184 protein-coding genes, 23 tRNA genes, 3 rRNA genes, 1 other RNA gene, 5 pseudogenes and 1 riboswitch (1 of these 217 cut by a window edge) are annotated in these 230,686 nt (G+C 43.8%); of the genes and pseudogenes, 118 read left to right on the plus strand and 98 right to left on the minus strand.

The window, feature by feature from the left end:
• Positions 1-275: 275 nt before the first annotated feature.
• From QWZ07_RS08355 to QWZ07_RS08390, 8 genes are all read left to right on the plus strand, one after another.
• Positions 276-1,830: ribosomal RNA gene (locus tag QWZ07_RS08355) — 16S ribosomal RNA — on the plus strand.
• Between the two features lie 77 nt (positions 1,831-1,907).
• Positions 1,908-1,983, plus strand: a tRNA-Ala gene (locus QWZ07_RS08360).
• A gap of 301 nt (positions 1,984-2,284) precedes the next feature.
• Positions 2,285-5,177: ribosomal RNA gene (locus QWZ07_RS08365) — 23S ribosomal RNA — on the plus strand.
• Between the two features lie 137 nt (positions 5,178-5,314).
• Positions 5,315-5,430: ribosomal RNA gene (gene rrf / locus QWZ07_RS08370) — 5S ribosomal RNA — on the plus strand.
• Together the 16S, 23S and 5S rRNA genes with 3 tRNA genes alongside form the textbook arrangement of a ribosomal RNA operon.
• 67 nt (positions 5,431-5,497) lie before the next feature.
• Positions 5,498-5,574, plus strand: a tRNA-Asp gene (locus QWZ07_RS08375).
• 35 nt (positions 5,575-5,609) lie between these two features.
• Positions 5,610-5,686: transfer RNA gene (locus QWZ07_RS08380), tRNA-Trp, on the plus strand.
• Between the two features lie 456 nt (positions 5,687-6,142).
• Positions 6,143-6,982: a penicillin-insensitive murein endopeptidase gene (gene mepA, locus QWZ07_RS08385; RefSeq protein WP_192853466.1), complete on the plus strand. Its 840-nt coding sequence runs from the start codon at positions 6,143-6,145 to the stop codon at positions 6,980-6,982.
• Positions 6,983-7,256: 274 nt separating this feature from the next.
• Positions 7,257-7,565 (plus strand): hypothetical protein, encoded by a 309-nt coding sequence (locus QWZ07_RS08390; RefSeq protein WP_004735060.1) that lies wholly within the window; start codon positions 7,257-7,259, stop codon positions 7,563-7,565.
• A gap of 42 nt (positions 7,566-7,607) precedes the next feature.
• On the opposite strand, the gene QWZ07_RS08395 is transcribed toward QWZ07_RS08390, so the two are convergent.
• From QWZ07_RS08395 to rdgC, 3 genes are all read right to left on the minus strand, one after another.
• Positions 7,608-7,862: a YfhL family 4Fe-4S dicluster ferredoxin gene (locus QWZ07_RS08395; RefSeq protein WP_004735061.1), complete on the minus strand. Its 255-nt coding sequence runs from the start codon at positions 7,860-7,862 to the stop codon at positions 7,608-7,610.
• Positions 7,863-7,882: 20 nt separating this feature from the next.
• On the minus strand, positions 7,883-9,301 hold the full coding sequence (trhP, locus tag QWZ07_RS08400) for a prephenate-dependent tRNA uridine(34) hydroxylase TrhP (RefSeq protein ID WP_102421132.1): 1,419 nt from the start codon (positions 9,299-9,301) through the stop codon (positions 7,883-7,885).
• A 206-nt stretch (positions 9,302-9,507) separates the two neighbouring features.
• The gene (rdgC, locus tag QWZ07_RS08405) at positions 9,508-10,422 is read right to left on the minus strand and encodes a recombination-associated protein RdgC (protein ID WP_004735063.1); all 915 of its coding nucleotides are present in this window, start codon (positions 10,420-10,422) and stop codon (positions 9,508-9,510) included.
• Between the two features lie 193 nt (positions 10,423-10,615).
• Here rdgC and phoB point away from each other — a divergent pair, with 193 nt between their 5' ends.
• Genes phoB through QWZ07_RS08420 form a run of 3 tightly spaced genes read left to right on the plus strand, consistent with a single transcriptional unit; the run spans position 10,616 to position 13,611 of the window.
• Positions 10,616-11,305, plus strand: a complete 690-nt coding sequence (phoB, locus tag QWZ07_RS08410; RefSeq protein WP_004735064.1) for a phosphate regulon transcriptional regulator PhoB — start codon at positions 10,616-10,618, stop codon at positions 11,303-11,305.
• A gap of 33 nt (positions 11,306-11,338) precedes the next feature.
• Entirely contained in the window at positions 11,339-12,637 is a 1,299-nt protein-coding gene (gene phoR / locus QWZ07_RS08415; RefSeq protein WP_192853418.1) for a phosphate regulon sensor histidine kinase PhoR, read from the plus strand.
• Positions 12,634-13,611, plus strand: coding sequence for a PstS family phosphate ABC transporter substrate-binding protein (locus QWZ07_RS08420; RefSeq protein ID WP_192853419.1), 978 nt, complete (start codon positions 12,634-12,636; stop codon positions 13,609-13,611). Before phoR ends, QWZ07_RS08420 begins: the two co-directional genes overlap by 4 nt.
• Positions 13,612-13,675: 64 nt before the next feature.
• On the opposite strand, the gene ppx is transcribed toward QWZ07_RS08420, so the two are convergent.
• Entirely contained in the window at positions 13,676-15,187 is a 1,512-nt protein-coding gene (gene ppx, locus QWZ07_RS08425; RefSeq protein ID WP_192853420.1) for an exopolyphosphatase, read from the minus strand.
• Complete coding sequence (gene ppk1 / locus QWZ07_RS08430) at positions 15,178-17,274, minus strand: polyphosphate kinase 1 (RefSeq protein ID WP_192853421.1); 2,097 nt, start codon at positions 17,272-17,274, stop codon at positions 15,178-15,180. Before ppk1 ends, ppx begins: the two co-directional genes overlap by 10 nt.
• 200 nt (positions 17,275-17,474) lie before the next feature.
• Between ppk1 and QWZ07_RS08435 the strand changes: the two genes are divergently transcribed.
• From QWZ07_RS08435 to phoU, 4 genes are all read left to right on the plus strand, one after another.
• Positions 17,475-19,691, plus strand: coding sequence for an ABC transporter permease subunit (locus QWZ07_RS08435; RefSeq protein WP_192853422.1), 2,217 nt, complete (start codon positions 17,475-17,477; stop codon positions 19,689-19,691).
• Between the two features lie 110 nt (positions 19,692-19,801).
• Positions 19,802-21,511, plus strand: a complete 1,710-nt coding sequence (pstA, locus tag QWZ07_RS08440; RefSeq protein WP_099167097.1) for a phosphate ABC transporter permease PstA — start codon at positions 19,802-19,804, stop codon at positions 21,509-21,511.
• Complete coding sequence (gene pstB, locus QWZ07_RS08445; RefSeq protein ID WP_004735071.1) at positions 21,512-22,330, plus strand: phosphate ABC transporter ATP-binding protein PstB; 819 nt, start codon at positions 21,512-21,514, stop codon at positions 22,328-22,330.
• Between the two features lie 75 nt (positions 22,331-22,405).
• Positions 22,406-23,104, plus strand: coding sequence for a phosphate signaling complex protein PhoU (gene phoU, locus QWZ07_RS08450; RefSeq protein ID WP_004735072.1), 699 nt, complete (start codon positions 22,406-22,408; stop codon positions 23,102-23,104).
• 9 nt (positions 23,105-23,113) lie between these two features.
• Here the strand turns inward: phoU and QWZ07_RS08455 are convergent, their stop codons facing one another.
• From QWZ07_RS08455 to QWZ07_RS08475, 5 genes are all read right to left on the minus strand, one after another.
• Positions 23,114-23,605, minus strand: coding sequence for a hypothetical protein (locus tag QWZ07_RS08455; RefSeq protein WP_122055903.1), 492 nt, complete (start codon positions 23,603-23,605; stop codon positions 23,114-23,116).
• Between the two features lie 125 nt (positions 23,606-23,730).
• Positions 23,731-24,267: a porin family protein gene (locus tag QWZ07_RS08460; protein WP_192853423.1), complete on the minus strand. Its 537-nt coding sequence runs from the start codon at positions 24,265-24,267 to the stop codon at positions 23,731-23,733.
• 128 nt (positions 24,268-24,395) lie between these two features.
• The gene (locus QWZ07_RS08465; protein ID WP_192853424.1) at positions 24,396-25,325 is read right to left on the minus strand and encodes a LysR family transcriptional regulator; all 930 of its coding nucleotides are present in this window, start codon (positions 25,323-25,325) and stop codon (positions 24,396-24,398) included.
• Between the two features lie 93 nt (positions 25,326-25,418).
• Complete coding sequence (locus tag QWZ07_RS08470) at positions 25,419-26,171, minus strand: copper homeostasis protein CutC (protein WP_192853467.1); 753 nt, start codon at positions 26,169-26,171, stop codon at positions 25,419-25,421.
• A gap of 319 nt (positions 26,172-26,490) precedes the next feature.
• Entirely contained in the window at positions 26,491-27,099 is a 609-nt protein-coding gene (locus tag QWZ07_RS08475; protein ID WP_009848275.1) for a peroxiredoxin C, read from the minus strand.
• Positions 27,100-27,308: 209 nt separating this feature from the next.
• Between QWZ07_RS08475 and QWZ07_RS08480 the strand changes: the two genes are divergently transcribed.
• From QWZ07_RS08480 to QWZ07_RS08490, 3 genes are all read left to right on the plus strand, one after another.
• A complete protein-coding gene (locus QWZ07_RS08480; RefSeq protein ID WP_192853425.1) occupies positions 27,309-28,214 on the plus strand; it encodes a hydrogen peroxide-inducible genes activator in 906 nt (301 codons plus the stop codon).
• Between the two features lie 478 nt (positions 28,215-28,692).
• Positions 28,693-30,237 (plus strand): hypothetical protein, encoded by a 1,545-nt coding sequence (locus QWZ07_RS08485; RefSeq protein ID WP_192853426.1) that lies wholly within the window; start codon positions 28,693-28,695, stop codon positions 30,235-30,237.
• Entirely contained in the window at positions 30,206-31,612 is a 1,407-nt protein-coding gene (locus tag QWZ07_RS08490) for a hypothetical protein (RefSeq protein ID WP_192853427.1), read from the plus strand. The genes QWZ07_RS08485 and QWZ07_RS08490 overlap by 32 nt, the downstream gene beginning before the upstream one ends.
• A gap of 59 nt (positions 31,613-31,671) precedes the next feature.
• Here the strand turns inward: QWZ07_RS08490 and QWZ07_RS08495 are convergent, their stop codons facing one another.
• Positions 31,672-32,118 (minus strand): CBS domain-containing protein, encoded by a 447-nt coding sequence (locus QWZ07_RS08495; RefSeq protein WP_099167100.1) that lies wholly within the window; start codon positions 32,116-32,118, stop codon positions 31,672-31,674.
• Positions 32,119-32,453: 335 nt separating this feature from the next.
• Between QWZ07_RS08495 and queA the strand changes: the two genes are divergently transcribed.
• The 5 genes from queA to secF all read left to right on the plus strand — a co-directional run bounded on the left by queA (position 32,454) and on the right by secF (position 38,143).
• Positions 32,454-33,506, plus strand: a complete 1,053-nt coding sequence (queA, locus tag QWZ07_RS08500; protein WP_192853428.1) for a tRNA preQ1(34) S-adenosylmethionine ribosyltransferase-isomerase QueA — start codon at positions 32,454-32,456, stop codon at positions 33,504-33,506.
• Between the two features lie 221 nt (positions 33,507-33,727).
• Entirely contained in the window at positions 33,728-34,864 is a 1,137-nt protein-coding gene (gene tgt / locus QWZ07_RS08505; RefSeq protein ID WP_004735086.1) for a tRNA guanosine(34) transglycosylase Tgt, read from the plus strand.
• 110 nt (positions 34,865-34,974) lie between these two features.
• Positions 34,975-35,304 (plus strand): preprotein translocase subunit YajC, encoded by a 330-nt coding sequence (gene yajC / locus QWZ07_RS08510; RefSeq protein ID WP_010440492.1) that lies wholly within the window; start codon positions 34,975-34,977, stop codon positions 35,302-35,304.
• Between the two features lie 20 nt (positions 35,305-35,324).
• Positions 35,325-37,181, plus strand: coding sequence for a protein translocase subunit SecD (secD, locus tag QWZ07_RS08515; RefSeq protein WP_017106488.1), 1,857 nt, complete (start codon positions 35,325-35,327; stop codon positions 37,179-37,181).
• Positions 37,182-37,195: 14 nt separating this feature from the next.
• Entirely contained in the window at positions 37,196-38,143 is a 948-nt protein-coding gene (gene secF / locus QWZ07_RS08520) for a protein translocase subunit SecF (protein WP_017106487.1), read from the plus strand.
• A gap of 241 nt (positions 38,144-38,384) precedes the next feature.
• Here the strand turns inward: secF and suhB are convergent, their stop codons facing one another.
• Positions 38,385-39,188: an inositol-1-monophosphatase gene (gene suhB / locus QWZ07_RS08525; protein ID WP_065105027.1), complete on the minus strand. Its 804-nt coding sequence runs from the start codon at positions 39,186-39,188 to the stop codon at positions 38,385-38,387.
• 180 nt (positions 39,189-39,368) lie between these two features.
• On the opposite strand from suhB, the gene trmJ reads away from it, so the two are divergent.
• The 21 genes and pseudogenes from trmJ to QWZ07_RS08630 all read left to right on the plus strand — a co-directional run bounded on the left by trmJ (position 39,369) and on the right by QWZ07_RS08630 (position 59,519).
• Positions 39,369-40,097: a tRNA (cytosine(32)/uridine(32)-2'-O)-methyltransferase TrmJ gene (trmJ, locus tag QWZ07_RS08530; RefSeq protein ID WP_017110475.1), complete on the plus strand. Its 729-nt coding sequence runs from the start codon at positions 39,369-39,371 to the stop codon at positions 40,095-40,097.
• A gap of 116 nt (positions 40,098-40,213) precedes the next feature.
• Positions 40,214-40,736 (plus strand): annotated as a pseudogene (gene iscR, locus QWZ07_RS08535) (Fe-S cluster assembly transcriptional regulator IscR).
• 27 nt (positions 40,737-40,763) lie between these two features.
• Positions 40,764-41,978: an IscS subfamily cysteine desulfurase gene (locus QWZ07_RS08540; RefSeq protein WP_009848287.1), complete on the plus strand. Its 1,215-nt coding sequence runs from the start codon at positions 40,764-40,766 to the stop codon at positions 41,976-41,978.
• Between the two features lie 33 nt (positions 41,979-42,011).
• Positions 42,012-42,389 (plus strand): Fe-S cluster assembly scaffold IscU, encoded by a 378-nt coding sequence (gene iscU / locus QWZ07_RS08545; protein ID WP_004735094.1) that lies wholly within the window; start codon positions 42,012-42,014, stop codon positions 42,387-42,389.
• 103 nt (positions 42,390-42,492) lie between these two features.
• Positions 42,493-42,816: an iron-sulfur cluster assembly protein IscA gene (gene iscA, locus QWZ07_RS08550; RefSeq protein WP_004735095.1), complete on the plus strand. Its 324-nt coding sequence runs from the start codon at positions 42,493-42,495 to the stop codon at positions 42,814-42,816.
• Positions 42,817-42,896: 80 nt separating this feature from the next.
• A complete protein-coding gene (gene hscB, locus QWZ07_RS08555; RefSeq protein ID WP_009848288.1) occupies positions 42,897-43,412 on the plus strand; it encodes a co-chaperone HscB in 516 nt (171 codons plus the stop codon).
• A 22-nt stretch (positions 43,413-43,434) separates the two neighbouring features.
• Positions 43,435-45,285, plus strand: a complete 1,851-nt coding sequence (gene hscA, locus QWZ07_RS08560; protein WP_192853430.1) for a Fe-S protein assembly chaperone HscA — start codon at positions 43,435-43,437, stop codon at positions 45,283-45,285.
• Between the two features lie 20 nt (positions 45,286-45,305).
• The gene (gene fdx / locus QWZ07_RS08565; RefSeq protein ID WP_004735098.1) at positions 45,306-45,644 is read left to right on the plus strand and encodes an ISC system 2Fe-2S type ferredoxin; all 339 of its coding nucleotides are present in this window, start codon (positions 45,306-45,308) and stop codon (positions 45,642-45,644) included.
• 92 nt (positions 45,645-45,736) lie between these two features.
• Positions 45,737-45,937 (plus strand): Fe-S cluster assembly protein IscX, encoded by a 201-nt coding sequence (iscX, locus tag QWZ07_RS08570; RefSeq protein WP_017098072.1) that lies wholly within the window; start codon positions 45,737-45,739, stop codon positions 45,935-45,937.
• Between the two features lie 207 nt (positions 45,938-46,144).
• Entirely contained in the window at positions 46,145-47,440 is a 1,296-nt protein-coding gene (pepB, locus tag QWZ07_RS08575) for an aminopeptidase PepB (RefSeq protein ID WP_017098071.1), read from the plus strand.
• A gap of 106 nt (positions 47,441-47,546) precedes the next feature.
• Positions 47,547-47,981 carry a nucleoside-diphosphate kinase gene (gene ndk / locus QWZ07_RS08580; protein ID WP_102297413.1) on the plus strand — a complete coding sequence of 145 codons (435 nt, stop codon included), beginning with the start codon at positions 47,547-47,549 and terminating at the stop codon, positions 47,979-47,981.
• A gap of 455 nt (positions 47,982-48,436) precedes the next feature.
• The gene (rlmN, locus tag QWZ07_RS08585) at positions 48,437-49,579 is read left to right on the plus strand and encodes a dual-specificity RNA methyltransferase RlmN (RefSeq protein WP_009848292.1); all 1,143 of its coding nucleotides are present in this window, start codon (positions 48,437-48,439) and stop codon (positions 49,577-49,579) included.
• Positions 49,580-50,019: 440 nt separating this feature from the next.
• Complete coding sequence (locus QWZ07_RS08590; RefSeq protein WP_192853431.1) at positions 50,020-50,955, plus strand: RodZ domain-containing protein; 936 nt, start codon at positions 50,020-50,022, stop codon at positions 50,953-50,955.
• 7 nt (positions 50,956-50,962) lie between these two features.
• Positions 50,963-52,084: a flavodoxin-dependent (E)-4-hydroxy-3-methylbut-2-enyl-diphosphate synthase gene (gene ispG, locus QWZ07_RS08595; RefSeq protein ID WP_009848294.1), complete on the plus strand. Its 1,122-nt coding sequence runs from the start codon at positions 50,963-50,965 to the stop codon at positions 52,082-52,084.
• Between the two features lie 70 nt (positions 52,085-52,154).
• Positions 52,155-53,423, plus strand: a complete 1,269-nt coding sequence (gene hisS, locus QWZ07_RS08600; RefSeq protein WP_065113443.1) for a histidine--tRNA ligase — start codon at positions 52,155-52,157, stop codon at positions 53,421-53,423.
• 79 nt (positions 53,424-53,502) lie between these two features.
• Positions 53,503-54,117 (plus strand): YfgM family protein, encoded by a 615-nt coding sequence (locus QWZ07_RS08605; RefSeq protein ID WP_017106479.1) that lies wholly within the window; start codon positions 53,503-53,505, stop codon positions 54,115-54,117.
• Positions 54,118-54,127: 10 nt separating this feature from the next.
• Positions 54,128-55,288, plus strand: a complete 1,161-nt coding sequence (gene bamB / locus QWZ07_RS08610) for an outer membrane protein assembly factor BamB (protein WP_065105021.1) — start codon at positions 54,128-54,130, stop codon at positions 55,286-55,288.
• 158 nt (positions 55,289-55,446) lie between these two features.
• Positions 55,447-56,928, plus strand: coding sequence for a ribosome biogenesis GTPase Der (der, locus tag QWZ07_RS08615; RefSeq protein ID WP_017106477.1), 1,482 nt, complete (start codon positions 55,447-55,449; stop codon positions 56,926-56,928).
• 133 nt (positions 56,929-57,061) lie between these two features.
• Positions 57,062-57,964 carry an alanyl-tRNA editing protein gene (locus tag QWZ07_RS08620; protein WP_192853432.1) on the plus strand — a complete coding sequence of 301 codons (903 nt, stop codon included), beginning with the start codon at positions 57,062-57,064 and terminating at the stop codon, positions 57,962-57,964.
• A gap of 289 nt (positions 57,965-58,253) precedes the next feature.
• On the plus strand, positions 58,254-59,255 hold the full coding sequence (locus tag QWZ07_RS08625) for a sensor domain-containing diguanylate cyclase (RefSeq protein WP_017110468.1): 1,002 nt from the start codon (positions 58,254-58,256) through the stop codon (positions 59,253-59,255).
• Between the two features lie 36 nt (positions 59,256-59,291).
• Entirely contained in the window at positions 59,292-59,519 is a 228-nt protein-coding gene (locus QWZ07_RS08630) for a zinc ribbon domain-containing protein (protein ID WP_017056199.1), read from the plus strand.
• An 89-nt stretch (positions 59,520-59,608) separates the two neighbouring features.
• Here QWZ07_RS08630 and xseA read toward each other — a convergent pair whose 3' ends face one another.
• Positions 59,609-60,955 carry an exodeoxyribonuclease VII large subunit gene (gene xseA / locus QWZ07_RS08635; RefSeq protein WP_192853433.1) on the minus strand — a complete coding sequence of 449 codons (1,347 nt, stop codon included), beginning with the start codon at positions 60,953-60,955 and terminating at the stop codon, positions 59,609-59,611.
• A gap of 269 nt (positions 60,956-61,224) precedes the next feature.
• On the opposite strand from xseA, the gene guaB reads away from it, so the two are divergent.
• The 5 genes from guaB to QWZ07_RS08660 all read left to right on the plus strand — a co-directional run bounded on the left by guaB (position 61,225) and on the right by QWZ07_RS08660 (position 69,224).
• Positions 61,225-62,688, plus strand: a complete 1,464-nt coding sequence (gene guaB / locus QWZ07_RS08640; RefSeq protein ID WP_010440594.1) for an IMP dehydrogenase — start codon at positions 61,225-61,227, stop codon at positions 62,686-62,688.
• Between the two features lie 202 nt (positions 62,689-62,890).
• Positions 62,891-64,444, plus strand: coding sequence for a glutamine-hydrolyzing GMP synthase (gene guaA / locus QWZ07_RS08645; protein ID WP_192853434.1), 1,554 nt, complete (start codon positions 62,891-62,893; stop codon positions 64,442-64,444).
• A gap of 288 nt (positions 64,445-64,732) precedes the next feature.
• Entirely contained in the window at positions 64,733-66,442 is a 1,710-nt protein-coding gene (locus QWZ07_RS08650) for a chitinase (RefSeq protein ID WP_192853435.1), read from the plus strand.
• 275 nt (positions 66,443-66,717) lie between these two features.
• The gene (locus QWZ07_RS08655; protein WP_192853436.1) at positions 66,718-68,268 is read left to right on the plus strand and encodes a Na+/H+ antiporter NhaC family protein; all 1,551 of its coding nucleotides are present in this window, start codon (positions 66,718-66,720) and stop codon (positions 68,266-68,268) included.
• Between the two features lie 362 nt (positions 68,269-68,630).
• A complete protein-coding gene (locus tag QWZ07_RS08660; protein ID WP_017106470.1) occupies positions 68,631-69,224 on the plus strand; it encodes an acetate uptake transporter in 594 nt (197 codons plus the stop codon).
• A 141-nt stretch (positions 69,225-69,365) separates the two neighbouring features.
• On the opposite strand, the gene QWZ07_RS08665 is transcribed toward QWZ07_RS08660, so the two are convergent.
• The 4 genes from QWZ07_RS08665 to QWZ07_RS08680 all read right to left on the minus strand — a co-directional run bounded on the left by QWZ07_RS08665 (position 69,366) and on the right by QWZ07_RS08680 (position 74,791).
• Complete coding sequence (locus tag QWZ07_RS08665; RefSeq protein WP_065105004.1) at positions 69,366-70,913, minus strand: alanine/glycine:cation symporter family protein; 1,548 nt, start codon at positions 70,911-70,913, stop codon at positions 69,366-69,368.
• 456 nt (positions 70,914-71,369) lie between these two features.
• Positions 71,370-72,740, minus strand: a complete 1,371-nt coding sequence (locus QWZ07_RS08670) for an MBL fold metallo-hydrolase (RefSeq protein ID WP_192853437.1) — start codon at positions 72,738-72,740, stop codon at positions 71,370-71,372.
• A gap of 147 nt (positions 72,741-72,887) precedes the next feature.
• Positions 72,888-73,655 (minus strand): 1-acylglycerol-3-phosphate O-acyltransferase, encoded by a 768-nt coding sequence (locus tag QWZ07_RS08675; protein ID WP_017080293.1) that lies wholly within the window; start codon positions 73,653-73,655, stop codon positions 72,888-72,890.
• Between the two features lie 197 nt (positions 73,656-73,852).
• On the minus strand, positions 73,853-74,791 hold the full coding sequence (locus QWZ07_RS08680) for a hypothetical protein (protein ID WP_192853438.1): 939 nt from the start codon (positions 74,789-74,791) through the stop codon (positions 73,853-73,855).
• A 217-nt stretch (positions 74,792-75,008) separates the two neighbouring features.
• Here QWZ07_RS08680 and QWZ07_RS08685 point away from each other — a divergent pair, with 217 nt between their 5' ends.
• The 4 genes from QWZ07_RS08685 to QWZ07_RS08700 all read left to right on the plus strand — a co-directional run bounded on the left by QWZ07_RS08685 (position 75,009) and on the right by QWZ07_RS08700 (position 79,695).
• A complete protein-coding gene (locus QWZ07_RS08685; RefSeq protein WP_372197246.1) occupies positions 75,009-75,842 on the plus strand; it encodes a YeeE/YedE thiosulfate transporter family protein in 834 nt (277 codons plus the stop codon).
• 46 nt (positions 75,843-75,888) lie between these two features.
• The gene (locus QWZ07_RS08690; protein ID WP_192853439.1) at positions 75,889-76,617 is read left to right on the plus strand and encodes a DUF429 domain-containing protein; all 729 of its coding nucleotides are present in this window, start codon (positions 75,889-75,891) and stop codon (positions 76,615-76,617) included.
• Positions 76,618-76,699: 82 nt separating this feature from the next.
• Complete coding sequence (locus QWZ07_RS08695; RefSeq protein WP_192853440.1) at positions 76,700-77,509, plus strand: M15 family metallopeptidase; 810 nt, start codon at positions 76,700-76,702, stop codon at positions 77,507-77,509.
• Between the two features lie 305 nt (positions 77,510-77,814).
• Positions 77,815-79,695 carry an ATP-dependent zinc protease family protein gene (locus tag QWZ07_RS08700; protein WP_192853441.1) on the plus strand — a complete coding sequence of 627 codons (1,881 nt, stop codon included), beginning with the start codon at positions 77,815-77,817 and terminating at the stop codon, positions 79,693-79,695.
• A gap of 209 nt (positions 79,696-79,904) precedes the next feature.
• Here QWZ07_RS08700 and ssrA read toward each other — a convergent pair.
• Both ssrA and smpB read right to left on the minus strand, forming a co-directional pair.
• Positions 79,905-80,271, minus strand: a transfer-messenger RNA (tmRNA) gene (ssrA, locus tag QWZ07_RS08705).
• A 66-nt stretch (positions 80,272-80,337) separates the two neighbouring features.
• Complete coding sequence (gene smpB, locus QWZ07_RS08710; RefSeq protein ID WP_004735156.1) at positions 80,338-80,823, minus strand: SsrA-binding protein SmpB; 486 nt, start codon at positions 80,821-80,823, stop codon at positions 80,338-80,340.
• Positions 80,824-80,942: 119 nt separating this feature from the next.
• Here smpB and QWZ07_RS08715 point away from each other — a divergent pair, with 119 nt between their 5' ends.
• Together QWZ07_RS08715 and QWZ07_RS08720 are read left to right on the plus strand one after the other, a co-directional pair.
• Positions 80,943-81,371 carry an SRPBCC family protein gene (locus QWZ07_RS08715; RefSeq protein WP_017106599.1) on the plus strand — a complete coding sequence of 143 codons (429 nt, stop codon included), beginning with the start codon at positions 80,943-80,945 and terminating at the stop codon, positions 81,369-81,371.
• Positions 81,372-81,374: 3 nt separating this feature from the next.
• Entirely contained in the window at positions 81,375-81,686 is a 312-nt protein-coding gene (locus QWZ07_RS08720; RefSeq protein WP_004735158.1) for an RnfH family protein, read from the plus strand.
• A gap of 166 nt (positions 81,687-81,852) precedes the next feature.
• Here QWZ07_RS08720 and bamE read toward each other — a convergent pair whose 3' ends face one another.
• From bamE to nadK, 3 genes are all read right to left on the minus strand, one after another.
• Positions 81,853-82,212 (minus strand): outer membrane protein assembly factor BamE, encoded by a 360-nt coding sequence (gene bamE, locus QWZ07_RS08725; protein WP_009848326.1) that lies wholly within the window; start codon positions 82,210-82,212, stop codon positions 81,853-81,855.
• 167 nt (positions 82,213-82,379) lie between these two features.
• Complete coding sequence (gene recN / locus QWZ07_RS08730; protein WP_192853442.1) at positions 82,380-84,044, minus strand: DNA repair protein RecN; 1,665 nt, start codon at positions 84,042-84,044, stop codon at positions 82,380-82,382.
• A gap of 290 nt (positions 84,045-84,334) precedes the next feature.
• Positions 84,335-85,219 (minus strand): NAD(+) kinase, encoded by an 885-nt coding sequence (nadK, locus tag QWZ07_RS08735; RefSeq protein WP_017106601.1) that lies wholly within the window; start codon positions 85,217-85,219, stop codon positions 84,335-84,337.
• A 143-nt stretch (positions 85,220-85,362) separates the two neighbouring features.
• On the opposite strand from nadK, the gene grpE reads away from it, so the two are divergent.
• The 4 genes from grpE (at position 85,363) to dnaJ (ending at position 91,299) form a co-directional block, all read left to right on the plus strand.
• Positions 85,363-85,944, plus strand: coding sequence for a nucleotide exchange factor GrpE (gene grpE / locus QWZ07_RS08740; RefSeq protein WP_065104990.1), 582 nt, complete (start codon positions 85,363-85,365; stop codon positions 85,942-85,944).
• A gap of 392 nt (positions 85,945-86,336) precedes the next feature.
• On the plus strand, positions 86,337-87,611 hold the full coding sequence (locus QWZ07_RS08745) for a dicarboxylate/amino acid:cation symporter (RefSeq protein ID WP_017106603.1): 1,275 nt from the start codon (positions 86,337-86,339) through the stop codon (positions 87,609-87,611).
• A 339-nt stretch (positions 87,612-87,950) separates the two neighbouring features.
• Positions 87,951-89,864: a molecular chaperone DnaK gene (gene dnaK / locus QWZ07_RS08750; protein ID WP_017110244.1), complete on the plus strand. Its 1,914-nt coding sequence runs from the start codon at positions 87,951-87,953 to the stop codon at positions 89,862-89,864.
• A 286-nt stretch (positions 89,865-90,150) separates the two neighbouring features.
• A complete protein-coding gene (gene dnaJ / locus QWZ07_RS08755; RefSeq protein WP_017106604.1) occupies positions 90,151-91,299 on the plus strand; it encodes a molecular chaperone DnaJ in 1,149 nt (382 codons plus the stop codon).
• Positions 91,300-91,437: 138 nt separating this feature from the next.
• On the opposite strand, the gene QWZ07_RS08760 is transcribed toward dnaJ, so the two are convergent.
• Positions 91,438-91,869, minus strand: a complete 432-nt coding sequence (locus QWZ07_RS08760; protein WP_192853443.1) for a type IV pilin protein — start codon at positions 91,867-91,869, stop codon at positions 91,438-91,440.
• A 102-nt stretch (positions 91,870-91,971) separates the two neighbouring features.
• Between QWZ07_RS08760 and QWZ07_RS08765 the strand changes: the two genes are divergently transcribed.
• From QWZ07_RS08765 to tadA, 7 genes are all read left to right on the plus strand, one after another.
• Positions 91,972-92,478 (plus strand): GspH/FimT family pseudopilin, encoded by a 507-nt coding sequence (locus QWZ07_RS08765; RefSeq protein WP_102277133.1) that lies wholly within the window; start codon positions 91,972-91,974, stop codon positions 92,476-92,478.
• Positions 92,459-93,091 carry a PilW family protein gene (locus QWZ07_RS08770; RefSeq protein WP_192853444.1) on the plus strand — a complete coding sequence of 211 codons (633 nt, stop codon included), beginning with the start codon at positions 92,459-92,461 and terminating at the stop codon, positions 93,089-93,091. Before QWZ07_RS08765 ends, QWZ07_RS08770 begins: the two co-directional genes overlap by 20 nt.
• On the plus strand, positions 93,088-94,428 hold the full coding sequence (locus tag QWZ07_RS08775) for a hypothetical protein (RefSeq protein WP_192853445.1): 1,341 nt from the start codon (positions 93,088-93,090) through the stop codon (positions 94,426-94,428). Before QWZ07_RS08770 ends, QWZ07_RS08775 begins: the two co-directional genes overlap by 4 nt.
• Complete coding sequence (locus QWZ07_RS08780) at positions 94,418-94,867, plus strand: prepilin-type N-terminal cleavage/methylation domain-containing protein (protein WP_192853446.1); 450 nt, start codon at positions 94,418-94,420, stop codon at positions 94,865-94,867. Before QWZ07_RS08775 ends, QWZ07_RS08780 begins: the two co-directional genes overlap by 11 nt.
• Positions 94,868-95,164: 297 nt before the next feature.
• Positions 95,165-96,727: an AbgT family transporter gene (locus tag QWZ07_RS08785; RefSeq protein WP_010438945.1), complete on the plus strand. Its 1,563-nt coding sequence runs from the start codon at positions 95,165-95,167 to the stop codon at positions 96,725-96,727.
• 224 nt (positions 96,728-96,951) lie between these two features.
• Positions 96,952-98,241 carry a hemolysin family protein gene (locus tag QWZ07_RS08790; RefSeq protein ID WP_192853447.1) on the plus strand — a complete coding sequence of 430 codons (1,290 nt, stop codon included), beginning with the start codon at positions 96,952-96,954 and terminating at the stop codon, positions 98,239-98,241.
• An 85-nt stretch (positions 98,242-98,326) separates the two neighbouring features.
• Positions 98,327-98,947, plus strand: a complete 621-nt coding sequence (tadA, locus tag QWZ07_RS08795) for a tRNA adenosine(34) deaminase TadA (RefSeq protein WP_102295113.1) — start codon at positions 98,327-98,329, stop codon at positions 98,945-98,947.
• 58 nt (positions 98,948-99,005) lie between these two features.
• On the opposite strand, the gene QWZ07_RS08800 is transcribed toward tadA, so the two are convergent.
• Positions 99,006-99,140 carry a hypothetical protein gene (locus tag QWZ07_RS08800; protein ID WP_017106613.1) on the minus strand — a complete coding sequence of 45 codons (135 nt, stop codon included), beginning with the start codon at positions 99,138-99,140 and terminating at the stop codon, positions 99,006-99,008.
• Between the two features lie 316 nt (positions 99,141-99,456).
• On the minus strand, positions 99,457-101,025 hold the full coding sequence (mltF, locus tag QWZ07_RS08805) for a membrane-bound lytic murein transglycosylase MltF (RefSeq protein ID WP_102279704.1): 1,569 nt from the start codon (positions 101,023-101,025) through the stop codon (positions 99,457-99,459).
• 329 nt (positions 101,026-101,354) lie between these two features.
• On the opposite strand from mltF, the gene purL reads away from it, so the two are divergent.
• On the plus strand, positions 101,355-105,281 hold the full coding sequence (gene purL, locus QWZ07_RS08810; protein ID WP_192853448.1) for a phosphoribosylformylglycinamidine synthase: 3,927 nt from the start codon (positions 101,355-101,357) through the stop codon (positions 105,279-105,281).
• A 272-nt stretch (positions 105,282-105,553) separates the two neighbouring features.
• Positions 105,554-106,087: a DUF3332 domain-containing protein gene (locus QWZ07_RS08815; protein WP_065113476.1), complete on the plus strand. Its 534-nt coding sequence runs from the start codon at positions 105,554-105,556 to the stop codon at positions 106,085-106,087.
• A 99-nt stretch (positions 106,088-106,186) separates the two neighbouring features.
• On the opposite strand, the gene dapD is transcribed toward QWZ07_RS08815, so the two are convergent.
• Positions 106,187-107,218 (minus strand): 2,3,4,5-tetrahydropyridine-2,6-dicarboxylate N-succinyltransferase, encoded by a 1,032-nt coding sequence (gene dapD, locus QWZ07_RS08820; protein WP_192853449.1) that lies wholly within the window; start codon positions 107,216-107,218, stop codon positions 106,187-106,189.
• Positions 107,219-107,722: 504 nt separating this feature from the next.
• Here dapD and ushA (QWZ07_RS08825) point away from each other — a divergent pair.
• On the plus strand, positions 107,723-109,420 hold the full coding sequence (gene ushA, locus QWZ07_RS08825; protein WP_102536128.1) for a bifunctional UDP-sugar hydrolase/5'-nucleotidase UshA: 1,698 nt from the start codon (positions 107,723-107,725) through the stop codon (positions 109,418-109,420).
• 84 nt (positions 109,421-109,504) lie between these two features.
• Here ushA (QWZ07_RS08825) and QWZ07_RS08830 read toward each other — a convergent pair whose 3' ends face one another.
• The 5 genes from QWZ07_RS08830 to QWZ07_RS08850 all read right to left on the minus strand — a co-directional run bounded on the left by QWZ07_RS08830 (position 109,505) and on the right by QWZ07_RS08850 (position 114,060).
• Entirely contained in the window at positions 109,505-110,146 is a 642-nt protein-coding gene (locus tag QWZ07_RS08830) for a MarC family protein (RefSeq protein ID WP_017110229.1), read from the minus strand.
• Positions 110,147-110,640: 494 nt separating this feature from the next.
• The gene (locus tag QWZ07_RS08835) at positions 110,641-111,630 is read right to left on the minus strand and encodes a GGGtGRT protein (protein WP_017110228.1); all 990 of its coding nucleotides are present in this window, start codon (positions 111,628-111,630) and stop codon (positions 110,641-110,643) included.
• A gap of 24 nt (positions 111,631-111,654) precedes the next feature.
• The gene (locus QWZ07_RS08840; RefSeq protein WP_065206889.1) at positions 111,655-112,347 is read right to left on the minus strand and encodes an iron-sulfur cluster assembly scaffold protein; all 693 of its coding nucleotides are present in this window, start codon (positions 112,345-112,347) and stop codon (positions 111,655-111,657) included.
• Positions 112,348-112,541: 194 nt separating this feature from the next.
• Positions 112,542-112,626, minus strand: a riboswitch (Fluoride riboswitch).
• 155 nt (positions 112,627-112,781) lie between these two features.
• Positions 112,782-113,075 carry a YebG family protein gene (locus tag QWZ07_RS08845; RefSeq protein ID WP_004735185.1) on the minus strand — a complete coding sequence of 98 codons (294 nt, stop codon included), beginning with the start codon at positions 113,073-113,075 and terminating at the stop codon, positions 112,782-112,784.
• A gap of 88 nt (positions 113,076-113,163) precedes the next feature.
• A complete protein-coding gene (locus QWZ07_RS08850) occupies positions 113,164-114,060 on the minus strand; it encodes a LysR family transcriptional regulator (RefSeq protein ID WP_017110226.1) in 897 nt (298 codons plus the stop codon).
• Positions 114,061-114,221: 161 nt separating this feature from the next.
• On the opposite strand from QWZ07_RS08850, the gene QWZ07_RS08855 reads away from it, so the two are divergent.
• The 5 genes from QWZ07_RS08855 (at position 114,222) to recD (ending at position 125,165) form a co-directional block, all read left to right on the plus strand.
• Positions 114,222-115,217: a TDT family transporter gene (locus QWZ07_RS08855; RefSeq protein WP_192853450.1), complete on the plus strand. Its 996-nt coding sequence runs from the start codon at positions 114,222-114,224 to the stop codon at positions 115,215-115,217.
• 127 nt (positions 115,218-115,344) lie between these two features.
• A complete protein-coding gene (gene recC, locus QWZ07_RS08860) occupies positions 115,345-118,821 on the plus strand; it encodes an exodeoxyribonuclease V subunit gamma (RefSeq protein WP_192853451.1) in 3,477 nt (1,158 codons plus the stop codon).
• A 6-nt stretch (positions 118,822-118,827) separates the two neighbouring features.
• Positions 118,828-119,037 carry a hypothetical protein gene (locus tag QWZ07_RS08865; protein WP_102306316.1) on the plus strand — a complete coding sequence of 70 codons (210 nt, stop codon included), beginning with the start codon at positions 118,828-118,830 and terminating at the stop codon, positions 119,035-119,037.
• A gap of 246 nt (positions 119,038-119,283) precedes the next feature.
• On the plus strand, positions 119,284-122,958 hold the full coding sequence (gene recB / locus QWZ07_RS08870) for an exodeoxyribonuclease V subunit beta (RefSeq protein WP_192853452.1): 3,675 nt from the start codon (positions 119,284-119,286) through the stop codon (positions 122,956-122,958).
• A complete protein-coding gene (gene recD / locus QWZ07_RS08875; protein WP_192853453.1) occupies positions 122,958-125,165 on the plus strand; it encodes an exodeoxyribonuclease V subunit alpha in 2,208 nt (735 codons plus the stop codon). The genes recB and recD overlap by 1 nt, the downstream gene beginning before the upstream one ends.
• A gap of 101 nt (positions 125,166-125,266) precedes the next feature.
• On the opposite strand, the gene QWZ07_RS08880 is transcribed toward recD, so the two are convergent.
• Positions 125,267-125,458, minus strand: a complete 192-nt coding sequence (locus QWZ07_RS08880) for a hypothetical protein (RefSeq protein ID WP_008223046.1) — start codon at positions 125,456-125,458, stop codon at positions 125,267-125,269.
• Positions 125,459-125,741: 283 nt separating this feature from the next.
• Positions 125,742-127,079 (minus strand): amino-acid N-acetyltransferase, encoded by a 1,338-nt coding sequence (gene argA / locus QWZ07_RS08885; protein ID WP_017110219.1) that lies wholly within the window; start codon positions 127,077-127,079, stop codon positions 125,742-125,744.
• Between the two features lie 162 nt (positions 127,080-127,241).
• On the opposite strand from argA, the gene QWZ07_RS08890 reads away from it, so the two are divergent.
• The 4 genes from QWZ07_RS08890 to csdE all read left to right on the plus strand — a co-directional run bounded on the left by QWZ07_RS08890 (position 127,242) and on the right by csdE (position 130,298).
• Positions 127,242-127,715, plus strand: coding sequence for a DUF2850 domain-containing protein (locus QWZ07_RS08890; RefSeq protein WP_192853468.1), 474 nt, complete (start codon positions 127,242-127,244; stop codon positions 127,713-127,715).
• A gap of 81 nt (positions 127,716-127,796) precedes the next feature.
• Complete coding sequence (mltA, locus tag QWZ07_RS08895) at positions 127,797-128,909, plus strand: murein transglycosylase A (protein ID WP_017110217.1); 1,113 nt, start codon at positions 127,797-127,799, stop codon at positions 128,907-128,909.
• Positions 128,910-129,022: 113 nt separating this feature from the next.
• Entirely contained in the window at positions 129,023-129,832 is an 810-nt protein-coding gene (gene tcdA, locus QWZ07_RS08900) for a tRNA cyclic N6-threonylcarbamoyladenosine(37) synthase TcdA (protein ID WP_016768337.1), read from the plus strand.
• A gap of 37 nt (positions 129,833-129,869) precedes the next feature.
• Entirely contained in the window at positions 129,870-130,298 is a 429-nt protein-coding gene (gene csdE / locus QWZ07_RS08905; protein ID WP_192853454.1) for a cysteine desulfurase sulfur acceptor subunit CsdE, read from the plus strand.
• Positions 130,299-130,479: 181 nt separating this feature from the next.
• On the opposite strand, the gene csdA is transcribed toward csdE, so the two are convergent.
• The 3 genes and pseudogenes from csdA to QWZ07_RS08920 form a co-directional block, all read right to left on the minus strand.
• Positions 130,480-131,691 (minus strand): cysteine desulfurase CsdA, encoded by a 1,212-nt coding sequence (gene csdA, locus QWZ07_RS08910; RefSeq protein ID WP_192853455.1) that lies wholly within the window; start codon positions 131,689-131,691, stop codon positions 130,480-130,482.
• An 86-nt stretch (positions 131,692-131,777) separates the two neighbouring features.
• On the minus strand, positions 131,778-132,671 hold the full coding sequence (gene panE / locus QWZ07_RS08915) for a 2-dehydropantoate 2-reductase (RefSeq protein ID WP_192853456.1): 894 nt from the start codon (positions 132,669-132,671) through the stop codon (positions 131,778-131,780).
• Between the two features lie 110 nt (positions 132,672-132,781).
• A pseudogene (locus QWZ07_RS08920) lies at positions 132,782-133,670 on the minus strand (nucleoside-specific channel-forming Tsx family protein).
• A gap of 511 nt (positions 133,671-134,181) precedes the next feature.
• Here QWZ07_RS08920 and QWZ07_RS08925 point away from each other — a divergent pair.
• Positions 134,182-135,528 carry a DUF4397 domain-containing protein gene (locus QWZ07_RS08925; RefSeq protein WP_192853458.1) on the plus strand — a complete coding sequence of 449 codons (1,347 nt, stop codon included), beginning with the start codon at positions 134,182-134,184 and terminating at the stop codon, positions 135,526-135,528.
• Positions 135,529-135,603: 75 nt separating this feature from the next.
• On the opposite strand, the gene QWZ07_RS08930 is transcribed toward QWZ07_RS08925, so the two are convergent.
• From QWZ07_RS08930 to QWZ07_RS08945, 4 genes are all read right to left on the minus strand, one after another.
• Positions 135,604-136,962 carry an AmpG family muropeptide MFS transporter gene (locus tag QWZ07_RS08930; RefSeq protein ID WP_102326987.1) on the minus strand — a complete coding sequence of 453 codons (1,359 nt, stop codon included), beginning with the start codon at positions 136,960-136,962 and terminating at the stop codon, positions 135,604-135,606.
• Between the two features lie 54 nt (positions 136,963-137,016).
• Complete coding sequence (locus QWZ07_RS08935) at positions 137,017-137,565, minus strand: peptidylprolyl isomerase (RefSeq protein ID WP_017104452.1); 549 nt, start codon at positions 137,563-137,565, stop codon at positions 137,017-137,019.
• On the minus strand, positions 137,565-138,134 hold the full coding sequence (locus tag QWZ07_RS08940; RefSeq protein WP_017110209.1) for a YajG family lipoprotein: 570 nt from the start codon (positions 138,132-138,134) through the stop codon (positions 137,565-137,567). Before QWZ07_RS08940 ends, QWZ07_RS08935 begins: the two co-directional genes overlap by 1 nt.
• Before the next feature lie 67 nt (positions 138,135-138,201).
• Complete coding sequence (locus QWZ07_RS08945) at positions 138,202-139,353, minus strand: methyltransferase (RefSeq protein ID WP_017104450.1); 1,152 nt, start codon at positions 139,351-139,353, stop codon at positions 138,202-138,204.
• A 174-nt stretch (positions 139,354-139,527) separates the two neighbouring features.
• Here QWZ07_RS08945 and bolA point away from each other — a divergent pair, with 174 nt between their 5' ends.
• From bolA to nqrM, 9 genes are all read left to right on the plus strand, one after another.
• Positions 139,528-139,836, plus strand: a complete 309-nt coding sequence (gene bolA / locus QWZ07_RS08950; RefSeq protein ID WP_017064186.1) for a transcriptional regulator BolA — start codon at positions 139,528-139,530, stop codon at positions 139,834-139,836.
• A 521-nt stretch (positions 139,837-140,357) separates the two neighbouring features.
• Positions 140,358-141,698: a Na(+)-translocating NADH-quinone reductase subunit A gene (locus QWZ07_RS08955; protein WP_065104966.1), complete on the plus strand. Its 1,341-nt coding sequence runs from the start codon at positions 140,358-140,360 to the stop codon at positions 141,696-141,698.
• 5 nt (positions 141,699-141,703) lie between these two features.
• Positions 141,704-142,948 (plus strand): NADH:ubiquinone reductase (Na(+)-transporting) subunit B, encoded by a 1,245-nt coding sequence (locus QWZ07_RS08960; RefSeq protein WP_017110204.1) that lies wholly within the window; start codon positions 141,704-141,706, stop codon positions 142,946-142,948.
• Positions 142,938-143,705, plus strand: coding sequence for a Na(+)-translocating NADH-quinone reductase subunit C (locus tag QWZ07_RS08965; RefSeq protein WP_102340715.1), 768 nt, complete (start codon positions 142,938-142,940; stop codon positions 143,703-143,705). The genes QWZ07_RS08960 and QWZ07_RS08965 overlap by 11 nt, the downstream gene beginning before the upstream one ends.
• Positions 143,705-144,337, plus strand: a complete 633-nt coding sequence (locus QWZ07_RS08970) for an NADH:ubiquinone reductase (Na(+)-transporting) subunit D (protein WP_008223083.1) — start codon at positions 143,705-143,707, stop codon at positions 144,335-144,337. Before QWZ07_RS08965 ends, QWZ07_RS08970 begins: the two co-directional genes overlap by 1 nt.
• A gap of 7 nt (positions 144,338-144,344) precedes the next feature.
• Positions 144,345-144,941 (plus strand): NADH:ubiquinone reductase (Na(+)-transporting) subunit E, encoded by a 597-nt coding sequence (gene nqrE / locus QWZ07_RS08975; RefSeq protein WP_004735211.1) that lies wholly within the window; start codon positions 144,345-144,347, stop codon positions 144,939-144,941.
• Positions 144,942-144,970: 29 nt separating this feature from the next.
• Entirely contained in the window at positions 144,971-146,197 is a 1,227-nt protein-coding gene (gene nqrF, locus QWZ07_RS08980; protein ID WP_009848376.1) for an NADH:ubiquinone reductase (Na(+)-transporting) subunit F, read from the plus strand.
• Positions 146,198-146,370: 173 nt separating this feature from the next.
• Complete coding sequence (locus tag QWZ07_RS08985; protein WP_065104965.1) at positions 146,371-147,375, plus strand: FAD:protein FMN transferase; 1,005 nt, start codon at positions 146,371-146,373, stop codon at positions 147,373-147,375.
• 16 nt (positions 147,376-147,391) lie between these two features.
• Complete coding sequence (gene nqrM / locus QWZ07_RS08990) at positions 147,392-147,646, plus strand: (Na+)-NQR maturation NqrM (protein ID WP_017104444.1); 255 nt, start codon at positions 147,392-147,394, stop codon at positions 147,644-147,646.
• Positions 147,647-147,825: 179 nt separating this feature from the next.
• Here nqrM and QWZ07_RS08995 read toward each other — a convergent pair whose 3' ends face one another.
• Positions 147,826-149,055 carry a GGDEF domain-containing response regulator gene (locus QWZ07_RS08995; protein WP_192853459.1) on the minus strand — a complete coding sequence of 410 codons (1,230 nt, stop codon included), beginning with the start codon at positions 149,053-149,055 and terminating at the stop codon, positions 147,826-147,828.
• A gap of 316 nt (positions 149,056-149,371) precedes the next feature.
• Between QWZ07_RS08995 and QWZ07_RS09000 the strand changes: the two genes are divergently transcribed.
• From QWZ07_RS09000 to QWZ07_RS09015, 4 genes are read left to right on the plus strand one after another with little or no spacing between them, the layout of a single operon-like run.
• Entirely contained in the window at positions 149,372-150,604 is a 1,233-nt protein-coding gene (locus tag QWZ07_RS09000; protein WP_192853460.1) for a site-specific integrase, read from the plus strand.
• On the plus strand, positions 150,597-152,846 hold the full coding sequence (locus tag QWZ07_RS09005) for a hypothetical protein (RefSeq protein WP_192853461.1): 2,250 nt from the start codon (positions 150,597-150,599) through the stop codon (positions 152,844-152,846). The genes QWZ07_RS09000 and QWZ07_RS09005 overlap by 8 nt, the downstream gene beginning before the upstream one ends.
• Positions 152,847-152,855: 9 nt before the next feature.
• A complete protein-coding gene (locus QWZ07_RS09010; protein WP_192853462.1) occupies positions 152,856-155,639 on the plus strand; it encodes a hypothetical protein in 2,784 nt (927 codons plus the stop codon).
• Entirely contained in the window at positions 155,632-156,183 is a 552-nt protein-coding gene (locus tag QWZ07_RS09015; protein WP_192853463.1) for a hypothetical protein, read from the plus strand. The genes QWZ07_RS09010 and QWZ07_RS09015 overlap by 8 nt, the downstream gene beginning before the upstream one ends.
• Positions 156,184-156,399: 216 nt before the next feature.
• On the opposite strand, the pseudogene QWZ07_RS09020 reads toward QWZ07_RS09015, so the two are convergent.
• Positions 156,400-156,794, minus strand: a pseudogene (locus QWZ07_RS09020) (IS66 family transposase); the annotation flags it as partial.
• Between the two features lie 22 nt (positions 156,795-156,816).
• Complete coding sequence (locus tag QWZ07_RS09025) at positions 156,817-157,161, minus strand: helix-turn-helix domain-containing protein (protein WP_192853464.1); 345 nt, start codon at positions 157,159-157,161, stop codon at positions 156,817-156,819.
• Between the two features lie 103 nt (positions 157,162-157,264).
• Here QWZ07_RS09025 and QWZ07_RS09030 point away from each other — a divergent pair, with 103 nt between their 5' ends.
• Both QWZ07_RS09030 and QWZ07_RS09035 read left to right on the plus strand, forming a co-directional pair.
• Entirely contained in the window at positions 157,265-157,795 is a 531-nt protein-coding gene (locus tag QWZ07_RS09030) for a VspR family transcription factor (protein ID WP_192853469.1), read from the plus strand.
• The gene (locus QWZ07_RS09035; protein WP_192853465.1) at positions 157,789-159,168 is read left to right on the plus strand and encodes a DEAD/DEAH box helicase; all 1,380 of its coding nucleotides are present in this window, start codon (positions 157,789-157,791) and stop codon (positions 159,166-159,168) included. The genes QWZ07_RS09030 and QWZ07_RS09035 overlap by 7 nt, the downstream gene beginning before the upstream one ends.
• Before the next feature lie 687 nt (positions 159,169-159,855).
• On the opposite strand, the gene QWZ07_RS09040 is transcribed toward QWZ07_RS09035, so the two are convergent.
• Positions 159,856-161,373 (minus strand): ISNCY family transposase, encoded by a 1,518-nt coding sequence (locus tag QWZ07_RS09040; RefSeq protein WP_080967516.1) that lies wholly within the window; start codon positions 161,371-161,373, stop codon positions 159,856-159,858.
• A gap of 516 nt (positions 161,374-161,889) precedes the next feature.
• On the opposite strand from QWZ07_RS09040, the gene QWZ07_RS09045 reads away from it, so the two are divergent.
• A complete protein-coding gene (locus QWZ07_RS09045; RefSeq protein WP_032498521.1) occupies positions 161,890-162,198 on the plus strand; it encodes a helix-turn-helix domain-containing protein in 309 nt (102 codons plus the stop codon).
• A gap of 601 nt (positions 162,199-162,799) precedes the next feature.
• On the opposite strand, the gene QWZ07_RS09050 is transcribed toward QWZ07_RS09045, so the two are convergent.
• Positions 162,800-165,064, minus strand: coding sequence for an nSTAND3 domain-containing NTPase (locus QWZ07_RS09050; RefSeq protein WP_192854234.1), 2,265 nt, complete (start codon positions 165,062-165,064; stop codon positions 162,800-162,802).
• A 792-nt stretch (positions 165,065-165,856) separates the two neighbouring features.
• Here QWZ07_RS09050 and QWZ07_RS09055 point away from each other — a divergent pair.
• The 4 genes and pseudogenes from QWZ07_RS09055 to dinB (QWZ07_RS09070) form a co-directional block, all read left to right on the plus strand.
• Positions 165,857-168,010: an ATP-binding protein gene (locus tag QWZ07_RS09055; protein WP_225998566.1), complete on the plus strand. Its 2,154-nt coding sequence runs from the start codon at positions 165,857-165,859 to the stop codon at positions 168,008-168,010.
• 250 nt (positions 168,011-168,260) lie between these two features.
• Positions 168,261-168,479: pseudogene (locus QWZ07_RS09060) on the plus strand (diguanylate cyclase); the annotation flags it as partial.
• A gap of 348 nt (positions 168,480-168,827) precedes the next feature.
• A complete protein-coding gene (gene dinB / locus QWZ07_RS09065) occupies positions 168,828-169,877 on the plus strand; it encodes a DNA polymerase IV (protein ID WP_192854235.1) in 1,050 nt (349 codons plus the stop codon).
• 162 nt (positions 169,878-170,039) lie between these two features.
• Positions 170,040-171,059 (plus strand): annotated as a pseudogene (dinB, locus tag QWZ07_RS09070) (DNA polymerase IV); the annotation flags it as partial.
• A gap of 66 nt (positions 171,060-171,125) precedes the next feature.
• Here dinB (QWZ07_RS09070) and QWZ07_RS09075 read toward each other — a convergent pair.
• On the minus strand, positions 171,126-173,060 hold the full coding sequence (locus QWZ07_RS09075) for a RecQ family ATP-dependent DNA helicase (protein WP_192854237.1): 1,935 nt from the start codon (positions 173,058-173,060) through the stop codon (positions 171,126-171,128).
• 145 nt (positions 173,061-173,205) lie between these two features.
• Between QWZ07_RS09075 and QWZ07_RS09080 the strand changes: the two genes are divergently transcribed.
• The 3 genes from QWZ07_RS09080 to QWZ07_RS09090 all read left to right on the plus strand — a co-directional run bounded on the left by QWZ07_RS09080 (position 173,206) and on the right by QWZ07_RS09090 (position 176,160).
• A complete protein-coding gene (locus tag QWZ07_RS09080; RefSeq protein WP_192854238.1) occupies positions 173,206-173,679 on the plus strand; it encodes a GreA/GreB family elongation factor in 474 nt (157 codons plus the stop codon).
• Between the two features lie 87 nt (positions 173,680-173,766).
• On the plus strand, positions 173,767-174,525 hold the full coding sequence (locus QWZ07_RS09085; RefSeq protein WP_017104439.1) for a YggN family protein: 759 nt from the start codon (positions 173,767-173,769) through the stop codon (positions 174,523-174,525).
• A gap of 273 nt (positions 174,526-174,798) precedes the next feature.
• On the plus strand, positions 174,799-176,160 hold the full coding sequence (locus QWZ07_RS09090; RefSeq protein WP_192854239.1) for a sodium-dependent transporter: 1,362 nt from the start codon (positions 174,799-174,801) through the stop codon (positions 176,158-176,160).
• 159 nt (positions 176,161-176,319) lie between these two features.
• Here QWZ07_RS09090 and lipA read toward each other — a convergent pair whose 3' ends face one another.
• The 12 genes from lipA to leuS all read right to left on the minus strand — a co-directional run bounded on the left by lipA (position 176,320) and on the right by leuS (position 189,146).
• Positions 176,320-177,285: a lipoyl synthase gene (gene lipA / locus QWZ07_RS09095; RefSeq protein ID WP_017110197.1), complete on the minus strand. Its 966-nt coding sequence runs from the start codon at positions 177,283-177,285 to the stop codon at positions 176,320-176,322.
• 4 nt (positions 177,286-177,289) lie between these two features.
• Positions 177,290-177,949, minus strand: a complete 660-nt coding sequence (gene lipB, locus QWZ07_RS09100; RefSeq protein ID WP_102314893.1) for a lipoyl(octanoyl) transferase LipB — start codon at positions 177,947-177,949, stop codon at positions 177,290-177,292.
• A gap of 195 nt (positions 177,950-178,144) precedes the next feature.
• Positions 178,145-178,423, minus strand: a complete 279-nt coding sequence (gene ybeD / locus QWZ07_RS09105; protein WP_029223455.1) for a DUF493 family protein YbeD — start codon at positions 178,421-178,423, stop codon at positions 178,145-178,147.
• Between the two features lie 231 nt (positions 178,424-178,654).
• Positions 178,655-179,836: a serine hydrolase gene (locus QWZ07_RS09110; RefSeq protein ID WP_192854240.1), complete on the minus strand. Its 1,182-nt coding sequence runs from the start codon at positions 179,834-179,836 to the stop codon at positions 178,655-178,657.
• Positions 179,837-179,929: 93 nt separating this feature from the next.
• Positions 179,930-180,769 (minus strand): septal ring lytic transglycosylase RlpA family protein, encoded by an 840-nt coding sequence (locus QWZ07_RS09115; RefSeq protein ID WP_029223454.1) that lies wholly within the window; start codon positions 180,767-180,769, stop codon positions 179,930-179,932.
• A gap of 3 nt (positions 180,770-180,772) precedes the next feature.
• Entirely contained in the window at positions 180,773-181,894 is a 1,122-nt protein-coding gene (gene rodA / locus QWZ07_RS09120; protein ID WP_065104958.1) for a rod shape-determining protein RodA, read from the minus strand.
• Positions 181,894-183,786, minus strand: a complete 1,893-nt coding sequence (gene mrdA, locus QWZ07_RS09125) for a penicillin-binding protein 2 (protein WP_192854241.1) — start codon at positions 183,784-183,786, stop codon at positions 181,894-181,896. Before mrdA ends, rodA begins: the two co-directional genes overlap by 1 nt.
• Before the next feature lie 6 nt (positions 183,787-183,792).
• Positions 183,793-184,263, minus strand: a complete 471-nt coding sequence (rlmH, locus tag QWZ07_RS09130; RefSeq protein ID WP_065104956.1) for a 23S rRNA (pseudouridine(1915)-N(3))-methyltransferase RlmH — start codon at positions 184,261-184,263, stop codon at positions 183,793-183,795.
• Positions 184,264-184,266: 3 nt separating this feature from the next.
• Positions 184,267-184,584, minus strand: coding sequence for a ribosome silencing factor (gene rsfS, locus QWZ07_RS09135; RefSeq protein WP_017104431.1), 318 nt, complete (start codon positions 184,582-184,584; stop codon positions 184,267-184,269).
• Positions 184,585-184,650: 66 nt separating this feature from the next.
• Entirely contained in the window at positions 184,651-185,676 is a 1,026-nt protein-coding gene (gene holA, locus QWZ07_RS09140; RefSeq protein WP_017110191.1) for a DNA polymerase III subunit delta, read from the minus strand.
• A gap of 9 nt (positions 185,677-185,685) precedes the next feature.
• Complete coding sequence (locus QWZ07_RS09145; protein WP_192854242.1) at positions 185,686-186,342, minus strand: LPS-assembly lipoprotein LptE; 657 nt, start codon at positions 186,340-186,342, stop codon at positions 185,686-185,688.
• A gap of 227 nt (positions 186,343-186,569) precedes the next feature.
• Positions 186,570-189,146 (minus strand): leucine--tRNA ligase, encoded by a 2,577-nt coding sequence (gene leuS, locus QWZ07_RS09150; protein ID WP_192854243.1) that lies wholly within the window; start codon positions 189,144-189,146, stop codon positions 186,570-186,572.
• Positions 189,147-189,411: 265 nt separating this feature from the next.
• On the opposite strand from leuS, the gene QWZ07_RS09155 reads away from it, so the two are divergent.
• On the plus strand, positions 189,412-189,882 hold the full coding sequence (locus tag QWZ07_RS09155) for a zinc ribbon-containing protein (protein WP_192854244.1): 471 nt from the start codon (positions 189,412-189,414) through the stop codon (positions 189,880-189,882).
• 99 nt (positions 189,883-189,981) lie between these two features.
• Here the strand turns inward: QWZ07_RS09155 and lnt are convergent, their stop codons facing one another.
• From lnt to miaB, 5 genes are all read right to left on the minus strand, one after another.
• The gene (gene lnt, locus QWZ07_RS09160; RefSeq protein ID WP_076668153.1) at positions 189,982-191,496 is read right to left on the minus strand and encodes an apolipoprotein N-acyltransferase; all 1,515 of its coding nucleotides are present in this window, start codon (positions 191,494-191,496) and stop codon (positions 189,982-189,984) included.
• A 32-nt stretch (positions 191,497-191,528) separates the two neighbouring features.
• A complete protein-coding gene (gene corC, locus QWZ07_RS09165; protein WP_017104425.1) occupies positions 191,529-192,419 on the minus strand; it encodes a CNNM family magnesium/cobalt transport protein CorC in 891 nt (296 codons plus the stop codon).
• 120 nt (positions 192,420-192,539) lie between these two features.
• Entirely contained in the window at positions 192,540-193,001 is a 462-nt protein-coding gene (gene ybeY, locus QWZ07_RS09170) for an rRNA maturation RNase YbeY (protein ID WP_017110187.1), read from the minus strand.
• Complete coding sequence (locus QWZ07_RS09175) at positions 193,002-194,123, minus strand: PhoH family protein (RefSeq protein ID WP_192854245.1); 1,122 nt, start codon at positions 194,121-194,123, stop codon at positions 193,002-193,004.
• A 160-nt stretch (positions 194,124-194,283) separates the two neighbouring features.
• Positions 194,284-195,708, minus strand: a complete 1,425-nt coding sequence (gene miaB, locus QWZ07_RS09180; protein WP_017104422.1) for a tRNA (N6-isopentenyl adenosine(37)-C2)-methylthiotransferase MiaB — start codon at positions 195,706-195,708, stop codon at positions 194,284-194,286.
• 309 nt (positions 195,709-196,017) lie between these two features.
• Between miaB and QWZ07_RS09185 the strand changes: the two genes are divergently transcribed.
• The gene (locus QWZ07_RS09185; protein WP_192854246.1) at positions 196,018-197,193 is read left to right on the plus strand and encodes a 2-octaprenyl-3-methyl-6-methoxy-1,4-benzoquinol hydroxylase; all 1,176 of its coding nucleotides are present in this window, start codon (positions 196,018-196,020) and stop codon (positions 197,191-197,193) included.
• A gap of 107 nt (positions 197,194-197,300) precedes the next feature.
• Here QWZ07_RS09185 and QWZ07_RS09190 read toward each other — a convergent pair whose 3' ends face one another.
• The 25 genes from QWZ07_RS09190 to lolB form a co-directional block, all read right to left on the minus strand.
• Positions 197,301-198,341, minus strand: coding sequence for a lactonase family protein (locus QWZ07_RS09190; protein WP_192854247.1), 1,041 nt, complete (start codon positions 198,339-198,341; stop codon positions 197,301-197,303).
• A 157-nt stretch (positions 198,342-198,498) separates the two neighbouring features.
• Positions 198,499-198,583, minus strand: a tRNA-Leu gene (locus QWZ07_RS09195).
• Positions 198,584-198,660: 77 nt separating this feature from the next.
• Positions 198,661-198,737: transfer RNA gene (locus QWZ07_RS09200), tRNA-Met, on the minus strand.
• A gap of 51 nt (positions 198,738-198,788) precedes the next feature.
• Positions 198,789-198,873: transfer RNA gene (locus QWZ07_RS09205), tRNA-Leu, on the minus strand.
• Between the two features lie 68 nt (positions 198,874-198,941).
• Positions 198,942-199,016 (minus strand) — tRNA-Gln (locus tag QWZ07_RS09210).
• A gap of 29 nt (positions 199,017-199,045) precedes the next feature.
• Positions 199,046-199,130, minus strand: a tRNA-Leu gene (locus QWZ07_RS09215).
• A gap of 68 nt (positions 199,131-199,198) precedes the next feature.
• Positions 199,199-199,273: transfer RNA gene (locus QWZ07_RS09220), tRNA-Gln, on the minus strand.
• Between the two features lie 29 nt (positions 199,274-199,302).
• A tRNA-Leu gene (locus QWZ07_RS09225) sits at positions 199,303-199,387 on the minus strand.
• Positions 199,388-199,464: 77 nt separating this feature from the next.
• Positions 199,465-199,541 (minus strand) — tRNA-Met (locus tag QWZ07_RS09230).
• 51 nt (positions 199,542-199,592) lie between these two features.
• Positions 199,593-199,677, minus strand: a tRNA-Leu gene (locus tag QWZ07_RS09235).
• Between the two features lie 68 nt (positions 199,678-199,745).
• Positions 199,746-199,820: transfer RNA gene (locus QWZ07_RS09240), tRNA-Gln, on the minus strand.
• Positions 199,821-199,849: 29 nt separating this feature from the next.
• A tRNA-Leu gene (locus tag QWZ07_RS09245) sits at positions 199,850-199,934 on the minus strand.
• 68 nt (positions 199,935-200,002) lie between these two features.
• Positions 200,003-200,077, minus strand: a tRNA-Gln gene (locus tag QWZ07_RS09250).
• Positions 200,078-200,106: 29 nt separating this feature from the next.
• Positions 200,107-200,191 (minus strand) — tRNA-Leu (locus tag QWZ07_RS09255).
• A gap of 68 nt (positions 200,192-200,259) precedes the next feature.
• Positions 200,260-200,334: transfer RNA gene (locus tag QWZ07_RS09260), tRNA-Gln, on the minus strand.
• Positions 200,335-200,363: 29 nt separating this feature from the next.
• Positions 200,364-200,448: transfer RNA gene (locus QWZ07_RS09265), tRNA-Leu, on the minus strand.
• 76 nt (positions 200,449-200,524) lie between these two features.
• A tRNA-Met gene (locus tag QWZ07_RS09270) sits at positions 200,525-200,601 on the minus strand.
• Between the two features lie 77 nt (positions 200,602-200,678).
• Positions 200,679-200,753, minus strand: a tRNA-Gln gene (locus tag QWZ07_RS09275).
• A gap of 29 nt (positions 200,754-200,782) precedes the next feature.
• Positions 200,783-200,867, minus strand: a tRNA-Leu gene (locus QWZ07_RS09280).
• 67 nt (positions 200,868-200,934) lie between these two features.
• Positions 200,935-201,011 (minus strand) — tRNA-Met (locus QWZ07_RS09285).
• Positions 201,012-201,289: 278 nt separating this feature from the next.
• Positions 201,290-202,381 (minus strand): redox-regulated ATPase YchF, encoded by a 1,092-nt coding sequence (ychF, locus tag QWZ07_RS09290; protein ID WP_029223453.1) that lies wholly within the window; start codon positions 202,379-202,381, stop codon positions 201,290-201,292.
• 10 nt (positions 202,382-202,391) lie between these two features.
• The gene (pth, locus tag QWZ07_RS09295) at positions 202,392-202,982 is read right to left on the minus strand and encodes an aminoacyl-tRNA hydrolase (protein ID WP_010439162.1); all 591 of its coding nucleotides are present in this window, start codon (positions 202,980-202,982) and stop codon (positions 202,392-202,394) included.
• 371 nt (positions 202,983-203,353) lie between these two features.
• Positions 203,354-204,298 (minus strand): ribose-phosphate pyrophosphokinase, encoded by a 945-nt coding sequence (locus QWZ07_RS09300; protein ID WP_017106306.1) that lies wholly within the window; start codon positions 204,296-204,298, stop codon positions 203,354-203,356.
• A gap of 27 nt (positions 204,299-204,325) precedes the next feature.
• Complete coding sequence (gene ispE / locus QWZ07_RS09305; protein ID WP_192853173.1) at positions 204,326-205,201, minus strand: 4-(cytidine 5'-diphospho)-2-C-methyl-D-erythritol kinase; 876 nt, start codon at positions 205,199-205,201, stop codon at positions 204,326-204,328.
• The gene (lolB, locus tag QWZ07_RS09310) at positions 205,198-205,845 is read right to left on the minus strand and encodes a lipoprotein insertase outer membrane protein LolB (RefSeq protein ID WP_192853174.1); all 648 of its coding nucleotides are present in this window, start codon (positions 205,843-205,845) and stop codon (positions 205,198-205,200) included. Before lolB ends, ispE begins: the two co-directional genes overlap by 4 nt.
• A gap of 160 nt (positions 205,846-206,005) precedes the next feature.
• Here lolB and hemA point away from each other — a divergent pair, with 160 nt between their 5' ends.
• From hemA to ybaK, 8 genes are all read left to right on the plus strand, one after another.
• Positions 206,006-207,265, plus strand: a complete 1,260-nt coding sequence (gene hemA / locus QWZ07_RS09315) for a glutamyl-tRNA reductase (protein WP_017110181.1) — start codon at positions 206,006-206,008, stop codon at positions 207,263-207,265.
• Positions 207,266-207,293: 28 nt separating this feature from the next.
• Positions 207,294-208,382: a peptide chain release factor 1 gene (gene prfA, locus QWZ07_RS09320; protein ID WP_009848728.1), complete on the plus strand. Its 1,089-nt coding sequence runs from the start codon at positions 207,294-207,296 to the stop codon at positions 208,380-208,382.
• Positions 208,383-208,387: 5 nt separating this feature from the next.
• A complete protein-coding gene (gene prmC, locus QWZ07_RS09325; RefSeq protein WP_192853175.1) occupies positions 208,388-209,260 on the plus strand; it encodes a peptide chain release factor N(5)-glutamine methyltransferase in 873 nt (290 codons plus the stop codon).
• Positions 209,261-209,468: 208 nt separating this feature from the next.
• Positions 209,469-209,852 (plus strand): SirB2 family protein, encoded by a 384-nt coding sequence (locus tag QWZ07_RS09330; RefSeq protein ID WP_009848726.1) that lies wholly within the window; start codon positions 209,469-209,471, stop codon positions 209,850-209,852.
• Between the two features lie 6 nt (positions 209,853-209,858).
• Positions 209,859-210,668 (plus strand): SirB1 family protein, encoded by an 810-nt coding sequence (locus QWZ07_RS09335; protein WP_016791949.1) that lies wholly within the window; start codon positions 209,859-209,861, stop codon positions 210,666-210,668.
• Between the two features lie 22 nt (positions 210,669-210,690).
• A complete protein-coding gene (gene kdsA / locus QWZ07_RS09340; RefSeq protein WP_171309284.1) occupies positions 210,691-211,545 on the plus strand; it encodes a 3-deoxy-8-phosphooctulonate synthase in 855 nt (284 codons plus the stop codon).
• A gap of 454 nt (positions 211,546-211,999) precedes the next feature.
• A complete protein-coding gene (ushA, locus tag QWZ07_RS09345; RefSeq protein ID WP_029225832.1) occupies positions 212,000-213,661 on the plus strand; it encodes a bifunctional UDP-sugar hydrolase/5'-nucleotidase UshA in 1,662 nt (553 codons plus the stop codon).
• A 118-nt stretch (positions 213,662-213,779) separates the two neighbouring features.
• Positions 213,780-214,253, plus strand: a complete 474-nt coding sequence (ybaK, locus tag QWZ07_RS09350; protein ID WP_192853176.1) for a Cys-tRNA(Pro) deacylase — start codon at positions 213,780-213,782, stop codon at positions 214,251-214,253.
• Between the two features lie 106 nt (positions 214,254-214,359).
• Here the strand turns inward: ybaK and rluF are convergent, their stop codons facing one another.
• The 3 genes from rluF to QWZ07_RS09365 all read right to left on the minus strand — a co-directional run bounded on the left by rluF (position 214,360) and on the right by QWZ07_RS09365 (position 216,608).
• Positions 214,360-215,493, minus strand: a complete 1,134-nt coding sequence (gene rluF, locus QWZ07_RS09355; RefSeq protein ID WP_192853177.1) for a 23S rRNA pseudouridine(2604) synthase RluF — start codon at positions 215,491-215,493, stop codon at positions 214,360-214,362.
• Between the two features lie 221 nt (positions 215,494-215,714).
• Positions 215,715-216,296: a DNA endonuclease SmrA gene (gene smrA, locus QWZ07_RS09360; RefSeq protein ID WP_029223450.1), complete on the minus strand. Its 582-nt coding sequence runs from the start codon at positions 216,294-216,296 to the stop codon at positions 215,715-215,717.
• Positions 216,297-216,467: 171 nt separating this feature from the next.
• Positions 216,468-216,608: a DUF3149 domain-containing protein gene (locus QWZ07_RS09365; protein ID WP_004736246.1), complete on the minus strand. Its 141-nt coding sequence runs from the start codon at positions 216,606-216,608 to the stop codon at positions 216,468-216,470.
• Positions 216,609-216,863: 255 nt separating this feature from the next.
• Between QWZ07_RS09365 and QWZ07_RS09370 the strand changes: the two genes are divergently transcribed.
• Positions 216,864-216,940 (plus strand) — tRNA-Pro (locus tag QWZ07_RS09370).
• A gap of 467 nt (positions 216,941-217,407) precedes the next feature.
• On the opposite strand, the gene QWZ07_RS09375 is transcribed toward QWZ07_RS09370, so the two are convergent.
• The 3 genes from QWZ07_RS09375 to QWZ07_RS09385 form a co-directional block, all read right to left on the minus strand.
• Positions 217,408-218,073 (minus strand): LuxR C-terminal-related transcriptional regulator, encoded by a 666-nt coding sequence (locus QWZ07_RS09375; protein ID WP_017110176.1) that lies wholly within the window; start codon positions 218,071-218,073, stop codon positions 217,408-217,410.
• A 494-nt stretch (positions 218,074-218,567) separates the two neighbouring features.
• Entirely contained in the window at positions 218,568-219,419 is an 852-nt protein-coding gene (locus QWZ07_RS09380) for a hypothetical protein (protein WP_017110174.1), read from the minus strand.
• 82 nt (positions 219,420-219,501) lie between these two features.
• Positions 219,502-220,113, minus strand: coding sequence for a curlin subunit CsgB (locus QWZ07_RS09385; protein ID WP_102308207.1), 612 nt, complete (start codon positions 220,111-220,113; stop codon positions 219,502-219,504).
• Between the two features lie 313 nt (positions 220,114-220,426).
• On the opposite strand from QWZ07_RS09385, the gene QWZ07_RS09390 reads away from it, so the two are divergent.
• Genes QWZ07_RS09390 through QWZ07_RS09400 form a run of 3 tightly spaced genes read left to right on the plus strand, consistent with a single transcriptional unit; the run spans position 220,427 to position 222,177 of the window.
• Positions 220,427-220,903 carry a curli production assembly/transport protein CsgE gene (locus QWZ07_RS09390; RefSeq protein ID WP_017064155.1) on the plus strand — a complete coding sequence of 159 codons (477 nt, stop codon included), beginning with the start codon at positions 220,427-220,429 and terminating at the stop codon, positions 220,901-220,903.
• A 10-nt stretch (positions 220,904-220,913) separates the two neighbouring features.
• Positions 220,914-221,324: a curli assembly protein CsgF gene (locus QWZ07_RS09395; protein ID WP_102308206.1), complete on the plus strand. Its 411-nt coding sequence runs from the start codon at positions 220,914-220,916 to the stop codon at positions 221,322-221,324.
• A gap of 16 nt (positions 221,325-221,340) precedes the next feature.
• Positions 221,341-222,177 carry a CsgG/HfaB family protein gene (locus QWZ07_RS09400; protein ID WP_065682160.1) on the plus strand — a complete coding sequence of 279 codons (837 nt, stop codon included), beginning with the start codon at positions 221,341-221,343 and terminating at the stop codon, positions 222,175-222,177.
• 83 nt (positions 222,178-222,260) lie between these two features.
• Here the strand turns inward: QWZ07_RS09400 and QWZ07_RS09405 are convergent, their stop codons facing one another.
• Together QWZ07_RS09405 and QWZ07_RS09410 are read right to left on the minus strand one after the other, a co-directional pair.
• Positions 222,261-222,683, minus strand: coding sequence for a hypothetical protein (locus tag QWZ07_RS09405; RefSeq protein WP_102340682.1), 423 nt, complete (start codon positions 222,681-222,683; stop codon positions 222,261-222,263).
• A 119-nt stretch (positions 222,684-222,802) separates the two neighbouring features.
• A complete protein-coding gene (locus tag QWZ07_RS09410) occupies positions 222,803-223,690 on the minus strand; it encodes a TraB/GumN family protein (RefSeq protein WP_192853178.1) in 888 nt (295 codons plus the stop codon).
• 404 nt (positions 223,691-224,094) lie between these two features.
• Between QWZ07_RS09410 and QWZ07_RS09415 the strand changes: the two genes are divergently transcribed.
• Both QWZ07_RS09415 and QWZ07_RS09420 read left to right on the plus strand, forming a co-directional pair.
• The gene (locus QWZ07_RS09415; RefSeq protein ID WP_192853179.1) at positions 224,095-226,749 is read left to right on the plus strand and encodes a beta-N-acetylhexosaminidase; all 2,655 of its coding nucleotides are present in this window, start codon (positions 224,095-224,097) and stop codon (positions 226,747-226,749) included.
• A 535-nt stretch (positions 226,750-227,284) separates the two neighbouring features.
• Entirely contained in the window at positions 227,285-227,998 is a 714-nt protein-coding gene (locus QWZ07_RS09420) for an oligogalacturonate-specific porin KdgM family protein (protein ID WP_102340684.1), read from the plus strand.
• A 248-nt stretch (positions 227,999-228,246) separates the two neighbouring features.
• Here the strand turns inward: QWZ07_RS09420 and QWZ07_RS09425 are convergent, their stop codons facing one another.
• Both QWZ07_RS09425 and QWZ07_RS09430 read right to left on the minus strand, forming a co-directional pair.
• Entirely contained in the window at positions 228,247-228,687 is a 441-nt protein-coding gene (locus tag QWZ07_RS09425; protein ID WP_041472752.1) for a DUF411 domain-containing protein, read from the minus strand.
• On the minus strand, positions 228,677-230,686 hold the 3' portion of the coding sequence (locus tag QWZ07_RS09430; protein WP_192853180.1) for a heavy metal translocating P-type ATPase. Its footprint extends 786 nt past the window's final position; 2,010 of the gene's 2,796 nt are visible here — the last part of the coding sequence; the start codon falls outside the window, past its right edge — the gene reads right to left on this strand; it ends in the stop codon at positions 228,677-228,679. Before QWZ07_RS09430 ends, QWZ07_RS09425 begins: the two co-directional genes overlap by 11 nt.

A 230,686-nucleotide genomic window follows, 5' to 3' on the forward strand; every position in this document is an offset into this window, starting at 1 on the left:
AAGCTCTTTAACAATTTAAACCTATCAATCTGTGTGGGCACTCGTTGATGAATATCAAAACGTTATTGGTTCTTTTTCAAAAGAGCGTAGTAACAGTTACTTCGGTAACAAAATTGATTTCAATGAGCTGAGTGACCAATACGTTTAACTACTTGTAGTTATTCGGCACAGTCAATTCATTACTATTCTGTTGGAATGGTAATAGCTTTAGAATTACATGTTTACTTCGGTAAATATTAGTTTTGAAGTCAGTATTCGTTGAGTCACAAAATCTTAAATTGAAGAGTTTGATCATGGCTCAGATTGAACGCTGGCGGCAGGCCTAACACATGCAAGTCGAGCGGAAACGACAACATTGAATCTTCGGAGGATTTGTTGGGCGTCGAGCGGCGGACGGGTGAGTAATGCCTAGGAAATTGCCTTGATGTGGGGGATAACCATTGGAAACGATGGCTAATACCGCATAATGCCTACGGGCCAAAGAGGGGGATCTTCGGACCTCTCGCGTCAAGATATGCCTAGGTGGGATTAGCTAGTTGGTGAGGTAATGGCTCACCAAGGCGACGATCCCTAGCTGGTCTGAGAGGATGATCAGCCACACTGGAACTGAGACACGGTCCAGACTCCTACGGGAGGCAGCAGTGGGGAATATTGCACAATGGGCGAAAGCCTGATGCAGCCATGCCGCGTGTATGAAGAAGGCCTTCGGGTTGTAAAGTACTTTCAGTTGTGAGGAAGGGTGTGTAGTTAATAGCTGCGCATCTTGACGTTAGCAACAGAAGAAGCACCGGCTAACTCCGTGCCAGCAGCCGCGGTAATACGGAGGGTGCGAGCGTTAATCGGAATTACTGGGCGTAAAGCGCATGCAGGTGGTTCATTAAGTCAGATGTGAAAGCCCGGGGCTCAACCTCGGAACTGCATTTGAAACTGGTGAACTAGAGTGCTGTAGAGGGGGGTAGAATTTCAGGTGTAGCGGTGAAATGCGTAGAGATCTGAAGGAATACCAGTGGCGAAGGCGGCCCCCTGGACAGACACTGACACTCAGATGCGAAAGCGTGGGGAGCAAACAGGATTAGATACCCTGGTAGTCCACGCCGTAAACGATGTCTACTTGGAGGTTGTGGCCTTGAGCCGTGGCTTTCGGAGCTAACGCGTTAAGTAGACCGCCTGGGGAGTACGGTCGCAAGATTAAAACTCAAATGAATTGACGGGGGCCCGCACAAGCGGTGGAGCATGTGGTTTAATTCGATGCAACGCGAAGAACCTTACCTACTCTTGACATCCAGAGAAGCCAGCGGAGACGCTGGTGTGCCTTCGGGAACTCTGAGACAGGTGCTGCATGGCTGTCGTCAGCTCGTGTTGTGAAATGTTGGGTTAAGTCCCGCAACGAGCGCAACCCTTATCCTTGTTTGCCAGCGAGTAATGTCGGGAACTCCAGGGAGACTGCCGGTGATAAACCGGAGGAAGGTGGGGACGACGTCAAGTCATCATGGCCCTTACGAGTAGGGCTACACACGTGCTACAATGGCGCATACAGAGGGCAGCAAGCTAGCGATAGTAAGCGAATCCCAAAAAGTGCGTCGTAGTCCGGATTGGAGTCTGCAACTCGACTCCATGAAGTCGGAATCGCTAGTAATCGTGAATCAGAATGTCACGGTGAATACGTTCCCGGGCCTTGTACACACCGCCCGTCACACCATGGGAGTGGGCTGCAAAAGAAGTGGGTAGTTTAACCTTTCGGGGAGGACGCTCACCACTTTGTGGTTCATGACTGGGGTGAAGTCGTAACAAGGTAGCCCTAGGGGAACCTGGGGCTGGATCACCTCCTTATACGAAGATACCACGATGAGTGTCCACACAGATTGATTAGGTTTAGAAAAGTTAAGAGTAGAAATACTTTTCCAGATGGGGCTATAGCTCAGCTGGGAGAGCGCCTCGCTGGCAGCGAGGAGGTCTGCGGTTCGATCCCGCATAGCTCCACCATCTTTAAGTGTTTTTCTTTGAAAATATTTAAAAATGGTTCATTAGTTTGAATCAAGCTCTTTAACAATTTGGAAAGCTGACTGATTGATTTACTTACGAGTAATTCAATCAAATTTAAAAGTTCTCAATGTTTATCTTTATTGATAAACACAACAAACACATTCAAGTGTCTTGTATTCGAATCAAACGTTAGTTTGATTCACAATTGAGTCCGGCAAACAGTCATCAAGAATTAACCCTTCTTGATGACAACCAAAAACCTTGGTTAGTTGCCATACACTAAGACCCTTTCGGGTTGTATGGTTAAGTGACTAAGCGTACACGGTGGATGCCTTGGCAGTCAGAGGCGATGAAAGACGTAATAACTTGCGATAAGCCCAGATTAGGTAGTAATAACCTTTTGAGTCTGGGATTTCTGAATGGGGAAACCCACGTGCATAAGCACGTATCCTGTTGTGAATACATAGCAACAGGAGGCAAACCGGGGGAACTGAAACATCTAAGTACCCCGAGGAAGAGAAATCAACCGAGATTCCGAAAGTAGCGGCGAGCGAAATTGGATTAGCCCTTAAGCTTTTAATGATGCAGGTGAAGAGTCTGGAAAGTCTCGCAATAAAGGGTGATAGCCCCGTAACCGACACATCATAATCAGTGAAATCGAGTAGGGCGGGACACGTGATATCCTGTCTGAATATGGGGGGACCATCCTCCAAGGCTAAATACTACTGACTGACCGATAGTGAACCAGTACCGTGAGGGAAAGGCGAAAAGAACCCCTGTGAGGGGAGTGAAATAGAACCTGAAACCGTGTACGTACAAGCAGTAGGAGCACCTTCGTGGTGTGACTGCGTACCTTTTGTATAATGGGTCAGCGACTTAATTTTAGTAGCAAGGTTAACCGTTTAGGGGAGCCGTAGGGAAACCGAGTCTTAACTGGGCGTACAGTTGCTAGGATTAGACCCGAAACCAGGTGATCTAGCCATGGGCAGGTTGAAGGTTGAGTAACATCAACTGGAGGACCGAACCGACTAATGTTGAAAAATTAGCGGATGACTTGTGGCTAGGGGTGAAAGGCCAATCAAACCTGGAGATAGCTGGTTCTCCCCGAAAGCTATTTAGGTAGCGCCTCGGACGAATACTACTGGGGGTAGAGCACTGTTAAGGCTAGGGGGTCATCCCGACTTACCAACCCTTTGCAAACTCCGAATACCAGTAAGTACTATCCGGGAGACACACGGCGGGTGCTAACGTCCGTCGTGGAGAGGGAAACAACCCAGACCGCCAGCTAAGGTCCCAAAGTATAGCTAAGTGGGAAACGATGTGGGAAGGCTCAGACAGCCAGGATGTTGGCTTAGAAGCAGCCATCATTTAAAGAAAGCGTAATAGCTCACTGGTCGAGTCGGCCTGCGCGGAAGATGTAACGGGGCTAAGCTATACACCGAAGCTGCGGCTACGTACCTTAGGGTATGTGGGGTAGGGGAGCGTTCTGTAAGCCGTTGAAGGTGGTCTGTAAGGGCTGCTGGAGGTATCAGAAGTGCGAATGCTGACATGAGTAACGATAAAGGGAGTGAAAAACTCCCTCGCCGGAAGACCAAGGGTTCCTGTCCAACGTTAATCGGGGCAGGGTAAGTCGACTCCTAAGGCGAGGCCGAAAGGCGTAGTCGATGGGAAACGGGTTAATATTCCCGTACTTCTTACAATTGCGATGGGGGGACGGAGAAGGCTAGGTGGGCCTGGCGACGGTTGTCCAGGTTCAAGTATGTAGGCGGAAAGTTTAGGTAAATCCGGACTTTCTTAACGCTGAGATACGATGTCGAGCTACTACGGTAGTGAAGTCATTGATGCCATGCTTCCAGGAAAAGCCTCTAAGCTTCAGATTGTAAGGAATCGTACCCCAAACCGACACAGGTGGTCGGGTAGAGAATACCAAGGCGCTTGAGAGAACTCGGGTGAAGGAACTAGGCAAAATGGTACCGTAACTTCGGGAGAAGGTACGCTCTTATCAGTGAAGTCCCTTGCGGATGGAGCAGACGAGAGTCGCAGATACCAGGTGGCTGCAACTGTTTATTAAAAACACAGCACTGTGCAAAATCGTAAGATGACGTATACGGTGTGACGCCTGCCCGGTGCCGGAAGGTTAATTGATGGGGTTAGACTTCGGTCGAAGCTCTTGATCGAAGCCCCGGTAAACGGCGGCCGTAACTATAACGGTCCTAAGGTAGCGAAATTCCTTGTCGGGTAAGTTCCGACCTGCACGAATGGCGTAATGATGGCCACGCTGTCTCCACCCGAGACTCAGTGAAATTGAAATCGCTGTGAAGATGCAGTGTACCCGCGGCTAGACGGAAAGACCCCGTGAACCTTTACTACAGCTTGGCACTGAACATTGAACCTACATGTGTAGGATAGGTGGGAGACTATGAAACCGCGTCGCTAGATGTGGTGGAGTCGTCCTTGAAATACCACCCTTGTAGTTTTGATGTTCTAACGTTGGTCCCTGAATCGGGATTACGGACAGTGCCTGGTGGGTAGTTTGACTGGGGCGGTCTCCTCCCAAAGAGTAACGGAGGAGCACGAAGGTGGGCTAAACACGGTTGGACATCGTGTGGTTAGTGCAATGGCATAAGCCCGCTTGACTGCGAGAATGACAATTCGAGCAGGTGCGAAAGCAGGTCATAGTGATCCGGTGGTTCTGAATGGAAGGGCCATCGCTCAACGGATAAAAGGTACTCCGGGGATAACAGGCTGATACCGCCCAAGAGTTCATATCGACGGCGGTGTTTGGCACCTCGATGTCGGCTCATCACATCCTGGGGCTGAAGTCGGTCCCAAGGGTATGGCTGTTCGCCATTTAAAGTGGTACGCGAGCTGGGTTTAGAACGTCGTGAGACAGTTCGGTCCCTATCTGCCGTGGGCGTTGGAAAATTGAAAGGGGCTGCTCCTAGTACGAGAGGACCGGAGTGGACGAACCTCTGGTGTTCGGGTTGTCATGCCAATGGCATTGCCCGGTAGCTAAGTTCGGAATCGATAACCGCTGAAAGCATCTAAGCGGGAAGCGAGCCTTGAGATGAGTTTTCCCTGGCGCTATAAGCGTCCTAAAGGGTTGTCGTAGACTACGACGTTGATAGGCAGGGTGTGTAAGTGCTGCGAGGCATTGAGCTAACCTGTACTAATTGCCCGTGAGGCTTAACCATACAACACCCAAGGGGTTTTGTGGACTCAAAGAAATACCAAATACTTGAATGAGTTTGATGAGATATAACTTTTAAATCAGTTTTCCAGATTATTTTGCCTTCAGTTTTTAAAAAACTGAAAGTAAAAGCAAAATTTGCTTGGCGACCATAGCATTGTGGACCCACCTGATTCCATGCCGAACTCAGAAGTGAAACACAATAGCGCCGATGGTAGTGTGGGGTTTCCCCATGTGAGAGTAGGACATCGCCAGGCTTTAAATTAAATCTTTAGGTTGACCAACCTGGAGATATGGACGCTCACTTAGTGAGTTGACCACTGCGGAGTGGTAGTTCAGTTGGTTAGAATACCGGCCTGTCACGCCGGGGGTCGCGGGTTCGAGTCCCGTCCACTCCGCCACTTATTCAGAGTTTCAGCTCTTTAAAACTGAAAATAGGGGTGTAGCTCCAATTGGCAGAGCAGCGGATTCCAAATCCGCGTGTTGGGAGTTCGAATCTCTCCACCCCTGCCATATTTAAGGCTCTAGTCAAAAGACTAGAGCCTTTTTGCTTTTTTCGATATAGATAAATGAACAACGAAGTTCTACTGCTACCAATTATCTCAACATCTCTAATCGTTAGTTCAGTTTAAAACAACCTATGTTGTTGCATTGATATATTAAGGCTTCAGTCGAAAGACTGGAGCCTTTTTATTTTCTGCTCGCTTCTGCAATTTTATTTTTAAGACGATGAATTAACGCTGTTAATCGTCAAGTGCAGTGGCTGACCGTTATACGAAATTCAAAAATCAGTGACGAGTTTGAGATCTTTACGTCTCTTCAGTTAGCCAATAGCAGTGATGAAAGTTGGTTGATAAGATGTGTTGTTTGTTATTTTCATTTAATGCCCCGAAAAACTTATTACTTATATGCCCCTATTCCTCAATGACAGCTAGTATAAATACTAAAGACAAATCATTTAGGATCGTTATGAGGTTACTTTGCGCTGCGGCTACTGGGTTATGTTCATTCGTAGCCATAGCAACGCCTTGGGAAAAGGCGAAGAGCCCGACAATCAACTCAACATCATCTATTGGCAGTTATGCTAATGGCTGTTTAGACGGTGCACAGGCTTTGCCTATTAACGGGGAGGGCTATCAAATTATTCGCCCTCAGCGAGAACGCTACTATGGCCATACCGAGGCCATTCAGTTTATTGAAAGGTTAGGTGTGACTGCGAGCGAAAAACTCAATACCAATTTACTGGTTGGTGATATTTCTCTACCTCGAGGAGGACGCTTCTCATCTGGTCATTCAAGCCACCAGACTGGCTTGGATATTGATATATGGTTAAGGCTCACTGATGAGAGACTTTCCGAAAATGAACTCGCTGTTCCTAAGCCAATAAGCGTTGTCGACCTTACTAATTACAAACTGCGTAAATCAAATTGGAACGATGACCATTTTCAAGTTATTCGCTATGCAGCCAAAGATCAAAAAGTGGTACGTATTTTCGTCCATCCTGTTATTAAACAAACTCTTTGTGACCAAGAAAGCTCTGATGCCAATGAGAGAGCATGGTTAGGAAAAATCAGACCTTGGTGGGGACATCATTCTCATTTTCATGTTCGTTTAAAATGTCCTAAAGGTAGTTCTAACTGCATCGCTCAAGCAAACCCGCCAAAAGGTGATGGTTGTGGAGATGAACTTGCCAGTTGGGCTCCGCAGACCATTCCAGTGCCTCCACCTAAAAAAGTAGCTAAAAGTAAGAAAAAAAAGAAAGTTAAAGTAATGCCGAGTCAGTGTTTAGCCTTGATATCCAATAAGTAATCGCATCTATCGAGGTTAATTACAGTGGTAATGCCACTGACTTTCTCGTCTCTGAAACTGGAGAAATGTCACACTTTTGTCTAGAGTTTATAAACACGTAATTAAGAACATCGTTTGATATCAAAACAAACGAATAACGGCAATAGCAAAAACAACGATGAATTTGATAATGCTTAGTCAGGGATGGCGTGTTTTTGGGTGAAAGATGCGGCTTATGTGCAGTATATGAAAATCAAAGTCTGATACCCGTCTATAAAAATTCAAGGATAAGACAATGACTATGATTTGCGCGAGGGAATTCTCTAAATGGTTAAGACATAGATTCAATAGTGAGAAGACTGGTATTTCAATTTCTAGAGAAGATATAAACCAGCTAACCGGTCGACAACGGTTAGATCCTAGTTTTGTTAATGATGTTCATTATGAACTGATGCAGTATGGAATGGCGTTTGTCACCGATACCAGTCGGGAGAGTTTTTATTTGGTACCTGTATCCCAAACCAAAAATTGGCGAGAACAACTTGAATACCAATTTGAGAAAGAGATGTTCTGCAACATATATCCCATTGAAAAATCTGGTTAAAAAAAAGGTTCAACTTGATGATTAAGTTGAACCTTTTATCTTTTAGGTCAAGCCTTGAATAATGACAAACTTTTCTAATAATTCGTCGTCAGTTTCAATATGGTTTGGGTCAGTGATTATGCATTTTGTAATGGGACACACTGACTGACATGTTGGCTTCTCATAGTGACCTTTACACTCAGTACATAAATCAGGATCGATTTCGAAGATACTGTCACCCATAGTGATTGCACCATTTGGGCATTCAGGGTCACACATATCGCAGTTTATGCACTTGTCAGTTATTAGTAGAGCCATTTATCTTTCCAAAGTAACCGTTATTTACCTGAAGCGTTACGTGTATCTTGCCCTGCGCTCAAGTTACGCATTAACAAACCAAATTCTAGATCCATATCAGTAGGTACAGGAATAAACACAAAGTGTCCGTTACCTTTCGCATCGTCTACTGCTTCAGATTTACGGTTTTCCATAACTTCTAGTTTGAAGACAACGTTACCTTTCGGTGTCATCATTTCTAGGCTGTCACCAACTAGGAATTTGTTTTTCACTTCTACTTCAGCTAGGTCGCCACGGCGTTTACCTGTGAATTCACCAACAAACTGTTGAGTATCAGAGATAGAGTAACCGTATTCGTAGTTTTGGTATGAATCGTGAGTGTGACGACGTAGGAAGCCTTCAGTGTAGCCTCGGTGAGCTAGGCTCTCTAGCGTACCCATTAGACTCTCATCAAATGGCTTACCTGCAACAGCATCATCGATAGCTTTACGGTAAACCTGTGCTGTACGTGCACAGTAGTAGAAAGACTTAGTACGGCCTTCAATCTTCAATGAATGAACACCCATCTTCGTTAGACGTTCAACGTGTTGGATTGCGCGAAGGTCTTTCGAGTTCATGATGTAAGTACCATGCTCATCTTCAAACGCCGCCATTTTCTCTTCAGGTTTGTGTGATTCAGAAAGTAAAACGACTTCATCAGTTGGCTTACCAAGGCCTAGTGTGTTGTCAGGGCGCTCGTCTTGAACTTCAATACCTTGAGTTTCTACTTCTTGAATAGCAACGCCTGTAGGGTTAGCTTCAACGATCTGACCGTTTTCGTCTTCTTTCGCAGCTTCTGTCTTGTATTCCCAACGACAAGCGTTAGTACAAGTACCTTGGTTTGGATCGCGTTTGTTCATGTAGCCAGAAAGTAGGCAACGACCAGAGTAAGCCATGCATAGAGCACCGTGAACAAAGATTTCTAGCTCTGTTTCTGGGCAGTGTTCGCGAATCTCTTCGATTTCTTCAAGAGATAGCTCACGAGATAGGATCACACGCTCAACGCCTTGAGTTGACCAGAACTTCACGGTCGCCCAGTTTACTGCGTTTGCTTGAACTGAAAGATGGATCGGCATTTCAGGGAATGATTCACGTACCATCATGATAAGACCTGGGTCTGACATGATAAGTGCGTCTGGGCCCATCTCAACAACGGGCTTAAGGTCGCGAATGAATGTTTTTAATTTAGAGTTGTGTGGCTGAATGTTACATACAACATATAACTTTTTGCCTTGAGCATGAGCTTCATCGATACCGATTTGTAGGTTTTCGTGATTGAACTCGTTGTTACGAACACGAAGGCTGTAACGTGGCTGGCCTGCGTATACTGCATCTGCGCCATAGGCGAATGCGTAACGCATGTTTTTAAGGCTTCCTGCCGGTGATAATAGTTCAGGTACAAATGGTTTCTGTGTAGTCATTGCTTCGTTCTCTAATCTGATCTCAAGTCAGGTTGATACCACCAAGTGATATCAAAGGGGCGCAAATTTTACGCTAAAATGAGTTTGGTTGATAGCCCTAAAGATAACAATGGTATTAAGAAGCGAGTTGATAGGTATTGATAAGCGGGAGTAGGAAAGAAAATAAGCTCAGGTATCGTCGATACCTGAGCATCAAATCGGAATCATTAAGCGTTAGGTTGAGTTAACCCACCTAATGATTCAAATAGGTTTGGTAGGAAAACACTGAACTCACCACAAAGTAGAGAGAAGTCTGCATCAAAACGTGCAGCTTGATCTTCACGAGGAATATCGTCGTTCTCATCTTTTAGTTCATCACTGAATTTCAGGCGCTTGATGCTGCCATCTTCAGCAAGGATGAACTCTATGCGATCTTGCCAGTTGATCAGAAGCTTAGTCACAACTTTGTTGGCTTCAATGTGGTTCTTAATCTCATCAGCTTCTAGTTCTTGTTTCTTAACTCGAACAATACCACCGTCTTCTTGGATTGATTTAAGCTCTGCTTCATCGAGCATAGTGATACCTTGAGGCGTATCACCTGACTTAACCCATTCCGTTAACGTTGTTTCAATCGCTTGCTCTGGAATAGCTGGCACTACTGGCAAGCTACCCATTGTTTTACGTAATAATGCCAATACGTCTTCAGCTTTTTTGTAGCTGCTAGCATCAACAACAATAAAGCCTTCTTTCGGCATGATCAGTGCGTAAGTGAAGTTACTGCGGCTGAAAGCACGAGGAAGAAGATCGATGATGATGTCTTCTTTTAGGCTGTCTTTCTCTTTCTTTTTCAGAGGAGTACCAGACTCCGCTTCAAGCGTTTCTACTTTTGCATTCAATGAATCTTTGATCACAGAAGCTGGAAGCATTTTCTCTTCTTTCTTTGCACAGATGAGAATGCGGTTTTCTGATACGTGCGTCATCATATCGCCGTGTCTACCCATCGCATTTACCCAACCAAACTTCTGTTTGTCTTGGCTACCACAAGGGGTAAAACGGAACTCTTCAAGTTGTTTCTCTAGCTGATCTGCGTTGAAGTCTATATCACGATTAAAGCGATAGACGAGGCAATTCTTAAACCACATAAATATTTCTCATACCTTTATCTGAAGACGCTCATCATAGGAGATTTCGATCCATTTGTCTTATACCTGCAATAAAAATTAAAAGTGAAATGTTTGAGACAGTTATATGAAAATTTGTTTTCAAAGGTCACAAAAGTGTCATAATTAAACCAGATAATGCAATGCGTTGATTAAATACTAAGGCTATTCAATTATGTCGAGAAGGATTCTGGTCGTTGAAGATGAAGCACCTATTCGTGAGATGTTGTGTTTTGTACTTGAGCAAAAAGGCTACCAAGCAGTAGAGGCTGAAGATTACGATACAGCGGTAAACAAGCTATGTGAACCTTTCCCAGATCTAGTATTACTAGATTGGATGCTACCTGGTGGTAGCGGGATCAACTTTATCAAGCACATGAAGCGTGAAGAGTTAACTCGCAACATCCCAGTTGTGATGCTGACGGCTCGTGGTGAAGAAGAAGATAAGGTTCGAGGTTTAGAAGTTGGTGCTGACGACTACATTACCAAACCATTTTCGCCAAAAGAGTTGGTCGCTCGTCTGAAAGCAGTTATTCGCCGTGTAACACCAACGGCATTGGAAGATGTGATAGATGTTCAAGGGCTTAAATTAGACCCTGTATCTCACCGCGTTACCGCAAGCGAAGGTCCCGTTGATATGGGGCCAACCGAGTTCAAAATGTTGCATTTCTTTATGACTCACCAAGAGCGAGTATACAGCCGAGAGCAACTGCTAAATAACGTTTGGGGTACTAACGTTTACGTTGAAGATCGTACGGTTGATGTTCATATTCGACGTTTACGCAAAGCACTTGAATCTGCTGGTCATGACAAATTAATTCAAACGGTGCGCGGCGCAGGCTACCGTTTTTCTACAAAGGCTTAATGTGGCTTCACTGCCCAGTTTATGGAGTCCTGAATGGTTGAGAAGTTAACCTGGAAGAAGCTAGCTTGGGAGCTGGCTTTTTTTTACGCACCTTGGATTATAGTCGGATGGATATTCGGTTATTTACCTTGGTTATTGCTGGCTGCAACAGTATTACAGTTAGCATGGCATCTACACTATCAAATGCGTTTGTCTGCTTGGTTGTGGGATGAAAAGCGGTTAACACCCCCTTCAGGTTCTGGAAACTGGGAGTCTCTGTTTAACGGTATCTATCGTATGCAGCAGAGACAGCGTCGTAAGCGCAAAGAATTGACCAACCTTATCCGCCGTTTCAGAAACGGTGCTGAATCCCTTCCCGATGCCGTTGTGGTGTTTCGCGGTGAAGGCAATATTGTTTGGTGTAACAAGCTTGCTCAGTATTTACTGGGTTTTCGCTGGCCAGACGATTCAGGTCAACCGATCTCTAACTTGATCCGCACGCCGGACTTTATCAAGTACCTTAATAAACAAGATTTCTCAGAGCCGTTAGAGATGCCTTCGCCACTTAATGTGGAGCGTATGCTTGAGCTTCGTATCGTACCGTATACCGAGGGCGAACACCTCATGGTAGTACGTGATGTTACTCAGCTAAAACAGCTAGAAGGCATGCGTCGTAACTTTTTCGCTAACGTTTCTCACGAGCTACGCACTCCAATGACCGTACTTCAGGGCTATCTTGAAATGACGGAAGATCCAGACATGGTCGTTGGGCCTATGTGGCCTAAGGCTCATGGTGTTATGACTGAGCAATTGAATCGCATGAACAGTTTGGTCAATCAGCTTCTTACTCTTTCTAAGATAGAAGCGGCGCCAATGCATGAATTGGATGAAGTGGTTAACGTTCCGGCGATGTTGGAAGTTCTTGAAAAAGAAGCTGCTAGTCTCAGTGGAGAGCGAGAACACAAGCTGGAATTTGATATTGATAAGAGCTTACGCGTATTAGCTGATGAAGATCAGTTAAGAAGTGCGATATCGAATCTGGTTTACAATGCAGTGAAATACACGCCGCCTGGTGCGACCGTAAAGGTTCGTTGGTACCAAACCAGTCAAGGCGCGTGTTTGGATGTGTCAGACACTGGAGACGGTATCGAACCACAACACTTGCATCGACTTACAGAGCGTTTCTATCGTGTTGATAAAGCACGCTCACGCGATACTGGGGGCAGTGGCCTAGGGTTAGCGATTGTGAAACATGCGCTTAGTCATCATGATTCACATTTAGAAATTCAAAGTGAAGTGGGGGTTGGTAGCCGATTCTATTTCACGCTGCCTAGCCGATTGACAGTGTCATGAGTTCTTTAATACGCAGGATGCGTTTCCCCATCAGTTCATTATTAGCATTAGCGTTGGTTACCCCTGTTCATGCCGGGCAAGGTGCCGATTCTCTTCCAGATTATTCTAAGGTTCCGGGTATTTCTGGCAGCTTGTTGTCTGTCGGTTCCGATACCTTAGCGGGAATGACAACGTTATGGGTTGAAGAGTTTAAGTCTTACTACCCGAACGTGAATGCTCAAGTTCAGGCTTCTGGTTCATCCACTGCACCTCCTGCATTAACGGAAGGTACTGCTCACCTTGGGCCGATGAGTCGTCCAATGCGGCTACGAGAAGTGGAAGCGTTCGAAAGGGAGCATGGCTATAAGCCGACGGCGCTTCGAGTTGCTATCGATGCTATTGGTCTTTTTGTGCATCGTGATAATCCTATCGAGGGGCTTAATTTCCGCGAAATTGACAGCATATTTTCAGAGACATTGCGCTGTGGCGCGACTAAGCCGCTAAACAGTTGGCAAGATTTAGGTATCAGCCAGCCGTGGGCAAAACATAGATTCCAACTGTTCGGTCGTAATTCCGTTTCGGGAACCTACGGCTACTTCAAACAAAACGCATTATGTAGTGGCGACTTCAAGAACCGAGTTAATGAACAGCCAGGATCTGCATCGGTTGTACAGTCGGTCGCTTCATCAATCAGCGGGATAGGGTACTCAGGTATTGGTTATCGAGTGGCTGGTGTTAAGTTAATTCCTATTGCTGAGCATGGCTCTGATTACGTAGAACCGACCCGAGCGAATATCTTAAGCGGAGATTACCCTCTATCGCGTTTTCTCTATGTGTATGTGAATAAACACCCAGATAAACCGCTTTCTCCTGTAGAGAGAGAGTTCCTCACTTTTGTATTCTCGAAGCAAGGACAAGAACTGGTAGAGAAAGATGGCTATTTAGCGATACCGCCTGAGTTCGCAGAGCAAGAACTGGCAAAAGTCGGGCTATGATTCAGATACAAAACATGTAGAAACAGCTTGCTAAGTCGCAGGCTGTTTTTGTTTTGACTGTTCGTTACTCTACCTTTAACGACCATCCAGCATTTTGCCAACGTTGTTGTTCTTCTTTGAGTTCATGTTCAAGCAGTTGGTTTTGGGTCAACCAATCGTTGTTAGGGCCTTTCAATTTCCAGTTATCCTGTTGTTCAATCGTTAGAGTCATGTCTGAGACTAGTGTTTGATTTCTCTGACGATTGAGTAAGATAGCGAGTCTTAATATGCGAATTAGTAGCGTTATTTGTTGTGGAGAAAATAGAGACAGTTCCGGCAAGTCTTGTCGCTTAATCGCTTTTCTTTGGTGGCGAACCAATGTCGAGATAAGACGTTGTTGCTCAGTATTGAAACCGGGCATTGTCGTGTGCTTAAGCAGATAAGCCGAATGGCGGTGATAGCCTTGGAATGCGATGCTTTGTCCTACCTCATGAAGTAGTGCAGCCCAACCAACCAGATCATACAGCTCATTAGTGACCATAGTCGTTACTTGAGGCTGCACTTGTTTCAGTAATGCAAGGGCGAGTTCTTTGACTTTCTGGCCATGAGCTACGTCAACATGGTATCGAGAGACGAGCGTTTCGGCGGTTCTTGTTCGAACATCAATATCTTTAAATCTATCCTCCATGTCATAAAGAACGCCTTCTCTCAGGGCGCCATCAGAAAAATGTAGCTCTTGTATGTCTAGCGTATCCATAGCTGCTGAAAGAATGGTGACGCCAGCAGCAAACACTGGCTTTCTCTCATCACTTAAACCTGAAAGGTCTAAGGTTTTGGATGATGAAAACTCACATAAGTGACTTTTTAAATAGGACAGACGTTGCGGCGTAATGAGACCATCGGTAAACCCTAAGCCAATGAGTACCTCTTTTATTGATTTAGCCGTCCCTGACGAGCCAAAGGCGATTTCCCAAGGGGCCTTTGTGTATTCTTCAATCAATGGCACCAATAGACGAGTAGCCGCGGTATAAGCATCTGAGAAGTGTTGTGAGGTTAACTCTCCGTCAGCAAAGAAACGTTGAGTGAAGCTGACGCATCCCATAGGTAAACTGCGCATAATTAGGGGGGTAAAACCTCGCCCAGCGACGAGTTCCGTACTCCCTCCACCGATATCAATAACCAATTTAGATTCAGAAGCAGTTTGAGTGTGTTCTACACCGTTATAGATTATTCGAGCTTCTTCTTGACCTGAGATAACCTCTATTGGAAAAGGAAATAGTGGTTTGGCTTGCTCTAAGAAGTTTTTGGTGTTTTTGGCCTTTCTTAGGGTATGAGTCGCAACAACTCTGACATCATCAAGTTCAAAATCCTCTAGTCGTTCTGCGAACACTTTGAGACATTCTAAGCCTTGCTCGATAGCGCTTTCGGATAGGAAGTTACGTTCGTCCAACCCATCGCCTAATCTCACTTTCTGTTTGTGTCTGCTGACTAATTGCAGGTGTTGATCGAATACTCGAGCAACCACCATATGGAAGCTGTTCGAACCCAAGTCGATAGCGGCAATACATCGAGAATGTTTATTATCAATTAGCGGCATGATTTCTTCTCTTGTTTGTACTTCTTGCGAGCAAGTTTCTCCATACGTTTAATATAGTGGTAAGTGGAGAGTTGCGACGTCGGGTAATCGAGTGGTTTTGCTGGTGGTTGTATGTAAGGGTTGCTCATCGATTGGTCTAGCACTCGAGCTTTGTTGCTGTCATCGAAATGAAACTCAGTTATATCGATAATGGTTTGCTTGATCTTTGGATCTAAAATTGGAGTGGCGACTTCGATCCTATGATCGAAGTTTCGTGTCATCCAGTCGGCAGAGGAGATATAGACTTTTGGATTTCCAGCGTTACCAAAGATCATCACTCTTGGGTGTTCGAGAAAACGATCGACCACACTAACAATCTCAATCTGCTCACTGATTTTGGAGACTCCCGGTACGAGAGAGCACATACCACGAATGACCATTCTCACCGTTACATTGGCTTGGCTGGCCTGATAGAGCTTCTCAATGATCTCTCGGTCGACCAAATTGTTGAGTTTTAGAGTGATGCTTGCAGGCTTGTTCTCTATCGCGTTTTGTATTTCATTATCTATCAACTGATACAGGCGTTTTCTTGTATTCTTTGGTGACACAATCAGTTGTTTGAACTGTGATTTTTGATAAGGGTTTTCAATGTACTTAAAGACTTGTCTCACCTCTTGGGTCAAATCTTCATTCGCAGTGAGCAGAGAAAAATCGGTATACACGCGCGCTGTTACTTCATGAAAGTTACCGGTGCCAATATGAGCGTAATGCGCCGTATGCTTGCCTTCTTTCCGTTTAATGAGCAGCAGCTTAGAGTGAATTTTCAAACTTGGGATGCCATGGATGACTTTTATACCGGCTTCTTGAAGTTTCTTTGTCCACTGAATATTGGCTTGTTCATCAAAGCGGGCTTGCAGTTCAACGACGACAGTTACTTTCTTACCATTGTGCGCCGCATCGATGATCGAGCTGAGGAGCTTTGATCCTTCTGCAACACGGTAAACGTTTATTTTTATGGAGGTTACCTTCGGGTCAAAGGAAGCCTGCCTCACGAGTTCAGTGATGTGATTAAAGGTGTGATAAGGGTAATGCAACAAGATGTCACGAGCTTTGATCGCTTCGAAATAGTTTGGGTAGTGGCTGAAATGCGAACACTTAATCGCGGGTAGTGGACGATTAACTAAATCACGTCGATTAAGGCTTGGGAACTCAGAGAAATGTTTGAAGTTATGATAACGTCCACCCGCAATGACACTGTCATAGTCAGATAGTTTAAGTCTGACTTGTAAGAAACTGAGCATTTCAGCGGGCATTTCTGACTCATAGATAAGGCGTATCGGTAGTGCCGTCAAACGCTGTTCTAAACCCAACGACATAGATTCTAGTAGACTATTTTCATTGCTCTCTTGAAGGTCATAATCGGCATCACGAGTCATTTTTATAGCAAAGCAACGCACGGAGTCATACTCAAAGAATCCTTTAAGCAAGTCATCTAAACAAAATCGAACTATATTATCTAATAAGATCAAAGTCGTACGCTGTGAACCCGAAGTGTCTGGTAACTTAACAAATCGAGGGAGAGCTTCAGATGGGATTTCGAGTAAGACATATTGAGAAGATGTCTCTTGCTCAATGTCGATTGCCAAGTAACTTTGCTCGTCTTTCATAATATTGAGCAACTGGCTATCTTCGTTCAAGAGAAACGGAGTTAAATGTGGAAGTACTTTTTTCTTAAAGTACTTTTTGATCCACTCACTTTGCTCTTCGCTGATTTGCTGTTCGTTGACCAGAAAAATACGATTGCGCGCCAGTTCCAATAGTAAGTCGCTATACAATTCATGGAATCGAGCATCGAGCTTACTTGCTTTGCTCTGCATTTGAATTAGCAGGGCTTTCTGCGAGTTGGTAGGTAATTGAGGATCTTGAAGTAAGATCTTTCGTTTCACATCAGCAAATCGGACTTTGTAAAACTCATCGAGGTTTTTCGAGTAAATACCTAAAAAACGAACTCTTTCGATTAAGGGAACTGACTTGTCGGCCGCTTCTTGGAGTACTCTTTCGTTGAAGGATAACCAGCTAAGTTCTTTTGTGACATAGTCTTTTTCCATCGAGATGATAATCCTTGAGTGCTGGCTATAGAGCTGATTACTTTAATTTAGAATGACAAAATTCACAAAATCTATGATCTTACTTTAAGAAATATGGTCAACAAACTTGTTATTAGTTTCAGTTGTTTAACGTAACTTGTAATATAATTGTCATCTAACGTACATATTATGTCAGTAGCTAAAAAAAGGTAGATAAACAGATGGCTTCAGCCCAATTTTCATTGAAAGAGCGCGACAAAAAAAGATGGTTGAAAGATCGTCTCGTCCGTTTTTCGGTGACATGCGGTGCAGTCAGTGTTCTAGCTGCTCTGGTGCTGATTTTTGTTTACTTGGCGATGGTCATTTTACCGGTATTTTCTGATACTGGTTTAGAGACAGACCAAGCAGTGAAGACCGTTGCCGTAGAAAAGCCTATTGCCTTATCCGTAGATGAATACGGTCAGCATGCGTTTACTATCGAAAAATCCGGTTTGGTTCAGTTTTGGGATTTAGAGTCTCAAAATACACACTCTTACTTTGAGCGTAATGTTTTAGCTAACCCCATCGCTTTTTCTCGAAATACCCCATCTGAAAACTGGTTTGCCTTTGCCGATAGCGCAAGCAACCTTACCTTTTTCTACCCTGAGTATAGTGCGCCCGTGCTGCAAAAGGGCAGTGAAGCCGAACCTAAAATTGAGCAAATCGATCTCCCTGAACCATTTTTAAATGATGAATCATCAAACGGAGCAACAATCGAAAAATTCGTGTTCTCTAAGAATGGACGTGGTATCACGGTTGCCGCTCAGTTAAGCGATCAACGAGTTTTGGTTAAGTGGTACCAGAGTGATCTTACTGGTCAGTATGTTTTTCAGAAGAGACAATGGTTGTCGGATAAGTTGGGTTTACAGCAACAGTTGTTAGTCACACCTGATGGTCAAACCTTGTATCTCCGAGCACAATCGGATTTAGTGGTGTTGAAGTTATCCGATAGCGGCTTCAATGTTCGTGAAGTGATTGATCTTAGTTTGAATGATGCGAAGCACTCGGTGAAAAGTATCGATTTACTGTCTGGAGCTTATTCATTGTTGGTTACGCATGAGGACGGACAGGTTTCTCAGTGGTTCGATGTACTCAAAGATGAAAAGCGTAGCCTGACCCATATTCGAGACTTCCAACTTGCTGAACAAGTGCAATTTATCCTGCCCGATACTTATAGGAAGGGTTTTTATAGTTTCTATAAGAATGGCACATTACAAAGCCACTATACGACCAGTGAAAAGCTGTCGCTGTTCGAGCGCGCATTTGATAAGTCACCACAATTAGCGGCTATGTCTGCCAATGAACTGCATTTGGCGACGCTGATTGATGGCACAATCAGTGTTGCTAAAGTCGATAACGAATATCCGCAAATATCATTCTCATCGCTTTGGCAAAAAGTCTGGTACGAAAGCTATCCAGAGCCGCAATACGTTTGGCAATCAACGTCGGCGAACGATGACTTTGAAGAAAAATTCAGTTTAGTACCTATCACATTCGGTACTATCAAAGCCGCTCTGTTTGCTATGATGTTTGCTGTGCCGGTTGCTGTGCTCGGAGCCATTTACACTGCATATTTTATGTCTCCAAGAATGCGAAGAGTCGTGAAGCCGTCGATAGAACTGATGGAAGCTCTTCCGACCGTTATCATCGGATTCTTGGCTGGGCTTTGGTTTGCTCCAATTGTCGAAACGCATCTAACGGCAGTCTTCTCATTAATGGTGTTATTACCACTGAGCACATTGTTGACTGGACTTGTTTGGTACTGTTTGCCAAAGATGGTCACGAGCCGCTTCGCTAATGGTTGGCACGCCTTGATATTGATTCCGGTATTGATGATTACTGTGGTTGCTGTATTTGCTGGTGGAAACAGCATTGAAGCCTTGTTGTTTGACGGTGATATTCGCACCTTCTTAGCTAGCTATGGCATCGACTTTGATCAACGTAATGCGCTGGTGGTTGGTTTCGCTATGGGCTTCGCTGTCATCCCTACCATTTTCACGATTGCAGAAGACGCTATTTTCTCTGTGCCAAAACATTTATCCGATGGCTCACTGGCGTTGGGTGCGACGGCGTGGCAGACCCTAATTTATGTGGTGTTATTGACGGCTAGCCCAGGTATCTTTTCAGCGGTCATGATGGGACTAGGGAGAGCGGTTGGCGAAACCATGATTGTCTTGATGGCTACAGGTAATACACCAATTCTTGACTGGAATATTTTGGAAGGGATGAGAACGTTATCGGCAACGATTGCTGTTGAATTACCAGAATCTGAGGTGGGCGGTTCTCATTTCCGCTTGCTGTTCTTGGCTGCACTCTTGCTGTTTATCTTTACATTCGCGGTGAACTCAGTGGCTGAGTGGGTTAGACAAAGGCTGAGAGATAAATATCGTGCTCTGTAGTTTTAAAGGTTCACCTCAATCTCTATCAATGGCTGTTAGCGGTTTGATTAGCGTATCTCACGAACTTGGCTCTTTCTTGGGTTCAGCACGTCAGAGCAAGGTCGTTCATGATGAATAAACTGAAGTCATTATTGTCTTGGATTAAATCAGGCTCTCCGTGGATTTGGCTTACGGGCGGTGCGGTGAGCATCAGTATGCTCTCTGTTCTTGGTCTAATGCTGTTGATTGGTTGGAAGGGTTTAACCTATTTTTGGCCAGCTCCTTTGTATCAATGGCAAGTCGACTCCAAAGACTTGTCGTTAGTGGTCGATCTTGACGAAACGGTATCAAAGCAAGATGTATTGATTGGTCAATTATATGAACGTAAATACATCCCGATAGAGCAAGTGCCACAAGCCCACGACCTCTTGTCACCTCAAAACTTGTCGACCGGGCTAATCCAACGCTTAAGTATCAAAGTTGCGAACAGAGAGCTTTACCCAGCCGATTTTGTTTCAATTTTGGATGTTAACTTACGTGAGCCAACAACACCGTCTGAATGGGCGGTGATCGAGCGAAGCCGTGGGGGGTATTTCTTTGGTAAGCCGGTAGGGTTTAAAACGGCTTCGGGTTCTTATCAAACTAATATCGACCAGAAACTTGAGGATGGTTTGGCGTTTGCAGACACGTTAAGAGAAGAAACGTCACGTGTTGTGAACCAAGAAATACGTAATATCAGTTGGCAGTTGGAAAACTTGCGTTTAGAAAAGCGTAAGCTTGAACTCAATGAGTCAGTGAGTGATGAATACCTTAAAACTTATACTCAAACTAAGCTGAAATTAAACAGCCAACTTGATGAAGCGGAAGTAAAGCTAGAGCACCTCAGAACACAGCTGAACGTGGAAAGCTTGCTGGTGGAAGATATGACAGGCGAACGAGTTGAAATACCGCTCAGTCATATTCTTGATTATTGGTACCCCAACAAGATGTCCTATCCTGAAAAAGTTGGGCATTGGGGTAAGCAAGTTTGGAAGTTTTTATCTGAAAACCCACGAGACTCAAACTCTGAAGGTGGTGTGTTCCCAGCGATTTTCGGTACCGTGTTACTTGTGATCTTGATGTCAATCGTAGTGATGCCACTTGGGGTTGTTGCTGCTATTTATCTCCATGAATATGCAAAAAACAACGCACTGACACGTTTGATCCGTATTGCTGTAATTAACTTAGCGGGTGTACCGTCGATAGTGTATGGCGTATTCGGCTTAGGTTTCTTTGTGTATACCATCGGTGGTTCTATCGATTCTTTGTTTTATGCAGAGCGATTACCAGCACCGACATTTGGTACTCCAGGCCTGTTATGGTCCGCATTGACCTTGGCGGTATTAACATTGCCCGTTGTTATTGTAACAACGGAAGAGGGCTTAACGCGTATCCCTAGCTCGGTGAGACATGGTTCATTGGCGCTTGGCGCCACTCAATTTGAGACGCTTTGGCGCATTGTTTTACCAATGGCGAGCCCTGCGATTATCACGGGGTTGATATTGGCAATCGCAAGAGCTGCGGGGGAAGTGGCTCCCTTAATGCTGGTGGGTGTTGTGAAGCTAGCATCAAGCTTACCTGTAGATGGTCAGTTCCCATATCTACACTTAGAGAGAAAGTTCATGCACTTAGGCTTTCATATCTACGATGTTGGTTTTCAAACATCTAATATCGAAGCGGCACGGCCTTTAGTGTATGCGACTTCATTTTTATTGGTTACGGTTATCGTTGGACTGAATTTAACAGCCATCAATATCCGTAATAACTTGCGTGAAAAATACCGAACCTTAGGACAAGATTAAATGTTCTCGATTAATGAAACCTTGGGTTACCAAGCACCACTTGATGTTCACAACCTGAAAGATGAGCAAATTGCTATCTCGATTGAAGGGCTGAATCTTTATTATAAAGAGAGCCAAGCACTCGATGATATTTCAATGCAGATCCCTAAGGGGCAGGTGACGGCTTTTATCGGTCCTTCAGGCTGTGGTAAGTCAACTCTTTTGCGCTGCATTAATCGCATGAACGATCTTGTTGAAGGCTGTAAGGTTTCAGGAAAAGTGAAGCTTCATGGCAAGAACGTCTATCACCCTAAGGTGGATGTCGCGACTTTACGACGTCGTGTCGGCATGGTGTTTCAACGCCCGAATCCTTTCCCTAAATCTATCTATGAGAATGTGGTTTATGGATTGAGGCTGCAAGGTGTGAGCAACAGCCGAGATCTTGATGATGCAGTTGAACGCTCTCTGCGCGCCGCGGCGTTGTGGGATGAAGTGAAAGACCGTTTGCATGAGAACGCTTTTGGTTTATCAGGTGGTCAACAGCAGCGTTTGGTTATCGCTCGTGCGGTTGCCATCGAACCTGAAGTGTTGTTATTGGATGAGCCAACATCGGCACTCGATCCGATTTCGACATTGACGATTGAAGAGTTGATCAATGAACTTAAAACCCAATACACCGTTGTTATTGTTACTCATAACATGCAGCAGGCAGCTCGCGTGAGTGACCACACCGCTTTTATCCATATGGGTAAGTTGATCGAGTACTCAGATACTGATTCTATATTTACTTCGCCATTGAAAAATCAAACGGAAGACTACATTACAGGTAGGTACGGCTAACGTTTAAGTTCGCGCCATCTAGAGCTAAGTCACTCTGAAATAAATGACTTTATTCATTTCTTTTAAGGAGCTGACATGCATTTTGGTCGCCACATTTCAGGACAGTTTAATGTCGAATTAGAATCTATCCGTACACACGTATTAACTATGGGTGGATTGGTAGAGCAGCAGTTGTCATTTGCTATGCAAGCGCTTCATAAAGATGACGCGGAACTGGCCAAAAAAGTAATTCGTGACGACCATAAAGTGAATGCGATGGAAGTTTCCATTGATGAAGCATGTACTCGTATTATCGCGAAGCGTCAGCCGACAGCCAAAGATCTGCGTTTGATTATGGCGATCATCAAAACCATTACTGATCTAGAACGTATTGGCGATGTTGCTTCTAAAATCGCACAGGGTGCGATTGAGATCCCTTCAACGAAAGAGCAAAAATTTCACGTCTCGTTAGAACCATTGTGTCGTCAGGCAATTACTATGCTGCATCAAGTGTTAGATGCTTTTGCTCGTATGGATGTAGATGCGGCGGCAGAAGTACATAAACTTGATGATAAGCTGGATGCGGAATATGAAGCTGTAATTCGTCAGTTGATGACGTATATGATGGAAGATCCTAAGAACATCCCCAACATCTTGCAAGTGATGTGGTCAGCTCGCGCGATTGAGCGAGTGGGCGATCGTTGCCAAAATATCTGTGAATACATTATTTACTTTGTGAAGGGCAAAGATGTACGCCACCTTGGTGATCAAAGCTTAGATGACGCACTGAAGTAGGTATTAACTTTAGAAGCGAATTATTGCACCGAGGTTAAGGTTGATTGTTGTGTCGTAAGGCACAAAGGTCTTATTGTGATCAAAAATATTCATATCAACACCAGCTCGTAGCCCAAGCACTGGCGTTGCTTGGTAAACGTAGGCTCCACCAAGACTTAATCCATGTGCTGTCTTCTCTTCAACTTCGCCATTGCGCGTTTTTGTTCCGTCATAACTCGCTACACCAATCTCCGCTTGAAAGCCGTGGTTCTGATTTCTTCCAAACATATTTTGAATACCAACGCGGTATGCATCGACAGTCTCATCGTATCGATCGCTGTCATACCAGAGGTGGGAATAGCTCAGGTAAACTGCACCTAGATTCGCTACATCAGTAATACCTGCTTGCATTCCAAAGCCATGATAAGAACCAATCTTTAGTTCAGGAGATAAGTGAAGACCACTTGAAAATGCAGAGGTTGAGAATAAAGCCGAAGCTAAAAGAAGTGTTTTAAATTTCATAGTACCACCTAGGTAACCTATTGCTTTCCTTAGCATTAAATATGTTCCGTACATCTATTGAATTGAAGGCGCTTTTTTGAGCAAGAGATTCAGGCTTATCACGGTAGAGTGATAAGCCTTACTATTTAGAACTTATAACCGACAGTTATCGAAGTTTGGTTTAAATCATCGTGATCTAGAATCACAACTTGATAGCGAAGATCGGTATATAGGCCATTCGAAAAATCGGCTCTTACTCCGGTACCAACAAGAAGGGAGGTTTCTGTTTCTTTAATTGAAATGGATTCGACAGTGACTTTATCCGTGACATAGCCAAGACCAATTGCACCGTATGGTTTAATGTTGAATCCATTTAAGAAAAAGGCATAACCGATATCAGCATCCATTGTAAGTGTGCTTACTTCTGATTTGATAGAAGCACCCATAAAGTTGTCTTTTTCGCTATTGGTTTCATATGAGACATTAAGACCGATGATCCGGTTAAAGTCATAGCCATACTCAACTTTTAGCCCAGAGCCAAGATCTGTGGAGTGATAATCAGAGCTAACCTCTTCATATTCCCCTGTTGAGACACCTAGGCCCAATCGGTGACCTTGGTAGTTATCTTGTGCAAATGCAGTGCTGACAGATGTTAGTGCGATAATCGCGGCAAGTAATTTCATGACACTCTCAATAAAACAAATATTGAGCATCCTTACTATGTTCAATATTGACTCCGTGTCGATGGAGTAGATATTAAACAGTTCATAATTTTTATACTAAGTAGCTATTTTTATATCACAGATAAGTGCTACTTATTATTCTGAGCCAATAGAGCTCGCTGTATGATATCAAACAGCCAGTTGGTTAAAGGTGAGTTTCGATTCTTTGCGTGCAAATAACTATAGACCGGAGTCTTCAGCGTTTTTCCGTCGACTGAGACATCTATCCCGCGTAATGTCGGATAGTTTTCTACTGGGAAAAGGTTGGAATGGGGCATGTACATATCAGTATGTTGAATGACGTCGATCAGAGCCATGACCAACTCACTGCGAAAACCGATATTATGCTCGATGGAGAGGTCAGTTAAAATCTGAGACGCCAAGCTAAAATTGTCATTCCAACCTGGTGTTACTAAAGATGCGATTTCGTACCCTGCCATGTCATATGGAGTTATGGTGTCTTGCTTTAAAGGGTGATCTTTCCTAACAAATATACGTCCTGTTAATTCAATGAGTTGCCTTGTATAGACTTCTTTACTTGTCTTTTCTCCCAAGTAGCTTACTCCCATCAAAACCTCATCTTTTTGTATATCTGAGACAGACGAGTTTGACCATGGAACAAGCTTTAGTTTAGCGTTTGGTGCTTGTGCTCTTATATCTTTAAAAAGTGAGCCAGACAGACAAGAAAGTACCACTGGAGATAGGGCTATTTTCAACGTGTAATCAATCTCTTTCGGGTCAAAAGCGTTCGATGTATTAATCGCGATAGATAGACCGTCCATGAACGGTTTGATTTGATTAGTGAGCTGCTCTGAAAATGCCGTAGGTTGTAAGCCTCCATGAACCTTTACGAAAAGGTCATCGTTGAAGTGGTGTCTTAGCTTTTGTAGGGCTTGGCTAACCGCTGGCTGAGAAACGAATAAACGTTCCGCAGCCTTTCTAGTGTTTTTTTCTTGATAAACAATAAGAAATGTTCGTAACAGGTTTAAATCAAGAGAGCTGAATAAGTCTTTAGCCATATCTGTCCATGAAAGGTTTACTGCGTTATTAAATCTAATATACGTCAGTCAGTTAGATTAGTCAGCGTGGTTCTCTTCGATTTTTGGTAGCGACTATTGTCCTAAAGTGGTAAGGGCAGATCTTACATCGGATATCTTATTCGCATCAGTCACGGGGATCTGATAATCATCAATATCATCACTACCCATTTGAGCACTTGAGTTGCTTTCCATTAGGCTCGGTCTTGTCGATTTACCTGAAAGGTGAAGTGCAGGTACTTGGGTGGTGCTTTGAATCATTTTCGCATTTGTTGCGTTAACGCCAGCCCCTGCCATGATGTCGACTCTACTATCGGCCTGTTTAACCATCTCTGCCAAGACATTGATGCCTTGCTCAGCATTAACAGCAAGCCCTGATGTCAGGATCCTTTCACATCCAAGTGCGATGACCTGTTCTAAGGCTGTTTGATAATCAGAGCTTTGATCAATGGCTCTGTGAAACGTAATCCCAAGCTTTAATGAGTGCGCTTTGTCAGCTAGTTGCTGCATTTTTGGCATATCAATACTTCCATTAGGCGCTAACACGCCAAGTACGACCCCATTCAATCCTGCACTTGCACAAGCTTCAATATCTTCAAGCATACAGAGCATATCGTAATTATCGAAAATGAAGTCGCCCTGTCTTGGTCGTATCATAGCGTAGACAGGAACGGACGAAATTTTTGCCGCTTGCTTCATCATACCGAAGCTCGGAGTTAACCCGCCAAGTGCCAGTGAAGAGCAAAGCTCAATTCGATTTGCGCCGCCAGACAGCGCGTTGTGTAGAGATTCTAGGTTATCGATACAGACTTCAATTTCGATGTTCATCATGTTTATCCGTTTAAAAAGATACTGATGAAATCATAGCAACCTAGATACGGATATGAATAGGTGGTAGCAGAGGAAAATAGGGGTAAAGTTTGTTTTTGTAACTACCTCAATTAACTGATACTGAGGGAGCTTAGGGGAAATGAAAGACCGTCGAATAGATATGAAAAAAGCCCGAAGCGTTAACTTCGGGCTTTTAATAGGACTTTACTTCTTAACTGATTGGCGGTGCGCTTTGCGCTATTAGCTTATGCTTTATTTCTCTTTATAGAGAGTCTTCCAACCATTAACCCGCGTTGAGTTCGGGCTTAAGAGGTAATTACTTGCTTAGGTCGTCAGCGTGCTCAGATAGGAATGCTGCAACACCTTGTGGAGATGCGTCCATACCTGATTTACCTTCTTCCCATTGTGCAGGACAAACTTCACCGTTCTTCTCGTGGAAGTTTAGCGCGTCTACCATGCGTAGCATTTCGTCGATGTTACGACCTAGTGGAAGATCGTTAACTACTTGGTGACGTACAAGGCCGTCAGCATCGATTAGGAAAGAACCACGGAAAGCAACACCTGCTTCTGGGTGCTCAACATCGTATGCTTTGCAGATCTCGTGCTTAACGTCAGCAATTAGAGGGTACTTAACTTGACCGATACCGCCATCAGCGATAGCAGTGTTACGCCATGCGTTGTGAGAGAATTGAGAATCGATTGAAACACCGATTACTTCAACGCCTTTTGCTTGGAAATCTTCTAGACGGTTGTCGAAAGCAATTAGCTCTGAAGGACAAACGAAAGTGAAGTCTAGTGGGTAGAAGAAAACTACAGCTTTCTTACCTTTAGTGAATTCTGCGAAGTTGAAGTTATCAACGATCTCACCGTTACCTAGAACAGCTGCTGCAGTAAAGTCAGGGGCTTGACGACCTACTAGTACCATTTGGAATCTCCTAAAAAATTAGTTGGCCCAACACATCTTTGTTTGGGCTCCGTTTCTACGGGACAAACTATAGTACAATCGGTACTATAGAAAAAAGCGAATTAAATAGATTAAGTTAATCGAAAAAAGCGATGAGCCTAATCTTTGTCCAGTCCTTAGGTCTATTGACCTTTACGTAACTTATCCTACTCATATTACAAAGTAATTTCATGAATAAATGGCCAAGTCTTAAGCAGCTTCATTATCTTGTTACCCTTCACGAAACTCGTCACTTTAGTGATGCAGCCGATCGCTGTTTCGTCAGCCAATCCACACTAAGCAAAGGTATTCAAAACCTCGAAGAGCTGGTTGGTTGTCCTCTCTATGAGAAGAAAGATAAAAAGAGCCCATTAGTATTTACGCAAGCGGGTGAGCTGGTGGTTAAGCATGGCCGTGAGTTATTGGCGAAAGGGCAAGATCTCGTAGAGCTCGGGAATCTATGTAATGGAGACGCGATGCAAGGGCAGTTGCGAGTAGGATGTATTCCTACCATAGCGCCATTCCTTCTGTGTGATTTGGTTCAAGAAGCCAACCATCGTTTTCCACAGTTGAACTTACTGTTACGTGAAGACACGACGACTAACTTATTGGCTGCATTACGTCATGGTGAGTTAGATGTGTTGATTCTGGCTCTGCCTGTCGATATCGATAACATGGAGAGTAAAGTTGTTGGACAAGATCCGTTCAGAATGGTGATCAGTCGTAATCAAGCAGATGGCATTCGGGTTCCGATTAAATACGATGACCTGCCAGACGAGTCTGTATTTTTGCTGGAGAACGAACACTGTTTAACAGAGCACGCGGTATCAGCTTGTAAGTTAACCGACAAAGAGAAGATAAACCCGTTTACTGCGACAAGCCTACACACATTGGTGCAAATGGTGGCCAATGGTTTAGGAACCACCTTTATTCCGCAGATGGCCATCGATCATGGTTTATTGGAAAACCAAAACTTAGTGGTTATTGATCCACCTGGGCAACAGGCGTACCGAGATATTGGTCTTGTCTGGCGTCCCAGTTCATCAAGACGCGAAACCTTCCATCAACTAGCGGATGTGGTGTCTGAGCTGCTTTAAAATTTAGAGCATTAAATAAAAAGAGCGGCCATTTTAGCCGCTCTTTTTATTAAACCAAGCAAACTATCAATAAATATTGATAGTTTGCTTGGTTTAAAGTCGATTTTATTATCTTTTTTATCACTCCAATGATTAGTAAACGTGAGCAGTGCTAGGTTAACGATAAATTGAATTTATAAATATTGATGTCACATTTTTTATATGGATAGTTAACCTAGTTATTCGTATTACCCTCATTATACTAACGCCTAAAAATTGAGTGTGTTTGTCAATTTCTATAGTGTTAGTGACTGATTTAATTAATGGTTTTGACTTTGTTAACGTAAGTGTCAGAGCAATGTTTTTAATTTCTGTTGTAGTGGTGGAAATTCTAGAGACTAATGTAAATCGAAGAGGGTAGAGTCGAATAATTAGGTCGAGGTAAATAGTTTTGGTGCTATTTACCCATTAATCAAAAATAAAAGTCAAAAGAAAAATCATGAACGATACTAAACACAGTTTGGTAGGGCTTCTTATACCCTTAATATTATTGTCGGGTACTGCTAGTGCTACAGAAAATATAAGTAAAGAAACGTTAATTCAGTTATCTCAAAGTGATTATGAAACTGTAATCGATGAGACTTTGGCTGCGCTGTACCCCCAATATGCGAATAGCTCTAAAGCAAAGAGTTTGACTACTTTTCGTTACTTGGAGCGTATGTACACTCTCGACCCAAAAAGTGGCGAAATTATTGTCGCAATATCTGAAGGTAGAGAGGGAACTCGTTTCGATTCTTTGTGGGGAAATAAAGAAAAGCGCCAAGCAGACGATGCGATTGAAACCATTGAAAGCCTTGTTATAAAACCTTCAGATTTGGATGTTTTAAAAACGGTGCTTTTTGATGCCTATTATGACCGCGCTACCGCTGAATTTATTCTTGCCAATCGTTCAGTTGATGAGGCCAGAATACAATGGATTGAGCAAGCGAGTATCTCGACAATAGAACAACACCGCCAACAATCTTTCGATATTCTTTTACGTGCTTTTGATGATTATTGGAAGTTAATCGAAAATCACCCTCAAGAATTTGCTAGTGAGCAGTCATCTCGTAATGTACAAAGTGCTCGATATTTAAATGGCGATGGCAAGTCAGTACCTGTATATCAAGGTGGCAGTTTAATTGCGGGTTATAAAGATGCTTTATTAGCGTATCAGTTAATGAATGAATTATTAGCCCAGCAATTACACCTCAGTAAATTCAAGGCAGTATCGGCTAGCCCTGAAGAGCAAAAGTCTAAGCTTGTAGATGAAGCTAGTTTACTTCTTGATCTTGTTTCGTTAAAAGAGAAGCAGCTAAGTAGCTTGTTAGGTGCTGAGTCCTACACTCATATAATGCTGTCCTCTGAGCTAGGTAAGTTTAAAGGCAACACGGCCGAATTGAAATCGGTGATAACTTGGCTCAAAGGTGATGGGAACTATTTGGGATTACCTGATGACTTTGTCGTGTTGATGCCTGATTACAACTCACAAGAGAATGTTGAAAATAGCTCATTCGAGTCTTTGGAAAAAGTGTTAAGTGGGATCTCACACTCATTAGAGTATTCATTGAATAAAGCTCAAAAAGAACGTGTTGATTACCACTACCAATTGGATTTATTCACACGAAACTTTGCTCAAGAAAATAGCCGATTAAAGGAAAGATTGTTTACTTTACTCGGTTGTTCGGTCGACTCGGTTGCTAGTCCTTGTAAAGAGCAGACCAAGGGTCAACGTCAAGACAGTTTAATCGGCTACCAGTTGAAAAGCGTTCAAGCTGCAAAGACCGAAGGTGAACGAGCCTATAGAGTTCATCGAAATGTATTAAAAAACATATCGATAGAAATTGAACGTATTGAGCAAGAACAAAAAGTTAACGATACGATCGATAAGATTACGGTTAAACTAGGTCTTGATGAGATTCCTTTCAAAAGCCTAATTGATGAAAGTCGAAAGTCGAAAGTCGACTTTGGACATGAATTCAGTGCTGTCTTCCGAAGAAGTTAAGCGCTCTCTCGATATGCTAGGCCGCTTTTTGAATGATATCGGTTCCACCGACTTGTCATCGACATTTTCTGCTATTGAAAGCTTACAAGATGCTTTGAAGGGAAGTTCCCTTGAAGCTGAATTATATATTCAGAAGTTGGCTTTGTTCGAGCGTTCAAGAATCAAAGGCTTACGATCAAAACAATTAGATGTCTTTACAGAAGGTAGGATTAAGGAATTAACGTTAGAGCTAGAAACTGCTAAAGCTGATATGGCTAAGTCGCTTTCTAATTTAGTTGATGATGCCGGTAGATTATTAGCCTTTAGTGCAGAAGCTCAGCGTTTGGTTGCTCAAATAGAACAAAATGAACATCTTAAATCTGAAAGCTCTTTTGCTAATCCGCTGAATTTCAGTGTGTTGACTGTTGAAACATCTCGAGCTGAATCACAGTTCTCTAACCTTCAAGAATGGCTTTTTTATGCTGTACAAGCACTTGAATATAAATGGCAAGAGTCGTTTTATGATCGTATTGAGGGTTTTGATAAAAACTTTGTGTTTAAGCTCCAAGATACTCAACAATCAACCGTTTACTTAGACGCATTAAAGCGTTTTGACGATAAGAGGTATACGCCATTCGGCCGGAAAGTGACTGATGTTATTTCCTTAAAGGAACATATTTTCGGTTACATCGATAATCATGGTGGGAAAACCATTTACTATCCTGCTCCTGATGGTAGCGGAGATATGTTGACTGCAGATGAAGCGTTTAACGCAAAGTTAAAGCTGCTTTCTCGTAACTTTGGCTTTGATAAATGGTTAACTATAGAGTTCAGTACGGTGAAAAACTTTCCTAAAACGAACCTGTTTCATGGACCGATACTTGGCAACGAAGATGATGTGATGTGTTTAGAAGTTGCAGGGAATTACTCGGATAAAATTGACGGGATTTCGATTAACCTTGCAATCAATTATGACATATCGGGTGAATCTGCAACTCGCGCACTTCTTACTTATGGTGGTAAGAACTACATGCGTAGCCGTATTCCAGGAGTGTTAACTGATGATAGCGAAGGGCTTAAAGGTGATTTGATTTCCTATTCAACACGTTTTGCGGATATTTCCAATAACGGTGTTGTATCTAAAAGCAGTTTTAAGCAGAACATGAAGGCTAATATCATGACTGGCTATCATGATAATAAAGAGTTACTTAACCCAACTTATTCATTTAAAGAAAGAAGTGTTGCAGCTTCAGGATGGAGATTGTCTCTTCAGTTAGGTGACGAATATGGGGACATTGTTGAAACTGAAGCGATTGATGATATCCAAGTGATAGTGCAGCACAACCTGAAGGCTCGACGTGCCTCAATTTGCAGCGGCGAATCTGGTCCTTTATAACAACATAAATAATCTAACTTTGAGCCTCATAATTTCATGAGGCTCTTCTTATTGTCATATCACTCTACTTCAGCTTCTTCCGGCTCTACTTCCTCTTGTAGCTCTAATAAGTTAATCGCTATCGTGACGAAATCACTGTCAGTAATTATCCCCACTAGTTCGTAGTTTTCTACGACAGGTAAACAGCCCACTTTGTGTTTCTGCATATAGATCGCTGATTCTTTTAAACCCGCACGCGGCTCTACTGACATAACACTTTTATGCATGATGTCGTTGAGGGGAGTAGCAAGAGTAAAAGATTGAGCTTGTGGGATGTTTTGTAGACTGGATTCTTGAGCGGCTAGAACGTCTCGCTGTGTGACGACACCGAGTAGTTTTCTGTCGGCATCAACGACCGGAATATGGCGGATATCAAGCGCTTCCATCATGTGCTTTGCATCGGCCAGTGAATGTGAGCGCAATAGAGTATGAGGGTTGCGAGTCATCATATCTTCAACCTTGATCATACGAACCTCCTTATTTTTTTATTTGTTACTATTACTATAGTTTTTTATCTGAAAAATAACTGAGATCTAACGCATTTTCGGGTGAGTTTTATGCAACTAATTATCGAAATTAAAGCGTCTAATCTGTAGCATTATTTAACGCATCTTTACAATAATCAGTTGTCGTAAACCTTGCTATTGCGGCTCGTGTGCCTATACTAGCCCACTGCGAAATTTTTAGTCGCGCCTGCGATCTGTTTACGGTAGCTATTTCCTTACGGTAACGGTGTATTAGCGGCGGCGATTTATGATTCGACAACGATACAAACCTCATCAACTAAGACAAGACTACAAACATGCAAGTTTCAGATTTTCACTTTGACCTACCAGATGAACTCATTGCTCGCTACCCTCAAGAGGAGCGCACAGCAAGCCGTCTGCTTAAATTAGATGGCAACAGCGGTAACCTAGCTGATGGTTCGTTTAAAGACGTTTTAGACTTGGTTGAACCAGGTGATCTTGTCGTTTTTAATAACACTCGTGTTATTCCTGCTCGTGTATTCGGTCGCAAGGCATCAGGCGGTAAGCTTGAAGTGCTTGTTGAGCGTATGTTGGATGAGAAAAGCATTCTGGCGCATGTTCGTTGTTCTAAATCACCAAAGCCGGGCACTAAGTTGTTCCTTGGTGAGAACGATGAATATGAAGCTGAAATGGTGGCGCGTCATGATGCGTTATTTGAAATCCATTTCACATCTGATCAAAGCGTTTTAGATATTCTAAACAACGTCGGTCACATGCCATTACCGCCTTATATCGATCGTCCAGATGAAGACGCCGATAAAGAGCGCTACCAGACTGTCTATAATGAAAAGCCGGGTGCAGTTGCTGCGCCAACAGCTGGCCTTCATTTTGATGACAAGTTAATGGCTGGCATGAAAGAAAAAGGTGTTGAGTTTGCTTACGTGACACTTCACGTTGGTGCTGGCACATTCCAGCCCGTTAAAGTGGATAACATCAATGATCATCACATGCATGCAGAATACGTTGAAGTGCCGCAAGAAGTGGTTGACGCCGTAGCTGCTGCAAAAGCACGTGGCGGTCGCATCATTGCCGTTGGTACAACATCAGTGCGCTCACTAGAAAGTGCAGCGCAAGATGCACTGAAAAAAGGCACTGAGCTTGTTCCTTTCTTTGGTGATACCGAAATCTTCATCTTCCCTGGCTATGAATATCAGTTAGTGGATTGCTTGATTACTAATTTCCACTTACCAGAATCAACATTGATTATGTTGGTGAGTGCATTTGCTGGTTATGACAATGTGATGGGCGCATACGATCACGCAGTGAAGAGCGAATATCGTTTCTTCAGCTACGGCGATGCCATGTTCATCAACAAGAAAACAGCATAAATTAAAGCTTTGATCTTAGAGCTTGGTGAGCTAATAGACTCACCAATGGATACAAAATATTTACGGGTGCTAGCAGTAGGCTAGGAGTCGGGCAGGTCACTGTCTAATCTCTCGCAAGGAATACGCGACCGCTCCTCATAGAACTCGCTAGATTGAACTTATGTTTAGCTTCAGGTTCTGAATTATCAGTCAGATTGTTTCTCTGGCACATTGGAGGCTTCGTGAAATTAAAATACGAACTTAAAAAAACAAACAGCGGCGCACGTCGTGGTCAACTTCAGTTTGAACGTGGTAGCGTTGAAACACCAGCATTCATGCCAGTAGGTACTTACGGTACGGTTAAAGGCATGACTCCTGAAGAAGTGAAAGACACCGGTGCTGAAATCCTACTAGGTAATACGTTCCACCTATGGTTACGCCCTGGTCAAGAAATCATGAAACTGCACGGTGATTTGCACGACTTCATGAACTGGAAAGGACCTATCCTGACTGATTCAGGCGGTTTCCAAGTATTCAGCCTAGGTGCTACGCGTAAAATCACTGAAGAGGGTGTTCACTTCCGTAACCCTGTAAACGGTGACAAGATTTTCATGGACGCTGAAAAGTCGATGGAAATCCAAAAGGATCTAGGTTCAGACATCGTAATGATCTTTGACGAATGTACGCCTTATCCTGCGACGCATAAAGAAGCTAAAGACTCAATGGAGATGTCTCTTCGTTGGGCTCAGCGTTCACGCAATCACTTTGATAAGCAAGAAAACCCGAACTCACTATTCGGTATCGTTCAAGGTGGCGTATACGAAGACCTTCGTGATGTATCCGTTAAAGGCCTAACAGAAATTGGTTTTGATGGTTACGCTGTTGGCGGCCTAGCTGTAGGCGAACCAAAAGAAGACATGCACCGTATTCTTGAGCACACATGTCCTCAACTACCTGAAGATAAGCCACGTTACCTAATGGGTGTAGGCAAACCTGAAGACTTAGTTGAAGGTGTTCGTCGTGGTATCGACATGTTTGACTGTGTTATGCCAACGCGAAATGCACGTAACGGCCACTTGTTTGTGACTGAAGGTGTGATCAAGATCCGTAATGCGAAGCATAAAACCGATACAACACCACTAGATTCAGATTGTGACTGTTACACTTGTAAGAACTACAGTAAGTCTTACTTACATCATTTGGATCGCTGTAATGAAATCCTAGGTGCAAGACTAAACACTATCCACAACCTGCGTTTCTACCAACGAATCATGTCAGACATTCGTCAATCTATTGATGAAGACCGTTTTGAAGAGTTCGTTGCTGAGTTCTACGCAAGAATGGGGCGTGAAGTGCCACCACTAGGTAAAGAATCTTAGTATTTCTTTTTTGCGAGCCCCATCTCTCTTCCGAGTGATGGGGCTTGAAAATAAAGGGATGCAACCCAATTAGACAAACAATTACTAAAATATAATAGAGGATGTTTTTAATGTTTATTTCTCAAGCTCACGCAGCAGCAGAAGGTGCACCAGCAGGCGGCGGTTTCGAAATGCTTATCATGCTAGGTATGTTCGCTGTGATCTTCTACTTCATGATCTACCGTCCACAAGCTAAGCGCGTAAAAGAGCATAAGAACCTTATGTCTTCTATGGGCAAAGGCGATGAAGTTCTAACTAGCGGCGGTCTGATTGGTAAGATTACTAAGATTGCAGAAGACAGCGACTACGTTGCTATCGAACTGAACGCAAACAACGAAGTTGTTATCAAGAAAGACTTCGTTACAGCAGTGCTACCAAAAGGTACTCTGAAATCTCTATAAACAGCTAGAGGATCCTCGCTGTGCTAAACCGTTATCCGTTATGGAAGTATTTGATGGTGATGTTTGCCATCGCTATCGCTGCGTTGTACGCACTTCCAAATATATACGGTGAAGATCCGGCAGTTCAAGTTACAGGGGCGCGCGGCGCCTCTGTAGATCTGTCTACGCTGGATGCTGTCACCGACGCTCTTGAAGCAAAGAGCCTTTCTACTAAATCCGTTGCTCTAGAGAACGGTTCCATTCTTGTTCGCTTTAACGATACAGATACGCAAATCAGTGCCCGTGATATCATCACAGAAGCACTAGGCGATGACGTTATCGTTGCTCTAAACTTAGCTGCTTCAACTCCTGATTGGCTCGAGTCTATTGGTGCTGCACCAATGAAACTGGGTCTTGACCTACGTGGTGGTGTTCACTTCTTAATGGAAGTGGATATGGACGCTGCAATGGAAAAGCTCGTTGGCCAACAAGAAGAAGCGTTCCGTAGCGAACTTCGTGAAGAAAAAATTCGTTACCGTGCTATTCGCCCATCGGGTAAAGACGCCGTGGAAGTGATTCTGCGTAACGAAGAGCAGCTTGCTGAAGCGAAATCGCTACTGCAATCTAAGCACCAAGATATGACGTTCGTAGATTCAGAATCTAACGGTCGTTTCTCTTTAATTGCTAACTTCACTGAAACTCGCCTACAAGAAATCCGCAACTACGCGGTAGAGCAAAACATTACCATTCTACGTAACCGTGTTAACGAACTTGGTGTTGCTGAGCCTTTGGTTCAACGTCAAGGTGCTAGCCGTATCGTAGTGGAATTGCCAGGTGTTCAAGACACGGCTCGTGCTAAAGAAATTTTAGGCGCAACCGCGACTCTTGAATTCCGTGAAGTAGACAGCAGTGCCGATTTGGCCGCTGCAGCTGCTGGTCGTGCTCCTGCTGGTAGTGAAATCAAGCAAGACCGTGATGGTCGCCCTGTAGTACTTAAGAAGCGCGTTATCTTAGGCGGTTCTAGCATTACAGATGCAAGCTCAAGTGTTGATGAATACGGTCGCCCACAAGTTAACATCTCGCTAGATAGCGAAGGTGGTAGCAAGATGTCTACGTTCTCTCGTCAAAATATCGGTAAGCTAATGGCAACCGTATTTGCAGAGTACAAAGACAGCGGTCGTAAAACACCTGAAGGCCGAGTGATCCTAAGTAAGCACGAAGAAGTGATTAACCAAGCGACGATTCAATCTGCACTTGGCCGTAACTTCCGTATTACAGGTATCGACTCAACGGCTGAAGCTCATAACTTGGCACTTCTACTACGTGCTGGTGCATTGATTGCTCCTATCTCGATTGTAGAAGAACGTACGATTGGTCCATCTATGGGTCAACAAAACATCGATATGGGCATCATGGCGATGGTTTGGGGTATGGCTGCAGTAATGCTATTCACACTGCTTTACTACCGTACTTTCGGTTTGATTGCGAATGTCGCTCTGATGGCTAACTTGGTGTTGATTATTGGTGTGATGTCGATGATTCCTGGCGCGACAATGACGCTACCAGGTATTGCCGGTATCGTATTGACGGTCGGTATGGCAGTCGATGCCAACGTTCTTATCTTTGAGCGTATACGTGAAGAACTTCGAGATGGACGCAGTCCACAACAAGCGATTCACCAAGGTTATGCAAACGCATTTAGCACAATCGCCGATGCCAACATCACCACACTATTAACAGCAATCATTCTATTTGCTGTCGGTACAGGTGCGATTAAAGGCTTCGCGGTAACGTTATCAATCGGTATCTTGACTTCAATGTTTACAGCTATTATCGGAACACGTTGTATCGTGAACCTGATGTATGGCGGTAAACGTGTTAAGAAACTGTCGATCTAAGGCTAGGAATTAATATGTTTCAGATTCTAAAAGCAGAAAAAATGATCGACTTTATGCGTTGGTCAAAGGTTGCCTTTGTATTTTCTATCTTGATGATTGGTACGGCTATCTTCACCCTAACAACGAAATCGTTGAACTGGGGTCTAGATTTTACCGGCGGTACTCTGATTGAAGTGGGTTTTGAGGAACCAGCAAACCTACCCGATATCCGAAGTGCACTAGAAGCTGAAGGCTTTGGTGATGCTACGGTTCAGAACTTTGGTTCTGCGCGTGAGGTAATGGTTCGTCTACGCCCACGTGATGGTGTTGCGGGCGAAACGCTTGGTAACCAAATCCTGTCTGCGATTAAAGATGGTACTGGTGAGCAAGTTGAGATGCGTCGTATCGAGTTCGTTGGTCCAAACGTGGGTGATGAACTAACAGAAGCTGGTGGTCTTGCGATCTTAGTTTCTCTGATCTGTATCTTGATCTACGTATCAGTGCGATTTGAATGGCGATTGGCTGCAGGTGCTGTATTAGCCCTAGCGCACGACGTTATCATCACACTAGGTGTGTTCTCTCTAATGCAAATCGAGGTAGACCTTACTATCGTGGCAGCCTTGCTGACGGTGGTCGGTTACTCCCTCAACGATACCATAGTGGTATTTGACCGTATTCGTGAGAACTTCCGTAAGATGCGTAAAGGCGAAGCGCCTGAAGTATTGAACAGCTCAATCACACAAACATTGAGCCGTACCTTGATTACTTCTGGTACGACGTTGTTCGTGGTTATCGCTCTGTTTGTACAGGGTGGTGCTATGATTCACGGCTTCGCGACTGCACTTCTATTGGGTATTACGGTTGGTACTTACTCTTCTATCTACGTTGCATCAGCACTAGCTATGAAGTTGGGTATCACGCGTGAACACCTAATGCCACCACAAGTGGAAAAAGAAGGTGAAGAGTTTAACGAGATGCCTTAAGCCTTGGCTTAACTGTTTCGATAAACCAAAAAAACCGCTAGGCAACTAGCGGTTTTTTTACATCTGTATTTTGTGGTTGAGCTCAACGCAATTTAACGTTGAAGTGAGTTGCACTCAATGTAACTAAGCGCCACTCTGCTCGTATCTCGTATCTCGAAGAGCAGATACAAAAAAGCCTCGCAATCGCGAGGCTTTGAAAATCTTTTGCTCTTAACCAAAGAGCATTAACGCAAGGTCTGAATTACTTCAGCATACCTTCGTTAGAGTTCTCACGAACGTGCTTAAGAATAGACTTAACACCACGTGCGCTTGAAGCAACAACATTACCAGAAGTCATGTAATCAGTACCGCCAGCAAAGTCAGTCATGATAGCACCAGCTTCACGAGCGATTAGATCGCCAGCTGCTAGATCCCATGGCTTAAGGCCTAGTTCTAGGTAACCGTCAACACGGCCAGCCGCTAGGTAACATAGGTCAAGAGCTGGAGAACCAGTACGACGGAAGTCAGCACAGTCAACGAATAGACCAGTGATGATTTTCATGAAAGATTCAGAGTGTTGTTTTTGCTTGAACGGGAAACCAGTAGCAAGAACAGTACCTTGAAGGTCTTTAAGTTGAGTAACACGCATACGAGCGTTGTTAAGTTGTGCGCCAGCGCCACGTTGAGCTGTGAATAGCTCGTTTAGCATTGGATCATAAACACAAGCAACTTCTGTACGACCGTTCATGCGAACAGCGATAGATACTGAGAAGTGAGGGAAACCTTTTACAAAGTTGTTGGTGCCATCTAGTGGGTCAACGATCCATTGTACGTCAGAGTCTTTACCTTCAGTTAGGCCTGACTCTTCAGAAATAATGCTGTGCTCTGGGTAAGATGATTTGATTGTCTCAATAATCATGTACTCAGCTTCTTGAGCAATGTTAGTAACGTAATCGTTGTTACCTTTTAGAGACGTTTCGATCTTATCAGTTGTTTCTAGAGATTTAGCAATATGGTTGCCAGCTTTACGCGCAGCGCGTATCGCAATGTTTAGCATTGGATGCATAGGTTTTTCCCACAAGATGTTAAAGAACAGTTTAAAGCGGCGGCGAGTATACCAAATTTTTTGCAAAAGGGAAGTGGTTGTTTTTTGAACTCTTGAATTCACATTACGAGAAGGGTCTGACCATTTTACTTAGCTATGTGTTAATATCTCGCGATTATTTTTAAAGTGGTGTCATATAGCATGTTAGACAATGTAAAAGTCGTTCTGGTTGGTACGTCTCATTCGGGAAATATCGGATCAGCAGCTCGCGCAATGAAAGTGATGGGTTTGAGTCAATTGGTTCTTGTCGACCCTCAATGTGAAGTTGACGAGCAGACCTTAGCACTGGCAGCTGGTGCAGGTGACATCGCAGAAAATGCGACGATTGTTTCTACACTGGATGAAGCAGTAAAAGACTGTGGTTTGGTGGTAGGTTCGAGTGCGCGTTCACGTACGCTTGAATGGCCAATGCTTGAGCCGCGTGAATGTGGTGAAAAGTTTGCAGTTGAAGGTCAAAAACACCCTGTAGCATTAGTCTTCGGCCGTGAACGTACTGGTCTAACAAATGATGAACTGCAAAAGTGTCATTATCATGTGTGTATTCCTGCAAACCCTGAATACAGTTCACTGAACCTAGCAATGGCGGTACAAACGCTGAGCTATGAAGTTCGTGTGGCACACCTTGATATGGTTGCTAGTCAATATCAGCCGCAGCAACAAGATGACTATCCTCGTCACGAAGAACTAGAAATGTTCTACGAACACCTTGAAAAAGTGATCATCGATACCCAATTTATCTCTAAGGACAAGCCTGGTCAGGTGATGAACAAGCTACGTCGCCTATTCAGCCGAGCTCGTCCTGAACTGCAAGAGATCAATACTCTACGCGGTATTTTGACCTCTATTGAGAAGAGTAATAAAGACAAATAAAGCCCATGCAATAGGTAGGGGGGAATACCTGACTAAAATAGTCAACTAAATACTTGACCAATTTAGTCGGGTATGGGAAAATTCCAACCACATAAACAATGTGGATACGGTGTGATATGAAACTTACATCTAAAGGAAGATATGCGGTAACAGCTATGCTAGATGTAGCACTGCATTCGCAAAAAAAACCCAGTTCCTCTGGCTGACATTTCAGAGCGACAGGGTATTTCGTTATCTTACTTAGAACAGCTATTTTCTAAGTTACGTAAAGCTGGCTTAGTTGCTAGTGTTCGTGGTCCTGGTGGTGGTTACCGCCTAGGTGCTGAAGCGGGCGACATCGCTGTCGGAACTGTGATTGCTGCAGTTGACGAATCGGTCGATGCAACTAAGTGTCACGGTAGAGCAGATTGCCAAGGTGGTAGTCGTTGTTTAACTCACACTTTATGGCGTGATTTAAGCTCCCGTATTAGCAGCTTCTTAAATGACATTACGCTCGGTGAGCTAATGAAAGATAACGAAGTTTTACAGATTTCTGATCGTCAAGATATTGATCTTGCGGTTAATAATGGTTTTGCACAAAAAAATACGAGCACTACAACGATTAGTGCAGCACCTCACGGTGTTAATGCCCGCTCTTAGCGGTCAGTTTTTACATTGGAGTAGAAAATGAAACTGCCTATTTACTTTGACTATTCAGCTACATGTCCAGTCGATCCACGTGTTGCTGAAAAGATGGTTCAGTGTATGACGATGGATGGTAACTTCGGTAACCCTGCGTCTCGTTCACACCGTTATGGCTGGCAGGCAGAAGAATCAGTAGATAATGCTCGTGAGCAAATTGCCGATCTACTAAATGCAGACCCACGTGAGATTGTTTTCACGTCAGGAGCTACAGAGTCAGATAACCTTGCTATCAAAGGTGCAGCGCACTTTTACGAGAAGAAAGGTAAGCACGTAATCACGTGCAAAACAGAACACAAAGCGGTTCTTGATCCATGTCGCCAACTAGAGCGTGAAGGTTTTGAGGTTACATACCTTGAGCCAGAAGCAAACGGCATCATTGATCTAGACAAGCTTCAAGCTGCAATGCGTGAAGATACTGTTCTAGTTTCTATCATGCACGTAAACAACGAGATTGGTGTAATCCAAGATATCGGTGCAATCGGCGAATTATGTCGTGCACGTAAGATCATCTTCCACGTTGATGCGGCGCAGTCTGCGGGTAAAATCCCACTAGACGTAAAAGAGATGAAAGTTGATCTTATCTCTATGTCTGCACACAAAGCATACGGCCCTAAAGGCATCGGCGCTTTGTACGTTCGTCGTAAGCCACGTATTCGCCTTGAAGCGCAAATGCACGGTGGCGGTCATGAACGTGGTTTCCGTTCTGGTACTCTTGCTACTCACCAAATCGTGGGTATGGGCGAAGCGTTTGCTATCGCTAAACAAGACATGCAGAAAGACTACGATCACGCACTAGCACTTCGTGAGCGCCTATTGAAAGGTGTTCAAGATCTAGAAGCCGTAACCGTAAACGGCGACTTAGACCAACGTGTACCACACAACCTAAACGTGAGCTTCGCTTTCGTTGAAGGTGAGTCTCTGCTTATGTCTCTAAAAGACCTAGCAGTATCATCGGGTTCAGCATGTACATCAGCAAGCCTAGAGCCTTCATACGTTCTACGTGCTCTTGGTCTAAACGATGAACTGGCACATAGCTCAGTACGTTTCTCATTCGGCCGTTTCACAACGGAAGAAGAAATCGACTACGCGATTGCACAAATCCGTGTAGCGGTAAACAAATTACGCGACATGTCTCCTCTATGGGATATGTATAAAGAAGGGATTGATTTGAACACTGTTGAGTGGGCTCATCACTAATCTCACGGAAATAGAGGATTCGAGGTAACTATCATGGCATATAGCGAAAAAGTAATTGATCACTACGAAAACCCACGTAACGTAGGTTCGTTTGATAAAGAAGACCCAAGTGTAGGTAGCGGCATGGTTGGCGCACCGGCTTGTGGTGACGTAATGAAACTGCAAATCAAAGTATCTGCAGAAGGCATTATTGAAGACGCAAAATTCAAGACTTACGGTTGCGGTAGCGCAATCGCTTCTAGCTCACTAGTTACAGAGTGGGTTAAAGGTAAAAGTATTGACGAAGCAGCTGCTATTAAAAACTCTGAAATCGCAGAAGAGCTTGAGTTGCCACCAGTGAAAGTTCACTGTTCAATTCTTGCTGAAGATGCAATCAAAGCAGCTGTTGCGGATTACAAAAAGAAGCACTAATCGCTTCAATACCGTAATTACGTCGACAAAATAAGTAATATTTGGGAGCACCCTTTGTGCTCCCACCTGAGTTCTCAATTTATATAAAACACAAGGTTGTAGTATGGCCATCACCATGACAGATACGGCAGCAAGCCGAGTTCAAGCTTTCCTAGATAACCGTGGTAAAGGTCTCGGGTTACGCTTAGCAGTAAAAACTACTGGCTGTTCGGGTATGGCGTATGTACTGGAATTCGTTGACGAGCTTAACGAAGAAGACGAAGTGTTTGAGCACTCTGGTGTTAAGGTCATCATTGATCCAAAGAGCCTAGTATACCTAGACGGTACTGAGCTTGATTATGTAAAAGAAGGCCTAAACGAAGGTTTTGAATTCAACAACCCGAACGCGAAAGGCGAATGTGGTTGTGGTGAGAGCTTCAATGTTTAAACGCTTGAATCGTTAAGCGTTGTAAGCGAAGAATAAAATTAGGCTCTGAACAAAGAGCCTAAACTTAGGACCACCTTTACATGAATCATTTCGAATTATTTGGGCTACCACTTCAGTTTCAACTGGATGGTAGCCTTCTTTCTTCTCAGTTTAGAGATCTGCAACGCCAATTCCATCCTGATAAATTTGCGATAGCTTCTGAGCGTGACCGCTTATTAGCCGTGCAAAAAGCGGCACAAATCAACGATGCGTACCAGGTATTGAAGAATCCAATCAGCCGAGCGGAATACCTGTTGGTTCAACACGGAGAAGACATTCGTGGTGAACAACAAACCATGCAAGATCCTATGTTCCTGATGGAGCAAATGGAACTGCGTGAAGAGCTGGAAGATATCGCAGACAGTTCTGATCCTGAAGATGCGCTATTTGCATTTGAAGGCAAGGTTAGCAAAATGTATAAACAACAATTAAGTGCTATCCAACAAGAACTCGAAAGCGAAGCTTGGCTAGAAGCTGCAGACCGAGTAAGAAAGCTTAAGTTTATTGCAAAATTAAAGAATGAAATCGAATTAGTTGAAGATCGTTTGATCGGCTAGTTTGTATAACAAGGACACATCCATGGCACTACTTCAGATTGCAGAACCAGGGCAAAGCGCCGCTCCTCACCAGCACAAGCTTGCAGTGGGTATTGATTTAGGTACAACAAACTCGTTGGTTGCTGCAGTACGCAGTGGCGAGGCGAGCACACTCGTTGATCAACAAGGTCGAAGCATTTTACCTTCAGTTGTTCACTACCAGTCGGAATCTTATACGACTGGCGATGAAGCTCGTGCTAACGCGCAGACTGACCCTAAAAATACCATTATCTCAGTAAAGCGATTAATTGGTCGCTCACTGTCGGATATTCAACAGCGATACCCGTCTCTGCCATATCAGTTTGAAGAAAGTGATAATGGTCTACCTGTGATCCGTACAGAACAAGGCAACAAGAACCCAATCCAGGTTTCTGCTGATATTCTACGAGCGCTTGGCCAACGTGCTGAGACTACGCTAGGCGGTGAGTTATCTGGCGCCGTAATTACGGTTCCTGCGTATTTTGATGATGCACAGCGTGCTGGTACAAAAGACGCGGCTCAACTTGCTGGTCTTCACGTGTTACGTCTTCTTAATGAACCTACTGCGGCAGCGATTGCTTACGGTTTGGATTCTGGTAAAGAAGGGGTGATTGCGGTTTATGACCTTGGCGGTGGCACTTTTGATATCTCTATCTTACGCCTGTCGAAAGGTGTCTTTGAAGTATTAGCAACTGGTGGCGACTCTGCATTAGGCGGAGACGACTTTGACCACTTGATCGCAGAACATTTCCAAGAGCAAATGGGCTTATCAGAGCTAACTGCAGAACAGAATCGTATTCTTCTAGATGCAGCAACAGAAGCGAAGATTGGCTTATCTGAAGCTGAAAGCGTTAATGTTGAAGTGTTGGGTTGGGCTGGTTCATTAACTCGTGAAGAGTTTGAAGACATCATTAAGCCGCTTGTTAAGAAAACACTGCTTTCATGTCGTCGTGCATTGAAAGATGCCGAAGTTGACGCGGATGATGTTTTAGAAGTCGTGATGGTCGGCGGTTCAACTCGTACATTGCTTGTACGTGAAATGGTGGGTGACTTCTTTGGTCGTACGCCATTAACCAGCATTAACCCAGATGAAGTGGTTGCGATTGGCGCTTCTATCCAAGCGGATATCTTAGTCGGCAACAAGCCTGACTCTGAAATGCTGCTGCTTGATGTTATCCCGCTTTCTTTAGGTATCGAGACTATGGGTGGTTTGGTCGAAAAGATCATTCCACGTAATACCACGATCCCTGTTGCTCGCGCACAAGAATTTACCACGTTCAAAGACGGTCAAACTGCAATGACAGTGCACACCGTGCAAGGTGAGCGTGAGATGGTTGATGACTGTCGTTCATTGGCTCGTTTTGCTCTAAAAGGCATTCCACCAATGGCGGCTGGTGCGGCGCATATTCGTGTGACTTACCAAGTAGACGCTGATGGCCTGCTATCGGTGACGGCTATGGAGAAGAGCACAGGTGTTCAAGCTGAAATTCAGGTTAAACCGTCTTACGGCTTAAGCGATAATGAAGTGGCGAACATGCTGAAAGATTCGATGACGTTTGCTAAAGAAGACATGCAAGCGCGTGCTCTAGCTGAACAACGTGTAGAAGCAGATCGTGTTATCGAAGGTCTTATTGCAGCAATGCAAGCTGATGGCGATGAGCTGCTTGATGAGCAAGAAAAGCAGCAACTTCTGCAAGCTATTGAGGCATTGATTGAAGTACGCAATGGCGAAAACGCTGATGCCATCGAACTAGAAATTAAGAATACCGACAAAGCGAGCCAAGACTTTGCTTCTCGTCGTATGGATAAATCAATTCGAGCTGCACTGTCAGGTCAGTCAGTCGATAATATTTAATAGTTAGAGAATAGATAAACATGCCAAAGATTATTGTTTTACCTCACGAAGATCTATGTCCAGAAGGCGCTGTTTTAGAAGCAAAAACTGGTGAGACGGTTCTTGATGTTGCATTGAAGGCCGGTATTGGTATTGAACACGCATGTGAGAAATCGTGTGCATGTACTACATGTCACGTTGTGATTCGTGAAGGTTTCGACTCATTAGAAGAAAGTGATGACCTAGAAGACGATATGCTTGATAAAGCATGGGGTCTGGAAATGGAATCTCGTCTTGGTTGCCAAGCTAAAGTAGCTGATACTGACCTTGTAGTTGAAATTCCAAAGTACACACTGAACTTAGCTTCTGAAGAGCACTAAGAACTCAGCTCGACTAAACGTGTTAGTAAAACTGGCATAAAATATAAATCATTAAGATGACAAATCGTCGCTGATAAAGATAAGGAAGTGTTATGAGCTTGAAATGGATTGATTCGCGAGACATTGCGATTGAGCTATGTGATTTATACCCGGAGACTGATCCTAAAACCGTACGTTTTACAGACTTGCATCAATGGGTGTTAGATCTTGAAGATTTTGATGATGAGCCGAATCACTCGAATGAGAAAATTCTAGAGGCCATTATTTTATGCTGGATGGATGAGATGGACTAACCCTCTTGTTCTATAATTTGGTCGTTGGTTGGAATTTATCCAATATAAAACACAGCCAAGTTAACAATTCTTACTAAAAAAAGCGGACCTTATGGTCCGTTTTTTTATCAAAATGACATTTTACTTCTACATAATGCTAACATCAGAGCGCTAATAAAAAATAATCAGAATCACTCACTCAACGTGGTTCAAAGACAAGGAGAAATCATGTCTACACAGATGTCAGTATTTTTAAGTCAAGAAGCTGCCCAGCCTCAGTGGGGAGCAAGAGCTATCTTATCGTTTTCGGAAGCGGGAGCGACAATTCACATTGGTGAAGGCCACGATTTAGGTGCGGTTCAACGTGCTGGTCGTACGCTTGACGGACAAGGTATCGCATTGGTTGCACTTAGCGGTGAAGGTTGGGATCTTGAAAGTGTTTGGGCTTTTTACCAAGGCTACCGTGGACCAAAGAAAAAGAATGCATTGGAGTGGGATGCTCTAGCTGAAGCTGATCAAGTTGAATTAGAAGCACGTATCCGCGCGACAGATTGGACGCGTGACATCATCAACAAAACGGCTGAAGAAGTTGCCCCTCGTCAATTAGCGACAATGGCAGCTGAATACATCAAGTCAGTGGCACCAGCAGGCACTGTTAAAGCAAAAATCGTTAAAGACAAAGATCTCCTAACTGAAGGTTGGGAAGGTATCTACGCGGTAGGTCGCGGCTCTGAACGTACTTCAGCAATGCTTCAACTGGACTTCAACCCAACTGGCGATGAAAACGCACCCGTGTTTGCTTGTCTTGTGGGTAAAGGCATCACTTTCGACTCAGGCGGTTACAGCATCAAGCCAGGTCAATTCATGACAGCAATGAAAGCTGATATGGGTGGCGCAGCGACTATTACCGGTGGTTTAGGTCTAGCGATTGAACGCGGCCTAAACAAGCGTATTAAGCTTATCCTATGTTGTGCAGAGAACATGATCTCTGGTCGTGCATTGAAGCTTGGCGACATCATTACTTACAAAAATGGTAAGACTGTCGAGATCATGAATACCGATGCGGAAGGTCGTTTAGTTTTAGCTGATGGCCTGATGTTCGCAAGCGCTCAGAATCCAGAGTTGATCATCGACTGTGCAACGCTAACTGGCGCGGCTAAAAATGCATTAGGTAACGACTACCACGCACTATTGAGCTTCGATGATGAGTTATCTCATCAAGCACTAACAGCTGCAAACCAAGAGAAAGAAGGCCTATGGCCATTGCCTCTTGCTGACTTCCACCGTGGTATGTTGCCTTCAAACTTTGCTGATCTTTCAAATATCAGCTCTGGTGATTACACACCGGGTGCAAGTACAGCTGCTGCGTTCCTTTCTTACTTTGTAGATGACTACAAAAAAGGTTGGATTCACATGGACTGCGCGGGTACTTACCGTAAGTCATCAAGTGATAAGTGGGCTGCAGGCGCGACTGGTATGGGTGTTCGTACACTGGCTCGTCTTCTTATCGACCAAGCAAAATAATAATAAGAGTGAGCGGTATTTCGATACCGCTTATTCATAAACTCAGATCGAATGATCTTAGTAATTTCAGTATTTAATAACAAAAAAATGAAGTGAAGGAATCCCTATGGCTCTAGAAAGAACGTTCTCAATTGTTAAGCCGGATGCAGTTAAGCGTAACCTTGTCGGTGAAATCTACCACCGCATTGAAAAAGCTGGCCTACAGATTATTGCCGCTAAAATGGTTTCTCTTACAGAAGCGCAAGCAAGTGGCTTCTATGCAGAACATGAAGGTAAAGAGTTCTTTGGACCACTAAAAGAGTTCATGACTTCTGGTCCTATCATGGTTCAAGTACTTGAAGGCGAAAACGCGATTGCTCGTTACCGTGAACTAATGGGTAAAACTAACCCAGAAGAAGCGGCATGCGGCACTATCCGTGCTGACTACGCAATCAGCATGCGTTACAACTCAGTACACGGCAGCGATAGCCCTGAGTCTGCGGCTCGCGAAATCGAATTCTTTTTCCCAGAATCTGAAATTTGCCCGCGTTCAGCTGAATAAGCAGACAACAGCAAGTCTCAATAAAGGCTTCACTTCGGTGAAGCCTTTTTCGTTTCTGATGGATTCAAGCGTTACTCCCGAAAGCTACAAGGAACGCGGTTGGGAATTGGAGTGTGTTGTCGGAGATTCCAGATACCTCGTTCCTCGGTTCTGGAATGACGAGCAAGTAGGGTTAGTTGGAAGGCCGTGAAGATAACGAGCAGCGTTAGCAGGAGGTCGGAGAACGCGCAAGTATTCGGTGGTTAAAGCCCGTCATTCCCGAAAGCGACGGAGGAGCGTAATCGGGAATCTCTCTTTGAATTGGCCAAACTTAAGCAGGTAAATTTGACTGTGTAAATTTTAATCACTTAAGTTTGAATGTCTTAGTAAACACAAGGTTTTACAGTGCTTGTTGAAGTTGCGTAAAGGCTGTACAATTCGCGCCCTTAATTATTGTTCCGTCATTGAGAGGCATCATGACCACAGCTAAAGTCAATCTACTCGATTTTGATCGTAAAGGTCTTCGTAAATTTTTCACAGAAGAACTGAATGAGAAAGCGTTTCGAGCAGAGCAAGTGATGAAGTGGATTTATCACTTCGGTGTCGATGACTTCGAACAAATGAACAACATCAACAAAAAGTTACGTGAGAAACTGCTGCATCGCTGTGAGATTGTTGCACCTATCGTTTCTGAAGCTCAGCACTCTGCGGATGGCACTATTAAATGGGCGATGAGCGTTGGTGACCAAGACGTTGAAACGGTATACATCCCAGATGGTGACCGTGCGACGCTATGTGTATCTTCGCAAGTCGGTTGTGCGCTTGAATGTAAATTCTGCTCTACGGCTCAACAAGGCTTCAACCGTAACCTGAAAGTTTCAGAGATCGTTGGTCAAATCTGGCGTGCTGCACGTGAAATCGGTTTAGAGAAAGAAACGGGTCGTCGTCCAATTACTAACGTCGTAATGATGGGTATGGGTGAGCCTCTGCTTAACATGAAGAACCTAATTCCATCATTAGAGCTGATGCTTGATGATCTAGGTTTCTCTCTGTCTAAGCGCCGTGTGACAGTATCAACATCTGGTGTTGTTTCTGGTCTTGATCAGATGACAGACAACATCGATGTCGCTCTGGCGATTTCTCTACACGCACCAAACGATGCGCTACGTAGCCAAATCATGCCAATCAACGACCGTTGGGATATCCAAGATTTCCTAGCATCGGTTCGTCGCTACATTGCTTCTTCAAATGCTAACCGCGGTAAAGTAACGGTTGAGTACGTTCTGTTGGATCATGTGAATGATGATATGGACCACGCTCGTGAACTTGCTGAGCTAATGAAAGATACGCCTTGTAAGATCAACTTGATTCCATTTAACCCTTATCCGGGTTCGCCTTATAAGAAGCCAAGCAACTCTCGCATTGATCGCTTCCAAAAAACGCTGATGGAATACAACTACACAGTAACGGTTCGTAAAACTCGTGGTGATGATATTGATGCCGCATGTGGTCAGCTGGTTGGTGATGTTATTGATAGAACCAAGCGTACTAAAATGCTGAAAGCTGCCTCTGAAGCTAACTTAATCGCAGGTGATGTGATTCAAGTAAAAGCGGTTTAAATACCATTTAGAACGAAACAAGCCAGAAGGATTCCTTCTGGCTTGTTGCTTTTCTGGAAGGTGAATTTCCAATAATTGGATTTTTTCCCCACGCTTTCTTACATTTTTCGTTAAATTTTGGACAAAACCATGAGCTGACGGTAAATTTTGTCGAAAGTGTTTTTGCCTTGTAATGGCATTAGCTTATGATTAAATAATCTTAAATTAATTTAAGTGCTCGCTTGTTACCCGATAATCGTCAATGTGTCTATTTAGGTTGGCTACTTGATAAACTAGCTTCCTGAGAAAATCGCTCACCAACAGCGTGTGGTTTTCTACTTTAAGGGTTGATGAACTGGGTTGCAGGAAAAATTCCACATAGTAGGTTGTAAGATTGAGCTTAAACGAAAATAAAAAATGCTCTCATCAACCTGCGATAATACTTTAGAAGTTCACTCTCTATGAACACAGAACACGAAACACAAACACAAACGAAAGAAACCGTCGCTCCAGCAATTGAAGCGGGAACGCTGCTTAAAAATAAACGAGAATCTCTTGGTTTAACACAGAAGCAGATCTCTGATCGCTTGAAGTTGCGCGTTACGCTTATTCAGCAAATTGAAGAAAACCAGTTTGAATCAGATCAAGTGGCTACGTTTATGCGTGGTTACATTCGCTCATACGCGAAATATGTCAATCTTGACGAAAAGGTCGTATTGAGTGCGCTTCATCATGCCGGTGATGCTCAACATCAAGAACAAGAAATGCTGAGCTTTTCTCGTAAGACAAAAACAGAGAAGCACAACAGCCGTATTATGATCCTTACATGGAGCATCTTTGCTGTGATAGCGGGTATCTCATCACTTTGGTGGTGGCAGAACCAGCAGCAAGACACCCTATCTCAATCTCTCGTCAACACTGAAAGCTCGGAAGAGCTAGTGGTAGAAGAGTCGCTTGATCCTGAGTTGACTTCGTTAGAAGTGATTGAAGCTGAGCAAAACACAGAGACATCTCCTGTTACTGAAAATTCTGATGACCTTCTTACTGTAGTGAGTGCTGCTGAAGCCTCAGAGAATGTCGAGCAAGTAGAAGAGACACAAGACGTTGCAGAGGTTACCCCTGTAGCGGCTGAATCAGAGACAGTGACGCCTGAACCTGTAACCAACGAGCTAGTGATGCAGTTCTCTGCAGACTGTTGGATCCAAGTTAAAGATGCGGCAGGCAAGACTTTGTCTACTGGCATCAAAAAAGCAGGTCAGACACTCAATCTTTCAGGAACTGCGCCATACAAAGTGATTCTAGGTGCGCCAGAGGGCGTATCAATGACATTTGCAAGTGAACCCGTTGACCTTTCTGGGTATACTTCAGGCAAAGTAGCTAGAATAACCTTACCTTAGAGTTTATATGCAACACGAATCTCCTATTATTCGTCGCAAATCAACCCGTATTTATGTGGGTGATGTGCCGATCGGTGATGGTGCACCAATTGCTGTGCAATCCATGACCAACACAAGAACAACTGATGTCGCTGCGACCGTTGCTCAAATTAGAGCTTTGGAAAAAGTTGGCGCTGATATCGTTCGCGTATCTGTACCGACTATGGATGCCGCTGAAGCATTTAAGCTAATCAAACAGCAGGTTTCTGTTCCTTTGGTGGCTGACATTCACTTCGACTACCGTATTGCCCTTAAAGTGGCAGAGTACGGTGTTGACTGTCTGCGTATCAACCCTGGTAACATCGGTAACGAAAGCCGCATTCGCTCTGTTGTGGATTGTGCTCGTGATATGAATATCCCGATTCGTATTGGTGTTAACGGCGGTTCTCTTGAAAAAGAGATCCAAGAGAAATACACAGAGCCTACAGCAGAAGCGCTTGTTGAATCTGCAATGCGTCACGTCGATATCCTAGACCGTCTAAACTTTGATCAATTCAAAGTCAGCGTTAAGGCTTCTGATGTATTCCTTGCAGTCGGCTCATACCGTTTGCTTGCCAAGCAGATTGATCAACCTTTGCACCTTGGTATTACCGAAGCGGGTGGTGCGCGTGCGGGTTCTGTGAAATCAGCTGTCGGTTTGGGTATGCTTCTTTCTGAAGGTATCGGCGATACGCTGCGTATTTCGCTCGCGGCTGATCCTGTTGAAGAGATCAAAGTAGGCTTTGATATTCTTAAATCTTTGCGCATTCGCTCGCGTGGCATCAACTTCATTGCGTGCCCGAGCTGTTCTCGTCAAGAGTTCGATGTTATTAACACCGTTAATGCTCTTGAAGAGCGCTTAGAAGACGTTATTACCCCAATGGATGTATCAATCATCGGTTGTGTGGTTAACGGCCCTGGTGAAGCTGAAGTGTCTCACTTAGGTTTAGCCGGTAGTGCACGTAAGAGTGCCTTCTACGAAGACGGTAAACGTCAGAAAGAGCGCTTCGACAACGATGATCTTGTCGACAAACTTGAAGCTAAGATTCGTGCAAAAGCGTCAGTGCTTGATAAAGCAAATCGCATTGATGTAGAAAACTTAGAAGATTAATACAACGCGATGGGGTGTGATTGTCTATTCGCACTAACACCTGGTCGTGAGAAATTACGGAATAAATATTGTGGCTAAAAATATCCAAGCAATTCGAGGCATGAACGACTGCCTTCCAACTCAATCACCACTGTGGCAGAAAGTAGAAAGCGCAGTTAAAAGTGTGGTGAGCGCATACGGTTACAACGAAGTACGTATGCCTATCGTTGAAGAAACAAACCTATTTAGCCGTGCTGTTGGTGAAGAAACTGACGTTGTTTCAAAAGAGATGTACACCTTTGATGACCGTAATGGCGATAGCCTAACGCTGCGTCCAGAAGGAACAGCAGGTTGTGTACGTTCATGTATTCAAAACAGCCTTATTAACCGTGATGAACAGCGCCTATGGTACATGGGTCCAATGTTCCGTCACGAGCGTCCTCAAAAAGGTCGTTACCGTCAATTCCACCAATGTGGCGTTGAAGTGTTTGGCCTAGACGGTCCAGACGTAGACGCTGAACTTATTATGATGACAGCACGTCTTTGGCGTGAGCTAGGCATCGACAAACACGTTCGCCTAGAACTGAACTCAATCGGTTCTCAAGAAGACCGCGTAAGCTACCGCACTGCGTTAGTGGCGTTCCTTGAGCAACACATCGATGTGCTTGATGAAGATTGTAAACGTCGCATGCACACTAACCCTTTACGTGTACTTGATACTAAGAACCCGGATGTTCAAGCGATCTTAGGTGACGCACCTCGACTATCTGAATATTTAGGTGAAGAATCAAAGCAACATTTTGCTGGTTTGTGTGAACTTCTTGACGCTGTTGGTATCGAATACCAAGTTAACGAGCGACTAGTACGTGGCCTAGATTACTACAACCGCACAGTATTTGAGTGGATCACTGACAGCCTAGGCGCGCAGGGTACAGTATGTGGCGGTGGCCGTTACGATGGTCTTGTTGAGCAACTAGGCGGCAAAGCAACTAATGCGGTTGGTTTTGCAATGGGTCTAGAGCGCCTGGTTCTAATGATGGAAACGCTAGAACTTACAGAAGTTCGTCGTAGCGTTGACGTATATATGGTTGCTGCTGGCGAAGGTACTATGATCGCGGGCATGCAGTTAGCGAATCAATTGCGTGACACCGTTAAAGGCGTACGCGTGATGAACCACTTCGGTGGTGGTAGCTTCAAGAAGCAATTTAAACGTGCTGACAAAGTAGGTGCTGTTGTAGCACTTGTACTTGGTGAGAACGAAGTTGCTGATAATACAGTTGTGCTAAAAGATTTGGTTGGCGGTGTGCAAGAAACCGTGTCTCAAACGGAAGTTGCAGAGAAAGTTGCTGCGCTAATCTAGTTAGCCATTGAGCAAACGCTCATCATGAATATTAACGTCAGCACTATGCTGGCGTTTAAAGAATTAAAGAGGACAGGAAGTGGAACTTTACGATAGCGAAGAGCAACAAGTTGAAGCCATTAAAGATTGGTGGAAAGAGAACGGTAAAGCCGTAATCTTTGGTGCGGTTATTGGTTTAGGTGGTCTATTTGGCTGGCGCTATTACCAAGATTCAGTCGTTGAAGCGCGTGAAGCAGCTTCAGAAAGCTACACCTCTGTAATTTCAGCTCTTGATACTAAGGGCGTTGATGCTCAATCTGATATTCAAGCTTTCATCGACGCAAACAAAGATGCTGAATACTCTGTTCTTGCTGCTATGCAATTAGCTAAAGCGCAAGTTCAAGCGGGTGACCTTGCAGCAGCACTTGAACAGCTTGAGTGGGCAAAATCGGCAACTAAGGACGCGGCATTAGCACCACTACTTACTTACCGTGTTGCTCGTATCAAAGCTGAGCAAGGTGAATTTGACGCAGCATTGACTGATCTTGAAGCGATGACTGACGAATCTTGGAAAGGCCGTGTTGCTGAACTACGTGGTGATATTTCACTTCGTAAAGGCGACACAGATGCGGCTTACAGTGCTTACTCTGAAGCACAACAAGCTGCTGATGCGAGCCAAACGCTTCAAATCAAACTTGACGACCTAGCTAAATAAGGCGCTTTGAATGAAGAAGATGTTTCCAAAAGCGGCGTTGTGTGCGATTGCTCTTGGCCTGTTAGCGGGTTGTGCGGGTGAAGAAGACACCGTCATCATGGCTCCAGTACCAACGGTAAACAGCGAGTTCACTCCTAAGCAGGAATGGTCTACGTCGGTTGGTGATGGTGTTGGTCATTACTTTTCAAAATTAACGCCAGAGCTTGCTTACGACAAAGTGTTTGTTGCAAGTCGCGAAGGTATTGTTAAAGCGCTTGATCCTGAAACGGGTAAAAAGTTGTGGGAAACCGATCTTGAAAAAGATGTGCTCGCACGCTTATCAGGTGGCCTAACAGCGGCTTACGGCAAAGTGTTCTTAGGCTCTGAAAATGGCGAAGTGATCGCGTTAGACGAATCGACCGGTGAAGAACTGTGGCGCGTACCAGTGAACGGTGAGGTGCTTGCATCTCCTGCGACTGAAAGCAACATGGTATTAGTTCATACGAGCCGTGGCATGATGATCGCTTTAGATCAAGAAAGCGGCGAACAGAAGTGGACGATTAGCACTGAAGTTCCAAGTTTAACACTGCGCGGCGATAGCTCTCCTGTTGCTGTTTCTGGTGGTGTTTTCTGGGGAACGGCAAATGGACGTTTGGCTGCTGCTATCGTTGACCGTGGTCAGCTTATTTGGCAACAACCGGTTGGCACGCCAAAAGGCGCAACGGAAATTGACCGCTTGGTTGATGTTGATGCGTCTCCGATTGTTCTTGGCGGCACCTTGTATACCGTTGGTATCAATGGTCAGTTAATTGCTATCGATCTTCGTTCTGGTAAGCCAGTTTGGAAGCGTAACTACTCGTCAGCGATTGATTTAGCAAGCGATGGTAGTCGTTTGTTCGTTGTTACTGACAAAGACCATGTGGTTGCGGTAGATGCGCGTAGCGGTACTGAGCTATGGAGCACGCCATTGCTAGAAAACCGCTTACTGACAGCACCTGCTATTATTAACGGTTATGTAGTCGTGGGTGATACAGAAGGTTATCTACACTGGTTAGATCGTTCATCGGGTGAGTTCGTTGCCCAACAGTTAGTTGATGATAGCGGCTTTGCGGTTGCGCCAATTGAGCTACCTGAAGGCTACTTAGTGACGACTCGCAATGGCGATGTAAAGAAACTAACGATTAGCCAATAAAAGCGTGATACAATTCACAGTCGGCTCCTGGTTGGTAACAGCTAGGAGCCGTTTTGTTGTTATAAATTAATAAACCATGTGGTTATAGGTAAGAGTTTAAACTTGCGAACAAGTGCTTACCTATAACTACATTTAGAGAAGAAATTGTAGAGGTTGTTATGGTACCTGTTGTTGCTCTAGTAGGGCGTCCGAACGTAGGTAAATCTACGTTATTTAACCGATTGACTCGAACTCGTGATGCATTGGTTGCGGATTTCCCTGGCTTAACGCGTGACCGTAAATACGGCCATGCTCATTTTAGTGAGCATGACTTTATTGTTATCGACACTGGTGGTATCGACGGTACCGAAGAAGGTGTTGAAACTAAAATGGCTGAACAGTCGCTAGCGGCGATTGATGAAGCTGATGTCGTTCTGTTTATGGTAGATGGCCGTGCTGGTCTAACACCTTCAGATGTGGCTATTGCTAAGCACCTTCGCCAACTAGAAAAGCCTTCAATGCTCGTAGTAAACAAGGTTGATGGTATCGACCCTGATGCTGCAAGTGCTGACTTCTGGCAGTTAGGCGTTGAAGATATGTATCAAATCGCAGCGGCACACGGTCGTGGTGTAACCGCACTGATTGACCTTGCACTTAACCCATTCGCTGAAGCTTTAAAAGCTGAGAATGGTGAAGTAAGCGATTTGACTGAGTTTGAAGACGAAGAAGAAGAGCAAGTTGATTTCACTGAAGAAGAAGCGGAAGAAGAATTCCAGCGTCTTCAAGATCAACCAATCAAGCTAGCAATCATTGGTCGTCCGAACGTAGGTAAATCAACACTAACTAACCGTATTCTTGGTGAAGAACGTGTTGTTGTTTACGATATGCCAGGTACGACTCGTGACTCTATCTACATTCCAATGCAGCGTGATGAGCGTGAATACGTTCTGATTGATACTGCGGGTGTTCGTCGTCGTAAGAACATCAATGAAACGGTAGAGAAGTTCTCTGTAGTTAAAACACTGAAAGCGATTGAAGACGCTAACGTTGTGTTATTGCTGATTGATGCTCGCGAGAATATCTCGGATCAAGATTTAAGCTTGTTAGGCTTTGCGTTGAATGCTGGTCGTTCAATCGTGATTGCAGTAAACAAGTGGGATGGTCTAGACAGCGATGTAAAAGAACACGTTAAGAAAGAACTAGACCGCCGTTTAGGTTTCGTTGATTTCGCACGTATTCACTTTATTTCTGCACTTCATGGCACAGGTGTTGGTCACTTGTTTGAATCTGTTCAAGAAGCTTACAAGTCAGCGACAACACGTGTTGGTACTTCTGTTCTGACTCGTATCATGAAAATGGCAACGGATGATCACCAACCGCCTATGGTTCGTGGCCGTCGTGTGAAACTTAAATACGCGCACGCTGGTGGCTATAACCCACCTATTATCGTTATCCACGGTAACCAAGTTCGTAACTTGCCAGATTCGTACAAACGATTCCTAATGAACTACTACCGTCGTTCGCTAGAGATCATGGGTACACCGATTCGCATTCAATTCCAGAACAGCGAAAACCCGTTTGAAGCGAAAACAAACAAGCTAACGATTTCTCAGGAACGCAAACGTAAACGTATGATGAGCATGATGAAAGGCCGTAAATAACCCTTTCTAATCGATTTGATACCCGAGCCTGTCTCGGGTATTTTTTTAAGCAAAATTTACGTTAAGCCATAGCCTCACATTCTCACATCATTATGGGTTAGCGAATTAGACTCGATTTCAAAAGAAGAACAATATGAGCACTAGCGATTTGATTACATCTGCACAAGCAATCACACCAACCATCACTCAATTCTGTCATCAGGCTTGGCAGCTCAATGCCAAAGCGCTATATGTTGAAAGCGATAACAGTAAAACCTACTTGATCACTGATGTGACGCCTTTTCATCCTGTTAGTTATATTTGGCCAGATCACCCTGCAGACCAAGGTTTTGTCAGCGTAAATGGTGAACAGTATATTGTTGAAGATTGCCTTGTTGGTGCAATAGAACAATCTACTGGAAAGCTTCATATCGCAGCAGATATTCCTGTTAAGCGTGATACGGAAGGGTGGGCGTTTGTGGTTGTTCACCAACTACCGGCATCAGCTTCTACGATTAATATTGGCGATGAAGTTGAGTTGTCGGTTGATAAAGAATACCAAGCAAGCTTGAGCCGTGGGCATAGTGCTGGTCATATCGCTTTCTTAGCGTTGAATAAAGTACTGGCTGAGAGTTACTGGCGCAAAGATGCGGACAGAAAAGATCCGCTTGGCAGTTACGACTTCAATAGCTACGCGCAAGTCACCAGCTTTGTGACCCCAGAGTTGTGTACCGACAAGTATCGTTTGGGCAAAACCTTGAAGAAACGCGGCTTGAACGTCGCAGACATGCTAGCAAACCTTGATGGCATTGAAGCCGACATCAATCAAATGATGGCAGGCTGGCTAGCAGAGCCGACGCCAGTCGCGATGAGACTGGAAGGCGAGGCATTAACAGACTCTCGTTACTGGGAATGGCAGCTCAATGCAGACACTCTCGTGTCTATTCCGTGTGGTGGTACTCACATTGATAATACGTCAGAGCTTAAAGCATTATCGGTTAAGTTAACCCAGTTAGATGACCAGAATATTGAAATGCTGACGCATGTAATTCGATGATTTAGACTATAGATCGAAATAGCTTGTGCTGTTTATTTTGTTTTTATATGTTACTTTTGATATAAATGACTATTTAAAATTGAAATGCAGCACATGTAACTTATGCTTTCGGTGTGTGGTGATATAAATATTCTTTTTGGGGTAGATCGCTGATCAAAATAGATAAAGCGAAAGATCAACCTATGATCTTCGATTGTGTGTTGTGGTTATTTAGTGTGTTATTATTAACCAATAGTAAGCTTGCATAAGAACAAGCCGTACCTAATTACACAATAGAAAGCTTTAGTGAATGGAACAAAAATTTTTATTAGAAGGCCACCGAGCAGTCAACAGTTTGCTTCGAAAGCTTGCTCTTGGGATGGATCGTAAAGATTTAAATCATAAGATCATTCAGCTTACCGAGCAGCTTTTCGGGCAGCGTATGGCTTCAATTTTACTGCTCAACTCAGAGTCAAAGACTTTGCACCTTGAATATGCTCCGAACCTACCTGATTTTTATAATCAGCAAATAGAAGGGGTGGGGATTGGTGTGGGAATTGGTTCTTGTGGAGAGGCGGCGGCACTCAAGAAAGCCGTTATGGTTTCAGACATCAATAGGCACCCCAATTGGGTACCTTTCCTACCTCTGACCAATCAAGCTAATCTTCATGCGTGTTGGTCAGTACCAATCATCTCCTCACATGGACATGTTCTAGGTACCTTCGCGATTTACAGCCAGTACATCTCTGAACCCCATGAATTCGAACTCGAAATCCTAGAGTTATTGGCTTCACTGTATTCGGTCGCATTGGAGAAATATGAGTTAGAGAATCAACTTAACTTTTTTGCTCATCATGATTCCCTTACTCATTGTTTGAATCGCCGAGCACTGTTGAGTGAAGCTGAAAACGTACTGGCAAAGCGATGTTTTGGTGACAAGGTTATGGCGTGTCTGTTTGTCGATGTCGATAAATTCAAATCAATTAATGACACATATGGTCACAGCTTTGGTGATGGCGTATTGCTCGCTGTTGCAAAGGTTTTAGATGAAGCCACCTCGACATGTGCCAAAATTGGTCGCTATGGCGGTGATGAATTTGTGGTGTTCTCTTGTTTTGACTCTGAAGAAAGCGTTGTTAGCTTTTATCACAGCTTAGAAAGAACCTTGGAACAAGCGCTCTATATCAACGATATTCAGTTCGCAGTCAGTGTTGGGCTCTCTTATGAAAAAGATCCTGAATCATTAGAAACCTTGATCGTACAAGCTGATAAGAACATGTACCAAATCAAGCAAGCGAAGTCTCAGCGGTAGTAGATTGTAAAAATAGTAGTGAATTAGGAAATACTAATGAGTGAAAATATCTGCCCTAAGTGCCAGTCTGAGCTAGCTTGGGATGGCAAGTATCACTGTGAAAGTTGTCAGGCTCACTTTACTAAAGTTGGATTTTGCCCTGAGTGCAGCAGCCAACTTGAGAAGCTTCAAGCCTGTGGTGCAGCGAGCTATTTTTGTAATGGCGATTGCAACGAGTTGAAGTCTAAGTCGAGAGTGAAATTCGAATTCCAACCAGCGGAATAGCCTTAAATTATTTGGTTTGAACGACAATCGGTGATGTTATACCAGAGACTCAATACTAAAGTGTTGGGTCTTTTTTGTATCTGATGAAACTAAAGCTCACTCTTCGCGACTCTTGTTGTCACTTGCGATTCAATTACACCATCTTCAACTTGGGTGGTGATCACTTCGCCTACTTCGACGTCATTAATCGATGACACAGTCTTGCTCGATGCAGAATGGGTAATGCTGTAACCACGCTTTAGAGTTGACAGCGGGCTCACTGTTTCTAGCTTCTCTGCAGCCATGGCTAGCTGGTGGCGAGTCGTTAGTAATGTCTTGTCCATTGTATCCAACAGCTTTTGCTCTGAACGTTGCAGATGCAGTTTTTGTTCGCCAAGGCGTTTCACTGGCGAGTTCAACTGAAGCTGGTGCTGCTTACGTTCAACACGTTGTGCATGCTGCTTTAAGTATTGAGTCATACCACGACGCAAACGCATGTCTAGGTCATCAAGCTGCTGACTCTGCTTTTGCAGTTGGTAGCTCGGGTGTTGTTTCTCTAAGCGGTATTTCAACGTTTGAGTTGATTGTGCTTGTTTGATTAACACATGACGAATCGCACTCACCAAACGAGCACGTTTAGACGCGAAAGCTTGTTCTTTATGGCTGTTATCGCGGCTAACCAATTCAGCGGCTGCTGATGGTGTTGGAGCACGCATATCTGCGACGAAATCAGCGATAGTGACGTCAACTTCGTGGCCAACGGCGCTGATAATCGGGATCTGGCTTGCTGCAATAGTGCGAGCAACGATCTCGTTATTGAAACACCATAAGTCCTCTAATGAACCGCCGCCACGACCCACGATCAATACATCACATTCGTTGCGCTCATTGGCACGTCCAATCGCTTGAGCGATCTGAATCGAAGCTCCTTCACCTTGCACCATGGTCGGATACACGATGACTGGCAATGAAGGATCGCGCCTTTTCAGTACATCGAGAATATCGAAGAGGGCTGCGCCTGTTTTAGAGGTGATGACACCAACGCATTTAGGATGTTCTGGAAGAATTTGTTTACTCGATTGAGCAAATAAGCCTTCCGCCGCCAAGTTCATCTTAAGTTTTTCAAATTCTTGCTGAAGCTTGCCATCGCCTTCTGGCTGCATGCTTTCGATGATGAGTTGATAGTCACCACGCGGCTCATAAAGAGACAGACGAGCTTTGACTAAAACTTGATTACCGTTCTGGGGTTTAAAAGTAACACGACGGTTATTGCCACGAAACATAGCGCACTTAACCTGAGCGCGAGAGTCTTTAAGCGTGAGGTACCAGTGACCAGATACAGGTGCAGAGAAGTTTGAGATTTCACCAACGAGCCAGACTATTCCCATTTCGTTTTCTAATAGGAGACGAACCTCTGAGTTGAGGCGAGAAACAGTAAAGATGTTTGGATTAGTCATAGAAGCACTATCTTTCCTTGAAGGAAGGTCTTTCTTGGAATCTCACAGGGCGTGAGTATGGAAGATAGCGGCAATATAATACATAGCAAGGGGGTAAATGCAAATTAAAAATACAAAAATGTGTAGCCAAGCGATTTCGTTGGCCGTATAATCCGTCCGCAATATCTAATCCAAATGCAGTTTGATTTTCCTTAATTGGCTGCCCTCATTAGGCGAAACGATGAGATTGGATTGTTTCTTTTTACTCCTATTATTGTGAGATATTGCAAATGCTAAGAATTGCCAAAGAAGCGCTGACATTCGACGACGTACTGCTAGTGCCAGCACACTCCACCGTTCTCCCTAATACAGCTGATCTTCGCACTCAGCTGACGAAGAATATTTCCCTAAACATCCCAATGATCTCTGCATCGATGGATACTGTGACAGAAGCTCGCCTAGCGATTGCACTGGCACAAGAAGGCGGAATAGGCTTCATTCATAAGAACATGTCTATTGAACAGCAAGCTGAAATGGTTCGCCAGGTTAAAATTTACGAAGCAGGTGTGGTTTCTCACCCTGTTACTGTAAACCCTGACGCGACAATCGCTGATGTTGTAGCTCTTACTCAAAAACACGGCTTCGCCGGTTTCCCTGTTGTTACTGAAACAAACGAACTTGTTGGTATTATTACTGGCCGTGACGTTCGCTTTGTGACTGACCTTTCTAAGAAAGTTGACGTAGTAATGACACCTAAAGCTCGCCTTGCTTCTGTTAAAGAAGGTGCTACTCGTGAAGAAGTTCAAGAGAAAATGCACGAAGCGCGCGTTGAAAAAGTTCTTGTTGTAAATGATGACTTCCAACTAACGGGAATGATCACTGCAAAAGATTTCCACAAAGCAGAACGTAAACCAAACGCTTGTAAAGATGAGCGCGGCAGCCTACGTGTAGGTGCAGCTGTTGGTGCTGGTGCTGGTAACGAAGAGCGCGTTGCTGCTCTAGTTGAAGCTGGTGTAGACGTTCTACTTATCGACTCTTCACACGGTCACTCTGAAGGCGTACTTAACCGTATCCGCGAAACTCGCGCTGCATACCCTGATCTACAAATCATCGGTGGTAACGTAGCAACTGGCGCTGGCGCTCGTGCTCTTATCGAAGCCGGTGTTAGTGCAGTTAAAGTGGGTATCGGCCCTGGTTCAATCTGTACGACTCGTATCGTTACTGGTGTTGGTGTTCCTCAAGTAACAGCAATCGCAGACGCAGCTGAAGTAGCAAATGAATACGGTATCCCAGTAATCGCAGATGGCGGCATTCGCTTCTCTGGCGATATCTGTAAAGCTATCGTTGCTGGCGCATCTTGTGTGATGGTTGGTTCAATGTTCGCTGGTACTGAAGAAGCACCGGGTGAAGTTATCCTTTACAACGGTCGTTCTTACAAGTCTTACCGTGGTATGGGTTCTCTTGGCGCTATGTCTCAAGGTTCTTCTGACCGTTACTTCCAATCTGACAACGCTGCAGACAAGCTTGTTCCAGAAGGTATTGAAGGTCGTATCGCATACAAAGGTCGTCTAAAAGAGATCGTTCACCAACAGATGGGCGGTCTACGCTCAAGCATGGGCCTAACGGGTTCTGCAACTGTTGAAGACATGCGTACTAAAGCTGAGTTTGTTCGTATCTCTGGTGCGGGCATGAAAGAATCTCACGTACACGATGTTCAAATCACGAAAGAAGCACCTAACTACCGTTTAGGTTAATAATACGTCCAAACGTTTGAATAATGTGCTGATTTAGTCGGCACATTCTTTTATCTACCGTCTGTTTTGTTAAAAGTCCGATTTTCTCAAAACACGTGGTTAAAGATATCTAACGAAAACGTTTGCTTTATTTCTTGAAGAGTTAATCAGAGGTGAGTAAACTCGCCTCCGTTTTATCACATAGCCAATAAGACTGCTTACAATGACTAAAAATATTCATGACCAACGTATTCTAATTCTGGACTTCGGTTCTCAATACACACAGCTAGTAGCTCGTCGTATTCGTGAGATCGGTGTTTACTGTGAACTTTGGAGCTGGGACGTAGAAGAAGCGGATATTCGTGAATTCAATCCAGACGGTATCATCCTATCTGGTGGCCCTGAAAGTGTAACGGAAGAGAATTCTCCACGTGCACCTCAGTACGTATTTGATTCAGGTGTGCCTGTATTCGGTATCTGCTACGGCATGCAAACTATGGCTGAGCAACTTGGCGGTAAAGTAGCAACGTCTACTGAGCGCGAGTTCGGCTACGCTGCTGTACAAGTGACTGGCGAATCTGCACTTTTCGCTGACCTTGAGTCTACTCAAGATGTTTGGATGAGCCACGGTGATAAAGTGGTTGAGATCCCTGCTGATTTCACAAAGATCGCTGAAACTGACACTTGCCCATACGCTGCAATGGCAAACGAAGAGAAGAAGTACTACGGCGTACAATTCCACCCAGAAGTAACGCACACTAAAAACGGCCTAAAAATGCTTGAGAACTTCGTTCTTAACGCGTGTGGTTGTGAAGGTCTGTGGACTTCAGCGTCTATCATTGAAGATGCAGTTGCACGTATTAAAGAGCAAGTAGGTGACGACGAAGTTATCCTTGGTCTTTCTGGTGGTGTTGATTCATCAGTAGTCGCTATGCTTGCTCACCGCGCTATCGGCGACAAACTAACATGTGTATTTGTTGATAACGGTCTTCTTCGTTTAAACGAAGGCGAGCAGGTTATGGACATGTTTGGTGACCAATTCGGCCTTAACATCATTAAAGTTGATGCTGAAGAACGTTTCCTTAACGCTCTGGAAGGCGAAGCTGAACCAGAAGCTAAGCGTAAGATCATCGGTCACGTATTCGTAGATATCTTCGACGAAGAGTCTAAGAAACTGAAGAATGCTAAATGGCTTGCTCAGGGTACTATCTACCCAGACGTAATCGAGTCTGCAGCATCTAAGACAGGTAAAGCACACGTAATCAAATCTCACCACAACGTTGGTGGCCTTCCTGATGATATGGAAATGGGCCTTGTTGAGCCTCTACGTGAGCTGTTTAAAGATGAAGTACGTAAGATCGGCCTAGAGCTTGGTCTTCCATACAACATGCTTTACCGCCACCCATTCCCGGGTCCAGGTCTAGGTGTTCGTGTACTTGGTGAAGTGAAGAAAGAGTACTGTGACTTACTGCGTCGTGCTGATGCTATCTTCATTGAAGAGCTTCACGCTGCTGACCTTTACCACAAAGTATCTCAAGCATTCACGGTATTCCTACCAGTACGTTCAGTTGGCGTAATGGGCGATGGCCGTAAGTACGATTGGGTTGTATCTCTACGTGCAGTAGAAACTATCGACTTCATGACTGCTCACTGGGCACACCTTCCATACGACTTCCTAGGTAAGGTTTCTAACCGTATTATCAACGAAGTTAACGGCATTTCACGTGTTGTTTACGATATTTCTGGTAAACCACCAGCAACTATCGAGTGGGAATAATCTCTTAGAGATTTAACCAGTTTTGATTAAGCTCTTAAGCCTCGAACTCAGTTCGGGGCTTTTTTCTTTCTGATTCAGGGTATTAAAGAGCCATATCTAACCGCTAGAAACCAAATCAGTTGGAAACTAGATATCAGCTCAAGAAAGCATGAGACGCGTTGTTACGTTTAACTATACATAAAACTATCACTCGCACTTTTTATAAATTCATATCGCAACAGCTAGGCTATTTCCCATGTGCCACATACTCTTTGATGGACTTATTAAGGACAGATAAGAGAATCCATCATGTTAAAAATCAAATATTTGGCGACAGTAGTTGGCTGCACTTTAGCAGCACACAGTTACGCGTCTTTGAACATTCAACCTGATCCGCAAAACCCGAATGGCTACCTTGTTGAAAAGTCGGCACTACAAGCTGCTGAACAAGCGAAAACATCCGATCCTATGTATGCGATCTGGTCACAAGCATTACAAACTCGTCCCAATAGTATTGTTGAAGCTATTGAACCGGGTTTAGCCTCGAATCCTGAAAACGTGAAACGAGTCGAGCGTGTATTCCCTCAATCTGAATGGGACTTCCTCACTCAAATGGCTGCGCCAGAATACACCTACACTCGTTTCTTACGTGCGATTGGTAAATTCCCAGCCTTCTGTGGAGAGTACACTGATGGCCGAGACTCCGACGCCATCTGTAAAAAATCCATCATCACCGCTTTTGCTCACTTCTCACAAGAGACGGGCGGTCACATCGCGATAGATAACACCTCTGATAACCCATTAGCTCTAGAAGAGTGGCAGCAAGCGCTGGTGCATGTTCGTGAAATGGGTTGGTCTGAAGGTCAAGAAGGTTACACCACCGGTTGTGGTCAGAACGATTGGCAGAATGCACGTTGGCCATGTGCGGCGGGGCAGGGCTACTTTGGACGTGGTGCTAAACAGCTTTCTTATCACTTTAACTACGGCGCGTTCTCGGAAGTGATGTTCGACGGCGATGCAACGGTTCTATTGAACAATCCAGGTTTGGTTGCTGATTCATGGTTGAACTTGGCTTCTGCCATTTGGTTCTTCCTTACACCTCAAGCTCCTAAACCAGCAATGCTGCACGTGATTGACCGCACTTGGACACCCTCTCAACGTGAGTTGGATGCGGGTATTGGTTATGGCTTTGGTACCACGATCAACGTGATTAATGGTGGTATCGAGTGTGGTGAGCAAAACAAAGACAAAGGCCAACCAGTTAACCGTATTCGTTACTGGGAAGGGCTAGCGGCGCACTATCAAATTCCGGTAGAAGCCGATGAAGCCAATACTTGTTGGCAGCAAACGCCTTACGGAAGCTTGAATCTCAACGGCGCAACCGATGTGTTGTACACCAACTGGGATGGAAACTGGAAATACTACGCAGACCGTCCTGAAGGATACTCATTTGAATGTGAGTTGGTTGGATTCCAAACGGCATATTCAGCGCTGGTGGCTGGCGATTACGAGAAGTGTGTGACCAACTTTTATGGTTCTCATGCGAGCTGGCCTGAAGTGAAAGTGGTCGATAAGCTTGATCCAGTAGACCCTGGGACTGATCCGGGTGGTAACGGTTGGAGTGCGGCCAAGGTTTACAATGCGGGTGACCAAGTTACTCACAACGGTGCAACCTACGAAGCGAAATGGTGGACACAAGGGGATGATCCTGCCAATGGCGGCCCTTGGAAATTAGTAGTGGGTGAGCCAACACCACCCGTGACAGACCCATCGCCAGTTGCCCCTGCACCTGTCGATCCTGCTCCGGTAGACCCAACACCAGTTGAACCACCTGTGACCGAGCCGCCTGTCGTTGTTGACCCATCGGTGTTTATCACATGGCAAGCGGGCGTTAGCCAAGTGAGTAACGGTGATAAAGTGACGCATAACGGCAAGTGCTTCGTAGCGAAAAACGGCCCGGGTGTATGGGAAAGTCCTGTTCAGTCGAATTGGTTCTGGGATGAAATTAGCTGTAACTGATCGTCTGAATACTGAAGAGGTGACCTAAGTTACGAGTTCAGTAGTACGACCATAGCGATATAAATAGTCAAAAGCCGAAAGTTTCTACTTTCGGTTTTTTTTCGTTTCGAACTTGGCTATCTAAGGAGGGTGATTGTTCTATTTAGCTATGTTGAAGCGCATTTAAAGACTAATTATCCAGTTAGAGGATAAAGTTCTGTACAAATGGGCGTTGTGAATTTATATTCAAATTTAATTTATATTTATTCTTTCTATTTTAGGGTTAAGGTGTACCTATGGAACAGACAGATATCACGTCACTCATCCCCATTGTGATTACTTTGGTGTTGTCGTTGGCGACAAGGAATGTGGTGATAGGCCTTTTTGCTGGCGTACTAAGTGGCGTTGCGATGCTTACTGGCATGTTTAGCGAACTTAACCCACTTGATACGTTTGGTACCATGGTTAAAGGTTACCTAGTCCCGCAACTTACCGACAGCTATAACGCAGGTGTGATCATGCTGTTGGTGTTCATCGGTGGCTTTGTCGCTCTGATGGAAAAGTCGGGTGGTGGTGTTGCGTTTGCTAAGCGTGTGACTGAATGGGTAAGCAACAAGTGCCAAGCTCAAATCTCAGCATGGTTTGGGGGAATCGTTATATTTTTCTCTGACTTAGGCACCCCTTTAATCGTTGGCCCTGTTTTTCGTCCCCTTTTCGATAAACTGAAACTTTCAAGACAGAAGCTAGCATTCATTATTGATTCAACCTCATCGCCAGTTGCGATCCTTATTCCTTTCATTGGATGGGGCGTTTACATCATGAGCCTGATTCAAAAAGAGTTCACGGCTTTGAATGTCAACATGTCTGACTGGGATGCCTTCATCGGTGCGATTCCTTTTCAGTTCTACGCGTTCCTCGCGATTTTCATCGTTCCTTTGGTTTCATTTAAAGGCTTAGATTTCGGACCGATGGCAAAAGCCGAGCGTGATTGCCAAGCGGGAATCAACTCTGGTGTGAATAGCGAATCACTTAATCCTTTCTCGCATAAAAATGCAAAGGCCTCTTTTGTTTGGGCGCCGTTGTTAGTGATGCTAGTAGTGCTGTGTGCCATGTTGGTTCCTCAAGGCTTCCCATTCCAAAAGGTTGCGGGTTCTTCATTTAGAGCTGCATTATCTTCGGCTTACTTCTTTGCTGCGATTACCTTGATCTCGTTGATGGCTTACTACGGTGTAAGAAAGCTTTCGGATGGTGTTTCCGTATACCTAAAGGGCATGGGTAACATGATGCCTGTTGCGATTATCTTGGTACTGGCTTGGGCATTAAGTACAGTCGGTAAAGAGTTGGGCGCAGCGGCTTATATTGCCGAGCAAGCACAGAGTGGTTTCCCTTATTGGCTAGTGCCTGCGGTCGCGTTTTTGTTGTCGGCTATTATTTCATTTGCTACTGGTTCGTCGTGGGGAACCTTCGCGATAATGATGCCATTGGTTATTCCAACGGCTGTGGCAATAGATGCACCGCTACTCGTCGCAATTGGTGCAGTGTTGTCTGGTGGTTTGTTTGGTGACCATTGCTCACCGATCTCTGAAACAACGATTCTTTCTTCAACAGGGGCAGGGTGTGACCAGTTTGAACACTTTAAGACACAGCTTCCTTATGCGTTGATGAACGGCTCTATCGCTTTAGTTAGTTTTGTAGTGGCAGGCTTTACTGGAAGTGTATTGGTTGTGCTGGGTGCTCTTGTTGCTCAGCTTATCCTTGTAACTCTATTAGCTAAGCGCGATGCAAGTAAAAACGCTTCTTCAGAAGTTCAATCTCAAGTATCTGAATCTAAAACACAACAAGCGTAATTTAAGATTACGAATGGGGAACAGATACGGGATGCGAGTAATCGAGTAACGAAAAACTCGCTCTCTATTGTCTAAGTTTGATGCTAAGGGTTCTCGCTTACTCAAATCTGAAGACTCTTTTCTCATCCCTCATTTCGCATCTCGTTACTCGCATCTTTTTTTATAGCGCGATAGGGAACCTGCTTATTTATAGTTCCCATGAATCAATCAGCGCCGTTATGAAACTGATTTTCCATAAGATCATTTCTACAACCTTAGTTTGCGTTAACTTGATTATCCTTTATGGCGGTTTATAGATTAAAATTTTCTTACAAATTTTATCGATTTTTTTTAATCAACCACTTTAATAAGGTAAATTCGTAATGTCGACCAAACTAGCTAACCCAGCGCCACTAGGCTTAATGGGTTTCGGTATGACCACTATTCTTCTTAATATCCACAACGCAGGTTTCTTCCCAATGGATTCAATGATCCTTGCGATGGGTATTTTTTACGGTGGTTTGAGCCAAGTTATCGTGGGCACAATGTGTTTCAAACGTGGTGACACGTTCGGTACAACTGCGTTTACTTCTTACGGCCTATTCTGGTTGTCTTTGGTTGGTTTGATTGTAATGCCTTACATGGGTCTACCAGCAAGCCCGGCAGCATTCATGGGTTGGTACCTACTATTATGGGGCATCTTCACAGGCTTCATGTTCATCGGTTCTCTATGCTACCCAGTAGCGAAGCAGGTAGTATTCGGTTCACTAACTATCTTGTTCTTCCTACTTGCAGCTCATAACTTCACGGGCAGCTCATTGATCGGCACTATCGCTGGTTTTGAAGGTATCTTCTGTGGCGCTTCAGCTATCTACTTTGCAATGGCACAAGTAATCAACAACGAATACGGCCGCACAGTACTGCCTGTTGGTGAGAAGAAAGCACCTCAAATGGCAACACAAGAAATCGCAGCTTAATACTCTAACTTGGGAACAGTTAGTTTGTTATAAACAGCGATTTGTTATGAACAAAACAAAAGGGGTTAGCCGAAATGGCTAACCCCTTTTTTATGCGTTATTAATAGCGCGAGTTAAAGCGAACTATTTGTAAAAGCAATCTTACGATGAAGGCTGCTCTACAGGTTTACCGTCTGCAGCTTCTGCTTCAGGAGACTTACCTGTTTTACGCTTGTACTTCTCTTCCCAGTAAGTAGCACCTTTGATGCCTAATTTTACAGGGTTAAATGTGTACTCAGTTACGCCTTGTTTCTGTTGCTCTTCATAATCAGCAAGTGCTTTAAGCGCTGGCTTAGACATGAAGAAGATGATCAGAATACCTACGATGTTTAACCATGCCATCAAGCCAACACCAACATCACCCATTGCCCATGCAAGGTTCGCGGTTTTAACTGTGCCATAGAAAACTGCAGTGATAAGAACAAGCTTAAGTACGAACATCATGCCAGGGATCTTGATGGTACGACGTAGGTAAGCAATATTCGTTTCTGCAATGTAGTAGTAAGCAAGAATCGTTGTAAATGCGAAGAAGAACAGAGCAAATGCGATGAACGGCTTACCAATACCTGGTAGCGCACTTTCAATAGCAAGCTGTGTAAACACAGGGCCATTCGCACCGATGTTTGCTGCTAGGTTCTGTACAAGGAAGACACCTTCAGCGCCGCCATGAACGTTGTAAGCACCAGTGATGATGATCATGAACGCTGTAGCTGAACATACTAGAAGTGTATCGATGTAGATAGAGAACGCTTGTACCAAACCTTGCTGAGCTGGGTGATCAACACTTGCAGCCGCTGCCGCGTGAGGACCAGTACCTTGACCCGCTTCGTTTGAGTAAACACCACGCTTAACACCCCAACCAATTGCAGCACCGAAGCCAGCCATAGGTGTGAATGCATCGCCGATGATCATTGCGAAAACAGCTGGCACTTGGCCGATGTTTAGCAGAATGATAACGAACGCGATGATGATGTAAGCCAATGCCATGAATGGAACAACGATTTGTGTGAAGTTCGCAATACGTTTAACACCACCAAAGATGATGAAAGCAAGGATGATAGCAACAACAGTACCAGTGAAAATTTTAGCGAAACTGAATGTACCGATAGCTGTTTCAATCATGTCACCTGAACCAAATGCAGCTTCTACAGCATTACCAATACTGTTTGACTGAACACCTGGAAGCAAAATACCACATGCAAAAATAGTCGCGATAGCGAAGATCCATGCGTACCACTTCTGACCCATTGCTTTTTCAATGTAGTAAGCCGGACCACCACGGAACTGGCCTTCGTCTTCTTCTTTGTAGATTTGCGCTAGCGTAGATTCTGCGTAAGCAGTCGCGGCGCCAAAGAAAGCTACAACCCACATCCAAAATACTGCACCTGGGCCACCGAAACCGATAGCGGCAGCAACACCAGCAATGTTACCTGTACCGACACGGCCAGATAGCGAAACGGCTAGAGCTTGGAAAGACGAGATGCCTTTTGATGAGCTTTTACCCGATAGTAGCAAGCGCCACATTTCAAAGAAGTGACGGATTTGAACAAATCGAGTCATGATGGAGTAGAACAAACCTGCACCTAAACATAGGTAGATAAGTACTGGACTCCAGATTATTCCATTCAAAAAATCAACGAATGACTGCATGAGTATTTTCCCTGTTAGTTTTACTTATGATTGTTTTTCGAACAACACAATACTTCACTTGTAACCCAAGTGTTAAATTATTTAACTGCGCATTAGGATTACTGTGACATAAAGCAAGTTACAGAGGGGGTTTGTTAACGCTTAGTTCTAATTCGATAATCGTTTCATTTAACTTTATATGCAACTTGTTTTGTTTGTGGGTGTTTTGCAGAGTGAATAAATAGTGATTAATACAAAAAGGGTAACTTGAGGTATACAGAAGAAAAGAAATTGAGAAAAACAGTGTTCAAACCTGCTTAGCATGAACGGCTGTTATGTAAGTGGTAGGGTGGAATAAGCTAGAACATATCACCGACATCGAGTCCGTGGGCAGGCCTAAGTGGCTGCATTCTTGAGGGCATGATTACGGCAGTTTTAATCTTTATCAAAGAGGATGTCGCGAATTTGGTCGCAACTTCAAACAACCTTGAATCCTTGTTTAAGTAATTCTTGAGCGAACTCAGACTGAGTATTTGGTTCGCCATGTATCAAATGCACTTCTCTTGGTGGAACGGAAATTCCTGCTATAAATCGGTTGAGGTCCTCTTTATCGGCATGAGCCGAGTAGCCAGACATACCATGAATTTGAGCATTAACCTCAACGTCTTTGTTATCAATAAAAACCTGTGTTTTACCTTGTTGCAACTCGCGCCCGAGCGTTACGTGTGCTTGGTATCCCGCTAAAATGACATCGGTGCGTTTATCTGGAAGCAAAGCCGATAAGTAGTTCATGATCCTGCCGCCCTGACACATCCCAGAAGCTGCAACAACAATCGCAGGTTCACCTGTCGACTTGAGGCGGTTAACGATTTTTTTGTGCATTCTATGCCCATCAACAGTAATGCATTGTTCAAAAGCGAGTGGGTGACGTTTCACTTCAAGGCGCTGCTTAGCTTCTTGACCCCATAACTCTTTAAAGCGTCGGTAGGATCGCGTTACTTTCTCTGCCATAGGCGAGTCGAGGATGATAGGAATATCGGCGCTGAGTTGATGCTCAAAGATCAGGTTTTCAATATCAAACAGCAGTTCTTGTGTTCTGCCGATACTAAATGCCGGGATCAGGATGACACCACCATCGAGTAATGAACGGTCAATAATTGCTTTGAGGCGTTCAGAGCGTGAAGCAATATCGTCGTGCGTGCTAGTGCCATAAGTCGATTCGATAAACAGATAGTCGGCTTGTTGTGGTGGTTTTGGATCCGGCAGCAATGGCGTATTACTTGGGCCCAAGTCGCCTGAAAAGACCACCACTTCTTGGTTTGGTAACTTAAGCTCAATATAGGCGGAACCTAAGATATGCCCTGCAGGTTGAAAACGAGCATACAGAGTATTTGGCCTATGATGATCCTTTCCGTCGTTTTGCTGTTTAGAGACAATTGGAAACCATTCCCCATAAGGCTTAGGAGCAATCAACGAATGAATTTTTTTAAGGATGAGTTTGGATTGTTTATGACTGAGCCCTTGCAGTTTTAAGCCATCTTCAATCATTAAAGGAGCGAGTTCAGCCGTCGCCTGAGTGCAATAAATTGATTGGTTAAAGCCACTGGCAAGCAACCAAGGTAATCGACCAATATGATCAATGTGAGTATGAGTCAGCAGCAGAGCGTTAAGGTGGGAAGTTTCAAATTCAATATCAAGAGGGCGTGTATCTTCACCTTGAAGCTTTTTACCTTGAAGATCTAAACCTTGAAAAAGGCCACAATCGATGAGCACCGCTTGGCCTGAATCTCTTAATTCGTGACAAGATCCTGTGACGGTATGTTTGCCGCCATGGTGAATCACTTCCATCGTTTACTCCCATTGCTCTATAAAGCCATTAACGCCTGTTTTTATTTTGCGGATAAGCGCCGGCATGTAAAACAAGAACAATGAGAGTTGCGATCGTTGAGTGTCTTTTTAAGTAACTGAGCGATGACTCAGTGGGTTCGCTGCGAGTTAGTTCGTAGAAGAACCGTCTGAATCCAGTTCTGGGTTTTGTTGCGCCTCTAAACGAGCCACTTCGGCATCAAGCTCTGCTATTTTTTCTGCCATTAAGGCATGACAGCGATTCGCTAACTCTCTTGCGTCGCTGAGCTTGTATCCGGATACATCTATAGGTTCAAGCATCTCGGTGATCACAATGCCATTATTAACTCGGTTGAGGTCAATCTTATTGTGTGTGGTGCTGGTACACATCGGGGTGATAGGCACACCGGCTTCAATCGCCATTCGGAAAGCGCCCGTCTTGAATGGCAGTAGTCCACGCCCTTTACTGCGCGTTCCTTCAGGGTAAACCCAAACAGACAGATCTCGCTGATGAATGGCTTCCGCCACTTGCTTGATGGTATCGCGTGCTTTGGACTTATCTTCGCGGTTAATCATGATGTTACCGGTGATCCAATACAGCAGCCCAAAGAAAGGCACATACAACAAGTCGCGCTTGCCTAAAGAAACGGTACGAGGCCTTAGCATCCCAGGGTCAGTCACAAAGTCTAATATGCTTTGGTGGTTAGAGATGTAGACGCTTTTTTCTGATGTCGGTGCATTGTCTAGGCCGCGCTGCACCAGTTTTACACCGACGATCTTTTGTAGTTGATTGAACCAACGGCAGAAAACGTACACATGTTTAGGGTTCTTAGGGCTAAACAAGCAGTAAACAAAAGCACATAGAGTGGTGAAAATAATAAACACCGTAGCCAAAATAATACGAAGAACAGCAAGCACAATTCACTCCTTACTCACCGCAAGATTGCAATGATTAAATAGTTTTAGATGCTTGAAGTTTTCACTCTATTTAACCGAATTGCAACAATTAACTGTTATAGGGGGCTTTTTTTAGATCTTTATATAAAACAAGGACTAACAATGGGTGTTTAACACGAACATCGAGCTTACACGTGTTCACCAGTAGCGAGGCATGTTCACCAATACTGTTTATTTGGATCCGACTTTTCTACCCATTCAGGATCTTGACGCGACTCTAAATAGAGTTGTAGGCCGTTATAGGACATGAAAGCTGCAGGGCCACCAAGGTGTTCGAAATAGTCAAAATAATCGTCTTCGAGTGAACAAAGGTGAGCTAAATCTTTAACGTTATTCATCATTGCCCATTGAATAGCGAACACCGGAGCCGTCGAACCTGAAATGCTGACCTCTTCGACATTTGGGTTGAACAGTGAATTGGCTTGTTCAAGCAGTATCTCTTCTTGCTCAGACTCTTGCTGTAACACCTCTTCGATGATCTCTGAGCGTTTGGTATTAGAGACATTCTTATTCAGCTTGGCGATTCGAAGCGCGTAGCTAAAACGGTCTGTTGAAACGATGTCGACAAGTTGCGATAGCAGCTCTTTGTCTACGCCCGCAGCCTTGGTGAAATAATCGATACACGAATTGATTGAAGCATAGCGAGTACCGTCGAATTCAAAGCCACTGGTTTCGTCGTAGACCTCTATTACAATGTCATCAACCGACAAAGGCCAACCTTTATAATCGACGCGTTGCTTGGCGATTTGATACATCTTCCAAGCACTGCGCCCAAACCCGCCAAGTGTCGAGCCAGAGAAATCTGAATCAATAAGCTCTTGTTCCGTCCAATTTTCACCAATCCCTAGGTGCTTTGCGTACTTATCGATGAGTGCGTGTTTTATCTGATCGCGCACAGCCCAAATCGAAGTTAGATCTTTTGCATACCTAACACTCGCGCACTCCTTACAAGCTGGCAGTGCAATCGGTGAATAGTCTATCTTGGCAATAGCCTGTGCAGTCTTAGGGAATTCAACAACATCATTGGAAGGTTCACCACAAAACCAACAGGTGTGGCGCAGGTTGAATGGGATGTCTATGTACGAGTATGTGGTCATTAGTCTTTTATCGGCTGGGTGCTTGAGGTTGGTTTAATTATCAAAACAATTATCCCTGTTCAGACTTGTCCTTGCACGTTGTTATTGGATGTTCTGACTATATTTAACCAACGACAATAATAAAATCAACGCAATTCGGAGGCCATGTATGTTGTTTATTCTCGCTTTGCTCTGCATCTTTCTGGTGGGATACCTCGCCCAAACTACCGGCCTTTGCATGGTTCGGGGCGTTAAAGAGGCGACAAGCGGATCACCAATGTTGATTGTCGCGATTGTGTTTAGTGGCTCATTGGCTTGGGTGTTTATGGCATTAGGTTCGGCAGTGGAAGGACGAGCTTTATCTTCTGCGTTTTGGCCGAGTCTGTTTTCATTGTTCGGCGGTTTTTTATTTGGTATCGGAGCGGCGATTAATAGTGGTTGTGGGGTATCGACGGTGAGTCGTTTAGCTCGTGGCGAAGTGGTTATGTTGGCGACCATATTAGGGTGGTTCGTTGCTTGGTTGTTGTTTGCCCCAGTGTTGCCTACGGAGTTAAAAGGATCTCGGTTGGTATTATCTGATTTTTCCCGATATGCATTCCTTGGGATCATTTCGTTCATTATTGTGGTGAGTTGCTACTTCATGAATGCAGTAAATCGCAAGTTATGGTTCTCAATGTTGGGGATTGGGTTGATGGCAGGCTTTGTTTTCACGTATGAACCGCACTGGACGCCAAGTGGTTTATTGAAATCTATGGGTACTTCACTCTGGCATGGAAGAGTTGAAGATTGGCCAAGCAGCGAGCGTTTTATATTGATGATCTCGTTGTTAGTTGGAATGGTTAGCGCCGCGTTATTTACTGGATCCTTTTCTTTGAGGTTGAGCTCTATACGTCGATTGGGCAAGCACTTAGTTGCGGGTGTGCTTATGGGATTTGGAGCCGTAATGGCCGGTGGCGGGAACGATACTCAGCTGTTAGTGGCGATGCCAGTACTGTCGTTGGCGGGTGTTTTTTCTGTGTTGAGTATCATTGTGGGTATATATACCGGAGTTAAGTTGATTCAAAGTCGATAGTTAGCGACAGTACGTAAATAACATGGGCACGTAATTTGAGAACACAATGGAATACATCGGAATTGATGGCTGCAAGGCGGGTTGGATCGCTTGGATTGTCTCTGGCAAAGATCTCCCTGAGTTCAAGGTGGTAAACACGCTTGATGAATTGATTACAGATCTTACGGGAGCAACAACGTTAATCGATATGCCAATTGGCTTTAGCGATTCGCTTACTCCAGATAGATTATGCGATAAAGCGGCAAGACGTTTTCTCACCAGTAAGCGTGGCTCTTCCGTTTTTCCGGTGCCGTGTCGTGAGGCGGTTTACCAAACCGATTACATTGCGGGATGTAATGCCAATGTGGAGCAGCTTGATAAGAAGTTTTCTAAACAGACTTGGGGAATTGTGCCCAAGATCCGCGAGCTTGATGAGCTCATTGAAACTCATCCCAATCTTTCTATCAGGGAATCACATCCTGAGGTAGTGTTTGCAGCATTGAAAGACGAACCGCTGACGTTTTCCAAACGAACACAAGAAGGCAAAGAGGAACGACTTTCTATTATTCAGCAACTTGCCCCTCAATGGTGTGAAGGCTTGTCGTTGGCCATTTCAAATACCAAGCGTAAAGACGTCGCGATAGATGATATTTACGATGCTTTTGTACTGATGTTGATCGCCTATTACGCTCCGCAATTATCGACCTTACCTGAACTTTCTGATGTTGGTGGAGAAGCTGACAAGGATCAGAACGGACGAGTTAGAGAGATTGTCTATTGGAATAAAGCGCGCTAACAAAACGTGCCCTCAACTTGGCTTAGTATGCTATTTTCCAACTTCTGCTACCTTTCACTCTTACTATTTTTGAGTCTTTGATATGAAACGTTTTATTGTCGGCTGTCTGGCCACTGTGCTCAGTGCTGCGAGTTATGCTCAAGTTGCTCCTATATCTCAATGGCAATGCGACATGATGAAAAAGAACAATGTCTTGAGTAATGGTGCGCCCGTGGGTTGTGAGCGACTATCCAAGGTGGATTTCGATTTCATTAACTTCAAAGGGGAAACGCAACAGGGCAATATGATCGTGCTTGATGTTATTGCGCCTGCTGTTGAACAAATCTTTTCAGAGCTTAAACAGCGCAATTTCCCTCTTCATTCCGCTCGCCTAATGCGTGAATTCAGAGGTGATGATAGCGCCTCAATGGACGCGAACAACAGCAGCGCCTTTAACGCTCGTCCTATTACAGGCGGAGGTGCTTGGTCGAAACATGCCTATGGTGTGGCAATCGACATCAACCCGGTTCAAAACCCTTTCTTAGAGTTCGATAGCAACGGACGAATCACGGTAAAGCCTTCACAATCTGCGACTCGCTATGTGAATCGTACTCGTTTTCGCGCGCGTGATGAAATTGAACGTAGTGGCATGGCAGAAGATGTAGTTGAGCTTTTTGCCCATCATGGCTTTATGATCTGGGGAGGGGATTGGAATGCCCCAATCGATACTCAGCACTTTGAGGTCGGCTCAAGAAAGTTCGTTAACCAACTGCTCTCTAAACCACAACCTGAAGCCAAAGTGTTATTTGAGCGCTACGTCGAATCTTATCGACAGTGCTATCTCAAAAATAAAGGTGAGAACGCAGAAAAAGCTCGAGCTATCTGTGCAAAGAAAACAGTCGGGACTTTTTAGTGCTATGTTTATCTAGAACCGTTTGTGTTTTAGCAAGTTAAACTCGCTTCAGGTGTGTTTTGAATAGCTAAGGTCAGCGCTTGTCGTTGGCCTTTTTTGTATTCATTTTTTCAATAGAACACCACGTATTGAAAAGGTTATTGGGTATCCATTAGTCAATAATCTACAAGCGAATGCAGCGAAAAGTCATCGGTTTGTCATTGAAAAACTCATAGCGTTAACGTTTTGTGAGAACCATTGCTGGTGGGGGAACTCTTTGCCGAATCGCCAGTATTATTAGTGAACTGATCACAACGGACCAACTAATGAAAAAGATACCTTTGGCTCTAACTCTTTTAAGCACTCTACTTTTTTCACAATATTCTTTGGCTACAGACACTTCACACACCACTCAAAACCCGACCTACGAACTCGATGGTAAGGCGGTATTAGGCCGTACAGAGAATGTGTACCTTTCTAGTGTTCAAGGGCTTAAAGACGTTCCTTTCATTGGTAAAATTGATACCGGTGCAGAAACCACTTCTATGCATGCGGAAGACATTCATGTGAAGAGCACGAATGCCGACTACAAAAACCTCAAAGACAAAGAGTTGATGGCGGCAATAACCGAAGACCTGTTGAACAATTCCGATGTTGATTACGATGATTGGGATGGCAGTACCTTTGCAAAATATGAAGCGGTGGTCTCTTTCAAGGTTCAAAACCCACGTACGGGTGACATGGTATTAATTAAAGCGCCTTTAGAGCGTGTCAGCATGATACGAAGCCGTACCAGCAGTACGCCTTTGCTTCGTCCTACGGTTAAGATGTCGCTGACCATTGCGGATCAAGAGTTAAAAACAGACGTTAACCTGACCGACAGAAGCCACTTCTCTGCACCAGTGCTGATCGGCAAAACTTTTCTTGCTGACAACGCCTTAGTGTTTGCTGGTTACGACTATTTGCAAGAGCAGGAAAACGCGACGGTTGTTGGCCGTAAAGAGGTGGTGTCTATCTCCGGAATGGCGATGAACGCGACCTTCTCCTTAAAGAATCGCTACAGTATTCTTCATGCAAAAGACATCGATGTAGATAAGAAGAACAGTGAAGTGACGTTTGATATGTTCGACAACGATGGCAAACAGAAAGAGATAACACTGCCATTAGTTCGTATGTTAAGCGTGAGTGGTAAAAAGAGACCTCTGGTATATGTACCAGTCCAACTCGACGAAAACACAACTAAAGACGTTCTGGTGTACCTACGTGATCGCTCGAGTAGCGAGTCACAGTTGAGATTTGGTACAAGCACCGCAAGCGAACTTTTCATGATTGATACCAATGCTGAAAATATTCTTTCTGAAGGATCTGAGAATTTCAGCGAGGTTGCGAAAAAGACTGAGCCACTGATTATCTCACCGGAAGAAGATATCACATTAGATGGTTTCCCTATGAAGGCTGTTGCTTCATTTACTGTCAACACGCCTTTGTTGAAGGTCGACAGTTTTGAAATGACAGGTAAAGGCAAAGAGGCTTCTGTTGAATTTTATCTTACAGATGTAAATGGTGAGAAGCAGAAGATAACAAAGCCAATTATTAAGAAGCTTAAGGTCGGTGATGATACTCGTCCGGTGGTAAGTGGTGAGTTTTTGGGCGCTGGTAAAGTTCGCCAACAAGAGTTTGCTATCGATGTGCTTAACAGTAATGAGAAAGAGGCCTACTTTGTTTTAGGTAAGAAGATGGCGAAAGATGGGGTTTATGTGAATACTCGATCTGATTATCTTTTGAAATCGGAGCCTTTGTTTAAAGTAGGGCACATCGAAGTTGTTGAAGTCAACGGCATGAAGTTCCCGGCCAAGTTGGATACTGGAGCAGATGTAAGCTCAATGAACGCAGTCAACATCAAACGATTTAAGAAAGACGGCCAAGACATGGTGAGCTTTACCTATCAAAACAACCAAGGCGATAAGCAAGACTTCACTAAGCCAGTGATTGATGTAATGCGCATCAAAGCTAAGAAAGGCGAGAAGGTGAACATTCGCCCAGTGGTAGAAATGAAGGTGAAGTTGGGTGATCTAGAGAAAGAGGTGAGAGTAAACCTTCAAGATCGCTCTCGTTTTGAATACAGCATGATCCTAGGTAAGAACTTCTTGAAGCACGGCGCGGTAGTGAGTAGCGATGAAGATTACTTACTGGGTGATATGGATTAACACCTAAACTTATCTAAGTTCGTAACAGAACAGCTCTAAACGGCCACACATTTCAGCAATGGGATGTGTGGTTTTTTATTGAGTGTCTGGTTTTATTGTTGGTGTGCTAATGGTAACTCATTGTTAGCAATGTAATTTGTCATATTGTGGCAAGTAAAATGAAGATAAAAAAAGGGCCAACTCTTTCGAGTTGGCCCTTTCCAAACGTTTGGTGGAGCTGGCGGGAGTTGAACCCGCGTCCAAAAATCATTCATCATTGGTACTACATGCTTAGTCGATCTTTAATTTCACCAGCAACCTGCGAACCGACACGCTAGTTAAAGGCTAACCTGAATTGTTATTCGCGCTTTTCCTCTCAGGTGGGAGAATCCGCGCTAGCTAGTTTGGGTTTGATCTCTTATTGGTCCCCGTCTTACGAGCGGAAGCTAGGGTAAGAGAGCTCTGAGCAGGTTATTAAGCTGCTAGTGCGTAGTTTTCGTCGTTTGCGACTATTTTTTTGCGGCTTTTAACGTGGCCAACCGCCCCACGGCATGCACCTCAGACTTCAAAATTCCTGTCGAATCCTAAATCAGCCCCAAGTGTTATTTGCATAGTACCAGAAAAGCTTTGCCTGTCTAGCACTGTGCGTTTAAGTGCTTAAAATTAACGCAAATTACTCTTCATAATTCGTGCTTTATCTCTCGCCCAATCTTTTTCTTTCATATCAGTACGTTTATCGTGCAGCTTTTTACCTTTCGCTACGCCAACTTTAATCTTCGCCCAAGAGCGAGACCAGTAAAGCGCGGTTGCGACAAGTGTCATGCCTTCACGGTTAATACGACCGATAAGGTTATCGAGTTCTTTTCTCGACATTAGTAGTTTACGGATGCGTGTTGGGTTCGCCACGATATGAGTACTCGCTTGAGTTAGCGGAGTGATCGTCATACCACTGATGAATGCTTCGCCGTCTCGGATGTAGACGTAGCTTTCTGCGATATTGGTTTTGCCTTCACGTAGGGATTTTACTTCCCAGCCTTGTAGCTCAAGCCCCGCTTCTATCTCATCATCGATGAAATATTCGTGGCGAGCTTTCTTATTAAGCGCAATGGTATTGCTACCGGCTTTTGATTTTGATTTATTCTTTGCCATAATGGCCTCATTATACGGATTGCACCCTAGTTGGGGAATCCTTTTTATTTGCGCTCTGGCCCAATACAATTAAAATTGCAGTTTGTGTTAATGTAACGCTGTCTTTAACAGGAGTCTATATGCCAAAGGTTACTCGTTCAGCATTAGTGTCGTTTAGTGCCGACCAGATGTTCAGCTTGGTCAATGATGTTGCTCGTTATCACGAGTTTTTGCCAGGGTGTTCTGGTTCACGTGTGATCGAATCTTCAGATTCAACTATGGTGGCTTCGGTTGATGTCTCTAAAGCGGGGATCAGCAAAACATTTACTACCTCTAACCGCTTAGCGGATGGTGCTGAGATCTTGATGGAACTGGTGGACGGCCCGTTCAAAAAGCTGCAGGGTGGTTGGTATTTTACTCCGCTCGATGAGCAAGCGTGTAAGGTTGAGCTTAAGTTGGAGTTTGAATTCTCTAGTCGAATGATTGAAATGGCTTTTGGTAAGATTTTCAATGAGCTGACGAGCAATATGGTCAGTGCTTTTACTCAACGCGCGAAACAGGTTTACTAAGCCATGACTATTGAATCAGATATGATCCACGTAGAAGTTGTGTTCGCGCTTCCGCACGAGCAGCGTGTGTTTACCTTGGTGGTGAACAAGAACGCAACCGTGGAAGAGATCATCGCACAGTCTGGTGTTTTGGAACTGTATCCAGAGATCGACTTAGCGAAAAACAAGGTTGGCGTATTCAGCCGTAACGTTAAGCTCGATGCGACGGTTCGCGATAAAGATCGTATCGAAATCTACCGAGCACTGTTAGCCGATCCAAAAGAGATTCGCCGTAAGCGTGCTGAACAAGCAAAAGCGGCCGCTGCTAAATCGTAATGCCAAACAAGTTTGACTAAGAAGAGAGCTCGCTATGTTGGCGAGCTTTTTTGTGCCTGTTGGTTAGACAACACAACTAATTTGTTAACAGATATTAAAAAGCCTGCTCGTGAGCAGGCTTTTGCGATTCTTGCTTTGTTGACTGAGAGCTTTGTTGACTGGAAAGCTAGCGAAGGCTTTCGAAGAACTCATCACTGGCTTCAAAGTCACCATTGATCGTTACTAGAGTGCCAGTGGCATCAAAGTTCACGACAAGGTTTTTCTGAATAGGGTCGTTATGGCCTTTTTGGTGGTGGTAAATGTAGTACCACGTATCTGGGTAGCCATTTTCGATAAGCATAGGTGAGCCCATAACGTAACGAACTTGTGTTTTTGTCATGCCAAACTTGAGCTGATCGACAGCTTCTTGTTCAACATAGTTACCCTGATTGATGTCAATTCGATAAACCAACTTCTCTAGTAGAGAGCAACCGGTCAACATTGTTAGTGCAAGTGGAACTGCAACTAACCACTTTTTAATTCGCATAGTTTGAGATCTTTCTTCGCTAAAATACTGCCTGATAATAAACAAGCTCCAGCAAGAAGTAAAAAGCTCCTTGCGCTTTGAGCTTGTTATGACTGGCAATTTTGAATTAAGTTGCAAAATTGCCAAGAATTTTCGGTAAATTATCAGAAAGTTGCTGAATATGTAACCTATGCTGCGATTAATAACTCTTTTGCATTGGCAAGCGTCGATTCGGTAATCTGACTGCCACCAAGCAGTCGAGCAAGCTCTGAAACGCGTTGTTGTTCATCAAGCGTGTGCATTTGAGTCTCGGTTTTACCTGATTTCGTGTTCTTCGCTACAAACAGCTGTTGGTGACCGCAACCGGCAACTTGAGGTAAGTGCGTCACACACATCACTTGTGTAGACTCGCCCAGCTTACGTAGCATTTTTCCGACAACCGCAGCGGTTGGTCCACTGATACCCACATCGACTTCATCGAAAATCAGGCTTGGTGTATCCACTTTTTGCGCTGTGATCACCTGAATCGCCAGTGAGATTCGTGATAACTCACCACCAGAGGCCACTTTCGCAATCGGCTGCATTGGTTGACCTGGGTTGGTCGAAACAATGAAGGTCACGTTATCCATACCCAATGGAGAAGGGTGTGTGTTGGTGTTGTTCACTTCAATGGCAAACTGCGCTTTTTCCATGCTCAGTTCATGCATGCTTTGCGTGATCAGCTTGTTGAGTTCTTTTGCGTAACGAGTTCGAGATTTATGAAGCTTCTCTGATTTAGCAACGAACGATTGGTATTGGTTTTCTACCTCGTTGGCTAATTCTTCCAATCTTTCATCAGAGCAATCCAGCGCTTCAACTTGTTGCAATAAGTCTTGATGGTGCTTATAAAGCTCTTCAGGTAACACGTGGTGTTTACGAGACATCGACATCACTTTTGAAAAGCGTTCCTCAACGTAAGCCATACGACCGGGATCAACATCAATGCTGTCTAGGTATGTTCTTAATTCGTAGTTGGTTTCTTCAATCTGAATAATCGCTTCAGAAAGCAAGTTCGGTAGCTCAGCCAACCTTTCATCTAGCTCAGCTAACTGAATCAGGGAGTGATTGGCCGATTGCAGAATACCAAGCGCATTAACTTCTTCGCCTTCATAAATAAGCTCGATAGCTTGTTGGCAGGTTGTGGCCAATTCTCCGCTATTGGAGAGGCGCTTATGCTCTTGTTCGAGGTCTTCATATTCTTCCTCCCCAATAGACAGCTCATTTAACTCTTTGATTTGGTATTCAAGAAGTTGTTTTTGAGCTTGATTTTGCTGGCTATTTTCACGTAACTCTTTTAAGTGGTTATCGGCTTGTCGCCATGATTGGTAAGCGTTACGTGTCGACTTCAATAGGTTCAAGTGACCTGCGTATTGATCAAGCATCGCCATTTGATAGTCACTCTTCATCAATTGATGGTGCGCGTGTTGACCATGAATGTTGATCAACAGCTGTCCAAGCGATTTTAATTGTGAAAGAGGCACTGGGCTGCCGTTGATGAATGCACGAGAACGACCTTCTTTTGAGATGGTTCTGCGCAGGATGCACTCACTGCCATCAAGCAGTTCGTTGTCTTCTAACCAGCGGGTAGCATGCAGATTGTTCTCAAGTAAAAAAGCGGCACTGACCTCGGTTTTCTCTTCACCTTGTCGAACCATTCCTGCATCGGATCTTCCTCCAAGACACAAGCCTAAAGCATCGATAGCGATAGATTTACCCGCACCAGTTTCACCGGTGATTGTTGTCATGCCTTTAGAGAGTTCTAGCTGTAAAGACTTAACAATAGCGAAATTATTAACACTTAGATGAGCCAGCATTTTTATTTACCTGTATAACTGAACAATACTGTATATAAGTTCAGTATATACTGTTTCTTTATACAGTAAAGTCGACAGGTGAAAATTTTTTGTGACCGATCTCAGAATTGAGCGCGTCCGTAGATCACTGAAACCGCTATAGATTCCCAACTCAGTCGTTCCTCTCTCTCGGGAGTGGAGGTATAAGGAATTGCAGAGAAGCGAGAGCCGACGGGCTTTTTACTGGTAACAAAAAAGGCTGACGAATGTCGTCAGCCTTTAAAATTTCGGTTATTACTAGAGTCGTTTGTTTAGAACAGCTTACTCGACCAGCCTAGTTTGTTACGCAGAACATGGTAGTAATTGTAGTCTTTAGGGTGGATCAGCTTGAGTACATTCGGGCTTTGGTAAATGTGGATCTCATCACCAGGAGAAACAGGTAACGAGATTTGACCATCGCAGCTGACTTCCTGAGTTCCGCGATTATCAGGCGATACGATCAACTTGATACGACGTTTTCCATCCACTACCAGTGGGCGGCTTGAAAGTGTGTGCGGGAACATTGGTACTAATGAAATTGCATTTAAGCTTGATGACAGAATAGGACCACCGCCAGAAAGCGAGTAGGCCGTTGAACCCGTTGGGGTCGATACTATCAAGCCATCAGAACGCTGTGAAAAGGCGAAGCTGTCATCGATATAAACTTCAAACTCGATCATGTGCGCAACTTGACCTGGGTGAAGCACGGCTTCATTAAGTGCAGCATTGTGACTTTTTATTTGGCCGTGACGATGTATCTCTGTTTCGAGTAGGAATCGCTCTTCTTCCATAAACTCACCTTTAAGTACGTCGGTGAGTGAGGTTTGGAAGTTTTCAGGGTTTAGGTCTGTCAGAAAACCTAAATTGCCTCGGTTAACACCGATGACTGAAATATCGAAACGCGACAAAATACGAGCGGCACCCAGCATATTGCCGTCGCCACCGACAACAATCGCGAGATCGGCACGTTTTCCTAGTTCAATTAGGCTAGAAAAATGTTCTTTGGGGATATCGTCTAAAATAGTAGCGAGTCTGTCATCAACAAACACTTGATAACCCTCAGCACTTAACCATTGGTAGAGCTCTCTATGAGTCTGAATTGCTTGCTGATCTCGAGGTTTACCAATAATGGCGATGACTTCAAATGGCTTTTTCATAACGTTTCCAAACGAATTAGGCTTGAATCAAAATTCTTCATCCCCATAATAAAGGCAAGTTGAACGTCTATGCGAGTGTTTTATATCAATTTGGGGTGCAAACACACCTGTCACTTGCATTGAAAACGAATTCTGGAGAGATCATGAGCAACGAAGAAAACAAAGTAACGGAAGAAGAGCTAGATCAAATCATTGCTGAAGCTGAGAAAGTTGAAGAAGCTGAGCTGAATGAAGAGTCTGTTGATGAGCAAGAAGCAAAAATCGCTCAACTAGAAGCTGCACTGCTATCTAGCGAATCTAAAGTGAAAGAGCAGCAAGATTCTGTACTACGCGCTAAAGCTGAAGTTGAGAATATGCGTCGTCGTACTGAGCAAGAAGTGGATAAAGCACGTAAATACGCGCTAAACAAATTTGCTGAAGGCCTACTACCTGTTATCGATAACCTAGAGCGTGCAGTACAAGCTGCAGATGCTGAGAACGAAGCGGTTAAGCCGATTCTTGAAGGTGTTGAACTAACTCACAAAACGTTCGTAGACACAGTGGCTAAATTTGGTCTTACAGAGATCAACCCTGAAGGTGAAGCATTCAACCCTGAATACCACCAAGCTATGTCTATTCAAGAAAGCCCAGACCACGAATCAAACACTGTAATGTTTGTTATGCAGAAAGGCTACGAGCTTAACGGCCGTGTTATTCGCCCTGCAATGGTAATGGTTGCTAAGTAATTGAGTGGCCGTTTGCCAAGCAGTTGATTATGGTAATTGTGAAGTAACAAAATAGCGGCGACAAAATAATTCACTGGTTAACGTGAAATGGAAAGAGAGGCATAGGCCTCTCTTTTTTTATGCCTATAACTTGAGAGTCCACGTAAATAGTCACCAATATGGCATTAAGAATGTCGTTCTTTTTATTTTATCCAGAACAATGATTTAGAGTTTTATATTATGAAACTGGTTGTAATGTAAGAAATGTTTCGATGTCACACTTGTAATGTTTTTGTAAATAAATGCTTTTAATTGTTATCTTTGTATGTAAAATCCACTGCAATATAGCGATTCTGGTCGCATATATAACTATAAAAGTACAAATTTTAAACACAACAAACTGGAGAAGAACGATGGACAAATCGCTCTCAAGTAAGATTTTTGTAGGCTTGTTTGCTGGCCTAATTATTGGTACTGCTATTCAGTACCTATTCAGCGGCATTGCTATTTTTGATACGTACTTACTCGGCGCTGCTGAAGGTGCTGGTGGTATGTTTGTATCACTTATCAAGTTGCTTGTAGTACCTCTTGTATACGTATCTATTGTTTGCGGTATCGTTGAGCTAAAAGATATTCGTTCATTTGGCCGCCTTGGTGGTAAAACCTTTGGTCTTTACATTATTAACACCATCATCGCGATTTCAGCAGCTCTAACGATTGGTCTTATTTTCCAACCGGGTGCTGGTGCGAATCTAGCGGGTACAGTTTCTGAGACAATTGCGCTTACAACAACTGAAACGCCAGATATCTTCTCTCTTGTTGTTAATATCGTTCCTAGCAACCCTGTAGAAGCCTTTGCAAGTGGCGACATGCTGCAAATCATCTTCATGGCTATTCTGACTGGTCTTGCTATCCAAGCTCTTGATTCTCGTGGTGGCCCAGCTATCAAGACATTCAAGATGGCTAACGAAATCATGATGAAGCTTATCGGCCTAGTAATGAGCCTTGCACCATACGGTGTATTTGCTCTGATGATTCAACTAGGTGCAACACTTGATGCAAACACGCTAATGTCAGTTGCTGGCTATGTAGCGCTTGTTGTGGCAATGCTTGTGTTCTGGATTTTCTTCTTCTACCCAATGATGGTTGGTTCATTCACTGGTATTTCTCCAAAGCAGTTCCTACGTGCAACTCGTGAGCAAGTTCTATTCTCACTATCGACGGCAAGTTCGAACGCGACGATTCCAGTAACAATGCGTACTCTAACGGACAAACTGAACGTATCTAAGTCAGTGGCAGGTTTCGGTGTACCACTGGGTGCAACAATGAACATGTCTGGTGTATCTATCTACATCGCACTAGCAACTATGTTCGTAGCAAACGCATTTGGTCAGCCAATCAACACTGCTGACATCTTCACTCTAGGTCTAACTATCTTGCTACTGTCTATCGGTGCTGGTGGTGTTCCGGGCGGTGGTGTTGTAATGGTCGGTGTTCTATTGCACCAACTAGGTTTGCCACCAGAAGGTCTAGCGATTGTTGCTGCTGTTGACCGTATCTGTGACATGTTCTGTACTTCTTCTAACGTTGTTGGTGATACTGCGGTTAACACTATCGTTGCTAAGTCTGAAAACGAAATCGGCGTTGAAGCTAACGAAGAAGCTGAGCTAAAGAAAGCAGAAGCATAATCAGAGACTTTTCCTCTATAGATGAAATCTAAGTGGAAAGCCTGAATAGATAAACGGAGCCTAAGTGGCTCCGTTTTTTATTGGGTGATCAACCCAGTTATGAGGCTCACATTAAGGTAATGAGATGTATTCGTGTCTAATCATTCCTTTTATTAAAATAAATGTGAAAAAATCCAGTATCCCCCTTGAAAAGGCTTCGTGAGCCCTTATCTATGGTGCATACGAAAGCAAAATACATTTGCATTTAAATTTTGTGTATTAGGGTTGAATCCCTGATTACTACCCCCCACATAGTGGGTATAGCAAAAAACTAAATAGAATTTATTCGGAGAAAGCCTGATGGGTCGAATCATTGGTATTGATTTAGGTACTACTAACTCTTGTGTTGCTGTTCTTGACGGTGACAAACCACGCGTATTAGAAAATGCTGAAGGCGAACGCACAACAGCATCGGTAATCGCATACACTGAAGGCGAGACGCTAGTTGGTCAACCTGCGAAACGTCAAGCTGTTACTAACCCTCAAAACACGCTATACGCGATTAAGCGTCTAATCGGTCGTCGTTTTGAAGATGAAGAAGTTCAACGCGATATCGAAATCATGCCTTTTAACATTGTTAAAGCTGATAACGGTGATGCATGGGTTGAAGCGCAAGGCCAAAAGATGGCTGCTCCTCAAGTATCAGCTGAAGTTCTTAAGAAAATGAAGAAAACAGCTGAAGACTTCCTAGGCGAAGAAGTAACTGGCGCAGTAGTAACTGTTCCTGCTTACTTCAACGATGCTCAACGTCAAGCAACTAAAGATGCTGGCCGTATCGCTGGTCTAGATGTTAAACGTATCATCAACGAACCTACTGCTGCTGCTCTGGCTTACGGCCTAGACAAGCAAGGTGGTGATCGCACTATCGCTGTATACGACCTTGGTGGTGGTACATTCGATATCTCTATCATCGAAATCGATGAAGTAGAAGGCGAGAAGACTTTCGAAGTTCTTTCAACTAACGGTGATACTCACCTTGGTGGTGAAGATTTCGATAACCGCATGATCAACTACTTAGTAGATGAGTTCAAGAAAGAGCAAGGTATCGATCTTAAAGCTGATCCACTAGCAATGCAGCGTGTTAAAGAAGCAGCAGAAAAAGCGAAAATCGAGCTTTCTTCTACTACTCAAACTGACGTAAACCTACCTTATGTTACTGCTGATGCGACTGGTCCTAAGCACATGAACATCAAAGTGACTCGTGCGAAGCTTGAGTCTCTAGTTGAAGACCTAGTTCAACGTTCTCTTGAGCCACTAAAAGTTGCTCTAGCAGATGCTGACCTATCTGTAGGCGAAATCACTGACGTTATCCTAGTTGGTGGTCAGACTCGTATGCCTATGGTTCAAGCTAAAGTAACTGAATTCTTCGGTAAAGAGCCACGTAAAGACGTGAACCCTGACGAAGCTGTTGCAATGGGTGCTGCTGTTCAAGGTGGTGTACTAGCTGGTGAAGTTAAAGACGTTCTACTACTAGACGTTACTCCTCTATCTTTCGGTATCGAAACGATGGGCGGCGTAATGACTAAGCTTATCGAGAAAAACACAACTATCCCTACTAAAGCGGATCAAGTGTTCTCAACAGCTGAAGACAACCAAAGCGCAGTAACTATCCACGTTCTTCAAGGTGAGCGTAAGCAAGCGACTTACAACAAGTCTCTTGGTCAGTTCAACCTAGAAGGTATCCAACCAGCACCACGTGGCATGCCACAAGTTGAAGTAACATTCGACCTAGATGCTGATGGTATCCTGAACGTATCTGCTAAAGATAAAGCGACAGGTAAAGAGCAGAAGATCACTATCCAAGCATCAGGCGGCTTGTCTGAGGAAGAGATCGAAGCAATGGTTCAAGAAGCAGAAGCTAACAAAGAAGCTGACAAGAAGTTCGAAGAGCTAGTAACTGCACGTAACCAAGCTGACCAAATGATTCACGGCACTAAGAAGCAAGTAGAAGAAGCTGGTGAAGCTCTACCTGCAGACGAGAAAGCTAAAATCGAAGCAGCTATCGAAGCTCTAGAATCAGTTAAGTCTGGTGACGACAAAGAAGCTATCGACGCTAAAGTTCAAGAACTTATGCAAGCAGCTCAAAAGCTAATGGAAATTGCTCAACAGAAAGCTCAAGCTGAACAAGCTGGTGCTGACGCTGGTGAACAACCTAAGCAAGACGACGATGTGGTAGACGCTGAGTTTGAAGAAGTAAAAGACGATAAAAAATAATTTCGTCGCAGAGTAGCCTGATTTCGTTGTCGGAAGTGCTCACCTACTAGCGTAGGCTCCGCGCTTCCTCCTAGAACTCAAGCTACTTGCTTAGAAATTCATTGTCTCAAAGACTTATTATTGCGGGCGTCAGAGGTAACTCTCACGCCCGTAAATTTGTATTTAGACTTGTCGATCTAGATAATAGCTTTATTCGGTGTTTCAGCCGGCAGAACTTTTATCTAGATTGATACACAGACTACTGAAGTGATCATTCGGTAGTAGCAATTATTTGGTGACCTAGAACATGTCAAAACGTGATTTTTACGAAGTATTAGGCGTAAGCCGCGATGCATCAGAGCGCGATATTAAAAAAGCGTATAAACGCTTAGCGATGAAATTCCACCCGGACCGTAATCAGGGTGATGACAGCGCAGCAGACAAATTTAAAGAAGTAAAAGTAGCGTACGAGATCCTAACCGATGCTCAAAAGAAAGCAGCTTACGACCAATACGGCCACGCAGCTTTTGAACAAGGTGGCATGGGTGGCGGCGGCGGTTACGGCGGCGGTGGCCAAGGTGACTTCGGCGATATCTTCGGTGATGTGTTTGGCGATATCTTTGGCGGCGGTCGTCGTGGTGGCGGTCAAGCGCGTGCACAACGTGGTTCTGATTTACGTTACAACATGGAGCTTTCTCTAGAAGAAGCCGTTCGTGGTGTATCTAAAGAAATTGAAGTACCAACACTTGTTGAATGTGATATTTGTGATGGTAGCGGTGCTAAAGCGGGTTCTTCTGCACAAACGTGTGGTACTTGTCATGGCCACGGCCAGGTACAAATGCGCCAAGGTTTCTTTGCGGTTCAACAGACTTGTCCTACTTGTAACGGTAAAGGCAAGATCATTAAAGACCCATGCAACTCATGTCATGGTCAAGGTCGTAAACAGAAGACGAAAACGCTTAACGTTAAGATCCCAGCAGGTGTTGATACTGGTGATCGCATTCGTCTATCTGGCGAAGGCGAAGCAGGAGAGCACGGCGCTCCAGCTGGTGACTTGTATGTACAAGTACACGTAAAAGAGCACAACATCTTTGAGCGTGACGGCAACAACCTTTACTGTGAAGTGCCAGTTAGCTTCACAATGGCAGCGCTAGGCGGTGAAGTTGAAGTTCCTACACTGGATGGTCGTGTAAACCTTAAAGTACCTGAAGAGACACAAACGGGCCGTATGTTCCGTATGCGTGGCAAAGGCGTGAAAGGTGTTCGTGGCGGCGGTGTGGGTGACCTAATCGTTAAGCTAGTGGTTGAAACACCAGTTAAGCTAAGCTCTCGTCAAAAGCAACTTCTTCGCGATTTCGAAGAGACATGTTGTGGTGAAGCAGCGAGCAAGCATAAGCCAAAGTCTGAAGGTTTCTTCAGCGGTGTTAAAAACTTCTTCGATGACCTAACTAAGTAATTAGATAGTAATTTGAAAATCTTAAAGCCTGCCAGTGTGCAGGCTTTTTTGTATCTGTAGATTAGAGAAAAGAGGCTCAGAGAAGAAAGAGTCGAGATTTATCAGATAAATTCTAGAGCTCTTTGGTGGTTGCTCTTGTCACTTCCAACACGCTTCGGGCTCCGAAACACCCGAGTGGTGCAATTCTAACTTATCGGTATTCGAGTCTAAACATTCATCATTTACCTGCTGCGAAAGTGGTTCAGCCTGAATCGAATAGGTCGCGCTGCTAGCCGAAACTGCTAACGTGTAGTGACTGGTATCCGTATCGCAAAACAAACATGTTCCTCCAGAAATAATACTCTCCGCTGCCGACACGTAGCTTCCCATGTATAGCGTTTCCATCTTCAATTGTATCTTTGCCATGTCAGCCATTGCAGTGACTCGATGCGCTTTAATTACATGGCTCGTATAACTTGGGTAGGCAATGGCGCCGAGTATCCCCACGATGGCGACAGCGATCAATAATTCGATCAATGTCATTCCTTTAGTACTTAAGTTGTTGTTGTTGCATATATTTCTTCGAATCATCGCGAGTAGTTTCCTTTCATATCTCTGCCTATTTTTCTCCGGTGGTAGCATCGGCGCAAGATTAAATACGGTTACGCATCAGATTACATAGGAATTTGGGAAATGACTCGCGGGTTTACTTTATTAGAGCTGTTAATAACGGTATCGGTGTTATCGATACTGATCGCCACGGCTGCCCCGAGTTTTAGTTCAGTAACGCAAACCGTGAAGATGCAGCGATTGGCTGGCGAGTTGAATGGTTTTCTTATTCAGGCGAAGTCAGAGTCAGTAAAAAGGAATCAAGATCTTTGGGTTCATTTCTCGATGGAAAAGAATGAAGTGCAATCAACTGGAGATTGGACTATTTGGCTAAAACCGACCGAAGACTTGTCAGGGGAAACCTTACTGCAGTTGTCGGGCGAACCCTTTCGTGATCTCTCTTTTTCTCATAATTACACCGGAGACAGGATCACCTTTGAGAGTGTTCGTGGAAGACCGTCTCGAGGGACTCTGTATCTGGCGCCTAATACAGTTTCAACCGATCGGCTTTTGATCAAATTATCTAGCCCTCCAGGGCGCATTAAGGTGTGCGGCGAGTTGAGCGCGCAGTATGGCTATGATGCGTGTTAAGCCGATAGTAGCAGTGCCTAACAAGCAACGAGGAACATCACTGATTGAATTGATGGTGGCCTCTGTGATTGGCGTGTTCGCGATTTCTATTATTGGCAGTGTGTTTATTACGGGGCAGAGAATCGGCAAAGATAAAGGCATCGAGCTATTACTGCTACAGAATTTAACCAGCACCATGCAGGTGATGAAAGAGGATATCCAACGAGCAGGTTACGATGGTTCAAACGGTTACTCAATTAAGTTATCTGGCGCGAGTCACACCATCCAAGTGAGTGGCGGTGTTGCGGTTGGTTTTGTTTATTTCAGACAAGGCTCAAGTGACGATAAAGATCATCGACATATCGTTTACCGAAAGAGTGGAACTAGGCTACAAGTTTGTGAAAAAGGCACACTTGTATCTGCCGACCTCCTTTCGTTCAATGAAGTCACGGGTTGTTATTCGCTATTTGATGACAGCCTCATCGAAGTAGATGAACTCAATATTACTTCTCAGGTATTGGAGCAGAATTCTATCGAGAGCACGCTTACTGATATCAGTATTACAGCGTCAATTCCAACCGCAGGTGTTTCCAAATCGGTTTCGGTTTCTGTTAAGCAGAGGAACTGGCAATGATGGTGTTTAGAAAGCAACGCGGCGTGGTGACCTTGTTGATCACATCGGTGCTTTTAGTTGGTGCTTTAGTGGTGACGTTAGGTACGTATCGCAGTGTGTTTCATCAAATTAAAGTGGCTCAAAATGAGGTACAAGGAAGGCAAAATCACTGGCGTTCAGAAGGTGGTTTAGAGTGTACTTATTCCTATCTACGTGAGCTCGATAAAACCGTTTTAGATATCAAAGATGCCAGTGCACGTCCTGCCGACTTTTCTGATTGGTGTTCTCCTTATGATAATGAACCACAAATTGAGGTTTCGGATAGTGCGAGTTCTATCGCTTATATTGTTGAATCTACAACCGATACACAGCTGCTGTCTAAAACTATTCGTGAGAGCTCTCAGCTAGGAAGTGGGGCGATTCAATCAACAGGGCCGATTGAGATCATCGGTACATTGAGCCTGAAGCCTACAGTAAAAGAAGAACCGATCAGCGGTAATGAATATGAGTGTGTTAGTGTTACTTTTGCTGACCTTTTTACTTACCAATACGATTCAACACATGGTGATTCAGGACAAACATTAGGCTTAGAAGTGCTCGACCCAAGTGCGGATGGTCCGTTTTCTGGTTTTGATGGTGTGTGTGATAGCGAATATAAAACGGAGATCCCCAAAGGCAATTCAGGGAGTCGCTACTCAATCCATGCGCCTGATTCCTCTCAAGGAGCGAATCCACCTCCCTTCAAAAAAGACTTTAATCCCGATCCAAATATGAACCCGTTTTATACCTTCTTTGGTATCGCGAAAACGGATCAAAATATTGTCGACTTATCACAAGACACTGATCTTTTTAAGCGCGTACAGATACTGGATGCCACAGAGTGCGGCACCGAAATTATGGACCATTTTACTCTAGCGCAAACTAAGGGATTGTGGGTTGAGGGAAATTGCCATATCAATTCAGCGGTTGCTGCCGCCAACAATCAATCTCAACTTCTGGTGATTCAAGATGGTGTGCTCGCGTTAAATGGTGCCATGACTTACAACGGTGTGATCTATCATTTGGTCGATTATCAAAAGAGCCATGTTAAAACTCGTATAGATGACTTCTGGAAAGCGCTTGTCACTCCCAATGTATTTGCACCTTTTATCAAAGACATCGATGACGCTACCGTCCTGAAAAAAAGTGTTGGGATTCAATTTGCCTCTGGTTTACCTTCAGGTGGCCTTATCTTTGATTCGCCACTTGGTGTGACAACGATTGTGGGTGATATGGATTTGGATTTTCGTTCAGAATCTAATCCAAGTGATCCGCCTTCAATTTACCAATGGAAGCGAGGCTCATGGAATGACTTCTAAACACCAAGGTTTCAGTTTGATAGAGGTGCTTATCTCTTTTTTACTTATAGGGGTTGCTTCGTTAGGGTTGGTTAAGTTGCAGGTTTACGCGGAACAAAAATCGGACTTTGCGCTTCACAGTCTTGAAGCTCTGCACTTTGCTGAAAGGCAGATGGAATATTATCGGACTCGTGTCTCGGATGTGAGTGGGGCGGTCGGGCTAATTCCTTTTTCGGAACTTAACCAAGCGAACCATTGTCTCAACACAGCAAGCTCAAACCCCTTATCCGGTTTATCAAGTTCTGCCTATGCGATGACTTGTGAGGTGTCCAATGCCAGTGGTGCTTTGTCTGGCGCTTTGAAAAACATTACTGTGACTGTTGCATGGCAAGATCGTATGAACAAATCACAAAGTATTTACCTTGAAACAATGCTCTCCAAATTCAGTGAGTTTGACTGATCCCTAAGCAAACGTTTACTGCATGCCAAGGCACACGACACTCCTTTTACCGACACTTTTCATTTCTCGGACATTGTTTGCATACTAGTTAAATGACTGTATATGGAATGGTGTTTTTTGTGTTTTTATATTGTTGCCGTTGCATGGCATTTTTGCAAAATATGTCTCCATTTATGGAAAATAAGGTGGAATCTTGTGCTTTTTTATAGCGACTTTAATAGAATATGTGCTGCACCAATAGGCCGTGGTCAAAACTTATATTAGGCCTAAACAAACAACATCACATATGGAGTTACCATGAGTAACCAAGCCGTAAAAAAAGCACCATCGACTGAGAAGATCAGTGGGATGGACCGCTTTCTAAACTTCATTGAACGCGCCGGCAACAAAATTCCAGACCCAGCAATTCTGTTCTTCTGGGCTCTAGTTATCGTATGGGTAGCATCTGCACTTTTGTCGAATCTTTCATTCGACCTAATCAACCCTCAAACGGGTGCTGCTCTAGAAGTTAACAACCTACTAACTGGTGAAGCGCTTGCTAGCTTCCTAGCGAATATGGTTACCACATTCACAGGTTTTGCACCGCTAGGCATCGTACTTGTTGCTATGCTAGGTGTTGGCGTTGCTGACTCTTCAGGCTTCATTACGACTGGCCTTAAGAAGATGCTTAACTTCACGCCAGCTAAGCTATTAACGCCAATGCTAATCTTGGTTGCTATCGTGTCTCACACAGCAGCTGATGCAGGTTACGTTCTAGTAATTCCTCTTGGCGGTATCATCTTCCACGCTGCGGGTCGTCACCCTCTAGCGGGTATTGCAGCAGCGTTTGCTGGTGTATCAGGTGGTTTCTCTGCGAACTTCATTCCTTCAGGTATTGATCCGCTACTAGCAGGTTTCACTCAAACAGCGGCCAACGTTCTTGACCCTGCATACGTGGTTAACCCTCTAGCGAACATCTTCTTTACGGGCCTATCTTCAGTTCTAATCGTTGGTATCGGTTGGTACGTAACAGAGAAGGTTATCGAGCCTCGCCTTGCTAACACGCCTGTTGATGAAGATGCAGAACAAGCACCTGATCTAGGTACCTTCACAGCGATTGAATCTAAAGCATTCAAATTTGCCGGTTGGGCAATGGTTGCAGGTATTGGTCTACTTATCGCAGCTTTGGTTCCTGAAAACTCAGCCCTTCGTTCGCCTGAAGGTGAGCTAACAGCGTTCTCTGCACCAGTAATGAAGTCTATCGTTCCTCTGATCTTCATCCTGTTTATTATTCCGGGTATCGTCTACGGCCGTGTAGCGGGTACTTTCAAGAATAGTAATGATGTTATCAAAGCAATGTCTGAGACGATGGCAACGATGGGCGCATACATTGTAATGTCGTTCTTCTGTGCTCAGTTCCTATCTGCATTCGCTCAATCAAACATCGGTACTATGCTTGCGCTTTACGGTGCTGAAGGCTTGAAGGCGATGGACCTTCCAGGTGAAGCAACCGTTGTTGGTATGATTCTATTAACGGCTGCAGTTAACCTTCTTGTAGGTTCTGCTTCTGCTAAGTGGGCACTGATTGGTCCTATCCTAGTTCCTATGCTAATGGTTGTGGGTATCTCTCCTGAGCTATCTCAAGCGGCTTACCGTGTAGGCGATTCAGTGTCTAACATCATCTCTCCACTAATGGTGTTCTTCCCACTGGTTGTTGTTTACTGTCAACGTTACGTTAAGTCGACAGGTATCGGTACTCTAGCTTCTCTAATGATGCCATTCTCGATTGCTATGCTAATCGGTTGGTCAATCTTCTTGCTAGCTTACTGGGCTCTTGGTATCCCACTAGGTATCCAAGCTCCTTACACTTACACAATGTAAGCTAAGTACTAAAAGCAAAATTTAGTAAGATAAAATCATCGAAGCCCGCACCGAAATGTGCGGGCTTTTTTTTGCTATTTTTTTTGCTATTTTTTTCTATCCAAGATTTCTTACATCCAAAACTTTTTATATTCAAAACTTTTTATATCCCAAATAAACGCACTCAGCTTATACTCCGGATTACGGCTAATTGTTGGCCGGTAAAATTAGGAAATCCAATCCACATGAAAATTCTGCTTTTAGTAGGGTTAATTGTTTTAAATGGTCTGTTTGCCATGTCAGAGATTGCACTGGTAGCAGCAAAGAATAGTCGGCTGAAACGCTTAGCCGAAAAACACCGCTCCGCTCAGATTGCTCTTGAGCTAAAAGAAAATCCAACTCGCTTCCTTTCAACCATTCAAATCGGTATCACGGTCATCGGCCTGCTCAGCGGTATTGTGGGCGAGGCGACGCTATCTGCGCCATTGGCCGTTCAACTTGAGCTGTGGGGATTCGACCCAACCCAAGCGAATATCTTGTCTACTGCGGTAGTCGTTGTCGGTATTACTTACTTCGCGATTGTTGTGGGTGAGTTGGTGCCAAAGCGTTTTGCTCAATCCCAAGCTGAAAATATCGCCGTGTTAGTGGCGCTTCCAATCTTCTGGTTATCTAAAATCGCGACGCCGTTTGTGTTTGCGTTGTCTGCATCAACCGAAGGTATCCTCAAGTTAATGGGACGTGGTGGCGAAGAAGACAGTGTGACCGAAGACGATATTCATGCACTCGTGAAAGAGGGCTCTGAATCTGGTGTGATAGAGCGTGGTGAGCAAGAGATGATTCGTAATATCTTGCAGCTTGACGATCGCCTTGTGAGCTCGTTGATGACGCCACGTCGAGATGTCGACTTTCTTGATATTGACCAACCCGTTGAGCACATATTCAAAAAATTACGATCGTCAAAGCACAGTGTGTTTCCATTGTGCCAAGATCACCTCAATAAGGTGGTCGGTACGGTGTCGGCCAAAGCTTTACTGAATCAGGCGGGCAATTTAAGTATTCAAGTGATCATGGGGCTGTCTAAGTCTCCGATATATGTTCCCGAGTCTATGAAGGCGTTGCGTTTACTTAGCTACTTTAAAGAGTCGGGTACCGATATGGCGTTCATCGTTGATGAATATGGCGATGTGCAAGGCCTTGTGACTCATTACGATATTCTTGAAGCGATTGCAGGTGAGCTATCCAATAACCCCAATGACCTATGGACTGAGCAAGTTGAAGACGGGTTGCTGGTGGATGGGTTAATCCCTCTCAGTGAGCTCAAGAACCGCCTAGAGCTGTCAGAGTTAGAAGGGGAAAGCGAAGGCTTCCAAACATTGAATGGCCTTATCACTTGGCTGATTGGGCGTTTACCCGATACGGGAGAAGTCGTTGATTGTCAGCAATGGCAGTTTGAAATTATCTCGGTCGAGAACAACCGTATCGTGAGTGTTAAAGCGACAAAAATAGTCAATGAGTTGGGCGATGCTGTTAGTTAGATAAGCCGCTAGCGAGAGATTAAACGAATAAGCCCGCGCTTGTTGTTCATTATCTCTTTATTGTTCATAATCACTAAGATTAGGTATGCTTCCCCGCATACCTTTTTTTGTTCTTATCCTTTGTTTTCTGGAGTTCCCTTTGTCAGACCATCAATTCACCCCTCAAGATGAAATCTTCATGCGACGTGCCATTGAGGTGGCCAAGCAAGCTGAGAATGAGGGAGAGGTTCCCGTTGGTGCTGTGTTGGTAAAAGAGGGTGAGATTATTTCTGAAGGTTGGAACCGTTCGATTGGCAGCCACGATGCTACGGCACATGCAGAAATCGAAACCTTGCGTAAAGCGGGCCAAGCTTTGGAAAACTATCGCTTACTCGATACCACTTTATACGTCACGCTTGAACCGTGTCCTATGTGCGCTGGAGCCTTGTTACACAGCCGAGTAAAACGTATTGTCTTTGGTGCGCCTGACTTGAAAGCGGGTGCGGCGGGTACGGTATTGAACCTCTTCGAAAGCCAAGCTTCATACCACTATGCCGATGTTGAGCATGGTCTGTTAGAAGAAGAGTGCCGTGAACAGCTACAGGCGTTTTTTAAACGTCGTAGAAAAGAGATAAAAGAGAAGCGAAAGCTTGAGCGTTTGCAGGAAGAGCAGCGTTTAGAAGCCGAGAAGGCAAGTAACAAGAAAAAGCCAACTAACAAGAGGTAGAAGCAAGTTTTAGGCACCCTCTATCGTAAGAGTGCCGCAGAAAACTTACTCGGTGTATTTACTCAGAAAGTATCTGCATGAAAGCACGGTTGCGCCAAATGATCTTTTTCTTATTATTTGAAAGCATACGCTTACGACGGTTTGCAGCAACGGTCTTATCAAGGCGCTTCGATTTCAGTTTGTTCTTCATCATTTCAACGATTTCCTATTTGTCGTCTGGCTTTGTAATTATGACTTCAGTTTTAATTATAGTGGTTATTTGTTTATGAGCTTTGTCTCGAACTTAGCGATACTTTTTGAGTAGCTATCGCGATGGTCAGTGTCTGAATACAACAGAACATCATGGCGCTTATGGTGTGTCGTTATAAAGTTCAATTGTTACTGCAATATGACACCTCAAGTTTAACGGTCACTTTGTTTGTTTATTTTCTCAATGCGAACCAGCCAATACGAACCAGTGGCTCATGTATAAAAAAAGAGCAACGCTGTATGGCATTGCTCTTTTTCATTTATTTGGAAGACTCAGCTTCGTCGACAGCGGATTCAGCCGCACTGATTGTCGATTCAGCGCCCGAGATCTCTAAAGGTGGGATAACCACTAACCCTTCAAGGCTCGCTTCTTCTTCTTTATTTCGCTTGTTCACATGGCCAATAATGCTTTGATAATAACGGCGAATGTTCTCAACGTAATTCCTTGCTTCATCACCACGAGCATAACCGTAACGAGTTTTACTGTAGTACTTCTTCTGCTTTAGAAGAGGCAGTCTGTCTTTCACATCACCCCAAGCGTCAGGATCACCGCCTTGTGCTTTGGTTAAGCGACGTGCATCCATCATGTGACCGTAACCTACGTTATATGATGCGAGGGCAAACCAGATCTTTTCATGTTGAGTAATAGAGTCGGGAACTCGATTCACGATACGACGTAAGTATTCAACACCACCTTGTACCGACTGTTTCGGGTCAAGACGATTAGTTACACCTACGCTTTTCGCGGTTGGTAGCGTCAACATCATCATGCCTCGAACACCTGTAGGAGAACGTGCTACTGGGTTCCAGTGTGACTCTTGGTATGCCAAAGCAGCAATCAAGCGCCAATCAAATTCTTGTGAGTATTTCTGAAACAGTGGTGACCATTTTGGTAGCTTGCTATCCAAGGCGCGGATAAAGGCACGAGTATCAACGTAGTCAAAGGTACCAATGTGACCGATGTACTTCTCTTCCAATGAAGCCAGTTCGCCAGATTGTTTTAGGTTGCCGAAGAACTCAATTAGCAATGCATACAGGCTTTCATCTTCAGAACGCTCTAAGTACCAAGAGATAGGTTGGTCTTCAGTGAGTTCAAATGCCAAAGCGACGTCTGGGTACAAACGCTGTGCGAGTGACAGTTCAATCGAGTCTGCTACAGTAAACAAGCGTTCGCCAGTCGACACTTCTTTTAGCAGGTCATTGATGTCTGCATTACCGACCGCATCGTAGATAAAGTCATCGTGTGTGTTCTGTAGCTGTTTTAGTGTTGGTTCAAAGTGTGAGTCTTTCACCACAACCAAAGACGGCGTTAGTGTTTCATTTGATGCCGTTTCTTCTGATTCAGATTGTGCTTTTACAAATTCGGCCTGACGCTCGTTTTCAAACTTGATCAGTTGACCGAGGTTTCTTGGTCGCCATTGACCTTTCTTATACACGACTTGTTGGCTGACATAGTAATAAGCGGGCGCGGCGCGATACGCACGTGTCAGATTATTGTTTTGCGTTAACCCAGTCGCGATAAGATCGATCTCGCCTTTCTTTAGGGCAGGGAAGAGGCCGGATAAACGGTATGCAGGTTTAACCTCAAGCTTTACACCAAGCTCCTGCGCAAACTCACGAGCTAACTCGTAATCTAAGCCAGCAGGGCCATCGGGACCAATGTAATAAGAGAGTTGGTTATTCAGGGTGCCGACACGAAGAACGCCGCGATCTCGTATCTGCTCAAGGACACTTTTAGGTTCAGATTCAATCTGGCATCCCGTTAGCCCTAACAGAGCGATAACGAGCAGAAGGAATTTAGACGAAAAGATGAGCGTAAATTTAGGCATCAAAATGAAATCTCGAAAAGTGGAAGCCCCTTTATACCAAACCCCGCAAGGCTGGCAAAGCAGGTTTATTTAAACAGTTGTAAAAGTGCTGATAAATGCAGCAAAACTGTCATTTATATCGTTAGATGAAAAAAATAACGCAAACGGTTGCTTTTGGTGTTACGTCACAAAAAGAAATGCTTTATAATGCGCTCGCATTGAAGAGGTGGAATCGGCATAGGTTTGTTAACCTTCGGGAATAGCTTCGAAGAAAACAGTTAGGTTGTTCCTATAACCCACTGAATTTATTCCAATATCACCTTAATCAACTGCATAAGAGACCTAAGCACATGAGAATTTTGCGTGGCTCCCCAGCTCTATCTGAGTTTCGTGTTAACAAGCTTTTAGAGCTTTGTCGTGAATTAAGCTTACCTGTAACAGGTATTTACGCTGAGTTTGCCCACTTTGCTGATTTAACGGCAGACCTAGATGCGTCTGAAGTTGAGAAGCTAGAAAAGCTACTGACTTACGGTCCAACGATTGAAGAGCATGAACCTGAAGGTTTACTGCTGCTTGCAACGCCACGTCCAGGCACTATCTCGCCTTGGTCTTCAAAATCAACTGATATCGCACACAACTGTGGACTGGCTAAAGTGTCACGTCTAGAGCGCGGTACCGCTTTCTACATTGAAACTTCTTCTGAACTTTCTGAGCTTCAACTTGTTGAGCTGAAAGCAATCCTGCACGACCGTATGATGGAAGTGGTTTTTACTGACTTCGAATCGGCAGCTGCACTATTCACAGTTGCTGAGCCTGCTCCTTATGCGGAAGTTGACCTATTAACTGGCGGACGTAAAGCGCTTGAAAAAGCAAACGTTACCCTAGGTCTTGCGCTAGCAGAAGATGAAATTGATTACCTTCTTGAAAGCTTCACTGAAAAGCTAGGTCGTAACCCGACTGACATCGAGCTAATGATGTTTGCACAAGCGAACTCAGAGCACTGTCGTCACAAGATCTTTAACGCTGATTGGACTATCGATGGCGTTAAGCAAGAAAAATCATTATTCAAGATGATTAAGAACACCTTTGAAACGACACCAGAACACGTTCTGTCTGCTTATAAAGATAACGCAGCGGTAATGACAGGTTCTGAAGTCGGTCGTTTCTTCCCAGATCCAGAAACTCGTCAGTACAACTATCACCAAGAGAAAACACATATCTTGATGAAAGTTGAAACTCACAACCACCCAACGGCAATTTCTCCATGGCCGGGCGCATCAACAGGTTCAGGCGGTGAAATCCGTGATGAAGGCGCGACAGGTATTGGTGGTAAGCCAAAAGCGGGTTTGGTTGCCTTTTCTGTATCTAACCTTAAGATCCCGAACTTCGTTCAACCTTGGGAAACTGATTTTGGTAAGCCGAGCCGTATTGTTACTGCTTTGGATATCATGCTTGAAGGCCCTCTTGGTGGCGCAGCATTCAATAACGAATTTGGTCGTCCAAACCTATTAGGTTACTTCCGTACTTACGAAGAGAAAGTAAACTCTCACGCAGGTGAAGAAGTACGTGGTTACCACAAGCCAATCATGCTGGCTGGTGGTCTAGGTAACATTCGTGACGATCATGTTCAGAAGAAAGAGATCCCAGTAGGTGCAAGCCTAATCGTTCTTGGTGGCCCTGCGATGAACATCGGCCTTGGTGGCGGTGCTGCATCTTCAATGGATTCTGGTTCTTCTTCTGAAGACTTAGATTTTGCTTCTGTACAACGTGAAAACCCAGAGATGGAACGTCGTTGTCAGGAAGTTATCGACCGTTGTTGGCAGCTTGGTGATGCGAACCCAATCGCATTTATCCACGATGTGGGCGCAGGCGGTATCTCGAATGCTCTTCCTGAGCTAGTCGACGATGGCGAGCGTGGCGGTATCTTTAATCTACGTGACGTGCCAAACGATGAGCCGGGCATGAGCCCACTTGAGATCTGGTGTAACGAATCTCAAGAGCGCTACGTAATGGCGGTTGCTGATAAAGACATGGCAACATTCGACGCGATTTGTAAGCGTGAGCGTGCACCATACGCAGTGGTTGGTAAAGCAACTGAAGAGCGTGAACTTAAACTTGAAGATTCACACTTCGACAACACGCCAATCGACATGCCAATGGACATCCTATTAGGTAAAACACCTAAGATGCACCGTGACGCGAAGACGCTAAAAGCAAACAACCCTGCGATTGACCGTTCTGGTATCGAACTAAACGAAGCGGTTGACCGTATTCTTCGCCTACCAACAGTGGCAGAGAAAACATTCCTTATCACTATCGGTGACCGCTCGGTAACAGGCCTTGTAGCTCGTGACCAAATGGTTGGCCCATGGCAGGTTCCTGTTGCTAACTGTGCTGTAACAGCAGCAAGTTACGACTCTTACCACGGTGAGGCAATGTCTCTTGGTGAGCGTACACCAGTAGCACTTCTAGACTTTGGTGCATCAGCTCGCCTAGCGGTTGGTGAAGCAATCACTAACATCGCAGCGACGAACATCGGTGATATCAAACACATTAAACTGTCGGCTAACTGGATGTCTCCAGCAGGTCACCCAGGAGAAGATGCAGGCCTTTACGAAGCGGTTAAAGCAGTCGGTGAAGAGCTATGTCCAGCACTGGGTCTAACTATCCCTGTGGGTAAAGACTCAATGTCGATGAAGACTAAGTGGGAAGAGAATGGCGAGCAGAAAGAAGTAACGTCTCCGCTATCTCTTGTTATCACTGCGTTCGCACGTGTTGAAGATGTTCGTAAGACGATTACGCCTCAGCTTCGCACTGACAAGGGTAATACAAGCCTAGTTCTTATCGACTTAGGTAACGGCAAAAACCGTATGGGTGCTACAGCACTAGCGCAAGTTTACAAGCAGCTTGGTGATAAACCAGCAGACGTAGACAATGCAGCACAACTAAAAGGCTTCTACGAAGGTGTTCAAACGCTTGTAGCGAACGACCAAGTTGTGGCTTACCACGATAAAGGCGATGGCGGTCTATTCGTAACGCTAGCTGAAATGGCGTTCGCAGGTCACTGTGGTGTTAACGCGAACATTGAAGCGCTTTTATCTGCATCAGAGAACAGCGAAGATACGCTAGCAGCACTCTTCAATGAAGAGCTAGGTGCAGTAATCCAAGTTCGTAACGACGACCTAGACGCAGTTCTTTCTACTCTTGCAGCAAACGGTCTAGAAGCGTGTTCACACGTAATTGGTAGCGTTGTTGGTGAAGGGGAAGCATCAGACGAAGTAGTGATTAAGTCAGGCGCAGACGTTGTAATCCAACGTAACCGTACTGAACTACGTACTATCTGGGCTGAGACGACGCACAAGATGCAAGGTCTACGTGATAACCCAATCTGTGCAGACCAAGAGCACGAAGCGAAGAAAGACAATTCAGACCCAGGTCTGAACGTAAAACTAAGCTTTGACGTAAATGAAGACATTGCTGCTCCTTACATCAACACGGGCGCTAAGCCTAAGATGGCGATTCTACGTGAGCAGGGTGTTAACTCTCACGTTGAAATGGCAGCAGCATTCGACCGTGCAGGTTTCGAAGCGACTGATATTCACATGAGCGACATCCTAACGGGTCAAGCGGTACTAGAAGAATACAACGGCCTTGTTGCTTGTGGTGGCTTCTCTTACGGTGATGTACTGGGCGCTGGCGAAGGTTGGGCTAAGTCAGTTCTGTTTAACGATTCTACTCGCGACCAATTTGAAAACTTCTTCAAGCGCGAAGATACGTTCTCTCTAGGTGTGTGTAACGGTTGTCAGATGTTGTCGAACCTACGTGAACTTATCCCAGGTGCAGAATACTGGCCACGTTTCGTTCGTAACGAATCTGAGCGTTTTGAAGCTCGTTTCAGCCTCGTTGAAGTTCAGAAGTCTGATTCTGTATTCTTCAACGGCATGGAAGGTTCTCGTATGCCAATCGCTGTTTCTCACGGTGAAGGCCGCGTAGAAGTGCGTGACAACGACCACCTAAACGCGATTGAAAACTCGGGTACGGTTGCTCTACGTTACGTTGATAACAACGGTAACCAAACGCAGCAATACCCGAATAACCCGAACGGTTCGCCTAATGCTATCACTGGTTTAACAACGACGGATGGCCGTGTGACTATCATGATGCCTCACCCAGAGCGTGTATTCCGTACGGTTGCTAACTCTTGGTCTCCAGAAGGTTGGGGCGAGAATGGTGCTTGGATGCGTATGTTCCAAAACGCACGTAAGAATGTGGGTTAATCACTTACCTACATGCTGCGTTAATCTAGATTGGATTAACTAAAAGCTAAAAAGTTAAAAGCGTAGATCGAAAGGTCTGCGCTTTTTTATTACACAAATTTTAGGAACCAACGCGAAACAAATTAGGTTTGCAGTTTGCTGTTCTAAAAATCTCCACTACGCTAAATGTTATGGAATCAATTTGTTAGGCCGTCATTTCTTGTATTCATGCAAGAACAATTCAATTTGGCCGTTCAAAAACTGAATCAATCATCGTGGCATAAGAGGGATCTATGAAAACAACAATCACAAAAGCAGTTGCAGTGGCAGCGATTGTCATGTCATTAGCTGGGTGTGTCGGTAGTAACGCCGTTACTGGGAAATTAATGAAGTTCAACGTCGAGGTTGTAGATAACCGTTACGCTCGTGCCGGGGTCAACTTCTTGCTTGCGCCAGTTTACGCGCTAACAACAGCAGCCGATTACATTGTATTTAACTCAATCGAATTCTGGGCGGGTAAAAACCCACTCACAGGCGCACCTCACATCTTTGATAGTAAAGTCGACACCATGATCGATGTGAACGACAGCCTAGACGATTCACTAAAAGAAGCGCCACTTGGTTTCAACAATCGTCAGATTGAATGGGGTGAAATGCAACAGATCGATGAGAACACCATTCAAATGGACATCACCTATAACGATGGCCAGAAAGCCGTTCTGACGGGGGTTCGTGATGGCGATAAAGTCAGCTATTACATGGATGGTACGTTAGTTTCAGAAACCTCTATTCAGGCTCTCGAACAGCTAGCCGCAGAAAAAGCATAACCTTCTCTGCTTTACCGCTATAAAAAGAAAAGCCGCTGGATTTAACCCCAGCGGCTTCGTATTTTTTAATATCTAGTAATTTAGCATCTAGCGCGTAGATTAGTTGTTGCTGTGTAGCTCGCTGTTCAGTTCAACAGCAGACTTGTTCGCTAGGCACTCAATTTGACCAGTGATCGAGTTGCGACGGAATAGAAGATCAGAAACACCAGCTAGGTCACGAGCTTTAATGATTTCTACTTCGTTGCCTTCTTTATCTAACATGCGAACCTTAGTACCCGCAGTCACGTAAAGACCTGACTCAACCGTACAACGGTCGCCCATTGGGAAACCAAGACCAGCGTTTGCGCCTAGTAGGCAGTTTTCGCCGATAGAGATAACCATAGTACCGCCACCAGACAGAGTACCCATGATAGAAGCGCCGCCGCCGATGTCAGAACCGTTACCCACTACAACACCCGCAGAGATACGACCTTCAACCATGCTTACGCCAGTAGTACCCGCATTGAAGTTGATGAAACCTTCATGCATTACTGTTGTGCCTTCGCCTACGTGTGCGCCAAGACGAACACGAGAAGTATCAGCAATACGAATACCTGTTGGTACCACGTAATCTACCATTTTAGGGAACTTGTCTACGCAATCTACAGACAGAGCGCGACCAGCAAGGCGAGCTTCGATTTGACGCTCAGCTAGCTCTGGAAGATCGATTGGGCCTTCGTTTGTCCATGCGATGTTGTGCAGTAGACCGAAGATGCCGTCCAGTACCGTGCCGTGTGGCTGAACTAGGCGGTTAGAGATAAGTTGTAGTTTTAGGAAGCCTTCAGCAACTGATGCTGGCTTCTCGTCAGCCGCAAGAACAACAAGAACAAGTGGCTGCTCAGATGCAGCTGCTTTTTCTGCGAAAGATGCGTTTGCTGCATCGTCGTTTGCTGCGAATGCTTTCGCTAGTTCTGCGCTTTGTGCAGCAGAGATTTCGATAGCTTGGTTGCCTTCAGTGTAACCTGCAACTTCAGCCACAGCAGCTACAAGAGCATCGCTTGGGTTTAGAAGTGGGTTAGGGTAGAACGCTTCAATGATTTTATTGTCGCGGTTTTTGGTTGCCGTACCGAAGGCTAGTGAAAAGTAAGCCATGTTGAATCTCCATGTGTTGAGTCTTGATTTTGCTATTCAATAACAGCGGCTCGAATAACAAGCGCTGCCGTTAGCAAAGTTAATTTAATTGCGTTCATCATAAAGAGAGCGCCCTTGTTATGAAAGGGTGTATCGAGATAAAGTCTGTAAAATGATATTGCTTGTCTTTTTAGCGATAGTTTTCATTATCCGGATATTACTGTTAGCGCTTAATGTTTCGCTGATCGGTTGAGTTGCACCGCGTAACCTCATTTTCATTTCCGATACAGCTCTATAGCTCCCCTTCTTGTTCTCCGTATCAATAGAGTCAGTCACATTTCCTTTATAAATCCATGTTTATTATCATAATTCATCGAGTTCTGTTGATTTATCGTTTGTGCTTACAGTCCGAGTAAATACTCAAGTTTTCAGCTGTGTAATTAAGAGAATGATCACTAAAACCCTTCGATATATAAGTATATTTCCAGCCATAACGACATTAAAACGATTAATAAAGGATCTTCTATGAATTTTACTAAGTCTTTACTGGTGCTCTCTATCGGCGTAGCGATGGTTGGCTGTGGCTCGGACAATGATACGACAGTGACATGTGATACAGCTGCTTCTTGTACCAAGTTTACTGTGTTACATACCAACGATAATCACGGTCGTTTTTGGGAGAACAGCAAGGGTGAGTACGGAATGGCGGCTCGCAAGACTTTGATCGATAGCATTCGTGCAGAAGTCACCCAAAACGGTGGTGAAACTATTCTATTGTCTGGTGGTGATATTAACACCGGTGTACCTGAGTCTGACATGCAGGATGCGGTTCCCGATTTTGTTGGTATGAACCTTCTTGGTTACGACGCGATGGCATTAGGTAACCATGAATTCGACAACACCTTAGATGTGCTTGAGATGCAATCTGAGCTAGCTGACTTCCCGATGCTAGCGGCGAATATTTATATCAAAGATGGAGACACAGTTACTGATGAACGCCTTTTCTCTCCATATAAAGTATTCACCATCAATGGCTTAAAAGTTGCTGTTATTGGCCTGACAACCAAAGATACGGCGAAATTAGTTAACCCTGACAATGTCGCGACGATTCACTTTGCCGACCCGCAAGTCGAAATCAAAAAAGCCATAAAAGAAATTGAAGCGAATGAAACTGTTGATTTGATTTTTGCTACGACTCATATGGGGCACTATGCAGATGGTCAGCATGGTAGTGAAGCGCCTGGCGATGTGTTGCTTGCTCGCTCTCTAGAAGAGGGGCAGTTAGATGCCATTATTGGCGGGCACTCTCAAAATCCAGTTTGTATGGAAGGCAATGAATACGCTGATTTCAATCCTGGAGATGATTGTAAACCGGATCAGCAAAATGGTACCTATATCATGCAAGCTCACGAGTGGGGTAAGTATGTAGGTCGAGCTGACTTTGAATTTTATGATGGTAAATTGCATTTAGCGAAATACGATCTCGTTCCTGTAAACTTAAAAGAGAAGGATGAAAATGGTGATTATCAGTTTATCCAATCTGAAATTAAGCCTGATGCAGCTGTAAAAGCTACTCTCTATCCATACCAACAACAAGGCCAAGATCTACTAGATGTCATCATCTCAAAGACAGATGAAAAACTGGAAGGTGATCGTAATGTGGTTAGATCTGAGCAAACCAACCTTGGTCACTTATTAGGGGAAGCATATCGTACTTATGACTTAGTGAATGCTGACTTTGGTGTGATGAATTCCGGTGGTGTTCGTGACTCAATCCAAACGGGTGATATCGCTTATCGTGATGTGCTGACGGTTCAACCTTTCGGGAACTTCGTAACCAAAGCAACAATGACAGGGGCAGAAGTAAAAGCGTATTTAGATGTTGTTGCGACTATGACAGCAGGCTCCGGCGCTTATGCTCAATTGGACAATATTAGCTTAACCGTCGATTGTGACTTGAATGACGTGACCATTCGAGACATCAATGGCAAAGGCTTTGATTTAGCAGATACTTACACATTTTCTGTTATCAGCTTCAGTGCCGCTGGTGGCGATGACTACCCTGTAATTGATGTTGAATCTACTCAAATGACAGATGCATCTGTACTACGTGAGTTTTTTGTAAAGAACCCGGATGTAACCGCTGCAAATTATGCTCCGGTGGATGGTGATCTAATCTATAGGAGTAATGGAGTAGACGTGAAAGGCTGTCCAGCGAACTAATTTATAATCCGTAAACAAAAGCGACAAAGAAAATAGCCAGCGAATCGCTGGCTATTTTTGTATCAGAACTTAGTCGTTCTGAGCTTAAACAAACAGCGCTTTATAAGCCTGTTCAATCCCTTCAATCAGCATCTGCATACCGATGACTGCGAGTATTAAACCCATCATTCGAGTAATCACGTTCAATGCACTTGGCCCGACCGCTTTAACGAAGCGTTCGCCGAATACAAATAAGACATAGGTTAGGGTGCAGAGGAGGCCAAATGCCACAATGGTAATGATGGTCTCGTAAATCCCCTCGGTACTGGCAAAGTTCATCGCAGTGGCAATAGTGCCCGGGCCAGCCAGTATTGGCATGGCTAAAGGTGATACTGCGATACTTAGCGCTGCGTCTCGCTGGGCGTCTGAGTTTACTTTCTCTTTTGCTTTTGAATGTGTTGAGTCACCTTGCAGCATGTGAAAGCCAATCAAAAAGACCAGAATACCGCCTGTGATACGCAGTGCGTACAGCGTGATACCAAAGAGGTCAAAGATCAGTTTGCCAGAAATCGCAAAAGTACTGACGATAACGAAGGCGATAAGTACCGATCGGAATGCGATAGATTTAACCGTTTCCCTATCATTATCACCGGTTAATCCAAGAAAGATTGGCGTATTAGCGATAGGGTTCATAATGGCAAAAAAGCCCATGAACACGGTAATGGTATGAATGATGAGCTCTTTCATATTATTCCTTTGAAAAGATGCAGTTAAATACTAGGGCGTGTTGAGCTTTCGAGCTGATTTTTGCAGCGAGTTGCTGGGCATTTATACAAGGCAGAGGCTTTGACGTGTAGCTGGCCTACATGAGAAGCCGATAACGTAGTAGAAATGACCAGCAAACGCTGCCCGAAGGGTTCGGCTAAAAGCGTTTTACTCTTTGTTGAGGGAGATTTGCTTAGAATGACTAGGCTACTTCTCCCTCGCCGCGATTAAAACGCTTTTATCTCGAACAAAATTTAACCACGAAAGGTCAACACGCCCTAATAGTTTGTGTATTTAATCTTAGATACAAATAATTATTAGAAATAGATAGTAGAGCAAGTGTGAATAAAAAACAGCCAGCATAAGGCTGGCTGTTTGGTTTTAGTGATAGGTGTAGAGTTTTGGTCGTCTGTTATTGCTTGTTTCTCAGTTAACGGACTCTCTTCTATGGATAGATCGTGGCGCCAACGTTGTCGTTATGCGTTTTGAGATTCGCTCACAGCCACAGCCAATGCAACCGTCGCACCGACCATTGGGTTGTTACCCATACCGATGAAGCCCATCATTGCCACATGAGCCGGAACAGAAGAGCTACCGGCGAACTGAGCATCAGCGTGCATTCTGCCCATGGTATCTGTCATGCCGTAAGACGCTGGACCTGCTGCCACGTTATCTGGGTGCAATGTTCGACCTGTACCGCCGCCTGAAGCAACTGAGAAGTAAGGTAAACCTTGGCGAGTACGTTCTGCTTTGTAGATACCTGCAACAGGGTGTTGGAAGCGCGTTGGGTTAGTTGAGTTACCCGTAATACTTACATCCACTTCTTCTCTGTGCATGATTGCTACGCCTTCACGTACATCATCAGCGCCGTAACATAAGATCTCTCCGCGAGGGCCTTGTGAGAAGCGGCGACGTTCTGTTTCAACAAGCTCGCCTGTTTGGTAATCGTATTGAGTGCGAACATAGGTAAAACCATTGATGCGAGAAATTAAGTAAGCTGCATCTTTACCTAGACCATTGAGTATTACCTTTAATGGGTTGTGACGTGATTTGTTGACGTTGAGTGCGATTTTAATCGCACCTTCTGCAGCAGCAAAAGATTCATGGCCCGCAAGGAAAGCAAAGCAGTGGCTTTCTTCATTTAGAAGACGTGCAGCCAATGCACCGTGGCCGATCCCCACTTGGCGTTGCTCAGCAACACTGCCAGGTTTGGTGAATGCTTGAAGGCCTTCACCAATGATATTTGCTGCTTGTTCTGCGCTGGTGGCTTTGCGAAATAGCGCCAGTGCTGAGCCAAGGATATAAGCATCGGCAGCGCTTTCAAAAGCAATAGGTTGGGTATCCATCACTAACGCTTTTGGGTCGACATTGTGTGATAGACAGTATTGGTTCGCTTGCTCTAAAGAGTCGAAGTTCATTTCTGCCAATACGCGAGTTACTGATTCATTAAATTGAGTGTTCATCATATCTTTCCTCTAAATTGGCAAAAATTATTGTTGGCGTGGGTTAATGGTGGTTACGGCTTCATCGAAGCGACCGTAAGTTCCCATAGCAAGGTCTGCTGCTTCATTAGCTGACATACCTTGATTAATCGCCTTCATCATTTTGCCGAGGTTGAGATATTCGTAGCCAATTACTTCGCTATGGTCATCAAGTGCAAGCTTGGTCACGTAACCCTCTGCAAGCTCTAGGTAACGAACGCCTTTCGCTGAGGTTGAATAGCTAGTACCTACTTGGCTACGTTGTGTTTGACCTAGGTCTTCTAATGCAGCGCCAATTTCTAGGCCGCCTTCAGAGAATGCAGATTGAGTTCGACCGTAAACAAATTGCAGAAAGATTTCGCGCATGGCTACGTTAATAGCGTCACACACCAAGTCAGTATTCAGGGCTTCAAGAATGGTTCTTCCTGTGAGGATTTCGGCTGCCATCGCGGCTGATTGAGTCATGCCTGAACAACCAATCGTTTCGATTAGTGCTTCTTCGATGATGCCGTTTTTTACGTTTAGCGTTAGTTTTGCCGCACCTTGTTGTGGTGCACAAGTGCCTACGCCATGGCTTAAGCCAGAAATAGCGATGACATCTTTTGGGCTAACCATAGCGCCTTCAACTGGAATTGGAGCTGAAGTGTGAAGATCACCCCTTTGAATAGGGCACATTGATTGAATTTCTGAAGAGTAGTGCATAATGTTTTCTCACTGTTAGAGCCATTTAGGGCCTAGGGCGTTGAGAAAACAGGACGTGTTGGAAGAGGTGCGGCTAATTCACTACAGATCTTGAGTATCGGTAATCCAAAGGTGTCATGAAGCTAGGTCTTAATAGACTAAGTCCATTTCAAAATGGAGGAATAGCGATACATCCAACAGTATTACCTGTTTTCGATTCTGTAGGAGTCATTAGCACTGTTCGAAAAGAACGGGCGGTTGAAGCAAAAGCTTAGGTGGAACCCCATCACCTGATGACTATAGATTAGATCTTTATCACACTTTTGTGCAAGTGAATGTTTAGAGCGATTTCGACTATAAACAAGCTTCATTATATTTCAATAAGTATAAAAAAACGCCAACAACGGACTCTTATTAGAGGCGTTATTGACGTTTTCTAGAAAAATATCAGCTAGTTATGCTGCATCTTCTTCTGCGTCTTCAACAGCTTCAAGTTTCTTTTCTTTTTTCGGAGCTGGTTTGCGCTTAGCACCTAGTGCGTAAAGAACTTCTTCTTTATTCTTCGCTAGGTACATTGCAAGTTCTTCTTGCTTGCCTTCATCTTCAACTAAATCGCTTTTGCTTAACAGTTCAAAAAGCTCATCAGCCATATCCAGCATTTTGTCGTATGCGTCAGCTTCGGCTTTAGAGGTAAAAGTCATTTTCTCTTCTCCGTTGCGTTCGACCACGTACTTGACGATAACAGCCATGGTTAATCCTCTAAGTTTGATAAATTTTACTGGCTTTTTATACAGTTTCTGATGCAAAAAGTCCAGTTGATGACCTAACTATGCGGCCTCAATCTTGATGTGTAGCCCAGTCTTCACAATAACCCATGAAAGATTTCAGCAGCGGGCTTTGATATTTGTCTTTGTGCACCAGCATCCAGAATCGGCGTTTCATGTCGAGCGGGACATCGAGTGCTTTTACTCGGCCGGAATCAATCGCTCGTTGTGCGGCTAACCGTGATAAACAAGCGAGCCCAAGCCCTGCAGAAACCGAATTGATGATGGCCTCGGTGGTGTTGAGTTCAAAGGATTCATACCAATGTTCGATACGAGGTGCGACAGCACGCAGGAAAAACTCGCGAGTTCCTGAACCTGACTCTCTCAGTATCCAGTGGCTGCCTTCTAAATCTTGCAATGCAACTTTGTCTTGAGAAAGGAGAGGGTGTTGATTACTAACGATAATACACATTTCATCGCTACTGAACTGGCTAGAGATCAACTCCGGATGGAGTGTTTTTCCTTCAATTAACGCGATATCCAGTTCATAATCCACCAACTTTTGGCAGATCAGCGCACTGTTTGAAATGAACAAGCTCTGATCTTGATGCTGAGTTAGTTCGCGAAAGCCAGACAGAATAAACGGTGCGACCTGATTACCAATCGTGTCACTCGCGCCAACCTTTAAATTGCCACTTAATGGTTGGTCATCTCGGAACAAAACATCGATACCTGCGGCTCTATGAAGAATCTCGTCAGCCAAAGGAAGTAGCTTTTGTCCTTCTTGATTGAGAATTAATCGGTTGTTGACCCGGTCAAATAGAGAGTGGCCCAATTGTTTCTCCATTTCGCCCAGCGCCATGCTGACAGCAGCCTTAGACAAAAACAGTGCTTCCGATGCGGCGGTAAGCGTCGAATGTTGGGTAATGGTGACAAACACTTTGAGTTGTTTGATTGAAATATTAGCCATCAGGTTCCTAGTTTTACGCTGCTGGTGGAAAGGTATCGTTCAGTATTAATGAACACTTGTTATATATAATTGGATATTGTTTAACGAAGCGCAAGCGTATTATGGCTTCAACAAGCTGATGAGTTCACAAGTTTAGTGAATTAAGTTTAAGAGAGGCTGACATGATTCAACGTATTAAATATAGATTAACAGGAGCTCCAACACCCATGGCAGGGTTAGCACTCGCAATTGCAAGCTTAGGCTGGTGTTGGGATGGCGTTTTAGTCGCACAAGGTACTTTACACACACCGGGTTTGGTGCAGTGGATCAGTGCTGGCATTGCGGCCGTATTACTTATTGTTTTAGCTGTGAAATTTTTGATTCATGGCCACTTATTACGTGAAGACCTTGCTCACCCTGTTGTTGGTAGTGTTGTACCCACATTCGCGATGGGTTGTATGGTGGTGTCTGCTTCGTTGGCTCCAATCTCTCAATTCTTACAAGAAGCTGTGTGGCTCGCTTCGGTAGCGTTACATGTCGTGTTCTTGGTGAGCTTCTTATACCACAGAGCTAAAAACTTTGAGATTCACCACATGGTGCCAAGTTGGTTTGTGCCACCAATCGGTATTATCGTGGCAGACGTTTCTTTTTCAGGTAATCCGATCTTAGAACCTGTTGCTCACGCGACTTTAGTTTTTGGCTTATTGGTTTATGCCGTAATGCTACCGCTCATGATCTACCGTTTGATCTTCTCTCATGAAGTGCCTGACGCAGCAAAACCAACCATTGCGATTATGGCGGCACCAGCAAGTCTATCTTTAGCTGGCTACCTAACGGTGACGGCAAATCCTTCGCCAGTGATCATTGGGTTACTCTTTGGCATTGCAGTGTTGATGACGTTTATTATCTACATCGCGTTTTTCAAACTACTTCGTCTGCCATTCAGCCCTGGCTATGCGGCGTTTACATTCCCAATCGTGATTGGTGCAACGGCGTTATTCAAATTGGCGGCTTGGATGCAAACTGTTGGTGTGGAAACTCACTATGTGGATCAAGTCTTCAACCTAGCGTATCTAGAATTGATTGTGGCAACGTTTGTAGTGGGTTATGTGGCGGTTCGTTATTACATGAATTACAAACCTCACCGTGTTCTAAGTGCGGTAGGCAGTAGATTGTAAGAAGCAATAGTTCAAAAGATAAACGGACCTTAAGTTTTCAGTATTTCATAAGCTTATATTCCTAATCCAAACTCGGCACTTATGCTAATCTGGCTTTATATTGTGGCAAGATTAGCGTGAGTGCACTTTGTTTACTGTTTACCATTCCAATAAAGTCGATACTTTAAAAATCCTTCTCGTTCACTTAATCAAAAGTGACCCTTTAGCCAATCCTTTCGAAAAAGAGCAGATCTTGGTTCAGAGCCCAGGTATGTCTCAATGGCTTAAGATGGAACTCGCCAAAGAGTTTGGTGTAGCAGCAAATATAGACTTTCCTCTTCCAGCAACCTTCATTTGGGATATGTTTACCCAAGTGCTTCCTGATGTGCCTAAACGCAGTGCTTTTAACAAAGAAGCGATGACGTGGAAGCTAATGAGTTTGCTACCCGCTAAGCTTGACCACCCTGATTTCTTACCCCTGCAACGCTATCTTGAAAATGACGAAGATGACTCTAAGTTGTATCAATTGGCAGAGAAAATTGCCGATATCTTCGATGGCTACTTGGTGTATCGACCTGAATGGATGGCGATGTGGGAAGCGGGAGAGCCTGTTTCCGAACTTATTGATGACGAAGGGCAGCAAGAACACCCTTGGCAACCGATTTTGTGGAAAGCACTTTATGATCAGACGTTGTCTCAAGGCCAATCAAAGTATCACCGTGGTAACTTATATCACGACTTCATTGAAGCGCTAGCCAGCCAACAAGGTCAGTTACAACACCTGCCGAAACGTCTGTTTGTGTTTGGCATTTCGTCGCTGCCTCCTCGCTACATGGATGCTTTGAAAGCACTTGGCGAACAGATTGATGTGCACTTGATGTTTACCAACCCTTGTCAGCATTACTGGGGCGATATTCGTGACCGTAAATACTTGGCGAGAGTGGAAGCGCAGCGTCGTAAGCAGTTTGCATTGGTTGATGGTTTACCTCAGCTTGAAGGCGAAGTATCACCATTGAAAGATGGCATTGAAGCCAACGTTGAAGATGAACTACACACCAGCCAAGCCGTGGGTAATAGTTTACTTGCGTCTATGGGTAAGCTGGGTAGAGATAACCTGTTTTTACTATCTCAATCAGACAGTGAAGAGCATGAGTTCTTTATTGATGTTGAGAGGGATAACCTACTTCATCAACTGCAAGCCGATATTCTCCAGTTAGAAGAGCATCAAGACGATCACATCTTAGATTCCAGCAACCATAAACAGGTGGTTGAGCTTGGCGATCGCTCGTTAACGGTACACGCTTGTCACAGCCCAATGCGTGAGGTTGAAGTCCTTCATGATCAGCTTTTGGCGATGTTTGATGCCGACCCGACACTAAAACCACGCGATATCATCGTAATGGTGTCTGATATTAATGCTTATAGCCCAGCGATTCAGGCGGTATTTGGTAATGCTCCGGGTGAGCGTTATATCCCTTACTCGATCTCTGATAGAACCGCAGACCAAGAAAGCCCAATTCTGACCGCTTTCATGCAGTTAGTCGCGCTACCGAACACGCGCTGTTTAGCTTCTGAGTTGCTAGAGCTGTTAGAAATTCCTGCGATGATGGCACGCTTTGGTATTGACGAGTTTCAATTCGAGCAAGCCAAGCAATGGGTTGAAGAAGCGGGTATCCGTTGGGGTGTCGATGCTTCAACGGCAACAGAATTTGATCTACCTGCGACCGAGCAAAATACTTGGTTATTCGGTATTCAGCGCATGCTCTTAGGATATGCGATGTCGGATTCTGCGGGTTTATTTGAAACTGAACACTCTCCGATTGCCGCTTATAACGAAGTTCAAGGCATTAACGCCGAACTTGCAGGTAAGTTAGCGCACTTTATCGATCGTATTGCCCATTACCGTCAACGCTTAACTGAAACACAATCTATCGATATGTGGCGTGAAACCTTGCTGCAAATGATTGATGATTTCTTTGCGGTTGAACTGGAAGGCGAGGTGGTGCTCAAATCGATTCGCGATGCACTTTCGCAACTGAATGAACAGCTTGATGATGCCTTGTATGAACAAGAGTTGTCGCCAAGTATTATCTACCAGTACCTCAATAATAAGTTATCTGGCGCGCGTATTAGCCAGCGATTCTTAGCTGGCCAAGTTAACTTTTGTACCTTGATGCCGATGCGTTCTATTCCGTTCAAAACCGTCTGTTTGTTAGGTATGAATGATGGTGTTTACCCTCGCTCAATGCCGCCAGAAGGTTTTGATCTAATGAACGGACGCACACGGGCGGGCGATCGTTCTCGTCGTGATGATGACCGCTATCTATTCTTAGAGGCGATGCTGTCGGCGCAAGAATGCTTGTACATCAGCTATGTCGGCCGTTCGATTCAAGATAATACTGAGCGAGTGCCGTCGGTATTGGTTTCAGAGTTGATTGAATACTGCCAACAGAACTATTGTTTGAGTGACGACCAAGCCTTACCAAGTGATGATTCAGGCATCAACCTGACTCAAGCGATCAGTTTTGAACACACCATGACACCGTTTAGCCCAGCAGCCTTTACTCAAGGTGATGCAAGCCATGTGCTGAGTTACGCCAAAGAGTGGCTTCCAGCGGCTAACCGTTCCGGTGAACGCAGTGGTGAATTCAATCGTGCCTTAGATGACTATTTGTTGGGTGCGTCGTACCCGTTAGAACTCGATTTGGTTGAATTACAGCGTTTTTGGCGTTTGCCAGTGCAGTACTTCTTTAATCGTCGTCTAAAAGTGGTGTTTGAGCCGCCACTTCCTGTTATGGAAGATGATGAGCCATTTGTACTTAATGGTTTAGAGAGTTTCCAACTTAAGGATGCTTTGCTGCAAGTGTTACTGGACCACCCTGAAGGCGCAGACGAAGCCGTTCGATTGTTTGTCTCTGAGCAAAAAGCACAGGGCCGATTACCGGTTGGCGCCTTTGGTGATATCGAATTTGAAACCAACCGTGTGCAAGCGGAAGACTTAGCCAAAGAGATTCGATTTGTGAGTGGATCACCGCAACAAGATCTCGAAGTGAATATCGAATTTGATGTGTTAGGCGAAGGCAAACCTGTTCGTTTGATGGGTTGGTTAACTCAAAACTATCAATCAGGTCTAGTGCGTTTCCGTAGCGGTAAAATACGCTCTCAAGATTATTTGGCAGCGTGGATTGATCATCTATGTTGTGCAGTGATGGGACACGGAAAAACGACCCATATTATTGGCTACGACAGAAAAGAGGGCGTTGTTCACCAAACGCTACAACCTATCGGCGATGCGCAGCAGGCGAAGAGTTTGCTGGCTGAATTAGTTCGACTGTTTTACCAAGGCATGACAGCCCCATTGCCGTATTTCCCGAAAACCGCCTTGGCTGGCGTTGAAGCGGGCTTTAGTCGTGGTAAATGGGTCGATGACGAAGAAAAGTCACTTAAGAAAATGGCCGATACTTTTAATGATAGCTTCGCTTTCACGGGCGAGGGCAGAGATACCTACATCTCACGTATTTGGTTTAAGTGGGATGATGAACTGGCTACTGAGTCGCGTATGTATTCAACGCTTGTGTTACAGGCGGCAAGATTGGCTGCTGCCGATCTGGAAGAGCAGGAATAATCAGCAGTGATCAGCAAGATCGCCAACGATACTAAAGTCAAAGAGATGCGCTTGAATAAAGACATGGAAAATAAAGAGTTAGATGTAAATTTGGAGTGCTTGGCTTATCAAAAGGTTAGAGATAATCGAGGTATAAGCTTAGTAAAAGCGATAGATAGTGACTTGCGGGAAGTCAGGGTACAGGAAATAAAGTGGCCGCCAGTAAATCATTATTAGTGTAGGGCGTTCGCTGTACGGCCACAGGTCAGAGGGACCATTATTCTTTGGTTCAAAGTAACGCCGTAAAGTACAAAACTCGTACGCGCTCCTGAACTCGTGGGCGCATAGTAGCGAGGCGATCTGAATTGATCCGTGAGAGAGATCGCACTAACTATTAACAAATTAGCGTAGGACGTAAATTGAATGACGTTTTCCACGCTAGGTCACATTTGTAACAACACATTTATCAGAAGGCAGTAAGGCATGACGACCACAAGCAGTGTTCAGGTAATCGCTCCACAGACACTCGATACCATGACGTTTCCACTTCATGGTGCGCGTTTAATTGAAGCATCAGCGGGTACGGGGAAAACATTTACCATCGCTGGCTTGTACTTGCGCCTACTGCTCGGGCACGGCACGGCCGCTCCACAAGGTGATCTGACTGAAGCCACTCGACACCATGAGCCGCTAACCGTAGACCAAATCTTGGTTGTGACCTTTACTGAAGCGGCAACGGCAGAGCTACGTGATCGTATTCGTGCTCGAATCCATGATGCACGGATTGCGTTTGCACGTGGGCAAAGTGACGATCCAGTGATTGCTCCTCTGTTACAAGCCATCGATGATCATGCTGGTGCTGCGAAAACCCTACTCAATGCCGAAAGACAAATGGATGAAGCCGCGGTCTACACCATTCATGGCTTCTGTCAGCGAATGTTGACTCAAAATGCTTTTGAGTCTGGAAGCCGTTTTGACAATGAATTTGTGACCGATGAAAGCCATCTGAAAGCACAAGTGGTTGCCGACTATTGGCGTAAACAGTTCTACCCATTGCCTATTCAACTTGCAGATGAGGTGCGAAATATTTGGGGTTCACCGGCTGCATTATTAGCAGACGTAAATCGTTATCTGACGGGGTCTCCACTAAAGCTAACCGTAGAAGCGATGTCGGGTGATCTGCAAACTCTGCACAATCAAAACCTAGACAAAGTGAAGCAACTTAAAGCGCTGTGGTGTGAATCTGAAGCGGACTTTTTGGCTTTGATTTCAGGTTCAGATGTGAACAAGCGCAGTTACACCAAGAAGTCTCTGCCGACATGGCTAGAAGCCGTCAAGGCATGGGCGCAGAGCGACACTCATGATTACCAGTTTCCAGATAAACTAGAGAAGTTCTCTCAAGCCACTTTAGTTGAAAAAACACCGAAAGGCACCGCGCCTCAGCACGCCGTTTTCGAAGCGATTGAGGACTTCTTAAATTCTCCAGCAGATCTAAAAGCCCCCTTGTTGGCACATGCGATTACTCATTGTCGAACTATGCTAGCCAAGGCTAAACAGCAGAAGCAGTGGTTATCATTTGATGATTTGTTGACTCAGTTATCCGCGTCAATTGATGTCGATGAGCAATCACTGCTGGTGGAGAGAATCCGCACCTTATACCCAGTGGCGATGATCGATGAATTCCAAGATACCGATCCGCTGCAATACAGTATTTTTAGTCGAATCTATTTAGACAATCCGCAATGTGGCCTGTTTATGATCGGTGACCCTAAGCAGGCTATCTACGGTTTCCGCGGTGCCGATATATTTACCTATATCAAGGCAAGAAACCAAGTTAGTGCTCACTACACGTTAGGCACTAACTGGCGTTCGAGTGCTGATATGGTCAGCGCGGTAAACCAAGTGTTTATGAATTCGGATAGCCCGTTTATCTACGACCAAGACATTCCATTTTTGCCCGTAGCAGCCAGCCCATCGGCCGACAAACGCCAATGGGTGGTGAATGGTGAAACTCAGCACGCGCTCACCTTTTGGCTGCAAGAGGCGGAAGACAAGCCCTTACCGAAAGGCGAATATCACAAGGCAATGGCCGAGGCGACGGCGAGTCAAATTCAAACCATTCTTACCGCTTCTCAAAACCAGCAAGCCTATTTTGATAACGGCAAAAAACAACATGCCGTGAATGCCGGTGATATTGCTGTCTTGGTTCGAACTGGTAGTGAAGGTCGTCTGATTAAGAACGCGCTATCCGAACAAGGCATCGCTAGTGTCTACTTATCTAACCGAGACAGTGTGTTTACTAGCTTGGTCGCGCAAGATATCCAACGTTTACTGCAAGCGGTACTGACACCTGAAAACGATCGTGCGTTGCGCGCTAGTTTAGCCTCAGAGTTGTTTGCTTTGGATGCCGCATCATTGGATGAACTCAACAACGATGAAGTGGTTTGGGAAAACGTCGTTAACGAATTCCGAGAATACCGTAAGTTGTGGCTACAGCGTGGCGTACTACCAATGCTGCGCAGCGTGATCAGTAAACGACATCTAGCAGAGCGCTTACTGGAAGAAGAAAATGGTGAGCGCTCACTCACCGACTTAATGCACATTGGTGAATTGCTGCAACAAGCTAGGCAGGAACTCGACAGCGACTATGGCTTGTTACGTTGGCTAGCAGAAGCGATATCAGATGCGCAAAATGGTTTAGGTGGCAGTGAAGACGACATTCAACGCCTTGAATCAGAAAGAAACTTAGTTCAAATCGTCACTATTCATAAATCGAAAGGTTTGGAATATGACTTAGTATTTTTACCGTTCGTGGCAAGCTATCGTGAAGCGAGTGAAGGTAAGTTCTACGACCATGAATCAGATACCACAGTGCTTGATATTACGGGTAGCGACAGTGCTTTAGCGCAAGCCGATAAAGAGCGATTGGCAGAAGACTTACGCTTGATTTATGTAGCGCTGACTCGTGCGGTTTATGGCTGTTTTATTGGTATGGCTCCTTTACGTAAAGGGCGCTCAACCAAAGAGCCGACAGGTGTTCACTTAAGTGCCATGGGCTACTTGATTCAAAACGGACAAGAGCAAGGCATTGCTGAGTTGAATCAAGCTTTGTCAGCGATTGAGGGTAAAAATTCAAGCGTATTGCTGTCTGAAACGCCTACCGCTCACGAACAAGTGTTTGTGCAAACAGAGCAAGTGAGTGAAGACTTACATGCTAGTGAACTGAAGGCTTCAATTGACCGAGCTTGGCGAATCACCAGTTACTCGGGGTTAGTAAAACAAGGCAGTCACGGCGCGAACCATGATGCCACGATTGAGGTGTCTGGCTTCGATATTGATTCGGCTGATGAACACGATGAGTCGGAATTGATTGAACCTGAACGTTCTATATTCACGTTCCCTCGCGGTGCCCGCCCTGGTACTTTCTTGCACACCTTGTTTGAGGATGTTGAGTTTACTGAGCCAGCAACAAGCGAACATAACACGCAAGTAATCACTCACTTATTAGAGTCTGAACAATACGAATTAGAGTGGCTACCTGTACTTCAACAACTGGTTGATACGGTGCTGAACACCGCGCTGGATGGTAAGAACCTAAAGCTAAGCGAGAAAGGCTCAACGCAACGCTTAGTTGAGATGGAGTTCTTACTACCGATCGAAGTACTTGCCGCATCGGAATTGAATCAAACTATTCAATATCATGACCCTTTGTCGGCTAAAGCGGGCGACCTAGGTTTCCAAACCGTGCAAGGCATGTTGAAAGGCTTCATCGATTTGGTGTTCGAGCACCAAGGTAAATACTATGTGCTCGACTGGAAATCGAACCATTTAGGTGACGACGTTGCCGTCTACCATGGTGAAGCATTGAAATCGGCGATGGCTGACCACCGTTATGATCTGCAATATCAAATCTATGCGTTGGCATTGCACCGCTTCTTACGCAGCCGCGTTGCGGATTACAGCTATGATCAGCACTTTGGTGGGGTCTATTACTTGTTTTTAAGAGGAATGGACGGCCAATCTCAACAAGGTATTTTCTCTGCTAAACCTACATTGGCTTTGCTCGATGAAATGGATCAATTGATTGACGGTAAAGTGATAGACAGACGTTCAGCACAATTGAATGACAATGAAACTGGACAGATGGGGCTTTTATAATGACAACAACGACCACTAATACCAGCACAGAAGCTGCGAACACGCTAAAGCCAGTTTCACTTATCCCTGAGCAGCTCATGGATGTATTACAGTTCCTAGCTGATAAGGGCTCAATTCGTCAGTTGGATTATCAGTTTGCTCGTTTTATTTCTCAGCAAGCGACGAGTCATTCTCAGGAGATCGGTTTTCTCGCTGGGGTGGTGAGCCATGAACTAGGCAAGGGGCATATTTGTACTCAGCTTATACAAGCTCAAACTGCAGATCTAGCTCAGTTACTTGGGTTGTACGGTGAAACGGCACTGCAATTGAATCAAAAGTTGTTAGGTATTGATTGGGCGACTGTTCTGCAATCATCTAACCTCGTTGGCACAACCAATGACTGCGTTAAGCCGCTAATGTTTGATGGACAGCGTGTCTACTTACAGCGTTATTGGAACTATGAAGTTGTGTTGGCTGAAACTCTAAATCGTTTAAGTAAGCCAGTAGAGTTCAATATTGAGCAGAAAAAAGCACTGACTGAAACGCTCAATCAGCTTTTTGCACGCAGTTATCACTTCTTGTTTAACGCATTAGCCAAGGCAGAAGCAAACCAACAAACCTCTCAGGTATTACGTCAGCAATTAGTGTGTGACCATCTAGATATCGTCGATGAACAGGCTTTGGATTGGGGTTCTATTGATCAAGCGATTGTTCAAGCCAAACAAGTGACCGATTTAGATGTGCTGGATAGTCTAGTGCCGTTATCTGTCTGTTTGAACTGGCAAAAAGTAGCGGCAGCGGTGGCGTTAAGTCGTCGCTTCGCGGTGATTTCTGGTGGGCCGGGTACCGGTAAAACGACCACGGTAACTAAGTTGCTGTCGGCGATGGTCGAGCAATCACTCAGCCAAGATAAAACACCGACGATCAAGCTGGTGGCACCGACAGGTAAAGCGGCAGCACGTTTAACTGAGTCGATTGGTAAAGCGATTGAACAACTGCCTTTATCACCTGAAGTGAAGGCCAACATACCGACGGAATCGAGTACCTTGCACAGACTACTCGGCGCGATTCCTAATCGAGCGGAGTTTAGACACAACCGACGCAATCCACTTCACCTTGATATCTTGGTGGTGGATGAAGCATCGATGGTCGACTTATCCATGATGTATAAGCTGGTGGATGCGCTACCTGAGCATGCAAGGCTTATTTTGCTTGGCGATAAAGATCAACTCGCTTCTGTTGAGGCGGGGGCGGTGTTAGGCGATATCTGTTCATTCAATTCTGCCGGTTACAGCAGCGCGCAAGGAAACTTGATTGCGGAAATGACAGGCTTTGATGCGATAGCCAATACAAGGCAGGTCAAAACAGGATCGGTTAACCCTCCTGCGATTGCAGATAGCTTGTGTATGCTGCAGAAGAGTTACCGCTTTGATGCGCGTTCAGGTATCGGGCAGTTGGCAAAAGCGATCAATAACGGCTCTGCTAATCAGGTCGATCAAGTGTTTGCGAAAGGGTTTGAGGATATCGAAAATCATCCCCTGTCGAGTGACAGCTATAACTTGATGCTGCGAACTTTGGTTAATGAGTATGGTGCGTATCTGAACCGAATGAATGTGCCGTTGGAAGAGCTAGAAACTCAAGAAGCACGCGCAAAATCGGTGCTCGATTTGTTCAGTCAGTGTCGATTGCTGTGTTCCATTCGTGAAGGTGACTTTGGTGTTAAAGGCCTCAACCACAGAATCGAAAGGGCACTTGCTGCAAGGCGCTTGGTGAATCCTCACAACGATGAATTGTGGTATCACGGGCGACCAGTAATGGTAACACGCAATGATCATGGCTTGGGCTTATACAATGGTGATATTGGTATCTGTATGCTTGAAGCTGATGCAAGTAGCTCTTCTTCAACTGACGATAACTCAGCCCCTCGATTGAAGGTGTACTTTGAATTGCCCGATGGCAGTGTAAAAGCCGTACTACCAAGTCGAGTGCCTGATCATGAAACCGCGTATGCGATGACGATTCACAAATCTCAAGGTAGTGAATTTGATCTGACCTTGATGATCTTACCGCCTGATTTCAGCCCGATTCTAACGCGAGAACTTATCTATACGGGTATTACACGTGCTAAGAAACGACTGATGATGTTCAGTGATACGAATGTATTGAAGCGTGGTATTAAGGTGAAAACAGAGCGAGTGAGTGGTTTAGGAAGTCGCTTAACCAGCTAACAGTCAGTAGTTTTAGCTAAGGTGTTGCTGGAAGTAAAGCTAGGAAATGGCAGGGTAAATCGTATACACAAAGCAACCATCCCTGGTTGCTTTGAACGTTATTAGGAATCCGTGCCTAAAAACGCTCGAGTAAACGATATATGGTTTATCTTATACTTTGCTTGGCAATTCAAAATAAACTCTTTTAGGTTCTCGCTCACAGGGAACACGCAGTGTACGTCTAGCCCTTCTAAGAATTGGTTATCAGCCATATCCCAAAAACTTTGCAGCGAGTTACAAACAATGGTTCTCATATCAATGTTGCTCTTTTTGCTGTTTATACTAACGAGCAGAGCTACTGCTAGCGTGCTGACCGTTAACGGGTATAGCAATCCGTGCAGTTACCATCTCAATGAGTTCGATACGACTATCGAGATGGCAATTCCTATAAAAACATTTGTTAATATTATTAAAGCGCTTAAATTCTATACAATAATCAGTGTGAGTGAAAGTGCATATTTAATAAAACCTATACAGTAAACGATTACATTTGCAATTAATTTACGATCAAAGTGAGATTTTAGTCCAAAACTTTATTTACACGTTCAATGCTAAGATCTTTGAGTTTCTCTGATAGTTGTATAGCCCCTGTTTTTCCATTGGCAATTCATCAACACCTATCTCGTAAAACCCCTGTTCGCGGAACCAATGAAGGCTGTGTGTGGTAAGAACAAATATTTGGTCGATGTCACGCGACTTGGATTGATGACGCATGTAATCCAGCAATAATTGCCCACGGTTCCCATCGCGGTAGTCAGGGTGGATAGCAACACACGCCATCTCCGCCATGTGATCTTCGGGATAAGCATATAGTGCAGCGCAGCCAATAATCAGACCGTCTTTTTCGATAATGGTAAAGCGATGGACTTCTTGCTCTAACTGCTCTCTTGAGCGACGAACGAGAATACCTTGCTCTTCAAGAGGGCGAATTAGGTCAAAGATACCACCGATGTCATCGATCTGAGCTTGTCTGACTTGCTCAGCACTCGCCATGACCACTTGGGTTCCAATACCGTCGAAAGAGAACAGCTCTTGGATTAATGCGCCATCCACTTTGTAGCTGATTAAGTGACAACGAGGCACACCAGCACGACACGCTGAGATCGCGCCTTTCAAGAATCGAAGTGTCCCTGTACTCATGTCTTCAGCTGGATTTTGAGATTGAGTTAAGCGTTCTAGAATTTGCTTGGCGTCTTTAGGGAAAAGTTCGGCGAGTACATTACCGTTTTGATCCGTTACCCCTTGCTCCGAGCAAAAGCCAATTAACTTATCAGCCTTTAAACGAATGGCCACTTGAGTTGCGACCTCTTCAGAAAGCAGGTTAAAGCTTTCACCTGTTACCGAGCTGGCAATAGGGCCAAGTAGGACGATGGAGCCTTGGGCTAGTGTACGATTAATCCCTTCAATATCAATTCGACGAATACGCCCGCTGTGACAGTAATCTGTGCCGTCATCGACACCTAATGGCTGAGCGGTAATAAAGTTGCCGCTCATGACGTTCAGTTGAGTGCCCGCCATTGGGGTGTTGTTCAGGCTCATTGAGAGTCGAGCTGTGATGGCGAGTTGCAATTGGCCTGCAGCCTGCATCGCAACACCCAGAGAATACTCATCGGTGACTCTAATATTCTTGTGATAAGGCGTATGGCAATCTTGCTTTGCTAACAGTTGGTTGATCTGCGGCCTTGCCCCATGAACAAGAACAATCTTGACCCCAAGGCTGTGGAGTAAGGCAATATCACTAATAATGTTACCAAAGTTTCTATCGGCAACGGCTTCTCCTCCCAGCATAATTACCATGGTTTTACCACGGTGGGCATTTACGTAAGGGGTTGATTGTCTGAAACCTTTTACTAGCGCTGTACTTCTTAATTTCACAGAACAAGTCCATTTGTGTTTATTTATTCGTTAATTTAGCATTTAAATTCAAAAGTAAACAACACATTTTTGGAATAAAGCGCAAACTATTCTCATCTAGGGTTCATTATATAAACTGTCTCAGTGTAGAATGCGCATAGCATCTTTATGAGTAGTTACCGAATGCAACAAGCTCCAGCAAGAAAGAACAAGATAGATGAGATAACTAAAGGCCTCTACAGTGAAGCTGAGCAGCGCAACCAATCTAAATTGAAGCGTAAGATCATTGAACGCAGCTTAATGGCATTAGCGTTGGTCGGTACGTTTGCGGTGGTGTCTCTTTTTGGTGATGTTATTAATCGAGTGCAAGATGCAGCAACACCCGATCACTTGCTTTATGGCACCTGGGTTGAACAAGATGTTGCTCATTATGCGACAGATGAATTTGTGCTAAATGACAACGGTGTTTCAGTCGGTGGTTCAGTCATTTCGACTAACTTTGAGTTCGATGGCAACTATTTTGAATATAAGGCGGGGGATAAAACGTATCGCTTCCGCATGACCAAAGCTGATCATACAGAAATGGTGCTCGATTCAGATGGGCACTACAACCCAGTATTTCGCCTCAAAGGCTATATTGATAATTCCGGTCGATAGGTTATCTTACTGTAAACTCTTACAATCTAAGATTGTGTTATCTGACCGTTTTTGTCATCCTCGATGCATAGAATTTTTAGGATGACTCTTGTGATTAAAAAATGGCTTCCCCTTGTTGCCGCCTCTTTACTATTTGGCTGTGCTCAACCAACCGATCGTGCTCAACAACACCTTGATGATGAATTTCCCCGTACCTTAAATAAGGTCGATCAAGTTGAATCCAACAAACCAAGAGACTACACCGCATTTTCAGAACAAGCTGAGATGGTGGTTTCTAAATCCCCTTCAATGGCAAAAATCTATGAACCGCTTTATCAGCAGCTTAATGAGTGGGCGATGCAAAGTGGTGATCCGAGCGAGCTAGCTAACTTCGGTGTTCAAACCGCTCAACTTGGTGGTGGCGATAAGCAAGGCAATGTTTTGTTCACGGGCTACTTTTCTCCGGTGATGGAACTGCGCCATGAAGCAAATGAAGAATACCGATTCCCTGTTTATGGACTTCCTGATTGTGATAAAGATTGTCCGACTCGCGAAGAGATCTACAATGGTGCATTAGAAGGCCAAGGTCTGGAATTAGGTTACGCAGCAAATCGTATCGACCCGTTTATGATGGAAGTGCAGGGCAGTGGCTTTGTCCATTTTGGTGACGACGATACGCTTAAATATTTCGCGTATGCGGGTAAGAACAACAAAGCTTACGTGAGCATTGGCCGTGTATTGATTGATCGAGGCTTAGTTCCACGCGAAAAAATGTCATTAAAAGCCATTAAAGAGTGGGTGTTGGCGAATGAGCCTTCAGTGGTAAAAGAGCTGCTTGAGCAAAACCCTTCTTTTGTTTTCTTTACTTCTAGGGAAGATTTATCGGTAATGGGTAGCGCAGGCATTCCATTGTTGCCAATGGCGGCGGTTGCAGGTGATCGTTCTATTCTCCCGATGGGCACACCTATTCTTGCTGAGGTTCCGTTACTGAATGCTGATGGTACTTGGAGCGGCGCGCACCAACTAAGACTACTATTGGTTTTGGATACCGGTGGTGCGGTTAAGCAGAACCACTTAGACCTCTACCACGGTATGGGACCAAGAGCGGGTACTGAAGCGGGTCATTACAAACATTTTGGTCGAGTGTGGAAGCTGGGTTTAGATGGCAGCGCAACCGAAGCGCCTTGGGCTTTGCCTCCTGAAAAGGTCGAGTAAACAACAATAAAATAGGGCATTGAAAGCGAATCGCTAATCCCCTAGACTTTTAATTCAAGAGTGCGTATAAAACGCACTCTTTTCTTTTTCTCAGAAATAAATTGGCGGCAACAATGCGTGAATTGACCACTCCAGCTTCAGAAAACTATGACCAACGATTTGGTGGCACTCGTCGCTTATATGGCAATAGTGAAGTCGACATACTTAGAGCCGCACACGTGTGTGTTATCGGTATTGGTGGCGTGGGTTCATGGGCTGTTGAAGCGCTTGCTCGTACTGGTTTAGGTGAGCTGACGTTGATCGATATGGATGACGTGTGCGTGACTAACATCAACCGTCAAATCCACGCTATGTCGGGTACGGTTGGCAAGAGCAAAATCGAAGTAATGGCAGAGCGGGTCAAGCTGATTAACCCTGAGTGTAAAGTGAACCTGATTGATGACTTTATTGGCCCAGACAATCAGGCTGAATACCTATCGAAAGAGTTCGATTTTGTTCTCGATGCGATTGATAGCATGAAAGCTAAGGCTTCCCTGTTGGCGTATTGTCGTAGCAACAAAATCAAAGTGATCACCACGGGTGGCGCTGGTGGGCAAGTTGACCCGACTCAAATCAAAGTGGCTGATCTAACTAAGACGATTCAAGACCCGTTAGCGAAGAAATTGAAAGACACATTACGTCGTCATCATAATTTCCCTAAGAACCCAGCGCGTAAGTTTGGTATCGATTGTGTGTTCTCTACTGAGCAACTTAAATACCCTCAAGCCGACGGCAGTGTATGTGCTGCGAAAGCGACAGCAGAAGGTCCAAAGCGTATGGATTGTGCGACGGGTTTTGGTGCGGCAACGGTTGTTACGGCTACCTTTGGTTTTGTGGCGGTTTCACGTATCGTAGAAAAGATCGTTCAAAAGCATACTAAGTAATGTCTTCTATTCAATTAATAATCGACTGGATATTAAAATGACCACATTCCCAAGCTCTCCATTCGGCACTGAAATTACCAGTGATGATATTGTCTCGAAGATGCAGACATTCAGCGGCTGGGAAGACCGTTATCGCCAAGTGATTCAATGGGGTAAGAAATTACCTAGCATGCCTGATGAGCTTAAGAGTGAGCAGGTTGTGGTTTCTGGTTGCGAAAGCCAAGTGTGGCTAGTTTCTCAGAACATCGATGGTGTTTGGTATTTTTGCGCAGATTCGGATGCGCGTATTGTGCGTGGTCTTATTGCTTTAGTGATGGCTGCGTATGACGGTAAAACATCAGAGCAGATTCAAGCGTTCGATATCGATGGATACTTTGAACAAATCGGTTTAATTACTCATCTAAGCCCATCTCGCGGCAATGGATTAAAGGCGATTGTTGCTCAAATTCAAGAGCTAAGTGCTTAACATTTCTTAGACACACAGAAACAAAAAGGGTTGACGCTAAACGCCAACCCTACATAATCTCGCTACTCGCTACTCGCTACTCGCTACTCGCTACTCGCTACTCGCTACTCGCTACTCGCTACTCGCTACTCGCTACTCGCTACTCGCTACTCGCTACTCGCTACTCGCTACTCGCTACTCGCTACAGCATATCAACGGCTTTTTCTATCGCCGCTACGAGCTTTTCAACATCATCTAGATTGTTATAAATACCAAATGAGATTCGTACTGTCCCTTTTACATTAAGTGCATCCATTAATGGATGAGCGCAGTGGTGACCAGCGCGAACTGCGATACCTTGTTGATCCAACAGCGTAGCAATGTCTTGATGGTGAACACCGTCCATCACAAAAGTAATCACACTTGCACTGGGTTGATATCCCAAAACCTGAATATCATCCAGTTTACTGAGTGCAAGATAAGTCTCGTGCTGTAACTGGTGGATATGATTTTCGACATCTTGCTGAGCAAAACCACTTAACCATTCTATTGCGGTACTTAATGCTATTGCTCCTGCTACGTTTGGCGTGCCCGCTTCAAATTTCCCCGGCAGTTCAGAAAATGTGGTGCCAGAGAAAGACACGCGCTCAACCATCTTGCCACCACCATGCCAAGGTGGCATCGCTTCAAGCAATTCAAGCTTGCCATAAAGCACCCCAATACCAGCTGGAGCATAGAGCTTATGTCCAGAGAACACGTAGAAATCAGCCCCTAAAGCAGCAACATCAACGGGCTCATGAACGATACCTTGCGCGCCATCGACCACAACAATTGCATTCATCTTGTGTGCTTTCTCGATAACTTGTTCAATGGGCTGGCGAGAACCCGTAACATTGGTTATCTGAGCCAGAGCAACAATCTTAGTTCGTTCATTCAAAAAGGCGTCAAACGCAACAACGTCAAAGTCACAGTCCGATGTCATCGGTACTTTCACGACTTTAGCACCAGTTTGTTCTGCCACAATTTGCCAGGGCACGATGTTGGCGTGATGCTCCATTTCACTGACTAAGATCTCATCGCCAGGTTGAAGCGTGCTTCTAGCGTAAGTTTGTGCGATCAGGTTAAGTGCTTCGGTTGCACCGCGAGTCCAAATAATCTCTTTTGACGATGTCGCGCCAATAAACTGAGCGACCTTGTCTCTTGCTGCTTCAAATTGACTGGTTGCTTGAGCTGTTAAGCTATGACTGCCACGGTGAACATTGGCATTTTGCTTGGAGTAATATTGGCTAATAGCATCAATAACCACCTGAGGTTTTTGTGTCGTCGCCGCGCTGTCTAAGTAAATCAACGGTTGTTGGTTGATGGTTTGTGATAGCGCAGGAAACTGCTCTCGGATGTGATTGATATCAAGCATCTATTCTTACCTAAATCTTGGAAATTGGTGCTAGCTTTATGCTGAGCGGTATCGTTATTTTATCGCGACTTGTTAACCGTTGCTGACTAATCTTGATGATTCCAGCTATTTTCTCGTTCTTTAACCTGAGCGAAGAGCTTTTGGTTAACAGGAACCTCTATCTGATGCTTGAGTGCCGTCTTTAAAAGGTGTCCGGTAATGAAGTCGATCTCTGTCTTTCGTTGGTAAAACATATCTTGCTTCATTGAGGAATTGTTCTTTGCTGTCGCTTGAATAACCTTGCTGACGCTTGTCTCTAATTCGTCAAATGAACAAGTAATACCTTCAGCCTGCATCACTTGCGTGAGTTCTTTAATTATAGAACTCAGAGCTTCGCTAAATCTTTTGTCAGCAAGCTCTCCGTTTTTGATCTGTTCCAACCCAGTCAGTGGGTTGATGGCACAATTGATGGCGAGCTTAGTCCATAGCGCCGTTTTTATTTCAGGATTCCAACTCACGGTAGGTAAAGCGTGTTCCAACACATCAACTAAAAAAGTGCACAGTTGACCTTTGAGGTTAAAAGCACCCAACTGGGTTTGTCCGATTCCTGTATGGGATACATTGTTGCGATTGGGTTTGAATGCCGCTTGGGTGGTGGTCGCCAATACTACTGGGTGAGCATCAATTTGAGTCTCTATATGGTCGACCGCGCCCATTCCATTGTGCATGAACATGAGAATGGTGTCAGGGTCTAGGTGTTGAAGCAGTGGAGTGGTTGCTTCTTCTACTTGCCAAGCTTTGACCGTGAAGATCACTAGGTCACTTTCTGATAGCTTCTCGATATTGTTGTTACTGAAGGAAAGTGAAGCTTGTCTATCAAGCGATACGTCAATTGAGTTATCAGTGGAGCGACTCCACAAAGACACATTATGACCCGCTTGAGAGAGTTTGATAGCCCACAAAGAGCCGATAGCTCCAGGCCCAATAATTGAGATGTTCACAGCAATACCGAGATAAGAAAGTGATGCTGCAAGGATAACGAGGCATTAAATGAAAGCAATAAAAAATGGCACCCGAGGGTGCCATTTTGGAAACTTTCTTAGAAATTCGATTAGAACTTGTAAGTAACTGCGAAGTAGTGTGCTACGCCAGATGTAGAGAACTCACCAAACTGTGGGTTAGCGTTATCAATTAGGGCACCGTCTTTTAGGCCGTATACATCTTGATATAGTTTTAAACCGTAACCTACTGCAAATTGGTCATTGTGCCAGTAAATACCGTTGAACATTGCGCCGCCATTACTAGATTGGTTGTATGAACTATCACGACCAAATTCGTAATCGATGTAACCTTGGTAAGCAATGAATGAGCCGTTATCAAAGTTTACGAATGGTTTGAACCAGTTAGTCGAGAACTGGTAACCGTTCCAATCTTTTGCATTTAGATCGTACGTTGCGTAAAGGTTGAACTGCATTTTGCCGAACCAAGGTACCATTACGTCAGAACCAATACCTGTTTTTGTTGCATAGCCGCCGTCAGCTTTGCCATCGATAGTAGTGTAGTTTGCAACATATAGTTCTTTTACTGGACCGAAAGAAAGATCTTTACCAGTTAGGCCATCGATAGACATACGTGGAGCAAATTTAACAAACAGTTGATCATCATCTGCTTTGTCGCTGCTGCTATCGTTAGTTAGGTTAAAAACGTCAATGTAACCATAAAGATCGAAGATTCCAGAGCGACCACCAAATTCCATTTCAAGGTAAGTATGGTCTTTATCTTGTGGCTTCTCGTCGATAGTGTGCATGATATTAAACTGCATCCAGTTGTAATCATTTTTGTGAGTATCGCCGTCAGAATAATCCGCTGCCATTACCGGAGCAGAAGTTGCTGCAAGTAGGCCAAGAGTTAAAAGTGATTTACGCATAATGGAACTCTCTATGTTTGAAATAAGTAACCCGCTAATCCGTGCGTGTTTATGATGTCCGAATGCCGAGCATAATAGCGATTTTGTTCTCAAATAAAAGTGAGACGCGATGAAAATTGCAATTATTAATGTGAACTTGATCACACTAATGATCTAAATGATGGAACTTTAAGATGGCAATGCATCTTGATGCACCACTAATTCTATTGATTTTGTGAAATTCGATTATTTTATGGATAAATTGGTGAATTACTGCCCTAAGCAAACGATTCTACTGAATAGAGTGACATGCATATCAAAATCAACAGTATTCCTTTCCAAGCCTTTTCGCGCTGAAAAGTGACTAAATCAAATCGCCCTCCATCCTGTGTTTGATCTATTTTTGACCAACTCCGTAATGGTGGGGGAATCAATTGATGAACAACTCATGTGATGAGTAATTTGGAGTACGAACCTGATTACTTTTCAAATCACAGAAATATTTGAGACAGTTCACTGCACTAAATACCGAGAAGTATTTAAAGATTTTTACTGAGCTAATCTTCTGTGTGACGAACTGGTCTAACTTTTTGGAGAGAAGACCGATGAAATATTCACCATTATTAGCGGTAGCAATTTCAGCGCTGTTCATTGTTGGGTGTGACGATGACGATGAACCAACGACACAACTGCAAGCCGTTCATGCATCACCCGATGCACCTCTAGCTAACGTTATTGTAAACAGTCAGGCTCGTTGGACTGGCGTTGATTATGCTCAAGCGTCTGGTTACGCCTCTGTCAATCAAGGACAGACATCAGTACAAGTCGATGTTCAACTTCCTGGTGACGCTGTCGCTACGGTGATCCCTCAAAGCCAATTCGATTTGAGCGGTGATTTAGATTACACCGTTATGGTGGTCGGTGATGCTGATGGTTCCAATAACCCTGTAGAGGCTTTAGTCGTGACACGCCCCGCTGAGGGAACCGCAACAAGTTCAAGCCTAGATGTGCAAGTTGTACATGCAGCAACAGGAGTTGGTGCGGTGAACCTGTATGTTACTGGGCCGAGTGATCCGTTGGGCGCGCCGCTTGGGACTCTAGACTACAAAGATTTTACTGATGTGTTGAACATTCCAGCTGGTCAGTACCGAGTAAGATTAGAAACAGTGAGCGGAAGTGCTATTGCTTTTGACTCTGGAGAAATCACACTGTCTGGCGGTAGCGAGCTAACTATTGCGGCGGTGCCAAGAGCTGATTCAAACAGTGCATCTCCGGTGAAATTGATGGTGATGGATGGGAAAGGATCGTCTTTAATTTACGATATGGCAGAAACTGCTGAGGTAAGAGTGGGGCACCTTGTTGATGGAGCACCGGTTGTTGATGTGTTCGTGAATGCAGCGGCATCGACTGATTTTGCAGATTTGATGTTCAAAGATGTAACGATGTTTAAAGATTTGGCTGTGGGCAGTTACGACTTAGATGTGTATCAAGATGGAACCACGACTTCGGCATTCATTGACGTCGATGGGTTAACTGTATTTGCTGGAATGGATTACAGCATTTATGCCGTCGGGACTGTCTCTCCATTGAACTTGGAAGCACTTGTCGTTCCTGAAAACCGTCGTCCGGTAGCGACTAGCGCAGTGTTGAACATCACCCATGCGGCGGCAAACCCAGTTGCAGCTTCGGTTGATATTTACTTGACTGAGAACGTAGGAATCTCTGGAAGTACTCCTGCGTTGAGTGATGTGAAATTTAAAGATTACGCGAATGGCATTTATGTGGCTGCGGGCTCTTATTATGTGACGATCACAGTCGCAGGTGACCCATCGACTGTTGCGATTGATTCTGCGCCTGCAACTTTGACTAACGGGGTCGTGTATCAAGTGGTGGCGATTGATGATTCGATGGGAACTGGCTTTAACTTAATAGTGAGTGATACGACAGACTAGCTCCTGAACATCTGAATACAGAAAATAAAAGAGGGTAGCTCATTGCTACCCTCTTTCTTTCGTTTGCTTTTTCTCTTATTCGTGGTTCTGTTTAGCTTTTTCTAACAAATCAGTGAAAAAGTGGCGTAACGAATAGAGCATGATCAAACTCGGTATCACCATTAATGATGTCAGTATAAAGAAGGTTGACCAGTCATTGAGGAAGTCGACCAATTCACCGCTGAAAGATGCCAACGTCGTTCGACCAAAATTACCTAAAGATGCTAATAGAGCATATTGCGTTGCAGAGAAAGCTTGCCCAGTTAATAGCGTTAAGAAGGAAACGAATGCCACTGTCGAAAAGGCGGTTGTGAAGTTATCGACAATAATCGTTGCAAGGAATAAGTTTTCATTGGGTCCTACTTGAGCAATCCATGCAAACATGAGGTTACTGGCAGCCATTGCCACACCGCCAATCATCAGCCCGCGCACAATCCCGAACTTCACATTAAAGACACTGCCTAACAAGGTGAAGAAAATTGTTGCACCCCAACCAATTAACTTGGAATAGTGGCCGATTTGTTCATTGCTAAAGCCGATCTCTTTATAGAAGGGAATCGACATTCTGCCTAAGAAGGCTTCACCTATCTTAAACAGGAAGACGAACAACAGCAGGGTAATTGCAACTTGAACACCGTTTCTCTTAAAGAAATCGTAGAAAGGCTCTAGCACTGTAACGCTTAGCCAGGCCACAACTTTAGAACCCACAACCTTATTATGGCGCTGCTGTGCTTCTTTTTGTAGCGCTTCGCGTTGTGTTGTTGGTTCCCCAACAAATAAAGTGAATAGCATTAGAATAATGACAACACCAGCCATGCCGTAATACACGCCATTCCAACCTATCGTATCGGCGTTGATAAAGGCGAGGTAACCCGGAAGAGAATAGCCTGTCCACCATCCCATCACGGCCATTGCGGATGCTTGTGGTAACTTTGATGATTCTGATTTTGGAAATGAATCAATACGGAAGGCATCAATCGCGACATCTTGGGTTGAAGAGGCGATCGCAATTCCGAGAGCAAGCATAGAGGTGAACATCAAGTCATTGGCTGGATTTACACCAGCGATGAAGAGTGTGCAGACCAATACAAAGCTTTGGCATAGGAATATCCAACTGCGTCGTTGACCTAATATTGCATGTAGGATTGGCAGTTTGACTCGGTCTACCAATGGTGCCCAAAGAAAGTTAATGGCATAGACAGCGAATACACTACCGAAATAACCAATCGCAGCACGAGTTAAACCAGCATCTTTTAGCCAGCCCGACATGTTAGAGCCGATAAGAACCCAAGGAAAGCCACTCGAACAACCCAGCATAAACACCCAAAGTAGACGTTTATCTAGGTAGCTACGGAAGGTCTGCATCCAAGAAAGAGAGGGAGTGCCAGATGACATGGGGCGTCCTTGTATAGAAAAACGCCCTTAAGAGGTTAAGGGCGCTGTATGAGATTACTTAAGAAGTGTTACTTTGTTGATGATGATTGGGTCGGCTGGGATATCTGACATACGGCCCATTCGCTTAGTCGGAATGGTTGCCATCTTTTGTACGACATCGAAACCTTCAGTCACCGTACCGAAGACAGCGTAGCCAGGGTTGCCACCTTTTGCATTCAAGAAGTCGTTATCCGAAAAGTTGATGAAGAACTGGCGAGTCGCAGAATCTGGCGCGTTAGTGCGAGCCATTGCAATCGTTGCTGTATCATTCTTTAGACCGTTACTGCCTTCATTTTTGATAGGGGCATAAGTCGCTTGTTGATTCATGTCTTGATCGAAGCCGCCGCCTTGCGCCATAAAGCCAGGAATAACACGGTGGAAGATAGTGCCTTCATAGCTACCGTCGGCAACATATTTAAGGAAGTTATCAACACTAATCGGTGCTTGCTCTTGGTTTAGCTCGATAGTGAAGTCGCCTAATGTCGTCTCTACGTTCACTTTAGGGCCAGCCCAAACGCTCACGCTAACCAGCATTAATGCAATAGAAGTCAAAATACGGCTCATTAGAAACGTTCCTTCATGTAGTTTTGCAGTTCAGCGTCGTTAGCAATCTCAGTAAGAACCAAATTGATCACATCGTTAAGAACCATTGAGATATCGTCGTTTGAAGCGCTTAATGCACCAGTACGAGTTGCCGTACCGTTGAATGTTTTAACGAGCTTACCTTCAGGTGTTTCAGCCGTTACTTCAAGTGTTACTTTACCGTCCATTTTGTTTTCCATAATAGTGTGTTCTACGGTAACAAGCGCTTCTTGAATCTCTAAAACAATTGAGTTTTCACTGTTTACGCTTGCACGGAAACCTTGAGAGTCCAGTTGTTTTGCTAATGCGTCCTCTAGAGAAATACGCATGTTTTGTTTAGCGTGAATCGGCTGGATATTTGAACGGCCACTATCAACCAAAGCAACATACTGAGCGGCACGAACATCTTTGCTCGTTAGTGTGTATGTTTTGTTTTGAACGATATTGCTTGAGCTTAGTGAAGCTTCTGGCATTACGTTGATCTGTTCTTGCTGAGGGGCTGAACAGGCAGTCAGAGCCATGATAGAAGCAGCCAAAATCAGTTTTTTCATTCCTTTATCCTTTCTAAATTCACACCAGAAGCTCGGTATTTTAAATTCTTATGAAGCAGTCTACTGCCTATTTATTAAAATTTGCAGGCTCTCTTGTTGCCTGTAATATCTCAAATTTTTGGTTCAATTCAAGCGTTTCGACATTTGCTTCACCAAATAATCTTGCTAGTTTGACATCGTATCCGAGGTGTCGGTTACCAATAACAATTAATTTGCCCCCGTTACTAAGAACATGCTTTGCATCACAGAACATTTGCCACGCAATGTGATCCGTGATCGCTTGCTGTTGGTGGAACGGAGGGTTACACATAACTAAGTAGGTGCTGTTTTTCTTAAAGCCATCTAAACAGTTGTTTGCGATGAACTGGAAGTTACCTTCTTCGCCAAGGTTGTCTTTTACATTCTGGCGTGCAGACTCCACAGCCATGAAGCTTTCGTCTACACAGGTAATACGAGCTTGTGGGTTTAACTGACCAGCTTTCACACTCAGTACACCATTACCACAACCCAAATCAATTATGTGACGCAATTCTGGATCTTGTGGAATGTGTTCCAACATATAACGAGCGCCTTGATCGAGTGACTCGCCTGAGTAAACATTTGGTAAATTTTTCAAGCGAATATCTTCACCGTCCACATCCCATTCAACATAAGGTTCTACTGTTTGAATCGGTTGGCAGTTTGGAGAAGAGAACACAAGGCGATGTTTTTTCTTAGCCAGAGAGGTTTTGGTTTCGCCCAGATACTTTTCAAACAGGTTCAGTGTTGAAGTGTGGATCTCTTTTACTTTATTCACACCAATTACTTGGCAGCCTTCAGGCAGTGCTTGGCGCAATTGACTCAATTGCCATATTAGGTGGCGGTTGGTTTTTGGCAATTGCATGATCACAAGGTCGATACCGTGTGGAATATCATCCATCGTGTTTAAAAAGTTCACACGGTTGCTCTGATTGCGCTGTAAGTTTTTTAGCGTTCCGCGATGAGAAATGAAAGAGTCACTCATCATGGTCACATCATGGTCTTTCGAGAACCAAGCGGATAGGGCGCCAAAACTGTCGTTCATTATCAGGATGTGTTTACCAGGTTCAAGATTCATCTCTTCAACATGGCTAATCAGGTATTCGTCGCCGGCATCCCAAGCTTGAAGGGTTTCATTTGAACGGTTGGGGAAACGATTTAGGGTTAAAGTTCTATCGTGAAGGGTAAGTTCAGTTTTCATTGCTTGAGATACTTATGTAAGAAATAACAAAGATATTGTCTCAAATGCAGACTGAACAAGATATAAAAAACTCGACTAAACCCCTTGAGTCAGCGATGAAATACTCAGACAGTCGCTTAGTTAGGGTTTATACTGGAGCGACAGATAATGCCAATACGCTATTAAGGAATCACAATGATCCAAGAAGTTATCGAAACAAAATTGCACAATGAGTTTTCACCAAGTCATTTAAACGTGGTGAATGAGAGCTATATGCACAATGTTCCGGCTGGTTCTGAGAGTCATTTTAAAGTGATTGTTGTCAGCGATGTGTTTGAAGGTTTGCGTCTTATTGCTCGTCACCGAGCGGTAAATAAAGCACTTTCAGAAGAACTGGCGAATAATATTCACGCGCTATCCATTCATACCTATACAAAAGATGAATGGATGAAGCAGTTAGATAACGTGCCAGACAGCCCTATGTGTATGGGCGGTGGAAAGTAATAGATTCAATACATATAAAGAGAGGTGGTTATGCCGCCTCTTTTGTCATCAAAACTATGTGTTTTTAGGTTTTATATCACTCAGATTGATGTCAAATTGAGCTATCAAAAACACCTATAATGAGTAATGTTTTTATTAACAGTGTTTCAACATAACTCGTAAAATATTAGTTTGTGACAGAGTATTAATCTCTTGTTTAAAACACGATTCAAAAGCCATTTTATCTGTGCGGCTCGTCAAATTTATACATATTTGAGAGTCCATATGCTTCAAATCTCACCAAATAAAGGCCGTATTCAAGTTATTGGTCATGGCATCAAGTTGTCAAAAAATGCTAGAATACGGCACCTGATAAATCTCACATAATTAGTGTGATGAATTTATTAAGATAATGTTGCGATTTTGGTATCTCAAATCTACCGAAACCGGACACTGTAATGTCGTGTCTAAGGGCGGAATAAAACGTCCTGAATTTACGCAATTAAAAGAATCTTTTTCCCGATAAAGTAGTGCAAGTGCGTATGATTACAATAAAGAAGGGTTTGGATCTTCCTATCGCAGGAACTCCATCCCAGGTGATTAATGATGGTAAGTCCATCACTAAAGTCGCCTTGCTTGGCGAAGAGTACGTTGGTATGCGTCCTACGATGCATACTCGCGTTGGTGATGAAGTGAAGAAAGGCCAAGTTCTTTTTGCAGATAAAAAGAACCCAGGTGTTGTATTTACTTCTCCAGCAAGCGGTAAAGTTATTGAAGTGAACCGTGGTGCTAAGCGTGTTCTTCAATCAGTAGTGATTGAAGTAGCAGGCAATGAGCAAATCACGTTCAATAGCTATGAAGCTAACCAACTAGTAGGCCTTGACCGTGAAACGGTTAAAGCTCAGTTAGTTGAGTCTGGCGCATGGACCGCTTTGCGAACTCGTCCGTTCAGCAAGGTTCCAGCCATTGATTCTGAAACTCAGGCTATTTTCGTAACTGCTATGGATACTAATCCGCTAGCAGCTGAGCCAGAATTAATCATTAACGAGCAGTCTGATGCTTTCGTTGCTGGTTTAGATCTTCTTTCAATTCTGACTAACGGTAAAGTGTACGTTTGTAAAAAAGGTACTAGCTTACCTCGTTCAGCTCAGTCTAACGTTGAAGAACATGTTTTTGATGGCCCACACCCTGCAGGTCTTGCAGGCACGCATATGCATTACCTATACCCGGTAAATGCACAAAATGTAGCGTGGAGCATTAACTACCAAGACGTGATCGCATTCGGTAAGCTTTTCCTTACTGGTGAGATTTACTCTGAGCGTGTTGTTTCTCTGGCTGGTCCAGTGGTGAATAACCCTCGTCTAGTTCGTACTCAAATTGGTGCTAGCCTTGAAGAGTTGACGGACAGCGAGTTGATGCCAGGTGAAGTTCGCCTGATCTCAGGTTCAGTGCTATCTGGTGTTCACGCTTCAGGTCCACATGCTTACCTTGGCCGTTACCATCAACAAGTTTCGGTTCTTCGTGAAGGTCGTGATAAAGAGCTATTCGGCTGGGCTATGCCTGGTAAGAACAAGTTCTCTGTTACTCGTTCATTCCTTGGTCACGTGTTTAAAGGTCAGTTGTTCAACATGACAACGACGACAAACGGTAGTGATCGCTCTATGGTTCCAATTGGTAACTACGAGAAAGTAATGCCATTAGATATGGAGCCTACTTTGCTGCTTCGCGATCTATGCGCTGGCGACGTTGATAGTGCACAAGCACTTGGTGCGCTAGAGCTAGATGAAGAAGATTTAGCACTGTGTACCTTTGTATGTCCTGGTAAGTACGAGTACGGTCAGTTACTTCGTGAATGCCTAGATACAATTGTGAAGGAAGGGTAATTTTCATGGGCCTTAAAAAGTTTATTGAAGACATCGAGCATCATTTTGAACCAGGTGGTAAACACGAAACGTGGTTTGCGCTTTACGAAGCAGCAGCAACACTTTTCTACACACCAGGTACTGTTACAAAGAAAAGCTCGCATGTCCGTGATAGCGTTGATTTAAAACGCATCATGATCATGGTTTGGCTTGCGGTATTCCCAGCAATGTTCTGGGGTATGTACAACGCAGGTGGTCAGGCTATCGCAGCACTAAACCACATGTATTCAGGTGCAGAACTAGTTTCTATCATTGATGGTAACTGGCACTACTGGCTAACCGAAATGCTTGGAGCCTCCTTAGGGGCCGATGCAGGTTGGGGTAGTAAGATGCTCTTGGGTGCGACTTACTTCTTACCTATCTACGCAACGGTATTTATCGTTGGTGGTTTCTGGGAAGTGCTGTTCTGTATGGTGCGTAAGCACGAAGTAAACGAAGGTTTCTTTGTTACTTCTATCTTATTTGCGCTTATCGTTCCGCCAACGCTTCCTCTATGGCAAGCAGCACTAGGTATTACCTTTGGTGTTGTTGTAGCTAAAGAGATCTTCGGTGGTACGGGTCGTAACTTCTTGAACCCTGCTCTTGCTGGTCGTGCGTTCCTATTCTTTGCATACCCTGCACAGATTTCAGGTGACGTAGTTTGGACCGCTGCAGATGGCTTCTCTGGTGCAACTGCTCTTAGCCAATGGGCTCAAGGCGGCGGTAGTGCACTAATGAACGTAACATCGGGTGAAGCAATCACTTGGATGGACGCATTCATTGGTAACATTCCAGGTTCTATCGGTGAAGTTTCAACGCTTGCACTTATGATTGGTGCAGCAATGATTGTTTACATGGGCATTGCTTCATGGCGCATCATTGCGGGTGTAATGATCGGTATGATTGCTGTGTCTACGCTGTTCAACGTGATCGGTTCTGATACTAACGCAATGTTCAGTATGCCTTGGCACTGGCACCTAGTTCTAGGTGGCTTCGCATTCGGTATGTTCTTCATGGCGACAGACCCAGTATCAGCTTCATTTACCAATAAAGGTAAGTGGTGGTACGGCATCCTAATCGGCGCAATGTGTGTAATGATTCGTGTAGTTAACCCTGCATACCCAGAAGGCATGATGCTTGCGATTCTATTCGCAAACCTATTTGCTCCTCTGTTTGACCACGTTGTAATCGAGAAGAACATTAAGCGGAGACTAGCGCGCTATGGCAAGTAATAACGATAGCATTAAAAAGACGCTGTTTGTTGTTATCGCATTGAGCCTAGTGTGCTCAATCATCGTTTCAACAGCTGCAGTTGTTCTTAAACCTAAGCAACAAGCTAACGCAGTTCTGGATCAGCAAACTAAGATCCTTGAAGTTGCGGGCATTGAACTTGCGGGTAATATTCCAGAACTGTACGCAGAGAACATCGAACCTCGTTTAGTTGATTTCGCTACTGGCGATTTCGTTGACGGCGATGCTGCTGCATACGACCAACGTAAAGCGGCAAAAGATCCAGCTCAGTCAATCAAGCTTTCAGCTGAAGATGACATCGCTAAGATCATTCGTCGTGCTAACACGGGTACTGTATACCTAGTGAAAGATGGCGCTGAGACTTCTAAAGTTATCATCCCTGTTCACGGTAACGGCCTTTGGTCAATGATGTACGCATTCGTTGCGGTAGAAACTGATGGCAACACAGTTTCTGGTATCACTTACTACGAGCAAGGTGAAACTCCTGGACTTGGTGGTGAAGTTGAGAACCCAACTTGGCGCGCTCAATTCGTTGGTAAGAAATTATTCGACGAAAACCACAAACCTGCTATTCAGGTTGTTAAAGGTGGCGCTCCTCAAGGTTCTGAGCACGGTGTAGATGGCCTTTCTGGTGCAACACTGACTAGCGTTGGTGTTCAACATACATTTGACTTCTGGTTAGGTGATATGGGCTTTGGTCCGTTCCTAGCAAAAGTTCGTGACGGAGGTCTGAACTAATGTCTAGTGCAAAAGAAATTAAAAAGAGCATCTTAGCGCCTGTGTTGGATAACAACCCAATCGCGCTACAGGTTCTTGGTGTGTGTTCTGCTCTTGCGGTAACCACTAAGCTAGAAACAGCATTTGTTATGACTATCGCAGTAATGTTCGTTACTGCTCTGTCTAACTTCTTCGTTTCTTTGATCCGTAACCACATTCCTAACAGTGTGCGTATCATCGTTCAGATGGCAATTATCGCATCATTAGTAATCGTGGTAGACCAAGTGCTTAAAGCATACCTATACGATATCTCTAAGCAGCTATCTGTATTCGTAGGCCTAATCATTACTAACTGTATTGTAATGGGTCGTGCTGAAGCATTCGCAATGAAGTCTGCGCCAATCCCATCTCTAATCGATGGTCTTGGTAACGGTCTTGGTTACGGTTTCGTTCTTATCACTGTTGGTTTCTTCCGTGAGCTTCTAGGCTCTGGCAAACTATTTGGTATGGAAGTACTACCTCTAGTGAGCAACGGTGGTTGGTATCAGCCAAACGGCTTGATGCTTCTAGCACCTTCTGCATTCTTCCTAATTGGTTTCTTGATTTGGGCAATTCGTGTGTTCAAACCAGAACAAGTAGAAGCGAAGGGGTAAGGTAGTCATGGAACATTATATTAGTCTGCTAGTTAAATCGATTTTCATCGAAAACATGGCGCTTTCTTTCTTCCTAGGTATGTGTACATTCCTAGCGGTTTCTAAGAAAGTTAAAACTTCTTTTGGTCTTGGTGTTGCGGTAGTTGTAGTACTTACAATCGCTGTTCCTGTAAACAACCTTGTTTACACACACATCCTAAAAGAAAATGCACTTGTTGCCGGTGTCGATTTAAGTTTCCTTAACTTCATCGCATTCATCGGTGTTATCGCTGCACTTGTACAAATCCTAGAGATGGTTCTAGACCGTTTCTTCCCACCTTTGTACAACGCACTAGGTATCTTCCTTCCTCTGATCACAGTTAACTGTGCAATCTTTGGTGGTGTATCTTTCATGGTAACGCGTGACTACAACTTTGCTGAATCTGTTGTTTACGGCTTCGGTTCTGGTGTGGGTTGGATGTTAGCTATCGTTGCTCTTGCGGGTATCCGTGAGAAGATGAAGTACTCTGACGTACCTCCAGGTCTTCGTGGCCTTGGTATCACGTTCATTACTGTTGGTCTGATGGCGTTAGGCTTTATGTCTTTCTCTGGTGTTCAACTGTAGGGTAAGCACCCAGTAATAAGGAATAACAAATGCAAAGCATTATTCTTGGCGTAGCGATGTTTACCATTATTGTATTGGCTCTAGTACTAGTGATTCTTTTCGCTAAGTCTAAGCTAGTACCATCAGGTGACATCACTATTGCTGTAAACGGCGACCCTGAAAAGGCGATCGTTACTCAACCTGGTAGCAAGCTACTTGGTGCCCTAGCTGGCGCTGGTATCTTCGTATCTTCTGCTTGTGGCGGCGGTGGCTCTTGTGGTCAGTGTCGTGTAAAAGTTAAGTCTGGCGGTGGCGATATTCTACCTACAGAACTTGATCACATCACAAAAGGTGAAGCTCGCGAAGGCGAACGTCTTGCATGTCAAGTTGCTATGAAAACTGACATGGAGATTGAACTAGACGAAGATATCTTTGGTGTTAAAAAGTGGGAATGTACTGTTATCTCTAACGATAACGAAGCTACTTTCATCAAAGAACTTGCTCTAGCTATCCCTGAAGGTGAAGAAGTTCCGTTCCGCGCGGGTGGTTACATTCAGATTGAAGCTGAACCACATCACGTGAAATACGCAGATTACGATATTCCTGAGGAATACCGTGGTGACTGGGATAAGTTCAACTTGTTCCGTTACGAGTCTATCGTTAAAGAGCATTCGATCCGTGCTTACTCTATGGCTTCATACCCAGAAGAGAAAGGCATCATCAAGCTTAACGTGCGTATCGCAACTCCGCCGCCAAACAATCCTGATGTAGCTCCTGGTGTGATGTCTTCATACATCTGGTCTCTTAAAGAAGGCGACAAATGTACTATTTCTGGTCCATTTGGTGAGTTCTTTGCTAAAGACACAGACAATGAAATGGTATTCATCGGTGGTGGTGCAGGTATGGCGCCAATGCGTTCACATATCTTCGACCAACTTAAGCGTCTTAACTCTACTCGTAAGATGTCTTACTGGTACGGTGCACGTTCTAAGCGTGAGATGTTCTACATTGAAGATTTCGACGGCCTAGCGGCTGCAAACGAAAACTTCGTGTGGCATTGTGCTCTGTCTGATCCTCAACCTGAGGACAACTGGGACGGTTACACTGGTTTCATCCACAACGTACTGTACGAAAACTACCTGAAGGATCATGAAGCTCCTGAAGACTGTGAGTACTACATGTGTGGTCCACCAATGATGAACGCAGCTGTTATCGGCATGCTGAAAGATCTTGGTGTAGAAGATGAAAACATCCTACTAGATGACTTCGGTGGTTAATCCATTTAAGTGATTGATATTATGGCTGACTCCTACGAGTCAGCCATTTGTTTTTCTAAAGCTCGTTTTGACAACATACTGGCTTATATAAGAAAGAGTAAGGTATTTTTAAGACCTATGTTTACTCTTATTTTTCCTTATATAAATCCTCAACATTAAACAGGAGTAAGCAAGTGAGAATTTGGCTTGTTGCATTAACTTCTTTGATTTTTCTTGCTGGCTGTGAAAAGCCGATTGAGCAAGTGCATTTAAGTGGCCCTACGATGGGTACTAGCTACAATATTAAATACATCAATGGTGATGAGTTCCCTGAGTCAAAAGAGATTCACACCGAGATTGATCGCTTGCTTGAAGAAGTAAACGATCAGATGTCGACTTACCGTGAAGACTCAGAGCTAAGCCGTTTTAATCAACACAAAGGTGCAGACGCATTTGAAGTTTCTGAGCAAACTGCGATTGTAGTGAAAGAAGCGATTCGTTTGAACGGTCTTACTGAAGGTGCGTTGGATGTTACCGTTGGCCCTTTAGTGAACTTGTGGGGTTTTGGCCCTGAAGCACGTCCAGAAGTTGTTCCAACAGACGAAGAGCTTGCTGCTCGTAAAGCGAAGGTGGGTATTCACCATCTAAGCATTGAAGGCAATAAACTCAGTAAGGATCTACCAAACCTGTATGTCGACCTTTCGACGATTGCAAAAGGTTGGGGCGTTGACGTTGTAGCTGACTACCTTGATTCAATTGGCATTCACAACTACATGGTTGAAATTGGTGGTGAAATTCGCTTGAAAGGTCTAAACCGTGACAATGTGGGTTGGCGCATAGCGATTGAGAAACCAAGTGTAGAAGAGCGTACTATTCAAGAGATCATCGAACCAGGTGATATGGCGATTGCAACCTCTGGTGACTATCGCAACTATTTCGAGCGTGATGGTGTTCGTTACTCACACATCATCAACCCAGAAACAGGTAAACCTCTTCATCACAAAGTGGTTTCTGTGACTGTTTTAAACCCGTCTTCAATGACTGCAGACGGTTTATCTACAGGCCTTATGGTCTTAGGTGAAGTAAGAGGAATGGAAATCGCTAACCAGCATAACATCCCAGCGTTTATGGTGGTTAAAACAGCAGATGGCTTTAAAGAAATTGCTTCAGAAGCATTTAAGCCATACTTAGGTAAATAAGGTAAGCGAGAGAATTATGAATACATTTCTGATTACATTTGGTGTTTTTCTTGCCGTGATCACAGCAATGTCGATTGGCTATATTGTCCAAAAGAAAGTTGTGAAAGGTAGCTGTGGTGGTTTAGGTGCTGTTGGTATCGACAAAGTCTGTAATTGCCCAGAACCTTGTGATGCGCGTAAAAAGCGCGAAGCACGTGAAGCTTACCGCGTTGAGAAACTGGCTGAGCGTCAAGAAAAAGAAGCGGCTTGGAGCAAGGATCGTATCGCTTAATCGGTGATAACGGTTGATGCTAGTTTTCCTAAATTAGTCTTTAACTAATGGGTCATCTAGCTCTCTAAACGCAAAGAGCTCAAGGCATTGTCTTGAGCTCTTTTTGTTCCTAGAGACTTAAACGCTTAAAGTGAACAGCCTATAAAGGGTTTGGCTGTTATATATGTCTATATAACTACCTATGAACTCTTATTGCGAGTGCATACAAGCTGGTTTCTACCTTGCTCTTTGGCCGTATAAAGCAGTTCGTCGGCAGCTTTGATTTGTTCATCTAACTTGCCGTCTAAATCAGTGACACCAATACTGATGCTGACTTTAATACTTTGGGATTCATGTATGACTTCATGATCTTCTATTGCCACTCTCATCGATTCTAGATTATCAACGAAGCTTTCAAACGACCCACACGACTGAATACAAAACTCTTCACCACCAAAACGAACGGCTACATCATCGCTGAAGTGGTCCTTGATGATACCGCCCACGGCAACCAGTACCGCATCACCACCATCATGGCCGAAGGTATCATTCACTTTCTTAAAGAAATCGATATCCATCATCGCTATATTTCTTTCTTCACAGCCTTTGCATGGTTGATTGAACAAATAGCGACGGTTCCATAGCCCCGTAAGTGCATCTTCATTGGCATGACGAAACAGTTCATTGGTCGCTTCCTTCATATCGAGAAGCTGGTGAATACGGCAGAAAAATTCTTCTTGGTTAAATGGCTTATAGAGGAAGTCGTTAGCGCCCGCTTTAAGGAAGCGCGCGGTCATGGTGCGATCGTCGCTACCTGATAGACCAAGAATAGCGAGTTGGTTGCGGTCGTGGTTTACTCGAATGTCACGGGTCATCGAAATACCATCTTTTTTCGGCATGTCATGATCGGTAACGACAAACGTGATATCAGGATCCTTGCTGAGAAGCTCTAGTGCTTGTTCGCCATCTTTCGCTTGAATCGTTTGAATATATTGATGTTCGAGGAGTTGGACGACATATCGACGAACTACAGCTGAATCATCAACCACCAACGCTTTATGGTGTCGGTTATTCGAGATTCGATTAACCAGAGGAAGTAAGTAACTGACCGATGACATACTGTCTTTAAGGATGTAATCAAGCACACCTTTGGCGAGAACCTGTTCTCGAAGTGTGTTGTTGAACATACCGGTTAGTACAATGATTTTTTGTTGGTAGCCGAGTACCAAATCAATGATTTCACCATCTTGACCATCGGGTAGGCAGTAATCTAATACAGCACACAAGAAATCCGTCTCTTGCTCTAAGATCGCTTTCGCTTCCTCAATTGATTCTGCGAGTGCGACTTCATAGCCACTGTTTTTTAATTGCTGGTATAGATAGTTTCGGAATGCTCGACTGTCCTCCACCACTAGTATTTTTTCACTCAAAAGCTATCCCTACTTATCGACTAAATACTCCTTACAATACTATCAGAAGAGTGGACTGCTGTTGAAGTGAAACCTCTTGAGCTGGACACGAGATCATTTTAAATCGAGGAATAATTGATTATACTGTTCATAGATACAGTTGTAAGATTGAGTTATTCCTAAATGTGCAGTGCAGGCCAAGATAAAATCAGAAAAATAATCCATGTCGATATGGATTGTTTTTAAACTCTGACGTGTTAGTTTGAAGAAAAATTTGTAAGTATTTTTATTGTTTACTACCTTTCACTTATAGGTGGCAACTTAATGGTAAAAATGTATGCAAAGAGTACGTGATAAAACTCATAACAAGCACTGGATTTATCTTGATGATAACGATGTGCCACTTCTGTTACCTTGCCTTTATAGTCGTTACACCACCTTGAATGGGCTTTCTGTTGTCCATGAGAAAGTAAAGAACGCTGAGACAGAGCAATATGACTTCCAATTCAAGGAGGTTGAAATTGGTGAAGATGCTCAAAACGTCAGGGGTGAGAAATTGGGTGTTTTCCTTGAGTGGTTAGAAGATTATGCCAAAGAATCAGATCAGCCCCTACTTACACTCGATAACCATATTGCTCTTCCCGATGAATATATGAATACATTCATTAATGACCATCTAGTTCATAAGATGGAAGTTAGTGAAGTTGTCGTTAATCGAGCAGTAATGTCATTAGAGAGTTATTACAACTGGCTTTCTTACTTCTTTGATATGTCATATAAAAAAATCTTTATATATTCAGAAAATAGACAATTAGTTCGCTTAAATAGCAAATCAAAACTTATCATAAAATATCTCCTTCCAGCGACAAGGGAATTGCTTTACGCCAATACAAATACTTTTTTGGAGGAGATTGTTCTACGCAATGGTGGAGAGCTTGGTTGTCGAACCAAAGAGAACCAAGGGTTTTACTTGGAAGATTTTAAGGCTGATGGCTTTATTCAAAAAGGCTTATTGAACCTTTTTAAAGATATTATGGCTAATCCTGATAAAGAGGAATTTGAGTACCACCTAGCTTCTTTTCACGCAAAATATGGTTCAAAGAGAAAGTTTTATATTCAGCGTTCTCACCTTAGTTTAATGAAGCGTTATTACGACCAAGAGCGCCCTAAAACTGAGAGTAACCAGTTATTGGTCTCCAACTCTACTAATGACACTTTTGGTAAGCCCGTAGGTAAACAATACGGCACTCAGCTTTTTTCTAGGGTGTTAGAGAAAGTTCGCAAATTAATACAAGAGAATCCAGAAGCTTACTCAGGTTATCAAGAGTTGGATAAAGCTCTGAGTTACCACCACTTAAGACACTCTTTTGGCACTGATATTTTTTATGAAGGTTGTCAACAAGCAAAGAAATCATACGAATCGATTACCACGGAATCTGCAGTGTATATTGAAACCGCAAGACGCTTAGGACACAAAGTAGATAGCAAGTATTCAAACCAAACCACAAAAATGTATATTCATGCTTGTGGCCAGAGAGAGCAGTTACTAAGAGAGGTGGTTCTTGGATAATTTAGAGGAATTTTCAAGCACTGAGATAGAAAGGGTGCTATCAAGTGAATTTAAGAAAAAGCAACCGATAGCATCACTAGAGTTGCCTTTCTCTGTTAAGTCTATTTCTATCCCTCAGAGTAGAAAAAGTGCTGCCTATATTCTATCCATGACTGACACCGAGGATTCCGATAAATCGATTATCTACAAGGCAATGATTGCGGCTTATAACTACGCCTTTTTTGACAAAAGTGCTGCGTTTTCTGCAACAGTATACTTTTCGAATGCAGCCAAACCATTCATTGAATGGCTCAATGCCCACAAAATTGAAAATCGCTACGAAGCTATAAAACTTTACGAAACCGACCGTATGGATGAGTTAGAGAATCATGGTGGTTATAGCCCTTTAATTACTTTGAAGTGTGTATTGGGTTATGCCATTGAGTCTGAATCATTAAGAAAAGAGTTAAGTAGTGATGAGTATGCGTATCTTATTGAGCTTCGCAAAACAAAACACACCCCTAACCTGAATAAGTCTCAAAAATCTATAGCCAGTTATTTCGGTGCATTAGACTGGTTAAGAAGAGACGATATTGGTATTGGAAGTGAGCTTTATTCCGCTCTCGCTTCCCCAAAGTTGGCGGTGAATTCATTAAGCTTAACCGCAGCTACTGTTATTCTTGCATTGAAAACCTATAAAGATGAACTACAAGCGCTGATTAGGAGTATTAAACCGCAGTTAAGTCCCTGGTTAGTTATTGAGTCAAAGGATAGTAGATTTGAGAGGTGTAAAGCAGTAGGTAATATCATTTATTTGATGTTGTCTGCTTACCATAAACAAGATAATTCATCGAATACCCTTAAAGCAGCGCTAGAGGTTTTGATTCTTTCTAATTCAAGTAGTTTAGTTACCTACAATACTATTACTCCAGCATTAAAGAGCCAGAATGAGTGTGATAGCCTTTTTTTGAATAAAAGACGTGACAAAACGAAAGTTAATGTGGGTTTCACAGGTTTGCATTCTTCTGCAGTACTAGATGGCACTCTTTTCTCTATCGAGTGGATTAAGGGTGTGTTAAATGGCGATTCATCAAAAGCACTGACTAATGTAGAGGGGTTAATGTTTGCTTGGTTGATGGCCAGCTTAACGGTGCAACCAAATGACATACCTAAACTAAGGCACTCTGATTTTAGATTGATGAAAGTTGGTGGAAGAGTCACTAATATTGAGTGCGAGTATTTTAAAGGTCGGGCTAAAGTGTTTCATACAACCCGTTCTTTATCCGCTCGAACACCAGAAGGTAAGGCGCTTTTAACACTACTTGAACAGCAGGATGAAGGCTTGCCTTTCTTTGCTAAACAATTATTGGTAATTAGTAACAACATCAACGCACTTTTAGGTGTTTTTGCTGCGATACTTCAAATAAGCGACTTGTCTGAAAAGCTTGAAGCTGCACACGAAAAACAACAGCAACCCAATTTAATGCCTCAAGTAATTTGCGTACTGATTTCCCACGGTGCCCATCCTGAAAATGTTATTGATAACCCTAGGAAAATAACGATAGAAGAGAGATGTAAATTAGTCGCTCAATCGCAATCACCTTGCCAGAGAGGTATTTTCGGTCTTCAAGTTATTAAAAATAGTGCAGTTCATGCATTTAGTGACTCATACACATTGAATTACTTGATTAATCGAAACTCTCATTCGAACCAAACTGAGAAAGTAAGCTACCTAACCGAAGATAATGAAGAATGGATGAATAGCTCTGGTCGAATCACTCGTGAGGTGATGCTGGATTTGATTCATAATGTTTTTAATTTGAACTTTAAGGCTGAGAATGAAAAACAAGTCGCAGCATTTAATAGTGAGTTTATGGCGGTCACAGATTTGATTTCATACAAGCATGAGGAAATGAATGCAAGGCTTAGAGTCGTCACAGGGCAAGAAAAGGGTCGAGTTAATGAAGTGGGCGTGATGGCGTTGAGTGACCAAAAAGAAAATGAAGCGTTATCGCCGATCTATGTCTCAGATAGCCCTATTACTGTTTTAAAAATGCACAATTATCTCCATGAATTCAAAAAGAACTATAAGAAGCTCCTTTCTCATAATCCTGACCACTTATTTAAAACTGTGATACCGACTGTGGAATGGCTAGAAGACACCCTACCCAAGATGAGTAAAGCATCACAACGTAAAGGTAGGGAGCAGTTTGACTTAATGATAAAAAATGGCGTGGTAATGAGCGTCTTTCACTCGATGTAAGGGGGATTTATGACACAAAAAGTATTTAAAAATCCAGTTGATAGTTTTTGGTATGACCAGAATTTAAAGTTGACCGCTAACCCATTTTTCATGAGTGATAAAGGCGATGTATATTCTGATACTTGGTACTTTAAGATTAGACGCAATGGCGCTATCACAACATTGGATTTTTCATTGTTTGATTTACCCGCTTTTAACCATGAATCCATAGCGACTTACTTAAAGGATGGGTGTGACCACCCTTTAAATGCGAAAAAATATGCAAAGTTAGTTTGTCTGAGTGTCATCAGTCCTAGGGACTCTCAAGCTGTTCTTCCTGTTTATCAAATGATGCTGCACCTTTTCGCCTTCCTTAAAGAGAATAGCGCAACAAGCCTTACTGTATCGTCATTGGAGTCTTTTTGGATATCAGTTATGGGAAGAACGACCAACCAGTATGGATTTGTGAATCGTATATCAACGCCTTCTTATCGAGGAGCAATTAAACCAGTTCAATTTCATAAAATAAGAAATAATCTTAAAGCATTAGGTGTTGTTGGTGTTATTGATTCCATTCCAACACAAAAAAAAATAGAAAAAAGCTTAGATGAAGTCTGTCAATCACAATACAGCACAACGCTCAATGAGTTTAAAAAAGGCGGTAGCTTTAACTTTCTTGGGCTTGAGTTGGGGCAGTATTACGTTGACCATCTTAATCAGGTTTATCAAAACGACTTTCTGTATGCCTCTGTATGTCGGTTGGTATTTGAGAGTATCGACACTAAATATGGGATGAAGAGTTTAGATACCAGTTTATCTAATAGCCTCCGTGAAATCATACTTACTGCAATATTAAATGACAAAGAGTATAAGCCTACCGGCCACAGAGGCGGAATTAATTTTAATGCTCTTGCAGTGGAAGTGAGAGATGCGCTTTTTGAGGAATACTTGAAGCGATTTGAGTTGGTAACGCCTTTAAAAGACCAATCCATTGAAGCGTTAGTTATTGAGTTAGGATTATTCTCTCGAAGTGATTCAGTGGAATTAATTCGAATATTAATGCTGCAAAAATACTTAGGTTTAGAGGGGAATAAGAAATCACATCAGGTATGGCAAGGCTATTTGCTTTCATTAGATAAAACCTTTTTAGAGGCAGAATCTTTAAGCCAATTATCCGTAGATGATGTGTACGAAAAAATGCAAATAATTGTCTCTAAGCAAAGATTGGGGAGGGAGCTGTTTCTTGCTGATATTGGCGTTTGGGCAAATAAACAATTCTTTCATTCAGAGTTAAAAACGTATCGAAGCTTTAAAGAAATTCTGAATATTCCACTTTATGCGATGACTAATCTTGTTGTGGCGTGGACAGGCTATCGACTATCTGAATTCGGTTTTCCATTGAATGCGATACACTCTGAACCGAATTTGGATATTCTCGACAATGCTCACGTTCCATTTCGCTTCAAGCTTAAATGGCTTGTCCCTAAAACGGGCGGTTCAACCAAAATTAATCGAGAAATCACCTCTCAGTGCTATCTAGTTGCCGCACAATTAAATGAGGTGTTCGGGCGTGAAGGTGATGAGCCGTGCCTATATTCTTGTGCAGAACAGGCTAAAAAGGAGAGCATTAATCAATCTGCAAAATACATTGATAATAGAGTTAGAGCGAATTGGGAAGGCTTTGTCAGAGCGTACCAGCCTTTTAATGATGTGGTTAAGCTCGATACCTTAAATAGCAAGCACACTGCTCAGTTGACGATTGATGAGCAAAAAGAATTAGAATTGCTGTCAGCCAAATACAGTATTGGCAGTGCTCGTTATAAGAACTTGCTTTCTTGTGCTCAAGAGGTGAAAAAAGATTGGGTGAGACTGTCCTGCACAAGTTTTAACTCCGCTAAAGCTCAAAAAGCGCTGAAAGTCTCTATTAAACTATTCTCTAAAGGTGAGCCTCTTGAAAATACAAAGCATCAAGAAATTATCGAAACTTATCTTTCCGATGAAACTAAAGCGCTGCTAGTCAATGGCTCAGTGGATTTGAATGATAAGAAAACAACGATGGATATTAGCTCTGAGTTATTAAAAGGTGCGCGCTATCCTTCTCCCCACGCTTTTCGTCATATATGGGCTGAGTCAGTTCTCACACGCTATCAGGGTGATGTGGGTGCGGTTATACGCCACCAGTTTGCTCACCTAGATAATTCTTTCTTCATGGCGTACCTAAGGGATAAAGATGCTAGAGGGTTAATGCAATCAGCGAAGCAGCGTTACCTAAACTCATTGGTCGAATTGCTGATTATAGAGTCAGAGCAAGTTGGTAAAAAATACGTAGGCGGTTTGGCACAGTTCGTGAAAAAAGCGACAACATTAACGCAAGTGAAAGATGATAATGGAATACTTGCTCTAAGAGAGGCGTTAAGTGGTCGTATCATTGATATTCAGGTGAATACTTTCGCTACTTGTATTCCTCGTGATGGAGCGGATTCTAGAGCAAAATGTTCGAAAATGGGGTTGTTAAACCCACAAGATGCCAAGCCTGATCTTTGTCTGAATTGTACCAATGTACTCATCACTGAGGGTAATATCAAAGGGATATGGCAAGTGATTCAACCAATGGTTAAAGAGTCGTTACAGGAGCACGCTTTTGGTTTCTTTTTAGAGGCACACCTACCAACACTCAAATCAAGCTGGAAGCGCATCAAAGAGCTTAGAAGTGAAAAGAACGTTGTGAGTGTCGATAAGATTTTAGCTGCAATTAGCAAAGCAATTAATGCTATAGAAAGTAAGGTTAAGGAAGAGGAAAAGCTGTATGCATAATGACTTTGAATTAGATGAGCTTATGTCGGATAAGTTTCTGGACTCGTTAGACGATACCTTAGATAAATCAGAACAGAATGAACAATCTTCATGGGTGGTTAACGAATCCGAGCATACAACCCATAAAGCTTACCATGCCATTCTTAATTTAAAAAAAGAAGCCGAAGAAGCGATTTCAAGCTTTGGTGAGGTAGCAACAAATAAGACTAAGAAGTTCTACCAAATTAAAAAGTCTAATGTAGCTAGAGTGGTTGGCCGGTCAGCACAAAGCATTTTTAATGCGTCCTCATTCAGTAAAGACATTGAAGGCTTCTTTGATGATGTTAATCAAGAGCTTTTAGAGATGCATGAAATTGAACAAAAGAAGCAATTAAAAAGAAAGAAAACGGGCATCAGAGTTAATAAAAAAGAAGTTATTGTTCAGAGTCATCAATCTTTAGAAAAAAAGTACAACGCACTTAAAGCTCGAAGCGTCAAAGAAACATTGGATTTAGCCGTTGCCAAGATGCCTTTGGATTTGAAAGCAAAAATGGGACTTATGTAAGTCGTCAAAAAAGCTATATTTTCGTTACAAACAGATGCATATATCTTGGGCTTAATCTTCATCTGGAATCAAATCATAGATAGAACATTTGAGAGCTTTAGATATCGTAAACACCTTATCTAAAGTCACATTTTTTCACCACGCTCAAGAACACCAATATAATTTAAACTAAAGCCGCACTGTAGTATCCGACTCATGAACCCACGGGGCGACTTGTTAGTGTTTGAAGTTCCAAGGTAGGAGTGAGTCGATATCAGACTCTACTTTCGCCAGCTCTTTCATGCACTTGACCATGTATTCGTAGAGGATAAGACCATTGGCTTTCGCAGTCTCGATGATGCTGTAAAGCATGGCGCTCGCATCAGCACCGTTTGGTGTGTCTGAGAATAACCAATTTTTTCTGCCAATGACTAGCGGTTTAATTGCGCGTTCAGCGCGATTATTATCGATAGATAAGTGACCATCATCGATATAACGTATGAGCTTTGGGCATTGTGCCCGAGCGTGTATTTTATCGCTTTATCTAGTGGACTAGAGCCTATCACTTTCTGGGTCGTCATCCATTCGTAAAGTTCATCCAGTATCGGCTTGGCATGCGCTTGACGCTCCGAGCCCTTTCGCTGGATCGTGTAGTTAATCCCTTATCGGACAGCTATTTTCAAATGACTCTTCAATAAGCCGCACTGTCACCTCAAGAATCTTCTGCTTATCCGTTTCAGACAGCTTATTTAGATTCACAGCTAACTCCGCAGAAATCTCATCTTCACAAAAGAAGTAACTCAAAGGCACACCAAGTTCATCTGAAATTGACTTTAACGTATTGATATCCGGCGCATGTTTTCCCTTTTCGTATTGATTCATTCTCGGGCTTGCGGAGCTTTCATCCATTCCTATACGCACCCCCAAAGCTTTTTGGGAGAGTTTCGCTTTTTTGCGTGCTTCTTTAAGACGCTCAGGGATTGGGTTAGTAAATGACACTTATAGTTCATGTCTCTGATCTCAAGGTAACTAAGATTTTCTTAGTTTTACTGATTTCTGTATACTAAGCAATCCTTAGTTTTTGGTTGGTGTAATTTTGGAAATGAAACGGGCTCGAAGAATTAGTGCGGTCATGCACAAGTTATTGATAGAAAGTGGGTTAGATGGATTCACCGTGCTAGAAGCGAGAGATTTATGGCTATCACTTGGTAATGTGGACTCCAATTCAGCCGAAGCTCGTAAAAAGGTGTACCGAGCAATTTTTCACTTTGAAAAGAAAAGTTGGTTGCGAAGTGAGGGATCAGGTCGGAAAAAGCGTTACTTTCAAACGGAACAATTTAAAGGTTTACATAACAATGTAACCACGAATAACCAAGCGGATATAAAGCCTAAAGTACCCATTCAAAACTATTCCATTTTGATCAATGAACGTAATGAATATAAGGGTGAACTTGAGATCGTACTTGGGGAGATTGACGAATATCAATCGATCGTATCTCGATTTCCTGAGCTAGAAAATAAACTAGCCCCTTTGCATCAAGAGGCTAAAGAGCGCGCCGCTTTATTGCTCGGTAAAGTGAATGTTTTAACAAGGGTGCTGAATACTCTCTATGAAGGAGATGAGCCGTGTTAAGGGAATGGCAAGGTGAATGCTCTGACAGAGCGTTGAAAAAATATCAATCCAGCAGCTCACATTTCTTTTGCCAAGCTACACCAGGGGCTGGTAAGACAGTGCTTGCCGCTACTATTGCGTCAAGGCTGCTACAAAGTGACATGGTAGATCTTGTATTGTGCTTCTCGCCATCATTGACGGTTTCTGATGGTATAAAAAGAACCTTTTCATCGATACTTAATTGCACATTTAATGGTGGTATAGGAGCTATAGGGCAATCTTTAACATACCAATCTATCCAGTTCCTCAATGAGGAGTTTTGGCAAACATTACGGAAGCACAGAGTCTTTGTTGTCTTTGATGAAATACACCATTGCTCTGGCTCTGAGGTTGAAAAGGCGAACATTTGGGGGCAGCAAGTTCTTACAAAGATTCAAGGGCTTGCTACTTTTACCCTCGCACTTTCAGGTACACCGTGGCGTTCAGACTCTTTACCCATTGTCATGGGTGAGTATAGCGACCCAGACGGACAGCTTCTTGTCGATTACCAATACACTCTTAAACAAGCTATAGCTGATGGTGTTTGTAGAACGCCTAAAATCGTCTTGGTTGATAATGAACACTTATCTGTTAATAGTAGCGAAAAAGTCGAATCCTTTTCATCAATATTAGAGATGCTTAAACAGACAAAAGCATCCTACCAGAGTGTTATTCACAACCAAGAGGCGATGGAATATCTACTCTGTTTAGGGTGTGAGCGGTTAGAAAAAGTACGTACCAGGTCCCCCAATGCCGGTGGGCTGATTGTTGCAGCGTCGGTTCAACATGCGCAAACAATCAAAGAGATACTATCTCAAAAGTTTGGGCAAACCGTTTCTATCGTCACTTATCGACATGAAGAACCGCTGGCAGAAATAGAGCGTTATCGACAAAGCGACGCACAATGGATTGTTAGTGTAGGTATGATCAGTGAGGGTACTGATATTCCTCGCCTTCAAGTATGTTGCCATATGAGTTCAGTCAAAACGGAATTGTATTTCAGGCAGGTGCTCGGAAGAATACTTCGTGTGAATAATACAATAAACCAACAAGCGTGGTTATTCACTTTTGCTGAACAAAGTCTGATTGAGTTTTCTGAAAGGATTGAACAGGATATTCCTGAGTCTCGTCTCTATGTAAGTATGGGGAAACCTATCGAAACAGAGTTCTCTGGTCGAGGAAATAGCTTAAGTGTCGCGCTTCCGCTTGAGTCCCCAAAAGGTGGGAGAACAACAGTATCTTGGGAAAGCAGTACAGACAGTTCAAATAGTCTCTATGGAACACTAGGGGCGTTTGATGAGCTTCGACTTGGGGCATTTAAGCAGAGAGTGATCTCGGCTTTCTCTTCTATGTAGTTGAAAAAAACATAGGCTACAATTTCACTAAAGGCACACTGGGGAGGCCGGAATGAATTACTTTGCAGAGGACCCCTTCTAGGTAATGCAAACCTGGAGGGTAAATGAAAAGGCTAAAACAGCAGTACCAGAACCGTATAAAATACCAGTGCCAATATCTTTGGGGTCTTTATCCAAGCGTTCGCAGTGGAACTCATAAGCACTTTTCTACCAAGCAGGAAAAGAGCTATTATTTTCTTCACAAGGTTGAGTGTAGAGGTTACCCGATTAAACTGCGAGCCGCGCGAGGAAGAGCGTTAGCTAACCCATGGGACGACTACCCGTCGTATGTGTATGGCCTAGCAAAAAGTTGGAAGCATAACTCGAGGCGTCAAAAACAATACTACCGATAACCCATCAAAGCTCTCTATTCTGGAGAGCTTTTTTATACGAAATACTCTCTTCAATCGAAGGCTAATTATTAGCATCACTATGGTGTTATTTTGATTTTAAATTATTGATTTTAAATGTTAATTTATTGACGTTTACGCTGGTTGTTATTAAGTAAACCACCCACATCGCAAGTTGCGATGCGCAGGTTGCGATTCGCTACCTGCGAATGTGATTACCGAGGGAGGTTGACGGTCTAAATACCGAAGGATTCTGTCGTTGCTTTATTCATAGTAGTCCACTATTGCAGATTAGTTTCTATTCGATAATTGATTCCTCGGCACGTGCCTCCCGTAACTCTCTTGTATTCAGCTTTTCTTCAAGCCAGATGTTCCTTACTGTTGAGTGACTAATCGAGATGTTAAAGCGCTTCCTCATCTCACCACTTATCCTAATAGAGGTTAGGTGAGGCGATTTTAGTGTTAATGAGATGACGATATTTCGAGTCTTTTCATCGATGCGATTATTGTTGTGTGATTGACCATACAGACGTTTCAAAGCAAGTGGGCCATGGGCTTCAAGTAATTGACGGTTGTTGTGAATGCTTTTGACAGAACAACCGCTTTGTCGAGCCGCTTCTCTCACATTGCCTAACTTATTGGCAAGCTCTATGACATCGAGCTTTTTCTGAACTTCTTCTCCGTATTCTTTCCTAGAGCTAGGCTCAGTAAGCTCTTTAATCGATAACTCTCGGTCGGCAAAATAAGCCGTAAAACCCCCATCAAGTTGCTTACGTAATTCGACTTGTTGACTCACGATAGAGTGCCGTAACGGGGAGGTGATTTGATACATTGCGTTGGCGTAACTGAAGGTATGATCTCGACGGATTTTTCGATATTCTTTTTGAATACATATCGCGTCAATGTTCAGGTACTTCGGAACGGGTGTATGCTCAGAGCGCATTAATTTGGCGTTAACTGTGAGGGTCGTTGCCCAATACTCAGGGATGAAGGTGTTTTGTAGGTAGTTATTTGCACTGATCATATCAGTAACCCCAGCCAACCTTAACTCAGGGACTAGACGATCTTGGAACGTATCAAAGGCACGTTCGATGCGACCCTTGCCTTGAGGCGAATTGGCAAAAATAATTTCTATACCCAGCTCTTCACAGGCTCGTTGCATCTGGGAGAAGTGGCAACGTTTTGGTCCACCGAAGATGCCAGCTCTATCGACATAAAGAGTCTTAAAAAGCCCTTTTTTCTCGATATAAGTTTTCATTACTTTGAGGCATCCTTCGGTGGTTTCTGAAGGGAAAAACTCCGCATGAACCTCACTGGTTGCATCATCAATCATGGCGATAAGACAAGATTTTTTATCACCGAACCAAAGGTGTGGACTGCCGTCCATTTGCAGCATTAAGCCTTCGGCCTCCATACGCTCACGTCGTCTTCTTACCTTAGAACGTCGATGTTTGGCTCGTTTTACATGATGGATTTCATGTGCCCAGGTACGAAGCGTCTCCCGCTTTACTTTGATGCCTTCAAATACCTCTAACATGTCGGCGAGATGAAGCATGTTAAAGTCGTAATACTTGGCCTTTATAAGAGCTTGAACTTGCTGCTTTAAGGTAATGGGTATTTTATTAGCGGGTGTCCTTCCTGTGTTGCCATGAACCACAAATCGGATACCATCAGAGCGATATCGCCTGAGATAACGTTCAATGGTTCTGCGAGACTTATTGAGGAGCTTAGAGGCATTAGTAATTGATATTTTACCGAGAGCAACTTTCGCGATGATATCCACGGTAAGCTGAGATTGAGTATCCATAACGATCATCCTATACACCCCTGACTAATTCGTAGCACTAGTCAAAGGATTACGTAAAAATAGAGACCGTCAATTTCCCTCGGTAATTAAGCGAATGACAAAGTCGCTTGGTAGTTACGATACGACAGAATCGCTTGGTGATCACAGATTCGCTACCTGCGAAACGAAGTTATTTTTGCCCCTTTTCTACTTAGTGCAATTACTCAGTAATGATTTGCGCTGCTGAGTTTTTCATACGTGAGTTATGGTAGGAACTGCGTATGAAAGTTGCACGTACGGTTTCTAGAGAGGCAGCACTTCGTCTACTCAACTAAAATTTTGCTTGTGCCGACTGTCTATTTAAATCATATGAGCGGCAATTGACTTACTTTTGGTATTGTCGGTAATGTGTCTTTGGGTGTGAGTTACACAGGTACGAAGAGATGTAATGTTACCGGTTGAGTTGCCTACAATAAAACGAGCATCAGGATCTTTTGTGAAACTACGCTTTCACATTTTGAACATTAATGGAGATATAGTTTCATTATGAACTCACGTCGTAGAGCAGTGGTTTTTCCTAGACAGCAACGCATCCTCGATCAACTGGGTGAGAATATTGAGTTGGCGTTGAAGCGACGGCATATATCACAGGAGTTGTTACACCAACGAACGGGGGTATCAAAACCGACATTACGAAGGATTATCAGAGGTGATTCAACAGTGTCTATTGGGCACTATATGATCGTTTTGTCAGTATTAGGCCTCGAAAATGACCTTGGTATGGTCGCCAGTGATCGTGTGCTTATTGGTAAACTTGAATCGATAGAGAAGCTTAAGAGTAATTCAAATACATGAAACATTGTTGTTCTGTTGCCTTTAGGACCGCTATAGTTTTCAGCTACTACTTAGTCGTTATTTGGGACTGGCTAACATCTAAGTAATGATTAATCTTATCAGCAGCAGGAGTTCACAATGAAAGTTTATGGACAAAAAACGATAGAAGTCGTTGTTGATCGACATTGTGATATTTGTGGTGTTAGCGTGATGGTCGATTCAAATGGCGTTCAGTTAGAAGAGGTTGGTTAACTGACTGCCAACTGGGGATTTGGGTCAAAAATGGACGGTATTATTCACCACCTTGATATGTGTGAAAGTTGTTTTCAAGTTGCATTATCTGCTCTAAAGTAGCATCGTCGAAGCATTGTGATGTTCGATGTTGAGCAAGACCTTCCCGATGAAAAATTTGGTCAACAACCTGTTGGCTAAAATCAGACTCGCTTGTTAGTGAAGCAAGCCGTTTCCCAATTGTGCAACAACCTGTTGCACAAATCAGTCAAAATCAAAAATGCCCCTTTCTGTGTTGCAGGCACAGTAAGCCTGTCCATTTTTACCAACTCTGTTGACCAAATTTTAGTAATGCTACAGAGTATTTATCGAAATCGCGCTGGAGCAGATATCACTCATCTATATCATCAAAAATGCTTCGACTGCTCGTATAGCTTACATTCGGTTCATCAACTATGATGTCTCGCGAAGCCGAACTGTCTTCCTCCAGTGGGTTTTCATCGACCCATTCTTTAACTAACATGCGCTGTTTTTCTATAATATTTCTAATACGCAAACTATGTGGATATTCATCTACAATGCCTGAAAGCAGTTGAGTAAAACGATTCATGTGCCACTCTGGGTCTTCTTCGGGATCGTGCTCTTCTTGATGTAAATAACGTACTTCCTCAATTCGCGGCAGTAATTCAGTACGAATCGCTTCTCTTAGTATTCTCACTTCCTTATCATTTAATAGTGAGCGGAGCTCAGGGTCACCTAGAACTCTGGCATCTTCACCATTTTGAGCATATTTCGAGACCGTAGTTACCAGTGTTTTACGCGCGCTTTCTGGTAAGATGCCTAGTTTGAACAAGCGAATAGCTAAGTCTACTTCTACCGAAAAATCTAAGTTCGGCGTAGGGGTCGTGATATGATCAATTAATTTGGGGTCAGCTCTGAGATACGATTCGAGAAACTGCTTGTTGCACCGTCCGTTTAAAAAACTTAGCAGTTCTCGTCGAGCCCACCAACCTGACATCCATTGAGTCTTATAGGCAGAACTTGTTTTATATGTAATAAGTCGCTTAATGAGTAATTCAAACATAGAACTAGGCAGTACAACAGCTTGTTCAATGTCTACGTTGCCACAAGTTATCTGACGCATCAGCTTTTGGATATCGCTACCGCGGACATAAATCCCAAGCAGCTCCGGACTGCCTCGAAGCATGACAGAGTATGCGTCTCCAATAGTTGGGTGTTTGAAAGTCCAAAAGGACTTTCCGTCCGAATTCACGTGGACTACTAGACTATCGCGCAGTGCTTCGAGTGCAGCTGTACATCCTCCCAAGTCACTGCCCAATCGCCTCAGAGTATCATCCTCAGCAGCCGTCAATGTGACCGGGCTTTGCAATTGACCGTTGGACATATAAATTAATGCTAATGCTGCTTTGCAACCGGCGTCTAGCTCTTTACAGGTATCTATGAGGAATTGTTCGCGCTTATCTACAAACCTCTCCAAGCTCAAATCAGACAGGTACAAATTTTTGGTGAAAAATGGATCTGCCAACCTCCTAGCTGTTTCTGGAATGAACCTATCATGATCTGCAACAGTCTCTAAATGTGGTTTAACCGCAGCACGAAACTCTCTGGGTTGTCTTCCAAGCTTTAGATGGTTGTAGAGAATCTGCCTTCGTTCGTCTGGCGTTAGGTTATGAACATCTACAACAACCTGGCTCTCCTGGAAGAGTGGGAAGGCGCCGTCCTTCAAATCCTGACGTGCACGATTATAGATGTAGTCTCGTGACGTCATAACGATACGGTTTCCTTGGCGAAGAATGGTTCTCACCTCATTGAGGATATGATTCCAACCGGAGGCAAGGCCACTTTCATACTGAGTCACTCCGAATGCGTCATCGATCCAGAATAGTTGGGACTTTTCATTAGGATTCCAACGCTCAACGACTGACTGGGGTGTCATCAACTTAACCACAGACGCTCCCCATTGGTCAGCAGATGACATAGCAAGTAATGATGCTATGGTCGTTTTTCCTGAGGCTGGCTCGCCAACTAGAAGCACAAAACTATGCGTGTCGAGAGCTTCAGCTGCTTTTCGATAAGACTCAGTTAAAACGACCTTAGCTAGATCTTCTTTCATTGTTTCGAGTACAGCTTTGGCTTGAGCATATGCTCGGTCGTCTAGAATTTGGCTCAAGTCTCCGAGACCGTATACTCTTGGAACCATCATCCTTAAATGCTTATTGTCACGAATTTGGTCTTCCAGCCAAGTGGAACCCAATATAAGGAAATCTTTGATTCCTGCTTCTTTGGACCTTTCCTTAATCTTTAGTTCGGTAGCACCGGAAACACCAGCGTTTGTCATTAGAATATAAATGTCACATTCATTCTTGCTGACTAATCGTTCGGCTTTGCTGAATTCGTCTTCGAGATCTGATGGTGTGAGAGAGTGCCCAACGCGAGCGGTGAACTTACATTGGATCACAAAGCGGCCAGAGAACAACTCACCATTTTGTTGGCTCCAGATACCTGAAAATGCTCCATCTCTACCGCCGTCATTAGTATCTAGAAAGGACTGGACCGTTTGACCGAGAACTTCGCGTAATACCGAAAGGCACAACTGTTGAAAGCTGTGCCAACCAAGAGTATGAAGATTAAACATATAAATTCTAAATCCATTTCTATTTTATTGGCTTAGCTTACATCATGCCATCTTCATCAGAAACACTTCAAAGGCCAATAGCTGAGTTTTGAAGGAGTGAACAAAATACTTATCCTAGCTTCTTAACTTGCACATAGATTCGCCCGAGCCCAGTAATAAGCTCGATATCCTCATCAAGTCCAACCGACACAGCATCGACATCAGCCGTTGGAGCTAATAGTAAGCATCCAACAGCATATAGGTGTTGATATAGAAATCCTCTGTGTACAGCTTCGATTCTCCTTAGCTGTATACCATCCAGTATATCTAGAGAGCGTGGCTCATCGCTTTCATGCATTACTATCTTCCTTAATCGTTTTTCTGTAACTAAATTAGCACTTTAATACATAGGAGTTAAGGTCATATCTAACAGAAGGTGTCTAGAACGTTAGTGGAAAATTACTTCAGATAGATAGGAACGCCTCTACCCCTTTCTGTGCTTACTCTCATAAAATCTCAATCCTCAACTAATTATTTTTTATGCATGATCTAATGGATCGTCCAAAGACAAGACTTGGTTTTATTACCTCGGACTCATGATGTGCTAGAAGTAAAGACTGAAGACGACCAACGCATCAGCGTTAAAACTCTGTTAACAGTTGAGCAGCAACTTGCCATAAGGCGTGATCAATGTGGATATATTGAGCCAACTTCGCTTCATTACGGTGGAGTAATTTTCGATTATTTGACGAAAGCCCTTATATGCAACAAGGCTTGTGTTACATTGAAAAAAACAGCTAGTTAGAAAAACTTATGAAAATCAATGTATCGAAAATCAAGAAAGATAGTATTTTCACTGACGAATATTTAGCGCTAACGCAGAACAACGAGTTAGATTTCGAACGTAAGAAAGTATGTGTGGTATATGGACCTAATGGTACTGGAAAAACAAGTTTATCCAAGGTCTTAAACCAAGACCAAGATGTAGAGTACACGCTGGACATTGGTGGTATAGAACATACCGAAAATAGTGATCCGATAGCTCATATCATATCAGACCAAAATGACAGAAACGTAATTCAAGGTGAGACTCAGGATTTTATCCTCGGCGATGATATTAAAAGGGAATACCAACTTAAAGAAAAACTGAACGACAGCTTTTCCTTACTGTTCGAAAAAGAACTTGTTGGTATCCTCAAGAAAAACTATCAAATAGCTAAAATGAGTACGAATTTTGATGAGCTCATTCTAGATAAAGACCTATTAGGTTACATAGCAGACATAGCAAATAGTCGATCCAGAGGTAAAAAAATAGATCGTAAAAACTTCATTGATAAAGTATACGGATACCAATTAGCAGAAACGCCAGACTATGATGAAGCGAAGCTAAGGTTTTTCATTGAGGATTTTGCCAAAAATGACTCAATCATTCGCGCTTTATCAAACTACAATTTCCAACTTGATGATAAAGAACAGAGCATAGTCAAACTTGAAGAGCAAAGCGAAGCTGTAATAATTCTAGAGAAATTTAATTATATAGATGAATGTTTAGTCTGCGACCATCCTATTGATGTAGTAGCTAAACTAGCTCAGAAAAACGAACAATATGAACAAACATCCAATCAAATGGATGAAAAAGAAAAAGAGATAGCAGAAAAGATCATCAAGAACCTGTCTCAGCCTGACTCGTTTAATATCAAAGATAGAGTTAGAACTGCTATAAAGAAATCTGATAAATCCTTCATTGAGGATCTAGTCGTTGAATTCAACAATTATAAATCAGTGTACTGGCAGCTTCTCAAACATGACTTTATAACAACTTCAACTAATCACGCGTTACAAGAAGACTATGAAGCCTATCAAGCATTACTCAAGAATAAGCCAACATTTGGAAGTGAAGACATATTGTTCATCGAACAGTTTCTAAATGAATCTCTTGAGCGTGAAATTTCGCTAGAGCGTGATGATAATAACAATATTAGACTTATGTTAGGAGGGAAAGACTTTTTAAACAAAAACCGCCAAGACCTTGAGCTAAGTAATGGTGAGCAGAACTTCCTTTCACTCGCATTTGAGCTCTTAAAAGCGAAAAACTCGGCATGTGAATTAATCGTACTTGATGACCCGATATCGAGCTTTGATTCCATTTACAAGAACAAACTAGCATATGCGATTTTAAGCTTCTTATCTTCCAAAAAGACTCTAGTCCTTACGCACAACACAGACTTAATTAAACTATTAGAGCATCAGGCAAAACAGTGCTTAAACTTGTACTACTTCAACAACGTATTAGGCGAGAGTAACGGCTTTACGCCAATTAACCCTCAAGAAATGTCGATTCTCTTGTACATCCATGAATTCTTAAACCTTTTAAGAGAGGATATAAAAACGGAAATTGATGATGAAAAACAATTTCTGATATCTCTAGTTCCGTTTATGCGTGGGTTTTGTCAAATTAGGGGATTGGTAGAAGAAAAGAACAAGTTAACTCAGTTAATGCATGGTTACTGTGATGAAATGATCAATGTTACAGAAATCTATGAGAAGCTATTTTCTGACAGAGTGCTAGGGAATGTTCATAAAATATCAGCGAAGGAAGTTGTTGGTTGGGACTATACAAAATTTAGCCCTTTAAAATCAGAATCTTACCCTTTACTATCAAAAACACTAAGGCACACACTTACATATTTATACTTGAGGCTAAATGTTGAAAAAGTTTTAGTTGATACATATGCCATCAATACAAACAAACACGATATGCTATCTAGTATCATTTTCGCATCGTTTAAGGGAAATGAACGTGAAAAGATACAACATCGTGTCTTTTTCATGTCAAAGAAGACTCTTCTAAATGAGTTTAATCACTTTGAAATGGATATGAACATCTTTCAGCCTGCAATCGATATTACAGACAAAGCTTTAAACAAAGAGCGAGAGCAGATACTCAAGCGATTAAAAACACTATGAATTAAATGATAGGCACCGAGAGGGGGCCTATCATTTAAGTACACTAGGAACCCAAGGAACTGCCGTAGAGCGTCGACTACCTGAAGTAGAAGACGCTTTCTCTAGTGGATTGGATGCTCTTAGTGAGGTGGTATGAAGGGTATCTGCTTTTCCATCCCTAATGTTATTCGCTAAATTTGAAATTAAGTAATTAGTCTAAATTGTTTTTGTCCAGAGGCGTGTCAGCATGATCGTCGTTGGCATGCCCCCAGTTTTTGTGATCAGCAAGGGATCGGATATCCCGCGCCTTCAAGTATGTTGTCATATGAGTTCATTAAAACGGAACTGTACTGCAGAAAAGTGCTTGGGCGCATACTTCGAGTTAACTCTTCAGAAGTACAACATGCTTGGTTATTTACCTTTGCTGAGCCAAATCTAATTGAGTTTGCAGAGCGAATTGAAGATGACATTCCGGAGTCATGTCTTTATGCCCACATGAGAGAGCAAAACAAGCCTCAGATTCCCATTCAGCGTAATGCTTCTAGTAATTCTCGCTCTTTGCTGAAGAGAGTAACGGCTCGAATGTTACTTGGGGAAGTAACGGTGCCCATGTCTATGAAGGCGGTTTCGGAGGGAGTCTAAGAGTATTTGATGAGCTTCAGCTTGGGGCATTTTGGAAAGGGTTATTTCGTCTTTTTCATCTATATAGTTGAACACTGCATCGTAGATTCTTTTGCTAATACCAGATTTGAATTGCTATACTGCTGTGCAAATACACAGTACAAAGGTGTTGAAAAAGGTTTATGCACCTAAACCATTCAAAAACATCGATTAAAGTATGCGAAAAATAATTCATATTGATCTCGACAGTTACTATGTCTCTGTAGAAGCAAGGGACAACCCCTCTTTACGTGGAATTCCTCTAGCAGTTGGAGGGAAAAATGGTCGCGGTGTTATTGCAACTTGTAGTTATGAGGCGAGAGCTTTTGGTGTGCGTTCGGCTATGTCTACAACAAAAGCGTTACAACTTTGCCCAAGCTTAACAGTAGTGTCTGGAAATATGGAAAAGTATAAGGCGGTATCTAGGCAAATCCATGAAATATTTAGACGGTATACGGATGTAATAGAGCCACTATCCTTAGACGAGGCGTATTTAGATGTCACAGGTTCTAAGCTGTTTCAAGGTTCAGCAACTTTAATTGCAGAAGACATACGCAAGTCTATTCAAACTGAATTGAATTTAACGGCTTCGGCAGGAATTTCCCCATTAAAGTTTGTTTCTAAAGTCGCTTCAGATGTGAATAAACCTAATGGTATATGTATTGTCCCACCTTCTGAGATCCAAACTTTTATAGACGAATTAGAATTAGGGAAAATAAATGGTGTTGGGAAGGTGACGTTAGAGAAATTAAACAAACTCGGCTTATATAAAGGGGATGATGTTAAGAATTTCGATAAAAACACTTTGATTTCAAAATTTGGCAAATTCGGACATACACTTTGGCAAAGGTGCAATGGTATTGATGATAGAGATATTGTTGTCGAAAGGATTAGAAAGTCAGTAGGGGTTGAGCGGACATATTTAAATGATATTCATAGTTTGGATGAATGCATACTAGCAATAAAGCCTCTGTATGTCGAATTAGAGCAAAGGTTAGAAAAAGCGCTTGCAGATAAAGTGATCACGAAACTCGGTGTAAAATTAAAGTTCAACGATTTTCAACAAACAACGGTTGAACATAAGTATGATGAAATGGATATGCAGTTTTTTATCAAGTTATGTGAAGAAGCCGTTGCTAGAAGTCATGGACGAAGTATACGTTTAGTCGGATTAAGTGTTGGTATTGAACCCAAGAAATCAACGGACCAATTACAACTCCCTTTGTGATTTTTGTAAGTGGATTTTTAAGAAAATACTAGTTTTTTACATAAATTTCTCGGATTTTTTTGTTAGGGGTTTTTGTTAGTAAGAATTTGTATCTAACCCTATGTTATAAAGACGCATTCACTTACTCAGCCAGTCAAACTTACATTTTTCACCTAAGGGTTCTTCAACGCAGCTGTAGAAATGCGTGACAACCCGGCTTACCGAAATCGACCACTTGCGGTTGGTGGGCATGAAAAACAACGGGGTGTCTTGAGTACTTGTAATTATGAAGCTCGCAAGTTTGGTATTCGTTCAGCGATGCCAACGGGGAAAGCACTGCAACTTTGTCCTAATTTATTAGTGGTTCCGGGAAGAATGCAGGTCTATGTTGAGATCTCTAAAAAGATCCGCGAAATATTTTCTCGATACACAGCATTGATCGAACCTCTTTCTCTAGATGAAGCGTTTCTCGACGTGACTGAATCAACATTGTGTCACGGTTCTGCGACCCTGATTGCCGAGTCAATTCGCCGTGATATTTGGAACGAGTTAAACCTTACGGCTTCAGCGGGTGTCGCTCCGATAAAATTTCTGGCGAAAGTGGCTTCGGATATGAATAAGCCCAATGGGCAATTTGTTATCCCTCCGCAAGACGTACAAGCTGTTATCGATGATTTACCACTCGAAAGAATCCCAGGCGTTGGCAAGGTCAGCATTGAAAAGCTCCATCTAGCGGGATTCTTTACATGCAAGGACATCAAAGGGGCAGACTATCGAGACTTGCTTCTGAAGTTTGGTCGACAAGGTGCATCGCTGTGGAAGCGAAGCCATGGTATTGATGAAAGAGAAGTCATCATAGAACGCGAGCGTAAATCCGTAGGCGTTGAGCGAACGTTTACTCAAAATATTTCGACTTATGCTGAGTGCTGGCAGGTGATTGAAGACAAATTGTTTCCTGAGCTTGAAACCCGCCTAGAAAAAGCCAGCCCAAGTAAAGCAATCATCAAGCAGGGTATTAAACTCAAGTTTGCCGATTTCCAGCAAACAACCATAGAACACATACATGCTTCATTGGATCGAGAACACTTCAAAGAGCTATTGAGTGAGATCTTAAAAAGACAACAAGGGCGAGAGATACGCCTGCTCGGTTTGAGTGTGATGTTACAACCTAAAGAACAAGTGAAGCAGCTGAGTTTCTTTTAATTTTCATCAGCTAGGTTTATGCAAACCTAGCTGACTTCTTGGCACTAGTACCGTCTTTTAATCTTCTTATCTTGGTAATCGTTTTACCAATGCTAAGGTTTCACTGAACGGTTGTTGTTCTAACTTTCCGTACCCCGACATTTTGCTGGCTTTTAATTTGGTAGAAAGCGGTGTCGCGATTCCACATAAAAAGCGCGTAATGGCTTCATCGGTAATCAGTTGTTGGCTGTTGGAGATGAATTCTTGAATCCAAGCGACGACGATCTCTTCATCTATAGGGCCAGCTTTCACGCTTGGTAGTGTGGCAATTTCACCTCGGCATACTGAGCAGTGACCACAGTTTTTGGGTGCTTTATCATCGGTGAAGTAACTCGCAAGGCGAGAGCTTAGGCAGGTATCAGCCTCAAAGAAGCTCAGCATTTGGTTAAGACGGTTTATCTCACTGTTCTCTTTTGCTTTAAACAACTCAGTTAAACGTTCTGATAATTGCATCATATCTTCAGATGTATTGTTGATCGCGTAAACATCGGTGATCTGCTTACTTTCCAACTCAATCCAGCCTTGTTCATTGAAGTAATCGATAGCCGCAATCACACGCTGACGATCGGCTTGGAAGTGAGTCCAAAGCGCATCGAAATCGACTTGGCACCAAACTCTGGCTTGAGGAGAGCATTGGAAAATCGCTTCTACAAAATGGCGACGTTCACTTTGGAATTGCTCGGTGATCTGCTGCTTAGGACGAATGAACTTAAATTTGTAGTCAGCAAAATAGCTGTATTTAGGTTCAATCACGCCTTCAATTTCTAGATAAACCAACAGTGTTTTTAGTGGAAGTTGACGAATGTTAGATTCACGCGATAGTTGGTTGAGCATGATCTCCCATTGGTTTGCTCCAGAAGCGCCATTGTTTTGGTTTTCGTAGATCTCTTTTAATACCGCTTGGATTGAGATGTTGTCTGGTGTATCACCAAATACGAAGTTCTCTAGCGTACTGAGGCCATACTTGTTGGCGAGAAGAATACATGCTGAAGGTTGACCATCTCGGCCTGCTCTGCCGATTTCTTGCGAGTAGTTCTCTATTGATTTGGGTAAATCGAAGTGAATCACACGGCGAATATTTGATTTGTCGACGCCCATCCCGAAAGCAATAGTCGCAACAATACAATGCACGTCATCATTCATGAATTGATGTTGAATCGCATCTCTATTTTCTGGTTTAAGCCCTGCATGGTAAGCGACTGCGTTGATTCCAGCATTGCGCAGTTGTTGAGCCACCATCTCTGCCGTTTGTTGAAGGGTGACATAAACGATGGTTGGAGCTTGAGGCGCTTGATTGGCGACAGAGCACAGCGTCTCTAGCTTACTAGCTTGTTCACAAGGCTGAATCGACAGATCGAGATTTTGACGATAGAAACCCGTAACCACAACACGTTCTTCATTGATATCAAACTTAGACTTCATGTCTTGGATAACTGAGGTGGTTGCGGTTGCAGTCAATAGCAATACCTGCGGGATATTCAACTGTTTTTGGTATTGAGGCAACTTGAGATAGTCTGGTCTAAAGTTGTGTCCCCACTCAGAAATACAGTGCGCCTCATCGACCACAAGTAGCGAGATTGGAACCTGAGAAATAAACTGACGAAAGCGTTCGTTCTTCAAACGTTCGACGGAGATCATCAGGATCTTGGTATCTCCGTTACGCACAGACTGCATCACCTGCTGAGTGGTCTGTCTGTCTTGACTAGATTCTATTGCAGCGGCGCTGATCCCTTTACTGTGTAAGAAGCTCAACTGGTCTTTCATTAAGGCTAACAGTGGAGAAATAACCAAGGTTAAATGAGGAAGTTCTAACGCGGGTAACTGGTAGCACAGCGATTTACCTGAGCCCGTCGGGAAGATAGCCGCGGTAGAGTGACCGGATAGAACATTATCAATGACTTGCTTTTGCCCATTACGCAGTGAATCGAATCCGAATACTTGTTTTAGCTTCTGCTCAATCATTTGTGTTCTACCTGAGTTGTTAAGTGTCGTATTGATGCTAAAGCGTTCGCCTGTCTATGATCGCGTCGCTTGATGAATCAAATGTCTTGCACCTGATTGTACCTAATTCTATTCTGTAGCTCCTATAGAAAAGCACTCCAAAAGTATGAATAAGTCTGAGCTTCGACAAATAATTTTAGAGCAACTCGAATCACGGTTAAGCATCGCACAATCTGCGACTCAGCGAGCTATTGATGCTGCCACCGATGAAGAGACCGTGCCAGAGCACAAGTACGATACCTTGGCGTTAGAAGCCTCGTACCTTGCCCATGGACAAGCGATGCGGGTTCAAGAGTGTGAAGATGACATCCAGTGTTACCGAAACCTCGTATTACGAGACAGTGAAAGAATTACCGTCAGCAGCTATGTTGTGGTCATTGACGAACATGATGAACATAAGCACTTTTTCCTAGGGCCAAGAGTCGGGGGGCTTTCTGTTACATGGAACGACAATGAGATTGCCATTGTGACGGCGAATGCACCATTTGGTCAGGCTCTAATGGGCAAAGAAGTCGGTGATGAAATTGAGTTTAGGGTCGCTGATAAACAGTTTTGCTATGAAGTAGTATCGATTGACTGAATGACAGGCTTATAAATATAAACGTTTTTCTGACAAAGAAGCATAAACTAGCGGTATAGTCGTTGGGCAGATTGATGAGAGGGTGTTATGAAAAAAAGCGTATTAATTGCATCATTAACAGTGGCTACCGCTGTTGTGAGCCTGCCAACTTTTGCAGCTCAGTGTCGAGTTGATTTGAAAAATGAACTACGAATTGACGAGCAGAAAGTCGAAATCCATCAAGTAAATGGTGATACAGCTATTCTTGATGGCAACAACGATCTTTATATTCATGGTGAAAAGGTCGCACTTGATGCCGACCAACAAGCGGCAATTGAAAAATACCGCGACAGCATGAATGAGTATTTACCACGCGCAAAACAAATGGCGAATGACAGCTTAGCCTTGGCGAATGATGTTATTGATGACATCGCTGCCAGCCTAGATTCTCCAGAGTCGTTTGATAATGTAAAAGAATCAATGAAAACGTACTTTGCTGAATTAGAGGCTCGTTATTATAAAGATGGCGAGTTAGTCCTACCGGCTAATAGTTTCGATTCGATGGCGAATGGTTGGTCTGAAGATTTCGAAAAGGCTAAGGAGATCTTTAACCAAGAGTTTATCTCAAGTGCCTTTAATGCGATGTCAGAAAAAATGAAGCAAGACGGCGGACTAAATCTGACCGAAATGGCTGATAGCATGGCTGAATTAAAGCTTAAAGTTGAAGAGCGAATGAAAGAACACTCTCAACAAGTACAAGAGGAAGCGAATGAGTTCTGTGATTCTCTAGATGAGATGGCAGAGCAAGAGCAAGAGCTGCATAAAATTATTCCGAACCTAAAAGACTACCAAGTATTTACTATCTAGCCTGAGTTTCAGATTCGTTAGAAGAGCACCTATTGGTGCTCTTTTTTATGGGTTAAATAAGCTAACAATTAACTTAGGAATACCTCTCAGTAGTCGGATCAATCGTTGTCTTGATTTTATGTGGTCAGTTAGTCTGGGTAATTGTTAATAACTTGGTCTTAAATACTAAATAGATTGTAAAAATAAGCTAATTGTTCATTTATTAGTTGTGCCTATCATTGCTTTTGATTACTGTACTTCTCAACTAGTTCACTGATTTTTGATGCGGGCAATATGGACCAACAATCTTCCTCTTCAAGAGAGCACTTTAGCTCTCGTTTGGGTTTTATTTTAGCAGCGGCGGGTGCAGCTGTTGGCTTAGGTAATATTTGGGGTTTCCCAACTCAAGTTGCCAGTAACGGCGGTGGCGCTTTTCTGCTTGTTTACCTAATCATGATTTTCGTGGTTGCTTTCCCGATGCTGGTGGTTGAGATGGCGATTGGCCGTCATGGTCAAGCGAACCCTGTCGATAGTATGCGCTCGTTGACGACAAATCCGTTAGGTAAGAAAGTCGGTGAATTTGTCGGTTGGATTGGCTTAAGTGTCCCAAGTGCCGTGTTAGCATTTTATAGTATTGTCGGCGGTTGGTTGATTTGCTTCCTAATTGGTGCAGTCGCTGATCTTGTCGGTCTAGAAGCTGTTGCTGATTGGTTTAAAGGCTTCAGTGTTGAGCGCAATGTATTTGGTACGGTCGCATTCTATGTGCTGACTATCTTGATTGTTCAGGGTGGTGTTAAGCAAGGTATCGAGAAGTGGTCGACTCGCTTAATGCCGGCATTGTTCATTTTGTTTGGCTTACTGTTTGTTTACATCATGACGCAAGCTGGTGCGATGGAAGGGCTGAAACATTACTTGGTGCCAGACTTTGAGAAAGTGTTGGATAGAAAACTGATTCTAGCGGCAATGGGACAAGGCTTCTTCTCGCTAACCATTGGTGGCTGCTCTATGTTGGTTTATGGTTCTTACTTAAGCAAGAAAGAGAACCTACCAAAAATGGCGATGAACGTAACCTTGGTTGATACCGCTGTCGCTTTTATTGCTGGCTTAGTGGTTATGCCTGCAATGTTTGTTGCGATGCAAAAGGGCGTACAAATCTATGCTGAAGACGGCTCACTATTGAGCTCTGACACGCTGGTATTTACGGTTCTGCCTTTGATGTTTGATAGCTTAGGCGTACTTGGTCAGATCTTCGCAATTGTCTTCTTCTTGTTGCTAACGATTGCTGCTCTTACTTCTTCAATTTCGATGCTGGAAGGACCTGTAGCACTAGTGAGTGAGCGTTTCAATACAAGACGAACGCCAACAAGCTGGGTGATTGGTGGTGCCATCGCATTGTTCAGTGTGGTGATTGTTTACAACTTTTCCGCGATGTTTGGTATGGTTGCGATGATAGCGACTCAGTATCTTCAACCGGTCGCAGCTCTGATGTTCTGTGTGTTTGGTGGTTGGGTATGGAGTCGAGCTTCAAAAGTGAAAGAGCTTGAACATGGCTGCCCTGACTTTCAGCTTGGTTGGTTTGGTAAAGTGTGGCCAATGTATGTGAAGTTCGTGTGTCCAGTCTTGGTGGCAACAGTTATCTGGGCTTCATTTGGTTAGTAGACCATTTAGCATCTAGATGATTAGACCTGCAGTTCAAGGCCACTCTTAATGAGTGGCTTTGTTGTTTTCGTATCGAACAAGCTTGTTTTGCTCGATAGAAAAAAGGCGCTGAACATACAGTTCAGCGCCTTTTTAATTTTGGCTTAAGCAATGTGGTTACTTAATTTCCATACCTTGAGCTTGCAAGTCGGCATGGTAAGAAGAACGTACAAATGGGCCACAAGCTGCGTGAGTGAAGCCTAGTTCAAGAGCAATCTCTTTCAGTTCATCAAACTCAGAAGGCGGTACGTAGCGTTCTACTGGTAAGTGGTGACGGCTTGGTGCCAGGTATTGGCCTAGTGTCAGCATCGTTACGCCATGTTCGCGAAGATCTTTCAATACTTGAACGATCTCTTCTTTCGTTTCACCAAGACCCATCATTACACCAGATTTCGTTGGGATGTCTGGGTGTTGCTCTTTGAATTTTCTCAACAGATCAAGAGACCACTTGTAGTTCGCGCCTGGACGAGCTTTACGGTATAGACGTGGCGCTGTCTCTAGGTTGTGGTTGAAAACATCTGGCGGGTTGTCTTTCATCAGATCAAGCGCAACGTCCATACGACCACGGAAGTCTGGAACCAGTGTTTCAATGCGAATGTTTGGATTCTGTTCGCGAATTTCACGGTTACAGTCAGCAAAGTGCTGAGCACCACCATCACGCAGGTCATCACGGTCAACTGAAGTGATTACAACGTACTTCAGTTTCATGTCTTTAATCGTCTTAGCCAGTTTCTTCGGCTCTTCTGCTTCAGGAGCAACAGGACGACCATGGGCAACATCACAGAACGGGCAGCGACGAGTACAGATAGCGCCAAGAATCATAAACGTTGCCGTGCCGTGGTTAAAACACTCGGCTAGGTTAGGGCAAGACGCTTCTTCACAAACTGAGTGCAGGTTGTTTTTACGCATTGCTGATTTGATTTCTTGAATACGATGGCTGTCTGAAGGAAGTTTAATCTTCATCCATGCAGGCTTACGTAGAACTTCTTTCTGTTCAGCAGGCATATTCTTTACGGGAATTAATGCCATTTTGTCAGCGTCACGATATTTAACGCCTTTTTCCATTTGGATTGGTTTGCTCATGATTTTATGCTTCTGCTGTAATGTTACTGGTGGCTTGAATGTCTACTTGGTCATAGCCGAGTAGTTCTACTAGCTCTTGTATTAACTGTTGCTCAACGCTCTCTAATTCACTTGGTCCGCCTAACTGGCTTACCTGCGCCATTTCCATACCTTGGTAACCACATGGGTTAATGCGTAGGAATGGGGATAAGTCCATATCGACGTTGAGTGCAAGCCCATGAAATGAGCAGCCGCGTCGAATACGTAATCCGAGTGAACAGATTTTCTTGCCATCGACATAGACACCAGGAGCGTCAGGTCGGGCAGTTGAATTTATATTGTAAGCTTTCAGAGTGTTGATTACGAGGTTCTCAATATGAGTCACCAAATCACGTACTCCGAATTTTTTGCGGCGGATGTTAATCAAAAAGTAAGCGACTAACTGGCCTGGGCCGTGATAAGTCACTTGGCCACCGCGATCGCTTTGAATGACAGGGATATCACCAGCATTTAGTACATGCTCGGCTTTGCCTGCTTGTCCTTGAGTGAAGACTGGGTTGTGTTCAACCAACCAAACTTGGTCTATGTCTTCTTCTGTGCGTTCGTCTGTGAACTTATGCATGGCTTTCCACACAGGTTCGTAATCCTGACGGCCTAATTTTTTTACGATTAGCTTATTTTGCAAAGCTGCACTCCCTCAAGGATTAATAAAGTGAACGCATTATAAACGCGAAACATGATTCTAACTACAGACGGACTGCAAGGTTTTTCAACTTTCTTTGTATTTATTGAAAATTAAGTTGAATGATTTGGAGTCCAATAGGGTGCTTCAAACAAAAACAGCGGCAATAAGCCGCTGTTTTTCATGCGTAATCGTCGATTACAGAACCATACGAACGATTTCGATATCGCCCAGCTCTTTGTATAGCGTTTCTACTTGTTCAATAGAAGTCGCTGTAATATTGATTGAAACAGAGTGGTAGTTACCTTTCGCACTCGGTTTTAGTGTTGGGCTGTAGTCACCAGGAGCATGGCGCTGGATCACTTCTAGCACTAGCTCTGTAAGCTCTGGCTTAGCGTAGCCCATTACTTTGTAAGTGAATGAACAAGGGAACTCTAAGAGGTCTTTTAGTTTTGCATCAGAATTGATGTTCATGATTAGCTCCAAAAGGCTAGACTCTCGCAAATTGGCGAAATGTCGATAAAAAGCGTGTTCGGTCAACAGACACGAGTAATAAGCCGGAATACTACGTGTAAATATCACCGAACTCAAGATCAACAAAAGCCGCACATGGCGGCTTTTGGTTCGTTAATGCGTAAATAAGTAATTTACTCATTAGCTTAGCTATACAAGAACTTTATGTATTGCTAGAACAAACGTTTGACTCGTTTAGAATAAACCTTTGAATAGCAGTACTAGGTAGTCCCATAGGCGGCTAAATAGGCTGCCTTGGTCTACATCTTCAAGTGCAAGTAGCGGGTATTCAGCAACGTCTTCACCATCAACTTGGTAGAAGAGTTTTCCTACAACATCGCCTTTGCTAATCGGTGCTTCCAGTTCTTTTTCAAGAACGAAGCTAGCTTTTAGGTTCTTCGCTTGGCCACGAGGTAGAGTCACGAAAGTATCTTCGTCGACACCTAGAGCAACTGTGTCCTTACTACCCATCCAGATTTTTTCTTCAACGAATGTCTCGCCAGCAGTATGTGGTGCCACTGTTTCGAAGAAACGGAAACCGTAGCTCAGTAGCTTTTTGCTTTCTGTTTTACGAGCGTTCGCATTCTTAGTGCCCATCACAACCGCAACAAGACGCATTTTGCCTTCTGTTGCTGAGCTTACTAGGCTGTAACCTGCGTTGCTCGTGTGGCCAGTTTTAATGCCATCAACGTTCATGCTCTTATCCCATAACAGACCGTTACGGTTGTACTGGGTGATGCCGTTGTAAGTGAATTTTTTCTGTGAGTAGATACGGTACTCATCAGGAACGTCACGAATCAGTGCCTGACCAAGTAAAGCCATATCATAAGGCGTTGAGTATAGGTTTGGATTGTCTAGACCGTGCACGTTAGCGAAGTGCGTGTCTTTCATGCCAATAGAGCTTGCCCAAGCGTTCATTAGGTCAACGAATGCGTCTTCAGAGCCAGCAATATGCTCAGCCATTGCAACACAAGCATCGTTACCTGATTGAATGATGATGCCACGGTTCAGTTCTTCAACTTTAACCGTTGTACCTACTTCAACGAACATCTTAGATGAGTCTGGGAAGTTTTTAGCCCAAGCGTTTTCGCTAATGACAACGTCGTCGTCTAAGTTGATGTTACCACGGTCAAGCTCTTGGCCAATCACGTAGCTCGTCATCATCTTGGTTAAACTTGCTGGAGAAAGCTGAGTGTTCATTTCTTTCTCTGCTAGTACTTTGCCTGAATGGTAATCCATCAGAACAAAACCTTTAGCGGCGATTTGAGGTGCATCAGGTACAACAATAGGAGCGGCGAATGACGATGTAGCTATCGTTGCAGAAAGAGCAACAGAAGTAGCAAAAATCGATTTAACAAGTTTATTAGATTTAATCATTTTGAATGCAATTATTTGGTGAACTATTCATATATTAACAGAATCACTCTGTCACACCAGAGCGCTGATTACCAGAAGTAACTGTTAGATTAATTAGCGAGTTAGCGTGTGCTTTTTTATATAAGCTGACGGGTAACCCATCAGCTTAACTTGTTCTAATTTCTCTTGAGTCAGAGCATAGTCATGAAATGGCCCAAGCATCAGACGGTAGTTGTCGTCATTTGGCTGCAAGAACGTTGCTACAGCTAGCTTTTCGCCTAGATCTTTGGCTAACTTCTCGGTTCTATCTTCATGTGGCGATGTGGCTACCTGAATAATAAATTGCGGCAAAGCAGCCTTTTTATTCGCGTCTGTTGGCATAGCCACAGTGATGACTTCTATCTCAACATTTGCTGTGCCTGTTCTCAAGACATCGAGCTTGTAAGCTGCCGCATAACTAAGGTCAATGATTCGGCCTTCATGGAATGGGCCTCGGTCATTGATACGAACAATCGTCGTTTTGTTGTTATCGGTATTTGTCACTTTTACATAGCTTGGAATGGGCAATGTTTTGTGCGCTGCTGACATCGAATACATGTCGTAGATCTCGCCATTTGAGGTTAAATGGCCATGAAATTTCTTACCGTACCAAGAGGCTTTTCCTTTCTCGGTAAACCCTTCGGTCTTCTTTACGATTTTGTAGTCTTCACCACGCAGAGTGTAGTTAGTGTTACCTCCTAAGCTGTAAGGTTCATATTGAGGGTGAGCGTCCTCTAGGTGCTCGACTGAGATTGGCACATCTGGCGCAATATCAGAATCAATGTCGTAACGGCCTTTTTGCTCTTGGGAAGAGCAACCATTAATCAAAACCGCCAAGCCGACGATAGACAGCATTTTTTTGATTGGCAGTTCATTGACCAAAGATGTTGTTAGGGGGAATGCTTTAATAGACATCAATTAGGTCGCCTTTGAGAATGCTTTTCTGTGTGTATGGATCGACATTAAAATACCAAATCCAGCCATGAGAGTAACCATTGAGGTGCCGCCGTAACTGACTAGCGGGAGAGGGACCCCAACTACAGGTAGAATGCCACTTACCATGCCAATGTTTACAAAAATATAAACGAAGAAGCTCAGTACAATACTGCCAGCCATCATTCGGCCAAATGCCGTTTGCGCTTGGCTCGCCAGAAATAAACCACGTCCAATAATGAATAGGTAGATAGCGAGCAAAAACAAAATACCTATCATGCCCCATTCTTCGGCAATTACCGCAAAAATGAAGTCAGTGTGTCGCTCTGGAATAAACTCCAGTTGAGATTGCGTGCCTTGTAGCCAACCTTTTCCGGATACCCCACCAGAACCTATCGCAATTTTACTCTGAATGATGTGGTAGCCCGCACCTAATGGATCTGATTCAGGATCAAAAAGGGTTCTTACACGTACTTTCTGATATTCACGCATCAAGAAGAACCACAGGATCGGGATGAACCCACCCAGTGCAATCGCTGCGCTCATAATTATTTTCCAGCTGATCCCAGCAAGGAAGATAACGAAGATACCAGAGGCCGCAATCAGGATAGATGTTCCTAGATCGGGCTGTTTAGCGATGAGAATCGTGGGTACAAACACCATCACCAAGGAGATCGCAAGGGTTTGGAAAGTTGGTGGTAGTGAACGTTTACCAATAAACCTAGCCAACATTAAAGGAACCGCAAGCTTTAGTAGCTCTGAGGGCTGGAATCGAACAAATCCGAAGTTCAGCCAACGTTGTGCACCTTTAGAGGCTTCACCAAAGAACAGTACTCCGAGTAGCAAAATAACGCCGCCTGCAAATAGCAAGGGAGCTAAGCTCTCATAAGTGCGTGGTGAGAGTTGAGCCAAGAAGATCATCACACCTAAAGACAGAGCCATACGCATCGCTTGGCGATCCATCATCGCAAGGCTTTGGCCGCTTGCGCTGTACATGATCAATAAGGCAAAGCCCATTAAAACCAGAATGCCGAGCAATAGTGGCAGGTCGATATGTAGCCGTTCGAATAAGGCTCTATTTCGTCCAGTTGAAGGATCAAGTTTCATTATTTTATTGCCTTACTTTCATAATCTTCTGCAAGGATAATATGGTCTAAAATCCTTCTTACTACTGGGCCACCATTGGATGAACCACCACCTGCATTTTCTAAAACAATGGTGACCACTGCTTCAGGGTTTTCAAAAGGAGCGTAACCAGTAAAGAGGGCGTGATCGCGTAAATGCTCGGCAATCTCGTCCGCGTTGTACTCTTCATCTTCCTTCAGGCCGAATACCTGTGCGGTACCGGATTTACCGGCAGAGACGTAAGACATCTTCTGGAATGAGCGTCTTGCCGTGCCTTTTTTGCCGTGGTTTACCAGTTTCATGCCTTCTTGGGCAATATCCCAATACTTCTGCTTTACACCTGTTACTGGTGGATAGGTCTCGATTTCCGAAAGAACTTGTTCATCGAATGGGCGGCCGTTCTCTATGGTTGAGCGCAATAGATGAGGTGCAGTTACTTCACCCTCATTAACCAATACCGAGGTCGCTTTCGCTATCTGCATTGGTGTCGCTGTCCAGTAACCTTGTCCAATACCAACGGGAATGGTGTCACCTTGATACCAAGGCACACGATGTCGCGCCATTTTCCACTCACGGGTTGGCATGTTGGCTTTACTTTCTTCGTAGATATCAATACCGGTGTAATCACCGAAACCAAACATCATCATCCATTTAGATAAGCGGTCAATGCCCAGATCAAAGGATATTTGGTAGAAGAAGGTATCAACAGACTCTTCAATTGCTTTGACGATATCAACTTTACCGTGTCCCCAGCGCAGCCAGTCACGAAACGGTTTGGTTTTTGAATTGGGTATTTTCCAATAACCCGGGTCATTTCGTGTCGTGTTCGGTGTAATGACACCTTCTTGCAATGCTGCAACAGCAATGAAAGGTTTGATGGTCGAAGCGGGTGGATATATACCTAAAGTCGCTCGGTTAACCAAAGGTCGGTTTTTATCCTGTAATAGAGCATTGTAACCCTTAGATGAAATACCGTGTACGAAGGCGTTCGGGTCATAGCTTGGGCTTGATACCATCGCTAATACACCATTATCTTTTGGATCGAGAACGACAGCTGAGCCTCTGCGCCCGTCGAGCAATTTGTGCACGTACGTCTGCAGTTTGATATCGAGGTTTAGCACGATATCTTTACCCGGTACTGAAGGGACAAATTTGAGTGTGCGAATTACGCGTCCACGGCTGTTGACTTCAACTTCTTGATAGCCAGCCGTTCCGTGCAACATGTCTTCGTAATAGCGTTCAATACCAAGCTTTCCAATGTCACGAGTGGCTTGGTAGTTGGAGTCTTTTTCTTCTCGAACTAGACGTTGCATGTCGCGATCGTTGATTCGCGAGACATAGCCAATTACGTGGGTGAGAACATCACCATAAGGATAGAAACGTTTTAAAGTTCCGGTGACTTCTACGCCTGGAAATTTATGTTGGTTAACTGAGAAAACAGCCACTTGCTCTTCAGTGAGCTGGTTAAGAATCGGTACCGACTTAAAGCGTCGTGAATTACGACGATCACGATTAAAGCGCTCGATACGTTCAGGAGGAATCTCAATTAAGGTTTGCAAACGGATGAGCGTGTCATCCATATCTTTAATTTTTTCTGGGATGATCTCTAGGTTGAAAACCGGGCGGTTTTCCGCAAGGAGCACTCCGTTTCGATCGTAAATCAGACCGCGATTGGGCGCGATAGGCACAACCTTTATTCGGTTGTCATTCGATCGAGTTTTATAGTCCTGATATTGGTTGACCTGAATGTTATACAGGTTAACAACCAACATTGTCATCATGACTATGATCCCTATAAACGCAACAAAAGCACGGCTAGTGAATAGTCGTGCTTCTGCTTTGTAGTCACGGATTTGGCTACGTTTACGTAACATTAACGCTTATTCTCGGTGGTACGGGTGGTTAGCAGTGATGCTCCAAGCTCGATACAAGCTTTCAGCCATGATAACGCGTACTAATGGATGAGGTAAGGTCAGTGCTGACAAAGACCAGCTTTGATCCGCGGCTGCTTTACATGCAGGGGCTAATCCTTCAGGCCCTCCAATCAGGATGGACACATCACGTCCATCCAACTTCCAACTTTCTAATTGCTCAGCAAGCTGTGGTGTATCCCATTTTTTACCTGGGATATCGAGCGTGACAATTCGATTACCTTTTGGAACCGCTGCCAACATCGCTTCACCTTCTTTTTGAAGGATACGTGCAATATCGGCGTTTTTGCCACGTTTGCCTGCAGTGATCTCAATGAGCTCTAATGGCATGTCGTGAGGGAAGCGACGGCGATACTCTTGAAAGCCTTCTTCAACCCACTTTGGCATTTTAGTGCCAACAGCAATCAGTTGGATTTTCAACGCTTAGCTCCAAAGCTTTTCTAGTTGATACAGCTCACGATGCTCTTCTTGCATAACGTGAAGCATGCTCGTACCCATATCTAGGACAACCCACTCACCTTCTTTTTGACCGTCCATACCTAGCGGTTGTAGACCTACTTTTCTTACTTCATCTGCGACATGTTGTGCAATAGAGGCAACGTGGCGCTTAGAAGTGCCAGTACAAACAATCATGAAATCAGTCACACTTGATTTGCCTTCTACATCGATAGTTACAATCGATTCTGCTTTCATGTCGTCGGCTTTGTCTGCAAGAAAGTCTTTTAGTTCTTCACGTAACACTGGGTGTTCCTTTAATCTGAATTTAGCTTTGTTTAGGGTATTTTGACCCTAGAATATAACACGCTTTTATGCGTGAAACGGTATAGAAGCGGAAGGGATACAAAACTCTACGCTTAACTGATGAATTAGTGGCCAAGGCGACTGTTCATATTGGGTTTTTGTCATCAATTCAGCTTGAGTGAGCAACGCAAACAGGGAGTGTAATCGAGAAATCGAAACTCTTGTTAGCGCTGCGTTATAAAGAGGTTTCTTAGATTGCCATATACGGTGCTTGTCAAAAACCTGCCCGATTGGCATCTGTTTCATTTGTTGCTGCATTTGTAATAGCAGAGCAAGCTCACGTTGTATGCTACGCAGCAAGATGACGGGTTCGACACCTTCGGCTTCTAACTGACGCAGAATTCTCTGTGCACGGTTACCTTTGCCAGCCAATAACGCATCACTCCAATGGAATGGCGTAAAGTGGTTATGCCGGCTGAGTGACTCTTCAAGTCGGACTAATGTGAGTTTTCCATCAGGATACTGAAGAGCGAGCTTTTCAAGGCTTTGAGTTAGGGCGAAGAGGTTGCCTTCGTGCCATTGAGCCAGCATTTGAATAGCTTCTGGATCAGGTAATAGGCCAACCTGACGACAACGCGCTTGGACAAACTGAGGCAAGCGGCTGACATCAGGAGTTAAACAGCTTACCCAATGCCCTTGATTCGAGAGTGCTTTGAACCATTTTGCATTTTCTTGGGCTTTCGTCAGCTTAGTGCCAACCAATATCAATAAGATGTCGTTGTGAATATGTTCCGAGATCGCGAGTAATTCTTTTGCAATCGCAGCGTTAACCCCAGACTCAGGTAGCTCAAGTTCGATGATCTGGCGACTTGAAAATAGGCTTAATGCTTGAGTGCAGTCATAGACTTGATTCCAGTCGAGGCTATTATCAATCGCAAAACGGTGACGTTCTTCGAAGCCTTGCTCTTTGGCTGTCTTTTGAATCGCTTCTCGGCTTTCTTGCAGCAGCAAAGGCTCATTACCAAAAATTAGGTAAACGTTGCTTAATTGCTTAGTAAGTTGCTCAGATAAACGATCGGCAAAAATACGCATCGAATAAAACTATTGCTCAACCGTTACGCTAGGCTCAGCATCAGGTGCTGTACTGGCGTCGATCTCAACGTCGTCAATTTCGATGTTCTTGATGTTGTACTGCTTTTCTAGCTCTTTTACTTGAACGTTCTCTAGAGCTTGTAGATCCATGCTACCGGCTGCAATGTTCGCTTTCAATCGAGCCATCTGACGAAGGATCTGGCTTGTCGCAAGCTTACGCATTTCATCTTCAATCATGTCACGTTCAACCGATTTTGCGAGTGCTGTGAGCGGGTTATCAAGGTAACTACGAGTCACGCTGGTTGAGAATGTTTTTGAACCTAGATCGGGGATGGTTACTCGATATGAAGCGTAGAACGTCAGTTCAATTTCTGCTGCACGAGTATTTTGGTAAAGAGATAGAGTGCGTTCGCCAACACTCTCACTAATAATGTGCAAGTTAGGTGTATTTTCTGCCGGTGGCACAATTTCTACATCATTCATACGCAGCTGGCCTTTCATCATACGTGTGAACGTACTGTATTGGTCGTAACTGGTCACAGAGATCTTGTTGAGTTCTTCTGGTACGGAGTAATCACCACGTAGGTGGAAACCACAGGCACTTAGCAGGCTAACGGTTAAAACAACAATAGTAACTTTCAATGAAGATAGTGAAATCAGGCGCATTATTTGATGGCTCTCATGAAGGTAGAATACTTATTTAAAGGCTTTAGAGCTTTCGAATCGTAGGACTCTGAGTCTAAAGCACTTAAATAAGTAGACAGGGCAATGTTGCACCCTGTCTAGAGACTACTGAAAACAAAATAGGTTCGCTTCAGCAGTTATATGTGCAGACTAAAGCTAGTTCGCTTTAATCTGCAACTAGTTAGTTAGCCAATGTTAGTTAACTAATATTAGTTAGCTACGATGTTCAGAAGCTTGCCAGGTACGAAGATAACTTTACGAATAGTTAAGCCATCTAGGAACTTCTTAGCGTTCTCATCGTTTAGACCAAGCTTACGAACTTGCTCTTCTGTTGCGTCAGCTGCAACCGTTAGCTTCGCACGTAGCTTACCGTTGATCATTACAACGATAGTCTTCTCGTCTTCAACTAGCGCTTTCTCATCGAAAGTTGGCCATGTCGCTGAGTCTACGTTTGATTCACCTAATGCAATCCACATTTCGTAAGAGATGTGTGGAGTCATTGGGTAAAGCATGCGAACCACTGCTTTTAGCGCTTCATCAAGAATTGCACGATCTTGTACAGATTCTTGAGGTGCTTTCGCTAGCTTGTTCATCAATTCCATGATCGCAGCGATGGCAGTGTTGAATGTTTGGCGACGGCCGATATCGTCCGTTACTTTCGCAATAGTTTTGTGAATATCACGACGAAGTGCTTTCTGATCACCAGACAGCGCAGAAGCATCAACAGATTCAGCAGCACCTTTAGCTGAGTGAGCGTGAACCAGTTTCCAAACACGCTTAAGGAAGCGGTTTGCGCCTTCAACGCCAGACTCTTGCCACTCAAGCGTCATGTCTGCAGGCGATGCAAACATCATGAATAGGCGTACTGTATCAGCGCCGTACTTGTCTACCATCTCTTGTGGGTCGATACCGTTGTTTTTAGACTTAGACATTTTGATCATGCCTGAGTGTTCAACGTCGCGGCCCTGGTTGTCGATTGCTTTTTCAATGCGACCTTTCGCGTCACGGTCGATAGTCACGTCAGTTGGAGCAATCCATTCCTTCGTGCCTTTCTCGTTCGTGTGGTAGAACGCATCAGCGAGAACCATACCTTGACATAGAAGCTGTTTGAACGGTTCATCAGATGTCACGTAACCCGCATCACGAAGAAGCTTGTGGAAGAAGCGAGAGTAAAGCAGGTGCATACATGCGTGCTCGATACCACCAACGTATTGGTCAACTGGCAACCAGTAGTTTGCTTTCTCTGGATCTAGAATGTCGTCAGCTTGTGGTGAACAGTAACGTGCGTAGTACCATGAAGATTCCATGAACGTATCGAACGTATCAGTTTCACGTAGCGCTGGTTCGCCATTGAATGTTGTTTCAGCCCAAGACTTATCCGCCTTGATTGGGCTAGTTACGCCATCCATTACCACGTCTTCTGGAAGAATAACGGGTAGTTGGTCTGCTGGTACTGGGTGAACTTCACCATCTTCAGTGGTTACCATTGGGATTGGAGCACCCCAGTAACGCTGACGAGAAACGCCCCAGTCACGTAGACGGAAGTTTACTGTTTTCTTACCTTTGCCTTCAGCTTCAAGCTTCGCAGCGATTGCATCGAATGCTTCTTGGAACGCAAGACCATCGAATTCACCAGAATCGAACAGTACACCTTTCTCAGTGTAAGCCGCTTCAGACACATCTAGCTCAGAACCATCTTCAGGTTTGATTACTGGGATGATATCGATGCCGTACTTAGTTGCGAATTCGTAGTCACGTTGGTCGTGAGCAGGAACCGCCATTACAGCACCTGTGCCGTAATCCATAAGAACGAAGTTAGCTACGTAAACAGGAACAACACGACCGTTAAGAGGGTGGATAGCCGTTAGGCCAGTATCCATACCTTTCTTTTCCATCGTTGCTAGTTCTGCTTCAGCCACTTTGGTGTTACGACATTCTTCAACGAATGCTGCAAGCTCAGGGTTGTTCTTTGATGCTTTCTCTGCAAGTGGGTGACCTGCAGCGATACCAACATAAGAAACACCCATTAGTGTGTCTGGACGTGTTGTGTATACTTCTAGTGGCGCTTCTTCACCGTTAACAGCGAAAGATAGCTCTACACCTTCAGAGCGGCCGATCCAGTTGCGCTGCATGGTCTTAACCATTTCAGGCCAACCTTCAAGGTTGTCTAGATCGTCTAGTAGCTCTTGAGCGTACTCAGTGATCTTAATGAACCACTGAGGGATCTTCTTTTGTTCTACTGGAGTGTCACAACGCCAGCAGCAACCGTCTTCTACTTGCTCGTTCGCAAGAACCGTTTGGTCGTTTGGACACCAGTTAACAGAAGAAGTCTTCTTGTAAACTAGGCCTTGCTCGTAAAGTTTAGTGAAGAACTCTTGTTCCCAACGGTAGTACTCAGGAGTACACGTTGCAAATTCACGTTTCCAGTCGTAACCAAAGCCTAAAAGCTTAAGCTGGTTTTTCATGTATTCGATGTTTTCGTAAGTCCACGGTGCAGGCGCTGTGTTGTTTTTTACAGCTGCGTTTTCTGCAGGTAGGCCGAATGCATCCCAACCGATTGGCTGCATTACGTTTTTGCCTTGTAGACGTTGGAAACGAGATACCACATCACCGATGGTGTAGTTACGCACGTGACCCATATGCAGTCGGCCACTTGGGTACGGGAACATAGAAAGACAGTAGAATTTTTCTTTATTTGGGTCTTCACTTACAACGAAAGTCTCGCTGTCATCCCAGTGTTGTTGAACCTTTTGTTCAATCTCTTGCGGGTTATATTGTTCTTGCATCGATGGTATCCGGTTATCTTGGAATTTGTGAGTTCGGTTAGAACAGAATCTTACAGATCGTCATAGAATACCTAAAGGAGCTTAGTACAACAATAGTTATACCCTTCATACTTGCAGTTGCAGCATGGTTGATTGCGTAAATTCAACCGAATTACTTAGGACAGCTATACTTAAGGGTATGAATTGCATTTGTTTGTTAGGAACTGGTCGCTTCACTTAAGGTCAGTTCACTAAGATAAAGCTTGGTCATCTTAAGGAGGTCGTTATGCCGAAGAAAAAAGCACTCTATGAAGAAGTCGTCGAAGAGGTGATAGAAACGCTGAAGCATAGTCCTGAAGAGCTTAACAACAAAATAGAAACGTCAGGTAAATATGCGAAAGCAGCCAATGACATGACCAAAGACGAGCTGTCGTTGATTTCCGCTTACGTGAAGTCGGATTTAAAAGAGTTTTCCGAAAGCTATGAAGAGAGTAAAGGTGATCCATTTTATTTGATGATCACAGATTCTATCTGGCAAGGGCTTCTGGATATCACTGATCGCACTAAGGTGGAATGGGTTGAACTGTTTCAAGACTTAGAACATCAAGGCTTGTATCAAGCGGAAGAGGTTATCGGACTCGGGACACTCGTTTGTGATGAGTGTGGGCATCAAACCGAATATAACCACCCAACGACGATTATTCCGTGTATTAAATGTGGCTCGACAGGGTTTAGCCGTAAAGCGCTTAAGCCATAAACTCCTGAACCATATTAAACCGCAGCAATAAAAAAGGGTTGACTGAATTAGCCAACCCTCAACAACTTTCCGTCGAATCTCGAATCTCGAATCTCGAATCTAGTCTTTTCTTCTCATAAACCAGCCTGCCACCAAACTCAGTAATGCCCAGATATACAGTGGCCAAGTACCGACCACGTGATAAGGGGTTTGACCATCCGTTGAAATGAGTTCAGCTTTCAATACTGCCGTTTCAAACTGCGGTATTTGTTTGATGATCTTGCCTTTGTGATCCGTTACTGCCGTTACACCATTGTTGGTAGAGCGAATTAGCGGCTTCCCAAGCTCCAGAGCACGCATCTGTGCGATTTCCATATGTTGCAATGGCCCAATCGAACGGCCGAACCACGCATCGTTAGAGAGCGTTAGAATAAAGTCAGTTTCATCTGTTACGTTTTGTCTAACTTGATCATTAAAGATGATCTCATAACACAACGCAGGCGCTAGATGACGACCATTTGCCACGATGTTTGGTTGAACAAAGTCGCCACGGCTGAATGATGACATTGGCAAGTTAAAGAAAGGTGCTAATGGGCGCAAGATATCTTCAAACGGAACAAACTCACCAAACGGTAACAGGTGATGCTTATGGTAGCGTTCGTCTGGATCGTAGCTGTACTCACCATATGGATTCACACCAAGTGAAAGAACACTGTTGTAGTACTTCTTATCTTCAGATTGATTCAGCACGCCAGTAATGATCGAGCTGTTGTTCATCTTCGCTGCGCTATCTAAGTTGCGTAGGAAAGATGGAATCTCAACTTCGAATGCTGGGATAGCCGCTTCAGGCCAGATGATGATATCGGCGTCCCAGTTTTCTCTGCTTAGGTCTGTGTACTTCATCATGGTTGGCCAGCGATGGCTAGGTAGCCATTTGCTGTCTTGATCGACGTTGCCTTGAATCAATACCACTGACGTTGTTTTCTCAGGGTTCGGTGTTACCCAGTCGATGTTTCGAATACCGAAACCGGCACTGAAGACAATCGCAGGAATAATGCCGACACTCCACGCCTTATTTATGACTGTATAAGCGAGTGCAGAGGCTGACACAATAATCGCTAGCGTAACAAGCTCGACACCACCAATCGGTGCGAATGAACCTAGTGGCGAGTCGATTTGGCTGTAACCTAGCCATAACCATGGGAAGCCAGTCATTACCCAACCGCGTAGCCAATCACAGATTAACCATAGTGCAGGGGCAGCAAGAAAAAATCGGCTTAGGTTATTGCTCGGAAAAAATTTGTTTAAACTCCAAGTAAATAGACCGGAGTAGATCGCAAGATAACCAACAAGCAATGCCATTAAGAATAAATTGGCAGCCAGAGGCATTCCGCCAAAGCCATCAATACTGACGTATACCCAACTAATACCAGTCGTGAATTGACCTAAACCCCATGCGTAACCAATCCAAAGCGCACTTTTAGGAGAGCGATTATTGATCAGTAACAGCAATAACGCTGGGCTGAGAATAGCAAGAGGCCATATTGAATACGGAGCGAATGAAAGGGTTGTTATAGCGCCAACAAAAACGGCCGCAAGCGGCCGTAATAGGCGATGATTAAATAGTTTAGTCATCTAATTTCTGTCATCTCTTTAGAGAGAAGTTGTTATTCTTCGATAGTTGGAAGAGGTTGTTCGTCAGGTATCGTTACCTGCAACTGAATCACACGACGGTTATCAGCTGATGTCACTTTGAAATGGTAGTTTTCGATTTCTACAATTTCGCCACGAACCGGTAAGTGACCTAATGCTGTCATTACCATGCCGCCGACTGTATCCACTTCGTCATCACTGAAAGAGGTCTCAAACGTATCGTTGAAATCTTCAATAGTGGTTAAAGCTTTAACAGCGAAGGTATGCTTACTCAGCTTACGAATATCTACTTCTTCTTCATCGTCGAATTCGTCTTCAATTTCACCAACGATTTCTTCGAGGATATCTTCAATGGTTACCAGGCCAGAAACACCACCAAACTCATCGACAACGATAGACATGTGGTAACGCTCTTCTTGGAATTCCTTCAGCAGGCGATCAACTCGCTTACTTTCAGGAACTACCACGACAGGGCGAATCACTTGTTCGATATCAAATGGGGCACTTTCTGAACCCAAATACTTAAGTAGGTCCTTCGCTAATAGAATGCCTTCAACATGGTCTTTATCTTCACTGATCACTGGGTAGCGAGAGTGTTGAGCATCAGTAATAAGCGCAATCAACGTATCTAAATCGTCGGTGCGTTCAACTGTAACCATTTGAGAGCGAGGCAGCATGATATCGCGTACTCGCATCTCTGAAATTTCCATAACACCTTCGAGCATGTCGCGAGTGTCGTGGTCAATTAGGTCATTGATTTCAGAACCGCGGATAACATCCACAAGTTCTTGGCGATCTTTAACTTCGCCTTGAAATATTTGGCCTAGACGTTCAAAGAAGGACTTTCTACTCGGACCTTCAGATTTTTTACTTCCCTCAGAAGTGGGGGGGTTACCTTCGTTCATGATTTCTCAAAAAATAACGCTATCAGAAGTGTGATAGCACACATTAAAACTCAGATTCCTGTGAAAATAACAGGTTCGATGAGTTCTTGTTTCTCTGCAACCTACGTTACTAGAATCAATTTACTTTTCTAGAATGTAAGGGTCTTCAAAGCCCATAGTTTGCATGATTTCTGTCTCGAGTGACTCCATCTCTTCAGCTTCATCATCTTCGATATGATCATAACCTAGCAGATGCAGACTGCCATGTACAACCATATGAGCCCAGTGTGCTAGCAGAGGCTTATTTTGCTCTTCTGCTTCTTTTTCGACAACTTGGCGGCAGATAATAAGGTCACCCAGTAGATCTAATTCCATTCCTGGTGGTGCTTCAAATGGGAAAGACAGCACGTTAGTTGGCTTATCTTTTCCACGATAGTCATGGTTGAGCTGGTGGCTCTCTTCTGTATCAACAATACGAACGGTGAGCTCGGCACTCTCTTGAAACTGAGGAATTGTCTTATCCAACCAAAGCTGAATATCTTGTTCGGTTGGAAGACCTTGCTCATTTTCGACCGCTATTTGCAGGTCTAGTTCAATAGACATCTATTTATCACCTTGTTCTGCAATTACAGAGCTATTTTGTGTTGCTAATCGTGTCGTAACGGCTTGTTGAGCCTCAAGAAGCTTGGCTTCGCGTTCTTCACGCTTACGTTGTTCAAACTCTTTGCGCTCTTTCTGGTCTTTTGCTTCCCACTTCTCGTACGCGTTGACGATACGAGCAACCACAGGGTGACGAACGACGTCTTCAGACATGAAGAAGTTAAAGCTAATGTCATCAACGTCACTGAGCACTTCAGTTGCGTGGCGTAGGCCTGATTTCGCACCACGAGGTAAATCGATTTGAGTGATATCACCTGTGATAACAGCGCGAGAGTTAAAACCGATACGGGTTAAGAACATTTTCATTTGCTCTACCGTGGTGTTTTGGCTCTCATCTAGAATGATAAATGCATCATTCAATGTACGACCACGCATGTAAGCCAGAGGAGCAACTTCAATCACGTTACGCTCAATCAGTTTCTCAACACGCTCAAAGCCAAGCATCTCAAAGAGTGCATCGTAAAGTGGACGCAAATATGGATCGACTTTCTGGCTTAGATCTCCGGGAAGGAAACCAAGCTTTTCACCCGCTTCAACGGCAGGGCGAGTCAGTAGGATCCGGCGAACTTCTTGGCGTTCGAGAGCATCTACCGCTGCCGCTACTGCCAAGTACGTTTTACCTGTACCTGCAGGGCCAATACCAAAGGTGATGTCATGAGTGACCATGTTCATCAAGTATTGAGCTTGGTTGGGTGTGCGTGGCTTGATGACGCCTTTTTTAGTCTTAATGGTCACTTCTTTGCCGTAGTCGATTTCAGACTCGACATGCTGCTCCAAAATACCTGACTCGGTGACCGCGAGGTGAACCTGTTCAGGTTCAATATCGGACACGTTGCCTTTGACAGGAGCCGTTTCTACATAGAGGTGCTTGATGATATCTAGAGCGGCCGCTGTGGTGTGAGGCTTGCCTACTATGGTGAAGAAGTTACTACGGTAATTAATTTCAACGCCAAGACGGCGTTCAAGGTGTTTGATATTGTCGTCGAATGGACCACATAAGCTTGCCAAACGTAGGTTGTCGGCAGGTTCTAGGTTGATCTCTAAAGTAACGATTTTATTGCTCAAATTAGCCTCTCATTTTGTGCCACTCACTCTTAAATAAAAAAAAGAGCAAGAAGCCCGATTTAGACCGGGCTTCTGATGGTGATTCCCTATTTCTAAGATGGTCACTTAGTTAGGTAATTTCAAGCTTTTCGTTTGAGCTTTATTCTCAAACGTTATCTGACTAAGGCGTAAATGTCGCTACACCTAGCTCGTCTTCGCGTTTAGTTTTTTCCATCATTTCTGCTGGAGTCATTGCTACGCGTAGACCCATGTCTTTTTCTGTACGAACCAGTTCACCACGTAGTGAGTTGGTGTAAACCTCAGTGATCTTCACATCTACGAACTGGCCGATTAGGTCAGCAGAACCTTCGAAGTTCACAACACGGCTGTTTTCAGTACGGCCACGAAGCTCCATTAGATTCTTTCTTGATGGACCTTCTACAAGAATACGCTGCTCTGTACCTAACATTAGGCGAGAGAAACGCATAGCTTGAGTGTTCACCGTTTGTTGCAGCTCGTATAGACGATCTTTCTTCTCTTGTGCTGGCACATCACATGGGTAATCTGCTGCTGGCGTACCTGGACGAGGAGAGAAAACAAAACTGAAGCTCATATCGAAATCAACTTCTTTGATCAGTTTCATCGTATCCTGGAAGTCTTGCTTAGACTCACCAGGGAAACCAACGATAAAGTCAGAGCTGATTTGAATATCAGGGCGAGCTTTACGCAGTTTGCGAATGATAGATTTGTATTCGATTGCCGTATGTGGACGCTTCATCATTGTTAGAATGCGGTCACTGCCACTTTGTACTGGTAAGTGAAGGAAGCTCACTAGTTCCGGTGTGTCTTTGTAAACTTCAATGATGTCGTCGCCGAACTCAAGCGGGTGGCTTGTTGTGAAACGAATACGGTCGATACCATCAATAGACGCAACTAGGCGAAGTAGTTCTGCAAATGTGCAGATGTCGCCTTCGTGAGTTGGACCACGGAATGCGTTTACATTTTGGCCAAGTAGGTTTACTTCACGTACACCTTGTTCTGCAAGTTGTGCAACTTCGTAAAGTACATCATCCATTGGACGGCTAACTTCTTCACCACGAGTATATGGCACAACACAGTAAGTACAGTACTTAGAACAACCTTCCATGATAGAAACGTACGCTGTTGCGCCGTCTGCTTTTGGCTCTGGAAGGTTATCGAATTTTTCGATCTCAGGGAATGAGATGTCCATTACAGGTTTTTCGTTAGACAGAGATGACTTAATCATTTCTGGCAGACGGTGTAATGTTTGAGGGCCAAAGATAACGTCAACATAAGGTGCGCGTTGACGGATATGGTCGCCTTCTTGAGTTGCTACACAGCCACCCACACCGATCACCACACCTTCTTTTTTATCTTTGAGCGTTTTCCAACGACCAAGCTGGTGGAATACCTTTTCTTGCGCTTTTTCACGAATAGAACAAGTATTCAGGAGTAGTACATCTGCTTCCTCAGGTACTTCAGTTAGCTCATAGCCATTTGCAGCGTTAAGCAGGTCAGCCATTTTTGATGAATCATATTCATTCATCTGACAGCCCCAAGTTTTAATTAGCAGTTTCTTACTCATTTTTTGTTCGCTCGATCGTTAGTTTAATTTAAGGGAGCAAATCGCCCAGTATTCATCTGCAAGTGCCGTTTGTCATATTAACTCGTTCAGCTTTTATGACTGGCTCTGGCAGCAAGCCGCGTATTGTACTGGTTTCAAAACCGACTGACTAGTAGTCTGATAAAATCTCTTCGGTAGTGGTTTTTATTATCGTTAACGCTAGGTACAGCAAGGGGTAACCCTTTTTTCGAATAAGGTTTTTGGTTACAAGTTAGTTGTGAAAACGTACAATTGAAAACAGTCAAAGAATCAAAATGATAAGTACAAAATATGAATAGTTACGACATTGTAGTAGTGGGTGGTGGCATGGTTGGTGCTGCGACTGCAATCGGCTTTGCTAAACAAGGACTGAATGTTGCCGTGATCGAAGGCTTTGCTCCAAAAGCTTATGATGACTCACAAGCAATGGATATCCGTGTATCAGCAATTTCTCAGGCTTCAGTTGATTTGCTTGAAGAGCTGGGTGCATGGCAAAGCATCGCTGCAATGCGTGTCTGTTCTTACAAACGTTTGGAAACTTGGGAGCACCCAGAGTGTCGTACACGTTTTGATGCCACATCTATTGATTTACCTCGTTTAGGTTACATCGTTGAGAATCGATTAATCCAATTGGGTTTATGGGGTCAGTTTGATACTTATGACAATTTAGAACTGTTATGCCCAGAGAAATTGGACACGATTGAATTTGGCGAAACCAATATCGTGAAACTTCAGTCGGGTACTCAGTTATCAGCGAAATGGGTGATTGGCGCTGATGGTGCAAATTCAGTCGTTCGTCAGCAAGCTGGGATTGGTATTACAGCTTGGGATTACCGACAGCACTGCATGCTTATCAATGTAGAAACAGAACTTCCTCAGCAAGATATTACTTGGCAACAGTTTTTACCGAGTGGACCTCGTTCATTCCTTCCATTGTGCTCGCTAATGTCTGAAGGCAAAGAGGTGGGGCAGGGTTCTTTAGTGTGGTATGACTCGCCGTCTCGTATTAAGCAACTTTCTGCGATGAGCCCAGAAAAATTACGTAATGAAGTTATCACTAGCTTCCCTGAAGAACTGGGTGATGTGAAAGTGTTGAACTCGGGCTCATTCCCTCTGACTCGACGTCATGCTCAATCATACTCGAAGAATAATTGTATTCTTGTCGGGGACTCTGCACATACGATTAACCCTCTAGCAGGGCAGGGTGTTAACTTGGGCTTTAAAGATGTGGCAGCACTATTGGATATCACCAAAGAGAAAGGTGAATTGAATCAATCTGTGGTGAGGCGCTATGAAGTGATCAGAAGGGGCGACAACCTAATGATGCAAAGTGGCATGGACTTTTTCTACAAAACGTTCAGTAATGATATTGGCCCACTTAAGTTTGTGCGTAATGCAGCACTAAAGCTAGCAGAAAACTCAGGGCCGATTAAATCACAGGTGCTTAAGTACGCTTTAGGGTTGTGATTGGTTAGTCCAAATTATCTAGTTATAAAAAAAGGAGAGCTGAGGCTCTCCTTTTTTGATTTCGTGATAGTGCTTAGTGCTTAGTGCTTAGTGCTTAGTGCTTAGTGCTATTGCGTCACACAAACAGGTGCATCAATGGCTAAAGAGCATCCAGTATAGATGAGGGATCCATCCTCAATATTTCGTTTGAATGACGTGAGGTTGTTGGAGTTCTGGTTTGCAGCGATAAGCCATTGCCCACAGTTGGTAATATGAAAATCGCGAGGAAAATTACCTTCAGTGCTGTAGCTATCAATAAAAATAGGCATTTTGGTGGTCGGTTCGATTTTGAAATTACTGATCCTTGATTGATGTCGGCAAGACACATAAAGGAATTGCTCATCTGGCGATAGCTTAATTGCAGCCGCTGCTTCCCCTTTCTCCATATTGGGAAGTGCATCAACCTCTTCCACGATACTCCACACTCCTAAAGACTTTTGCAAAATCAATATCGTTTCAGAGAGTTCACACACCACATAGGCTCGATCTTCAGCTTGGTTAAATATTAGGTGACGAGGTCCATTCCCTGTTGGCACTTTGATAGATTGCATTGGTTCATCAAGGAACTCTTCTTGCTCTTCGTCAAAGCAATAGAAGTTGATTCGATCGGCTCCGAGATCGACGGTGACAAACTGCGGAGAGTTCTTTAGGAAAAGGCTTTGATGTGCATGTGGGCCCGTTTGTCTTTCTGTATTAGGTCCAGAACCAACCATTTTGAGTGTTTTGAGCCGTTTATCTATATTGCCATTGATACTTAAACTAAAGATATCGAATGTCCCTGATGAATATTGCGATGTAATAGCAAACTTATTGTGGGGATCTATCGTGATATGACAAGGGTGATCTCCTGAGATTGGCCCAGTATTTGACGCTATTGTTGAATCAGAATTCGGTATATGAATTAGCTGTGGTTGTATCTTTTGGTCAACTTCAGAAGCAGTGTAGATCCCTAGCTTTGTCGTGGTGACAAACGAGGGGTTAGTGCAGGCTGCTATAAGCTCTAAAGGCAACAGCGTTCCCGTTTCTAGATCTAACTGAGTTTGATACACACCTTGGCTATTACTTGGAGAACCTGTGTAGCAACCGATCGTTAAAGGGAGGGTTTTCATAGGAAGTCATACTCAGTTAGGAAATGGAGCAGACATTGTCTAATAAAATCGCAGTAAAAGTGAGGTTATAGGAGAGAATACTTGGTGACTTGGCTTGCAGATTTACATATTCCAGATAAAACAAAACCCAGCTAAAAAGCTGGGTTCTATTCAATGATGGTGCGGTCGGAGAGACTTGAACTCTCACACCTCTCGGCGCCAGAACCTAAATCTGGTGCGTCTACCAATTCCGCCACGACCGCAGCAAATCTTTATAGTTATATCGACATTGGTGATTCAATATAACGTTGTTTGTACTTTTTCTTTCCTAAAGAAAGAATGGTGGCTACTGCGGGATTCGAACCTGCGACCCCATCATTATGAGTGATGTGCTCTAACCAACTGAGCTAAGTAGCCAATAATGAATTTTATGTATTCACTATTTTATCTCTAATTAAAGAGAAATAATGGTGCGGTCGGAGAGACTTGAACTCTCACACCTCTCGGCGCCAGAACCTAAATCTGGTGCGTCTACCAATTCCGCCACGACCGCAGCAAAGCTTTTACTCTAGCGAAGAGTATAGTTAAGAAGACTTATGGTTTGTCTAAGTAACGTTGTAATGGCTGGGCTACCTGGATTCGAACCAGGGAATGCTGGCATCAAAAGCCAGTGCCTTACCGCTTGGCGATAGCCCAACAGGATATCAATTAAGATATCTAAATAATGGTGCGGTCGGAGAGACTTGAACTCTCACACCTCTCGGCGCCAGAACCTAAATCTGGTGCGTCTACCAATTCCGCCACGACCGCAGCAAAGCTTTTACTCTAGCGAAGAGTATAGTTAAGAAGACTTATGGTTTGTCTAAGTAACGTTGTAATGGCTGGGCTACCTGGATTCGAACCAGGGAATGCTGGCATCAAAAGCCAGTGCCTTACCGCTTGGCGATAGCCCAACAGGATATCAATTAAGATATCTAAATAATGGTGCGGTCGGAGAGACTTGAACTCTCACACCTCTCGGCGCCAGAACCTAAATCTGGTGCGTCTACCAATTCCGCCACGACCGCAGCAAATCTTTATAGTTATATCGATATTGGTGATTCAATATAACGTTGTTTGTTCTTTTTCTTTCATAAGGAAAGAATGGTGGCTACTGCGGGATTCGAACCTGCGACCCCATCATTATGAGTGATGTGCTCTAACCAACTGAGCTAAGTAGCCAATAATGAATTTTATGTGTTCACTATTTTATCTCTAATTAAAGAGAAATAATGGTGCGGTCGGAGAGACTTGAACTCTCACACCTCTCGGCGCCAGAACCTAAATCTGGTGCGTCTACCAATTCCGCCACGACCGCAGCAAAGCTTTTACTCTAGCGAAGAGTATAGTTAAGAAGACTTATGGTTTGTCTAAGTAACGTTGTAGTGGCTGGGCTACCTGGATTCGAACCAGGGAATGCTGGCATCAAAAGCCAGTGCCTTACCGCTTGGCGATAGCCCAACAATGATATCATTAAGATATCTAAATAATGGTGCGGTCGGAGAGACTTGAACTCTCACACCTCTCGGCGCCAGAACCTAAATCTGGTGCGTCTACCAATTCCGCCACGACCGCAGCAAAGCTTTTACTCTAGCGAAGAGTATAGTTAAGAAGACTTATGGTTTGTCTAAGTAACGTTGTAATGGCTGGGCTACCTGGATTCGAACCAGGGAATGCTGGCATCAAAAGCCAGTGCCTTACCGCTTGGCGATAGCCCAACAGGATATCAATTAAGATATCTAAATAATGGTGCGGTCGGAGAGACTTGAACTCTCACACCTCTCGGCGCCAGAACCTAAATCTGGTGCGTCTACCAATTCCGCCACGACCGCAGCAAAGCTTTTACTCTAGCGAAGAGTATAGTTAAGAAGACTTATGGTTTGTCTAAGTAACGTTGTAATGGCTGGGCTACCTGGATTCGAACCAGGGAATGCTGGCATCAAAAGCCAGTGCCTTACCGCTTGGCGATAGCCCAACAGGATATCAATTAAGATATCTAAATAATGGTGCGGTCGGAGAGACTTGAACTCTCACACCTCTCGGCGCCAGAACCTAAATCTGGTGCGTCTACCAATTCCGCCACGACCGCAGCAAATCTTTATAGTTATATCGATATTGGTGATTCAATATAACGTTGTTTGTTCTTTTTCTTTCATAAGAAAGAATGGTGGCTACTGCGGGATTCGAACCTGCGACCCCATCATTATGAGTGATGTGCTCTAACCAACTGAGCTAAGTAGCCATCTGAGAGCGAAGTAATATAATATAATCTCGCTTCCAATGCCATTATCTTTTTAAAGATAATTACACTTTAAATTGTGGCTGGGCTACCTGGATTCGAACCAGGGAATGCTGGCATCAAAAGCCAGTGCCTTACCGCTTGGCGATAGCCCAACAATGGTGTCAATTAAGACATCTCAATATGGTGCGGTCGGAGAGACTTGAACTCTCACACCTCTCGGCGCCAGAACCTAAATCTGGTGCGTCTACCAATTCCGCCACGACCGCTTTATTTCCTAAAAACTCTTTGTTGTCAAAAGACATACGTTTAATAACAAACAGAGTGCTTAGGAAATGGTGGCTACTGCGGGATTCGAACCTGCGACCCCATCATTATGAGTGATGTGCTCTAACCAACTGAGCTAAGTAGCCATTTCCAAATTGTTGTTCATTTCGAGACGTTGCCGCTTCGTTGTGAACGGGGCGCATTATGCGGAGTTGAGTGAAACCCGTCAACTTTTTTTTTGAATAAATCACGAATAAACATCTGTTCGGTTTCTTTTTAGTCAAAGAGGCGTATTTGTCAGCAAAAAATAGGTTCAAATGCCGATATATAGGAAGTTAAGTTTTGGATAATAAGCTATTTATAAAGAGCGAAAACGAAAAAGGCCAGTGAATTTACTGGCCTTTTATTAGATGTTTATTGGTAATTAAACGTTGAAACGGAAGTGAACAACATCGCCATCTTTAACGATGTATTCTTTGCCTTCAAGACGCCATTTACCTGCATCTTTTGCTCCGCTTTCACCGCCAAATTCGATGAAATGTTCGTAACCAACGACTTCTGCACGGATGAATCCTTTTTCGAAGTCGGTGTGGATCTTGCCTGCAGCTTGTGGTGCAGTCGCACCTACAGGGATCGTCCAAGCGCGAACTTCTTTAACACCCGCAGTGAAGTAAGTCTGAAGAGTAAGTAGTTCGTAACCAGAGCGGATCACTCGGTTAAGGCCTGGTTCTTCGATACCCATGTCCGCTAGGAACTCTTCGCGATCTTCATCGTCAAGCTCAGAAAGCTCAGATTCGATTGCAGCACATACAGCAACAACAACGTTGTTCTCTTTTTCTGCATACTCACGAACGGCGTCTAGGTAAGGGTTGTTTTCGAAACCATCTTCAGCAACGTTTGCGATGTACATTGTTGGCTTAAGCGTTAGGAAGTTAAGGTAGTCGATTGCTGCGACTTCTTCTTTGCCCAGTTCAACAGTACGAGCCATACCACCTTCAGTCAGGATCGGTAGTAGCTTTTCAAGAACTGTAGTTTCAAACTTAGCGTCTTTATCGCCGCCTTTTGCTTTTTTAGCATTACGGAAGATCGCACGTTCACAGCTATCTAGATCGGCAAGAGCAAGCTCAAGGTTGATCACTTCGATATCTTCGATAGGAGATACTTTGCCAGAAACGTGAACGATGTTTTCGTTTTCAAAGCAGCGTACAACGTGACCGATAGCGTCAGTTTCGCGGATGTTAGCTAGGAATTTGTTACCTAGACCTTCACCTTTAGATGCGCCAGCAACTAGGCCTGCGATGTCTACGAATTCCATTGTCGTTGGAAGGATCTTCTGTGGATTAACAATTTTTGCTAATGCATCTAAGCGTAGATCTGGAACCGGAACGATACCTGTGTTTGGTTCGATCGTACAAAATGGAAAGTTTGCTGCTTCGATGCCTGCTTTAGTCAGTGCGTTAAACAGAGTTGACTTACCAACGTTTGGTAGACCAACGATGCCACATTTAAAACCCATGATATAAACCTTATTCTGCTTTGAACGTATGTAAGCGATTTTGTGCTTTTGGTAGGCCATCTTTTAATAAGATGTCTAGGCTGCGAACCGATTCGTCAACGACAGCCTCGATACACTCTTGCTCTTTAGCAGGAGCTTTGCCTAATACATAACCTGCAACTTTATCTTTATGTCCCGGATGGCCAATGCCTAACCTAAGACGATAGAATTCTTTATTGTTACCCTGCTTGCTGATGATGTCTTTTAGGCCATTGTGCCCGCCATGACCACCACCTTTTTTAAACTTACCAATACCTGGAGGGAGGTCTAACTCATCGTGAGCGACCATGATCTCTTCTGGTTTAATTTGGTAGAACTTTGCCAGTGCTGCAACGGCTTTCCCGGATAAGTTCATAAAAGTCGTTGGGATCAGCAAACGAAGATCTTCACCATGAACCATGATACGACCCGTTAGGCCAAAGAACTTTGGTTCGTTCTTCAGTGTCACGTTGTGTACACGTGCTAATTCTTCAACTACCCAAGCACCCGCATTGTGGCGAGTTTTGGCGTATTCTGGACCTGGATTAGCCAGTCCAACGAGAAGTTTTATTTGTTGGCTCAAGGTATGGATCTCTCTTGGGATTTCAAAAAGCGCCGTATGATATCACAGTTTATGAAAAAGGTGCGAGCTAGCTGATAGCAACTCAATGATTCGAAACTGTGGTCAAATTAACTTTGTGGTCGTTATACCAATCGTAGTAAATAACTGGTCACCCTAGCTGGTTAAAATGCTCGATAACTGCGTTATAATTTTTGATTGTAGAATAACTACTTATCAAAAAATCACGCCTTGTTCTCAAGCTTTATTCCTGCGCTATTTCTGAACACTTACTTACTGTGATTGGTATTAGATATAAAAAAAGCACTTCATTGAATGAAGTGCTTAATATCTTTTTCAGATTGTTTTGCTAAAGCAAAGCTATAGAGCTTTGATTAGTTGAACATCGCAGAGATAGACTCTTCGTTGCTGATACGACGAATCGCTTCAGCAAGCATGCGAGAAAGGCTTAGCTCAGTCACTTTACCTGTCGCGGCCATTTCTGGAGAAAGCTTGATTGAATCAGTAACAATAACTTGGTCTAGAACTGAATTGCGGATGTTGTCTGCAGCAGTACCAGAGAATACAGCGTGAGTTGCGTAAGCGAATACACGCTTAGCACCGCGCTCTTTAAGCGCTTCAGCTGCTTTACATAGTGTGCCACCAGTATCGATCATGTCATCAACGATAACACAGTCACGACCTTCAACATCACCGATTAGGTTCATTACTTCAGAAACGTTAGCACGTGGACGACGCTTATCAACGATAGCGATATCAACATCACCTAGCGCTTTAGCTGTAGCACGAGCACGTACAACACCACCAAGGTCTGGAGAAACCACAACTGGGTTTTCTAGGCCACGGTTAGCCATGTCTTCTAGAAGAACTGGAGTGCCGAAAATGTTATCAACAGGTACATCGAAGAAGCCTTGGATTTGCTCTGCGTGTAGGTCGATAGTCAAAACGCGGTCAACACCAACGTTAGAAAGGAAATCTGCAACAACTTTTGCAGTAATAGGCACACGAGCAGAACGTACACGACGATCTTGACGGGCATAACCGAAGTAAGGGATTACAGCAGTAATACGGCCAGCAGAAGCACGGCGCATTGCGTCAATCATTACCACCAATTCCATAAGGTTGTCATTGGTTGGTGCACAAGTTGATTGAATCAGGAATACATCGCTACCACGAACGTTTTCATTGATTTGTACAGCGACTTCGCCATCAGAAAAACGGTCTACAGTAGCATCTCCAAGAGAGATGTATAGACGATCAGCAATACGTTGGGCTAGTTCAGGTGTTGCGTTACCAGCAAATAGCTTCATATCAGGCACGGTGGAAACCTCGGGTTGCGTCCAGTTTTAAATAGATTGTGGGTGGGCTGATTGGTATTCAGCCAAAGTTTCTTTTAAAGGCGAAATGTTTCGTCCTCTCGCGACAAACGCGGAAACTATGTCAGGCAGTTGCTCTAGTACCGATTCGGCTTCTTTTTTGCTGCTAAATTCAGCAAAAACGCATGAACCCGTACCAGTCAATCTCGACGGCGCGTATTGTAGCAGCCATGAAAGTTGCTTATCAACCTCTGGGTACAGCATTCGCACAATTTTTTCGCAATCGTTTACGTATTCTTGCTCTAGAAGCGTTGACAGTGCTCGCTTCGGCGTATTTCGAGTTAATTCTGAATGTGTGAATATGTCTACAGTTGCTATGCTCACTTGAGGTTTAACAACGAGATACCATTTTTCATCCGGATTAGCGGGTTGTAATTGTTCACCAACACCTTCAGCAAAGGCGGCATGGCCTCGAACGAAGACAGGAACGTCTGCACCAAGCTTTAAGCCAATCTCTGCTAACTGGTCATCAGACAGGTTGAGTTGCCATAAATGGTTGAGAGCGACCAACACGGTTGCGGCATTTGAAGAGCCTCCGCCAATGCCACCTCCCATAGGAAGCACTTTCTTTAACTGAATATCCGCACCGAAAGTCGTCGATGTATATTGTTGAAGGGCAGTTGCGGCTTTCCAAATCAGGTTATCTTCTGTCGCAACGCCTGGAATTTCAGGTGTAATTGTTATCGAGTTTGTTTCTCGGTTTGCGGTAACCGTAAGTTCATCGCCAAAGTCGACAAACTGAAATAGGGTCTGAAGTTCGTGATAGCCATTATCGCGTCGGCCAGTGATATAGAGAAATAAATTCAGCTTAGCTGGCGAAGGCCAGTGCGTTGGCGTTGTTATCATTTTTTCAGTGTCCACTTCGAAACTACAATGTTGATTTTGTTATCGTCTTGCTTGAATGACAATCGAGTAGGGAGGGGAATTGTCTCTACCTTTGCGTTGTCGTCACCTGATAGTTGCTTACTCGGCATCTCTGTATTGCGATAGTTAGCAAAATTCAGTGTCCATAATTGACTGCTGACTTGTTTAGATAGAGATTCAAGCGTGTTGGTGCTGTTTAGTTGGTAGCTATCTGCTTGGTCGGGAATGCCAAGGAACCATTGCGGCAGGTGATCAATGGGGATCTGCAATCCAGTAAGTTGCTCTACCAATACAGATGCACTTGCATGGGTGAATTCCTGATCATCATAAGTGACTACTTTGGCGCCCGAGCTGTCAATCGTGAGGTTCAAGGCGGTTTGACCAAGGAAAGTGGTCAGTCTCAATTGGCTTTGATTTGGGGAGTGCTTCCAAATGAAATTAAGGCTTTGGCGTTGCTCTGGAGAAATGTAAGCGAGCTTGCCTGAGGCTTGGTAGTTTTCTATCTGTAGAAGACGGTTTTGGTGACTTTGCCACTCAACGCTGGTCGGTTGTTCTGGTATAGACGAGCAACCCACCATAATTATGGTCATAAAAATAAGAGACGTGATTTTACGAAGCTTGCTCATATTTGCTCACAACTTGTTCAAATTTATCTAAAAAACGCTTCAACTATAGCATTGAATTCACGAACTCAGGAAAACAAATCCCGCTTGCTCTTTAAATAGAGCCATGCATCAAGTAAAATTCGCCCCTTGTTTCCATTCCCTGATCGAGAACTTCTGATACATGTCTTTGCTTGCCGTAGGTATCAATCACAATACAGCGTCGGTTGAATTGCGAGAAAAAGTCGCTTTTGGTCCAGATAAATTATCTGAGGCACTTAAGCAACTTAACGCAAATGCACACGTAAATGGAAGTGTCATACTTTCTACCTGTAATCGAACTGAAGTGTATTGTGACGTCAAAGGCGTGGCAAAAAACAAGTTGATCGATTGGCTGTCTGTATTTCATCAAGTTAGCCCTGAAGAATTAAAACCGAGTATCTACATCCATGAAGAGCAAGCCGCGATTAAGCATTTAATGCGCGTTGCCTGTGGTTTGGACTCTCTGGTTCTGGGTGAACCGCAAATTCTTGGTCAGGTAAAACAGGCTTACACCGATTCGCGAGAGAACAAATCTGTTGATGCTTCAATGGAAAAACTGTTCCAGAAATCCTTTTCTGTTGCGAAGCGAGTTCGAACTGAAACCGAAATTGGTGGCAGTGCTGTTTCTGTTGCTTACGCAGCCTGTACATTAGCTAAACACATCTTTGAATCTATTGCTGAATCAACGGTGTTACTGGTGGGTGCGGGAGAAACCATTGAACTGGTGGCTAAACACTTGTCAGCCAATGGTTGTACCAAGATGATTGTGGCTAACCGAACTCGTGAGCGTGCTTTAGGGCTAGCTGAAGAGTTTGGTGCTGAAGTTATCAGCCTGAATGAGATTCCTGATCATCTGCATCGAGCGGATATTGTGATCAGTTCAACCGCAAGTCCGTTACCTATTATTGGTAAGGGCATGGTAGAGACCGCGCTCAAGACAAGAAAACATCAGCCGATGTTGTTGGTTGATATCGCAGTGCCTCGTGATGTTGAGTCTCAGGTCGGCGAACTGAGTGATGCTTACCTGTATTCCGTTGATGATCTTCAGTCGATCGTTGATGGTAATATCGAGCAACGTAAAGTTGAAGCGATTCAGGCTGAAGCAATAGTCAGTGAAGAAAGCGCCGCGTTCATGAGTTGGATGCGTTCACTGCAAGCGGTAGACAGTATTCGTGACTATCGTAAATCGGCCAATGAAATCCGAGAAGAATTATTAAGTAAGAGTTTACAATCACTTGCTGCTGGCGGTGACCCTGAGAAAGTCTTACTTGAGCTAAGTAATAAGCTCACAAACAAATTGATCCATGCTCCAACGCGTGCACTTCAAAGTGCAGCAGAGCAAGGAGAACCTGCAAAATTAATGGTCATTAGACAGAGTTTGGGTCTAGAAAACCCTCAATAATATTCGACCTCCAACAGAATAAGACATTATGAAAGCCTCGATTCTAATAAAGCTTGAAACACTTGTTGAACGCTATGAAGAAGTTCAACATCTACTTGGTGATCCCGATGTACTTGGGAATCAAGATAAATTCCGTGCCTTGTCAAAAGAGTATTCTCAATTAGAAGAGGTGACGGGGTGCTTTAAATCATACCAGCAAGCTCAAGAAGATTTAGAAGCTGCTGAAGAGATGGCAAATGAAGACGACGCAGAAATGCGTGAAATGGCTCAAGAAGAAATCAAAGATGCGAAAGCGAACATTGAACGTCTGACTGATGAGCTGCAAATTCTTCTGATTCCAAAAGATCCAAACGATGAGCGTAACTGTTTCTTAGAGATTCGTGCCGGCGCAGGTGGTGATGAAGCGGGTATCTTTGCGGGTAACCTTTTCCGTATGTACTCTAAGTTTGCCGAGAAAAAAGGCTGGCGCGTCGAAGTGATGAGCAGCAATGTTTCAGAGCAGGGCGGCTTTAAAGAGATGATCGCTAAAATCAGTGGCGATGCTGTTTACGGCACCATGAAGTTCGAGTCTGGCGGTCACCGTGTACAACGTGTACCTGAGACTGAATCTCAAGGTCGTGTTCATACATCAGCGTGTACTGTTGCGGTTATGCCTGAGATCCCAGAAGCTGATCTACCAGAAATCAAAGCTGGCGACCTTAAGATTGATACTTTCCGTGCATCTGGCGCGGGTGGTCAGCACGTTAACACCACGGATTCAGCAATCCGTATTACTCACTTACCAACCGGTACAGTAGTAGAGTGTCAAGACGAGCGTTCTCAGCATAAAAACAAAGCGAAAGCGATGGCTGTTCTTGCGGCTCGTATCGTTCAAGCTGAAGAAGAGCGTCGTGCTGCTGCGATTTCAGATACACGTCGTAACCTATTAGGTTCTGGTGACCGTAGTGACCGTATTCGTACCTACAACTACCCTCAAGGCCGTGTTTCTGATCACCGCATCAACTTAACTATCTACCGCCTGAACGAAGTTCTGGAAGGTGATATGCAAAGCCTGCTTGATCCTGTTCTACAAGAGCACCAAGCCGATCAACTAGCAGCACTTGCTGAGCACAACTAATTACTATGCAGTCAGCATATACGGTTGAAAGTGCTTTAAAGTCAGCAATCGTACAGCTTCAAGAGGGCGATAACACATCGCCCTCGATTGATGCTGCGGTACTGCTTTGTCACGCCTTAGATAAACCTAGATCTTACCTACTGACTTGGCCTGAGAAGCATCTTACTTCAGAACAAGAATCCGAATTCAATACCCTTCTAAAACGTCGCTTAACCGGTGAGCCAGTGGCTTATATTGTCGGTGAACGTGAGTTTTGGTCACTGCCGTTAAAAGTCTCTCCTTCTACTTTAATCCCACGTCCAGATACGGAACGTTTGGTTGAAGTGGCGTTAGACAAAACGTATGGCAAGCAAGGTGCGATTCTCGATTTAGGAACGGGTACTGGTGCGATTGCTTTGGCATTAGCGTCGGAGATGCCGAACCGACAAGTGACGGGGATTGATCTTCGCCCTGAAGCGCAGCAACTTGCGACAGAAAACGCTCAGCGATTAAACATCACTAATGCCACTTTTTTACATGGCAGTTGGTTTGAACCTTTGAACTCGGTGAATTCTGAAGAAGAAGCTGTGAAGTTCTCGTTGATTGTCTCGAACCCACCTTACATTGAGAAGAATGACCCTCATCTATCTCAAGGTGATGTGCGTTTTGAACCGATCACAGCGTTAGTCGCTGAAGAGAAAGGTTTAGCTGATATTCGACACATCTCTGAAAACGCACGCGGTTTTTTAGAAAACGAAGGCTGGCTAGCATTTGAACACGGCTATGACCAAGGCTTGGCGGTACGTGAGATAATGCAACAACTGGGCTACTTGGATGTGGTTACAGAAAAAGATTACGGTGGTAATGACCGAGTGACATTGGGTCGTTACTGTTCATAGATAGTGGTTGCTCATAGGCTGCTGTTCATCATCTTGTGAGCAATAGATGATTAACTGGCTAAATTGATACCTTTAACTCGACAATACACTTAACTCGATAATGCATTTAACGTAGAAATACAGAGAATTAACGCAGAAATACAGGGCATTAACGGGTATTGTGTGGTTCGTGTTAACGAAAGCACATATAAAAATATAAAGGAATACCATGTACGAAGGTTTAAAACATTTTCACCTACTCACTATTGCTATAAGCGCGCTACTTCTTTCGATTCGTTTCGCTCTGATGATGGCTAACTCACCGAAGCTTAAGCATCCTTTTTTGCAGCGTTTCCCTCATATCAATGACTCGTTGCTGCTGCTATCGGGTATTGGTTTGATTTTTATTACAGGCTTTATTCCGTTTACACCAGCAGCACCATGGTTAACTGAAAAACTAACCTGTGTAATGGCTTACATCGCATTGGGTTTCTTTGCACTTAAGCTAGGTAAGAACAAGCTATTGAGAGTTTTCTCATTCTTTGGCGCTCTAGGCTGGCTAGCAATGGCAGGCAAAATCGCAATGACAAAGACTCCAACATTTTTCGGTTAATGACGTATGTACGAATTTTTTGATGAAGACTTTGATCAGCTAGAACTTGCTGAAGGCGCATTGATCTTAAATAAGGCCATTGACCCTGAAACTCAAGATAGTTGGGCAGAGCAAGAACTCGCAAGATTATTAAAAGACGCCGAGTTTGCGTTAGTTAATGAAACCGACGAGCAACAGAAGTTTGAATCCTTTATTCGACTATTCTTTTACGAGTGGGGCTTCGCTGGCGATAAAGACGCTTACTTCTCATCGGAAAACGCGTTTATCGATAAAGTACTTGAGAGAAAGAAAGGGATCCCAGTCAGTCTTGGGGCTATCTTCCTTTTTCTAGGACGCAAGCTAGGCTTTCCTGTAGAGGGTGTCTCTTTTCCGACTCAGTTTCTGCTTAAAGTCAGTTGGTATGGCCAAACTCCGGTCTATATTAATCCTTACAATGGCGAGTATGTTGGTCAGCAAACGTTACGAGCATGGTTAATTGGCCATGATGGCCCATTGGCTAAGCTGAAAAGTGAGCATTTGAAAGTCGCAGACCACCCAACCATTATTGGTAAGTGGTTGGCTTTATTGAAAAGTGCATTGCTGAGAGAAGAGCGTTATACGCTTGCATTGAAGTGTACTGATCTTGCGTTAACGTTTGTGCCGGATGATCCGTATGAAATCCGTGACCGTGGTTTCATCTATCAGCAATTGGATTGTCACCAGATTGCCGCCACCGATTATCAGTACTTTATTGATCAATGCCCAGATGACCCTGCATCTGAGTTACTTAAATCTCAAGTGAATGTCATGACGGAAAAAACCGTCGTCGTTCACTAATTAATTATTATTTAGAGAGAATATGATGGAACAGAAAATAGTTCATATTGGCGATATGCCAATCGCTAACGATAAGCCATTTACGCTATTTGCGGGCATGAACGTTCTTGAATCTCGCGATCTAGCGATGCAGATCTGTGAGCACTACGTGAAAGTAACAGAGAAGCTGGGCATCCCTTATGTATTTAAGGCGTCTTTTGATAAAGCGAACCGCAGCTCTGTTCACTCATACCGTGGTCCTGGCATGGAAGAAGGTCTTAAAATCTTCCAAGAGCTGAAAGATACCTTTGGCGTGAAGATCATCACTGATATTCACACTGAAGCACAAGCTCAGCCTGTTGCTGATGTGGTTGATGTAATCCAACTTCCAGCGTTCCTTGCTCGTCAAACTGACCTTGTTGAAGCAATGGCTAAGACTGGCGCGGTTATCAATGTGAAGAAGCCTCAGTTCATGAGCCCGGATCAAGTAGGTAACATCGTTGATAAGTTCGCTGAGTGCGGCAACGAGAACATCATTCTTTGTGAACGTGGTTCTTGCATGGGTTACGACAACTTAGTTGTTGATATGCTTGGTTTTGGTGTAATGAAAAAATCATCAAACGGCAGCCCAATCATCTTTGATGTGACTCACGCGCTTCAAATGCGTGACCCATCAGGTGCTGCATCTGGCGGTCGTCGTGAGCAAACTGTTGAGCTTGCTAAAGCGGGTATTGCTACTGGCATTGCTGGTCTGTTCCTTGAGGCACACCCGAACCCAGATCAAGCGCGTTGTGATGGCCCATCAGCGCTACCTCTAGATAAACTAGAGCCGTTCTTGAAGCAGATGAAGGCACTTGATGACCTTATCAAAGGCTTTGAGCATATTGATATTAAATAATTGAGATGGATGTGAAGTAACGGAAACGTTATTTAACAAAGTTGATCTAAGAAAGCCCAGTTCTCTGAATTGGGTTTTTTTTAATCTCGTAAAAGCAGCCGAACATAAACCGTTCATTTAAAGAGTTGTTAACGTGGCTGGTTATTACCTAAGAAACTCGTATATGAGTGTGAGGTCAGTCCTGTTTGCAGTAAATTACTGATGTTCATCACACTTTGTAAGTAAACGATTGCTTGTGATGCAGGGGAAGTTTGAGTGTAATCTCATAATTTTGTTACACTTAACTGCTGAACTATGCGTGACCAATTCGACATAAATATGAAATCATCATGTTACATCTGAAATGTTAATTTAAGATAAGTGATGTGAAGTCTTATTGTTCGAACTCCAAATAAGGGGTCGCAATAGATCATAAAAAGCAGTGGATTCCCCTAAAAAGTTCAAAGGTATGACAATGAAGCAACGCCTTATTCTAAAGACAGCACTAAGTGCTGCAATCCTAGCTACTCTAGCTGGGTGTGCGTCTCAATCAACTCAAGATTGGAACCAAGACGAAACTTACAAGCTTACGGTTCTACATACTAACGACAACCATGGTCGTTTTTGGCAGAACAAATACGGTGAATACGGCATGTCTGCGCGTAAAACGCTTGTTGATCAACTTCGTGCTGAAGTTGAAGCTGAAGGCGGTAGCGTGTTGCTTCTATCTGGTGGTGACATCAACACTGGTGTGCCAGAGTCAGATCTTCAAGATGCAGAACCTGATTTCAAAGGTATGAATAAAATTGGTTACGATGCAATGGCATTGGGTAACCACGAGTTTGACAACTCTTTAGACGTACTACAAAAGCAGATCGACTGGGCTAATTTCCCAATGCTATCTGCAAACATCTACGACAAAGCAACAGGCGAACGCAAGTTCCAAGCTTACGAGATGTTTGAAAAGCAAGGTATCAAGATTGCGGTTATCGGTCTAACAACTGAAGACACGGCAAAAATCGGTAACCCTGAGTTCATCGCGAGCATTGACTTCCGCGACCCTAAAGAAGAAGCGAAGAAGCTGATCGCTGAACTTAAAGAAACAGAGAAGCCAGACTTAATCTTCGCCGTGACTCACATGGGTCACTACGAAAACGGCCAACGTGGTGTTAACGCACCGGGTGATGTAGCACTTGCTCGTTACCTAAACGAAGGCGACCTAGACATGATCGTTGGTGGTCACTCTCAAGAGCCTGTATGTATGGAAGGCCCTAACGTTGCGAAGAAAAACTTCAAGCCGGGTGATGAATGTAAACCAGACGTACAGAACGGTACTTACATCGTTCAAGCTCACGAATGGGGCAAGTACGTAGGTCGTGCTGATTACGAATTCCGTAACGGTGAGCTAGAGATGGTGAGCTACGATCTGGTTCCAGTTAACCTTAAGAAGAAAGTTAAGATTGACGGTAAGAAGCAACGTGTTCTTATTCAAGATGAAATTGCACAAGATCCAGAGCTACTTGAATTCCTACGTCCGTTCCAAGAGCAAGGTCAAGCACAGCTAGAAGTTCAAATTGCTGAGACAAATGGCAAGCTTGAAGGCGATCGTAACGTAGTTCGTTTCCAACAAACTAACCTAGGTCGTTTGATTGCGACTTCTCACATGGAGCGTGCTCAAGCAGACTTCGCTGTGATGAACTCTGGTGGTGTTCGTGACTCAATTGAAGCGGGCAACGTCACTTACAAAGATGTACTGAAGGTACAACCTTTTGCAAACATCCTGACTTACACAGACATGACAGGTAAAGAAGTTCTAGATTACCTAAATGTTGTGGCGACGAAACCAATCGATTCTGGTGCTTACGCTCAGTTCGCTGGCATTTCAATGACAGTGACAAACGGTGAAGTATCGAACGTATTTATCGGTGGCAAACAGCTTCGTTTAGACGAAACATACCGCTTCACAGTGCCAAGCTTCAACGCGGCTGGTGGTGATGGTTACCCTAAACTATCTGACCACCCTGGTTACGTGAACACAGGTTTTGTTGATGCTGAAGTACTGAAAGAGTACCTAGAAGCGAACAGCCCGGTTGACGTGAACAAGTACGCACCGTCTGGTCAAATGGTTTACAAGTAACTGAACCCAGTTAATTGAATCACTAGGTGCTAATTTAGATTGACTCTAGCACCATGATAAATTTAACTAAAGCGACGCCTCGGCGTCGCTTTTTGTTTATCTATCGTTTGGATTTGTTATGACCCCTGCAATCAATCTTGCCAAGAAAAAGAAAATCGCTCATACCGTGCATCAGTATCATCATGATGCAAACAACACCAACTATGGGTTAGAAGCGGTTGAAGCTCTGGGTCAGGATCCCAAACGTGTATTCAAAACGCTGTTGTTCTGCTTGAACGGTGTTGCTAAAGATTTGGCTGTAGCTGTTATTCCTGTTGACCAGAAGTTAAACCTTAAGCTTGCAGCTAAAGCAGCGAAAGGTAAAAAAGCAGAGATGGCCAATCCTGATATCGCGCAGAAAACCACGGGTTATGTGGTGGGTGGAATCAGTCCGCTTGGTCAAAAGAAAGCACTGCCTACCTTTGTACATTCCACTGCGACGGATTTTGAAACGATATGTGTGAGTGCAGGAAAGAGGGGCTTGGAAATCGAGCTAGATCCAAAGGACTTAGCGATGCTGACTCGCGGCCAGTTTGCTGATCTATGTTTATAGATTGTCGTCGTTATGATGATAAAACTATCGAATGAAAAACAAGAACGCCCGCTAGACTAATCTAGCGGGCGTTCTTATATCGAGTGTCTGGTCTTACTTATTCTGACTACTTCTTTAGGCCTAATGTACCACCAACGCGTTTTGCTGCTGGTTTATTTGGTCTGTTTGAATCTTGACTACGGTGTGTTGGTTTGCCGCTTCTACGATCGTTATTGTCGCGGTCTGTGCGATTGCGATCTGAGCTGTTTCGATCTGAATTTGAACGCTCTGAACGAGAGTTCGATTTCCAGTTCTCGGTGTTGCCGCCGCTTTCACTATTCGACGAATTACGACCACGCTTCGAGTTTGGCGCATGGCGGAATTCATCCGCGTTATTACCGCGATAGGTGCGAGTACGATTCTCGTTTTGATTACGTCGCGCTGTTGAGGTTTGATTTTCCTCACGGCTATCAAATAACTTAGCATCGGTTGCCTTGCGAATTCGCTGACCTTTTGCGTTCATTTTTGATGCATCTTCAGTACTCACTGAACCTTCGCACATCGCTAATATCTCAGCGATTTCTTCTTCACTCAGGTAGCGCCACTTTCCGTTTGGAATGCCATCAAGTGAGATGTTCATAATACGAACACGACGTAGTTTGAATACTTCATAGCCTAACGCTTCACACATACGACGGATCTGGCGGTTAAGGCCTTGAGTTAGCGTAATTCGGAATGAAAACTTGGTCTCTTTCTCGACATTACACGGCAAGGTCACGGTATCCAAAATCGGAACACCAGAAGCCATCTTCTTCAAGAACTCCGTCGTAATCGGCTTATCTACACGAACCACGTACTCTTTTTCGTGATTGTTACCCGCGCGCAAGATCTTATTGACGATGTCGCCATCGTTGGTCAAGAAGATAAGACCATCAGAAGGCTTATCTAGACGACCAATAGGGAAAATACGCTTGTGGTGGCCGATAAAGTCGACGATGTTACCAGGAATATCACGCTCAGTTGTACAGGTGATACCTGTTGGTTTATTAAGAGCAATGTAAATCGGCTTCTCTTTTGAACGTACTGGCTTGTTGTCGATCTCAACATCATCACCTGGCAATACTTTCGTTCCCATCTCAGGGATCTTGCCATTAATAGTAACTCGGCCTGCATCGATCAATTTGTCTGCTTCACGACGTGAACAAAAACCAGTTTCACTGATGTATTTATTAAGGCGTTTAGCTTGGGATTCTTGTGACATGATATTCTCTTAGCGTTTCACAACGGAAATATAGATAAACAAAAAGCAACTATGGACAGTTGCTTTTACGTTTTAATTCGTTAACTGAGGCAATTTTAACACCTAGAATGAGCTTCGGCACTAAATATCTATTTTCGGCACTAAATATCAATTGTTGTGTTCAATGTGCTTAGCTGAATGTTCGAAGACGATGGCCTTCTTTTCACTAAGCTTCTGATGATTTAGCGAGTCCGTTTTTGGTGACGCTCTCTGTTCTCTAGTTTTTTGTCGTTACTCTTTCTGAGCATGACGTAAACGGCTCCAGTACCACCATGAAATTGCTGCGCTGAGTGAACGCATTGAACATCATTAATTTGCGATAGCCAATTGGCTACATAGCTTTTCATCATCGCTGGTGGATTTGAGCGCTCGCCTTTACCGTGAACAATAATAACGGTGCGCACATCCATTCTTAAACATTGGCGTAAAAACGAAAGAACTTCGTTACGAGCATCTTTCAATGTTTTCCTGTGGAGATCGAGCTTAGCTTGAATCGGATATTTACCTAAGCGCAGTTTTTTGTATACGCCTTCTTGAACGCCATCTTTTTTATACGCAATAACGTCATCAGGTTTCAGCATTGGAGAGTAGTCGAGAGAGAGGTAATCTTTTTCGTCCTCAGACAGCCACATAGCCGCCTCACGCTTTGCAAGTTGAGACTCGGTAACTCGATGCACTTTTTGGTGCTCAGCGGTGTCATGGTCGATACGTTTCACATCGCCCATCATTTCTTGGAATAGATCTAAGTCGTCATCATGAGACATGGTGTTCATCTCAAGTTGTAGAAGGATAGGGTAAGTATACCTAAGTTGTGGCTGGGTTTAAAAATGAAAAAACCGGAGGAGACAAGAGAAGTCAACTCCGGTGCAAAGCGTTTTAACATTTATTTATCAAGGAAATGATACTTAAAAGTAAATGATTTAGGCTGAGCGATACTAGTGAGGAGATTTTTCAGTCATAACTTTGTATATGAAGAAGCCTCCATAAAACATCATGAGACCCAGAGCCCCGAATATTACTATCATTGAAGATAGCCCCACTGCATTACCAAATAGGAGTTCTAGCCAAAAGTCCATGTGTATACCTCAAAGTTATATGACATGGCCTAGTGTATTAAGTAGCGTTATCAATTCACTGATCTGGATCAATCCTGTTTCATAAGTTAAATACTTGTTGGTGAGTGTGTGTTTTTCGTCACATTAGCCGTTAGGTTGTACGTCTTTTGTTCGAACGATTCGATATTGTAAAAAAGAGTGAAAAAAGCCCTTGCGGATAAATTCAGAATCCGTATTATACGCTCCATCGACAGGCAATCAGCCAGTTAGATATCTCGGTGAATAGCGCAGCTTGGTAGCGCATCTGGTTTGGGACCAGAGGGTCGGGGGTTCGAATCCCTCTTCACCGACCACATTAAAGAAAGCCGTAGCAGAAATGCTACGGCTTTTTTGTATTTGAACCCTTTGGTTTCTATTTGGTTTGGGACATGAGGGTGGGGGCTGGTGCGCCAGTCCGATGGAAGCCCAGCCGCGTCGAATCCCTGCTTAACCGACCAAGATTTAGAAAGCCTGCTCATTGAGCAGGCTTTCGTCGTTTAAGGGTATTGAAAATAGGATTTAAACCTAAGTGGGGTTCGCTTGATGTTCAAAATAAGCTCTTCACCGATTACATTAAAGAAAGCCGTAGCCTTGTTATGCGATAGACGGGGCTATGGTTTTTTTGCATTTCGGGATAGTTGTTAACTGGTGAGCGAGAAGGGCTTAAGGGGGGCATGACATCAAAAATAGGCTCTCCGCTGAGCGCATTGAAGAAAGTCGTAGCGCGCCTTATGATAGAGAGGAGCAATGGCTTGCTCATTATGGTTTTCACCTGCTTCGATTAAACGAACTCACTCGTTGCAATATTATTCTTCACCCAAATCAGAGCTTGTAAGCGGTTCTTCACTTTGATTTTTTTGAATGTATTGTGAAGGTGTGCTTTGACCGTATTCTCACTAACGTAAAGCGTGTCAGCTATCTGGGTGTTAGACGCCCCATCTCCAAGCAATTTAATTATCTGCTGTTCGCGTTTTGTCAGTTTGAGGTAGTGGGGGCTGGTTTTTGCGCATTGTCTATCTCTATAAAACCGGATGTATTTATAGATCAACTTTCTGCTCACCCACATTTCACCCTGTAGAATGCAGTTAAAGCCAGCCACAAGCTTTTCAAGTGTGTCTGAAGTATAAAAAATACCGACGAGGTATTGCCATTTAAGCATTTGAGAATGTGAAAAGTCGTTTGGTGTATTGAGTAGCACTTCATGTACGTCACTTTCTGCTTCATTTCTTAGCTCTTGGTACTTCCCAATGTACTGTTTACTCATCGTTGGGAAATCAATAATAATCAGTACTAAGTCTTCGTTTTTAAAGGATTTAATGTTAATCCTTTCGGGTGAGATGAGTTTTATGTTTAAGTTAACTTTCTGCTCGATAGACTCTTTAAGTAGTATTGATTGTAAATTGTTTTCCGCAAGTAAAATGGCGTTGTGAGCCTCCTGCTTAGCCATGTGAAACTCCTTTTCTCAATTCATTACTTGAACTAGAGGTTATATAGTTTATAGCACGTATTGTTATTTTGCCAACTTTCAAGGTTAAATATTCACCAAGATTATGTAATTAATTTAATAGTATTGCAGAAGGTAAATTAATACTTTAAGTGAAGGGGAATGATTAGGGAGTTTTATTTTTTATCTGATTGATTTTACAATCTTTATGGATTTTCCATACCCCCTTATTTGGATGGAATTTTATAACTGCAGGGAATTGGTTTATATTAAGAATCAATTTCGTTGTACCGCTGCTTGTATTTTGCTTGAAACTAGAGTCAGTTCTGGTACTTACCGTAAATGAAGATACCATACTGTTATTAACTGTGAGCATAAGGTTGTTATTTTTTATCTGGCACTGCACTGGATTTAAATCGGAAGAAAATCCATTTAAATGATAAGAAATAAATAAAACGGCGACCAGCGCCGTTTTAATAAAAGTATGAAGTCTCATATTAGTTTTGGTAAATAAGACCAACGTTCCCGTTAGCACCGTTACCTAAAACAACGGCATTATCATAAGAAGTTTGCTCAACCATAAGTTGGTTCATGTTACTGTTGGTTAAATCAACAGTTGCATTTGAATAAGAGCCCGTTTGTAACGTAAATATACGGTTATCGTTACTGTTCATTAGATCGATATCGACATCATTTCGGTCACCACCACCTACATCTGTATTAACGATAGTCTCGACATAGTTTCCGTCACCCCAAATGTCGATAGCAACGTCATTTCTATCTACACTGCCATTACTAAACTCAGTGTAAGTAGTGTTGGAGTTACCGTTGATATAAACGTCAGCTTCGTTTCGGTCGGCACCGCCCTTAGCTTTTACGACTGAAATGTTTTCATCGCCCATTTGAGTGACACGTAGATCATTTAGTCGACCTCCACGCTGTACTTTAACTCTAGCTTGGTTGTGTAAACCGTCTTGATCAATCAGAGCATTATTTCTTACACCACGTATTTTGGCATGTGCTTCATTGAGGTTACCACTTTGTTCAATTACTACATCAGACTTGTAACTCGCATGTGTGTTCACGAGTGCAACATGGCCATCTGTCACTCCTGATGTATTTTGATTGATAAGCACATTCGCTTGATCGCCATTACCCATTTGCCAAACAGCAGTATTATCCATAGCTAAGGGCTCAATGGCTGCTACTTTGCCTGCAATACCAAGATCTGTCGTACCTTCTTTAACACCAGGGCCTGGCTCTGGGGCTGAAGTTGGAAGCGGATCTGCGTTAGCTGCGTTAAAACCAATAATGGCACCGACTATAATTCCAATTTGCGTAAGTTTCATAAGTTGTATCCTTATACATTTCCATGTCGACGTTGTTGTTACTTAATACAAAGTAACTTGAATCAAGCTTCCATACTGCGCGCTAATTTGCTTGATTGATGTAGATTCTCATTGAGCTAGACGCTTTCACTAAAGCAAAGTCGTTGCCGTCTTGAGAAATTCCTAAATTACTTCTTCCAGAACCAACCAAATAAGCAGTATTGCCATTGCCTTTTTGGTCAATGCTCAGCTGACTACTCTGTCTTGAGAAGTTAGCTTGTCCGATAACTGCTAAATTGTTATTCCCGTCTTGGGAAATAAGCGCTTCAGAATTTACTCCGAGTTGCCCAATTGCGGCATCGTTATTTGAACCATTCTGGTCTATTAAGGCGGTATTATTGCGCCCTGTTTGACCAATGTATGCGGAGTTAGAACTTCCGCTTTGCGTTATCTTCGCTCTGTTGTTCGCGGTAATACCAGGACTGCGTTGCTTTATTATTGCTATTGAATCAGTAGCATTAGATATATTTAATTCTGAATAATTATCTAAATCTCCAGAAGAGAAGCTTTCTAAATAATTATAATCATTGACTATATCTTGATTAACATTATGTAAAAAATCCCCTTCTATATCTGACGCGATAGCATTATTAAAACCTCCTGATAAAAAATATAAACAAGTTAAGCTGATAAGTGATGCTTTCCCAATTACCATCATCTTTACCTTAAAGTGTTCGTGATTATGATCCCTACGAAAATAAACTGCGTAGGGAATGAGTGAACCTTTGTCTTATCGAAATCCTAGGCCTTGAATTTACGAACAGCTATAAACTTAAAGTTGAAAATATTTAGTTGTTCATATGAAATTTAATTAGTATTTGACCGAATCCTACCAACCTTAGTTAATCAATTCCCTTCAGTAATTAATTCGAAAGTTTATATATGCCACTGTAAGCATGAATTACGCTTTATTCAGTTTCAACGAATCACATTCTCATTTTGTAAATGGACTTTGAATGGGAGCACATATGAAAATCAAGCTGCTTACAATAACTCTGCTTTCCTTTGCTCTTCATGCAGAAGAAAAGAGTCATGGTCTTGAAAATGCTGCTCCTTTAGAAAATGGACAAAAACTTGAGGACTCGACAAATAATCTTAAGGAAAAATTCAATGACTTCAGTGAAGTCGATGGAATCATTGTGGACAGAACCATTACGCGGTTGGGAGAGGATTTCTATTTTTTCTTCTCGCAATCGCTCAATGATAGTTATCCCGACCTTAAGGAAAATTTGACGGTAAAAGAAAGGCCAACGGCGTTATCAGGAAGCATCATAGAGGTTCAACACTCTAGAAAACCTATCTTCCGTACGGCGTTGTCCCCTGGTCGTAGACAAGCGAAAGAACGCGCTGCCGATGCAACACGAGTGGTTGGGAATTACATCATCCGATGGCAAGCTGAACGGATCTTTCAGGACACTTACGATCTAGACCATGATGAATTTTAAGGAGCCAAGGATGTCGATATTTTTCAGAAAGGCTGTGCTTATTGTGTTGCTCGCTTCGCCTTCGGTTTACTCGAGCGAGTTAGTTTACACGCCCGTAAACCCAAGTTTTGGCGGAAATGCTTTAAACAGCTCTCACCTTTTTAATCACGCTAATGCCATCAATGATTTTGAAGACCCTAATGCTAGGGATATCTTTGATGAACAAGAGTCTGCGTTAGATCGTCTAGCTTCGAGTTTAGAGTCCCGTTTAATTAGCCAATTGCTTGCTGACGTAGGTAATGGAAACACGGGGCAGTTGGAAACTGATGATTTTTTCCTGAATATTGTGGATGATTCCGGGACTTTGTTGGTTCAAATCGTCGATAAAGAGACTGGGGAATCGACAGAAATCAGTGTCTCTGGATTAAACCCCGACCTCTAATCACAAGGATTGTGTTATGAAATCGATCATTATCGTCTTCTTGACCTTTGTGTTGGGAGGGTGCACTTACTCTATGCAAATTCCAGAGACTTCTGAAACGCCAAAGCTGATGCCGAGAGGATCGACTTATACGGACCTGATCTCATTACCTCAACCTCGCGGTAAAATACTTGTTTCGGTTTATGATTTTAGAGATCAAACGGGACAGTATAAACCTCAGCCAAACAGTAACTTTTCGACAGCGGTACCACAGGGTGGAACGTCTTTACTGACCACGGCATTGATAGATTCCCAGTGGTTTGTTCCTCTAGAGCGTGAAGGGCTCCAGAACTTGTTGACGGAACGTAAGATCATTCGTGCTGCTCAGAAAAAAGACAAGGTAGTGAACAATCACGGAGCCGACTTAACATCGTTGAGCTCTGCGAATATCGTTATTGAAGGCGGTATTGTTGCTTATGACTCTAATATTGTTACAGGTGGGGCTGGTGCGAAGTATCTTGGCATTGGTGGCTCAGGGCAGTATAGAACCGATCAAGTGACGGTTAACTTAAGAGCCGTTGATGTAAGAACAGGGCAAGTTTTACTGAGCGTTACGACATCCAAAACCATTTCCTCACATGAAATTGGCTTCGGTGCTTTTCGATTTGTTGATTACAAAGAGTTACTCGAAGTTGAGATGGGTTATAGCCAAAATGAACCGGTAAATATCGCGGTAATGTCAGCCATAGATGCGGCTGTGATTCACTTAATCGTTAAGGGAATGAAACGTGGGATGTGGTCACCAGGTGACCCTGATGCAATTAGACATCCAATTATCGCCCGCTACTTAGCCGCGGACACTGACATCCTTTAGTCAACTGAGTAAGCAGCAAAATAGGGCTATGCGGAAAACGGATTTTTCCCTTAGCCCTGTTTTTTTTGATTATCAACAATGTTCTATTTCACATCACAAGTGATGTTCTTGATTGGCGTCTCTGAGGTAACAAAGCAAACATACGCTTCAACAGGGTTATTTGGACCAATTCGAATGTAACCTGCCTGTACTTCATCTTCGTTAAACGTCACCGAGTGAGAGTTACCCGTTTGGCCATCGTAGAAGCTTGCTTCAAAATTACTATTCATTTGGCTTGCGATACGGTTGCGTGTTGTAGACGTCGTGAATGTAATATTCGCGCATCGCATTGGTGGCTTCTCAGTAATCAAAAACTGTCCGCTTTTTTTATCTAACACGCCACCTTTTGTATCAGGCTGAATGTCTATTGGTTGGAATTGTTCTATCGTACAAGTTTCTTTGGCAGACGCTGCCGTGGGCATCAGGATCGCGAGGGCTAAAGGTAAAGCGAAGAGTACTGGTTTCATGAGAACAACACCGTATATAAAAAGAGCGAAAGATAATAGCACCGTTATGGTGCTATTAAATGTAATGATTCTGTTATTAAGGGCATGCTTTTATGAAGGAAAGGTCATGCTCTTACTAATTAGCTGTCTTCGTTAACCTCGAACTGACACTGAGCTTGTTGGCTTTGTGACTGTTTAGTGACATTGAAACCTTTATCTTCCAATAACTGCAAAAGATTGCCTTCGCCAATCAGGTGTAAAGTACCGACGACCAGCACGTAGTGTCCCTTTGAGTCGAGTTTCCAATCATTGGCGGAGAGCTTGTTTGCCCAATCGACGTTGCGATCCGTCAAGAATGCTTTCTCAAGCTCTGTTGGCATTTCAGACAGTTTCGCAAAGTCCTCAAGTTTGGTTACATCACCCGCTTTCCAGCTCTCAATTAGGCAATGAACCACACGATCAGTTTGGTCAAATTCTTCAAGGCTACTGACTAACCACTCTTTACCGGAATCTTTTTGTCCTGCAATGAGGTCTATCTGAAATTGTAGAGGCTCTAAACTGATGACAGGAACGTCTTGCGTGGTTGCTTTATAAGCGAGTGTGGCATCGACACCGTTAGCTGAACCGTAACCAAGTTTCTTCAACTGCTGCATCTGTATCGATAAAGAGGTTGCCCAAGGCGGTGAGCTAAGTAGTTGCTGAGTTGGCATATCTAGAGACTTTGAGATGCTCGTTAATAATTGTTTTTGTTCTTTGTTTAATACATCACCCGTGGTCACTGTGGTCGTGGGATACACCACGCCTTCTGTCTTTCTTATATCCGTCTCGACAATTAATCCGTCGCTCTGTTTTAACGTGTCAGTGATCTGTGCGGGAAGCGGGTACATACTCTCATCCCCAACGTGCACAGAACCTAAGATAGTGAGGGTCAAATCCTCTTTCTTTGCTTGCCAATAAAGGGGTTCGGCGACCGCTTGCTTTGCTGAAAAGGCGAAAGTGAGTAACGTAAGGTACAAGAAAGTGCGCAAAGAGAGCTCCTTTAGAAAGAAATAAACTCGTTAAAAAGGGTTTTGACGGAGTTTTTTGACGGTTTTTTTTGAGAACGATGTCACGTTGTTTGTACGAAAAGTATAACAACACGAACAAACTCTTAAACCTTTCTCTCTATCAACAACACGATTTTATGAAATCCGTTAAAAAGATTGTGATTCATTTCTCAAATTTTACGTCAAAATAAAACTGACGGAAGTGCCGTCGATTCTAACTTAATGATTTTTATGTAATTAATTTTATCGCAAATTTTGAGATTTGAAGCTGGTCACTTTATTAACTTGATTTAATTCACGGTAAAAAATAAGCCCATATAGTTTATCTAACTTTCGAAGCGCTCCACTTTGCTTCTGACTCAATTTGAAATTTATGGGTGAATACGATGTTGAAGAGAAACTTACTATCTGTAGCGGTACTGGCTGGTTTGACGGGTTGTGCTGTAACGCAAGCACCTGAGCAACAGGTTGTTAATGCACTGGCTGATAACCTTGATGTGCAATATGAAATTCTAACCAATCACGGTGCGAATGAAGGCATGGCCTGTCAGGATCTAGGTGCTGAGTGGGCATCATGTAATAAAGTGAACATGACCCTAACCAATGACGGTGAAGCGATTGATTCGAAAGATTGGACTATCTACTTCCACAGTATTCGCCTTATTTTAGATGTTGATAACGAACAGTTTAAAATCACTCGTGTAACGGGGGACCTACACAAACTAGAGCCTACAGATAAGTTCGATGGTTTTGCCGCTGGTGAAGAAGTGATTCTTCCACTAACAAGTGAGTACTGGCAACTGTTTGAAACTGACTTCATGCCGGGTGCATTCGTAACTGCGCCAAACGCAGAACCTAAGATGATTGCTTCATTGAATACTGAAGATGTCGCGTCGTTCGTAACAGGTTTGGAAGGAAACAACCTTAAACGTACACCTGATGACAACAATGTCATGGCAACCGCGGTTACTCGCTTTGAAAAGAATGCTGATCTAGTAACGCAAGACGTTTCAACAACGCTTTTACCAACCCCAATGTCGGTAGAAGCGGGCGAAGGTTCAGTGAGCATTGCTGGTGGTATTGCATTACCGAAAGAGGCATTTGATGCTGAGCAGTTCGCTGCAATTGAAGAACGTGCAGATGTGGTAAACGTAGATGTGAGTGGCGACCTACCTGTTAGTGTTGCCGTTGTTCCTACTCAGTTTACGGGTGATTTAGCAAAATCTGGCGCTTATGAACTAAGCATCTCGGAAGAGGGGATTGCGATTAAAGCGTTTGATAAAACAGGTGCTTTCTACGCAGTTCAGTCTATTTTTGGCCTAATAGACAGTCAGAACGCTGAATCACTACCACAACTGTCGATCAAAGATGCACCACGCTTTGATTACCGTGGTGTGATGGTGGATGTTGCTCGAAACTTCCACTCAAAAGATGCCATCCTAGCAACGCTAGACCAAATGGCTGCATACAAGATGAATAAACTGCACCTTCACTTAACTGATGATGAAGGTTGGCGTTTAGAAATCCCAGGTTTACCAGAGCTAACGGATGTAGGGTCTAATCGTTGTTTTGATTTGGAAGAGCAAAGCTGTTTACTGCCTCAGCTAGGCTCAGGTCCAACAACAGACAACTTTGGCTCTGGTTTCTTTAGTAAAGCGGATTACGTCGAGATCTTAAGCTACGCAAAAGCGCGCAGCATCGAAGTAATTCCAGAAATTGATATGCCAGCACACGCTCGTTCTGCTGTGGTATCAATGGAAGCGCGTTACACTCGCCTAATGGCGGAAGGCAAAGAAGCTGAAGCAAGTGAATATCGCTTGATGGATCCACAAGATACTTCAAACGTGACAACTATTCAGTTCTACGATAAGCACAGCTTCATCAACCCATGTATGGAATCATCGACTCGCTTTGTTGATAAAGTGATTACTGAAATTGCAGCAATGCACAATGAAGCGGGTATGCCGCTAACGACTTGGCACTTTGGTGGTGATGAAGCGAAAAACATCAAGCTAGGCGCAGGCTTTCAAGATGTTGATGCTCAAGACAAAGTGGCATGGAAAGGTAACATTGAGCTAGACAAGCAAGACAAACCATTCCAACAGTCTCCACAATGTCAGTCTTTGATTGCTGATGGTTCGGTGAGTGATTTTGGTCACCTGCCTGGCTACTTTGCAAAAGAAGTATCAAAAATTGTTGCAGACAAAGGCATTCCTCACTTCCAAGCTTGGCAAGATGGCTTGAAGTATGTGGAAGAGGGGGAATCTGGCTTCGCTACTGAAACGACTCGCGTTAACTTCTGGGACGTTCTTTACTGGGGCGGCACTTCATCAGTGTACGATTGGTCAGCGAAAGGTTATGACGTGATTGTCTCTAACCCAGATTACGTATACATGGATATGCCATACGAAGTAGACGCAGCAGAGCGCGGTTACTACTGGGCAACGCGTGCAACGGATACTCGTAAGATGTTTGGCTTCGCACCAGAAAACATGCCACAAAACGCGGAAACCTCATTAGACCGTGACGGCAATGGCTTCACTGGTAAAGGTGAGATTGAAGCAAAACCTTTCTACGGTTTGTCTGCACAGCTTTGGTCTGAAACAGTACGTACCGACGAACAGTATGAATACATGGTGTTCCCTCGCGTACTTGCGGCAGCAGAGCGTGCATGGCACAGAGCGGATTGGGAAAACGACTACAAAGTGGGCGTTGAATACTCTCAAGATACCGGCCTAGTAAATAAGCAGTCTTTAAACAGCGACTTTAATCGATTCGCGAATATTGTTGGTCAACGTGAACTGGCTAAGCTTGAGAAAGCGGGCATTGATTACCGACTGCCAGTACCGGGCGCTCAGGTTGTGGATGGTAAGCTAGCGATGAACGTACAATTCCCAGGCGTAGAGCTGCAATACTCTGCTGATGGCGAAAACTGGTTAACGTACGATGAGCAACAACGTCCTTCGGTTTCAGGCGAAACTTACATCCGCTCTATCTCTGAAAGTGGCGAGAAAGTAAGTCGAGTAACCTCAATTAAATAATCGATAAGCAACATTAATAGAAGAGCTCCCTCGTTATTATCTTACTCAAGGTAAAAGTGGGAGCTCTTTTTGTTTAAGGCGAGTTAAGTCTTTCTCTTAAACAGAAACATATAGAAACCGTCTTTGTTTATATCGTCAACAATGCACATAAGGTGAGTTTCGTCGCAAAAGTGACGGGCTTCTCATTATTCTCTTCAAAAAATAAGTCCCCTATAAAAAACTCTAAACCAAATGTGATTGAACTAACTGAATCTAATTTTGCGTCGTAAAATAATGTGATCTTGATCTGTATGTTTTTTCTTCTTGAGTTTTTTATCAATTTTTATATTTTTAAGTGTCTGATTTTAATGTATTAAATAACTTGTTCTTTTTTGACAGTGAGAGAGATCACTCTGCTTGTTCTTTTATTTTGAAACGCAAATTAATTCGAGCAACATAGATTTCATGCCAGGGAGGCTACCAACTACTCAAGCGGTGAAGGTGAATGATGTACCGAAGATATGCCGCTGAAAAAATCAAACTAAGGCAGTTTACTATGAAAAAAATTATCGCTCTAAGTGCTCTTTCTCTTGCTTTCGCTTCTAGTGCTTTCGCTGGTTCTTCTTACGTAACAGGTAACATCCAAATTCACGATGACGGCCGTATCCACGGTTCTGATATGACTTCTACGTTAGAAGCTGGTCACACGTTTGACAACTCTCTAGGTGGCTTCACGGTTTACTCTGAGTTTGATGGCATCCAACTGGGTGAGCTTGAAGGCCTGACTTCCGCTGAAACTGGTGGTGCACCAACAACAGGTAACAATACTCCGGGCATCACTGTCGGTGGTGAGCAATCTTTCAACATTACTGACAAATTATGGGTTGCTGCTGGTTACCAACACCTATTCTCTGCGGGTGAGAGCATTCAGTTCCGTCCACTAGTTAAGATTGGTTACAACTTCGATAACGGTATCTCTATCAGTAACCGTACTCGTGCACACATCGATGATACTTCGGCTAATGCTGACACAGACTACCGCATGGATAACCGCATTGCTTACACAGTGAATGCTGACCTAGCACTTAGCTACAACAACGTTTACATGATTGACGCTGAAGCAATGGACCACGAGTTACGTGCAACATGGACTCGTCAAGGCGTTCAACCTTACTTTGAGTTCCGTAGCCAAGCTAACGGCGTAGACTTCGCAAACGGCGATTCTAAGCAGAACAACGCATTCGTATTCGGTGCTTCTTACGGCTTCTAAGCTGATTCACTTGGCGTTTAGTCGATTAGATTATTAGCCGAGTGAGCATCTTTGCTAAATAACTTTTTTGTTGAATAACTTCTTAGCTAATTAGCGAGGGGAACATAGCGGTACTAACAGCCCGGTTGATACCGCGACAAGATTTGCTTTACTGTCCAAAAGCAAAGAGCCTAGCAAGTAAACCACAGTCTTGGGTTTGCTTAATGCTAGGCTCTATTTTTATTGCTGTTCGCAGGTCTATTTACGCTCTATTTCCCGTTGTAATGACGGTATTCAAACACCTGACCTTTCTCGTTAAACGCATAAACAGAATACTCGTCTTTCTTATCGCCATACTCCATGCCCGGCGAGCCCATTGGCATGCCTGGAACCGCCAAGCCAATCGCATTGCGTGGTGGGTTTTCTAAAAAGGCTTTCACGTCCTCTGCTGGAATGTGCCCTTCAAATACGTAACCGTCGATCTCTGCCGTATGGCAAGAAGCTAGCTCTGGCGTTACTCCTAACTTCTGCTTGATAGGATTCATGTCATCATGGAGTTTCTCTGTGACATCGAAACCTGCGTCTTGCATGTGTTCTGTCCATTCTGTGCAGCAGCCACAGTATGGAGACTTATGGTTCAGAACATCAGTAGCGAGAGCTTGTCCTGAAATTGCAGCGAGTGCAGTAAGAGTCATAACTTTACGAATCATGGTTAACCTCATGAATATGGTTTTTGTTGATATTAGAATGAGTGGGTTTGAACAGTCTTAATCTGTTGGCATTGCTGACTACGGTGATTGATGACATCGCCATCGCAGCGCCTGCAACGACAGGGCTAAGTAAAAATCCAAAGAATGGGTAGAGCACACCAGCCGCAATTGGAATACCAAGTGAATTATAGATAAAGGCACCAAACAGGTTTTGCTTCATGTTTCTCACGGTCGCTTGGGAAAGCTCAATCGCGTTACTGACCGATAATGGCGACGAGTTGAGCAGCGTCATTTGCGCACTTTCAATCGCCACATCGCTGCCGCTACCCATTGCTATGCCTATATCTGCTTGAGCAAGTGCAGGCGCGTCGTTAATACCGTCTCCGACCATGGCAACACTCTTATATTGCTGTTGCAGCTGAACAATGTGTTGAGCTTTCTGCTCTGGTAGTACTTCCGAGATAACCTCATCAATACCGACGCTTTTGCCAATCGCTTGAGCTACAGAATCGTTGTCGCCTGTTAATAACACAGTGTGAATTCCGGCGGATTTTAGTTGAGCAATGGCTTGTTTGCTATCTATTTTTAATGCGTCTGAAATGCCAAATATGCCTTCCAGTTTTTGATCGATTACAACGAAGATGGGTGTCCATGCTTGTGTTCGACAAAGCTCGATAAAGTCCGCGCCAATGTCTGTATTGATGTTGAGTTGGGTGAGGTACTTAAGTGAGCCGACTTGAACGTGCTTGCCGTTAATTATTGCTTGTACGCCACGCCCACGTTGGTTTTCGAACTCGCTATGGGGTAGTGCTGAAACTTGTAAGTTCTCTGCATATTGGCAAACGGCTTTCGCTAATGGGTGTTCTGACCCTATCTCTACCGAATAGGCGTAAGCCAGCAGTTCTTGCTCTGATAAATCGCCATAAAAGGCCTGCTGAACGGTTGGTTTACCTTGGGTTAGGGTGCCTGTTTTATCAAACACGACAGCATCAATTTTGCTTGCAGATTGCAACACATCTGCATCCTTGATCAGAACACCAAACTCAGCGGCTTTGCCAACGCCAACAGTAATAGAGAGCGGTGTCGCTAAGCCCAATGCGCATGGGCAGGCGATGATTAGCACTGTTGTTGATACCACTAGCATATAACTGGCACTCGGTTGTGGGCCAACAAAAAACCAAACTAAGGCAGCAGTTGCTGCGATCGCGACCACAACAGGGACGAAAACGGCAGAGATAGAGTCAGCGAGCTTAGCAATCGCAGGCTTGCTGCTTTGTGCTTGGCGAACCATCTGAATGATTCGAGCCAACATGGTGCTTGAGCCAATTCCCGTGGCTTCAATGATCAGGCTGCCATCACCATTAATGGTACCGGCTGAAACGCCATCATTAATCGATTTAACGTTAGGAAGCGGTTCGCCAGTCAGCATCGACTCATCGATATAAGATTCGCCAGATACGACGACACCATCGACAGGGACTTTTTCTCCCGGTTTCACTCGTACTTGCATACTGACTTGAATAGCTTCGACGGCGATGGTTTGTTCTTTACCATCGACGATAACCACCGCTTTTTGAGGCTGTAAATTAATCAGTGCCTGCAAAGATTTGGTGGTGCGTGCCTTGGCTTTGGCTTCAATGTAGTGACCCAAAGAAATAAGGCCAACAATCATGGCGCTCGCTTCAAAATAGACATGGCGCGATGGTTCTGGGAACCATGATGGAATTAGCACAACCAGCATTGAGTAGAACCACGCGGCGCCAGTGCCTAAAGCAACTAACGTATCCATTGTTGCGCGCTTGTGCATCAGTGATTGCCAAGCGTTAGTGAAGAAGCTGCGTCCTGAAGTGGCTAGCAGTACCAAACAGACGAAACCGACCAATCCCCAAGCCAGTTGGTCGTTAAATGTAGCAATAGTCATGCTGCCACCGAACAGACCCCACGCCATCAGTGGAGCACCGATAAGCAGCGCGCTTACTGAATTCTTTAGGAAAGCTTT

It is taken from the genome of Vibrio lentus (assembly GCF_030409755.1).
Taxonomy (GTDB): domain Bacteria; phylum Pseudomonadota; class Gammaproteobacteria; order Enterobacterales; family Vibrionaceae; genus Vibrio; species Vibrio lentus.

What these genes read in the sequence shown, in the direction of transcription:
- mepA (WP_192853466.1), top strand. Translation starts at nt 6,143, where the DNA reads ATGAGGTTACTTTGCGCTGCGGCTACTGGGTTATGTTCATTCGTAGCC.
- QWZ07_RS08390 (WP_004735060.1), top strand. Translation starts at nt 7,257, where the DNA reads ATGACTATGATTTGCGCGAGGGAATTCTCTAAATGGTTAAGACATAGA.
- QWZ07_RS08395 (WP_004735061.1), bottom strand. Translation starts at nt 7,862, where the DNA reads ATGGCTCTACTAATAACTGACAAGTGCATAAACTGCGATATGTGTGAC.
- trhP (WP_102421132.1), bottom strand. Translation starts at nt 9,301, where the DNA reads ATGACTACACAGAAACCATTTGTACCTGAACTATTATCACCGGCAGGA.
- rdgC (WP_004735063.1), bottom strand. Translation starts at nt 10,422, where the DNA reads ATGTGGTTTAAGAATTGCCTCGTCTATCGCTTTAATCGTGATATAGAC.
- phoB (WP_004735064.1), top strand. Translation starts at nt 10,616, where the DNA reads ATGTCGAGAAGGATTCTGGTCGTTGAAGATGAAGCACCTATTCGTGAG.
- phoR (WP_192853418.1), top strand. Translation starts at nt 11,339, where the DNA reads ATGGTTGAGAAGTTAACCTGGAAGAAGCTAGCTTGGGAGCTGGCTTTT.
- QWZ07_RS08420 (WP_192853419.1), top strand. Translation starts at nt 12,634, where the DNA reads ATGAGTTCTTTAATACGCAGGATGCGTTTCCCCATCAGTTCATTATTA.
- ppx (WP_192853420.1), bottom strand. Translation starts at nt 15,187, where the DNA reads ATGCCGCTAATTGATAATAAACATTCTCGATGTATTGCCGCTATCGAC.
- ppk1 (WP_192853421.1), bottom strand. Translation starts at nt 17,274, where the DNA reads ATGGAAAAAGACTATGTCACAAAAGAACTTAGCTGGTTATCCTTCAAC.
- QWZ07_RS08435 (WP_192853422.1), top strand. Translation starts at nt 17,475, where the DNA reads ATGGCTTCAGCCCAATTTTCATTGAAAGAGCGCGACAAAAAAAGATGG.
- pstA (WP_099167097.1), top strand. Translation starts at nt 19,802, where the DNA reads ATGAATAAACTGAAGTCATTATTGTCTTGGATTAAATCAGGCTCTCCG.
- pstB (WP_004735071.1), top strand. Translation starts at nt 21,512, where the DNA reads ATGTTCTCGATTAATGAAACCTTGGGTTACCAAGCACCACTTGATGTT.
- phoU (WP_004735072.1), top strand. Translation starts at nt 22,406, where the DNA reads ATGCATTTTGGTCGCCACATTTCAGGACAGTTTAATGTCGAATTAGAA.
- QWZ07_RS08455 (WP_122055903.1), bottom strand. Translation starts at nt 23,605, where the DNA reads ATGAAATTTAAAACACTTCTTTTAGCTTCGGCTTTATTCTCAACCTCT.
- QWZ07_RS08460 (WP_192853423.1), bottom strand. Translation starts at nt 24,267, where the DNA reads ATGAAATTACTTGCCGCGATTATCGCACTAACATCTGTCAGCACTGCA.
- QWZ07_RS08465 (WP_192853424.1), bottom strand. Translation starts at nt 25,325, where the DNA reads ATGGCTAAAGACTTATTCAGCTCTCTTGATTTAAACCTGTTACGAACA.
- QWZ07_RS08470 (WP_192853467.1), bottom strand. Translation starts at nt 26,171, where the DNA reads ATGAACATCGAAATTGAAGTCTGTATCGATAACCTAGAATCTCTACAC.
- QWZ07_RS08475 (WP_009848275.1), bottom strand. Translation starts at nt 27,099, where the DNA reads ATGGTACTAGTAGGTCGTCAAGCCCCTGACTTTACTGCAGCAGCTGTT.
- QWZ07_RS08480 (WP_192853425.1), top strand. Translation starts at nt 27,309, where the DNA reads ATGAATAAATGGCCAAGTCTTAAGCAGCTTCATTATCTTGTTACCCTT.
- QWZ07_RS08485 (WP_192853426.1), top strand. Translation starts at nt 28,693, where the DNA reads ATGAACGATACTAAACACAGTTTGGTAGGGCTTCTTATACCCTTAATA.
- QWZ07_RS08490 (WP_192853427.1), top strand. Translation starts at nt 30,206, where the DNA reads ATGAATTCAGTGCTGTCTTCCGAAGAAGTTAAGCGCTCTCTCGATATG.
- QWZ07_RS08495 (WP_099167100.1), bottom strand. Translation starts at nt 32,118, where the DNA reads ATGATCAAGGTTGAAGATATGATGACTCGCAACCCTCATACTCTATTG.
- queA (WP_192853428.1), top strand. Translation starts at nt 32,454, where the DNA reads ATGCAAGTTTCAGATTTTCACTTTGACCTACCAGATGAACTCATTGCT.
- yajC (WP_010440492.1), top strand. Translation starts at nt 34,975, where the DNA reads ATGTTTATTTCTCAAGCTCACGCAGCAGCAGAAGGTGCACCAGCAGGC.
- secF (WP_017106487.1), top strand. Translation starts at nt 37,196, where the DNA reads ATGTTTCAGATTCTAAAAGCAGAAAAAATGATCGACTTTATGCGTTGG.
- suhB (WP_065105027.1), bottom strand. Translation starts at nt 39,188, where the DNA reads ATGCATCCAATGCTAAACATTGCGATACGCGCTGCGCGTAAAGCTGGC.
- trmJ (WP_017110475.1), top strand. Translation starts at nt 39,369, where the DNA reads ATGTTAGACAATGTAAAAGTCGTTCTGGTTGGTACGTCTCATTCGGGA.
- QWZ07_RS08540 (WP_009848287.1), top strand. Translation starts at nt 40,764, where the DNA reads ATGAAACTGCCTATTTACTTTGACTATTCAGCTACATGTCCAGTCGAT.
- iscU (WP_004735094.1), top strand. Translation starts at nt 42,012, where the DNA reads ATGGCATATAGCGAAAAAGTAATTGATCACTACGAAAACCCACGTAAC.
- iscA (WP_004735095.1), top strand. Translation starts at nt 42,493, where the DNA reads ATGGCCATCACCATGACAGATACGGCAGCAAGCCGAGTTCAAGCTTTC.
- hscB (WP_009848288.1), top strand. Translation starts at nt 42,897, where the DNA reads ATGAATCATTTCGAATTATTTGGGCTACCACTTCAGTTTCAACTGGAT.
- hscA (WP_192853430.1), top strand. Translation starts at nt 43,435, where the DNA reads ATGGCACTACTTCAGATTGCAGAACCAGGGCAAAGCGCCGCTCCTCAC.
- fdx (WP_004735098.1), top strand. Translation starts at nt 45,306, where the DNA reads ATGCCAAAGATTATTGTTTTACCTCACGAAGATCTATGTCCAGAAGGC.
- iscX (WP_017098072.1), top strand. Translation starts at nt 45,737, where the DNA reads ATGAGCTTGAAATGGATTGATTCGCGAGACATTGCGATTGAGCTATGT.
- pepB (WP_017098071.1), top strand. Translation starts at nt 46,145, where the DNA reads ATGTCTACACAGATGTCAGTATTTTTAAGTCAAGAAGCTGCCCAGCCT.
- ndk (WP_102297413.1), top strand. Translation starts at nt 47,547, where the DNA reads ATGGCTCTAGAAAGAACGTTCTCAATTGTTAAGCCGGATGCAGTTAAG.
- rlmN (WP_009848292.1), top strand. Translation starts at nt 48,437, where the DNA reads ATGACCACAGCTAAAGTCAATCTACTCGATTTTGATCGTAAAGGTCTT.
- QWZ07_RS08590 (WP_192853431.1), top strand. Translation starts at nt 50,020, where the DNA reads ATGAACACAGAACACGAAACACAAACACAAACGAAAGAAACCGTCGCT.
- ispG (WP_009848294.1), top strand. Translation starts at nt 50,963, where the DNA reads ATGCAACACGAATCTCCTATTATTCGTCGCAAATCAACCCGTATTTAT.
- bamB (WP_065105021.1), top strand. Translation starts at nt 54,128, where the DNA reads ATGAAGAAGATGTTTCCAAAAGCGGCGTTGTGTGCGATTGCTCTTGGC.
- der (WP_017106477.1), top strand. Translation starts at nt 55,447, where the DNA reads ATGGTACCTGTTGTTGCTCTAGTAGGGCGTCCGAACGTAGGTAAATCT.
- QWZ07_RS08620 (WP_192853432.1), top strand. Translation starts at nt 57,062, where the DNA reads ATGAGCACTAGCGATTTGATTACATCTGCACAAGCAATCACACCAACC.
- QWZ07_RS08625 (WP_017110468.1), top strand. Translation starts at nt 58,254, where the DNA reads ATGGAACAAAAATTTTTATTAGAAGGCCACCGAGCAGTCAACAGTTTG.
- QWZ07_RS08630 (WP_017056199.1), top strand. Translation starts at nt 59,292, where the DNA reads ATGAGTGAAAATATCTGCCCTAAGTGCCAGTCTGAGCTAGCTTGGGAT.
- xseA (WP_192853433.1), bottom strand. Translation starts at nt 60,955, where the DNA reads ATGACTAATCCAAACATCTTTACTGTTTCTCGCCTCAACTCAGAGGTT.
- guaB (WP_010440594.1), top strand. Translation starts at nt 61,225, where the DNA reads ATGCTAAGAATTGCCAAAGAAGCGCTGACATTCGACGACGTACTGCTA.
- guaA (WP_192853434.1), top strand. Translation starts at nt 62,891, where the DNA reads ATGACTAAAAATATTCATGACCAACGTATTCTAATTCTGGACTTCGGT.
- QWZ07_RS08650 (WP_192853435.1), top strand. Translation starts at nt 64,733, where the DNA reads ATGTTAAAAATCAAATATTTGGCGACAGTAGTTGGCTGCACTTTAGCA.
- QWZ07_RS08655 (WP_192853436.1), top strand. Translation starts at nt 66,718, where the DNA reads ATGGAACAGACAGATATCACGTCACTCATCCCCATTGTGATTACTTTG.
- QWZ07_RS08660 (WP_017106470.1), top strand. Translation starts at nt 68,631, where the DNA reads ATGTCGACCAAACTAGCTAACCCAGCGCCACTAGGCTTAATGGGTTTC.
- QWZ07_RS08665 (WP_065105004.1), bottom strand. Translation starts at nt 70,913, where the DNA reads ATGCAGTCATTCGTTGATTTTTTGAATGGAATAATCTGGAGTCCAGTA.
- QWZ07_RS08670 (WP_192853437.1), bottom strand. Translation starts at nt 72,740, where the DNA reads ATGGAAGTGATTCACCATGGCGGCAAACATACCGTCACAGGATCTTGT.
- QWZ07_RS08680 (WP_192853438.1), bottom strand. Translation starts at nt 74,791, where the DNA reads ATGACCACATACTCGTACATAGACATCCCATTCAACCTGCGCCACACC.
- QWZ07_RS08685 (WP_372197246.1), top strand. Translation starts at nt 75,009, where the DNA reads ATGGTTCGGGGCGTTAAAGAGGCGACAAGCGGATCACCAATGTTGATT.
- QWZ07_RS08690 (WP_192853439.1), top strand. Translation starts at nt 75,889, where the DNA reads ATGGAATACATCGGAATTGATGGCTGCAAGGCGGGTTGGATCGCTTGG.
- QWZ07_RS08695 (WP_192853440.1), top strand. Translation starts at nt 76,700, where the DNA reads ATGAAACGTTTTATTGTCGGCTGTCTGGCCACTGTGCTCAGTGCTGCG.
- QWZ07_RS08700 (WP_192853441.1), top strand. Translation starts at nt 77,815, where the DNA reads ATGAAAAAGATACCTTTGGCTCTAACTCTTTTAAGCACTCTACTTTTT.
- smpB (WP_004735156.1), bottom strand. Translation starts at nt 80,823, where the DNA reads ATGGCAAAGAATAAATCAAAATCAAAAGCCGGTAGCAATACCATTGCG.
- QWZ07_RS08715 (WP_017106599.1), top strand. Translation starts at nt 80,943, where the DNA reads ATGCCAAAGGTTACTCGTTCAGCATTAGTGTCGTTTAGTGCCGACCAG.
- QWZ07_RS08720 (WP_004735158.1), top strand. Translation starts at nt 81,375, where the DNA reads ATGACTATTGAATCAGATATGATCCACGTAGAAGTTGTGTTCGCGCTT.
- bamE (WP_009848326.1), bottom strand. Translation starts at nt 82,212, where the DNA reads ATGCGAATTAAAAAGTGGTTAGTTGCAGTTCCACTTGCACTAACAATG.
- recN (WP_192853442.1), bottom strand. Translation starts at nt 84,044, where the DNA reads ATGCTGGCTCATCTAAGTGTTAATAATTTCGCTATTGTTAAGTCTTTA.
- nadK (WP_017106601.1), bottom strand. Translation starts at nt 85,219, where the DNA reads ATGAAAAAGCCATTTGAAGTCATCGCCATTATTGGTAAACCTCGAGAT.
- grpE (WP_065104990.1), top strand. Translation starts at nt 85,363, where the DNA reads ATGAGCAACGAAGAAAACAAAGTAACGGAAGAAGAGCTAGATCAAATC.
- QWZ07_RS08745 (WP_017106603.1), top strand. Translation starts at nt 86,337, where the DNA reads ATGGACAAATCGCTCTCAAGTAAGATTTTTGTAGGCTTGTTTGCTGGC.
- dnaK (WP_017110244.1), top strand. Translation starts at nt 87,951, where the DNA reads ATGGGTCGAATCATTGGTATTGATTTAGGTACTACTAACTCTTGTGTT.
- dnaJ (WP_017106604.1), top strand. Translation starts at nt 90,151, where the DNA reads ATGTCAAAACGTGATTTTTACGAAGTATTAGGCGTAAGCCGCGATGCA.
- QWZ07_RS08760 (WP_192853443.1), bottom strand. Translation starts at nt 91,869, where the DNA reads ATGATTCGAAGAAATATATGCAACAACAACAACTTAAGTACTAAAGGA.
- QWZ07_RS08765 (WP_102277133.1), top strand. Translation starts at nt 91,972, where the DNA reads ATGACTCGCGGGTTTACTTTATTAGAGCTGTTAATAACGGTATCGGTG.
- QWZ07_RS08770 (WP_192853444.1), top strand. Translation starts at nt 92,459, where the DNA reads ATGGCTATGATGCGTGTTAAGCCGATAGTAGCAGTGCCTAACAAGCAA.
- QWZ07_RS08775 (WP_192853445.1), top strand. Translation starts at nt 93,088, where the DNA reads ATGATGGTGTTTAGAAAGCAACGCGGCGTGGTGACCTTGTTGATCACA.
- QWZ07_RS08780 (WP_192853446.1), top strand. Translation starts at nt 94,418, where the DNA reads ATGACTTCTAAACACCAAGGTTTCAGTTTGATAGAGGTGCTTATCTCT.
- QWZ07_RS08785 (WP_010438945.1), top strand. Translation starts at nt 95,165, where the DNA reads ATGAGTAACCAAGCCGTAAAAAAAGCACCATCGACTGAGAAGATCAGT.
- QWZ07_RS08790 (WP_192853447.1), top strand. Translation starts at nt 96,952, where the DNA reads ATGAAAATTCTGCTTTTAGTAGGGTTAATTGTTTTAAATGGTCTGTTT.
- tadA (WP_102295113.1), top strand. Translation starts at nt 98,327, where the DNA reads ATGCTTCCCCGCATACCTTTTTTTGTTCTTATCCTTTGTTTTCTGGAG.
- QWZ07_RS08800 (WP_017106613.1), bottom strand. Translation starts at nt 99,140, where the DNA reads ATGATGAAGAACAAACTGAAATCGAAGCGCCTTGATAAGACCGTTGCT.
- mltF (WP_102279704.1), bottom strand. Translation starts at nt 101,025, where the DNA reads ATGCCTAAATTTACGCTCATCTTTTCGTCTAAATTCCTTCTGCTCGTT.
- purL (WP_192853448.1), top strand. Translation starts at nt 101,355, where the DNA reads ATGAGAATTTTGCGTGGCTCCCCAGCTCTATCTGAGTTTCGTGTTAAC.
- QWZ07_RS08815 (WP_065113476.1), top strand. Translation starts at nt 105,554, where the DNA reads ATGAAAACAACAATCACAAAAGCAGTTGCAGTGGCAGCGATTGTCATG.
- dapD (WP_192853449.1), bottom strand. Translation starts at nt 107,218, where the DNA reads ATGGCTTACTTTTCACTAGCCTTCGGTACGGCAACCAAAAACCGCGAC.
- ushA (WP_102536128.1), top strand. Translation starts at nt 107,723, where the DNA reads ATGAATTTTACTAAGTCTTTACTGGTGCTCTCTATCGGCGTAGCGATG.
- QWZ07_RS08830 (WP_017110229.1), bottom strand. Translation starts at nt 110,146, where the DNA reads ATGAAAGAGCTCATCATTCATACCATTACCGTGTTCATGGGCTTTTTT.
- QWZ07_RS08835 (WP_017110228.1), bottom strand. Translation starts at nt 111,630, where the DNA reads ATGATGAACACTCAATTTAATGAATCAGTAACTCGCGTATTGGCAGAA.
- QWZ07_RS08840 (WP_065206889.1), bottom strand. Translation starts at nt 112,347, where the DNA reads ATGCACTACTCTTCAGAAATTCAATCAATGTGCCCTATTCAAAGGGGT.
- QWZ07_RS08845 (WP_004735185.1), bottom strand. Translation starts at nt 113,075, where the DNA reads ATGGCTGTTATCGTCAAGTACGTGGTCGAACGCAACGGAGAAGAGAAA.
- QWZ07_RS08850 (WP_017110226.1), bottom strand. Translation starts at nt 114,060, where the DNA reads ATGGCTAATATTTCAATCAAACAACTCAAAGTGTTTGTCACCATTACC.
- QWZ07_RS08855 (WP_192853450.1), top strand. Translation starts at nt 114,222, where the DNA reads ATGATTCAACGTATTAAATATAGATTAACAGGAGCTCCAACACCCATG.
- recB (WP_192853452.1), top strand. Translation starts at nt 119,284, where the DNA reads ATGACGACCACAAGCAGTGTTCAGGTAATCGCTCCACAGACACTCGAT.
- recD (WP_192853453.1), top strand. Translation starts at nt 122,958, where the DNA reads ATGACAACAACGACCACTAATACCAGCACAGAAGCTGCGAACACGCTA.
- QWZ07_RS08880 (WP_008223046.1), bottom strand. Translation starts at nt 125,458, where the DNA reads ATGAGAACCATTGTTTGTAACTCGCTGCAAAGTTTTTGGGATATGGCT.
- QWZ07_RS08890 (WP_192853468.1), top strand. Translation starts at nt 127,242, where the DNA reads ATGCAACAAGCTCCAGCAAGAAAGAACAAGATAGATGAGATAACTAAA.
- mltA (WP_017110217.1), top strand. Translation starts at nt 127,797, where the DNA reads ATGACTCTTGTGATTAAAAAATGGCTTCCCCTTGTTGCCGCCTCTTTA.
- tcdA (WP_016768337.1), top strand. Translation starts at nt 129,023, where the DNA reads ATGCGTGAATTGACCACTCCAGCTTCAGAAAACTATGACCAACGATTT.
- csdE (WP_192853454.1), top strand. Translation starts at nt 129,870, where the DNA reads ATGACCACATTCCCAAGCTCTCCATTCGGCACTGAAATTACCAGTGAT.
- csdA (WP_192853455.1), bottom strand. Translation starts at nt 131,691, where the DNA reads ATGCTTGATATCAATCACATCCGAGAGCAGTTTCCTGCGCTATCACAA.
- QWZ07_RS08925 (WP_192853458.1), top strand. Translation starts at nt 134,182, where the DNA reads ATGAAATATTCACCATTATTAGCGGTAGCAATTTCAGCGCTGTTCATT.
- QWZ07_RS08930 (WP_102326987.1), bottom strand. Translation starts at nt 136,962, where the DNA reads ATGTCATCTGGCACTCCCTCTCTTTCTTGGATGCAGACCTTCCGTAGC.
- QWZ07_RS08935 (WP_017104452.1), bottom strand. Translation starts at nt 137,565, where the DNA reads ATGAGCCGTATTTTGACTTCTATTGCATTAATGCTGGTTAGCGTGAGC.
- QWZ07_RS08940 (WP_017110209.1), bottom strand. Translation starts at nt 138,134, where the DNA reads ATGAAAAAACTGATTTTGGCTGCTTCTATCATGGCTCTGACTGCCTGT.
- QWZ07_RS08945 (WP_017104450.1), bottom strand. Translation starts at nt 139,353, where the DNA reads ATGAAAACTGAACTTACCCTTCACGATAGAACTTTAACCCTAAATCGT.
- bolA (WP_017064186.1), top strand. Translation starts at nt 139,528, where the DNA reads ATGATCCAAGAAGTTATCGAAACAAAATTGCACAATGAGTTTTCACCA.
- QWZ07_RS08955 (WP_065104966.1), top strand. Translation starts at nt 140,358, where the DNA reads ATGATTACAATAAAGAAGGGTTTGGATCTTCCTATCGCAGGAACTCCA.
- QWZ07_RS08960 (WP_017110204.1), top strand. Translation starts at nt 141,704, where the DNA reads ATGGGCCTTAAAAAGTTTATTGAAGACATCGAGCATCATTTTGAACCA.
- QWZ07_RS08965 (WP_102340715.1), top strand. Translation starts at nt 142,938, where the DNA reads ATGGCAAGTAATAACGATAGCATTAAAAAGACGCTGTTTGTTGTTATC.
- QWZ07_RS08970 (WP_008223083.1), top strand. Translation starts at nt 143,705, where the DNA reads ATGTCTAGTGCAAAAGAAATTAAAAAGAGCATCTTAGCGCCTGTGTTG.
- nqrE (WP_004735211.1), top strand. Translation starts at nt 144,345, where the DNA reads ATGGAACATTATATTAGTCTGCTAGTTAAATCGATTTTCATCGAAAAC.
- nqrF (WP_009848376.1), top strand. Translation starts at nt 144,971, where the DNA reads ATGCAAAGCATTATTCTTGGCGTAGCGATGTTTACCATTATTGTATTG.
- nqrM (WP_017104444.1), top strand. Translation starts at nt 147,392, where the DNA reads ATGAATACATTTCTGATTACATTTGGTGTTTTTCTTGCCGTGATCACA.
- QWZ07_RS09000 (WP_192853460.1), top strand. Translation starts at nt 149,372, where the DNA reads ATGCAAAGAGTACGTGATAAAACTCATAACAAGCACTGGATTTATCTT.
- QWZ07_RS09010 (WP_192853462.1), top strand. Translation starts at nt 152,856, where the DNA reads ATGACACAAAAAGTATTTAAAAATCCAGTTGATAGTTTTTGGTATGAC.
- QWZ07_RS09015 (WP_192853463.1), top strand. Translation starts at nt 155,632, where the DNA reads ATGCATAATGACTTTGAATTAGATGAGCTTATGTCGGATAAGTTTCTG.
- QWZ07_RS09030 (WP_192853469.1), top strand. Translation starts at nt 157,265, where the DNA reads ATGAAACGGGCTCGAAGAATTAGTGCGGTCATGCACAAGTTATTGATA.
- QWZ07_RS09040 (WP_080967516.1), bottom strand. Translation starts at nt 161,373, where the DNA reads ATGATCGTTATGGATACTCAATCTCAGCTTACCGTGGATATCATCGCG.
- QWZ07_RS09045 (WP_032498521.1), top strand. Translation starts at nt 161,890, where the DNA reads ATGAACTCACGTCGTAGAGCAGTGGTTTTTCCTAGACAGCAACGCATC.
- QWZ07_RS09050 (WP_192854234.1), bottom strand. Translation starts at nt 165,064, where the DNA reads ATGTTTAATCTTCATACTCTTGGTTGGCACAGCTTTCAACAGTTGTGC.
- QWZ07_RS09055 (WP_225998566.1), top strand. Translation starts at nt 165,857, where the DNA reads ATGAAAATCAATGTATCGAAAATCAAGAAAGATAGTATTTTCACTGAC.
- dinB (WP_192854235.1), top strand. Translation starts at nt 168,828, where the DNA reads ATGCGAAAAATAATTCATATTGATCTCGACAGTTACTATGTCTCTGTA.
- QWZ07_RS09075 (WP_192854237.1), bottom strand. Translation starts at nt 173,060, where the DNA reads ATGATTGAGCAGAAGCTAAAACAAGTATTCGGATTCGATTCACTGCGT.
- QWZ07_RS09080 (WP_192854238.1), top strand. Translation starts at nt 173,206, where the DNA reads ATGAATAAGTCTGAGCTTCGACAAATAATTTTAGAGCAACTCGAATCA.
- QWZ07_RS09085 (WP_017104439.1), top strand. Translation starts at nt 173,767, where the DNA reads ATGAAAAAAAGCGTATTAATTGCATCATTAACAGTGGCTACCGCTGTT.
- QWZ07_RS09090 (WP_192854239.1), top strand. Translation starts at nt 174,799, where the DNA reads ATGGACCAACAATCTTCCTCTTCAAGAGAGCACTTTAGCTCTCGTTTG.
- lipA (WP_017110197.1), bottom strand. Translation starts at nt 177,285, where the DNA reads ATGAGCAAACCAATCCAAATGGAAAAAGGCGTTAAATATCGTGACGCT.
- QWZ07_RS09110 (WP_192854240.1), bottom strand. Translation starts at nt 179,836, where the DNA reads ATGATTAAATCTAATAAACTTGTTAAATCGATTTTTGCTACTTCTGTT.
- QWZ07_RS09115 (WP_029223454.1), bottom strand. Translation starts at nt 180,769, where the DNA reads ATGTCTATTAAAGCATTCCCCCTAACAACATCTTTGGTCAATGAACTG.
- rodA (WP_065104958.1), bottom strand. Translation starts at nt 181,894, where the DNA reads ATGAAACTTGATCCTTCAACTGGACGAAATAGAGCCTTATTCGAACGG.
- mrdA (WP_192854241.1), bottom strand. Translation starts at nt 183,786, where the DNA reads ATGTTACGTAAACGTAGCCAAATCCGTGACTACAAAGCAGAAGCACGA.
- holA (WP_017110191.1), bottom strand. Translation starts at nt 185,676, where the DNA reads ATGCGTATTTTTGCCGATCGTTTATCTGAGCAACTTACTAAGCAATTA.
- QWZ07_RS09145 (WP_192854242.1), bottom strand. Translation starts at nt 186,342, where the DNA reads ATGCGCCTGATTTCACTATCTTCATTGAAAGTTACTATTGTTGTTTTA.
- leuS (WP_192854243.1), bottom strand. Translation starts at nt 189,146, where the DNA reads ATGCAAGAACAATATAACCCGCAAGAGATTGAACAAAAGGTTCAACAA.
- QWZ07_RS09155 (WP_192854244.1), top strand. Translation starts at nt 189,412, where the DNA reads ATGCCGAAGAAAAAAGCACTCTATGAAGAAGTCGTCGAAGAGGTGATA.
- lnt (WP_076668153.1), bottom strand. Translation starts at nt 191,496, where the DNA reads ATGACTAAACTATTTAATCATCGCCTATTACGGCCGCTTGCGGCCGTT.
- corC (WP_017104425.1), bottom strand. Translation starts at nt 192,419, where the DNA reads ATGAACGAAGGTAACCCCCCCACTTCTGAGGGAAGTAAAAAATCTGAA.
- ybeY (WP_017110187.1), bottom strand. Translation starts at nt 193,001, where the DNA reads ATGTCTATTGAACTAGACCTGCAAATAGCGGTCGAAAATGAGCAAGGT.
- miaB (WP_017104422.1), bottom strand. Translation starts at nt 195,708, where the DNA reads ATGAGTAAGAAACTGCTAATTAAAACTTGGGGCTGTCAGATGAATGAA.
- QWZ07_RS09185 (WP_192854246.1), top strand. Translation starts at nt 196,018, where the DNA reads ATGAATAGTTACGACATTGTAGTAGTGGGTGGTGGCATGGTTGGTGCT.
- QWZ07_RS09190 (WP_192854247.1), bottom strand. Translation starts at nt 198,341, where the DNA reads ATGAAAACCCTCCCTTTAACGATCGGTTGCTACACAGGTTCTCCAAGT.
- ychF (WP_029223453.1), bottom strand. Translation starts at nt 202,381, where the DNA reads ATGGGTTTTAAATGTGGCATCGTTGGTCTACCAAACGTTGGTAAGTCA.
- ispE (WP_192853173.1), bottom strand. Translation starts at nt 205,201, where the DNA reads ATGATAACAACGCCAACGCACTGGCCTTCGCCAGCTAAGCTGAATTTA.
- lolB (WP_192853174.1), bottom strand. Translation starts at nt 205,845, where the DNA reads ATGAGCAAGCTTCGTAAAATCACGTCTCTTATTTTTATGACCATAATT.
- hemA (WP_017110181.1), top strand. Translation starts at nt 206,006, where the DNA reads ATGTCTTTGCTTGCCGTAGGTATCAATCACAATACAGCGTCGGTTGAA.
- prfA (WP_009848728.1), top strand. Translation starts at nt 207,294, where the DNA reads ATGAAAGCCTCGATTCTAATAAAGCTTGAAACACTTGTTGAACGCTAT.
- prmC (WP_192853175.1), top strand. Translation starts at nt 208,388, where the DNA reads ATGCAGTCAGCATATACGGTTGAAAGTGCTTTAAAGTCAGCAATCGTA.
- QWZ07_RS09330 (WP_009848726.1), top strand. Translation starts at nt 209,469, where the DNA reads ATGTACGAAGGTTTAAAACATTTTCACCTACTCACTATTGCTATAAGC.
- QWZ07_RS09335 (WP_016791949.1), top strand. Translation starts at nt 209,859, where the DNA reads ATGTACGAATTTTTTGATGAAGACTTTGATCAGCTAGAACTTGCTGAA.
- kdsA (WP_171309284.1), top strand. Translation starts at nt 210,691, where the DNA reads ATGATGGAACAGAAAATAGTTCATATTGGCGATATGCCAATCGCTAAC.
- ushA (WP_029225832.1), top strand. Translation starts at nt 212,000, where the DNA reads ATGAAGCAACGCCTTATTCTAAAGACAGCACTAAGTGCTGCAATCCTA.
- ybaK (WP_192853176.1), top strand. Translation starts at nt 213,780, where the DNA reads ATGACCCCTGCAATCAATCTTGCCAAGAAAAAGAAAATCGCTCATACC.
- rluF (WP_192853177.1), bottom strand. Translation starts at nt 215,493, where the DNA reads ATGTCACAAGAATCCCAAGCTAAACGCCTTAATAAATACATCAGTGAA.
- smrA (WP_029223450.1), bottom strand. Translation starts at nt 216,296, where the DNA reads ATGTCTCATGATGACGACTTAGATCTATTCCAAGAAATGATGGGCGAT.
- QWZ07_RS09365 (WP_004736246.1), bottom strand. Translation starts at nt 216,608, where the DNA reads ATGGACTTTTGGCTAGAACTCCTATTTGGTAATGCAGTGGGGCTATCT.
- QWZ07_RS09375 (WP_017110176.1), bottom strand. Translation starts at nt 218,073, where the DNA reads ATGGCTAAGCAGGAGGCTCACAACGCCATTTTACTTGCGGAAAACAAT.
- QWZ07_RS09380 (WP_017110174.1), bottom strand. Translation starts at nt 219,419, where the DNA reads ATGAAACTTACGCAAATTGGAATTATAGTCGGTGCCATTATTGGTTTT.
- QWZ07_RS09385 (WP_102308207.1), bottom strand. Translation starts at nt 220,113, where the DNA reads ATGGTAATTGGGAAAGCATCACTTATCAGCTTAACTTGTTTATATTTT.
- QWZ07_RS09390 (WP_017064155.1), top strand. Translation starts at nt 220,427, where the DNA reads ATGAAAATCAAGCTGCTTACAATAACTCTGCTTTCCTTTGCTCTTCAT.
- QWZ07_RS09395 (WP_102308206.1), top strand. Translation starts at nt 220,914, where the DNA reads ATGTCGATATTTTTCAGAAAGGCTGTGCTTATTGTGTTGCTCGCTTCG.
- QWZ07_RS09400 (WP_065682160.1), top strand. Translation starts at nt 221,341, where the DNA reads ATGAAATCGATCATTATCGTCTTCTTGACCTTTGTGTTGGGAGGGTGC.
- QWZ07_RS09405 (WP_102340682.1), bottom strand. Translation starts at nt 222,683, where the DNA reads ATGAAACCAGTACTCTTCGCTTTACCTTTAGCCCTCGCGATCCTGATG.
- QWZ07_RS09415 (WP_192853179.1), top strand. Translation starts at nt 224,095, where the DNA reads ATGTTGAAGAGAAACTTACTATCTGTAGCGGTACTGGCTGGTTTGACG.
- QWZ07_RS09420 (WP_102340684.1), top strand. Translation starts at nt 227,285, where the DNA reads ATGAAAAAAATTATCGCTCTAAGTGCTCTTTCTCTTGCTTTCGCTTCT.
- QWZ07_RS09425 (WP_041472752.1), bottom strand. Translation starts at nt 228,687, where the DNA reads ATGATTCGTAAAGTTATGACTCTTACTGCACTCGCTGCAATTTCAGGA.